We start from the raw sequence: 207,601 nt of genomic DNA, 5'->3' as shown, positions 1-207,601 counted from the left end.
CGCGCCGGCCTACCCCCACCCGGTCCCCTTGTGCGCGACGTCCGCGCTCGTGACGCGCGGGGACGGCGGGGAGATCGTCTGCGAGGACTGCGGACTGATCATCGACGAGGGCAACATCGACCGCGGCCCGGAGTGGCGGGCGTTCAACCACAGCGAGCGGCAGGAGAAGTCGCGGGTCGGCGCGCCGACGACCCAGACGATGCACGACAAGGGGCTGACCACCCAGATCGACTGGAAGGACAAGGACGCCTACGGTCGCTCCCTGTCGTCGGAGAAACGGTCCCAGATGCACCGCCTGCGCAAGTGGCAGGAGCGCATCCGCACCAAGGACGCCGGCGAGCGCAACCTCCAGTTCGCGCTCTCGGAGATCGACCGGATGGCCTCCGCGCTGGGCGTGCCCCGGTCGGTCCGCGAGGTCGCGTCGGTCATCTACCGGCGGGCGCTCGACGAGGACCTCATCCGCGGCCGCTCCATCGAGGGCGTCGCCACCGCCTGCCTCTACGCCGCCTGCCGCCAGGAGGACATCCCCCGTTCGCTCGAGGAGGTCTCGGAGGTCTCCCGCGTCGAGCAGAAGGAGATCGGCCGCACCTATCGCTACGTCGCCCAGGAACTGTCCCTCAAGATGGAGCCGGTCGACCCCAAGCAGTACGTCCCCCGGTTCGTCTCCGAGCTGGAACTGTCCGAGGAGGTCCAGGCCAAGGCCAACGAGATCATCGACGTGACCGCCGAGAAGGGCCTGCTCTCGGGCAAGTCCCCGACCGGCTACGCCGCCGCGGCCATCTACGCCGCCTCGCTTTTGTGCAACGAGAAGAAGACACAGCGCGAGGTCGCCGACGTGGCCCAGGTGACGGAGGTCACCATCCGGAACCGCTACCAGGAACAGATCGAAGCGATGGGCATCCACTGACCGGCGCCCGGCCGGCCCGGTGACGGCACCGTCCGCTCACTGTCGACGGCCCCACGGCCGTCGCCCGTTCTCCGCGCGCTCGACCCGCCAGCGGCGGGGCCGTCGTTCGGAACCGGCTACCCCCGAAAAACTAGATGGTCGCGCCGTCAGTCCGCGACGCCCGCGTCGCCGACGGTCGTGTCGGCGGTCTCGTCCGTCGCGACGGCCATGCTGGCGAAGTCGTTGATCGCGATGAGGCCGAAGCCGACCTTCGCGACCACGTCGATGTAGGTGACGACCAGCGCGGCCGTCTCGGTGTCCATGAGCCCGACCCCGGCGGGCGCGAGCAGCCAGATCACCGGGTAGACCAGCCAGAGGACGACGACGAACGAGCGGAGCTTGCGGAACAGCGCGGCCACGTCGTCGGACTCCCCGGCGGCCAGCGCCTCGCAGTCGCCGTACAGCAGGTAGACGACGGCTCCGAAACAGGCGCCGCCGACCAGGTACAGCGCCCAGTTCAGCGGGGCCGCGAGCGTCGCGCCGACGAAGCCGAAGACGATCGTCAGCGCCTGCAGCGTCGCGAGCCGCGCGATCAGGCCGGTCGACGCGCCGACCACCAGGGCGATGATCGCCACGTGGATCGGCGTCGTGAGCAGCCAGTCGACGTACCGCGGGACGAAGACGGTCGCGCCGTCGCCGGTCGTCAGGCCGCCGAAGCCCAGCGCCATGAGCGCGTAGGCGACGGCGGCGATCGCCGGGACCACCGCCGCGAGCGCGAGCGTCCGCTTCCGTTCGTCGGGGACCAGCGTTACCCCGTAGGCGAGCATGGCGGTCCCGACGACCATTCCGAGCGTGCCGATGGTGAACCAGGTTGTGAGTCCGAGCATTGTCAGTCGTCCGTGGCCGCGGTCGCAGTCGGTCCCGTCTCGACGCCGGTCCGCGTCTCGAAGCGCGACAGCGCGTCGGCCAGCTCCGCCGCCTGCCGGCGCAACTCCTGAGCGGAGGTGGCCACCTCGTCGATGGACTGGGACTGGTCGTCGGCCGCCCCGGCCACCGTGTCCGCCTCCGTCGCGGTCTGCTGGCTGATCGCCGTCAGCTCGTCGATGGTGCCCATCACGTCCTGTGCGGTGCGGGCCTGTTCGGCCGTCGCGTCGTCGATCTCCTGGATGCCGGTGTCGACCTCCTCGGTGTACTCGACGATGGTCTCCAGGGCGTCGACGGCCTCCTCGACCGTCCCGACGCCGTCGGTCACCCGCTCGCTGGTCGACTCCATCCGCTCGACGGTCTCGCCGGCCTGGGACTGGATGGCCTCGATGCGGTCCTCGATGTCGCCGGCGGCCTCCTTGGTCTCCTCGGCCAGCCCCTTGATCTCGTCGGCGACGACCGCGAAGCCGGCGCCGTCCCCGTCGGCGTGAGCCGCCTCGATGGAGGCGTTGAGCGCCAGCATGTTCGTCTGCTCGACGATCTCCGTGATGACGCTCACGATCTGGCCGATCTCGTCGAGCTCGTCGTCCAGATCGTTGATCGCCGCGACGGTCTGTTCGGTCTCGCCCTCGATGGCGCCCATCTCCTCGATGGCGCGCTTGGCGGCCTCGCGGCCCTCCTCGCCGACCTCGGCGGCCTGCTGGGAGGTCGTCGCGACCTGCTGGGCCGAGGAGGCGACCTGCTGGGCCGTCGCCGAGAGGTTCTCCATCTCGCCGGCGGCGTCCTCCAGGCGCTCGGACTGCTCGGTCGTCCCCTCGAAGATCTCCCCGATCGACGACCGCACCTGCTCGCTGGCCTGGTCGACCCGCTCGGCGTTGCTCCCGACCCGCTCGCTGGCCGAGGACACGTCGTCGGCGAACGACTTCGTCCGCGCGATGGTCTCCTCCAGGGCGTCGAGCGTCTCGTTGATGCTCTCGCCGACCGACGCCATCGAGGCGTTGTCGCTCGCCGGGTCGACCCGGCGAGTCAGGTCGCCGTCGGCCGCCCCCGAGAGCACGTCGCCGTACTCGGCGGCCTTGGTCTCCAGGTGGGTCGTCATCGACTCCATCTCGGCGGCCTCCCGTTCGGCGCGCTCCCGTGCCTCCTCGGCGTCGGCGCGGGCCTCCTCCGCTTCGGCGCGGGCCTCCTCCGTCTCGGCGATCTGCTCGCGGATGGAGTCGCGCATCTCCTGGAACGACCGGTAGAGCCGTCCGATCTCGTCCTCGCGGGTCGTCGCGAGGTCGACCTCGAGGTCGCCGCCCGCCATCGACTCCGCCCGGTCGGCGACCCGCCGCAGCGAGATGAGCGTGTTGCTCCCGACGGTGACGCCGACGAGCCCGAGGTTGATGATCGCCAGCAGGACCAGCCCCACGAGGTCGGAGTTGATCTGCGACCCGAGCGCGTAGGCGGTCGACTTCGACGAGTGGATCATGACGGTCCAGTCCCTGGTCTCCATCCCCGTGCTCGCCATGAGGGTGTCGCCCATGTCCATGAACGTCGTCGCGCCCGCAGGGGCCGACGCGTTCACCTCGTGGCCCTCGTGGGGCGTGAGGATCCTGCTCGCGTTCGGGTGGGCGACGTACTGCCCGGCGGCGTTGACCACGACCGTCGAGGTGTCGTCGTTCGCGTCCGCGAGCGCCTGCGACCGCGCCGCGAGGTCCGTCATGAACACGAGCGCGCGGTCCTCGACGCCCGGGACGGGCGTCACGACGGCGACGACCGGGTGGTCGGCCGCCGGCACGGCGAACGGCTCCGTGACGTAGGTATCGTCCGGCCCGTCGAATTCGGGCGGGTCGGTCGCGAACGGCGCGCCCTGCTCGGCGGGGCTGACTCCCTCGAACTCGTCGTTCGTGCTCTCTGTGAACACCATCGACTCCGTGTCGAGGTAGTGGATCGCGGCCACGTCCGGCGGGACGGCGCCGGACTCGATCTGTTCGGTCAGCGCCCGGTCGACGGCCGCGCCGTCGCCCGAGCGGACGGCCTCCAGTTGCGAGGTGAGCACGGCCTCGCGCTGGACGCTCCCGATCCACGCGTCGAGTTCGTCGGTCCGCGTCTCCGAGAGGGTCCGCAGGTCGCCCTCCACGTCGTCCTGGAGCGTCGCCGAGGCCTGCGTGCTGATGACGGCCCCGAAGCCGACCATCACCACCACTGCGACCGCGAGCGCCGCGCCGAGGCGAGCGGCGTACGACCGCCTGATCACCCCCGGCAGGAGAGAAGGTGCATCCGATGTCATCGTGCGATACGGAGGAGTACTCCGTGTAAAGCGTTCGTGCGCGATTCTCAACGGTGATAGCCGAGTCGCCGACGCGACGGCGCCGACCGCCTCCGCGATCCCCCCGTCAGGCTCCGGGCTCGACCCAGACCGGTCCGGCCCAGGCCATCCCGTCGTCGGCCTGCTCGACCCGGAGGTAGTACACGTCGGCGTCGCTGCCGCGCTCCTCGCCCGGCGCGTCCCCGCCTGTCGGCCCGGAATCACTCGTCGGTCCGGAACCGCTCGTCCGGTCGGCGTCCCAGAACATCCCGGTCACGGGCTCGTCGTCTGTGACCTCGCCGGCCTCGGTGTAGGCGTCCAGGTCGGCCGACTCGTCGGCGGTCCCGCCGACGACGTGCCAGTCGGCGTTGTTCTTCACGACCGTCACCCGTTCGATGGGGGCGGTCCCGGCGACCAGCCACTCGACGGTGCGCTCGCCGTCGGCGACGACGGCGCTGTCGGCCTCGCCGACCTGCGTCCCGTCGACGGCGAACTCGACGAGGATCCGGTGGGGCTGGCTGGTCGCGTACACCCGCCGCGAGCGCAGGCTCTCGAAGACCGACTCCCGGGACAGGTCCTCGGCGTAGAAACCCGTCAGGCCGCCCGGATACGACCCCTCGTCCCAGATCCGCCAGATGTGGCCCCAGCCGATCCCGTCCTCCCAGATGTCCGACAGGGAGGGGAGATGCGGCGGCAGGTGGATGTGCGACCGGCCCGGCCTGGGCGCGTGGAAGTCCGACGACCCCATCATCCCGACGCGGTAGCCCAGCTCGTGGGCGTCCTGGACGTAGTGGCCCGGCGTGCCCATCTCGCCCTGGCCCATCCGGACGGGCTTGGGGTTGCCCTCGTCGGCCGGCATCTCGCTGGAGCCCCACTGCGAATAGACCTCGACGAGCGGCGCGATGTCGTCGTCGTAGTCGACGTTCGAGAAGTCGAAGGGGTACATCGCCTCGGCGGGGTGGTGGGGGATGGCCAGCACCTCGTTGCCGGTCTCCTCGCGCCACGCCTGCAGCCGGCGAAAGAGCTTCTCGTAGCGATTCGTGTCGGTGTCCAGCGAGTCGAACAGCTCGGCCTCCTCGACCCCCTCGAAGTAGACGTTGACGTGCCCGCCCATGTTCGGCTGTTTGGTCCACTCGTAGCCGAACAGCGTCACGAACTCCCCGGGGTCGTGGAAGTGGTTCGTGACGGTCTTCATGTCCTCGAAGTACCCGCCGTGCATCCGGCGGCGCTGGAGCTTCGGCGGGATGAAAAACCCCATCGTGTCGTGGTCGGTGTAGGCGGCCACGTCCAGATCCATCACGTCGCGGCCGAACCGGAACCCCTTGCTCATCGACCCCGCGCCGTCGGAGAACTGCGAGTGGAGGTGGATGTCGCCCCAGTACAGGCGCCGGTCGGGCTCCGAGTCGAACACCTGGACGGGGTTGCTGGTGAACCGCCGGCCCGACTCGTCGGTGAGCGTCAGGTACTGGACCCCAGGCGTCTCGAAGGCGACTCCCGAAAGCTCCGTAACGGCCTCGTCGGTCAGCCCGAAGTCGATCTCCTCGGGGTGGGCCGCCTCGGGGTCGGTGCTGTCGACGGCGAGCGTGCCGTCGTAGTCGGGGAGCAGCCGGAGGTACTCGTCCCAGACCGAGACGGTGGCCGACAGCGACTCCGCCGCGGCGACGCGGGAGGGGAGGACGCACTCCACGTCGTCGAACCGTCGTCGCCGGCCCCGCGCGAGGTCCCGCAGCGAGGGGTTGTTCTCGGCGAAGACCTTCACCGACTCGACGGCTTTCGTCAGCACGGGCACCACCCCGGACGGGGCGGCGCGGCGTCGCCGACCGCCGGGCGAGCGCCTGTCTGGACGGGCATACCACCGGGGTTGGGCGGCTCGGGGTTAAGTTTCCCGGCGACCGCGGCGTCGTCCGGCGTCGCCGATCGGCGGGCGACGCTCGACCGGGAACGCGACGCTTAACCGCGCGAGGCCAGTACGGCGGGGCAATGAGTCGCTCCGGCGAGTTCTGCCCCCGTTGCGGGGACGAGATAGAGGCGGACCTCGACGCCCGACCGGCGGCGCCGGGGGCGGCGGGGCCGCGGGACGGCGACAGCGTGCTCTGCGACGACTGTTACTTCGCGGAGTTCGACCTCGTGGACGCGCCCGACCGCATCGACGTGCGCGTCTGCTCGCGCTGCGGCGCGGTCCACCGGGGCAACCGCTGGGTCGACGTGGGCGCCGAGGACTACACCGACATCGCCGTCGAGGAGGTCTCGGAGGCGCTGGGCGTCCACCTCGAGGCGACCGACGTGAGCTGGGAGGTCGCCCCCGAGCAGGTCGACGAGAACAACATCAGGATGCACTGCCAGTTCTCCGGCGTGGTCCGCGGGACGCTCGTCTCCGAGGAGGTGGTCGTCCCCGTCAAGATCGCCCGCCAGACCTGCGAACGGTGCGGCCGGATCGCCGGGGGCTCCTACGCCGCCATCGTGCAGGTCCGCGCCGACGAGCGCACGCCGACCGACGAGGAGCAGGAGACTGCTCGGGAGGTCGCCGAGGCGTACGTCGCCGACCGGGAGGCCACCGGCGACCGCAACGCGTTCATCACGGAGGTCGACGAGGTCGACGAGGGGCTGAACATGAAGATCTCCACCAACCAGATGGGCCAGGGGATCGCCAAGCGGATCGTCGACCGCCTGGGCGGGAGCTTCGAGGACTACGAGACGCTCGTGACGGAGGACTCCGACGGCAACGAGGTCTACCGCGTGACCTTCGCCGTCCGCCTGCCCCGCTACAGAGCGGGGGAGGTCATCGATCCCGAGGACGGCGACGGGCCGGTGCTGGTCCGCAGCGTCCGGGGCAACCTCAAGGGGACCCGCCTCGCCACCGGCGAGGACTACGAGGCGAGCTTCGAGGACGGCGACGCGCCGGAGGCCCGCCGGCTCGGCACCCGCGAGGACGCCGCCGAGACCACGGTCGTCGCCGTCGAGGACGAGAACGCCGTGCAGGTGCTCGATCCCGAGACCTACGCGGCAGAGACCGTCCCGCGACCGGACTACTTCGACCCCGACGCCGACGAGGTCCCCGTGATCAAACACCGCGAGGGGCTGCACGTCCTCCCCGACGACGCCGTCGACGCCGTCGACGCCGGCGGGGACTGAGGCGAGCCGACGCCGACCGGACCGACGAGAACTCCCGCCGGGACTGACGGGGTTGTCGCCGGCCGGCACCGACTCCTGACCCGCGGGCGGCAACTTTTTTCGTGGTTCGGCCGGTGGGTCGACACATGTTCGAGGCCCTCCGTTCGCTCGGGACCGTGACCCGCCGGTTCGTCGCGCTCCTGCCGGTGCTGATCGCCGTCGCGACGCTGCCGGTCGCCCTGCTGGCGCTGTTCAACGCCGGCGTCGTGACCGCCCTGGAGATCGCGGTGACGGGCTGGCTGTTCGCGACGCCGGTGACCGCCATCCTCGCGTGGGTCGTCCTGGACCTGTCGCCGGTCGACCTGCCGGGGTCGCTCGGCGACCGGAGCGTCGACCTCCCCTCGATGCTCGACGGCGGAGCGTCGGACGGCGGGGAGTCGGCGGGCGACGACCCCGTCGAGACGCTCCGCGAGCGGTTCGCGAACGGCGAGATCGACCAGACCGAGTTCGAGCGCCGCCTGGACGCGCTGCTGGCGACCGAGGACGCGACCGACGGGCGGCCGAGCGACGGTCGCCCGGGCGACGACCCGTCGGGGACCGCCGGGTCCGTGTCCGCCCGCGAGCCGGCCGCCGCCGACGAGTCCCGGGCGCCGTCGAGCGACCGTTCGCGGGCGCCCGGCCGCGACCGCGAGCCCGAGTCGACCTGAGCGGCCCCCCGACCGAACCGACCCGAAACCGTTTCGGCCGTCGGTCGCCTCCCGACGGGTAGATGGACGAGCGCGACGAGCGACTGGCGGTGGTCGTCGACAAGCCCCGCGCGGAGGCGGTCATCGACGACCTGGAGCGGGCGGGCGTCTACGACGCCGACCGCTCGGTCCGCGAGTACGACGAGGGCAGCGTCTCGGTCCCGGTGACGGCGGTCCCCGACGCCGTCGACTACCGCGAGGTCGTCCGCCAGGTCGGCGAGCCGCGCCGCCGGGACCTGGCCGACTACCTCCGCGAACGCGGCTGGACGGACGAGGAGATCGACCGGGCCCCCGCCTCGTGGGCCGTGCTGGGGACGGTCGTCCTCGTCGACCCCGGGGACGCGCCCCGGCCCGAGGAGCTGGGCGAGGCGCTGCTGGATCTGCACGGCGCGGCAGACACCGTGCTGGCTCGCGGGCCGATCACGGGCGCCCACCGCGAGCCCGACGTGACGGTGCTGGCCGGCGAGGGCGACACCGAGACGGTCCACCGCGAGCACGGTACCACCTACGCGATGGACCTGGCGGAGGTGATGTTCTCGCCGGGGAACAAGGCCGAGCGGGCGCGGATGGGCGACGTAGTACAGGAGGGCGAGCGCGTCGTCGACATGTTCGCCGGCATCGGCTACTTCGCGCTCCCGATGGCCCGCGCGGGCGCGGAGGTGACCGCCGTCGAGCGCAACCCCGCGTCCTTCGAGTACCTGCTGGAGAACGTCCGCCGGAACGGCGTCGCCGACCGCGTCCAGCCCTACCGGGCGGACTGCCGGGACGTGCTGGAGCAGGTCGACGCGGCGACGGACGTGCGCGCCGACCGGGTCGTGATGGGCTACTACGAGGCCCACGAGTACCTCGACAGCGCGCTCGGGGCGCTGGAGCCCGGCGGCGTCGTCCACATGCACGAGGCGACGCCGGAGGCGCTGGTGCCCGACCGACCCGTCGAACGGCTCCGGGGCGCGGTCGACGAGCACGGGCGCTCGGTCGAGGTGCTCGAAACTCGGCGCGTCAAGGGCTACAGCGAGGGCGTGGCCCACGTCGTCGTCGACGCGCGCGTCGAGTGAGCGGCGGCCCGGTCCCGTCGGGCGCACGGATCGACACAGCGGCGGTCGCGCCCGGCGCAACGGACGCCGCGCTCGCCACGGTGGGCGCCCGTCCGGGCCCCCCACCCCGCCGGGGTGTGGCGGTCGGCGCTCGCTGGCACCACAGTAGTTTTTATCCCATGGGGAGGAAGGGTCGTACATGGCGCCGGGGCCGTACGAGCGGGTGCTGGAGACGCTGGAAGACCTAGACGCCCGTCTCGCCGGGCTCGAGGTCGGATACAATGAGACCAACGCCTCGGCGGCCCGGGAACACGTCGACCAGCTCGGGAACTTCTTCGAGAACGAGCCCGAGGACTTCCTCGCGCTCCGGGAGGCGGTCGAGCGCCTCGTCGAGACGGAGGACTCGACCCACGCCGCGACGGCCAAGGAACACGCCGACGCACTCAGGGACCGCGTCGAGGCCCAGCTCGACGAGGAGTGAGTCGGAACCGAATGACGGGACCTCGAAACCCCTCGTCCGAGAACTGACATTGTGCGGGAGTGATCGCAGGGGATAGCAGGCGACGAAAGCCCTCGACGCGCTCGCTAGCAGTCGTCTCGACCGCAACTGCAGCTGACAGCAAGCGACGAAAGCCCTCGGCGCGCTCGCTAACTGGAGTCGCTACCGCAGTCGACAGCAAGCGACGAAAGCCCTCGGCGCGCTCGCGGTCGCTGAGCGGGATACCCTCGCTTCGCTCGGGTAGTGCCCGCTCAGGCGACTAAAGTGGACGCGAGCCCGCCTCGCCCTTTCAGTCCGCCAGGAACAGCGACCGCCCCGCACCGCGACCGCAGACGGCCACGACCCTCCCCAGCCGATTCGCTCGTTCGCTCTGCTCACTCGCTCATCCACCGTCAGAGCACGCGCTGACGAGCCTTCGCTCGCAGGCTCGCGAAGACCTCGCGCGGCTCCGGTCGCGCGATGAAACGCGACAGCGCGCGCCACCGCAACCGCTCGTCTCTCACCGGTACTGATCGAAAGGGAGGGGATGCGGGAACCGTCGTCAGTACACTCGAAGACGGTGAGGACGGGGCGCCGTCTCAGAGCCAGTCGATGAACGTGCCCTCCAGCAGCGTCTCCTCCTGGTGGTCGACGTAGGTCGACTGCATCCCCCAGATGGCCTCGGCGAGGGGGGCCGACTCCTCGACGGCGGCGGCGACGTGGTCGTGTTTCCAGCGGGCGGGGGTGATCCGGCGGTCGGCCCGCTCGCGCAGCGGCCGGACGTACCGGCGGGCGGCGTCGGTCGGGAGGCCCTGCCGCTCCAGGCCCTGCCGGGCGGCCTCGAACAGCTCGCCGTAGATGTGGTCGAGGTCCGTCGTCTCCTCGCCGTCGGAGGTGATCCAGGTGAGGTCGGCCTCCAGCCCCTCGCGGCTGGCGGCGTAGAAGTTCTCGCGAGCGGTCTCCCACTCCAGCGCCCGGACGGGGTGTTCGATGCTGACGAGCGCGGTGAGCAGGCCGGCGAAGACGGCCTGGAAGCTGACGGCGTCGCGGACGGTCGGCTGGCCGGGCAGCGGGCGGAACTCGATGCGGGCGTTGGCCTGGGCCTCGGTCGCGCCGTCGAAGACCGGGCGGATCCACCGCCAGTAGCTGCCGTGTTTGTGCCGCAGGTGGGCGAAGGCGTCGTCGAAGCGCTGGCCGGCCTCGACCTCCATCGGGACGATCGTCTCGTCGGCGACGATGTCGTCGATGGCCGCCTCGACGCTGTCGAAGTCCGGCGGGAACCGCACCTTGTCGGGTGCCTCGTCGTCGGCGGGGTTGAGCACGTCCTCGAAGACGGTGATGCGGTTCTCCATCCAGGCGTCGGCGACGATCTCCTCGTCGTCGGCGTCCTCGTAGAGGTCCGGCGGGAAGAACGGGGCGTTGACGCCGAGCGCGAGCAGCGGCCCGGCCACTCGCAGCGCGTAGCGGAAGTACTCCGGCAGGTCCGGGGCGTGGGGGATCTGGTAGTGCGGTTGAATGGAGGTGATGAGGCTCTCGGGCATGACGGTGTCGGCCGACAGCGAGACGTGGGGCGCCTCGACGCGCATGCCCGTCGGGTAGTCGGTGTTGGCCATCGTGTGGTAGCGGGCGGCGTCTGACATGTTGGTCGCGATGCGGACGCCGTCCTGTTCGACCGAGTCACAGAGGTACTCCGTGGACGTCTCGCCGGTCGGCGGGACGGTCCACATCCCGTCGCTGACCAGCCGGATGTCGTCGCGGGCGGTCCGCTCCAGCGCGGGCGCGAGGTTGGCCTTGAGTTCGTGCTCCTGGGCGGCGAGGCCGTGCTCGTTGAGCGGCTGGGGACTGGTCTGCATCTCGGCGTTGTGCAGGCCGAGCTCCTTCTCGAAGCCGATGAGGTCGAGCAGCCCGCGGGGGACCCGCCGGAGCGATCCCGAGCGGGCGTCGACGGCGTACAGCTCGAGTTCGAGGCCGACGATGGCCTCCGTGTTGTCGAAGGTGCCGTCGCGCACCGCCGTCTTGAGCTGCTCGGCTTCCTCGGCGGCCCGCCGGTCGAACGCCTCGGGGTCGACATCCTTGGCCGATCGCACGCGCGCCGCGAGTTCGGAGCCGGACATACCACCCCGTTCGGCCGCCCCGGTACTTGAACGTGCGGCACTCGGGCGCAACGTGGAGCGTCGTACACCCGGGGCGACGAGCCACGAGATATTTACCGCCGACGCGCCCAGGACGTGTCGATGCCCCGACTCACCCGCCGCCGCGCCCTCCAGGCAGCGGTCGGACTGGCCGCCGGGCTGGCCGGCTGTCCCGACGGCGAGACCGACGCCGGCCGCGGCGACGCCGGTACCGCCGTCGGCTCGCCGACGCCACCCGCCGACCGCGGCGGCGACAGCGCCGACGACCTCGAATCCGTGACGCTCCGCGCCGACGAAGCCGGCTACGACGACCCGCTCGCGTGGTTCGTCCCCGAGGCCGGCGACCGGGCGACCGCCGGCGGCACGGTCGACCCGTCCGACCGGGAGTTCGAAGGACTGATCGGCGACGCCCCGACCGCCGAGACGCTCCGGGTCACCGACCGCGCGGCCGAGACGGAGTCGTCCGTCGCTCCCGAGACCGCCCGACAGTTCGTCGCCGAGACCGACTTCGACAGCGAGACGCTGCTGGTCGAGGGACGCTCGGTGGGGGAGTGCTACCGCCTGGTGCTGTGCTCCGTCTTCTGGGAGGACGGCGAGGTCGAGACCCGCTACGGCCGCTTCCTCCGGGGCGCCGAGGTGGCCTGCGAGGCCGACGCGCGCGACGCCCACGTCACCATCGCCCGGCTCCCGGTCTCGCTCGACCCGTCCGAGTTCGAGATGGGCGCGACCGGCGTCGCCAGCGGCCGGTGTTTCCGCCGGGAGGGCCCCCGACCGGTCCCCCAGCCCCGCCCGTCGACCGCGACGCAGCCGGGGACCGACGCCGGCCCCGGGACCGCCGGGAACGCCCCGACCGACACCGAGGCACCGACCGACACCGACGGGGGGTCCCGATGACGGACGACGAGTCGACGCCGGGCGGCCGAGTTACCCGCCGCGGCGCGCTCGCGCTCGGCGGCGCGACGCTGCTGGCGGGCTGTGGCGCCCTGCCCAACCCCCTGAAGCCGGACCCGGTGGAACTCGACGGGGCGGCGCTCGGCCGGGTCGCCGACCGCGGGGGACCGACGGTCGCCCACCCGCTGCCGGTCGCGGTGGCGGACGCCCACGTCGCCGACTCCCGGCAGCGCGCCCACGCGATGCTCGACGCGGCGCCGCTGCCGCTGACCGCCGACGAACTCCCCAACGGCGCGATGCGCGAGGCGATCGCCGACCACGCCGAACACGCCCGCGAGCACCTCGCCGAGGCGGTCCGCGAGACGGACACGCGCGAGCGGCTCGAACTGATCGCCCACGCCCGCGGTCCCGCCCGCGCGGTCGAGGCCGCGTGGGCCGCCGTCGAGGACGAGTTGACCGCGACGGACGTGCGCTCGGCCCGGGCGTCGGTGCGCGAGGACATCAGCGAGTTCCGCGACGGCCGGGAGTTCGTCGGCGACCCCGAGGACCCGGTCGCGGCGGCGATCGTCCACGCGCTCGTGGGGGAGTGGGTCCGCGAGGCCGAGCGCCACGCCCGGGACGGAGCGAGCGACGACCGGGCGCCCGTCACGCCGCTCGTCCTCGGCGAACGGGCGAGCGAGGTCGAACAGGCCCGAGCCGCGCTGGGAAACGCCCGCCACGTCGACAGACAGTTCGCCGCCTCGCTCGCGGAGCCGCGGTCGCTGGAGTCGACGTTCGCGGACGCCCGCGACTCGCTGGCCGAGACGATCGACTCGCGGATGGCCGACAGACCCGCCGAACACGCGGACCTCCCGGACCTCGTCGACGGCGGCGGCGACCTGGAGGGGACGGTCGCCGGCGCGGCGCTGCGGCAACTGCACGGCGAACTCCCCTACGAGGGGGAGTTCGTGCCGGAGACCGGCCTGCCCGGACGGGTCCTGTGGCAGGTCGAGACCCTCGCACAGGTCGGCGCCTTCGAGCGGCTGCGCGACCGGATCGCAGCCGACGACCACCTGACGGTCGAGAGCGTCGAGGACGTGAGTGAGCTGCGAGCGGCGGCCGCGACGGCCGTCGAGGACGCGCTGGCGGACAGCGCCGACGAGCGGCTGGCGCGGACGGAACTCGCGTCGCTCGCGGGCTGGTTCGACTACGCGGCCAACGACATCGACCGGTCGGCCGGCGACGACCCGATCGAACTCGAGTGGGTCGCCGACGAGATCGCCCTCTACCTCGAGATCGAGGTGATCGCCGGCGCCGTCCCCGCCGCCGTCGACGAGGCGCTCGCCGCGCTCGGCGTCGAATGAGCCGGCGGCCCCCGCTCGCGGCCGTCGGTGCCCGCTCCCGGGACCACGAGACATTTACCGCGGCGCGTCCCCGTTCGTGTCGATGGACGGACTGACGCGGCGACGGCTGCTGGCTGTCGGGGCGACGGCGGCGCTCGGGGGCTGTCCCGGCTTCGGCGCCAGCGGGGAGTCGGAGCCGACGCCGCTGGACGCGACGGCGATCGCGACGGCCGTCTCGGGGCCGCTCCCGGCGGTGACCGAACCGTTCCCGGTCACCGTCGCTCCGTCGCACCTCGACGACGCGCGACACCGGGTCCGGGCGACGCTCGCCGAGGTGCCCGACCCGCTCCCGACGGAGGGGACGCCCGACGAGACGACGCGTGCGCTGGTCGAGCGGGCCGTCGAGCGCGCCCGCGAGAACCTCTCGGCCGCGGACGGCGCCCAGACGACCCGGGAGCGGCTGGGCGACCTCCGCGGCGCCCGCTACTCGGCCGAGCGCGCCGCGAGCACGTGGGCGTTCGCGACCGACGAGCTGACGCGCGAGGCGGTGCGCTCACGGGCGCTGACGCTCGAACGGGAGGTCGGGGAGTTCCGCGAGAACCGGACCTGCGTCGGCGACCCCGACGACCCCGTTCGGGCGCTGCTCGTCCACGGGGTCGTCGGATCGCTGGCCGAGCGGGCGGGCGACGACGCCACGCCCGAGTGGGACGACTACGAGCGGGCGTCGTCGGACGCGCCCACGGCGGCCGACGCCGGGGCCGAGCAGTTGCCCGACGCGCGAGCCGTCGGAGAACGCGCCGGGACGATCGCCGAGGGCCGGGCGCGACTGGCCGACGCCCGTCACCTCGACGAGCGGTTCGACGACTCGCTGGCGGCGTCCCGGTCGCTGGAGGGAACCTTCGTCGACGCGCGGGCGTCGCTGACGGAGACGCTCGAATCAGGGGTCGCGGAACTCCCCGGGCCGGACGCCACGGAGACCGAACTGGTCGGGACCGACGCGGCCGGCGTCGGCCGGGCGGTCGAGTCCGCCCTTCGACAGCTCCACGCCGACGCCCACTACCTGGCCGACCGCGACGCGACGGCGGATCCGGCCTCGGACGTGCTCGCCCGCTACCACGGGCTCGCGACGGCCGACGCCTTCGAGACGCTGCGCGACCGGGTGGTCCACGGCGACGAACTCGGCGTCGACAGCGCCGCGGCCCTGCGGGGGCGCCGCGACGAGGCCGTCGACGCCGTCGAGACGGCGCTGGCCGAGAGCGAGGACCGGCGGCTGGCGCGAGACCTGCTGGCGTACCCGGTCGCGCGGATGGCCAGCACCGACGCGTCCCTGCGCGAGTGGGACCGGGCGACCCTCCAGCAGGCCGCCGTGAGCGACCGGGCCAGGTACTACGTCGAGTTCGCCGCGCTCGCACGCGCGACGCCCGAGGCCGTCGACGAGACGCTGGCCGCGCTCGACGTCTTCTGACGGGCCGAAGTTCCGCCGGCTCGGTCCCGCACCGCTCTCAGACGCGGCGCTCGACCGAATCGACCGCTTCCGCCGGTGTCTCGACGTGGTCGATGCCCTCGACGCCGTCGACGCCGTGTGTGCCGATACCGGCGACGGGCTTGCCGAGATCCAGCGCGTGACCCAGCTCCGAGAGCGTCCCCGTGCCGCCGTCGACGGCGACGACGGCGTCGCCGTTCATCACGACGAGGACGTTGCGCGCGTTGCCCATCCCGGTCGCGATCGGCGTGTCGACGTAGTCGCTGGCGTCGGCGCGGCGCTCCGTCGGGAGGATCCCGATCGTGTGGCCGCCGGCCTCGCTCGCGCCGCGACAGGCCGCCGCCATCACGCCGCCGAGGCCGCCACAGACAACCTCGTGGCCGCGATCGGCGAGTTCCCGACCGACTCGTTCGGCCGTGGCCGCCTCCTCGTCGGACACCCGTCCGCCGCCGATGACGCTGACTCGCATATTCGGACCGACCGCGCCCACCGGCTTGAGCGTGACTCTCCGGGTCGCAGCCGACCCCGGCGTCGGATTTACCAGGATCGAGCGCCCAGTTCTAGGGTGCCATGTCGACGGAGACACCGACCCACGACCGGTACGGACACGCCGTCGACGTGGTGACGGGTGCCGTGAGCGGACTGGCCGCAGGCGTGTTCGGGAGCATCGTGCTCACACTGGCCGGGTCGACGGGTGTCGTCTCGCGTGCGACGCCTGCACTGGTCGGCATCGAGCCGCCGGCGCCGGTCGCCGGCTGGCTGCTGTTCGTGCTGGTGAGCGTCGGCCTCGGCGGTGTCTACGCCGGCGTCGTCGACGCGGTCGGCGTCGACCCCGACCGGCCGAGCGGCGGTGCGCTCGCCGGCGCGGTCTACGGGCTCGCGCTGTGGCTGGTCGTCGCCATCCTCGGTATCCCGGCGGCGCTGTCGGCGGTCGGCTACGCCGGCGCGCCCCCGCTGCCGTACCTCGACCCGGTCGCGCTCGCCGGCTACGTCGGTTTCGGCGCCGTCGTCGGCTGGTTCCACGCCGCGCTCGCACCCGGCGTTCCGGCCGAACCGCCGGCCGACAGCGTGACCCCGTGAGGGTCCGCCCCGGCGACTCGCCGGGGTCGGACCGCCGTGGCGATGAGTCCATCTAGCTCGATCAGGTGCTGTTCGCCGCCAGCGGAGTGGCCGATCGATTCCGCCGGTACTTACGGCTAGTTCACGCCCCGTGAGATGTTACTCCTGTTTGCGGCGGCGCGGCTGTTGGACCTGCAGTGAGGATCCTCAGACGAGGTCGTCGATCGCGTCGAGAAACGACTGGAAATCCTTCGCGCCGGCCTGCTCCGCGATAGAGCGGAGCGTGTCGGTCGCGACTTCGTCGTGCAACGGGACCGTCACGGTTCGTTTCTCACCCGTATTCGGGTCGATATACCGGAGTTTGACGTGACTTCCGGTCTGATCGACGCGCCGGAAGTTCCACTTCCGAAGCGCGTTGATCAGTTCCCGTCCGGAATAGGGCCGTGCCACACAGGCGGCGCTTCCGGATCGAAAATAACGCTTTGGTTTGCGGGAATTTGTCGCCCAGTCGATGCTACTCGTCGGTCAGCCACGGTGCAGTGGCTTCTTCCAGTTCCGCGTCCTCGGGATCCGGTCGCTCGTGGAGTTCCAGCGCCTCGGCGAGGTTGGCGAGCGCCTCTGCCTTGGTGTCGCCCTGGCTCGCAACCCCGGAATCTTCGTCACGCGCGACGATGTATCCGTCGCTCTCGGTGAGCGTGACGGTGTCGAACTCGTCGGGCTCGCGGGACTGGACTCCCATAGCTCTCAATGATCGGGCCCCGGGCAAATCAGTTTCGGCCAGATCCGTCGTTCGCCGATGACGCGGATTTCGGGTTGCGGGTGGCGAGGTTCAGCCGGTCGCACGTGGCGATCGGTGCGAAAAACGGAACCGAGAGCGAAGAACCTACTCGACCTGCTCGAACCAGTCCTCGACGCGGGAGACGGGCGCGCCGGTGACCTCGGCGACCTCCTCGACATCGCTGGCCGCCAGGTCGGCGACGGTGGCGATGCCGGCGTCGCGCAGGCGGTCGGCGTAGGTCGGGCCGACGCCGTCGACGGTGTCCACGTCCGGACTGTCCGGTTCGTCCTCCGCGGTCGTCTCGGCGACGGCCTCCTCCTCGGCGGCCGGCCCCTCTTCTGCGGCTTCCGCTTCGGCGGCCTCCTCGGCCGCGGTCACGTCGTCGGGTTCGGCCGCGTCGGCGGCGGCGTCGACCGCTTCCTCGGCAGCCTCCGAGCGGTCGGCGTACCACTCGCAGACCTCGGGCCAGACCTCTTCGTGGGACGACGAGGACACCGAGAGGCCGATGTGGCCCGTCGAGTACTCGATGGTGGTCACGTCGTCGCTGCCGACGACCTCGTTGAACGGCTTGGAAGCGTCGGCCGGAATGAGGTGGTCGTACTCGCCCATGATCTGCAGGACGGGCATGTCGATCTCCTCGATGTCGACGTGCTCGCCGCCCAGTTCCATCTCGTTGTGGTAGAGCTTGTTCTCCTGGTAGAGGTCGGTGAGGAACTGGTCGTAGGCCTCGCCGGCCACGTCGATGCCCTCGGAGAGCCACCGCTCCATGCGGCCGAAGTTCTCGACGAAGTCCTCGTTGTCGAGGTTCTCGTAGAACCGGATGTACTTCGAGACGTAGTTGTCGACGGGGTCCATCAGCGCGAAGCCCACGTCGAGGAACTCCGCCGGGACGTTGCCGAACGTCTCCGTCACGTCCTCGGGGTCGTAGTACTCGTCGGAGCCCCACTGTTCGAGGACGCCGCCGGTCCCGTCGAAACACAGCCCCGCGGCCATCAGGCCCAGCGCGTTGACCTTCTCGGGGTGCAGCGCCGCGTACATGGCCGACATCGTGCCGCCCATGCAGTAGCCGAGGACGTTGATCTTCTCCTGCCCGGACCGTTCGCGCACCACGTCGACGCAGTTCTCGATGTAGCGGTTGACGTAGTCGTCCAGCGTGAGGTGCTGGTCCATCCGCGAGGGCTCGTTCCAGTCGATGAGGTACACGTCGTGGCCGGCTTCCAGGAGGCGCCGGACCACCGAGCGCTCCTCCTGGAGGTCGAGGATGTACGGCTTGTTGATCAGCGCGTAGACGATGAGGATCGGCACGTCGTGGGTCTCCTCGGGCTCGATGCCGGCCGCCTCGGGCTGGTAGTGCAGCAGTTCCAGCTTGTTCTCCTCGTAGACGACCTCGCTGGGGGTCCCCCCCACGTCGACGCTCTCGACGGTCGCGAGCGCCTCGGGGAGTTCGCTGTTCTGCTCGGTCGCCTGGGTCATCGTCTCTACGGCGGTGCGCTGGGCGTCCAGCGCGAGCGAGATCGGGTTGAAGGGGTCTCCGCGTTCGCTGGCCATGTTACTCCTCCAGGTGCTCGAGGATGCGGTCGAGCTTCTGTTCGACCTCGTGCTGGCGCCGCTCCAGTTCGACGAGGCGTTCGCCGACCTCGTCCATGTCGTCGCGGGTCGGGAAGCCGAGCTGGGAGATGGTCTCCTGGCTCACGTCGTCGGCCTCGCGGCGCATCTCCATCATGCGCTCGACGAGCTGGCCGTTGGCGGCGGCGAACGCGCTCGTGGACATGACCTCCTTGAACGCCTCGTTGGCCGACTGCAGCCAGATGTCGCGGAACTCCGACGGATCCACGTCCTCACCCTGGGCGGCGTCGGTGGTCCGCTCGAACATCTGCTCGGCGGCGTCCATCCACACCTCGTAGGCGCGGTTGTACCCCTGGATGCCCTCGGCCATGGCGTCCTCCTCGGGCACCGAGTCCTCGACGGCCTCGGCCCACGACTCGACGAAGGCGGCCTGGGCCTTCATGTTCTGTTCGAGGGAGTCGGCGACCGCGTCGTTCATCTCCTCGACCATCTCCGTCCACTGCTCCTGCATCTCGTTGGTGTTGCTCATGGGTATGTCTCGTGTGTACTGAAAGAAAAAACCGTGTTCCTACGCGTCGACGGCGGCGGCGGCCCGCTCCTGCACGTCGCTGACCTGGTCCTGCAGGTCCTCGACCTGGCCCTGCAGCTCCTCGAGCTGGTCGCCCCACTCCTCGGCCACGTCGACCGACTGGGCCTCCAGTTCCTCGTGGGCCTCGACCAGCATCGCGACCTGCTCGTCGACGGCCTCGACGTAGTCGGCGGTCAGCTCGTCGTAGGCGTCGGCGCCCTGCTCGTACTCGTCGGCGACGGTCTCGAAGACCTCCGCGTGGTTCTCCAGCAGGAAGTCGTACTGCTCGTCGACGGCCGCGCGGACCTCGTCGACGGTGCCGGCGGCGCCGGGCACCGAGGACTCGATCACGTCGAGGTAGCTGTGGACGAGCGTCTGGGTCAGCTCGACGCCGCGCCGTTGAGCCGACTCCTGGCTGTCGAAGCTGTCGACGACGGCCTCGTTGACCGTCTGCTGGAGCTCCAGCGTCTGCTCGAAGGCCTTCTGGCTCTGCTCGATCGTCGCGCGCTGCATCTCGAACGCCGTGGTGATGGGGGTCGTGTATGCCATGTGTATCACTCTCTGTTCCGCTTGACCGGGATGACGACGGTCTGGACGATGTCGCCCTCTTCGATGTCCAGCGCCTCGCGCTCGGCGTCGGGGATAGATATCCGGCCGCCCGACTGGACGCGCGTCTTGAACGTCGCCGTCTGACTCATCGCACCGAGCTGGTTCATGTCCAGCCCGCCCGCACCGGCCTGCAGCATCTGCTCCATGAACTCCTGCTGGCTCTCGATCGCCTGCTCGCTCATCTCCTGCATCCCGCTGAACATCGGCGGCCACGTCGGCCCGTCGTTCTCCTCGGTCATCGGTCGAGTACATCTACACCCCTCAATTACATAAGGGTTGCGCTCAATACCATCTGATACCATTCGAAACCACAGAACGGATCGGCATGCTCCGATACGGTCCGGGGCGGTGTGGGATCGGCCGGGACGGTCCCGGGTAGTCGAGGCCACCCAGGACCGTCCGGAGCGGTTCGGGACCGATCTACCGGGCGTCGACGGCGGCGTTCGGACGACGGTGCGTCGGCGACGAGGAGTCGGCGCGGACGACCCGCGGTGGCGGTAACCCGGTGCTACCGTCGGGACAGGGACAGTCCGGTTCGGGGGGTCGGCGGTTTCCCTCCCCGTGAAAACTGCCGAGAGTAAGCGGCGCGTATCCCGCGTAGCGGGCCGAGAGGGCGCGTATGTGCGGGTTTCGACGTTCTCGTACCACTACGTTTTAATAGCATCAAACCTAAACGCGGGTATCGATGAGTTCCCAACCGCACCGGAACGCGCTGCTTGACACGTGGGCGGAGACCTCCTCGCACATGTTCAACAGCGTCGTTGCGGCCAATCGGGCGGCGTTCGCGGCCTTCGGCGTCACGCCGTCGGACGACGAGGAGGGCGTCGAGGCCGTCGACCGCATCGAGGCCGACGAGGACCTGCCCGAGTGGCACGTCGAGCTGACGGAACACGACCGCGGCCGGCTGGGCGTCGGCGACCGCGTCGAGTTCACCAAGACCATCTCCGACCGGGACGTGCAGTCGTTCGCCGCCGCCAGCGGCGACACCAACCCGCTGCACCTCGACGACGAGTTCGCGAGCAAGACGCGCTTCCGGGGCCGCATCGCCCACGGGACGCTCGTCGGCGGCCTCATCTCCGCCGCGCTCGCGCGCCTGCCCGGGCTCACCATCTACCTCTCCCAGGATCTCGAGTTCCACAACCCCGTCCGCCTGGGCGACCGCCTGACCGCGGTCTGCGAGATCGTCGAGGACCTCGGCGACGACCAGTACCGCCTGACCACCCGCGTCGTCGACGACGGCGAGACCATCATCGACGGCGAGGCCGTCGTCCTCGTCGATGAACTGCCCGACGACGAGTAAGCAGCCGCTTCGTCTCCGTCTCCCGCGCCGAACGCGACTCGCCGCTCACTCTCCGCCCTCGTGAGCGCCGTTCTCCTGTCGCTCGTAGACGCCCTCCCCTTCGAGTCGAGCGCGCTCCCGGACCACCGAGGGCGTCCGACAGAACCCGGGCGCGCCCGTCACCTGCGGGACGGTGCAGTTGTTGCAGCTCTCGCAGAGCGCCCGGGGGGCGGCCCCGCCGTCGCGGTCCGTCCCGCTCCTCAACAGCCGCGCTCCCAGCCGCGGCTCGGCGTAGAACGGCCGCCCCATCCCCACCAGGTCGCAGGCCGGTTCCCCGTCCGGACCGCCGCCGAGTAGCGCCTCGCAGGTCTCCCGCTCGCGGATCCCGCCCTCGCACAGCACCGGCACGTCGACCCGGCGGCGTACCCGCCGGCAGAGGTCGGCGTTCCAGCCCGGCTCCTCGGGGAACCGGCGGCTCTGTAGCCGGTTCAGCGCGGCTACGGCCTTCGCCTTCAGCGGGCTCCCGAAAGCGGCTGCGTAGCCCGACTGCAGGTCCGCGTGCTCCCACGCTCGGTCGGGATAGGCGCCCCGCACGACGCTCATGTCCCAGAACGTCGAGACCTCCACCGGGACCACGGCGTCGTACCCGATATCGACGACGCGCTCGCAGAGATCGATCGCGTCCTCGCGGGAGAGACGGCGGCGGACGAACCGCGGCGCGGCGGTCTCGGCTGGCACCTTCGTCACCAGCGGCAGGTCGCCCGCGCGCTCGCGGACGGCGTCGCGGACCGCTTCGAGGAAGCGTACGCCGCCGCTGCCCGGCGGTTCGTCCGCGCCCGTCCCGAACTCGTCATCTCGGCGGTTGTAGAACGGCGAGAGGAATTGCTGAACGATCCCCATGTTCGCCCCGGAGAGGTGGATCCCGTCGTAGCCCGCGTCGGCCGCGTAGCCCGCTGCCCGCCCGAACTGCTCGGCCAGTTCGTAGACCTCGGCGGTCGTCATAACCCGGGGCTGGAAGTCGACGAGCCCGAGCGCGTCGAGCGCGCGCAGCTGTGCGGGCGGCCGCGAGACGGCAAGCTCCTCGTGGTCGGGGTTCCGGGCGCGGTGGTCGGCGTGCCAGACGGCGAGGCTCCGCAGGCCGCCGTGGCCGAGCTGGACGAAGATGCGGCCGCCGCGGTCGTGGACGGCGTCGGTGAGTCGCGAGCAGCGCTCGACGAACGCGGGGTCGTGGAAGCGGGTCATGTTCGGCGCGGCGCAGCCGCTCTCGGCGGTGACGATACTGGCCCCCTGGAAGATCAGCCCCACGCCCGACGCGGCCGTGGGTTCGAGTTCGTCGAGGAGGGTGTCGACGGCGTCGGGGCCGTTGCCGGCGCACTCCAGCAGCGGCGCGCGGTAGAGCCGGTTCGGAACCGAGACCCCGCCGACCGTGACGGGGTCGTCGAGCGTCGGCATACCGCGGCTAGCCGAGCGGACAAGTAAAGCCTACCCCCGGCGTGTGGCAGTGGCTACCGTTCGCCCGGCCGCGCGAACCGTCTCGCACCTATTTGTCGCCCGTCCGACTCCCTCCGGACGATGACCGAGCGCATCCTGCTCTCGCTTGACGGGAGCGCGACCGCGGACGGGAGGGGCGGAGAGACCGAGGGGGACCGAACGGGGAAAGTCGACCGGGCGATAGACCACGCGCTCGACCTGGCGGCCCGGACCGGCGGGACGGTCCACGCGCTGTACGTCGTCGACACGGGCCGCTACGGCGAGCCGGCGCTGTCGAGCGCGGAGCTGGTCGTCGACGGCGTTGAGGACGCGGGCCACGACCTGCTGGCGGTCGTCGACCGCCGCGGCCGCGAGCGCGGCGTCGCGGTCCGCACGCGGCGCTGTCACGGGCGACCCAGCGAGGAACTGCCCGCCTACGCGGCCGAGATCGACGCCGACGCGGTGGTCATCGCCGGCCGGCGCCCCCCGGGCCGCGTCCGGCGTGAACTCGAACGGGTCGCCGACACCGTGGTCGCGCCCGGTGCCGTCGTCGGGCGATAGTCGCGGCTCCCCGTTCGTCCCGCGCGCGAACCGCGTTGCGTATCCACCCGTGAGACACTTCTCGCCCGCGCCCGAGAGACGGGTATGCGCGTCGCAGTCGCCGGCACGTTCGGACCGATCCACGACGGACACCGCGCGCTGTTCCGCACGGCGCTCGAACGCGGCGACGAGGGCGTCCTCGTCGCACTGACGAGCGACGCGTTCGCCCGCGGCAAGCGCGAGCGACCGGTGCCCGACTTCGCGGAGCGCCGCGAGCGGGTCCGGCAGGAGCTCGAAGCGCTCGACGAGTGGGGCCGGGACGTGGAGATCCGGGAGTTACACGACGAGCACGGCATCGCGTCGACGGACTCGACGCTCGACGCGCTGGTCGTCTCGCCCGAGACCGCCCACGAGATCGCCGACATCAACGCCGAGCGCGCTCGTCGGGACCTCGACCCGATCGAGGGGTTCGTCGTCCCGTTCGTCCGCGCGGCCGACGGCGAACGTATCTCCTCGACCCGCCTCGTCGCCGGCGAGATCGACGAGCACGGGGACCTCCCCGGCTCCGAGGGTTCGGCTTCCGAGGGGTCGGACGGGACGGCGTCGGGGTCGAGCGACGACGCCGCGTCCGAACGGTCGGCGACCGAGTGAGTCAGCGGACGACGGTCACCGGCAGCGACGACCGCTCGACGATCCCCTTCGCGACGCTGCCGAGGACGCGCTCCTGGGCCTCCGAGAGGCCGCGGTGGCCGACGAAGACGCCGTCGTAGCCCTCGGCGGTCGCGAAGTCCGGGATCGTCCGCACCGGGTCGCCGTACAGCAACTCGGCGTCGACGTCGAGTCCCGAATCGGCCGCGCGCTCGACCGCGTCGTCCAGCAGGCGCTCGCCGCGCCGCTCGGCGTCGTCGACGCTCTCGACGATCAGCCGGTCGTCGTACTCGCTGGCCGAGGCCGGCGGCTCGGCCCCGCCGGTGTCGTACACGTCGGGGTCGACCGAGTGGACGGCCGTCAGCTCGGCCCCGGCGGCGGTCGCCATCTCGACGGCGTGGTCGAGCGCCCGGTCACTCTCCGCTGAGCCGTCTATCGCGACTGCGAAGCGCATACCCGGACCTACGCTGCCGACGGCCCTGAGCCTTTCTCCGGCAGGTCGTCTGGGACCGGGGTCGCTACTCGTCGTCTTCCGGCTCGTCCTCATCCGCCCGGACGGTCAGCACCGGCACCTCGGCGGTGCGGACGACCTTCTCGGTGACGCTACCGAGGAGGTACCGTTCGAGGCCGGTACGCCCGTGGGTGCCCATGACGACCAGGTCGATCCCGTTGTCGTCGACGTAGTCGAGGATCGCCCGGTGAGGGGTGCCGGTCGCGACCGAGCCCGTCGCCTCGACGCCGGCGTCGCGCGCCCGCGTCGCCGCGGCCTCCGTCGCGTTCTCGCCCATCTGCTCGAACGACTCGACCACGTCGACGGCGCCGGCTTCGGTGCCCAGCGACGCCACGTCGACGACGTACAGCGAGTGGACCGTCGCGCCGAACTGCCCGGCCAGGTCGATCGCCTCGTCGAGCGCCGCGCTGGCGCCCGCGCTCCCGTCCGTCGGAACGAGGATGTCCTCGTACATACACGGGGGTTCGCCGCCCGGATATAAACGGGTGGCGGCCGTTCCCGCTCCCCGGTACTCACTTCTCCACGTCCAGCAGCGCGACCCGCTCGCGGACGACGTCGGCCAGCGTCCCCTCGACCGCGTCGAGTTCCGCGTCGCTCACCTCGAAGTACTCGCGGACCCGCGCGGCGTCGTACGCGCCGAGCGTCTCCGCCGGCTCGATCCGACCCGGGCCGTCGAGGTCTCGGACGGCCGCGGCCGCCCGTCGTTCGTCCTCCGGGGTGGCTTCGGACCCCTCGCGGGCGTCGACGAGGACGACCGCCGGGCACTCGCCCTCGCCCACGCCGAGTTCGAGCGCGCGGTCGATCTGGCGGGTGCCGGCGGCGTACAGCAGGATCTCCATCCCGCGGTCGCGGGCGACGTTCTCGCCGCGGGCCAGCGCCCGGTCGGCGAGTTCGACCGCCCGTTCGAGGTGCGCGCGGTCGACGACGGAGCGCGCGTCGAACGCCTGGACCGTCGCGCCGTGCTCGTCACCGACCTCGCCCAGGCGCGCGACGAACGCGTCGAGGTCGTCGACGATCGCGACCCCCTCGATCAGTTCCACCGAGTCTCACCCCGCAGGGAAGCGCCCGCGGCACGCTCTCCGCCCATCAGAAGTCACCCAGGCTCGACTGGTCCTCCTCGTCGCCCGGTTCGCCGCCCGCGTCGACCGCCCCGCTATCGCCGCCCGCGCCGTCGCCGTCCGGGCGGGCGCTCGCGTCGGGCTCGACGCCGTCCATCGAGGGGTCGCAGTGGCCGGCGTTCTCCAGGACCGTCTCGGCCGTCCGCTCGCGGCCGCGCAGGGCGCCCAGCACGACCGACTTGTCGGCCTCCCGGAGGGCGGCGCGGTCCTCGATGCCCGCGTCGTAGAGCCGGCGGGCGCGCTTGCGGCCGACGCCGCGGACGCCGGCGAGGTCGGTCAGCTCCTCGCGGACGCCGTGTTCGGCCCGGACGCGCGCCTCGCGGATCGCCGGCGCGAGCCCGAGGCCGAGTTCCCCCGCGAGCGACTCCGCGGCGCCGAGCAGCCACTGGGCGGTCTCGACCTTGCCGCGCACGTCGCCGGGACCGACGTCGTAGCGGTCGGTGATCGCCTCCTCGTCGACCTCGCTGGCCCAGTCTTCGAGCATCCGCGCGGTCTTCAGCGCCGACAGCCAGTCCTCGAAGGCCGGGTCGAACTCGCTGGGCATCGACCCCAGGAACTCCTCCTCGCGCTCGAAGGCCAGCATCTGGTACTCCTCCTCGTCCCCCGAGCGCAGGTACAGCTCGTACATGTCCGGCGTGCGCGCCACGAGGTGGTACAGCCCCATCGCGGTCGGGTCCGGCCGCTCGGTCTCCCCCTCGTCGCTGTCCTCCTCGGCGAGGTCGCTCGCGGTCGTAAAGCCCGGCGGCTCCTCGCCGTCGGCGGGCGCGTCGGCCTCGCCCTCGGCGTCGTCGCCGACCGGGCGCTCGGCCGCGTTCGGTCCGTCGTCCGACCGCGCCCGTCCGTCGCCGCGCTTCCAGGCGCGCAGGCCGTCGATGATCTCCGCGGCGCTCATCGGGTCGAGGTAGAGCCGCGAGACGGTGTGGCCCAGCGATGTCGCGGTCAGGTCGTCGCCGTCGCGCTCCATGAACTCGTTCCGTTCGAGGTACTCGATCATGTCGTCCATCACGCGCTCGAGCCGGCCGCGCTCGGTCGTCTGGGAGGCGTACAGCGTCCCCTCGAGGAACTCCAGCAGCCCCTCGCGGGAGTTGGCGAACCCGGAGGCGACGGTGGCGAGGATGTGGGTCCGCAGCGCGGGCTCGGCGGCGAGTTTCGACTCGACGGGCTCGGGGTCGGCCCAGACGTAGCGCTCGAACAGCTCGTCGAGCTCGTCGTGGCTGTTGGCGATCAGCAGCGCCTCGCCGTAGGGGTCCAGCCCGGGACGGCCCGCCCGCCCCATCATCTGGTGGACCTCCAGCACCGACAGCGGCTGCATCCCGCCGGCGGTGCCGTCGTAGCGGCGCCAGTCGCGGACCACGACGCGCCGCGAGGGGGTGTTGACACCCGCCGCGAGCGTCGGCGTCGCCGAGACGACCTTGACGAGCCGGTCGCGGAAGGCGTCCTCGACGAGCGAGCGGTGGCCGCTGGCGAGGCCGGCGTGGTGGAACGCCGCGCCCTGCTCGACGGCATCGGCGAGGTCGTCGCTCGTCTCCGTGTCGCTCACCTCCCGGATCTCCGCCGCGATGTCGGCGAGCCGGTCGCGCTCGTCGGCCGTGAGGTGCGGTTCGACCGTCGAGGCGAGCCGCCCGGCCGCGGCCTCGGCGTTGCGCCGGGAGTTGACGAACACCAGCGTCGACCCCTCGTCCTCCAGCGTGTCGCGGACGATCGCCGCGGTCGGTTTCTCGGAGTTGCGGACCGGGAGTTCGCTCTGGCTCCCGTCCTCCAGGTGCAGCGCCTGGCCGTAGTGGACCCCCTTCTTCAGCTCGATGGGGCGCCACTCCGAGTCCACGAGCGCGGCGTCGAGCCACTCGGCGAGCGCCTCGGCGTTGCCGATCGTCGCCGACAGCGCCACCGTCTGCAGGTCGGGATTGAGCTGGCGCAGCTTCGCCAGCGTCACCTCCAGCGTGGGGCCGCGCTCGCCGTCGTCGACGAGGTGGACCTCGTCGGAGACCACGCAGGTCAACTCGTCGAGCCACGGCGCGTCGTTCCTGACGAGGGAGTCGACCTTCTCGCTGGTGGCGACCACGATGTCCTTCGTCGCGAGCCAGCCGCCCTCGGACTCGTAGTTGCCGGTCGAGACGCCCACGTCGAGGCCGTACTGCTCGAACTGTTCGAACTCCTCGCGCTTCTCGCTCGCCAGCGCGCGCAGGGGGACGATGTACAGCGCCTTCCCCCCGCGCTCGACGGAGGCGAGCATGGCGAGCGTGGCGACGAGCGTCTTCCCGCTGGCCGTCGGGACGCTGGCGACGAGGTTCTCGCCCTCGGTGACGCCGGCGTCGACGGCCTCGGCCTGCGGGGGGTACAGCGACTCGATGCCGTCCCCGCGCAGGTGCTCGGGCAACCACTCGGGCACGCCCGGGATGTCCGCGACGTCCATTGTGTCCGGTGTAGCGCGCTCCGTGATTTAAACTGTCGGGACCGTCTTTTCCGACCGGGGATCTCCTCGCGCACCGAGGGCGCGGATGGGGTGAGAACCGTTGCGGTGCAGTCGGCGCGCGCTGTCGTCTCGGAATCGCTTGCGATTCAGATGGGCCGTCAGCGCTTGCTCTGCCGTTGGCGCGCTCTCGTGCGCGCGACCGTAGCCGCGCGAGGGATGAGCCATCGCAGGCCGCAGGCCGAGAAGCGCAATCGGCTGGGAAGGCTCGTGGCCCGTTGTGGTGCTGTGCGGGGCGGTGCGGTCGCTGTGCGGTTGCGGTCCCTGGCGGACTGAACGGGCGAGGCGGGCTCGCGCCGATAGTCGCCTGAGTGACCCCTACCCGAAGCGGCCTCCGGCCGCGAGGGTATGTCGCTCAGCGACCGCGAGCGCGGCGAGGCTTTCATCGTCTGCTGTCTGCGGTGACTCTGACTCAGAGCGAGCGTGCCGAGGGCTTTCAGCGCCTGCTGTCCCCTGCGGTCACCAATACTGCTAGCGAGCGCGCCGAAGGCATTCACCGCTCGCTATCTCGCGCGGTCGCGATCATTCGATTTCCGGCCACACCAACCCGACCGGAAGCAACCGAGACACCCACAACACGATCGGACACCGCGTCGGAGGGGACGCCAACCGTTTAGTCCGCGCCGCCCGGGGATCGGGTATGGCCATCGGCGACGTATCGGCGGTGACGGTCGGCGACTGTACGGATCTCTCCTACGTCGACACGGGGATGTACGACACCGAGGCGTACGGCGCGGTCTACCTGATCGACGACGACCGGCCCGCCCTGGTCGACAGCGGCATCGGGACCAACTACGAGCGCGTCCTCGACGCGGTCCGCGAGGTCGGCCTCGAACCCGGAGACATCGAGGTGATCGCGCTGACACACGTCCACCTCGACCACGCCGGCGGGGCGGGCTTTCTCGTCGAGGAGTGCCCGAACGCCGAGGTGTACGTCCACCCGGTCGGCGCGCCCCACGTGGTCGACCCCGAGCGGCTCTGGGCGGGCACGAAGTCGGCGGTCGGCGACCAGATCGAGTTCTACACCGAACCCGAGCCCGTCCCCGAGGAGCGAGTCACCGAGATCGAGGACGGGGACGCGATCGACCTGGGCGACCACGCGCTGGACGTGTACCACGCGCCGGGCCACGCCCCCCACCAGGTCGTCTTCCACGACCCCGCGAACGACGCCGTCTTCACCGCCGACGCGGCGGGCATCTACGCGCCCGGGCCCGGCGAGATCTTCCCGACGAGCCCGCCGCCGAACTTCGACCCCGAGGGCTGTCAGGCCGACGTCGACGCGCTCCGCGCGATCGACCCCGAGGTCCTCTGCTACGCCCACTTCGGTCCGGCCGAAACTGGCGACAAGCTCGACCGCTACGCCGACGTGCTGGACTCGTGGGTCGAGGCGGTCGCGGCGAAACGGGCCGAACTGGGCGACGACGCGGCGGTGGTCGACCACTTCGTCGCGGAGGCCGACGCCGAGCGGGCGGTGTGGGGCCGCGAGAAGGCCGACGCCGAGGTGGCGATGAACGTCCGGGGCGTGCTGGGGGCGCTCGACCGGGACGAGGAGTGACCCCGCCGCGGTCCGGCGGATTCAGTCCGCGTCTCCCTCGAAGAGGCCGCCGAACACCTTGCCCTCGGCCTTGCGGAGGTGCTGGTGGAAGGTGGGCGGGGAGACCTGCAGCGACTCGGCCACGTCCTCGCCGGAGGCGTCGCGGGGCCACTCGAAGAAGCCGGCGTGGTAGGCGGCCTCCAGCGTGGTGCGCTGGCGGTCGGTCAGCCCCTCTAACAGCGACCGCGTCGGGCGGGCCTGGGCGTCCTCCGTGGCCACCTGCTGGCGGCGCAGCATCGTCGCCTGGGGGTAGGCCTCGGTCACGGCCTCGATGACCTGTCGCACGTCCGTACTCGGCGAGACGTGCAGCGTCATCCGGTAGTCGCCGTCCTCGAAGACGGCCTCCTCGACCGACCCGCCGAGCGACGCGAGCGTCGACAGCACGGGCGGCTCGACCACCCGGAGTTCGAACCCGCGGTCGCGCGCGTCCTCGCCGTCGGTCTCCGCCTCGTCGAAGGACACGTCGGCCCAGTGGGGGAGCTGCTCGACCAGTTCCTCGATGGTGTCGACCGCCTCGGGCGAGACCGTCCCGTAGACGAGGAACTCGTCGTCGCCGACGGAGACGACGTGGTCGAACGAGAACCGCCCCCCGGGTTGCTCGTCGAGGTCCAGCGCCTCGAAGAGGTCGGTGATCTGGAAGTCCAGCTCGACCACCTCGTCGGACAGCAGCGCCTGCTTGCGCTCGGCGGCGGCGATGGCGTGGCCGACGACCTCGCCGAGCTGGGCGAGGACCGTCCGCTCCTGGCCCTCGAAGGCGTCGGGACGGCCGGCGTAGACGTTCAGGACGCCGTAGGTCGTCCCCTCGTGGACGATCGGGATCGCCGCCGACGACCGGACGCCGTAGCTGTCGACGCGCTCGCGCCAGGGGTCGTGGGCGTCGCTGGCCTGGATGTCCCGGGTGACCTGCATCTCCCCGGTCCGGAACGCCCGCCCGGTCGGACCGCCGCTGCGCTCGTCGTCCGGGTCGACGGTGATCGTCATCCCCTCCAGGTACCCGTCCGTGCCGGCCTTCGCCCGCGGATCGACGGTCTGGCTGGCGGTGTCGACCTCGCCGATCCAGGCGAAGCGGTAGGAGTCGGCCGCGGCGAGATGTTCGCAGACCGTCCGCTCGATCTCCTCGCGGGTCGACTGGTCGACGACGGCGTCGGTGATCCCGTTGACGACCTCGTTGAGGCTGTTGAGCGCCGCCAGCTGCTCGCGCTGGCTGACCAGCCGCTCCTCGTAGCGGCGGCGGTTGATCGCCGTCGCCAGCACCGTCGCCACCGACTGGACGAAGTTCACGTCCTGCCGTGAGACGCTCGCCGGCTCGGTGTCGTGGGTGCCGAGGATCCCCCACGGCTCCTCCGGCGACCCGATGACCACGCTGATCCCCGAGCGCACGCCGTGGTCGCGCAGCAGGTCCGGACCGCCGAACCGGTTCTCGGACCGCAGGTCCTCGACGACGACCGGGTCGCCCGACTGGAGGGTGTAGGACGCCTGGGAGTCGTCCTCGACGGCCGAGACGGTCGCCTCGCCGACGAGCCCCTCGTCCCACCCGACCCCCTGTCGGAGCAGCAGCTCCGCGCCGTCGTCGTCCAGTTCGAGTACCTTGCAGTAGTCGTTGCCGAGCGTCGTCGCCACCTCCTCGGCCGCCTCGGCCATCAGGGCGTCGAGGTCCCGTTCCTCGAGGGCGCGCCGGCCGAGTTCGGTGACGACCGCCTGCTGGCGGACCCGCCGCTGGAGCTCCCGCTGGCGGTCGAGCCGTTCGGAGATGTCCCGGACGACGCCGCAGCGCCCGAGGCCGTCGCCGTAGGGGAACGGCTCGTAGCGCGTCTCGACCGGGACGGCGGTGCCGTCCTTCCGGTGGAGTTCGAACTCGATGGTCGCCGCCTCGCGCTCGCCGGCCGCGACCGCCTCGGCCCGCTCCTCGACGACCGGCGCGTACTCCTCGTCGTAGATGGCGGTGGGTTCCATCCCCAGTAACTCGTCGCGCTCGTAGCCGAGCATCTCGCAGAACGCGTCGTTGACGAGGACGAACCGGCCGTCGTCGTCCAGCGCGTAGATGCCGTCGTCGACCGTCTCGACGATCCGCTCGTACTGTTCGAGCTCGCGCTCGCGTTCCTTGCGCTCGGTGATGTCGCGGACGACGGCGATGCGCTCGTGGCCGCCGTCCTCGGCGTCCGCCGGGGCGTCGGCGTCCATCAGCGAGAAGGTCGCCTCGCCGACCCACTCCTCGCCGTCCGGGCCCGAGAGCGTCGCCTCCAGCGTCGCCGTCGCCCGGTCGTCGACCGCGAGGGCGTCTTCGAGCCGCCGGGCCGCCGCGGCGACCTCCCCGTCGACGACCGTCGAGACGTGGCTCCCCACGAGCTCCTCGGGGTCGCGGCCGACCATCGCCGCGTAGGTCTCGTTGACCTGCGTGAAGTAGCCGTCCTCGTCGACGACGTAGATGCCGTCCTCGACGGTCTCGACGATCCGCTCGTAGCGCTCCAGCTCCCGCTCGCGGGCCTTGCGCTCGCTCACGTCCCGGAAGTACACCGAGAGGCCGCTCTCGGAGGGGTGGGCCGACACCTCGAACCAGGTCGCGAGCGGCGGGAAATAGGCCTCGAAGGAGACCGACTCGCCGGTCTCGCGGGCGCGCTCGTAGTGCTCCTGGAACGTCGTGCCCACGGCCTCGGGGAACGCGTCCCAGACGTTCCGGCCGACGAGCTCGTGGCGGTCGCGGTCGAGCAGGGCCGCCGCCCGGTCGTTGACGTAGCTGAACCGCCAGTCCTCGTCGAGCGCGAAGAAGCCGTCGTCGATCCGTTCGAGCACCTCGTCGAGCTCGTGTTCCAGGTCCGCCCGGCGGCGTTCGAGCCGCTCGGCCTGCTCTTTGAGCTGGGTCACGTCCTCGGCGGAGACGACGACGCGCTCGACGGCGCCGTCGTCGGTCAGCGGCACGGCGTCGATCGAGAGCCACCGTTCGCCGAGGTCGGGGAGGTCGAACCGACCGACCCAGTCCCTCACCGGCTCGCCCGTCCGGAGCGGCCGCTCGTAGGGGCGTTCGCCCGGCGGGACCGGCTCGCCGTCCGCATCGTGGACGGTTCCGGGAGGGAGCTTCGTCGACTCCTCGCCACCGGCCGACTCAGCGTCGGCCGACCCGCCGATCCCGAGGTACCGCCTGGTGCGGTCGTTCATCCTGACGGGTTCGCCCGCCTCGTCGAGGACCGCCACCCCGACCGGGATGGCGTCGAAGACGCGTTCGAGCAGGTCCCGCTCGCGCCGGAGCTCCCGCTCGAACTCGCGGCGCTCGGTCATGTCGCGGGTGATCTTCGCGAACCCGTCGAGGTCGCCGTCGTCGTAGATCGCCGTGATCGTCACGTTCGCCCAGAAGCGCGTCCCGTCGGCCCGGACGCGCCAGCCCTCGTCCTCGATCCAGCCCCGCTCGGCCGCCGTCGCGAGGTTCCGCTCGGGGACGCCCGCCTCCCGGTCGGCCTCCGTGTAGAACGTCGAGAGGTGCTCGCCGACGATCTCCTCGGCCTCGTACCCCTTCAGGCGCTCGACGCCGGGGTTCCACGTCTCGACGTGACCGTCGGTGTCGAGCCGGAAGATCGCGTACTCCTCGACGGCGTCGACGAGCGACTCGAACTGGTCGCGCTGGTCGCGAAGCGACAGCTCGGCGCGCTTGCGCTCGGTCACGTCCACGTACAGCTCCACCCGGCCGCCCGCGTAGGCGCCCGACTCGATCGGCTGACTCCGGTGTTCGAGCCACCGCTCCTCGCGGCCGTCCCCGGCCGTGACGCGACACTCGAAGCGCTGCTCGCCGACCCCCTCGTCGTAGGTCGCGCGGACCCGGTCGGCGAACGCCGCCGAGTCCGCGACCGCCGGCGCGATCCGTTCGTCGAGGAGGGCGCCCTTGTCCCGGCCCAGCAGGTCCGCGCGGTCGACGCCGAAGTAGCGTTCGACCGCGTCGTTGACCCACCGCACCTCGTAGTCGGCGTCGAGGACGAACACGCCCACGTCGACCGTCCCCAGCACGTCCGCGACGAGCGACTCCGCCGCCGCCGGCCAGTCCGGGTCCGCCGTGTCGGCGCCGTCCGGCCCCCCCCTGCCGGCGCCGTCCGGGTCCGGGTCCGCGGGACGCCACCACACGCGGGCGCTCGCCCCCACCTTCTTCGTCCGGAGGTAGCCGCGCTCAACCAGCCGGTCCAGCCGGTCGTACGTGCTCCGGCGGCCGAGGCCGAGGCTGTCGGCCACCTCGCTGGTCGTCCGCGGCTCCCCGCCCCCGTCGAACGCCGCGAGCGTCTCCCGCAGGCCCTCTGTCAGCCCGTGCGATTCCATCACCCCTACCCAGGGTCGTTTCCCACTACAACCTTCCGCCGGCGGAGTCAGTATTCGATCCCGACCGATCAGTATCCGGTGACCAACGCGTCACCGAACGATCCCAACCGGTCGCAGATCGTCCTCGTCGACTCACAGTTTCGTCGCGGCGGAGGACCTAATCACTTCTAGCGATCCCTTACCCCGGCAGGGGTAATCGGTAGAAGTACGTCCGACGGATCCAACCAATGTCTCAGACAACATCGCACGACGACGGCCGGACCGTCATCGACCTCAGCGCGGACGAGCGCTACGACCTCCTGGCCGCCGAGCGGCGGCGGACGGTGCTCGCCGTTCTCACCGAACGGGGCGCGCCAATCGCGCTCGACGACCTCGCGGCGGCGGTGGCGGCACGCGAAGGCGGGGACCCGCACGCGGCGACCGACCGGTTCGCGGTCTCGCTGCACCACGTCCACCTGCCGCGGATGGACGACCTCGACGTGGTCGACTACAACCCGGCGACTAACCGCGTCGAGGCCGTCCGGGCCGTGTCCGAGTGACGGTCGAACCCGCGGTTCGGACGCGCCGCGACGCGGCTGCGAACGGTGGCCGCGACCGGTCCCCCGGCGACCGACCCGACCGCGCGCCGTCCGCGCCCGCGCGGAGCGGACGGGACGAGCCCCCCGCGAACGCCCCGAACTGATGAACGCGCTCTGTCCGAACTGCGGGGAGAGCGAGGGCGAGCGCACCGGCAGGAGCCACGACCGCGGCTCGGGGATCGAGGTCTCGTTCACTTGCCCCGAGTGCGACCACGACTGGTCGGTCGGGCTGTAGGACCGCGACCGGTCGGTCGAGCTACAGGACCGCGACCGGTCGGCCGGGCGCAGGACGAGCGAGAAAAGTCGCGCTGGCGTCGATCCGTACGTTTATCGTGATAGGCCCGCTGCGGCTAGCCGAGAACACAGTGACCGTCGTCACCAGTCACGACTCAGGCGCGTTCGGCCACCGGTGTCGGCGCCCCGCGTTCGGATCCGGCGGACCGCTCGGTCCGTCGGTCGCGGGCGAACTGCGACGAGGGGTTTCCTCGGGCGGGATCTCGGCCAGATGAAGTCGCTGGAACGGGACCTGGGCCTCCCGACGGTCCTCGCGATCAGCATCGGCGCGATGATCGGAAGCGGCATCTTCATCCTCCCGGCGCTGGCGCTGGAGACCGCGGGACCGTCGGTCGTGCTGGCGTACCTGCTGGCGGGCGTGCTCGTGTTGCCGGCCGCCCTCTCGAAGTCGGAGATGGCGACCGCCATGCCCGAGGCCGGCGGCACGTACATCTACATCGAGCGCGGGATGGGGCCGCTGCTCGGGACGGTCGCCGGCGTCGGGACGTGGTTCTCCCTGGCGTTCAAGGGCGGGCTGGCGCTGGTCGGCGGCGTCCCCTACCTGCTGATCGCCTTCGACCTGCCGGTCAAGCCGGTCGCGCTGGCGCTCGCGGCCGTGCTCATCCTCGTCAACCTCCTCGGGGCGAAACAGACCGGCCGCCTGCAGGTGGTCATCGTCGTCGCCATGCTCGCGGCGCTGTCGTGGTTCGTCGTCGGGAGCGCCGCCAGCGTCCAGCAGACGAACTTCGAGCCGTTCTTCACGGGCGGGGCGGGCGGGCTGCTGGCCGCGACCGGGCTCGTGTTCGTCTCCTACGCCGGCGTGACGAAGGTCGCCAGCATCGCCGAGGAGGTCGAGGACCCCGACCGGAACATCCCGCTGGGGATCCTGGGGTCGCTCGGGTTCACGACGCTGCTGTACGTGCTGATCGTCGCGATCATGGTCGGCGTGACCGACGCCGGCGTCGTCGCCGACTCGGCGGTCCCCGTCGCCGACGCCGCCCGGGCGACCGTCGGGACGCTCGGCGTCGGCGCGGTCGTCCTCGCGGCCGTCCTCGCCCTGGTCTCGACGGCCAACGCCGGCATCCTCTCGTCGTCGCGGTACCCCTTCGCGATGGCTCGCGACGGGCTCGTCCCCGAGTCGCTGGCCGCCGTCAGCGAGCGCTTCGGGACCCCGGCGACCTCGATCACGCTGACCGGCGGGGTCCTGCTCGCGCTCATCGCCTTCGTCCCGATCCGCGAGATCGCCAAGCTCGCCAGCGCCTTCCAGATCCTCGTGTTCATCCTGATCAACCTCACTATCGTCGCCTTCCGGAAGGGCGAGATGGAGTACGACCCCAGCTTCGAGTCGCCGCTGTACCCCTGGACGCAGGCGTTCGGCGTCCTCGGCGGGGTCGTCCTCATCACGCAGATGGGCGGGACGGCGATCCTGGGGGCGGTCGTCATCACGGTGGGCAGCGTCGCGTGGTACGTCGCCTACGCCCGCCCGCGCATCCAGCGCGAGGGCGCGGCGACGGACGTGGTCCGGCGCCGGGTCGGCGAGGACCTCCTCGCCGAGACCGAGGACGCCATCACCGGCGAGACCTACGAGGTGCTGGTCGCGCTCACCAGCGAGGTGAGCCGCGAGCGCGAGGCGGCGCTGCTGCGGATGGCCGCCGACATCGTCCGGCCCCACGACGGCCGGGTGGTCGTCGTCTGGTTCGAGGAGGTGCCCGACCAGGCGCCCCTGGAGACCGCCGTCGAGACCCAGTCGCCCGCGGAGGTCCGCTTCGAGGACCGGACCGACGACCTCGCGGTCGACCTCGACGTCGACGTCGACGTGGGCGAGATCGTCAGCCACGACACCAAACACGCGATCGTCAACTTCGCCGAGCACCGCCGGGTCGACATGATCCTCGCCGAGCACGAGCGCCTGCGGCTCCGCTCGCGGCTCGTCGGCGACCCCATCGACTGGGTGGTCCGCCACGCCCCGACCGACGTGTTGCTCGTCGACAACAGGGGCTACGACCGCCCCCGGACCGTCGAGCTCGCGAGCGACGGCGGCCCGTTCAACCCCGACCAGGTCGCCGTCACGGAGGCCATCGCCAGCCAGAACGGCAGCGAGGTCCTGCTCCGGGACGCGGGGGCCGGCGACGGGCCGGACCAGCGCGAGCGGACGCTCGGGGAGTTCCGGGACCGCTTCGCCGACCTGCTGTCGGTCCCCGTCAGCTGGTCGCCCGCCGAGGGGGCGGCCGACGGGTCGTCGGCGCCCGATCTGCGGATCCGGCGGGGCGCCGACCACCGGCTCCGGGGCGCGCTGTTCGACCGCGAGTCGAGCCGGCCGCCGACCTGCACGGAGATAACGGTGTACCCCCACGAGTCGTCACAGCCCGGCCTCGTCCGCCGGTTGCTCGAACGCGTCATCTTCTGACGGGGCGGCGGCGCCCCGTCCCCGGCCGTCGCGTTACCTGTCCGAGCCCGCGCCGCTCTGCTCCCGTCGCCCGCTCCCGAACAGCCGCTCGACCAGCGGCCGGTCGGTCGGTCGCTCGGCGAACAGCACCGAGGCGTCGACGTCGTTGACCACGTCGAGGTGCAGCGAGTCGGTGACCAGCCGCGAGATCATCCCCCGCTCGGTCGCGCCGAGCAGTACCAGCGTGTGGTCGGCCGCCGCCGACTCGATGGCCGCTTCCACGTCGCCGGAGTCGTCGACGATCGTGGCCGCCCCGCCCAGGTCGTGCGCCTCGCCCCACTCGTCGAGGAACCGCTGGCCCGCCTCGCGCCGGTCGGGGCCGTCGACGACGTGCAGCAGCGACACCTCGGCGCCGGCGGTCGTCTGGAGCGCGCGCGCCACCTCGGCGCTGAGGTCGGAGTCCGGGCCGCCCGCCGTGGGCAGCAGGACCCGCGAACAGTCGAGCCCGCGGTCCTTGACGACGAGAAAGTCGCAGGGCAGACGGTTGGTCAGCTCGTCCAGCGGCCGCTCGGCGCGGGCGGCGTTCCAGAGCCGGCCCTGCCCCCAGCCCAGCAGCGCCAGGTCCGGGCGGGTGCGCCGCGCCCGGTCGAACACCTCCTCGAACGAGCGCGAGGAGACGATGGTCGAGGTCTCGACGGTCACGTCCTCGCGGCCGACCTGCTGTTCGAGGTCGGCCATGAGCCGCTCGGACTCGCTGGTGATCCGGGCCCGGTCGCCGTCGTCGAGCGGGCGGTTCGACGGCGCCTGGACGATGTGGAGGGCGTGGACGGTCCCCTTCTCGCGCGTGCTGGCCAGCGCGCAGGCGAACTCGACCAGCGGCGCCTCCGTCCGCGGGTTCGCGATCGGAACCAGGATCCGGTAGGAGTCGGGGTCGCGGACGAACTCCTCCAGGGTGTCGACCAGCGGGACGTACGACCGCCCGGCGAGGTTGCCCAGCAGCATCTCCCGCAGCGAGAGCCGGCGGACGTTCTCGAACTGCTCGATCTCCAGGCGGCGCTCGCTGGTCTGGTAGTAGTTGACGACCGTCACGAGCAGGATGCCCCCGAGCGTGTTGCCCAGCAGGACCGGGATCACGAACTGGGTGAGCCCGGGGACCAGCGCGAGGTCGCCGGCCAGCATCGTGTAGACCACCTCGGTAAAGGAGACGACGACGTGGAAGAGGTTGCCGAGCGGGATCGCCAGGAAGGCGAGGTAGACGATGGCGATCCGGGAGATGGTGTCGCGGGCGGCGAAGTCCATCCAGACGACGCCGGCGACGATCAGCCCGGCGAACGCGGCCTTGAAAAACAGCGCCGTGACGGGCGTCTCGATGCCGTTCCGTGCCAGCCCGAGGGCGTACTCCGCGGCGGCGGGCTCGAAGACGCCGCCGTAGGCGAGCACGACCGCGCCGACGGCGCCGCCGGCGAAGTTCCCCGCGAGGACGATCAGCCAGTGGCGCACCAGCGCCGGGAGGCTGGCCAGCCGCTCCAGCGTGAGCGCGACCGGCGGGAGCGTGTTCTCGGTGTAGAGCTGGTAGCCCCCGATGATGATGTAGAGGAACCCGAGCGGGTAGAGCATCACCGCCAGGACCGTCGAGTCGGTCGACGCCGACAGCGAGGCGTACAGCAGGAAGGTGATCGTGATGGCGAAGCCGCCGGCGACGCCGCTGAAGAACAGCTCGCGGAAGCCGGACGTGATCTCGTGGTCGGCGTCGGCGACGATCCGCTGGAACACCTCGTCGGAGGAGAACCGGCCGGGGACGACCTCCCCGGTCTCGGGGACGTCGTCTGCGTCCCCCCCGTGTGCCCGCGACTCGTGGTCGGTGTCGGCCATTACTCACATCGCCAGTACGGAGGCCCAAAGAGGTTTGTCTCTCCCGGGCGCTCAGGCCGGCTGCCGAGCGGTCGGCACGGCGCCACTGGATGTCAGTGAGTGCGCTTTTACGTGCGCCAGTCCACAGCGGAGACGAATGGCCGAGAGTACGTTGCTCCTGCTGGTCGCCGGTATCATCGCCGTCGGGGTGCTCGCCCAGATCCTGGCCGACCGCCTCCAGGTGCCGGCCATCGTCTTCTACATCGTCGCCGGGCTGGTGCTGGGCCAGCCGGGGCTGGACATCGTCACCGAGGACACGTTCGGCGGCGCCCTCTCGACGGTCGTCGGGTTCGCCGTCGCGATCATCGTCTTCGAGGGCGCCTTCCACCTGAAGGTCGAACGCATCAAGGCGGCGCCCCAGGCCGCCCTGCGGCTGGTCACCGTCGGCGCGGTCATCGCGCTGGCCGGGACGGCCCTGGCGGTGCGGCTGGTCTTCGGCGTCCCCTGGAACCTCTCGCTGGTGATCGGCTCGCTGCTGGTCGCGACCGGCCCGACGGTCGTCACGCCGATCCTCAGCATCGTCCCGGTGCGCGACCGGGTGGCGACCGCCCTGGAGTTCGAGGGCATCGTCAACGACGTGACCGCGGCGATCCTCGCGGTCGTCTTCTTCCAGACCGTCCTGCCGGAGACGGCCGGCAACGACATCGTCCGCGGGTTCGTCGTCCGGCTGGGGGTCGGCCTGCTGTTCGGCGTCGTCGTCGCGGGCGTCGTCTACTACCTGCTGCGGTACGTCGACCTCTCGCCGGGGGACGCGCCGCGCAACGCCCGCCTGCTGGTGCTGGCGGGCGCGCTGGTCGCGTTCGCCGCCGCGAACTTCGAGGCGACCGAGGCCGGCGTCGCCGCGGCCGCGACCGCCGGCTTCCTGCTGGGCAACGCCGACGTGCCCTACGAGGCGGAGATCGAGGCGTTCAAGGGCGACCTGACGCTGCTGGTGCTGGCGTTCGTGTTCATCGGGCTCGCGGCACTGCTCGAACCGGCGGCGCTCGTCGAGGTCGGCGTCGGCGGGCTGGTCGTCGTGGCCGCGATCGCGCTGGTGATCCGGCCGGCGCTCGTGTTCCTGTCGACCGCCGGCGACCGGTTCACCCGCGGGGAGCGGACGTTCATGAGCCTGGTCGGCCCGCGGGGGATCATCCCGGCGTCGGTCGCCACCCTGTTCGCCGTCCAGCTCCAGAACGCCGGGCTCGTCCAGGAGGCCAACATCCTGCTGGGGACGGTCTTCCTCGCGATCCTGCTGACCGCCGTCTTCGAGGGCGGCCTCGCGCGCCACATCGCACGATACCTGAACGTCATACCCATGAGAGTCATCATCGTCGGCGGCGGCCGGGTCGGCCGGTCGCTCGCCGAACGGCTGGAGAACCGGGGCGAGAACGTCGTCATCGTCGAGGAGGACGAGTCGGTGGCACAGTCGGTCCGCAACGCCGGGTACACCGCCATCATCGGCGACGGGACCGACACCGAGCTCCTCCGGGAGGCCGGCGCGGACAACGCCAAGACGGTCGTCGCCGCGACCGGCGACGACGACGCGAACCTGCTCGTCGCGCAGCTGTCGAGCTCGAAGTTCGACGTCGAGAACGTCATCGCGCGGGCGAACAACCCCGACAACGTCGACGCCTTCGAGGACCTGGGCGTCCGCACCATCTCCTCGTCGATGGCGACCGCCTGGGCCATCGACAACCAGATCGAACGCCCCGCCATCGCCCACTGGATGACCGACGTGGGCCGCACGGGCGACGTACAGGAGGTCGAGGTCACCAGCGAGGAGATCGCGGGCAAGGCCGTCCGGGAGGTCGGGCCGATGCTCCCCGACGCCTGTCTCATCGCGCTTGTCGGCAAGGGCGACTACACCACCGCGGAGGTCCCCGGGCCGGACTACGTCATCGAACTCGGCGACCACGTCACGCTGCTCGGCCAGCGCGAGGCGGTCCGCGAGGGGATGAAACTCGTCGACCCCGACTGAGCGGTCCCGTCACTCCTCTTTCCCCCGGCCCCGTTTCCTGCAGCGTGCGTCTCCACAGGCTCCGTTTCCCGTGTCCTCGTTTTCCGCGGCGCCCGCTCACTCCACCGGGATCCGGACGCCGACGCTGCGGCCGCGTTCGCAGTCGGGGAGCAACTCGCCGCCGAGCCGCTCGGCGCCCCACGAGACCGCCCAGATGTCCAGGTCCTCGGCGTGTTCCAGCTGGGTCTCGCTGCCGTTCGTGACCGCCGCCGCGTCCTGCTCGTCGAGCAGTCGCCCGTCGCTCTCGGCGGTCACGTCGACGTGGCTCCCGCGGTCGTCGACGGTCACCGCCACCGGCCCCGACGCGTTGCCGGCCGCGTACGACAGCAGGTGTTCGCAGACCGACGCGACCAGCTTCGGCGACCGGCGGACCTCGGCGTCGTCGTCGGTCCGCACCGACACGTCGTGGCCCTGCTCCCGGAGGACGGCCGCCACCTCCGTCGCGAGCGCGCCCACGTCCGCCGTCTCGTCGGTCGCCGGGTCGAGGCACATGCTCTCCTCGACGGCCCGGGCCCGCTCGCTCACGTCGACCAGCGAGTCGGCCGTCTCGCGGAGCCGCTCGGCGACCGCCTCGTCGCCGTTCTCCGCGACCGCGTCGGCCATCGCGTACACCGCCGTCATGTCGTTGCGGACGTTGTGCCGGAGCACCCGCCCGAGCACCTCCAGGCGCTGGCCGCGGATCCGCTCGTCGGTCACGTCGCGCAGCGCCACCGCGTACCCCGCCTCGACGGCGCCGTCGCCGCGCACCCGCGACACCGACACGTCGAAGTAGCGCTTGCCGACCGCGTCCCCGATCTGGACCGTCGACTCGCCGGGCAGACCGTCCGGCCCCAGCAGGTCCGCGTCGACCAGCGCCGACAGCGGCTCGCGGACGACCGCGTCGAGCGACCGGTCGAACAGCGCCTCGGCGGCCTCGTTCATGTCGACGATCCGGGCGTCGCCGTCGACCACCACGACGGCGTCGTTGAGGTTCGAGACGACCGCGTCGCGGCCGATCGCCTCCGCGATCGGCAGCGAGCGGTAGGGGCGGCCGACGGCGATACCGACGGTCAGCGCCGCGAGGACGCCCGCCTGGGCGACGACCGCACCCGTCCCGATGGTGATGGTGTCCGCCAGTTCCAGCGCCGAGGTGACCAGCGGCATCCCCGCGAGCGCGAAGCCGACGAGCGAGAGCGCGACGCCGCGCGGGCGCTCGAACGACGCGTACCGCGTCGCGTCCCAGATCAGAAGCAGGGAGAGCCCGATCAGGATCCCCCACGACGCCGCGCTGGCGACGCTGCTGGCGAGGACGTTCACCGGCCCGGCCGAACTCACCGGCTCGGTCATCGGGAGGAGGGGCGTGAACCGCAACAGCGCGCTGACGATCCCGAGCGCCGGGAGCAACACGACCAGCGCCAGCACGCCCGGCCCGCCCGGGTCCCGGCCGGTGTACGCGATGACGAACTTCGCCCAGCAGACCGCTCCGCCGAAGACGACGATCTGCGTCAACGGGGCGAGCGCCGCCGCGGGCAGCCCCAGCCCGACGACCAGCGCCTCGGCCAGCGTCACGACCGCCAGCAACGCCGCTATCGCCACCAGCCCGGTCCCCCCCGGCCGGTCGCGCGCCCCCCGCAGCCGCCACGCGTACCACCCGAACGCGGCGGCCACGGCGCCCAGTATCGGCCCACCCACCAGCGGCGCCGAAAGCACACCAGCACCTCCCACACTGACAGTATAAATATTTTTTCGAAACTGAATTACGACCGTTCCCGTCGGCCACACGCTCGTTTCCGTCCGCCGTACGCCCGTTCCTGCCCGGGTCGAGCGACGGCCCGTCCACGGAGACGCGGTCCGGGCAGGTCGAGAAACGCGGTCCCGGCGGACCGGGGGCGACGGCCGGGTAACTGCAGGTGGGAGAACCGCGCGTCGGCGCGCCACAGAGCGCGACCGACGCCTACGGCAGCGAGAACTCGATCGCCGCGCCCTGGCGCGACCACCTTTTTCTCGTCGGGTGTCCTCACTCGCTGCGCTCACGGGTCGCGACGCTCCCCGTCCGCATCGAGGCCTCCCTCCGGTCGGCCTCGCCCCGCTCGCTGCGGATACCACTCCTCGAAAAAGATGGGGCAAAAAGCGAGCCTCGCGACGCTCGGCCCGGTGAACCGCGCGCCGAGGGCGCGCGGACGGTTACGGCAGCGAGAACTCGATCGCCGCGCCCTGGCCGAAGCCGACGCACTCCGTCGCCAGCCCCAGGTCCGCGTCGCGGCGGTTCATCTCGTGGATCAGCGTGACGGGCAGGCGCGCGCCGGAGGCCCCCAGCGGGTGTCCGATGGCGATGGCGCCGCCGTTGACGTTGTAGAGCTCGTCGTCGAAGCCGAGCTCGCGCTGGCAGTACAGCGCCTGGCTGGCGAACGCCTCGTTGAGCTCGACGAGGTCGTAGTCGCCGGTGTCCCGGCCGGTGCGCTCGCAGAGCTTGCGGACTGCCGGGACCGGGCCGACGCCCATGATCGTCGGGTCGACGCCGGCGACCATGTGGTCGCCCACTTCCGCGAGCACGTCCAGCCCGTGGTCGTCGGCGAACGCGCGGGAGGTGACCATCGTCCCCGCGGCGCCGTCGGATATCTGGGAGGCGTTGCCCGGCGTGACCGTCCCCTCGCTCTTGAAGACGGTCGGCAGGCCGGCCAGCTTCTCCAGAGAGGTGTCCCGGCGGATACCCTCGTCTTCGTCGACCGTCCCCTCCTCGGTCTCGACGGGGACGATCTCGTCGTCGAACCGGCCGGAGTCGGTGGCATCGGCCGCCCGCCGGTGGCTGCGGAGCGCGTACTCGTCCTGTTCCTCGCGGCTCACGCCGTACTCCTCGGCGACCTTCTCGGCGGTCATCCCCATCTGGAGCTCGCCGATGTTGTACAGCTCGGCGAGCCGCGGGTGGACGTTGTGGGTGTTCTGGCCGAGCTCGACGCGGCTCATCGACTCGACGCCGCCGGCGATGACGCAGTCGCGCTGCCCGGCGGCGATGGCGTCGGCGCCGCGCATGATCGCCTCCGCCGAGGAGGCACACCAGCGGTTGATGGTCGCCGCGGGCACCGCCTCGCCCAGGTCCGAGAGGAGGGCGACCACGCGGGCCATGTTGTTGCCCTGCTCGTCGCGCTGCTGGGCGCAGCCCCACAGCAGGTCGTCGACCTGCTCGCCGGCCAGCCCCGTGTCGGCGAGCATCTCGTTCACCAGCGGAACCGACAGGTCCTCGCTTCGCACGTCCGCGAAGGCGCCGTCCTCCTTGCCCTGGGGCGTCCGCCGGGCCTGCACGATGACCGGTGTCGCGTCGCTCATGGATCCGTGGAGGGGCCGCGACGTGTTAAGTCCTCACAAACGACGGACGCGTCGCGCGGAGTTTCTCGGACGCCGGGTCGTCGCTGCGGCCCGGGCGCCGAGCCGCGGCGGCGGTTCGGGCGCCGACGCCTACAGCAGGTCCCCGATGACAAACAGGACGACCGGGGCGACCATCAGCAGGACGCCGACGACCATCAGGACCGCCGGGAGCACGAGCAGCCCCATGTCGGTGAGCAGCCACAGCCCCAGGCCGCCCACCAGTAGCAGGAACCCGACGAGTCCCAGTATCAGTCGGAACACGCCCTCTAGTCCGAAATCGGCCGCGACTTCCGCGACTTCGAGGACTTCGTCCATGGTTCGTCCGGGCTGTCGTTTCGCCGGCGACATAAACGTGTCGAGACGTGTCACATGAGGTATCTGATCGCCGGCAATATTCGGGCGGCGCGGACGCTTCGCGAGACTTATCCGGTCGGGGGACGAATCTCGGTGGGAATGAGCGATCCGGAGCTTGCGGTCGTGGAGTTCGTGCTGACGGCGCAGGCCTACAGCGACAACCGCGACCTAGACGCCGACGACCTGCCGCCCGCCTACCGGGCGGTCTTCTGGAGCGACGGGGAGATCGAGCGCCCGCTCTCGGCCACCACGACCACGGCCCGGGAAGCGACCGACGTGGACCGGCCCTGGGAGGCGATCTCGGGGCTGATGTTCACCGACCGCGACGACTTCTCGGGGACCCTCACCTTCACCGACGAGGACATGGCCGAGGAGTGGTACCTCGATAGAGCGGACGCCGACCGCATCAACGACAACCCCACGCTCGCCGCCGTCTACGAGGACCGGGTCGACGGCGCCGACTACGAGCACGCCCGGGAGGAGAACCGTCCCGTTCGAGCCGACCGCGTCTGGATCGACCAGCTGCTCGAGGAGTACTTCGACGAGGACGACGAGGACGAACAGGAGATGCTCGACCTCGTCGACATCCGCGCCCCCGAGGAGGTCGAGATGACCATGGACGACCTCGTCCTGACCCCCGACCAGGAGGGCGAGATCCACAAGATCGTCAAGGCCATCGAACACCGCGACTACCTCGCCCAGATCGGCCTCCGGGAGATCGGCAAGCTCCTCTTCGTCGGCCCGCCGGGCACCGGGAAGACCTCCGTCGCCCGGGCGCTGGCCAGCGAACTCGACCTGCCGTTCGTCGAGGTGAAACTCTCGATGATCACCTCCCAGTACCTCGGCGAGACGGCCAAGAACGTCGAGAAGGTGTTCGAGGTCGCCACCCGCCTCTCGCCGTGTATCCTCTTCATGGACGAGTTCGACTTCGTCGCCAAGACCCGCGCCAGCGACGAGCACGCCGCCATCAAGCGGGCGGTCAACACCCTCCTCAAGAGCATCGACGAGGTGAGCCTCATCGAACACGAGGTGCTGCTCATCGGCGCGACCAACCACCCCGACCAGCTCGACGCCGCGGCCTGGCGGCGCTTCGACGAGATCGTCAACTTCCCCAAGCCCGACGACCAGATGCGGGCGGACATCCTCGAAGTCGTGACCCGCGACATGGAGATCGACGACTTCGACCCGCTGGCGATCGCCCGCGAGACCGAGGGGCTGACCGGCAGCGACCTCCGGCTCGTCCTCCGGGAGGCGGTGCTCGACGCGCTGACCGAGGAGCGCACCACGCTCACCCAGCAGGACCTGCTGGACGCCGTCGAGGACTTCGAGGAGCGGGACAACCTCAAGAACATGGACATGATCGAGGGCGACCACGACGCCCTGGTCGCCGGCGGCGACATCTCCGGGACGAGCGACGGCTCGGAGGCGGCGTCGGACGGCGGCCACTCGCACGACCACGGCCACGACCACTGACGCCGGACTCGCCGACCCGTCCTACTCGTCGGGCTCGCTCACCCGCACTAGCTGTTTCCCGATGTTCTCGCCCTCGAACAGCCCGAGGAAGGCCTCGGGAGCGTTCTCCAGCCCCTCGGTCACGGTCTCGCGGTACTCGATGTCGCCGTTCCGGACCCAGCGGGCCAGCCGTTCGGTGGCCTGCTCGTAGCGCGGTTCGAAGTCGCCGACGAGAAAGCCCTCGACGCGGGCGCGGGTCTCGACGAGGGTCCCGAGCTTTCGCGGCCCGGTCGGCCGCTCGGTGGCGTTGTAGTGGGCGATCTGGCCGCAGACGGCGACGCGGGCGTCGACGTTCAGCCGGTCGAACACGGCGTCGGTGATCGGCCCGCCGACGTTGTCGAAGTAGCAGTCGACGCCGTCGGGCGCCGCCTCGTCCAGCGCCGCGCGGTAGTCGTCGGTTGTCTCGTAGTTGATGCAGGCGTCGAACCCGAGTTCGTCCTCGACGAACGCGACCTTCTCGTCGGACCCGGCGAAGCCGACGACGCGGGCGCCGGCGAGCCCGGCGATCTGGCCGGCCACGGAGCCGACGGCGCCGGCCGCGCCCGTGACGACGAACGTGTCGCCGGGCTCGGGGTCCGCGACCTCCGTGGTCCCGAAGTAGGCGGTCCGACCGGGCATCCCGAGAACGCCCAGCGCCGTCGAGACGGGCGCCAGGTCGGGGTCGACCGCGGTGAGGGCGGTCCCCGGCGCGGTCGCGTAGTCGGCCCACTCGAGGTTGCCGACGACCACGTCGCCCGGTTCGAACTCGGCGCCCGCAGACTCGACGACCTCGCCCACGACGCCCGCCTGGAGCGGCTCGCCCACGTCCCAGGGCTCGGCGTAGGACTCGCCGGCGCTCATCCGGCCGCGCATGTACGGGTCGACCGAGAGGTAGCGCGTGCGGACGAGCGCCTCGCCCGGACCGGGGTCCGGTACGTCGGTCTCGACCAGTTCGAAGGTGTCGCGGTCGGGCCGCCCCTCGGGGCGCTCGGCCAGTCGGAACTGCCGGTTGCTCGCTCGCATGGCCGACGGTAGGGACGCCACCCCGAAGAGTCCGGGGACACCGGCGATCCGTCGCGGGCGGCGGGGACGGGCCGGCCCGCGCCAGGCGGTCGACCGCCAGCGTTTCGGGGGCGACGGGCCAACGGGCGAGCATGTACGTCTCGCCAGCGGTCCGCACCATCCGCGACGACCCCGTCGAGGGGGAGTCGGTCGAGCTCCTGCTGGAAGTCGCCGACGGGGCGACCCTCGACGGCGTGGCGGCGGCCGTCGAGGACGCCGGCGCGACGGTCGAGGAACGGCTGGAGTTCCGGACGCTGAAGGCGTCCGTCGCACACGAGCGGGTCGGCGCGGTCTGCGAGGTCGACGGGATCGACCACGTCGAGACGGGGAACACGCTGGGGATCGACCCCGACGGGGCAGAGGGCGCGGGCGAGGACGTGCGGCCCGACGGCGCGAGCGGGGACGGACCTCCGAACGACCCGGACGCGGACGTGCCGCCCGAGCGGTGAGGGCCGGCCCGCGGACCGGCGGGAGGGGCCGCGAGCGAGCGCTCGGCGGGTCGAAACGCCGAACGCGGCCGCTGACGGCGAGAGCGCAAGCGTTTACTTCGCCCCAGCGCTACTCGCCGTCATGCCCGACTGTCCACTCGCGGACGAGTGCCCCAGTTTTCAGGAGCGCATCGAGGGGATGGGCTGTACGCACTACGGCGACCGCGGGGGCGCCGAGTGGTGCAATCACTACAACCAGCCGATCGAGGACCTGAAGAGTCAACCCGTCCAGCCCGGCCAGGAGGTCGAGGTGACCGTGGAGGACATCCACGAGAGCGGCGCCGGCGTCGGCCGCACCGAGGACGGCTTCATCATCATGGTCGACGGCGTCCTGCCGCCGGCCCGCGCGAAGGTGAAGATCACCAAGGTCCGCTCGAACCACGCCCGCGCCGAGGAGCTCGAACGCCTCCCCGACGAGCCCGACGACGCGGACGAAACTGACGCCGAATCGGACGCCGACGAGGCGGACGACGAGGCCGACGAGGAGGAGGACGACCGCGAGCGCCTCGGCAGCCGCGACAACTTCTGGGGCTCGTAACGGCCCTCGCGGCCGGCGCTCCCGACTGGACAGTCGTGACACCGCCGCTTCACCGCGCGCTCGTATTCCCCCTGTTCTGACAGCTGTGCCCGGCCGTTCCAGCGGTTTTTTGTCGCCCGATCCGCCAACGTAGCGCCGTGGTCCCCGACCCGGCGGTCCCCGACGCGTCCGACGACGGCGACACGACGGCGACCAGCGACGGCGCCGGCGCGGCGACGGCGGCCGACGAACGGTCCGACGATCCGGACGCCGCCGACCCGGTCGAGGCGCGCCTGGACGACGCCCTGGAGCGGGTCGCCCACGGCGCGACCGTCTCGGTGCCGAGCATCCTCGTCCAGCGCGGGCTGACCGTCGCCTTTACCGCGGTCCTGACCAACGGGTTCGCGGCGAGCTCCTACGGCGTCTTCGCCGTCGCGCGGCGCCTCCAGCAGTTCCTGTTGCACGTCGCGCTGGGTTTCCGGAGCGGGCTGAGCCGCTTTCTGCCGAACGCCGACTCGCCGGCCGAACGCGACGCCCTGGTGACGGTCGCCGGGCTGCTGCTGGGGGCCGTCGCGACCGCCTTCGGCGCCGGGCTGTACCTGGCCGCGCCGCTGGTGACCTCGCTCACCGACCAGCGGCCGCTGTTCGAGACGACGCTCCGCGTGTTCGCCGTCGGCCTGCCGGCGACGGTGTGGCTGTTCACCGCGACGGAGGTGCTCCGCGGGCTGGAGGAGGTCGCGGCGCTGAACCTCGCGCTGCGGGTCGGCTTCCCGGCGGCCCAGCTGCTCGTCGGCGTCGTCGGCGCGGTCGTCTTCGGGGATCTGGTCGCCGTCGCAGTCGGCGTCGTCGCCGTCTCGGGGTTGACCGGCCTCGCCGCGACCGCGTGGCTCGTCCGCGAGCGCGGGATCGGGCTCCGGTTCCGGCGAGCCGAGAGGAGCGACGACACCGAACGAGAGGAGGGCGCGAGCGCTCCCGACCTCCGCTCGGTGGGGCGCCGCTACGTCCGCTACACGGCTCCGCTGTTCGTCGGCGGGGTGGCGACGACGATCCAGCGACTCGGGTTCTACCCGCTGATCGCCGTCTACCTGACGGACGTGGCGGGCGGCGTCTTCGCGGTCGGGATGGTCGTCGGGTCGCTCGTCAGGCTGCCGCTGATCGGGCTCAACCAGTTCGTCCCGCCGGTCGCCGCCGCGCTCCACGAGGACGACCACCGTGCGGCACTCTCCCGGTTCTACCACGTCACCAGCCGGCTCGTCCTCGTCGGCGTGGTCGGCCTCTCGGTCCCCGTGGTCGTCTACCGCGAGACCGTGATGGCGCTGTTCGGACCGGCGTTCGTCCCCTACGCGCCGCTTCTGGTCGGGTTCGTCCTCGCGCAGTTCGGCGCCTGCGCCGCCGGCAGCGTCGGCATCCTCCTGATGATGACCGACAACCAGCGGCCCTACCTCGCGGTCAACGTCTGTATCACCCTCCTGCTGGCCGCCGTCGCCGTCCCGCTGACGGTCCGGTACGGCCTCGCCGGCCTCGTGGCGAGCTACGTGCTCATGCTGACGCTGAACAACGGGCTGGAGGTCGCCGTCCTCTACCACTTCGAGCGGCTCCAGCCGTTCACGCCGCTGCACGGGAAGCCGCTGGTCGCCGCGGTCCCGCTTGGGGTCGTCGCCTGGAGCGCCAAGGCCGCCGTCGCCGGCCCGGCGGCACCGGTCGTCGGCGTCCTCGGGGGGCTCGCGGCGTACGCGGCGACGCTCCGGTTCCTCGGGTTCACGCCGACGGAACGGCGGCTGGCCGGCACCCTCCGCGACCGGTACCGCGCCGCGCGAGCGCGGGAGTGAGCAGGACCGCGAGGAGCGCGTCGGCGACGGAGAGAGCGATCCGGAATCTCCCGGTTCTTTGAGGCGCCGGCCCGACCACACGCGTATGGATTTGCAACTCGACGGCAGCGCGGCACTGACGACGGCCAGCTCCAGCGGTCTCGGCCTCGCGAGCGCGAAGGCGCTCGCCCGCGAGGGCGCGGACGTGGCGGTCTGCGGCCGCACCGAATCGCACCTCGAATCGGCCGAAGCGGACCTCGAATCGCTGGGCGACGGCGACGTGCTCGCCGTGGAAGTCGACCTGACGGACCGGGCGGAGGTCGAGGCCTACGTCGATCAGGTGGCCGAGGAGTTCGGCGGGATCGACCAGGTCGTCATGAGCGCGGGCGGGCCGCCCAGCGGCGCGTTCCTGGAGATGGACGACGAGGACTGGTACGGCGCCTACGACACGCTCGTCATGTCGGCGGTCTGGACGACCCGCTTCGCCCACCCCCACCTCGCCGAGTCCGACCAGGGGTCGATCACGGCGATCACCTCGCGGTCGGTCCGTGAGGTCATCGACGACCTGGTCCTGTCGAACGCGGTCCGCCGGGCGGTCATCGGCATGGTCAAGACCCAGGCGCGGGAGTTCGCGCCCGACGTTCGCGTGAACGCCGTCCTGCCCGGTGCCCACGAGACCGCCCGTATCGAGGAGCTCATCGAGGACGGCGTCGAGCGCGGCGAGTACGACAGCTACGAGGAGGGGCTGGAAGACAAGGGCTCGTCGGTCCCCCTCGGGCGGATCGGCGACCCCCAGGAGCTCGGCGACGTGGTGGCGTTCCTCGCCAGCCCGCGGGCGAGTTTCGTCACCGGGACGGCGCTGCCCATCGACGGCGGCGCGATGCGGAGCTAGAGCGGGCGCCGCTCCGGGGCGGTCTCGCGCCGCCGGCCGAGCAGGTACCCGGTCGCGGTCCCCAGCGGGAGGGCGAGCCAGCCGACGTAGAGGAGGTTGACGAGCCCGACGAACAGCGCGGCGCCGACGCGCTCGACCGGACCGGCGGTCCCGCCGAGCGCCTCGCCGAACAGGCTCGCCGCGAGAACGAACCCCGCGGGACCGAAGACGCCGGCGAGCGCGCCGGCGAGCGCGCCGCGGCGTCGAAGTCGCCAGCGCCCCACCCGTTCGACCACCGCGAGCCAGCAGCACGCGCCGACCGCCCCGACGCCGAGCGCGACGAGCGCGAGCGCGCGGCTCTCCCAGGCCGCACCGCTCCAGGGTGCGACCGAGAACGCCGCCACCAGCCCGGCGCCGACGGCGCCGAACGACAGGCCGGCGAGCGCCGTCCACCGGAGCGACGACCCGTCGGCCATCCTCACCGCGCCCCCGGCGACCCGCCGCCCTGACTCCCGCTGGCGGCCGTCAGCGACCAGACGAGCAGCCCCAGCGAGACCAGCGCGACGAGCACGGAGACGACGTAGCCGACCGAGTCGGCGGTCCCGAGGACCGCCCCCGGCAGGAACGCCGAGACGACCAGCAGGACCGTCGCCGAGACCGTCCCCGCCAGCGCGAGGATCAACAGCCAGAAACGAACTGCCGGGTCCATACCGGGAGCGTCTTGGCGTCGACGGGCTTTGAGCGTTCCGGCGGGCTCCAGCGCGCGCCGACCGCACCACAGCGACGCGTCCCCGTATCGAGCGACCCGAGAACCAGCGGCGGGAGCCAGTCCCGGGACGAAAGCCGGTCCCGCCCGGCTACATCGCGGCGCCGGGCTGGTACTCGCCGAACTCGTCGCGCAGCGTGTCGCAGATCTCGCCGGTCGTCGCGTAGGCCTTCACGGCGTCGACGATGTACGGCATGAGGTTCTCCTCCCCCGCGGCGGCGTCGGCGAGCGCCGCCAGCGCCGCGTCGACGGCCTCGTCGTCGCGCTCCTCGCGCACCGATTCGAGCCGCTCGATCTGGGCCCGTTCCTGCTGTTCGGAGACCTCCTCGATGTCGGGGTCCTGGGCGTCCTCCTCGACGGTGTACTCGTTGACGCCGACGATGACCCGCTCCCCGTTCTCGATCTCCTCCTGGCGCTCGTAGGCCACGTCCTGGATCTGGCGCTGGACCCAGCCGTCCTCGATTGACTTGCGCATCCCGCCGCGCGAGTCGACCTCCTCGATGATCGCCCGGGCCTCGGCCTCGACCTCGTCGGTCAGCGACTCGACGTAGTAACTGCCGCCCAGCGGGTCGATGGTGTCGGCGACGCCGGACTCGTGGGCGAGGATCTGCTGGGTCCGCAGCGCGGTCCGGACGGACTGTTCCGTCGGGAGCGACAGCGCCTCGTCCTTGCCGTTGGTGTGGAGGCTCTGGGTCCCGCCCAGCACCGCCGCCAGCGCCTGGTAGGCCACCCGGACGACGTTGTTCTCGATCTGCTGGGCGGTCAGCGTCGACCCCGCGGTCTGGGTGTGGAACTTCAGCTGCTTGGACTCGGGGTTCTCCGCGTCGAACCGCTCCTCCATAATCCGCTTCCACATCCGCCGGGCCGCCCGGAACTTCGCGACCTCCTCGAGGATGTTGTTGTAGGAGGCGAAGAAGAAGGACAGCTGAGGGGCGAACTCGTCGACCGCCAGGCCGGCGTCCTGGGCGGCCTCGACGTACTCGATGCCGTCGGCGAGGGTGAAGGCGATCTCCTGGGCGGCGGTCGAGCCGGCCTCGCGGATGTGATACCCCGAGATGGAGATGGTGTTGAAGTTGGGGACCTCCTCGGCGCAGTACTCGAAGATGTCCGTGATGATACGCATCGACGGCTCGGGCGGGAAGATGTAGGTGTTGCGGGCGATGTACTCCTTGAGCACGTCGTTCTGGATGGTCCCGCGCAGTTCCTCCCGGTCGACGCCCTGCTGGTCGCCGATGGCGATGTACATGGCCAGCAGGACGCTCGCGGGGGCGTTGATCGTCATCGAGGTGGACACCTCGTCCAGGGGGATGCCGTCGAAGACCGTCTCCATGTCCCGCAGCGAGTCGATGGCGACGCCCGCCTTGCCGACTTCGCCGGCGGCCATGCCGGCGTCGGAGTCGTAGCCCATCTGGGTGGGCAGGTCGAACGCCATCGAGAGGCCGGTCTGGCCCTCGTCCATGAGATACTGAAAGCGCTCGTTGGTCTCGCTGGCGGTGCCCATGCCGGCGTACTGGCGCATCGTCCACAGCCGGCCGCGGTACATCGTCGAGTAGACCCCGCGAGTGTACGGCTCCTCGCCGGGGAAGCCCAGGTCTTCCCCGTAGTCCAGGTCGGCCACGTCCGCGGGGGTGTAGAGGGGGTCGACCTCCTGGCCGCCGGTGTCGGTCTCGAAGGTGTCCTTGCGCTCGCCGAAGCGGTCGACGGTCGGCCCCCGGGTCTCGGCCTCCCACTCCTCCTTGCCCTCGCGGATGGCCGCGAGGTCGTCGGAGTCGAACATACCCCCGTGTTCGCACGGCGGCCCCTTAGCCGTTGGCTGGAACCGGGTTTCGTGTCCAGTTCGTGTGGCCCCGATCGGACCTGCTAGCTTACGAGAAGACATTTACATTCGCGTACACATCTCGCACCATGGCTAACGGGCTCGTTTTTCTAGCGTTCCTGACGCTCGTCGTCGGACTCGTCGGAACCGTCTGGGTCTTCGTCGACGCGGCCGAGAACAGCTCGCAAAGCGCGGTTCTCTGGGGTCTCGTCGCTTTCTTCGGTGGCTTTCTCGGGATTCTCCTCTACGTGCTTCTCGGACGGGACGGCGGAACCGGGGAGGATCGAACACGGTCCGTTCCCGACCGAGGTACGGGGAAAATCAGCCACCGGTGCCAGTCGTGCGGCGAGAAGTATTACGCCCCCGACAGCGACATTGACACCTGTCGATCCTGTGGAGGCATCCGGGTCGAGCGGCTGAACTGACGCAGCGATGCCCCTGCAGCGACCGTCCTGCCGTCCGGGGACCGGCGGATCCGTCAAACCGGTCGAGCGGGGGACTGCGAGGAGTACAGCCCGACACGAGGCGGTACGTCTACGTCCTGGACCGAGCAGCCGCCGACGGTTCAGCGCGGTCCACCGTCGAAAAAGATGGTTTATATGCGCCACGGCGTACCGATCGGTATGACAGACGACGCGGACGGGGGGAGCTGGGTCTCGCTGTTCTCCGGCGGGAAGGACTCCTCGTGGGCGCTGTACCGGGCGCTCGAACGCGGCCTGCCCGTCGAGCGACTGGTGACCGTCCACCCGGAGGGCGACTCCTACATGTACCACGTCCCGGCGACGCGACTGGCCGGCCTGGCCGCCGAGAGCGTCGGGATCCCGCTGGTCGAGGTCGAACCCGACGACTTCGGGGCCGGGGAGACGACCGACTCCGGCGCGCAGGGCGACGCCGAACTCGAACCGCTGGAGGCGGCCCTGCGGGAGCTCGATCCGGACCTCCCCGGCGGCCTCGCGGGCGTCACCGCCGGCGCGGTCGAGAGCGAGTACCAGACCTCCCGCATCGAGGCGATGGCCGAGCGCCTCGACGCCGAGGTGTTCGCGCCGCTGTGGCAGCGGGACCCGCGGGAACTCGCCGACGCGATGCTCGACGCCGGCTTCGAGATCCGTATCATCCGCGTCGCCGCCGGCGGCCTCGACGAGTCCTGGCTCGGCCGGACGCTCGACGCCGACGCGCTCGACGAACTGGAAACTCTCAACGAGCGCTACGGCGTCCACATCCTCGGCGAGGGCGGCGAGTTCGAGACAGTAGTCACCGACGGGCCGCACATGGAGCGGGCGATCGAACTGGAGTCCGAAACCGAGTGGGACGGGACGCGCGGGACGCTGCGGATCGAGGACGCGTGGCTGGCGTGACCGTTCGGCGCCACAGGCGCCGATTCACCGGACGCGAGCGAACGGAGTGAGCGAGGCGTCCGGCTTTTTCGCCCACGTTTTTGCCGCCCGGGTTCCCCGCAGCGCGCCGGCGGCGCGCGAGGAAACCCGGGTGGGAAAAGGTGGTTCTGAGACGGAGTGGGACGGGACGCGCGGGACGCTCACGATCGCGGACGCCTGGCTGGCGTGAGTGGCTGGCGCGGGGTAGGATCTTCCGCGATGGAGGTGCTTCAAGAGCGTCGGGGTACAACCGTGGCGTCGTGAACCGGGAGCGACTGGAGTCGGAACTCGAACGGTTCGAGGGCGACGCGGACGCGCGGCGGGTGGTCGCCCGACAGGCGCGGGACCTGGCGGACTCGGGGCGGGTCGCCGAGGACCTGGGGTACGAACTCACCGCCGACGCGGTGGTGGACGAACTCGCCGACGCGCCGGCGGACCACTCGCTGGTCGAGCGGTGGAACTGGTGGATCGGTTCGCTGGAACTCTCTCACGGCGGCTACGAGCGGTTCCAGGTGCGAGTGTACTGAGCGAGGCCGGGCCAGCCCGAGACCGGCGCGCGCTCGTCAGAATACGCTCAGCCCGTGCGACTCCCGTGCGTGCTCGAGCAGTTCCTCTGTGGTCTCGAACTGTTTCCCACAGCTGCACGTGTGATATGTCGGAGTCGGGTCCGACGTGGACTGGCGTGTCGCCATGTCTCTCCGTTCGACCCCGACGTTAATAATTGTTTATCCGATACGTGTTGACGTGACATGCGATCAGTGCGAACGAGTCCCAGACGACGCGGGGCTGCCGGCGCCCGAGCGGCCGGTCGGCGGCCCGGCGGCGGGTTCCCCACGCGGCTTCCGGGACCGGTGGAGCTAACCGGGGGAGGGCCGACGACCCGGACATGACACGCGTGCTCGTGCTCGGGGAGAACACCTTCCCGTTCCACGCCATCGACGAGAAGCGCGACGCCTTCGCGGCCGCGCTGGAGGGATACGACGTGACGATCACGACCGACCGCGACGCCCTGACCGGCGAGTACGACGTGCTCGTCGACTATCTCACCGACTCGTCGCTGTCCGACGAGCAGCTCGACGCGCTGCTGGGCCACGTCGAGTCGGGCGGCGGCTACGTCGGCGTCCACTGCGCCTCGGACCTGACCTCCGTCGCGGCCGACGACCCCGACGAGGTGCTCGACCACAACGAGGAGCCGTTCCCGGAGCTGCGCGAGCTGATCGGCGGCCACTTCCTCACCCACCCCGAGCAGTCCGAGTTCGGCGTCGACGTCGTCGAGCCCCACGCCATCACCGAGGGCGTCGACGACTTCACCGTCTACGACGAGCCCTACCAGGTCGAGGTAGACGACGACCTGCAGGTGCTCGCGACGATGGACCACCCCGACCTCGAGGACTACCCGGTCGTCTGGACCAACGAGTCGGCCGGACGGGTCGCCTACGTCTCGCTGGGCCACACCGACGAGGCGCTCGCGAACGACTCGTTCGTCGCCCTGCTGCGCAACGCCGTCGAGTGGGCCGACGCGAACTGACCGCGGGAGGGCGGCACCGTCTCGGCTCGCGACAGCGGCCGGCGCACCGCCTCCCGTCGCGGTAGCCGTCGCCGTCAGTCGGCGGGATTCACGTACAGCCCGTAGCGGTAGTACTCCTCGCCCAGCGCCAGGAACAGCCCGTTCTCGGCGCTGGGGGGCTCCTCCCCCGCGGCGTCGAGGGCATCGGCCAGCCCCAGGTCGGCGAGTAACTCCCGGTATCCCGCCGAGAGCGGCGTCGTCTCCTCGTAGCCGTCGCGGTACAGCATCAGCCGCTGGTCCTCCGAGAGGGAGTCGGGGTCGAGACGGGCGTCGACCATGTCGCCGTCGAGCGCGCGCTCGAACCCGGCCTCGGAGTCCGCGACGGGGACGGCGACACCGGTCCTGGCCGGCTCGGCGAACTCCCGGCGCTCGACGGAGACGCCGAGGACGGTGCCGTTGTACTCGACGTAGTCGTGCAGCGGGTCGGGCGCCAGCCCGCTCGTCGGTCCCTCGTAGCCCCGCCGGTAGACGTACCCACCGGCCTCGACGACGTTCCCGGGGGCGGTCCCGCCCATCTGCCGGTGGCGGGCGGCCACGTAGGCGATCTTGACCGCGCGCTGGTCCAGCCGGGTCAGTGCCGGATACCGGACCCGACCGGGCGGGTCGTCCAGTTCGTCCAGGCGTCCGACCCACTCCAGCCGGAGGACCGGCCGCTCGATCCGTTCGAGCCCGGTCGTCACGACGGACAGCCGGTAGTACGTCCCGTCGCGCTCGACGTACTCGCCGCCGGGAATCGGGGGGTAGCCGTAGGTGGTCGGGCGCTCGGCGGCGACGGCGGCGTCGACGTTCGCCGCGTAGTCTGCGGTCCAGGGGCGAGGCTCCGCGGGCGGTTCCCACAGCGCCAGCGGCGCCAGCGACGTGCCGATCCGGTCGGCGTCGAGCGTGTAGGTCGGCTGCTGCTCGCCGGACAGCCCCTCGACGGCGGTACAGCCGGCGAGGGCGGTCCCGGCGGCGACGCCGGCGGCCGCGAGGAGCTCGCGACGGGACGGGGAGGGCATCGGTCGTGATCGGCGAGTCCGGGACAAGTGCTTTCGGGTCCGACCGGAGCGGATCCGTCCACTCGCGGCGGGAGACGATGGTTACAAGCCGCCGCCCGCACAGCCTTGAGACATGGATCCACAGGAGTTCGTCGAGACGGTCCGCGAGGAGGCGGCGACGCCGCTGTCGCGGCTCGGGTCGTCGAAGGCGCTGTACGCGGACACCGAGGGCGAGATGGACGACGACGCGGTGCTGGGGGCCGCGGCCGACCGCGCGCACTTCGCGGCGGAGCGCTTCGACGCCTGGGCCGACGAGGAATCGGGCGACGTGAGCGAGCTGTTCGCCGACGCCGCGGCGACCGAACGCGACCACGCCGAGGCCGCGGCCGGCGAGCGCGGCGAGTACGAACCCGGCGAGTCTCCGGCGGTCGTCGCCCACCTCGGGACCGTCACCGGGACCGCCGAGCGGCTGGCCGCGTTCGTCGGCTGGGCGCTCGCGGCGGGCAACAACGCCGACCAGATCGTCGGCTACTTCGTCGGCCAGGCCAGCCCGCGGACGGCGAGCACGTTCCGCTCGTTCGGCGACGACTACGACGAGTACGTCGAGCGGGCGAGCGACCTGCTCGCCGACGAGGCCGACGACCCCGACGAGGCGGTCGCCGCGGCCACCGCCGCCATCGAGGCCGACTACGAGGACTACTTCGAGACGCTGGAGTCCCTGGGCGTCAACCCGAAGCCCGTCTGTTAGGAGGTGCATCGGACGGTCAGGACAGGCGAACGTGTCGCCGACGCGTTCATCTCGCATGAACAACTATTTTTACGGAGGGGGTTCACAGGGGGCGTGTGCGACGGGTCCTGGCGCTGGCGTTGCTGGGCATCGTCCTCGTCGCGGGCGTCGGGGCGCTCGGTGCGAAGACGGCCGACGCCCGCGACGAGCCCGCGGCGACGCCGACAGGCGAGGCGAGCGAGTCGCCCCCGCTGGGGAACGGGGGCGCGAGCGACGCGGTTCTCGAAAAGCTCGACCAGCTGCTGGCCGGTCACCGGTCGGCCGCCGACGCCGCGAACGGAACCGCGACCGCGAACGGGTCGTCGACGGACAGCGGCGACACCGACCCCGCGACCGCCCCGTTCGCCAGGGGCAACGACACCGGGAACGCGCTGGATTCGGACGGCGACGGCCTCTCGGACGCGCGCGAACGGGAGCTCGGGACCGAGGTGTTCGACCCGGACACGGACGGCGACGGCCTCTCCGACGGGCGGGAGATCGAACTCAACACGGACCCGCTGAACCCCGACACGGACGGCGACGGCGTCTCGGACGGACGGGAGGTCGAGCGGGGGACCAGCCCGCGCTCGGTCGACGCCGACGCGGACGGCCTCACCGACCAGCGCGAACTCGAACTCGGCACCGATCCCTTCGACCCGGACACCGACGACGACGGGCTGAGCGACTGGCGCGAGGTCGAAGTGGGCACCGACCCGACCGACCCCGACACCGACGGCGACAGACTGCTCGACGGGTGGGAGGTCCGCGGCGAGACGCCGACGGGCGCCCGGCTCCCCGGCAGCGACCCGCTGGCGATGGACCTGTACGTCCAGGTCGACTACGCCCGCGGCGTCGAGCCCGACTCGGCCGCCTTCTACGACCGCGTCGAGGCCGAGTTCGCGGAGATGCCCGTCCGTCGGGCCAACGGGTCGGGCATCGACGTCCACGTCCGCAGGGGCGGATACGTCAACGAGACCGCCGTCTTCACCGGCGGGAACTTCGACGCGCTCCGCAACGATCTCTACCGCGACCGGCTCGGCCCGCGGGCCGGCGTCTACCACCACGTCGTCGTGACCCGCTTCGTCTCCGACGAGGTCGGCTACGGCTCGGTCGGCGGCCAGTTCGCGCTCGTCGACGCCGGCGCGGCCGACCGGACCCAGCGCCACGTCGTCGTCCACGAACTGCTCCACAACGTCGTCGGCCGCATCGAGGCGCCGGGCGCCTGCGACCGCGACCCCCACCACTACTGCGAGGGCGGCTGGCTGACCCCGCAGATCACCCCCGGCGAGGACGAGTACCTCCCCGTCCCGCTCGCCGCCGAGATCGAACGCCAGGGCTTCCAGCCGTAGGCCCCCGCGGCGCGACGACGGTTCTGTCGCCCCGGCGGAGCGACCGGTCGCCGGCCGGTGCCGCCGCTGTCACTGCCGCGGCTGGGGCTGGGGTCGCGTCCCCGCCCCGGGCTGGCCCTGTCCCGGCGCGGACAGTCCCGCCTGGGGCGTCACGCCCTCCGGGAGGACGTACCACAGCCGTTCGTGGGGCACGAACCCCACCTGCTGTGGGTCGCTCGTGTCGTAGCGTTCGCGGTCCTGCTGGTCCTCGGTCCCGTAGAGGACGAGCCCGTATTCGTTGACCTCGTACCTGGCGCAGTCGACGACGGTCCCGTCGGTGCAGTACACTTGCATGGGGTCACCGGTTGGGCCGCGAACCGGTTGAACCTGCCGTCGACTCCGGTGGGTGCGGTGTCGGCGTGAGGAAAACGGTCCTCCGCGGCGGGGACTCCCGCCCGCGAACGGGTCAGTCGTCGGCGGCGACGGTGTCGTCGGCCGCCGCCCCGGTTGCGCCGCCCGCGTCGTGCTCGGCGACGAACGCGAGGAAGTTGTCGAAGACCTGCTTGGCCTCGCAGGCGGCGTCGTAGTTCTCGGGGGTGATCCCGTCGAGCACCGACTGGATGCGCGACTCGGGGAGCTGCCCGTCCTTGCCCTTCGTCACCTCGGCGGCGGCGTCCATGTCGTACTCGGGGTGGAACTGGACGCCGAACACCGGGCCCTTGCGGAAGCCGTGGACGCCGTAGTCGTTGGCGGCCAGCCGCTCGGCGCCGGGCGGCAGTTCGACCACGCTGTCGGAGTGGGTCGTGAAGACGGTGAACTCCGTGTCGATGCCGTCGAACAGCACGGAGTCGCCCGAGTGCTCGACGGTGCGGTAGCCGATCTCGTACTCGCCCATGTCCTCGACGGTCCCGCCGAGCACGTCCGCGAGTAGCTGGTGGCCGTAACACACGCCCAGGAGCGGCAGTCCGCGGTCGATCGCCTCGCCGACCCACTCCTTGGCCGGCGGGATCCACTCCTCGTCCCAGTAGACCGAGGCGCGGGAGCCGGTGACGACGCACCCGTCGAACTCGAAGGTCTCCGGGAACTGTCCCGACGGGAGGTGAAACTCCGTCAGGTCGGCGTCGAGTTCCCGGCGGAAGTTCCGGCGGTTGCCCTCGGCCTCGTGGGCTGCGTTCAACAGGGCGATGCGCGGCCGTGTCATCGTCCTATGCCAGCGGCTCGGCGACCAAAAGCCTGTCCACACTGGCAGCACTACGCCCCGTGCGATCGATTCTCGTCCGCGTTCCCGCCGGGGTCGTCGGTTCCGTCCGCCCCGGCGTGCTCGTTCTCGCCACCGTCGCCACCGCCGCCGGCCCGCGACCGGGCGAGCAGCGCCGCGGCGACGCCGCCGTAGCCCGCCGCGACCGCCAGCAGCCAGAGCGGCTGGTCCGTCAGGAACCACGGGACTGCGACCCCGTACCCCAGTCCCAGGAGCGCGCCCGAGGCGGTCCGAACGGCGTTGACCCCGCGCCGCCGCGTGAACGTCGTGACCGCCCAGTCGACCAGCGCCGGCGCCGGCCCGCAGGCGACCAGCCACGGCCATGCCGCCGGCCCGGTGTCGGTCAGGACGAGCGCGACGCCCGTCAAGATACCGGGGTAGACGCCGCTGCAACGGGCGCAGAGGCGGACCGTCCGGCCGCCGAGGGCGAGCCGGTGACAGCGGTAGTACTCGTCGGGCTCGTGGTGGCTGAGGAGGTACCGACCGGTGCGTGCGAGGCCGGTGTGGAGTTCGCCGGCCGCTCGATGGGCGCGGGCGGCCCGAGAGCGACCGGGACGGCCGACGGGCGAGCCGCCCGGGCGCCCGGCTGCTGCCGGCTCAGTCCTCCATGTACTGGCGGCGAAACTCCTCGTCGTCCTTGGTGAGGTAGATGACGCCCTCGATGATCCCGATGAGTCCGGGGATCCCGGACCAGAAGAAACAGAGGTAGAGGACCCCGAGCTTCGTGTTCCCGAGATAGAACTTGTGCGCGCCGAAACTCCCGAGCAGGATGGCGAACAGCGCCGCGACGATCCGCTCGTCGTTCGACCCCGACCCGGGCTGGCGGACGCCACACTCCGGGCAGATCTCGGCCTTCTCGTTGATGACCGCGCCGCACTCGGAACAGAACTTCTCGTCCGGGCCCTTCTGGCGGCCGCCGTCCGAGCCCGCGGGCTGGCCGCCGCCCGCGCCCGTGGACTGGCCCCCTGCGTCGTCGACGGTGCCCGCATCGCCCGAGCCGCCCTCGGCGGTCGACTCGCCCTCGGCGGTCGACTCGCCCTCGTCGACGCTGTCGCTCACCCAGCTGTCGTCGCTCCCGTCGTCGCCGTCGACCGGCGGCTGTCCGCCGCCCTGTCCCGACTCCGTCTCGCCGGGGTCGCCGTCCCGGTCGTCGCGCTCGTCGTTCGACATACCCCCGACGACGACTGTCGCCGGTGTAAAACTACCGACGGTCCGCGGGTCCCCGCCGACGAACCGGGGTCACTCGCTCCCCTCGAACGCGCCGAGCAGCGCGTCGTTGACCGCGGCGCTCTCCTCGATAAAGCAGAGGTGCCCGCCCTCGACGGCGGTGAACTCCCCGCGGGGGAGTCCCTCGGCCAGGTCCCGGCCCGCCGCCGTCGGGACGACCGCGTCGTCGACGCCGTGGAACACCCGGGCGGGCGTCGTGACCTCGTACAGCGAGTCCGAGCGGTCGAAGCGCCGCATCGCGGCGGCCTGGGCCTCGAAGCCCGTGCGGTCGGCGTCCTCCTCGCGGCGCCAGCCGACGATCTCGTCGACCACGTCGCCGTGGGCGTCGAGGTCGGCCGCGAACGCGTTGCGCAGCGAGGCCCGGAGCGCCTCGGGGTCGTCCCGGGGCGCGAACAGCGAGTCGAGCGCGTCGGCGTCGACGCGGTCGCCGTCGGCAGTGGTACCAAAGAGCGTCAGCGACGCCGCGCGGCTGTAGCGGTGCGCGTGCTCCAGCGCGACCATCCCGCCGAGGCCGGCGCCGACGACGTGCGCGTCGGCGACACCGTGGTCGGCGAGGACGGCTTCGAGGTCGCCCGCCAGCGTCCGGACCGCGTAGGGACCCTCCGGCGCGTCCGAGCGGCCGGTCCCGCGCAGGTCCCAGGTGACCGTCTCGAAGCCCTCCGCGAGGGCGGCGTGCTGCCAGCCCCACACCCACGCGCCGTAGCCCGCCGGTTCGACGAACACCACGGTATCCGCGGCGCGATCGCCGTCTTCGGGCGGCCGCGGGTCACCCCGCGCCTCGTAGTAGAGGTCGACCCCGCCGTTCGTGACGACTGTCATGGGTCGGTGTTGGCACAGTCGCCGTAAGGGCGACTCGGTTCGCGGGCGCTCGCGGTGACCGCACCGCACGCGGGGGAAGACACTTACCCGCGACGAACCGATCCGGCGACCGCCATGGCCCTCCGCAGACGCCGCGTCCTCGCGAGCGTCGCCGCGGTGGCCGGGAGCGCCGCCGGAGCGGGCTGTGCCGGGCTCGGGTCGGGCGTGACCGACATCACGCTCGACAACGAGTCCGAGAGCGAGCAGACCGTGACGCTGGTCGTCACACCGACCGACGGCGGCGACCCGCTGCTCGACGAGACGGTCACGCTCGACGCCGGCGGTGGCACCGGCTACGAGGAGGTGGTGGGCGACGAGACCGTCGAGGTGCGCGTCTCCGTCGAGGGCGGCCCCGAGGAGACCCACGAGTGGTCCGACACCGAGACCGACTCGCACGGACTCTACATCGACGTCACCGGCGAGTCGATCTCGTTCACAGAGGGGACGGCGTAGCGGTCGGGCGGGCGGCGCCGCGGCCCGTCTGGGCGACGGCCGCTCGGAGACTTATAGGTCGGCCGACCGTACCGCCGGGCGATGGAGTACCGGACGCGGCTGGCCGCGAACCTCGCCTCGGAGTCGGAGGCCTACGGCTACACGCTGACCATCTGGGGGAGCGGGGCGCTGCTGATCCACGCCTACAGCGTCCCGGACGTCTGGCGCATCCTGTCGTTCGTCGCGGGCGCGCTGGTCGGGTTCGGTCTGCTCGCGGCGGTCGCGTTCGAGGGGTTCTCGACGCAGCTGAGCGTCGAGGAGTCGCCCTCGTCGCTGGTCGTCTCGGCGATCCACATCCTCTCGACCGGCGGGGCGCTGGCGGCCGTCAACCTCTTTCTGGACGCGACGCCCCAGGAGTGGCCGCTCGCGACGTTCTTCGCCGTCGGCGCGCTCGCGACGGTGACGTACAACGTGCTGTTGCTGCTCGAAGCGGTCGCCGTGCGAGCGGTCACCTGAGCGGCGTCCCGACGGTCGCCCAACGCGGTTCGAAAACGAACGGATTCGGCGCGTTACAGGGCTGTGTCGTCGAGGCGGCCGGCCGTTCGGGCGTCGCCGGTGGGGTCGACCGCGCGGGCGTCGTCGACGCCGAACAGTTCCGGCGCCACGTCGAAGGCCGCGTCGGCCGGCTCCGCGACGCCCTCGGCGGGGCGGTCCGCGGCGGGACCGCGGTCGGCGTCGTCGACCATGGTCAGTCGTCCGCCGAGAGCGGCTGGCCCTCGGCGTCGGTCGGCGCGGGGCTCTCGCCGTCGGCGAAGGGGTACCACGACTGCTTGCCGTCGGCGAGACACGGGTCGGTGTACCCCTCGACCTCCTCCGGCTCGGCGAGTTCGACGATGGTCTCGTGGCCGGTGGCGTCGACCCACTCGCGGAAGGTCTGGCCCTCCTCGCGCAGGGCGGCGTAGGCCTCGACGAGGTTGGCGATCATCCCCGGCACCTCGTCGGCGGGGACGCGCTGGCGCACCCACTCGATGAAGGTGGGGTCCTCGCCGATGCCGCCGCCGACGCCCACGTCCATCGCCTCGACCATCTCGCCGTCCTTCCGGGCGCGCATCCCCTGCAGGCCGATGTCGGCGGTCATCGCCTGGCCGCAGTCGGCCGTACAGCCCGAGTAGTGCATCTTGATGCGGTCCACGTCGTCGGGCAGCTCGACCTCCCCGGCGAGCCACTGGAGCATCCGGGCCATCCGCGCCTTCGTCTCCGTCAGCGCGAGCGAGCAGAACTCCGTCCCGGTACAGGCCATCGCGCCCTGCTCGAAGGGGTTGGGCTCGGGCCGGTAGGTCTCCAGCAGGTCCTCGTTGAGGAGGTGCGCGAGCCGGCCGTCCGGCACGTCCATGATGAGGGGGTTCTGGCGCCGGCTCAGCCGGATCTCGCCGGAGCCGTACGCGGAGGCCAGGTCGGCGAGTTCGATGGCGTCCTCGGCGGGCATCCGCCCGACCGGGACCGAGAGGCCGACGTAGTTCTTGCCGTCCGTCTGGTCGTAGACGCCGACGTGGTCGTGGGCGCCCTGCTCGGTCGGCTTGCCGGCGTTGTAGGTGTACTCGCGGCGGAAGTCCGTTCCGGCCCGCTCCAGTTCGAAGTCCAGCCGCTCGCCGAGTTCCTCGCGGATGGCGTCGGTGCCCCACTCGTCGACGAAGAAGCGGGCGCGGTTCTTCGAGCGGTTCTCGCGGTTGCCCTCCTCGTGGTAGAGCTCGACGAACGCCCGTACCGTCTCCTTGGCCTGGTCGCGGGTGACGAAGAGATCGAGCGGGCGGGCCTCGCGCGGTTCGCGGCCGCCGAGGCCGCCGCCGACGCGGACGTTGAACCCCCTGACCTCCTCGCCGTCGATGAACTTGTGGGCGGGTTCGAGGCCGATGTCGTTGATCGAGTCCTGGGCGCAGCCCTGGCGACAGCCCGTCACCGAGATGTTGAACTTCCGGGGCATGTTGGCCAGGTCGTCGTCGCCGCGGATCTCCGCCTGGATCTCGTCCAGGAGCTCGCGGGACTCGACGTACTCCTCGGCCTTCCCCGCCACGGGACAGCCGGAGATGTTGCGCATCGTGTCGCCCCCCGCGGAGCGCGAGGAGACGCCCACGGCTTCCAGTTTCTCCCAGATCTCGGGGATGTCCTCCAGCTTGAGCCAGTGCAGTTGAATCGACTGGCGCGTCGTGAAGTCGATCCAGCCGTTGCCGAACTCGGGGTTCTCGACGGGACCTTTCGCGTAGTCGCGGGCGACCTCGCCGATGGCCTTCAGCTGGCCGGGCTCGAGGACGCCGCCGCAGTTGGTGAGCCGCATCATGAAGTACGACTCCTGGCCCCCGCGGTGGTGGAACACCCCCCAGAACTTGAACCGGGAGAACCACTCGTCGCGCTCCTCCTCCGGGATGGCGTCCCACCCCTTCTCCGCGAACTCCTCGATTTTCTCGCGCACTTCGTCGCCGTACATCTCGTCCTTCCAGGCTTCCTTCTTGTGTGGCATTGATTTCCTCCGTTTTAGGTTTGTCCGCAATTTCGGCAAATACCCAAACGTTCGTCTTCTGATTTACGTTTTAGCTAGCTGACTGCGATGCACATAAGCATAATCGTTTAATAATTTGTGCAATCTGATCGATATCCGGACGAACGCTCGAAATACAATGACCTTAAACGCATTTGGGTGGGGGTCGCGCGGCGGTCGCGGTCGCGGGGTCAGGTGCCGAGGCGGTCGGTGGCCGGCGCGAGGTCCGCGTGCGAGCCGGCGGTCAGCGGGTGGGCGTCCACGTCGGGCGCCTGGGCGTCGACGACGACGGGGTCGAGCCGCGAGAGCACGTCGTAGAGCCGGCCGGAGCCGGCCGCGAGCGTGTGGTCGCAGGCGACGCGGGCCGCGCCGGTGTCGTAGACGGCGTGCAGCGGGTGGAGCCGGCCGTCGCTGCGGGGCACCGCGGCGGCGTCGTCGCAGGTCTCGAAGCAGTCGTCGAGGAGCGACGTGTCGACGGTGGGCACGTCGCCGGCGACGACGGCGACGGCGTCGCCCGACGCGACGCGGACGCCGGTCCGGATGGCCGCGACCGGCCCCTCGTCGGCGATCGGGTCGACCGCGAGCCGGTGGGGACGGTCGCCGACCGCCTCGGAGGCCGCGCTCCGGTCGTCGGCCGAACAGGCCACCACGACCTCGTCGACCGCCGGCGCGACCGCGTCGGCGACCCGCCCGAGCGGCGCGTCGTCGGTCGACGACCCGAGCGCGTTCCCGACACCGGTCAGCAGGAGCGCCGAGCGCATCTCAGTCGTCCCCCGGTGCGGCCGACTCCGACGCGCCGCCCGCGCTCACGAAGCCGCTCTCGGTCGCGATCTCGGCGATGTGGGGCTGGAACACCCACGCCGCAAGCAGGACTATCGGGACCATCGAGACGGCGACGATGGAGTAGCCGATGTGCAGGTTCGCCAGGAACGGCGCGGAGTAGACCAGCGGGTAGACGATCCCGCCGACGGTGCCGACGCCGCCGACGACGCCCGCGACCGCGCCGGAGCTGTTGGGGAACATCGCCGGCACCTGCGCGAAGATCGAGCCCTCCGCGAACGCGCAGGCCATCCCGACCACGAAGCCGGCGCCGACGGCGACGAGCACCCGCCCCGACAGGCCGGCCAGCGTCATCCCGAACATCGAGACGACGACGAACGACAGCGTCACGAACGTCCACTGCTCGCGGTAGCGGCCCTCGAACAGCGGGATGATGTCTTTCTCCCTGCGGGCGAGCACGTCGCTGACGTAGCCGCCGATGGGGCGGAGCAGCCCGGCCGCGACGGAGAACGTCGCCGCGAACGTCGAGGCGAGCACGAGGTTGTCGGTGTTGAACCCCTCGCGGTAGTACGTCGCGAGCCAGCCGTTCATCGACAGTTCGAGGCCGAACGTCATCACGTACGCGAGCGCGAGCACGACCGTCCCGTACCGGGTGGCGGTGTAGAACCAGCCCTTGAAGCTCGCGTTGTCGGCGGTGGCCTGCCGTTTCTCGTCGCTCTTGGCCGCCTCGCCGAGCGCGTAGTAGACGACCGCGAGCAGGATGGACACACAGCCCGTGTAGAAGAAGGCCGCTCGCCAGTTGGTCTCGAACAGGGGCCCGCTCCAGTTCGAACCGAACACGCGCGGGAGGACGAGCGCCCCGCCGGCCGCGCCGGCGTTGCCGATGCCCGCGTAGATGCCCTCGGCGGTCCCGAGCTGCTCCTCCTCGAACCACTCGGAGACGTGCTGGATCCCGATGACGAACGTGATCCCCGCCGTCGCCACGATGAGCCGCTCGACGAAGAACACGGCGTAGCTCTGTGCGAACGCGCTCGCGATCGAGAACACGCCGACGTAGGTGAGCACGATGGCGAACACCGCCGGCGCGCCGAACTTGTCCGAGAGCCAGCCCGTCAGGATGCGGCCGAAGGGCGCGAGCCAGATGGCCGCGCTCGCGAGGATCCCGATCTCCGCAAGCGAGAGGCCGAACTCCTCCGCCATCGGTCCCGTGAACGGGGCGAAAGAGAACCAGATCAGGAACGAGAAGTTGAACCCGACCGTGGCGAGCACCAGCGTCCGCCACTTGGTCATCCTGATCAGACCCACGCCGATCCCCCCGCCTCGCCGGCGGCCGCACCGACGACCGCCGAACCGTAATTAACTATCATTTCCGTTTGTTCGTCCAGTATTTTATCGTTCTTCATATCGAACGTCCACCTTTGTACGGATATAGGTTGGATGCTCGTAACATATAACCCTAGTCGTTTAATTAATCAATCGTGAGTTCGTGGCGCTGGACGAACGGGAGATATTAGGACGGATGCTGTAGATATTAGGATGTAATACGTCGAATCGGGCGACGGAAAACCGGACGACCGTCGACTTTCGACCGCCCGCCGACGTGGCGTCGGCTGGCCGCGGTGTCGGTTCGGCGCGAGCCGGCGCGCGCGGCATCGAGGGGGAGATCGCCGTAGCACAGCGGCTGAGCGGTCCCGAGCTCGGAGAACGGGCGGCAGAAACGGGAGCGACGGCCGGTCAGTCGTCGGCGCGGGCGGGCGAGGTGGCCGCGGCGGCGGCCCGGTCGGCGGGCGCGACGAGCCGGACGGCGCACTGCTTGAAGTTCGGTTCCTTCGACTGGGGGTCCAGCGCGTCGACGGTGAGGCGGTTGGTCGCCGGGTGGTGGATGGGGAGCCAGACCAGTCCCCCGGGGACGGCCGGGTCGGGGTCGACCGTCGCCGGGACCGCGTCGCGGCGCGTCTCGACGACGACCGAACCGTCGGAGACGGCGTCGCTGGCGGCGACCGTCTCGGGGTTGATCCGCGCGACGACCGGGTCGGGGTCGTCCACGTCCCGGGTGCGGACGCCCGTGTTGTACTGCTCGGACTCCCGGGCGGTCGTCAGCGTCAGCGGGTAATCCTCGTCCACCGGCTCGGGCAGCCCCTCCTGGCGGGCCGTCGAGAAGCCGGCCCTGCCGCTGGGCGTCGGGAACGACCACGACTCCTCGCCCGTGTCCGGCTCCGGTGCGACCCCGTTGTCGCCGTCCCGCGGGACGTACCCGCGGTTGCCGTCGTCGCCGTCGTAGTAGCGGTAGCCGGCGTCGGTCTGGGCGTCGGGCGCCGGCCAGCGCAGCGCCTTCAGATCCTCCAGGCGGTCGTAGGTGATCCCGGACATATCGGCGATACTGCCCGCCGTCATGCCCGCGAACTCGTCGAACAGCGTCTCGGGGTCGGGGTCGGGGTCGTCGAACAGCTCGGGGAACAGCCGCGCGCCGATGGTGGCGATGATCCGCAGGTCCGTCCAGACGCCGCTCGGCGCTTCGGTGGCCGCTCGCACGCGCGAGACGGTCCGTTCCATGTTCATCGCGGTACCCTCCGACTCGCCCCAGGTCGCCGCCGGGAGGACCACGTCCGCCAGTTCGGTGGTCTCGGTCCGGAAGGCGTCCTGGGCGACGAGGAATGTGTCTTCGAGCGCCGCTTTCGCCGCGCTCGCGTCGGGCATCCCCGCGACCGGGTTGGTCGCCACCGTGTAGGCGACCGCGACCTCGTCGTCGAACGCCTCGAACATTCCCACGGGGCCGGGGCCGGCGTCGTCGGGGAGCCGGTCGACCGGGATCCCCCACTCGTCAGCGACGAACGCCCGCTCGTCGGGGTCCTGGAACGGGCGCTGGCCCGGCCAGGTCCCCTTGCACGAGCAGACGCGGGTCCCCATCGAGTTGGCCTGGCCCGTTAGCGAGAACGGGCCGCTACCCGGCCGGAGGTTGCCCGTCGCGAGGCAGACGTCGATCAGCGCCCGCGAGATGTCGGTCCCCTGGACGTGCTGGTTGACGCCCATCCCCCAGTAGCACAGCGCGTCCCGCGCGAAGGCGTCCGCGAGGCGGTCCACGTCGGCCGACGAGACACCAGCCTGCTCGGCGGCGGTCCCGCTGTCGGGCAGCGCGGCCCGGAGGTCGTCGAACCCCTCGGTCGCCTCGGCGACGAACTCGGTGTCGACGCGGTCGGTCTCGACCACGCGGGCGAGCACCGCCCGCGCGAGCGCGAGGTCTTGCCCGGGCTCGGGCGCGACGTGGGCGTCGGCCGCCTCGGCCGTCTCCGTCTCCACCGGGTCGACGGCGAGCAGCTCGACGCCGTCCTCGTTCGCCGCCTGGCGGATCCACCGGAACATGACCGGGTGGGCCGCTGCCGGGTTCGCGCCCCAGACGACGTGGGCGTCGGCCGCCGGGATGTCGTCGTAGCTGCAGGGGGGCGCGTCGCTACCGAACGCCTGGTAGTAGGCGGTGACGGCGCTGGCCATGCACAGCGTCGTGTTCGCGTCGTAGTATCGCGTCCCGAAGCCGCCGCGGGCCAGTTTCCCGAGCGCGTAGGCGGCCTCGTTGGTCTGCTGGCCGCTGCCCATGACGGCAACCTCCCCGTCGCCGTCGAGGGTCCCCTGGAACGCTTGCAGCGCCTCCGACAGCGCCACGTCCCACGTCGTCGAGACGAGGTCCCCGCCGCGGCGCACCAGCGGCCGGGTCAGCCACTCCCCGTCGGGGTCGGAGGTCTCGCGCACGCCCCGCTGGCAGGCCAGCCCCTGGTTGACCGGGTGGGCGGCGTCGCCGCGCACCACGTCGACGCCGTTCCCGATGTCCGCGCCGCGCTGGAGGTGCCCGCACCCGACCGCACAGCGCATGCACGTCGTCGGTACCCAGTCGCTCATGGCGCGATCACCGCCGACCGTGACCGACTGCCGGTCTGTCCCGATCTTCCACAATAATGTAGACGAACGCAAACCATTCTGTCGTCTACTGATCTATACGTCCTGTACTAAACACTATCCCTTGAAGGATTAAAACACATATCGACACGATCGAAACGGACGGTCAGTTCGGTAGCGACTGTTGCCGCCGGCGCGCGGACCGGACCGGTCCGCGTGCGGCCCGGAGACGGTGCGGCTCGGGGTCCTACCCGGGCAGATAGTCCGCCATCGACGACGACTCCGGTTCGGGGAGGTCCAGGTCCGCACCGGTGAGCGTCTCGACGGCGTCGGCGACGGCGACGGCGAACTCGGTCGGTTCGGCGGCGGCCGGCGCAGCCGAGAGCGCGGTCGCCTCGCTCGTCGGGACGACCGCGTCGGCCGCCTCGACGGTCCGGTCGCCGTCGGCGAAGTTCGCGACGACGGTGTCGACCGCGGCGTCCACGTCGGCCAGCCGGTCACAGGTCCGGGGGACGGCGTCGCTCCCGCGCTCGGCGTCGGGGACCACGAGCGCGACGGCGTCGGCGGCGGTCACGGCCGCGACCGCCTGGTTGGCCCCCACGGGCGGCACGTCGACGAAGACGGCGTCGTAGCGCTCGGTCGCCGTCGACAGCCGCTCGGCGAGCCGGCGGGCGCACTCGCTGGTCTTCGCGCGGGCCAGCCGCTCGAACGGCGCCCGCGCCGGCGCGACGGTCACCGACCCCGGAACGTCGAGCGCGAGCGGCGTCTCCGCCTCGGCCAGCGGCCGGTCGTCCGTCAGTACGCGCGTCACGTCCGGGTCGATCCGCTCGGGGACGAACGCCGACAGCCCCTGGGTCGAGAACGCCGCGTCGACCACCGCCGCGTCCCGGCCGGCCCGCGCCAGCGTCGCCGCGAACTCGACCGACAGCCGCGTCGCGCCCGCGCCGCCGACGCCGCCGACCACCGCGTGGCAGTCGCCGCTTCCCTGCGTTTCGGTCATGTCCCCGCTTGGCCGCCCGCTAGTTGAAAAACCTACGCGTCGGGCGCCGGGTAGTTGCGGACCGTCGCGGCCGGTCGACCGCTCCGGGCCGCCGTCACTCGGCGCCGTCGGCGATGCTCGCCGCGATGTCGTCGAGTTCGTCGTCGTCCAGCTCGGGCCGCTCGCCGAAGATCGAGTGGATCGGGCGGCTGCCGTCCTCCTCGAAGCGCGGGACGACGTGGCCGTGGGTGTGTGGGACCTCCTGGCCGGCGGCCTCGCCGTTGTTGAACGCGACCGTCGAGCCGTCGGCGTCGACCGCCGACTCGATCGGGTCGACCAGCCGCTGCATGACCGCGAACACGTCCCCCGCCAGGTCGTTCGGCATGTCCTGGACGTGCTCGTGGTGGGACTTCGGGATGACGAGCGTGTGCCCCGGCGCGAGCGGGTTCGCGTCGAGGAACGCCAGCACGTCGTCGGTCTCGTAGACGGTGCGACTCGGGATCTCTCCCGCCACGATCGAACAGAAGATACAGTCGTCGCTCATGCGCGAGGTGACGAAGCGGAGCCAAATCAAGGTTTAGGCGCTCGGTTCCCTCCGGTGGACCCCCGTCTGCTCGTACGTGGCTCAGTACGGGCGGCGGCTGTTGCGGTGAGCGGTTGCGGTGCGGTCGGCGCGTGCTGGAGCGCGCGTTCATGCGCGCGACGACACCGCGCGAGGGATGAGAGAGCCGAAGGCGAGCGAATCGGCTGGGGAGGCCCGTGGCTGTCTGCGGTGCTGTGCGGGGCGGTTGCGGTCGCGGTGCCAGGCGGTACGGTCCCTGGCGGACTGAAAGGGCGAGGCGCGCTCGCGTCCACTTTAGTCGCCTGGGCGGGCCCCTATCCGCGCGGGCGTTGCGGAGAGCGCGGATATCCCGCTCAGCGACCGCGAGCGCGCCGAGGGCTTTCAGCGCTTACCGTCGAGTGCGGTAGATACGACTGCTAGCGAGCGCGCCGAGGGCTTTCAACGCTCGCTGTCCCCTGCCGCACTGACTCCAGCTAGCGAGCGCGTCCGGGACTCCCGGCGCTTGCTGTCTCACGCAGTCGAGTGCGGTCGCTGCCGTCGCCGTCTCTTCTGGGACGGACCCAATATCACCCACTCGACTCGCGGGTCGACCCACCACCCGGCCGACCGGTGTCGGACCGAGACGAGCCGCCGCCCGTGTCAAAAAACTATTACCTCGGGCGGGCGAGGGGCCGGGAGATGGTGTTCGAGCGACTGCGGCGCCGGGAGTACGTCACGGGGATCCTGGGCGGACTCGCGGCGCTCGGGGGATGTAACGACCTGAGCGGCGACCGGTCGTCGACCGACACGGCACCGACGGCGGGGGCGACCGACGCGGCGTCGACGGAGGGGGCGACGCCGTCGACGACCCCGGAATCGGACGCGGACGGCACCGGACTGACAGACGACGGGTCCCCCGGCGGGGATGGGGACGGGGTCCTGTACGCCCAGCCGGGAGAGATCCAGCGGACGGTCGACGAGGCGGCCGACGGGGCGGGCGGGGTCGTCCGTCTCCAGGCGGGTCGCACGTACGACGGGGATACGCCGGTCCACGTCAGACCGGGTGTGACGCTCGACTGCAACCGCGCGGTCGTCGAGGTGGCGGGCGACCACGAGGGGCTCTTCCTGGACACCGGATCGGCGGTGGTCGACGGCCGTATCGACGTGACCGCGGCGGAGTACTCGAGCAGCGCGGTCGTGCTCGACACCACGCGGTCGACCCACGGCAAGTACAACGCCGGCGACGGCCGGGACACCTCGGCGACCTTCGAGGGACACGTCCTCGGGAACGTCGACAGTGTCGGGGGCAACGGGATCGAGCTGGTCTCCGACGGCGCGGCGTTCGAGTCCGTCGCCGACGCGGGGATCACGATGGGGTGTCGGTTCGCAGGGACGGTGGCCCACTTCGAGCGCGGGGTCCGGGCCGACGTCCGGAACGGCGGCTGGATCAACTCCGTCCGGTTCGACCTGGAGTTGACCGGCAACAGGGTGGGCTTCCTCCACGCCGGGACCGGCGACGGGCTGTTGCTCAGCGACCTCTACGGCGCGGTCCAGACGAGCTGGCACGAGGGGGCCGTCGGCGTCCGGAACGCCACCGACCAGCCGTCGCTGACGGTGTACGGCCGGATCTGGGACGCCGACCCGGCCCGCTCCCAGCGCGCGGTCGAGGGCGCTGGGATCACGGTGGTCTCGGACCTGGCCGCCGACCACGCGGCGACGGCGGCCGACGCCGACGGTTCGGTCGGGCTCGACCTCCGGGGCGGCGAGTTGCGGCTGGTGGAGTACGGGAGCGGTTCGACGCTCACCGTGCGGCCCTCCGAGTCCGGCGTCGTCTTCGAGACCGACGGCGGGACCCGGTTGCTCCTCGGCGAGGACGGCCAGGTGCGCCCCCAGCCCGGGCGCGCGTACTTCCAGATGCTCGGGGAGGACCTCAGCGAGCGGTCGGGGACGAACTGGTGGGAACTCGCCGTCGACGACGGGTCGAACACCGAGGGCGGCGACCCCGCGCTCGGGCTCTGGTACGCCGGCGAGTGGCTCCTCTTCGAGTCGACGGCGTCCGTCTCCCCCTGAAGACCGGGCGCGTCCGCGGCGGCCCCCGCGGAGTCGCGGCCGGTCACCGCCGGACGCCACCCTCTTGGCGACCGGGTCCGAACCGCCGGTATGCGCATCGAGTACGACCGCGAGACCTGTATCGGGATGTTCCAGTGCGTCGCCGAGTGGGAGGGGTTCGAACGCGACAGCGACGCCGGCAAGGCGGTCCTCGTCGACGGCGAGGAGCGTGAGGAGGACATCTTCGTCCGCGAGGTGCCCGACGGCGCCGAACTCGACGCGAAGTTCGCCGCTCGCTCGTGCCCCGTCGACGCCATCGAGGTCTACGAAGACGGCGAGCAGATCGTCTGACTCGCCCCGCCGCCCGTCCTCCGTATCCGCCACCCGACGCTCCGCATTCGCCGCCCGCCGCCCCGTATTCTCGGCTGGTACCGCCTCGTGGTAGCATGTGCCACGAACCGACAATCCCGGGAATCGTTTCCGATACGCCCGTCTAACGACCAGACTCAACCGATCGAGCCACCGGTAGAGGGTATTGAAGACAAAACTTTTTCAATACGGTGGTCCATAGAATCGGCAACCCACTGACCACCATGCCCGAGATGGAAACTGCTCAGTTCGAGACCGACCTGAGCCTCTTCAAGTACGACAACCTGGAACAGTTGCCGCCGGCCTACCGCGACCTGGAGGAGGCCGAGCGGACCGAACGGATCGAGGCCGCGCTGGCGGAACTCGGCGACGACGTGGTGATCCTCGGCCACAACTACCAGCGCCGGGAGATCGTCGAACACGCCGACTTCGTCGGTGACTCCTACCAGCTCAGCACGGAAGCGGCGAACGCCGACGCCGAGTACGTGATCTTTGGCGGCGTGACGTTCATGGCCGAGTCGGCCGACATCATCACCGACGACTCCCAGAGCGTCATCCTCCCGAGCATGGAGGCCTCCTGTCCGATGGCCGGGATGGCCGAGGCGCTGCAGGTCGACGCCGCGTGGGCCGAGATCACGGGTGCGGCGCCCGACGAGGAGATCATCCCGATCACCTACATGAACAGCTACGCCGACCTGAAGGCCTTCTGCGCCGAGCAGGGCGGGCTGGTCTGTACCTCCTCGAACGCCCACAGGGCCTTCGAGTACGCCTTCGAGAAAGGCGACAAGGTCCTGTTCCTCCCGGACAAGCACCTCGGAGAGAACACCGCCTATCGGCTGGGGATGGAAGACGAGATCGCCGAGTGGGACCCCTGGGACCCCGAGGGCAAGGACGCCGAGGAGGTCGTCGAGAACGACATCGTCCTCTGGGACGGCTACTGCCAGGTCCACGAGCGCTTCCGCGAGTCTCACATCGAGGACCTCCGCGAGCGGCGGCCCGACGCGAACGTGGTCGTCCACCCCGAGTGCCGCCGGGAGGTCGTCGAGGCGGCCGACGTGGTCGGCTCCACGTCGACCATCTGCGAGACCGTCGAGAACGCCGAGCCCGGGGACGCCTGGGCCATCGGCACGGAGATCCACCTCGCCAACCACCTCGACCGGTGGCACCCCGAGGTGGAGGTGCTGCCGCTCTGTGGCGACGCCTGTATGGACTGCAACGCGATGCGCCAGATCGACCCCAACTACCTGACGTGGGTGCTCGAAGAACTCGTCGAGGGCCGCGAGCGCAACGTCATCGAGGTCGCGCCCGAGGAGAAGGAACTCGCGCAGGTCGCCCTCGACCGGATGCTGGAGATCTGACTATGAACGGGACAGACACCGACGGGGACGACGCGACCGGGACAGAACTAGAGGACTACGACGACTACCGGACGACGGACGTGCTCGTGGTCGGCTCGGGTATCGCGGGGCTCGCGGCGGCCCTGGGTGCGGCCCGCGAGGGCGCCGACGTGACCGTCGCGACGAAGGCCACCCGGCCGGAGGGAGCCTCCTCCTGGTGGGCCCAGGGCGGCATCGCCGTCTCGCGGGACGACCCCGGCCAGTTCAAGGCGGACATCCTGACCGCCAGCGCCGACACCGCGGACCCCGAGGCCGTCGACGTGCTCGTCGAAGAGGCCAACGACGCCGTCCGGGACGTGCTCGTCGACACGCTCGGCGTCGAGTTCGACACGGTGGGCGCGGAGGCGAGCGCCCCGGACGGCGACGACTGGGACTTCGGCCGCGAGGCGGCCCACGACGAGCCGCGGATCCTCCACGTCGACGCCTCGACGGGCAAGGCGATCCACGTCCCCTTCCTGAACTTCCTCGACGAGCGCGACGGCGTGACGATCCTGGACGACACCGCGGCGCTCGAACTCGTCAGCCACGAGGGCCGCGTCCACGGCGCCCTGCTGGAACACGACGGCGACGTGACGCCCACCTTCGCCGGCGCGACGGTGCTGGCGACCGGCGGCATCGGTGACCTGTACCCCCGGTCGACCAACCCGGACGGCTCCACGGGCGACGGCATCGCCATGGCCGCGCTCGCGGGCGCCGATGTCGAGGACATGGAGTACGTGCAGTTCCACCCGACCGTGTATCCTGGCGGGGAGGACCCCGAGGACGGCCCGTTCCTCGTCAGCGAGGCCGTCCGCGGCGAGGGCGCCCACCTCCTGAACGGCGAGGGCGAACGCTTCATGCCCGACTACCACGAGGACGCCGAACTCGCGCCCCGGGACGTGGTCGCCCGCGCCGTCCAGAAAGAGGTCGACGCGACGGGCGAGGTCCGCCTCGACGTGTCCCCCCTCGACTTCGCGGGCGAGTTCCCCGATCTCGCCGAGAAGTGCGAGGACAGGGGCGTCGACTGGGAGGCGGGCATCCCGGTCGGCCCCGCCGAGCACTTCCTCTGTGGCGGCGTCGACGTGGACACGCGCGGGCGCGCCTCGCTGGACCGGCTGTACGCCGTCGGCGAGTGCTCCCGCACCGGCGTCCACGGCGCGAACCGCCTGGCCTCGACCTCCCTGCTGGAGGGGCTCGTCTGGGGGCTGCGTGCGGGCGAGGACGCCGCCGACTTCGAGCCGGCGGTCGTCGAGGCGCCGGAGCTGCTGGACCGGGACCCCGCGCTGCCGGACAACTTCGCCCGCGAGAAGTTCCACCGGCTGCGCCGCGTGATGGACGAGTACGTCGGCCTGCAGCGGGACCGCGACGAACTCGGCCGCGCCCAGGCGGTGCTCCGGCGGCTCAAGGGCGAGGTCGACGCGTACGTCCGCACGCGCACGGCGCGGTCGCTGTACGAACTCCGCCACGCCTCGGTGACGGCGCTGCTCGTGACCCGCGCCGCCGCCGAGAACGAGGAGTCCGTGGGGACGCACAACCTCGTCGAGGAGCCCGCGACACCGGGGGCCGACTGAGGGCTCGATCCCATGATCCCCGATTCGAAGATAGAGGGGTGGCTCCGCGAGGACGTCGGCCACCACGACGTGACCAACCAGGTGCCCGGCGAGACGACCGGCCGGCTGGTCGCCAAGGAGCGTGGCGTCGTCGCCGGCCTGGAGGCGGCTCGCGCCGTCTTCGACTACCTCGGCGTCGCGGTCACCGACAGCGCCGACGCGGGCGACCGGATCGACGCCGGCGAGACCGTCCTCGAAGTCGCGGGGGCGGCCCGCGACGTGTTGCGCGGCGAGCGCGTGGCCGTCAACGTCGCCGGCCACGCGTCCGGCGTGGCGACGAAGACGCGGCGGGCGGTGGACGCGGCCAGGACCGAAAGCGACGACGTGCGGGTCGCCGCCACCCGCAAGACCACGCCCGGCCTCCGGGGCGTCGAGAAGCGGGCCGTGGTCGCCGGCGGCGGCGACACCCACCGGCTGGACCTGTCGCACATGGTCATGGTCAAGGACAACCACGTCGCCGAGATGGGTCTCGAATCGGCCGTCGAGCACTTCCGCGAGCGGGCGTCGTTCGCCACGAAGGTCGAGGTCGAGGTCGAAGCCCCCGGCGAGGCGCCGCGGGCCGCCGCAGCGGGCGCCGACATCGTCCTGCTCGACAACATGGACCCCGAGACGACCGCGGAGGCGGTGGCACTGCTCCGCGAGACCGCCGCCGACCTGGGCCGGGAGGTGCTGGCCGAGGCCTCGGGCGGCATCACCGTCGAGACCGTCCCCGACTACGCCGCGACCGGCGCGGACGTGGTCTCGATGGGGTCGCTCACCCACTCCGCGCCGACGCTCGATCTCTCCTTCCGGACGGGGTAACCGCGTCGGACGGGGTTTCGCGGCCCCGCCGTTTATCCCGAACCGGCGCGACGACCCACGCATGTCGGACGCCACAGCGGACGACGGCCCCGTCGGTCCCGCCGCGGTCGGCGGTGTCGCCGCGGTCGTGACCTTCGGGATGCTCGCCTACGTGACCGTCCTGCTGTTCGACCGGACCGCGCTCGGGGTCGTCGTCGGCGCGCTCTCGGGCGTCGGGATCTTCTACACGGTCCCCTACACGATCCGGCGGGGCGACCCCGAGTACGCGAGCGACGCCCACCGGAACCTCGCGCGGAGCTTCCACCCCGGCGCGGCTGGCTACGCGCTGTCGGGGGCCGGCGTCGTCGCGCTCGCGCTGCTGTTCGTCTTCGAGGACGCGCTCCTGTCGGTGGCGGTCGCGCTGACGCTGGCGCTCGTGGAGTACGTGGTCCTCTCTCGGGTCCTCCCGCGGGCGGGCGAGGCCGTCGCGGACGACGAGAGCGACTGGTCCAGCGACGAGTGGGACGAGTGAACCCGCCGGCGGTCGCGGACCGGCCTACCCCTCGTCGAGTCGCCGGGCGAGCATCACCTCGTCGACGAGTTCGCCGTCGACCTCGTAGTGGTCCTCGCGGACCGCCTCGATCCCCCAGCCGTTGCGTTCGAGGAAGTCGACGGCCGCGTCGTTCGTGGCGGGGAGGCTGTTGTACACCTTCCGGCAGCCCCGCGAACCGGCCCACGCGACGCCGCGCTGGAGGAGGTGACTGCCGATGCCGTGGCGGCGGTACCCCTCCAGGACGCCGACGGTGAGCTCGGCGGTGCCGCGGAGTTTGGCCTGTTCCTGCCCGCGGACGTGGCACCAGCCGACGACCTCGTCGGCGACCGTGGCGACGAAGACGACGCGACACTCCGTCGGGGTGCGCCGAAACAGGGTCTCCTCGTACTCGAGCTGCTCGGCGACCGTCTCGGCGGTGATGTACGACCCCGCCTCCGCGACCTCGCGGATGGCGCCGACGACGCCCGAGAAGTCCGCCGGGCGGGCCGGGCGGACCGCGTAGTCGACGCCCGCCTCGGAGAACTCCTCGGTCTCGCCGGACTGGACCCGGGGGCGCAGGCGGCCGTCGGGGTCCTCCGCGAGCAGGTCGTCGCGCTTCAGGATCGAGAGGTGGTGCTGGAAGGACTCGGGGTCGACGCCGACCCGCTCGGCGACCGCGCTGGGCTCGACCGGCCCGTGGCGCTCGACGAACCGGTAGATCCGCTTGCGGTCGCCCGAGAGGTCGACCTCGTCCGGGACCGACATCACCCCGACCTAGCCGAGCCAGCGACAAGTAGGTGGGGGCGGCCCCGCCGGGCCGGCGCCATCACTCCTCCGGCGGTGCCGCGCGGTCGTCGCTCTCGACGACGGCGGACAGCGGCGTCGCCGCCTCCCACGCGCGGTCGAAGACCTCGACCAGCCGCCCGGCCATCGACTCGTCGCGGACGTGGATCACTCCGAGGCGCTCGCCGCGCTCCAGCGGGTGGGGGACGTGGAAGGTCACCTCGTTGCCGTCGACCGCGTCGAAGGTCGTCTCCAGGTCCGTCGTCACGCGCACGGCGACGTTTGCGGGCGCCGCAGTCGCCCGCTCGACGGCCTCCGGCGGCGCCGCGTCGAGCATCGCCGCGTGGACGAGCATCTGCACGTCGACCCCTGCGTCGACCGCCTCGTAGAAGGGGTCGACCTCCGGCTCGTAGCGCTCCCACGGCGCCGCGGCGTAGGGGTCGCTCATCGCCGAGCGGACGGCGTCGCCGGCCGCCGCGAACAGGTCCCGCTCCAGCGAGACGGCCGCGTCGCTGCCCAGCGGCGCCGTCCAGAAGCGGCTCTCGGCCGGCTTCGTCGCCGCCAGCTCCGGTCCGATCCCCGCGGCGATCGACTCGTAGCGCTCGGCCCGCGAGTCGAGTTCCCGCCGGCGCTCGGCCAGCAGCCGGTCGACCGCCGTCTCCGGGTCGACCGCCGCGTACCGCGTCGGCTCGGTCGACTGGCTCCGGACGATGTCGCGGGCGTCCAGCCCGTTCAGCACGTCGTAGATCCGGCCCATCGGGACGCCGCTGGCCTCGGAGACCTCCCCGGCCGTCGCCGACCCGAGCGACAGCAGCGACCGGTAGACCTTCTCCTCGTAGCTCGACAGTCCCAGCTCCCCCAGCTCCGACATGCCCGGCGGTGGGCCCGCCCCGGTCAAAAGTGCTCGGGAACTGACGGGAAGTGGCGACGGGTTCGACAAGCGACTTGCCGGCCGGCCGCGACCGCCCGGCCGTGCATCCCTACCTGACACTCGCGCTCGCCATCGCCGCGGAGGTGACCGGGACGACCGCGCTGAAGGCCAGCGGCGGCTTCTCCGAGCTGGTGCCGACCGCCGTCGTGGTCGCCGGCTACGCGGGGTCGTTCTACCTGCTCGGGCTGACGCTGGAGGAACTGCCGGTCGGGCTGGTCTACGCGACGTGGGCCGGCGTCGGCATCGTGGCGACGGCGCTGGTCGGCGTCGTCGCCTTCGAAGAAAATCTCGACGCGGCCGGGGTCGCCGGGATGGCCCTCGTCGTCGCCGGCGTCGTCGTGTTGAACGCCCTCTCGGACGCCTACGCGCCCGCCCACTGAGCGGGCGCGGCGGGGCGGGCCGTCGTTACTTCATGTCCTGCAGGCGGTCGACGAGCTCGTCGGCCTCGTCGGCGCCTTCGACGGAGACCTCGCCCTCGTGGTCGTGTTCGTGGACGTTGACGGCGTCTTCCTCGTCGTAGTCGGCGTCGTCGCTCTGGTTCTCCTGTTCGGATTCGTCGTAGCTCCCGAAGCCCATCGTGGAGCCACCTAGCGGGATCGGAGGGAAAAACCGTGCGGTCGCGAGCGTCTCTGACGCGTGCCAGCGCCCCGCACGGGACGCCGCCGTGACCGTGTGTCAGGAGTCCAGCGCGACGAAGACCGCGCCGCGCATCCCCTGTTCACGATGGGGGGTGCAGTAGTAGGGGTAGACCGCGGGCGCCTCGAAGGTGTAGGTGAACGTCTCGGTCTCCGAGCGGACCGGGTCGCCGCTGTCGAACCCGCCCCGCTCGGCGACCACGTCGTGGGCGCCGCCCCGTCCGGTCCACTCCCAGACGACGCTCGTGCCCGGCGAGACGGCGACGGCGGGCGGGCCGTACCTGTAGAACCCCAGGTCGCCCGACACGCCGACGCGGACGCGGACCCGTTCGCTGTCGCGGTAGTCGACGGTGCCACGGTAGTTGCTGACGCCGTCGAACCACCCCCGGTAGTTGGGCTCCGTCTCGATCAGCTCCGGCTCCGGCGTGCCCGCGCCGCCGTCGGGACAGCCCGCGACCGCGGCGAGCCCGCCGGTCGCCGCCAGCCCGACCGCCTTCAGCGCCCGCCTGCGTCGGATCGGCATACCGTCCGGTCTGAGTCGTCCCCCGTTACTATGCGGTCGCTACGCGGGCCGGCGGATCCCGTCCCGTCGACAGGCCGACCGTACCGGCGGTAGGCCCGGCCCAGTCGCGGCGTCGCGGGCTGGGGCACGCAGTACGGTCGGCGTGTGATACGGTACCATCCCTATTACTTTCGCGCTCGCGCCCACTCTCGACGTATGGTAACGACCGAACGCGACCGGGGGATCGGGCTGGAGACGGAGTCGCTGACGGCCGTCCACTGGGCGGCGGTCGGGCTCGCGGTGCTGACTGGCGTGATCCACCTCTACCTGTACGCCGTCGAGGGGTTCCTGCCCTTCCTGCTGGGTGGGCTGGGGTATCTCGGCGCCGTCGTGCTCCTGCTGTTGAACGTCCGTCGACTGATCCTCTACGCGGTCGGGATCCCGTTCGTCCTCGTCCACATCGCGGGCTGGGTCGCCGCGGGGATGCCCGACGGCGGGTGGGCGCTGGCGGCCGCGCCCGCGCTGGTGAACCTCGGGACGGTCGACAAGTTCGTCGAGGTCCTGTTGCTGGTCGCGCTGGCCTATCTCGTCTGGGCCTCGGTCCGGACGCCGGTCCCGAGCGGCCAGCGCGAGCAGACGAGCTGAGGGCGGTCCCGCGACCGCGCCGGGGCGGCGACACCCGTGCGATTTTTCGGCCGCGGGCGCCGATCCGGCGACGATGAGCGACGTGCGCGCCTGCGACGACCACGGCTACTTCGAGGGGGAGACCTGCCCCGTCTGCGACGACCCCGGCCGCGCGGTCCTCGACGGCGAGCGCCGGCGCCGGCTCTCGAAGTTCTGCTCGGGGGCGCTCAGGCACTTCCCCGGCGACGCCGGCCTGACGCTGGAAGACGCGGGCTGGACTTCCTTCGCGGCGCTGGTCGCGGCAGCCGAACGGCGCTACGAGTGGGCCGACCGCGAGCGGGTCGCCGCCGTCGTCGCTACCGACCCGAACGGCCGCTTCGAGCGCACCGGCGGCTCCCGGGCGGGCGACGCCGCACGGGCGGACGACCCGGACGGGTCGGACGACCGCGTCCGGGCGGCCTACGGCCACTCGGTCGACGTGGACCTCGAATCGGGCGACGGCCCGGTCCCGGACACCCTGTACCACGGCACCGCGCCCGACAACGTCGACGCGATCCGCGCGGACGGACTCAGGCCGATGTCGCGCCAGCTGGTCCACCTGTCGGGGGGCGTCGAGGAGGCCCGGCGCGTCGGCGCCCGCCACGCCGCGGACCCGGTCGTCTTCGCGGTCGACGCGGCCGCGATGATCGACGACGGCCACGAGATCACCCGTCGGGGCCGCGCGACGTACACGACCGAACGCGTCCCGCCGGCGTACCTGACCGAACGCGCCGACGGGGACTGACGGGCCGATTCGGGGCTGTGCCGATTCGGGGCGGGGCCGCTCCTACCCCGACAGGATCTGGTGGGAGAGTTCGAGCGCGCGCAGTCCGTCGCGGGCGTCGACGGGCGGGTCCGCGTCGGCCGCAACCGCGTCGAGGAAGGCCCGCGTCTCGCCGCGGTACCCGGTGTCGGTCGCCGTCCCGTCGTCGAACGCGACGGTCGTCGCGTGGCGGTCGCCGTCCGTCCGGTAGGTGAGCCGGTCGTGGCGCCACCAGCCGTCGCCCTCGAGGACGGCGGCGCCCTCGGTGCCGATCACGCCGTGGCGGAGGGTCTCGACCGGCGAGGTCCAGCTGTTGCGGACGCAACCGACGGCGCCGGACTCGAAGGAGAGGGTCGCCACCACGTTGTCGTCGAACCCGTCGATCTCGGGGTGGCTCACGTTGGCCGTCGCGCCGCCGGCGCCGGCGACCGCGCCGCCGAGCCACCGGAGCAGGTCGAGGTTGTGCGACGCCGACTCGACGGTGACGCCGCAGGCCTGCTCGGGGTCGACCCGCCAGTTCCCCGCGGACGGGACGCCGCTGCCGCTCCGCGCGCTGAACAGCGTCACCGGCTCCCCCAGGGCCCCGCCGGCGACGAGGTCGCGCAGCCGCAGGCACGGCTCCGCGAACCGGAGGCAAAAGCCCGTCATGAAGGGGACGCCGGCCTCGTCGACGGCGCGGACGATCTCGCGCCCGTCCTCGACGGACGCGGCCAGCGGTTTCTCGCAGAAGACCGCGAGTCCGCGGGCCGTCGCCTCGCGGACGAGGGCCGCGTGGGTCCGCGGCGGCGTCGCGATATACACCGCGTCGAGGTCCGCGTCCGCGAACAGCTCTGCGGCGTCGGTGTAGGCGCGCGCGTCGGCGGCCTCGGCCACCGCGCGCGCCGTCTCGCCGTCGAGGTCGCAGACCGCCTCGAGCGCCGCCCGCTCCGATCCGACCAGGTTCTCGGCGTGCGTCTCGCCGACGCCGCCCGCGCCGACGAGCCCGACCGCGATGCTCATGGTCGCCACCGACTGCCCGGAGACGGGTAAACGCGGCGGCCGTCTCCGCCCGCGGGCCGAGTCGGGTCCCGTCAAAGCGGGGACCGGGGCGGCCGAAACCGTCTTACGGGCGGTTGGTGACAGGGGAGACGTGTTCGGCGAATCCAGCGCGACCCGCGTCGGCATCGACGGCGAGCGGTTCACGATCGACGGCCGGCCGACCTACGAGGGGCGCAGCCACGAGGGGACTTCCATCGAGGGGCGGCTGTTCAACGCCCGCCTCGTCCACGCGTGGTTCGACGACGAGAACCCCGAGACCCGCGACCAGTGGGCCTACCCCGACACCGGGCGCTGGGACCCCGAGCGCAACGTCGCCGAGTTCTGCGCGGCGCTGCCCGACTACCGCGACCACGGCCTGCGAGCGGTCGCCGCGAACCTCCAGTGTGGCAGCCCGGAGGGCTACTCGGAGACCCAGCCGTGGACCGTCTCGGCGTTCCGGCCCGACGGGTCGCTGAAGCCCGAGTGGATGGACCGCGTCGAGCGCGTCCTCGACCGCGCCGACGACCTGGGCCTGGTCGTCATCCTCGGCCTGTTCTACTTCGGCCAGGACGGCGTGCTCGAAGACGAGGCGGCGGTGAAACGGGCCGTGGACGAGGCCGTCGAGTGGCTGCTCGACCGGGAGTACACGAACGTCCTGGTCGAGGTGGCCAACGAGTGCGACATCAACTACGACCACGACATCATCGACGTCGAGCGGGTGACCGAGCTGGTCGAGCGCGTGAAGGGGATCGAGCGCGACGGTTTCCGCTACCCCGTCAGCGTTAGTTGCAGTGGGGGCGTCGTCCCGCCGGACGACGTGGTCGCGGCCTCGGACTTCGTGCTCCTGCACGGCAACGGCGTCGACGACCCCGAGCGGGTCCGCGAGATGGTCGCCGAGGTCCGCGAGCGCCCCTCCTACGAGCCGATGCCGGTCGTCTTCAACGAGGACGACCACTTCGCGTTCGGCTCGGAGTCGAACCTCGACGCGGCGGTCGAGGCCGGCGCCTCGTGGGGCTACTTCGACCCCGGCGCAAACGACTACTGGCACGGCTACCAGTCGCCGCCGGTCCGCTGGGACGCCAACACGCCCCGCAAGAAGGCCTTCTTCGCGTACCTCGACGGCGTCACCGGCCCCGAGGACGCGCCCGCCGGGGACGGCTCGTAGCCGCGCCGGCCGATGACTCACGGCCGGGAGGTGCCCGCCGACCGGCGGCGTCCCCGGGGCGCTCAGACCACCTGGTAGCCGCCGTCGACGTGGACGGTCTCGCCGGTGACGTAGCCGGCGGCGTCGCTGGCGAGGAACAGCGCGGCGCCGGTCACGTCGTCGACGGTCCCGGCCCGTCCCATCGGGATCGGTTTCAGCAGGTCGCCGGACTCGACCGAGCGGTGCTTCTCGGCGGCCGAACTGTCCCCGAACGCGGTGGCCGTCCGCCCGGGCGCGACCGCGTTGACCCTGATGTCGGGCGCCAGTTCCAGCGCGGCGCTGCGGGTGATCATCCGGATCGCGCCCTTGGTCGACTCGTAGCCGATCTGCTCGGGCTTGGCCATCGTCGCCGAGATGGAGGACATGTTCAGGATGCAGCCGTCGACGCCCCGCTCGCGCATGTCGCGGGCGGCGGCCTGGCAGCCGAACAGACAGCCGCGGACGTTGACGGCGTGCAGTCGGTCGAACTGCTCGGGGCCGATGTCGAGCACCGACTCGGTCAGGTGGACGCCGGCGTTGTTGACCATCACGTCGACACCGCCGAACTCGCGGGTCGCCTCGACGGCCGTCTCCACCTGCGCCGGGTCGGACACGTCCGTCTCGACGAACGCGGCGCGGCCGCCGTCGCGCTCGACCGCCTCGTGGGTCGGGACCGCCGCGTCGTCGCCCCGTGGGGCCTCCCGCCTGTCGGCGACGACGACCGCCGCGCCGGCGTCGGCGAACGAAAGCGCCAGCGCCCGGCCGATGCCGGAGCTCCCGCCGGTGACCAGGGCCGTCTCGCCCGCGAAGTCGAACTCGGTCGTTCCCATGGACGCCGGTACCACCCGGACCGACATGGGCGTGTCCGTCCACCTGTCGACTCAGTGCCTCGCCGCTGCGATCCACTCCTGTTGAATCCGTGCCGAGCGGGCTCGAAGGCGCCGATTCGGGGCGTTCTGGCGACGATCCCCTTCTGAAGCTCCGTCACACGATCCAGCCATGTTGGAAAACCCGATTTCCGTTCCGATGAGTTGAACCAGTGTCCGGACCGCCGGAGACGGCCCAGCGAGTCGACTCGCGCCGCGGGATCCTGTCGCCGAGAGCGGGTCGGGCCGCAGCGCCGGCCTCGCCGGGAACCAGCAATACTCCCCGGTTCCCGCGACCGCCAGTGTGGCGCCAGGAGTGTGTTCCCCATTAACAAACAGAATCATCGGTGAAACTGTGATATAAGTACGGGACGATTCAGTTTCGATAGGCCGTTTATGCCGTATTCTGGCGCGTTCGGATTTGCAACGCCGGATTCCGTTACGATAACGTGGGAAATCATTATATACCCGACGCTGGTCGAGTGTGGTATGCCACGCGATCACACTGGCAGTGGTTCGGATCTGTCACGGAGACAGTACGCGCAGGTACTCGCCGGCCTGGGTGCGGCCGGCCTGGCCGGGTGCCCGAGCGGCAGCGGCGGGGACACACCGACCGACGGCGGCGGTGGCGACCCGACCGATACCGACTCCGGGGACGGCGGAGACGGCGGGAGCACGCCGACGGACACCGAGAGCGGCGGGAGCGAGACCGCGACGGACCGGCAGGCCGTCACCGACACGATCCGGGTGGCGGCCAACAACTCGCCGGACGTGTTCGACTTGAACCCGTGGACCCCGCAGGACAACACCACCGGGGACAGGTTCATCTTCGAACTCAACGGGCTCAACAACGTCCACATCCCCGACAACGGCTACAGCGGGACGACGGTGCCGACGCCACACAAGCCCGACCACGAGGAGGTCGAAGTGATGACGTGGATCGAGGACTGGTCGGTCGAGGAGCCCTACGACTGGCGCCAGACGTACGACGACCGGGCGTCCTTCTGGAACGGCGACCCCTACGACGCGCCGACGCTGGTCCAGCACAACCACACCGCCTGGTTCTTCAACGGCAACAAGTACACCGAGGGCTCGACGTTCAACGAGGAGGCCGAGGAGCAGTGGGTCCGCCACGGCTGGTACGACAAGGGGTCGGTACCGGATCAGGAACCGAACCCCGTCGCCAGGCCCATCCTCGAGGACACGGCGACCGGCCTCCTGTTCAACTACCCGATGCACCCCGACTTCACGGAGCCGTACCTCGAGCGCTACCAGGACGCCAGCTCCTCGGACCAGGTCTCGCAGGTCAGCGACGACGTGGGGAGCGACCGCATCTCCCTCCAGCGGCTCCAGGAGAACGGCTGGGGCTCGGGGATGTACGTCCTCGAATCCATGGACGACGTGGGGTCGGAGTCGATGGTCCTCCGCAAGGACGACGACCACCCCAACGCCGGCCACACGAACGTCGAGAAGCTGGAGGTCTACTGGGCGGACACGAGCCGGCGGCAGACGCTCGCGTCGAACGGCTCGCTCGACATGAACAGCGGCGCCGTCACGCCGAACTCCGATTTCAGTCGGGAGATGCTCCCCGACCACGCACAGGAGCTGTCGCGGTGGCTCAACGCCACGCTCGGGACCCAGTGGCTGATGAACTGGCACAACGAGCACCTCCAGCGGCTGTGGGTCCGCCGCGCGCTCATCGAGGCGGTCGACTGGAACGCCGTCGTCGCCAACGGCTGGGGCCCGGAGACGGGCATCACGACCTCCTACGACACGTTCCTGATGGACTCGGAGAACGAGTCGACGTTCTCCGAGGAGTTCCTCGACAGCCTGCACACCTACTCGCGCGAGCAGAACCTCGAGAACGCCAACCAGTACATGCGCAACGCGGGCTACAGCAAGCAGGGCGGCCAGTGGGTCGACCCCAACGGGAACACCGCGAGCATCGACCTGATGGCCCAGTCGGGCAACACGAGCTACGTCCAGGGCTCCCAGACCATCCGGGCGAACCTCGCCAACTGGGGCTTCGGCGTCAACCTCTCGACACAGGGGTTCTCGACGTGGTCGAACAACCTCAACCCCGAGGGCGACGGGCTGAACTTCGACACGTCGCTGTTCTGGTCGGACACCGACACGATCTTCGGCAAGTACAACGACCGGGGCGCCTGGTGGGGCGAGGCGCTGCTGGGCGGCAGCCCCACCGCCGGCAGCGTCTTCCGGCTCACCGAAGACGACGACCGCGACACCCAGAACAAGCCCGTCCACGTCGAGCTGCCCGAGGAGGTCGGCTCCATCGAGGCGCCCGACGAGGCCGGCATCAACCCCGACCTGGAGAACGGCCGCGAGGTCGACATGTTCGAGGTCGTCCAGGAGATCCGCCAGCCGGGCAACTCCGAGGAGCGGGTGCTGGAGCTGTACCGCACCTGCGCGCAGTACTACAACTTCTATCTCCCCGACTTCGTGTTCGCCCAGTCGCTGACCGGCGTCTGGGGCAACGTCCGCGACTTCGACTGGCCCGGTCCGGACCAGCAAGCGCTGGACTACGCCCGCAACACCAGCGTCGCGACCGGCACCATCATGACCGGGCTCACCCAGGCCAGCACCGACACTGAGTTCGAACCGCCCGAGTGAGCCGCCCGGGTCCGGCCGTGTCTCGCCCCGCCGAACCGCGACGGCGCTGACCCGCAACCCCATACGGACGGGTTAGCCGCCCTTCCAGACCCGTCGTCCGAACCGCCGTTCGCAGCTCTCGAACGCTTCGAATACTGTCCTGTGGCGACAGGTTCATACTCGCGGGTCGTGCAGTGATCGACAGATGGCGAATACTGGCCCGACGCACGACGTATCGATACACGGGGTGATCCCGCCGACGATCACCGCCTTCACCGACGAGGAGGAGCTGGCGCCCGACGCGACGGCCGCCCACGCGCGGTTCGTGGTGGACCGGGGGGTCCACGGCGTCTTCCCGCTGGGGACCAACGGGGAGTTCCCGATGCTCAAGCCCGACGAGCGCGAGGCGGTCATCGAGGCCGTCGTCGACGAGGTGGGCGAGGAGGTCCCCGTGATCGCCGGCGTCAGCGCGCCCAGCACCCGCAACACCGTCTCCTACGCGCTCGACGCCGAGGGGGCGGGCGCCGACGCCGTCGTCGTCGGCATCCCCTACTACTACCCGATCGACAACGACGCCGTCGTCGAGCACTACGAGGAGGTGACCGACGCCGTCGACATCCCGGTGTACATCTACCACTTCCCCGCCCGGATGGGCAACAAGCTCGACCTGGACACGCTGGACCGGCTGGCGGCCATCGAGGGGATCGTCGGCGTCAAGGACTCCAGCGGCGACGTGGCGTGGCTCGGCCAGGCCATCGACCGCCACCCCGAACTCACCTACCTCGCCGGCCTCGACTCGCTGCTCTTTGCCGAGCTGGAGATCGGCTGTACCGGCCTCGTCAGCGCCGTCTCGAACGTCTTCCCGGAGATGACCGTCGAACTGTACGAGTCGTACGTCGACGGCGACGAGACCCGCGCCCGCGAGCTGCAGAGCCGCGTGTTCGACGTGTGGAAGGCCATCGACCAGGGTCCCTATCTGGGCGGCGTCAAGTCCGCGCTGGACCTGCATCCCGAGGTCGACTTCGACCCCGGCCCGATGCGGCGGCCGCTCCAGCGGATGAGCGAGGAGGAGGAAGTGCAACTGGAGCGGACGCTGCGGACGCTCGACCTGATCTAGACTCCGTCGTCGCTTGCCCTCAGTCGTCGCACTCGGCGGGGGCTTCGACGCCGCGCTCGCGGCGAGCCGCCGGGTTCACGTCCGCGTTGGCGGCGACCTCGCGGCCGAGCTGCCGGATCCGGTCTTCGAGGCCGGGCTCGGTGATCTCGTCGCCGTCGAACTTGCCGGAGGCGCCGCGGATGCCGACCTGGGTGGGGACCGTCCAGCCGTGGACCGACCGGACGACGGTCCGCAGGTGGTCGAACGTGCTCGCGTAGCTGCCGCCGCCGGCCGTCGCGAGCAGGCCGACCGTCGTGTCGGCGAACTCGTCCTTGCCGCAGTAGTCCAGCGCGTCCTTCAGCGTCGCCGAGTACGAGCCGTGGTAGACCGGCGAACCCAGGATCACGGCGTCGGCCTCGCGGACGCGCCGTTTGAACTCGGTCACCGCCTCGCCCTCCTCGGCGTCGGGGTCGAACGGCGGCAGGTCGACCGTCCGCAGGTCGAGCAACTCGGCGGTGGCGCCGGCCTCCGCGGCCGCGTCGAGCGCGATCCGGAGGGCCCGGCGGGTGTAACTGCCCTCGCGGCGACTGCCGCAGACGGCGACCACGTCGGGGCGGGTCATGTACCCGGATCGGGGGACTGAGCGGATAAAGGTTCGCTGAACACCGTTTTGGTAGCGACGCGGACAGGTCATCCCTCGTCTCGTCGGGCCGCCGCCGGCTACGTAGCCGTCGGGAGCGCTACGTTCCCCTCATAGCACCGGTTACACGGCTCGACATCGAGGTCCCACCCGATCCGGGACACATGACGGACACACCACAGGACCGCGTCGCCGACGCCATCGGGGTCGTAGACACCGAGATCGAGTACACCGCCGACGAGCGGGCGGCGTTCGACCGCTTCCGCGCCCGTCTCTCGAAGGTCGAGCCGTGGACCCCCGCGACCGCCGACGGGAACGCGATCGACGCCGCGAACGCCGGCACGGGCCCGGGAGCCGCCGGGTCCGCCCCGACACTCGCCGCGACGCGCTCGGAACCACGGGCCGGCGCCGGGCTCCGGACCGTCCGGACGGCCTACCGCGAGACCGTGATGGCGGTCCCCCACTTCGAGGCCGAGTACGACGAGACGCTCCGGGAGAGCCTCGCCGCCGAGTTCGGGGCGGACGTGGCCGCACAGGTCGTCGACGGCGCTCGCCTGACGCCGCCGCTGTACCGCGCGCTCGGCGCCGCGGTCGACCGGGCCGTCGACGAACGGCAGCGGTTCCGCCGCACCCTCGAACGCGAGCGCGACTCCCTGGCGGCGGTCCGCGACGGGCTCGCCGCCTGCGAGCGGCGCCTCGACGAGGTCGCGGCCGAACTCGACGGCGCCGACGCCGAGCGGCCGGGCCGCCTCGACGAGCGGCTGGCCGACGCGGAGGCGACCTGTGCGGACCTGGCCGACGAGCGCCAGCGGCTCGTCCACGGCTGCCCCGCGGTCCCGCTCTCCGGCGTCGACGGCGTGAGCCTGGTCACCTTCCTCTACGGCGACCGCGAGCGGCGCTGTCCCGCGCTGGCCGCCGTCGCCGACTGCCTCGAACGGGTGCGCGACCTCCGGACACGCTGTCTCCGGTGAGCGCAGCCGCGTCGGTGCCGCCCCGGCACGGCCGCGCCTCCCGCGGGACCCCGTCGTCCACTGTGACCGCACCGCAAACGGGAAGTATCGGCCGCGAGCGCGGGGTTAAACCGACCGCGGCCGCGACGGTGAGCCGTGACCACGAGCGACGCGTCCGGTTCGACCGCCGCGGCCGCAGCGAAGCCCCGCGGCCGCGCCGGCGTGTTCGTCTCCATCTGCGCGTTCTCCTTCCTCGTGAACTTCGGCCGCATCGCGTTCGCCCCGCTGGTCGACTACTTCATCCGAACCGGGGTCAGCCCAGCCACCGCGGGGCTGGCCGCCACCGCCGTCTGGGTCGGCAGCGCGCTCCCGCGCCTGCCGACGGGGTATCTGCTCACTCTCGTCTCGCGCCACCGCGTCATCACCGGGATGGGCGCCTTCCTCGCCGCAGCGGCTGCGTTCACCGCCTACTCCCCGAACGTCCGCGTCACCGTCGCCGGCGCGCTGTTCGTCGGCCTCGCCTCCGGCGTCTTCTTCATCGCCGCCAACCCGCTGGTCAGCGAGCTCTACCCCGAGCGGGTGGGTCTGGCGGTCGGCCTCCGCGGGATGGCCTCGCAGATCGCCGCCGTCACCGCCCCCTTCCTCGTCTCGGTCGCCATCGCCCGCGGGTCGTGGCAGCTCTCCTTCCGCGCGCTGGCCGCCCTCGCAGTCGTCGTCACCCTCGTCTTCGTCCTCGCGGTCCGGCGGGCCGAGCTGCCCGAGGCGGGCGTCGACGACCGCGACCTGCTGGGTGCGATCCGCGCCCAGTGGCGACTGGTCGCCGCCGGCGTCGTCTTCGTCGGCTTCACCGGTTTCGTCTGGCAGGGCGTGTTCAACTTCTACGTCACCTACCTCGGCGCGAAGGGCATCCAGGCCGGCCCCGCCAACACCCTGCTGACGATCACCTTCGCCGCCGGCGTCCCGTCGTTCGTCGTCGCCGGCCGGCTGGCCGACCGCTTCGACTACCTCCCGGTCCTGCTGGCCATCCTCGGCGGGTTCGTCGTCACCCTGTTCGCGCTCACGCTCGTCTCCTCGTGGGTCGCGGTCGCCGCCGTCTCCGTCGTCATGAGCCTGGTCGTCCACGGCCTGTTCCCCGTCGCCGACGCCTACCTGCTGGACTCGCTGCCCGACGAGAACCGCGCCAGCGCCTACTCGGGCTACAGCGCCGTCATGATGCTCATGCAGGCCCCCGGCGGCGTCGCCGTCGGGACGTTCTACCAGTTCGGCCTCTCCTATTCGGGCGTCTTCCGCGCCTACGCCGCCCTCGTCGCCGTCATCGCCGTCGGAATGGCCGCCCTCGCCCGCGCCGGCCGGCTCCCGACCGGCCAGTGAACGGGCGGCGTCCGACTGCGTTGGGCACGAGTGAGAGTTGTCGCGGTGCGGTCGGCGCGCGCTGTCGCGCGCTCTCGTGCGCGCGACCGTAGCCGCGCGAGGTCTTCGTGAACGTGTGAACGAAGGCTCGTCAGCGCTTGCTCTGACGGTGGATTCGCGACTCGCGTGTCGCGAATCGGCTGGGGAGGCTCGTGGCCGTCTGCGGTGCGGTCCCTGGCGTCCGCGCGAACGTGTGAGCGCGGGCTCGGGAGAGCTTGCTCTCCCGGCGGACTGAACGGGCGAGGCGCGCGCGCGTGCAGTTCAGTCGCCTGAGCGACTCCTACCCGAAGCGGCCGCGGGCTTATCTCGCCGGGGCCGCTACACGGGAGCATGACCGACGACACGCCGGGGGTCACGCCCGAGGCGCTCCAGCGGCGCATCGACGCGGGGGAGCCGGTCCGCGTGCTCGACCTGCGGGACCGCGACGAGGTCGAGGAGTGGTCGCTCTCCGGGCCGGGCGTGGCGCTGACACAGAAGCCGTACAACCGCTTCGTCCAGGCCACGGTGACCGACGACCTGGGGGGGTTCGCCGACGACGTCGAGGGCGAGGGGCCGATCACGGTCGTCTGCGCGCGCGGCGAGGCCAGCGGTGAGGTCGCGCGGGAACTGGCCGGCGCCGGGATCGACGCGCGCAACCTCACCGGCGGGATGGAGGCGTGGGCGCGACTGCTGCTCGCGACCGAGATCGACGGGGCGCTCCCCGACGCACCCGGGTCGACGCTCGTCCAGTACCGCCGCCCCTCCAGCGGCTGTCTGGGATACATGGTCGTCTCGGGCGACGAGGCGGCGGTCGTCGACCCGCTGCGGGCGTTCGCCGACCGGTACGTCGCCGACGCGGCCGAGCGCGATGTCGAGATCACGACCGCCGTCGACACGCACGTCCACGCCGACCACGTCAGCGGCCTGCGCGCGCTGGCCGAGCGGACGGGGGCGACGCCGGTGATGCCCGCGCCGGCCGTCGAGCGGGGCGTGACCTACGACGTGGAGACGGTCGGCGACGGCGACACCGTCGGAGTCGGCGACCTGACGCTCGAAGCCGTCCACGCGCCGGGTCACACAACGGGGATGACCGCCTTCGCCGTCGGCGACGCGCTGCTGACCGGCGACAGCCTGTTCGTCGACGGGGTGGCCCGGCCGGACCTGGAGGAGGGGTCCGACGAGGCGCCCGCGTTCGCGCGGGCGCTCTACCGGACGCTCACCGAGCGGTTCGCCCGCTTCCCCGACGGGACGCTCGTCGCGCCGGGCCACCACGGCGAGGGCGCCCCGCCCGGCGAGGACGGGGCCGTCACGGCGCGGCTGGGCGAGTGCCGCGAGCTGCCCGTCTTCGAGCTGAGCGAGGCCGCGTTCGTCGACCGGGTGACCGGGCGGACGCCGCCGCGGCCGGCCAACCACGCGGAGATCGTCGATATCAACCTCGGTCGCGAGTCGGCCGACGACGGGGCGGCGTTCGAACTCGAACTCGGACCGAACAACTGCGCGGCGGCGCCGGCCGACGACTGAGTCGGGCGGAGGAGGGAGGACGGGAACGGGCCGGCGCGACTGTGGGTGCGGGTGTCAGAGGGGCGTCAGAACGGGAGGCGCTCGCGGATCTGGTCGACGAGCGAGTCGTCGTCGGGGTCGACGGGGCCGACGACGCCGTCCTCGGGGACGATGACGGTGCGGTGGTCCTCCTGGTGGGCCTCGATGAGGCCGTCCTCCTTCAGGTCGGCCAGCGCGTCCTCCAGCGTGTCGATGTCGACTTCCACCCGCGACCGGAGTTCGAAGACGGTCATCCCCTCCTCGCGCCGGTCGGCCAGCGCGTCCAGGACCGCGACCTCGACCTCGTCGCGGTCGCGATACTCCGGTTTCGCCTGCATACCCCACTGTTCGGCTGGCCGGGTCTTACGTGTATCCCCCGACGGGGGCGACCGGGCCCCGCGAGCGTGTCGGACCGCACGACTGCTCGACGTTCGGACAAACAGCACGCTTATGGTTCGGACGGGTCGAACACGTGGTAATGAGTATCAAGTGTTCGCTCCTGGGACACAGCTTCGGCGAGACGACCGTCGAGCGGGAGCGCGAGGAGGAGGGGACGGAAGTCGTCATCACGATCACCGAGATGGAGACGTGTTCCCGCTGCGGCGAGACCCGCGTGGTCTCCGAGAACAAGGAGGTGACCTCCATCGAGACGCCCGAGGGGGGCGCCGACGAGTTCGAGGCCACGCCGGGTTCGGAACCCGACGACGCCGCCGAGGGGGACACGCCGGCCGACGACGTGGCCGCGGGCGACGACGCCGACGTGAGCGGAACGACCGACGGCGCCGACGCGAGCGGCGCGGGCGCGGCGGCCGACGCGGGGGGGTCGGTCGCGGGCGAGGAGAGCGCCGGGACCGCCGGGAGCGACGGCACCGACGCGGTCATCCTCGACGACGACGGCGGCGACGAGTCCTCGGCCCAGGCCGAGGCCCGCGGCGCGGAGACGGCCATCCCGGACGCCGAGGGGGACGGCCAGCCCGCCGTCGACGCCGACGAGGACGACGCGGTCATCATCGGCGACGACGACCGCGACCCCGGCGAGTGGCCCGACGAGGACGACGAGCCCGACGGGACCGCCGACGCGGAAGGTCCCGGCGACGAGGGCGACGATGACCGGGACGACACTGCAGTCGACGAGGGATCCGAGTCGGACGCCGACGGCGACGACCGCGACCCCGGCGAGTGGCCCGAGGAGCCCTCAGACCCGGCCGAACGCGCCGGCGAGACCGCCGAGGTCGAGATCCTCGGCGGCGACGGCGAGGGCGGGGACGCCGGCGCGAGCGACGAACCCGCCGACCCCGTCGAGCCGGCGAGCGGGTCGGGCGCCGGTCCCGCCGACGCCGCGGCGGCGGGGCCGGCCGACGCCGGGGACGAGACCGACGTGACCGACGACGCCGTCGGCGCCTGGCCGGAGGAGGAGTCGCCCTCGACCGGCGCCGAGTCGATGGGCGACTGGCCCGAGGAGACCAAGCGGGACGGGCCGACGGACCCGGGGGCGGCCGGGCCGTCGCTCGGCGGCGACGAGACGCCGTCGATCACTATCCCCGAGGGGACGTTCAAGTGCTCCGAGTGCGACTTCTCGACGGAGGCCGACGCCACCTCGCTACGCGCCGGCGACTTCTGCCCGGAGTGTCGCCGCGGGACGCTGCTCGAACACGCCGACACCGTCCCCGAGGAGTGATATCGCCGGCGGGACGGGCAGGCCGACCATCTCGCGAGCGGGCCCTACGAACGGACCCCGCGAGCGCCCCCCTCCCGGCCGCCGACCGGTCGTCGTGACCCGCGGTCGGACGGGGTTCCGTTCGGCCCCGGACCGCGGTCCCGCGGCGCGGTCCGGCGCGCTCGAAAAAGGTATGAACGGTGCTTGCAAAGGGTCGCCCATGCGGGAGTACAAGATGCGCCGGGGAGAGCACCTCGACGAGCGTATCGAAGACATGGAGGCGACGATCGAGGACTACTTCGGAACCATCTCGACCACCGAGGAGTACAAGGGGAGCGACCTCTACGTGGTCGAAGACCCGGACAACCCGGTGTTCGAGCGCATCATCGCCGGCGCGGTCGAGTACAGCGGCAAGAAAGACAAACTCGCGGTCGACTTCGTCGAGCGCGACGCCGAGGACGTCATCGCCGAGGGCAACGCCGACGCCGCCGCGGACGCGGTCGACGCGAAAAACGACTTCCTGCTCGAGGCCACCGGCCGCGACGCCAAGAGCCGCCGCGACTCGATGAAACGCGCCGTCGAGGACAGCCCCGACGAGGCCGACGAGGTCTGAACTCCTTCTCCCTGCCGCCTGCGCGGGGGACGCCGCGGCAGACCTAAATACGGCTGTGACGTACTGTCACACATCGCCCGCCCGGAGGCGACTGCAAAGTATCCCGGCCTGAACCGCCGGAGCTGTGGCCATGGGTAGGGCCACGCCACAGTTCCTGTCCGAACCACCTCGACGGAGGCGGTCACACTCGGCATCCGGCGGTTCCGGTAAATGCTTTCTGTCACCTGACAGCGCTACGAGAGAAATCCGCCCCGACCGGCGGGTCGCCCCCATCGACCCTCCGGTCACGGACGCGACGAGCGCAAAGGCTCGAACGGGACGGGCGCGAACAGGTGGACGCGACGAGCGCGGACACGTGAGCGCCGTCCGTGCGCCCGGGCCGGACCGGGATCCGGCCGGGCGGTCCGGTGGCTGTCCCCCCGGGGGACCCGCGGCGACTTACTGCCCGAGCGGGTCGCGGTTGATCGCGACGCCGTGGGGCGTGATGATGAGCTGGTCGTCGCCCTTCTGGGCGATGTCGCCGCCGACCTCGTTGGCGACCTGCTTGAGCTCGTCGGTGATGTGCTCCATCGTCCGGTCCTGGGTCGTGTGACGCGTGATGTCGGCGATCACCACGTCGCCGTCGTAGACGGCGTCCTTGATGTCGATGACGTCCTGTTTGTCCCCGATCTTGGCGATGCGGACCTCCCGCGAGGCCGCCGCCGCCCCCGCGTCGACCCCGTCGCTCTCGATCTCGACGTAGTCCTCTTTCTGCCGGCTGCCCCCGGATTCCCCGAGGATCTTGCTCATAAGTCCCATACACTCTCTCCCGGTCGCTGTCGGTTTGTATTTTACGTCAGACATCCCTCGCCGCCCGGACACTCGTCGGACGCGACTCGCGGACGAGGGGTTAGTCGTCGGCGTCGACCGCCACGTCGCTGGCGCTGGGACTGTCCCCGCCGTGTGGCGTCTCGCGACGGCGGACCTTCGCCGAGTGGACCGTCTCCGTCGCGTCGTCGATGACGACCACCTCGCCGGGGCTCGTGGGCAGCCGCTCGGCCAGCGAGCCCGACATGTAGGTCGGCTGGGCGGCCTCCAGCGCTTCGAGGTCGGCCTCCGAGGTGAGCCGGTGGGAGACCACGATGTCCGACTGCGAGACGGCGACCTCCGAGACGGCGCTGGGGCGCTGGGTCGCGAGCACGAGGCTGACGCCGGGTGCGCGCCCGCGTGTGAGGATAGTTTCGAGGGCGGCCTCGCCGACCCCCTGGAAGAAGGTGTGGGCCTCGTCGACCAGGTACCACGGGAGCCGCGCGATCTCCCCGTTCACGCGGGCGCGGTACAGCGCCTCGCCGATGCCCCGGACCACGGCGTTCATCGGCGCCGCGTCCAGCCCCGACACGTCGACGACCGTCGCCGCCCCGCTGCCCAGTTCCGCGGCGTCCATCCCCCCGGGGTCGAAGATACCCCACGAGTCGGCCAGATCGAGGTGGTTGACCGCGGCGCGTCTGTCGACGCCGGGCGCGTCGGTCGCTTTGACGTTCGCGCGCATGTCGGCGAGCGTCGACTCGTCCTGGGCGGCCCGCCAGACGAGGCCGCCCGCGCCGCTCTCGGGGGAGAGATCCAGCAACGCGCACCACGACCGCGGGTCCAGCGTCGTCGCCGTGATCGCCGGGTCGTCGATCACTTCGGCGGGGACGGGGTCGCCCTCCGCGGGTTCGCCCAGCGTCGGGAACACGCCCATCGGGTCGGCGACGACGGGCGCGACGCCGCGAGCGCGCGCGAGCGCCTCCGCGAGGACGCCCAGCGTGTAGGACTTCCCGTAGCCGCGCTTCCCGACGACCAGCGTCGCGTGCGGCCCGTCGAGGTCGACGTGCAGCGGCGCGCCGCTGGAGCCGTCGCGGGCCCGGTAGGTCCCCAGGCGACCCGCGGGCGCGTCGTCGTCGGCCTGCACCACCTTCCCCCGTCCGATGACGAACGTCACGGGTTCCGCTTGCCCGGTTTCCGTACTTAGACCCTCGCCTCGCTCGGCCGAGGGCGCGGCCCTCGTCAGACGAGCGAGTCGAGTTCGTCGAGCGTCGACCGGATCGTCGGGCGCACGACGCCGGCCAGGTCGGCCGCGTCCCGCTGCGTGACTGTCGCCCCCAGCTCGTCGCCGGCCCTGTAGAGGCAGGCCGCCGCGACGCCGCTGGGGTTTTTCCCGCCCATCCGGCCGGACTCGACGAGGGTGACGGCGTACTCGCGGGCCCGGCGTTCGACCTCGGTGGGCACGTCCAGGTCCGAGGCGTACCGCGGGAGGTACTCCGTCGGGCTGACCGGCCCGACCGGCAGCCCAAGCTCCCGGTTCAGCGCGTCGTAGGCCGTCTTGAGCTCGCTCCGCTCGGCGCGGGCCACGTCGACGACCTCCTCCATCGTCCGCGCGATGGACTGGGTCCGGCAGGTGGCGTAGACGACCGCGGCGGCGAACCCTTCCAGCGACCGGCCCGGCAGCAGGTCCTCGGACTGCGCCGAGGAAAAGAGCGAACAGGACTGGTCGCGCACCGACGTTGGCAGCGACATCGCCGAGACCAGCCGCCGGATCTCCGTGTACGCGTAGAGCTTGTTGCGCTCGGCCTTCGAGTCGACCCGGGCGCGGTTGTGCTGGCGGCGCATCCGCACCAGCTGTCGCTGGCGCGTCCCGGAGACCTCCGACCCGGTCCCGTAGCCGATCTCCGTCGAGAGCCCGCGGTCGTGCCGGGACGCCGTCAGCGGCGCGCCGGTCCGGCGGCGGTCGGCGTCCTCGTCGGGCGACCGCCACTCCGGACCCCGCTCGACGGCGTCCTCCGCGGCGACCAGCCCGCAGTCCTCGCAGACCGTCTCCGTCTCCGATTCGCGAACTCGTCCCCCGCACTCCGTGCACACCGAGTCGGCGTCCGCGTCCGCTCGGGCGTCGATACCACTCCGCTGACGCTCCGTTCGGTCCCTCAAGCGTAACCCCCCGTGCAGCCACCCGTGTCGATACGGCGGAACCTATTAACGTTTGATGTCTTCTACAAATCCTATTTCGCTGACTCCGGTCGCGCGCCCGGATAATCGACCCAGAGAGGTCAGACCGGGCGGTTCGGCTCCCCGGATCGGGCGACGGGCGGTCGAACGGTCCCCGAATCGGTCCGTCGCCGGCGCCGGCGACTCCCCGGTAGCGGAAGGACGTTTCGGTACTACCCTCAGAAACGCACCAGTCATCGAAACGATCTGTTTCCGATTCTACTCAAAGAACCCATACTACAGTGGGCCAAACACTGACGGTCGCCGCCCCCTACGTCGCGAGCGTGACGTTCAGCATCTGCGTTCGGGAGGCCTACACGGACGAGGCGGGCGACGAACAGACCCGCTACGGGGTCGCGGTGACGACGCGGCTGGCCGGCGTGGGGACGCTGTGCCCGTTCGCCAACGAACACGGGGCCGTCGCCACCCAGAGCCTGGTCAACGTCGACCTCGGCCGCAAGGGAGCCGAGTATCTCGCGGACGGTCTCGCCGTCGAGGACGCGCTCGAAGCGCTCCTCGCCGCCGACGACGGGCGGCCCCAGCGCCAGCTCCACGGCGTCGGCGCCGACGGCGAGTTCGCCTTCTCCGGCGAGGAGTGTCGCCCCTGGTTCGGGGACGTCGTGGGCGACAACTACACCGTCGCCGGCAACCTGCTGACCGGCGGCGACGTGGTCGAGGCGGTCGCGACGGCCTACGAGGCGACCGCCCCAGCGGAGCCGGACGACCCCGGGAGCGACCCGGAGACGCCGCTGGCCAAGCGGCTGGTCGAGGCGCTGGCTGCCGGCCACGAGCTCGGCGGCGACAAGCGCGAGGATCTGCACGTCCAGAGCGCGGCGCTGCTGGTCCGCTCGACCGAGGACCGCGAGATGGCGCCCTACTACGACGACCTGCGCGTCGACGCGACCGAGACGCCGATCGAGGACCTGCGCGAGACGTACGAACTCGCGGCGGAAGGGTACGAGATGGCGGTCGAGCGCTACGAGGAGGAGTACGCCGACGACGAGGACGCCGGGGAGTGAGCCGTCGGGGGTCCCGGCCGACCGCTGGCGCTCTCAGACGGTGAACTCGAAGAGGTCGTCGCCCACGTGGTGGATCGATTCGACGACCTTGCCGGAGTCGCCGACCATGTCGGCGCCGTCGGTCTTCGCGCGGCCGACGGCGAGGAACTTGCCGTGGCTCTCCTCGTTGATGGCCACCAGGTCGCCGGCGTCGATGGAGTCGTCGGCCTCGGTGATGCCGGGCCGCATCACGTCGGCGCCGTCGGAGACGAAGGATACGGCGCCGGCGTCGACGGTGACGACGTTGCGCTGGGGCGGGTAGGCGTTGGCGCCCTGGACGGTGAGGAAGGGCTCGTCCTCGCCGGCCTCGTCCTCGATATAGAGCACGAGGGGGTCGCCGTCGACGAGGACGACGTTCCAGTCGCTGTCCTCGAACTCGACTTTCTCGTAGCTGTCGGCGTCGATCTCGACCCCGAGGGTGTCGGCGACGGCGTCCTCGATGTCGGCGATGGCGTCCGCCCGGAGGTGGTGGCGGGACTTGACGTTCATACCTCGACGTGGGCCGGGAGCCGGGATAAATCGACCGCTCCGCGACGGCGCACACCGGGGAACGGGCGAGGGACGGCCGCGTCCGGCCGGGGGAAGCGGCTACGAGTCGGCCGGGCGGTAGCGGCGGCCGGCGAGCAGCGCCGCGGCGTGGACAGACCACAGCGCGAGGAGAACAGGGGTCGTCTCGGCCGTGACCCCGAAGACCGCGAGGACCGGGAGGTGGACACAGGGAAGGGCGACGCCGGCCCAGAAGGCCAGGCGCTCGGCGACGGCCGCGGCGTCGGCGAACAGGCGGCCGAGGCGCCGGCGGAGGGCGAGGGTAGCGGGCGGTGCGCTCATCCGTACACCTCCTTCGACGGACAGCCCCCAAAAGTCGACGAACGCTCAAACCGGGATTTGAGTCTCCGCGAGGGCGGGCGACACCCGGGCATCGGCATCGCGTCGCGCTCAGGCATCGCCGACCTCCGAGTGGGACTCGGTCGATTCGTCCGCGGGCCCGGCGCGCTCGTCGCGCTGGATGACGCGGCCGCTGACGTAGGTGAGGATCGTCAGGAGGACCAGCGGGACGAGCGTGAGCACGTGCGCCCAGAAGACGAACCACAGGTCCCAGCCCCACGGGTTGTACACCCAGAACATGATATCGAGGACGGCGAGGATCCCGATCGGGATGAAGTTGACCGTCAGGTCGAGCCAGGTCTCCTCGGTGAGTTGTAGGACGCTCATGGGTCGTCCGGCACTGGTCGTGCCGTAACGGCGGTAGGGGCGGACGGTGAATAGCGGTCGGGCTTGCGCTCGAAGGGAGCGCTCGCAGGCCCGACGCGACCGGACCCCGCCGGGGACGGGGCCGTCAGGGGTCGGTGTCGAGTTCGCGGAGGGCGGCGTCGTAGGCTTCGGCGCCGTCGAGCGAGTCGAAGACGTCGTCGAGTCGGTCGTCGAGCTCGGCGAGTCGGCTGTCGAGGCGCTCGCGCTCCTCGCCGCTCGCGTCCGCGCGCTCGCTGGCGATTCTGTAGTACGATTCGAGGGTCGTGCGGTAGGTCGCCCGTCGGCCGAGCCGCTCGACGGTCTCCGTGAGGCGGTCGCCGTCGACGGGCTTGACGAGGTAGTCGTCGAACGCCGTCGACTCGACGTCGAGGGGGTCGTCGGTCAGCGCGGCGACCTGGCAGTCGGTCCCGTCCGCCCTGACGCGGTCGACGACCCGCCGGACCGACAGGCCCGGGATCGTCGGGTCGAGCAGGGCGACGCTCACGTCGGCGTCGAGGCTGGCCAGCGCGTCGGCGCTGTCGTAGGCCGCCCGAACGGTGAACCGCTGCCTGAGCACGTCGGCCAGCCCGTCGGTGACGGCCGGGTCGCGGTCCGCGACGAGGACGACCTGCGCGGAGGGGCCACCGTCGGGCGAGCGGTCCCGCCGGGCCGGACGGTCGCGCGCGTGTTCGTCGGTCGCGGACTCGGAGTCGGGCCGTTCGTCCTGGTTCATCGGTTCTAGCTGGGTCACTCGCCGCCGACGTCTGCCGTCCGGAGGTCGACGACACTGTCGAACAACACCTCGAACGTCTCGACCGTCTCGGGGTCGTGCACGTCCGGGTTCATGTGGTAGTGGGCCACCGCACCGGCGCGGTCGACCGTCCGCGTCAGCACCTCGAGGAACTTGAACACGGCGGGCTCCTCGGCGCGCTGGAGCAGGTCCGACACCGAGTGGACGCAGACGGTCGCCTCGCCGGTCGCGGCGAGGTCCGAGAGGTGGCGGTCGATCACCTCGCCCAGTCCGGCCAGGTCGGTCTCGGCGTCGACCGACTCGACGACGGCGTTCGGCGCGCCGTCGGTCCCGGCCGCGGTCGCGGCCGTCGACCGCGCGACGGGCTCCACGTCGACGACCGTCGCGTTCTCCGGTCGCCCGCCCTCGTGGTCGGTCCAGACGTCGAGTCGCTCGGCCGGCGACTCCATGCAGGTGACCAGCAGCGCGTGTTCGCGCTCGCCGGGGCCGTGCAGCAACTCGCCGCAGACCTCGTCCTCGTGGCCGCCGACCGACGGCGCCAGCAACAACACGTTCAGCGGCATCTCTGTACTCCCACTGTCGTCCGATGTCGTACTCATGGCGATGTCCCCGGAGTTGCCGTCCACGTAACTCCGCTACCTGACGTAACTGTGTTCGGCACGCAAGTAAGTTCCGTCGGTGTTATCAGTCGTGAGATGTCGTTCGTCTGTGTAGTATCATATCATTGAATTTTGGCCCGTGACGCTCGCAGCGTCGGCGTCTCGGATCCGACGACGGTTAACAGACCCGAGAACGGCCGCGAGGGGGTTCAGCGTGACTCCCCGTGGCACGGGGACCTCGTTTGGAAAGTCTTAAATTCATCTCCGGCGAACCCGTGAATGCGTGCCCGGGTGGTGTAGTGGCCCATCATACGACCCTGTCACGGTCGTGACGCGGGTTCAAATCCCGCCTCGGGCGCTTCTCCGATTTCACCGACGCGGAGTTTCATCTCCGCGTCCCTCTCGAAATCGGAGAGCGGCAGTACTGGATTTGAACCCTATCAGTCGCGCGCAGCGAGTGCAACGAGCGAGCACGTCTGATTCCGGTTCAAATCCCGCTTCGGGCGCTTCTCTGAATCCAACTGGCAAGCGGCGCGTTTCATCGCGCCGCGTTCCGGATTCAGTGTGCGTCGTCCGGGATCTGAACCCTATCAGTCGCGCGCAGCGAGTGCAACGAGCGAGCACGTCTGATTCCGGTTCAAATCCCGCCTCGGGCGTCTTCTGCTGTGAACAACACGGCGAGCACCTCGTGTGCTCGCCACCGTGAGCAGCGAAACGACCTCATGCGGGATTTGAAATAGACCGAGGTTCTGCGCCTTCGGCGCAGGTTCTCGGGCGTGGTTCAAATCCCGCCTCGGGCGCTTCTCCGATTTCACCGACGCGGAGTCCCACTTCCGTATTCTCCCACATCAAGCCCGTTCGTCGGCATCCACGACCGATAGTGAGAGTGGGATCTCTCGTCCCCTGATCGCCGCGAGTCGCGACCATCGGGGGCGACAGCGAGCGGCGAACGTCCTCGGTGCGCTCGCTCTGAGTTGAATCGACCGCATTAGACGGCGGGCGCTGAAAGCCCTCGGCGCGCTCGCGGTCGCTGAGACGGGATATCCGCGCTCTCGGCACCGCCCGCTCACGGCACAGCCGTTCGCTTCGAGGCGCACAGCGCCTCGCACCGCGCGGATAGTGCCCGCTCAGGCGACTGTCGGCGCGAGCGCGCCTCGTCCGTTCAGTCCGCCGGGACAGCACCGCTCCGTGACTGCAACAGCAACCGCCCCGCACAGCACCGCAGACGGCCACGATCCTCCCCAGCTGATTCGCAACCCGCGAGTCGCGAATCCCTCGCGCGACAGCGCGCGCCACGGCGGTCACTCGGTGTCCCACACGTCGGCGATGGGGTTGGAGCTGGACTTCGAGCGGCGGGAGCGGCGGCGACCGCCGCGAGAACTGTCGTCGTCGCCGCTCGACCCGGACCCCGACGCCGAGGCGCCCGAGGACGCCGACGAGGTACCGTCGGACCCGCCCGCGTTCGACCCCGTCGACCGGGAGCGATTCGACGTGCTGGAACTCGACCCGGTGGCGGCCCCGGTGTCGACGGCGGGCAGGTCGGGCTCGCTCATGCGGTCGACCTGTTCGGCGAACCAGTCGGGCATGTCGACGCGGGCGCGTTCGAAGAGGTCCAGTAGCGACGAGTCGGCGAGGTAGGTCGCGCCGTAGTCGTCGGGCGCGCGGACGACGCGGCCGCAGGCCTGGATCACGGTTCTGAGAGCGGTCCGGTAGTACCAGCCCCACTGGTCGTCCTCCAGCCGCGCGGCGACGCGGGAGTCGCGGGTGTTCGGATACGGCGCCTTGCACAGCAGTTGCCAGCGACAGAGGTCGCCCTCCAGGTCCAGCGCCTCCTCCATCTTGACGGAGAGGAACACGTCGGGGTCGTCGACGCGCTTCCACGTGGACAGCTGAGCGTCCCGGTCCGCCGAGTCGTGCGTGCGGACGCGCGAGTCGACGCCGAACTCCCGGAGGTGTTCCCGCAGCTGGTCCTGGATGGCGTAGGAGTGGCAGTGGACCAGCCCCTTCTCCGACGGGTGGGCTTGCATGATCCGCACGAGCGTCTCGGCGACCCGGGGGATCGTCTCGTCGCGGGCCTCGTAGGTCATCTTCCCCTGGGTCACGTCGTACAGCGGCCGGTTCTCGACGGGGAAGGTGTGGGGCACCTCGACGAGGGCCACGCGGTCCGGCGCGAGGCCGACGTTGGCGCAGAAGGCGTCCTTGTTGAGGATGGTCGCCGACAGCAGCGCGAAGTTGCTGGCGCGGTCCCAGACGGTGTGTTTGAGGTACTTCTCGGGCGCCATCGGCTTGATCGTTACCCTGGTCCCCGCGCCGTCGGCCTGGTCGACGACCCAGGTGGTGGCGCTGTCCTCGTCGCGGTAGTCCTCCGCGAACCACGACAGGTCCGACTGGAGTTTGACGAGCTTGTCGCGCTCGGCGGCCTCCTCCGGGTCGAGTTCCGCCTGCTGGCGCACCTCCGTCAGCCGGCGGCCGGCCATGGTGTGGAGCGTGTCGGCGTAGCTGACTGCGTCGTCGAGGCCGTCGATCTCGGGCGGTTCGCAGGCGTCCCAGACCGGGACGGTGTCCGGCCCGAGGTCGATGGTCGCGTACATCTCGGCCCAGTTGCCCAGCCCGTGGGCCTCGTCGATCACGAGCACGTCGCGCTGGCCGAACACGTCGGAGCCGGCGGTCTGCATGAAGTAGGCCAGGGTCATCGCGGCGATGCGGTTGTTCGCGGCGATGGCGCGGTCGGAGAAGTAGGGACAGCGATGCTGGACCTGGCAGTCGAACATCCGCTCGCGGGCGCAGGGCGCCTGGTCGACGGGGGTATCCGTCTCGCCGGGGAGGATGCAGTCGTAGTTGTTCTTCCCGCGGATGACCTTGAGGTCCTGGAGGAGGTCGTCGCCCGCCACGTCGTCGAGCTGGGACACCTGCGGGGTGGTGTAGTAGGCGTCGATGGGTTCGCCCGCCTCGCTCTCGCCGGCGGTGCGAGCACAGCCGGCGATGGCGCGGGCGAGCAGGGACTTGCCGCTGCCGGTCGGCGCGCGCACGAGGACCACGTCGTTGCCGGCCGCGAAGGCGTCGCGGATGTCGGCCAGGGCCTGCTCCTGGGCGCCGCGGTAGGAGGGCGCCGGGAACTCCTCGAAGATCCGACCCGGTTGCACGTCAGGGGACACTGCTGCGGGGAGGGTAAACCTGCCGGAAGGCACGGCACTCGCAACCGGTCGTCCGTGTCGGACAGCAAGTATTTACCATCGCGACGGGAAACCCGCGGACGATGACATCCCCGCGACGGACCTTCCTCCGACGCAGCGCGGCCGCCCTCCTCGCCGGCGCGACGGCCGGCTGTCTGAGCGACGATACGGGTACCGCGACGGACGAACCGGCCGGCGCGCCGACCGACACCGCGACGAGCACTGCGACGCCGACGACGGCCGAGACCCCCACGCCGACGGAGACGGCGACACCGACCGAGACGGCCACGCCGACCCCTGCGGGCCCCCCGAACGCCGACTACGCGACGTGGCTCCCCGAGCCGGCGGCGCTCGACCGCGAGCACTACGCGTTCACGTCGGCCGCGCCAGCGGCACTGCTCGACTACGAGTCCGACCTCGGCGACGGCGCGGTCGAGACTTTCCGGGGCGGCTCCGGGGTCCCGGGCGTCGAGTCGTACGCCGACACGGGGTCGTTCGTCCAGCTCGGGCTCGGCGTGCTGATCTTCGAGGGCGGCGTCGACCGCGGCGCCGCCGCCGAGGACCTGCGGAGCCAGGGGTACAGCGAGCGGGAGACCGCCCACGGCTTCGCCGTCTTCGCACAGGAGGGCGGCGGCGCGGCGGCGCTGGGCGAGTCGACGCTGGTCACCGCGCCGGCGTTCAACGACGGCGACCGCGCGACCGCCACCGTCGAGGCGATCCTCGCGGCGCGAGCCGGCGACGGCGAGCGCTACGTCGACGCGTCGGCCGACTGCGCTCGTCTCGTCGACGCGCTCGGGAGCGGGCACGTCCTCGCCGGGCGGACCTACCGGGCCGGCGCGACCCTCGACGGCGCCGTCGCCGGCGGCATCGCCTACGAGGTCGAGGGGTCGGAGACGGCGGTCAGGACCCCGGCGGTCTTCCGCGAGGGGCGGGCCGACGAGGCGGCGCTGGCCGACTGGGCGGCCGACGCCGAGGCGTTCTACGGGCGGGAGCCCGAGACGGCCGTCGACGGCCGGGTCGTCACGGCGCGGGCGACGGTCGACAGCGCCGACATCGAGCAGTTCCGGCAGGGGATGCCGGGGGAGTCGCCGCCCGGCGAGACGCGGACGCCGCAGGTCGTCTTCGAGTTCGACTACGAGTCGACCGGCGACGGCGCCGGCCTCCTGACGGTCACCCACGACGGCGGCGACTCGGTCCCCGCGGCGGAACTGTCCCTCCGCGGGACGGGCTTCGCCGCGGTCGACGGCGCCGACCAGACCGCGGCCGGCGAGTGGCGGGGCACGGCCAGCGGCGACGGCGAGACGGTCGTCGCCGGCGACTCGGTCGCGGTCGGCGTCGCCAGCGACTGCGAGATCAACGTCGCCTGGGAGAGCGCGGACGGGGACACGGCCGCGACGCTCGACGCGTACCGCGGTCCCGACGCCTGAATCCTGTCGCGGCCGGCGACTGATCGACTCCGCAACTGTTTTGCTGGCAGTCCGGAAACACGGGGAGCGATGCCGGAGACGCGACGGAACGCACTGAAGCGAGGGGGAGCGACGATCGCGGCCCTGTCGGCGCTGTCGGGCTGTCTCGGCGGCGTCCTCGGCGGCGGGACGCCGACCGAGGCGCCCGGCGACGGGTCCGAGGGGGACGGCGGCGGTGACGGTGGGGACAGCGGCGGCGACGGAGCCGGTGACGACGACAGCGAGTCGACGCCCACCGGGACGCCGACGGCGACGCCGGCGCCGGTCCGGCCCGAGACGCCGACAGCCACGCTGACGCGGTGGATGCCGGACCCGTCGCTGCTCGACCAGACCGGGGAGTCGGGGTACGCCTTTCTCGGGATGGCGCCGCGGGCGCTCGGCGAGTTCGAGGGCGCGCTCGGCTCGGGCGCCCTGCAGCAGTTCCAGGGGCGGTACCCGATCCCGGGCGTCGGCCGGTTCGGGGACCAGCGGGCGCTGTTCCGGTTCGCCCGGTCGGCGTCGGTCCTCCTGGGCGAGTTCGACCGGACGGCCGTCGAGGACGGCCTGCGGGAGTACGGCTTCGAGGCGGGGGAGGCCTACCGCGGGTTCCGCCTTTTCAGCCCCGCCGACCCGCGAGCGGCGGCGGTCCGCGACGGGATGCTCGTCACCGTCGGGACCGTCTCCAGCGAGGACACGGTCGACAAGCGGCCGGTCGTCGAGGCCATCGTCGACGCGCGAACGGGCAACGCCGACCGCTACGTCGACGCCGTCCCCGAGTGCCGGCGGCTCCTCGACTCGGTCGGGAGCGCGCACGTCCTCCAGGGTCGCACGCACGCGACCGGGGAGACCTTCGAGGGAGGGGTCGGCGAGGGGATGGGCTACCACGTGGCCGAGGACCGGACGCGCGTCCGCGCCGCCGCGCTGTTCGAGGGGGAGGCCGACCGCCCGGCGATGGCCGAGTGGGCGGGCAACTCCGAGGCCTTCCTCGGCGGCGACCCGACGCTCCGGGCCGACGGGCAGGCGGTCACCGCGACGGCGACGGTCCCGAGCGGCGACGTGACCGGGTTCCCGGGCGAGTTCCCCGGGCCGGACATCGAGCGAGACCCCGGCACCGGCGGTCCGCCGACCGTCTCGTTCGGCTTCTCGTACGAGCACGCCGGCGACGGCGTCGGCACCCTCACGGTCACCCACGAGGCCGGCGACGCGGTGCCCCGAGAGGCGGTCCAGATCCGCGGAGAGGGGTTCGCCGAGGTCGACGGCGTCGACCAGCGGGGTCCCGGCGTCTGGCAGGGGTCGGTCGGCGGGGAGGGCGGATCGGTCGTCGCCGGCGACTCGGTCACGGTCGGCGTCGCCAGCGACTACGAGATAGCCGTCGTCTGGCGCCCGCCCGACTCGGAGGAGTCGACGACGCTGGCGACCCACGAGGGGCCGGACGCCTGAGCCGGCCGGACGCCCGAGTCGGCCGGACACCCGAGTCCGGGACCGCCGGGTTGCGACGGGGGCGTCGCTACAGGTCGGCCACGTCCTCTGCCGTCGGCTCGCGGTCGTCGGGGAGCCGTTCGATGCAGTCGTAGCAGAGGAAGTGCTCGGAGCCGTCGGCCAGCTCCAGCGACAGCCCGTCGGTCGTCCGCTTCTCCAGCGTCCAGATGTTCGCGATACCGCCGGCGATGCTCACGTCGTCGCCGCAGCCGTCGCACGGCCGGGTGGTCATACCCGCCGTACGGCGGGCACCGGGAAAAGCGACGCGGGCGGCGCGCCCGCTCCCGATGGGGCGAGGCGCCCCAGCGGCGCGGGCGGGACACCCGCCACCGCGTGTCACGACCCCGTCAACTTATCACGGGGAACGAGTAACAGGTACATCGAACCGAGATCCCACATGTACGGACCACCGGTCGTGCTGTACGTCGGGTCCGACGCGGCGGCGGTCGCCGACGCCTGGGCCGAGTCCGGCGACGGGCTCGTCGTCCGGGGGGCGGCCCCCGAGGCCGACGTAGCCGACCGGCTCGCCGACGGGGGATTCGACGCCGTCGTCTGCGACTGCGACGGGTCGTTCGACGCCCGGGCGACGGTCGAGGCGGTCCGCGACCACTCGGCGTCGCTGCCGGTCGTCGTGCTCTCGGTCGGCGACGCCGTGTCGCTGGCGGCCGTGGCCGACCTGGGCGTCGAGAGCTACCTGCAGGTCGAGGCGGACGCCGACCGCGTCGGGCGGCTGGCAGACCTGCGCCCGCTGGTCGAGCGCCGCCGGGCGGCGCGCCGCGAGTCGACGATGCTCGACTCGCTTCTGGAGAACCTCCCGCTGTCGGTGTACTTCAAGGACCGCCGGAGCCGCCACGTCCGGGTCAGCGACGAGATGCCGCGGCTGACCGGGCCCGCGCACCTGGAGAACCCCGAGGGCAAGCGCCACCACACGCCGGCGGACGTCGTCGGGAAGACGGACTTCGACCTGTACCCGCCGGTGCTGTCCGAGGAGGCGGTCGCCGACGACCGCACCGTGGTCGAGACCGGCGAGTCCATCGACGACCGGATCGAACACGCCTACGGCGACGACCTCGAGGAGACCTACGTCACCACCTCGAAGGCGCCCTGGCGCGACGAGGACGGGCGGATCCTCGGCGTCGTCGGCGTGACACGGGACATCACCGAGCGCAAGCGCTACGAGAACCAGCTCGAACGCCAGAACGAACGCCTGGAACGGTTCGCGAGCGTCGTCTCCCACGACCTGCGCAACCCGCTGGAGGTGGCGCTGGGCCGGCTGGAGTTCGCCCGCGAGGACGGCGACGAGGAGCACTTCGACGCCGTCGAGCGGTCGCTCCGCCGGATCGACGACCTGATCGACGACGTGCTGACGCTCGCCCGCGAGGGCGAGGCCGTCAGCGACCCCGAACCCGTCGAACTGGCGGAGGTGGCCCGCCGGGCGTGGACGGTCGTCGCCACCGACGAAGCGGCCCTGACCGTCGAGACGGACGCGACGCTGCTGGCCGACGGGAGCCGCCTCCAGCAGCTGCTCGAGAACGTCTTCAGGAACGCCGTGGAACACGGTTCCACGAGCCCTCAGTCGCAGGCTCCTGAGGACGCTGTCGAACACGGCCGCGACGACGTGACCGTCACGGTCGGCGACCTCGGCGAGCGCCAGGGCTTCTACGTCGCCGATGACGGCCCCGGCATCCCCGAGTCCCACCGGGACAGCGTCTTCGACCCGGGCTACTCGACCGACGACGGGACCGGCCTGGGACTGAGCATCGTCCGGACCATCGCGGAGGCCCACGGGTGGGAGACGGACGTGACCGAGAGCGAGGCCGGCGGCGCGCGCTTCGAGTTCGGCGACGTGAGCGGCGACGGGCTCGCGAGCCCTCACGCCGACGACGGGGCGACCGACGAACGGACCGGCGCCGGCGACGACTGACCCGGCGCCCGTCGACCGGTTCGGTGTGTTCGATACAGGCGAGCGACGTAACGTCAGATGCTCTCGGAAACAGATGAATACCCCCAAGAAATTTATCACGAAGTCGTGTTTTCTTGCTTATGTCCCTGATCGGTTCCCTCCGAACCGAACCATTACTTCGCCGTCCGGTATTCGTTGTTGCGGCGCTACTCGCGGCCATCCTGGTGGGCGAACCTCTCGTAGTGAATACCCTCGATAGGGTGATTGATGGGAGAGGTGGTTTCCCGCTGTGGCTTCCGCACTTCGGAACACTTGGGAAAACGTACATGTACTATCTGCTTTTCTTCGACTTCCTCAAATTCGTCGCGTTGCCTGCCGCGCTCATGTGGGTCGCATACGCCTATGGTCGCTACCGTTCGACCGACTTCGAGAACTGAACTATCGCTCACTATGCATATCGAAGTGACCGTCACGGTCTCTCGGGGCCCGACCTTTTGGCCGCCGCCGCCCAAACGCGACCATGGAGGTGAACTGCGAGGGGTGCGCCGGCTGCTGTCTCGACTGGCGCGCGCTGGCGCCCCAGGGGACCGACCACGGCCACGAGCGCCGCGGCAGCTACCGGCCGCTCGACGACGTGGCCAACCTCGCGCCGCTGTCGAGCGACGAGGTGCGCGCGTTCCTCGACGCGGGCCTGGCCGGCGCGCTGGTCGCCCGGCTGTTCCGGATCGAGGACGGCCCGAGCGTGACCGTCGGCGGCGTCGAGGTCGCCGCCGTCCGTGGCCGCCCCGCCTTCCTCGTCGGCCTGCGGAAGGTCCCCAAACCCGTCGCGCCCTTCGACGCCGAGCCGCGCTGGCTCCCGACCTGCGCCTTCCTCGACCCGGAGACGCTCCAGTGTCGCATCCACGGGGACGACGTGTACCCCGGGACCTGTGCGACCTACCCGGGCGACAACCTCGCGCTCGACGCCGAGACGGAGTGCGAGCGGGTCGAGCGCGCCCACGGCGGCGACCGGCTGCTCGACGACGAACCGCCCGACGGCGCCGGGCCGGTGCTGGGGCCGGGGGCGGTGGGCGCACGGGTGTTCGGCCACCCCGACGCCGACCGGATCGAGGGGGCGGTCGAGCGGCTCGCCGCGGACGAGGCGACGCGGGCCGACCACGCGGAGTTCGTGGCCGTCGCCGCCGCCTCGGCGCCGGGGACGCTCGCCGTCAGCGACGAGCGCTACGAGCGAGCGCGCGAACGGGCGCTCGACGCAGACTCGTGGGTCGACGGCGCCATCGCCGAGTGGACCGACCGCGCCGACGAGGAGCCGCCCGACCCCGCGACCGCCGCGGCCGTCGAGGGCGACCGCGGCGCGCCGGGGACGCCGGGCTGGGAGGACTGATCCGGCCGGCGTCGCCCGACCGAGGGCACGGCCGGGCGACCCCGTCCGACGGGCGACGACACCGGCTCCGATCGTTAAGGGGATAGAGTCCCTGGTGCGGGTATGCACGTGCTCGTCACGGGGGCGACGGGGTTCGTCGGGGGGCGGCTCGTCCCCGCGCTGACCGGCGCCGGCCACGACGTGCGGGCGCTGGTCCGGGACCCGTCGGCCTACGACCCGCCGCCGGGCGTCGAGGTGGTCCAGGGCGACCTGCTCGAACCGGGGACGCTCGCGCCCGCCTTCGAGGGGATCGACGCGGCGTACTACCTCGTCCACTCGATGCGGGCCGGCGACGACTTCGAGGAACGGGACCGGAAGGCGGCGAGCAACTTCGCCGCGGTCGCGGACGACGCGGGGGTCGAGCGGGTCGTCTACCTCGGCGGGCTCGGCGAGGACGGCGACGACCTCTCGCCGCACCTCCGGTCGCGCCGTGAAGTCGAGACGGTCCTCGCCGACGCCGACTACGAACTCACGACGCTGCGGGCGGCGGTCATCGTCGGCGACGGCAGCGCCAGCTTTCGGATGGTCCGCCAGCTCGTCCGGCGGCTGCCGGTGATGGTCACCCCTCGGTGGGTGAGAAACGAGTGCCAGCCCATCGCCGTCGACGACGTGATCGCGTACCTCGTGGGCGTGCTCGACGCGCCGGCGACGGCCGGCGAGACCTACGGGATCGGCGGCCCGGACGTGCTGACCTACCGCGAGATGCTCGCCCGGACCGCCGAGGCGATGGGGCGGCGCCGGCCGCTGATCCTCTCCGTGCCGGTCCTCACGCCGAAGCTCTCCTCGTACTGGATCGGGCTCGTCACCGACGTGCCGACGGCGGTCGCCCGGCCGCTCGTGCTCGGGCTGAGAAATCCCGTGGTCGTCACCGACGACGCCATCCGCGACCACGTCGATGTCGATCTCACGTCGTTCGACGACGCCGTCCGGAAGGCGCTCGCCCCCGAGACGGGGACGGCCGCGGCCGCCCCCGGCGGGAGTCCGACGACCGGCGAGCGCGGGGGGCGGACCTGATGGGGACCGACCCGCCGCCCGACGACGCCGCCACCCGCGACCCGTCGCCGGACGGCGCTGCCCCCGACGACGCCGCGACCGACCACCCCGTCCCGGAGTACGGCGAGACGTGGGTCTACGAGAGCATCGTCGGCGCGCTCCCGGGCGTCCACATCTCCGAGCGGCTCGCGCTGGTCATCCAGTTCTCGCTGTTCGAGGCGGGCGTGCTGGTGCTGGCCGCGATCTACGGGCTCCCGGAGGGGGCCGTCGCCGGGACCGTCGCCGTCCTCGTGGCGACCGCCGGCAGCCTGGAGATGCTGCGGATCAGCAAGCTCGTCCGCCGGGCGGACCTGCCCGAGCCGTACCGCCGGCTCGTCTTCGGCTCCAGCATCGAGGTCGTCCTCGGCGTGCTGGCCTTCGTCGCCCTGCTGACCTACCTGTTCGTCCTCGACCCGCGGTCGGCCAGCCCGCTGGTGACCGAACTGCTGGGGCCGGAGCCGCCGCTGGCCGCGACGTATCTCACGCTCCTGGTGCTGTGGGACGTGTGCTACCGCATCGGCACCGGCTGGTGGGCCAGCGTCGCCGCGCTGTGGCGGTCGGCCCGCTTCCGTTTTTCCCCCGAGCAGACCCGCATCCTCGCCCGCGCCGACCTGGAGACGATGGGTTTCGGCCTGCTCCAGCTGCTTTTGGTCCCGTTCCTGCTGGACCACACGGTCCTGCTGGTCGCCGTCGTCGGGCACGTCCTGGCGGTCGCGACCGTGACGACGCTGTCGCTGGTCGTCCTCCACCGGCGCACAGAAGGGACCGGAGCGATTACGAATTTATCTCCTTGAACTGGTCGAGCAGCTCCTCCGTCGACTCGTCGCTGTCGTACTCGACCTCGCCGCGGTACTCCGTGCGGCGGTCCTCGTCGCTCATGTCGACCTCGCCGTTCTTGCGCTCGCGGCGCTCATGCTCCACTTCGTCGTATGCACCCATCGACATTGTGTATCACACCCACACTAGTGAGCTAACGACTATCAATGTAACGGTCGGTGAAATTTCGCGTCGAGCGTCACCGGCGCGCCCGCCGGCGGGGTCTGGACGGGCGGCGGCGCCGGCGGTGCGACGAGTCCGAACAGTGTATACCGCTGGCCCCCGGTTTCTCCGGTATGGCCGGACCGGTTCGCTTTCGGCGGTCGACCGGGCGCTGGGACGAGCAGCGGGTCAGACAGGACCTGTTCGCCCCGCTCGACGACCGCTTCGGCGCGCGACTGACGACGCCGAAGATCGACGGCCCGCGCGGGTACCGCGCCCGCCGGTTCGAGATGGACAACGGCGACCTGGCCCTGTTCGCCTGGAACGACGACGGCGCCTACTGGCTGGGCAACACCGAGACGCCCGAGGCGCTGTGGCGCACCGAGAAGGAGACATTCGACGAGGCCCCCTACGAGGTCTCGCGGTGGGCCCAGCGCGAACTCACCTACGACCTCCAGCGGCAGGCCCCCTGGCTGGCCGCCCACGAGTACGTCTCGTGGTTCTTCCTCCCGGTCCTGTTCTCGAAGGACGGCCGCGAGACCACCCGCGCGTTCTTCGACCGCGACGCCGCGGGCTTCCCCGACGCCACCCGCGAGGAGGGGTTAGAGTTCTACGAGCGGTTCCTGAAGACGGGCGTCCTCGACGACCACCGCTACACCATGGCCGCCAAGCTCGGCACCAGCGAGCGCGACGAGTTCAGCCGCATGCGGGCCACCATGGGCGAGTTCGACGCCGCGAAACTGCTGGCCGACGCAGCGATTCCGTTCGTCCCCGAGTCCGAACAGGACTCCGGGCACGCGCTCGATTTCGCCGTCGAGACGCCCGGCGGGGAGCGGCTCGTCGAGGTCACCCGCCCGATGGCCCCTCGCAATCGCCCCGCCGGCACCCCCATCGCCGCGCTGCGGCGCACCGTCGACTCGAAGACCCGCGACCAGCTCGCCATCCACGACGACGCCGTCCTGCTGGTCGACTGCACCTCCTTCCGCGACGACGAGTGGAACCCCATCCGCGCCGAGCGCCCTTCGGTCGGCTACCAGCCCACCGTCGTCTTCCGCTACCGCCCCGACGGCCGCTGCGAGGGCTACCGCCACGGCGACGTGCCGCTCGACCTCGACGCCGCCGTCGAGTGGGTCTGACTCACCGCTCGGGGCCGACCTCGTCGAGCGCGGCGTCGGCCAGTTTCGCCTCCGCACGCCGCAGGTGCTCGCCCGCGGTCTGTGGGGAACAGCCGAGTTCGGCGGCCACGTCGGCGTGGGTGGCCGCCCGCGGCGTCTCGTAGTAGCCCAGCCGGTTCGCCGCCGCGACGGCCTCGCGCTGGCGTTCGGTCAGCGATCCGCCCGTCGACTCGGGGGCGGCCGGCGTCGGGGATATCCCGTCGATCCGCACGTCGATGTCGTCGCCCCGGCGCTCGAAGGCGGCCTGGAGCGGGTCGGGGTCGCCGACGACCGTCGCGTGGACCTCGCCGTCGCGGAACACGACCGGCGTCCGGACGACGAGGCCACCGGATTCGAGCGCGGCTGCGAGACAGCTAAAGACCGGCACCGTCGACCGATCGACGTGGAGGACGAGGCGGGCCGGCGAGTCGCGGGCCCCGCTGGAACGCCCGCTCTCCGACCCGACGACCTCGCAGCGCTCGACGCCGGGGGTCTCGCCCGCGGCGTCGACCAGCGGGGCGGGGTCGCCGTCGACGGCCAGCAGGAGGGTCGCGTCGTCCGCGACGAGATTCCAGTCGATGACCCGGGCGCGGTCGACGGCCGCCGCCGTCGCCAGCCGGTCGAGCAGCGGCGGCGCCCGCGAGCCGTCCACCCCGGCGGTGACGCGGACGTGTTTCACACCCGAAGGGTCCGGCGAGGGGGTAATAAATCCCGGTTCTATGCCGCCCGGAACGCCCTCCGGGCGGGCGCCACACCGCCGGAGTACATGTCCGACGAGACATCGCGACGGACGCATCGAGTCGAGAACGGCGCGGACGCTCCCGGCGCCGACGACCGACCGCTCGCCGTCGACGCCGAGGGGCTCGAACTCGCGTACGCCGACGGCACCCGGGCCGTCGACGGGCTGACGCTCTCGGTCCCGCGGGGGGAGTGTTTCGGCTTCCTCGGGGCCAACGGCGCCGGGAAGACGACGACGATCAAGGTGCTCGCTACGCTGCTGGAGCCCACGGCGGGGGGAGTTCGGGTCAACGGGTACGACGTGACCGGCGAGCGCACGCGGGTGCGGGCCTCGGTCGGCTACATGGCCCAGGAGACGAGCGTCGACGAGGAACTCACCGCCCGGGAGAACCTCGCGTTCGCCTGCGACGCCTACGGCGTTCCCCGCGGCGAGCGGGCCGACCGCATCGCCGAGTTGCTGGACCTGGTCGAGCTGTCCGACGTGGCCGACACGCCGGCGGGGAACTTCTCCGGCGGGATGAAGAAGCGACTGGACGCGGCGACGGCGCTGGTCCACGACCCCTCGCTGGTCTTCCTCGACGAGCCGACGACGGGGCTGGACCCGAAGGCGCGCAACCGCCTGTGGGACTACTTCCGGCGGATCAACGACCGCGGGACGACGGTCTTCCTGACCACCCAGTACCTCGAAGAGGCTGACCGCCTCTGCGACCGCCTCGCGGTGCTCCGCGACGGCCGCGTCGTGGCCGACGGGTCGCCGGCCGACCTCAAACGCCGGGTCGGCGGCGAGCGACTGGACCTCGAAATCGACGGCGGCCCCGGCGCCGTCGAATCGGCCGCGGCGGTCGTCCGCGAGTCGGCGGCCGAGGTTCGCCGCGAGTCGACAGCCGAGGCCGTCCGCGAATCGGCGGGCGTCGACGGCCCGGACGGGGACACGGGGCACCCGACCGCGGTCGAACCCAGCGTCGAGACGGCCGGGGACACTGTTCGCGTCAGCGCCCCCGACGCCGGCGACCTCGGGCCGGACCTGCTGGTCGCGCTCCGCGACGCCGGCCTGTCGGTGACGGGGTTCGCCGTCGAGGAACCGACGCTGGACGACGTGTTCCTCGCCATCGCCGAGGAGTCGGCCGACGACCCGTTCGACCGGGAGAGCGGTCGGACGAGCGAGAACGCTCCCGAATCGGCGGAGCGACTGGAGGTGGACGCGTGAGCGCTCCGGACTCGGCCGCGGACGCGCCGGGGACCGACGGGCCGGCACCGGCGACGCCGGAGACGGGCAACACGTTCCTCGGGGACGCCTGGGTCAACGCGAAGCGGTGGACGCGCAAGGCGGTCCACAACCCGACCGCGTTCCTGCTGGAGATCGTCGTCGCGACGCTCTCGCTGGTCCTCTTCGCGGCCGTGTTCGGCGACGTGGGGAGCGTCGCGCTGACGCGGGCGGGCTTCGCCGACGTGGACTACGTCACCTACCTCCTGCCAGCCGTCCTCGTGCAGGCGACGATGGGGTCGGCGTTCTCCTCGGGGATGGGGCTCGTGAGCGACCTGGAGAGCGGGATGTTCGAGAAGACGGTCGTCACGCCGATGTCGTGGACCGCGGTCTTCGCGGGGAAGGCCGCCGCCGAACTCGCCCGTATCGTCGTCCAGCTGCTCGTCGTCCTCGGGCTCGCCGTCGCGCTGGGCGCCGGGATCGAGACCGGCGCAGCCGGCGTCGCGGGGGTCGTCGCGGTCTGTCTGCTCGTCGGCCTGCTCTTTATGGCCGTCTCGAACGTCGTCGGCCTGCTGGCCCGCGACGACGAGGTGGTCAACGCCGCCTCGATGCTGTTCATGTTCCCCCTCCTCTTCCTCTCGCCGGCGTTCGTCCCGCTGTCCGACGACATCGAGTTCGTCGCGGCGTTCAACCCCGTCACCTACGGCGTCGACGCGGTCCGGGCGCTGGTCCTCGGCCGGGACGCGTCGACGGTGCTGTCGATTTCGCGGTTCGGCGGGGTCGCCGACACGGTCGTCCCCGCCGTCGCCGTCCTCGTCGCGCTGAACCTCGTCGTCGGCGCCGTGGCCGTTCGGCTGCTCGCACGCGCCAGCAGCGCCGAAGTGGTCTGAACGGTCGAGCGGGGGCGATGACCCGGCGCTCGTGACCGAACTCAGACCGCGGGGCCGAACTCGTCCAGCGCGGCCCGGGCGAGTTTCGCCTCGGCGCGTTTCAGGTGTTCGCTGGCCGTGCTCGGGGCGCAGCCCAGTTCGGTCGCGATGTCCTCGTGCGTGGCGCCGCTCGGGTGGTCGTAGTACCCCAGGTCGAGCGCCGCCTCGACGGCCTCGCGCTGGCGGTCGCTGAGGCGGGCCCCCGGTGACTCCGGCGGCCCCCGAAACGGGCCGACCTCACTGACGGTCACGTCCACGGCGTCGGGGACCGAATCGAGCGTCGCCTGCAGCGCCGCCGGGTCGCCGACGATGGTCCCCTCGACGCGCTCGTCGCGGTAGACGACCGGCGTGACCACGACGAGGCCCGCCCGCGTCATGGCCCCGACCATCCGGCGAAAGAGCGGGACCGCGTCCGGGCGGGCGTCGACGAGCATGTAGAACTCGCCGCTCCCGGTCTCGGCGACGTCGACCGCGTCGATACCGGGCGTGTCCGTCGCCGACGCGCGGAACCCGTCCGGGTCGCCCCGGACCGCGTACAGGAGCGTCCCCGCCTCCGCGGGCCCGAGGTTCCAGTCGAGCAGGCGGGCCTCGCTCGCGCGGTCCGACGCGGCGAGCAGCCGGAAGAACTCGGGGGCCGCCTCGAGGTCGGGCGCGGCCGAGACGCGGAGGCGCTTCACCCGTGGACCGTCGGCGCGCCGACACTTGAATCTCCCGGCTATGCTCGGGAGAACCCGTTCCACGGCCGCCGCCCACCGATCGGACATGAACGAGGCGCCATCGCTGGCGGCCCGGGACGTTCGCAAGGAGTACGGGGGCGTGACGGCGCTCTCCGGCGTCGACCTCGCGGTCGACGGGCCGGAGATACTGGGGCTGGCCGGCCCGAACGGGTCGGGGAAGACGACGTTCATCCGCTGTCTGCTCGGCCTGGAGCGGCCGACGGCGGGCGAGACGCGTGTGGGCGGGACGCCCTCCGGGTCGTTCGAGGCGGCCGACCGCGAGCGCCTGGGGTACATGCCCCAGCACGCGGCGGTGTACGACGACCTCACCGTCCGCGAGAACGTCGCGTTCTTCGCGCGCCTCTACGGCGTGGCCGGCCGCGGGGCGCGACGGGCGGGCGAGTCGCGGAGCGGCGACCGGAGCGAGGAAACCCTCGACGCGGCGGTCGAACGCGCCCTCGATGTCGTGGACCTGACCGACCGGGCCGACGCCCGGATCGGCGAGCTCTCGGGCGGGATGGTGCGCCGTGCGAGTCTCGCGTGCGCGCTCGTCCACGACCCGGACGTGCTCTTCCTGGACGAGCCGACCGTGGGGCTCGACCCGCGGCTCCGGTCGGCGATGTGGACCGAGTTCCGCCGGCGTCGCGACGAGGGCGCGCTGGTCGTCGTCTCGACGCACTACCTCGGCGAGGCGACGAACTGCGACCGGGTCTGTTTCCTGCGGAACGGCCGCGTCCTGGCGCTCGACTCGCCGGACGGGTTCCTCGAGGCCACCGGCGCGGACGAGATGGAGGAGGCGTTCCTCGCCCTGCTCGATGAACGCGACGAGGCGGACAAACAACCGGCGGCGACCGGGGTCCCGACGGGAGGGCGCGAGCCGTGAGGGGAGCGGTCCCCGTCGCGGGACGCATCCTGCGGACGCTCAGAGGGGACCGGCGGACGCTCGCGCTGGTCGTCGCCGTCCCCGCGTTCGTCGTCTACCTGCTGAGCGAGGTGTTCCCGCGGCCCGAGCCCGTGGCCCCGGTCATCCTCGGCGTGTTCGTGTTCTTCCTGACGTACCTGCTCACGGCGGTCGGCTTCCTGCGGGAGCGAACGGCGGGAACGCTCGAACGGGTGCTCGTCGCGCCGGTCGCCCGGAGCGGGGTCGTCGCCGGGTACGTCCTCGGCTACGGCGCCCTCGCCGCGGTCCAGTCGGTCGTCCTGCTCGCCGCGGCCGTCGCCTTCCTCGACGTGACGTTCGCCAACGGCGTCGCCCTGTTCGTCGCCGTCGAGCTCCTCGGTGCGTTCACCGCGCTCGGCGTCGGCGTCTCGCTGTCGCTGTTCGCCGAGAACGAGTTCCAGGCCGTCCAGTTCATCCCCGTCGTGATCACTCCCCAGGTGATCCTCGGCGGGACCTTCCTCCCGGTCGAGGAGCTCCCGGTCTACCTGGCGTGGCCCGCCCGCGCGATGCCGATCACCTACCTGATCCGGGCGATGGAGTACGTCGTCCTCGACCGGCGGACCCCGGGCGAGTTCCACGTCGCCGTCGCCGCGCTCGTCGCGTTCGTGGCGCTCGCCCTCGCCGTCTCGCTGGCCGCGATCCGGCGGGCGGCGTGAACCGACCCCCGTCACGGCCTCGCACGGCGACCGAACCGGTAAGTGACTGCCGGGCGACCCGGGGGCATGGACGAACTCCCCGCCGACGCGGTCTACGACCGGACGCGCCCGACCGAACTCGCGGTCTCGCCGGACGGCGACCGGGTCGCGTTCGCCGCCAGCGAGGCCGACCCCGACGAGGACGAGACCCTGCAATCCGTGTTCGTCGTCCCCGCCGACGGGAGCCGCGACCCCCACCGACTCACTCGCGCCAGCGGCGCGTGGAACGTCGAGTGGTCGCCGGACGGCTCGAAGCTCGGCGTCGTCATGGTCCGCGACGAGGACGTGGACATGCGCGTCGGCCGCGACGACGAGGGCGAAAACGGAGCCGACGCTGACGGCGAGACCGACGGCGACGACGCCGAAGACGCTGCCGACGAGGACGGCGAGGAGAACGGCGCGAACGGCGACGACGAACCCAAGCCCCAGGTCTGGGTGTACGACCTCGAACTCGGCGGGGACGCCCGGCAGGTGACCGACCGCGAGGAGGGCGTCCGGGACTTCGACTGGGGGCCCGAGGGCGAGCGGGTCGTCGTCTCGGCCCGGGACCCGACCGACGAGGAGGCGGAGTACCTCGAACAGCGCCGCGAGGACGGCCCCGTCGAGACCGAGCGCCTCCAGCACAAGATGGACGGCCAGGGGTGGCTCGACACCGTCACGACCTACCTGTTCGTCGTCGACGTCGAGACCCGCGAGGAGCGCCGGCTCGACGACGCCCGCGGCGGCGGGATCTTCGAGGCGCTCGGCGGCCTCCAGCCGGCCTGGCACCCCGAGGACGAACGGATCGCGTTCTGCGCGTACCACGGCGACGACCCCGACGACACCTACGTCTACGACCTCCACGTCGTCGACGCCGCGGACGGGTCGGTCGAACGCCTCACCGACGGGGAGTACACCGCGTCCGGTCCCGTCTGGAGCCCCGGCGGGAACCGGCTCGCGTTCGCCGCCCGGAACCCGACGAACTGGTACGTCCCGGCCGACGTGGCGGTCGCCGCCCCCGATACCGGCGAGTACCGCGTCCTCACCGGCGACCTCGACCGGACGCTGGGGTGGGGCGGGGGGCCGCAGTGGCTCGACGACCGGCGGATCCTCGCGGGGATCGGCGACGAGGGGTGGACCCGCTTCGTCCGCCTCGACGCGGGCGAGACCGGCGTGCCCGAGGGGCCGGACCCCCGCCACGATCGCGTCTTCGACCGACAGTCGCGGACGGAGACCCACCTCGGGTTCGACGCCGACGCCGGGACCGTGGCCGCGATCCGCAGCCACCCCGCGGAGGGGTACGACGTGCACGCGATGGACGCTGCGGACATCGACGCCGGCCCCGACGACGCGGACCCGCGCCGGCGGCTGACCGACCTGAACCCCGACCTCGTCGCCGACTACGACCACCCCGGGACCGCACGGTCGCGCTTCGAGAGCGACGACGGCACCGCCGTCGAGGCGATCACGCACTACCCGCCCGACTTCGACCCCGACGACCCCGACCCGCGGCCGGCGCTGCTGTGGATCCACGGCGGCCCGATGGCCTACGACCAGCCGCAGTTCGCGCTCCTGACCTCGTTCTGGACGACGCGGGGGTACCTCGTCCACCGCGTCAACTACCGCGGGTCGACCTCCTACGGCCGGGCGTTCTGCGAGGCGCTGAAGGGCGCCTGGAACACCGTCGAGGTCGAGGACCTGCTCGCGGGGACCGAGGACCTCGTCGACCGGGAGTGGGCCGACCCCGACCGGCTGTTCGTCGGCGGCTTCTCCCAGGGCGGGGTCAACACCGCGTACGTGCTGACCCGAACCGACCGCTTCGCTGCGGGTCTCGCCGAACACGGCGTCTACGACATGCGCTCGGCGTTCGGCACCGACGACTCCCACCGGTGGATCGAGAACGACTTCGGCCTCCCGTGGGAGAACCCCGAGGCGTACGACGCGGCGTCGTCGATCACCGACGCCGACCGGATCGACACGCCGCTCCTGCTGACCGCCGGCGGGAACGACTGGCGGTGTCCGCCCACCCAGTCCGAGCAGCTCTACCGCACCCTGCGGAAACGCGGCGTCGAGTCGAAACTCGTCGTCTACCCCGACGAGCACCACAACGTCGGCGACCCCGACCGCGAGATCCACCGGCTGGAGACCCTCGACGACTGGGTCGCCCGCTTCGACCCCGGGCGGGAAGGCGACGAAAACGGCGACGAAACTACCGGCGCAGGCGGTGAGGACGGAGCTGACGGCGACGACGGCGACGGTGACGGCGGGACCGACGACCACTGACCCGGTGTCGCCCCGCGGTCGGGCCGGTCACCCGAGCGCGTACGCGAGCACGTAGACGACCGCCGACCCGATCATCAGGAACACCATGATGAGCGCCAGGACCTGCTGGCGGTCCAGTTCGAGGGGGTTCATATCGGGTCGTTGTCGCCGGCACGGTTAGGGTTTTCGCGGCGGCGCCGACCGCCCGTCGCCGCTCCCGGGAGGCCGAGCGGCCCGAAGCGGTCCGCCCGACAACAAGTCTAATATGTGACCCGTCCGAAGCGACAGTATGGAGCGCTCCATCGAACGCGAGCGACTCGCATCGGTCGGCGGCACGCTCCTCGGCTACGCGCTGCTGGCGCTGGGCGTCGCCATGGTCAGTTTCACGGCGTACCAGCTGCTGTTCGCCTCCGGGCGGGCGCTCGAGACGCCCGTCGCCGTCGGTCCTCGGGCCGTCGCCGGCCTGGCTGCCGGCGCCGCGGGCTATCTCCTCCTCAGGCGGACCCTCGACAGGGACGCCGACCCCGACGAGCCGGACGTCGAGCCCTCGGAGGCCCGCAAGGCCGACGCCTACGAGTTCGACACCTGAGGGCTCTTCCCTTCGCCTCGCTCCACAGCCTCCAGAGACCGCCGTCCGCCGGGTGTCGTCTTCACCCCGCCGGACCCCCGAATAGATCCCGACGGATTTCGAGCGGAAACGGCGGAAACTGGACACAGCCACGCTGTGTGTCCCGTCCCCAAACGTCCTCCGAACCCCAAGCCCCTTCAAACGCTACTCGCAAGGTGCCGGGCGCCATGACCCGTTCACCGTCTGTCGATCGCCCCGCCAGTCAGGTCCGCGCCGACCCGACAACCGGGGGTATCACCTGAATGCGGGACCCTCTCGCCCGATCCCCCGACCCGGTCGCACAGGCGCCGACCCGTGCGGTTTCCCGGGGTGTTCGCGCGTGAGTTTCAGTTCCGTCCAGAAGTCGTTCCTGAAGTACCAGCACGTCTTCGTGTTCGCGGCGCCGGTGGTCTTCGTCGCGAGCGTGTTCCTGTTCGCGCCGACGGACGGCGCCGGCGGTCCGGGCTACTGGCTGGAGTACTGGTGGCTGTTCCCGGCGTTCCTGACCGGCGCCACCATCGTCAACACGGTCGGGATCAGCGGGTCGGCGCTGTTCGTCCCGTTCCTGATCTTCGTCTATCCCCTGTTCGCACAGCCGCTCACGCCCCAGACGATCGTCAAGGTGGGGCTGATCAGCGAGGCGTTCGGGCTGTCGAGTTCGTCGGTCGCGTTCGTCCAGTACGGGCTGGTCGACCGGCGGCTCGCGCTGAGCATCGTCGCCGGCGCCGTCCCGTTCGTGATCGCCGGGGCGATCCTCTCGTTCGTCGTCCCGGAGCCGGTGTTCCACGGGCTGCTGGGGCTGGCGCTGCTCGCCGCCTCCGTGCTCCTGTTCAGGGCCGATCTGGACCACGAAGAGCCCGAGGGAGCGACCGACGGCGAACTCAGGGCCGCGACCGACGGCGGCACCGCGGACCTGCCCGACGACGCCGACAAGCTCGGTCCCGCCGGCGTCGACACCGCCGCGGACGGCACCGTCACGCGGGTCGACCGCGAGGGCGACGACTACTCGTACACGCGCGGCGGGTATCTCGAACGGTTCGCCAACTACAGTATCGGCGGTACTTTCCAGGGGCTGGCCGGCTTCGGCGCCGGCGAACTGGGCATCATCTCGATGCTCCGGACGAACGTCCCCGTCCGCGTCGCCATCGGCTCGAACCACATCGTGGTCGCCTCGACGGCCATCCTGGCCTCGGTCGTCCACGTCTTCGGCGGGACCGTGCTGGACGCGCTCGGGATCCACGTCCCCGGCGTCCACTCGCTGTCCCTGGCGACCACGCCGTGGAACATGGTCGTGTTCACCGCGCCCGCGGCGGCGACCGGCGGCCAGATCGCCCCCTACGTCTCGAACGCCCTGGAGACCGACACGATCAAGACCTTCGTCGGCGGCCTGTTCGCCGTCATCGCCGTCGCGCTGTTCGGCATGGCGGTGGGTGTCTGATGTACGACGACGTCCTCCTCCCCACGGACGGCAGCGAGGCGACGGCCGCCGCCGTCGACCACGCGGGCCGCCTGGCCGAGGTCCACGGCGCGACCGTCCACGTCCTCTCGGTCGTGGACACGCGCAACCGCTTCGAGAGCCCGTCGGCCGGCATCGCCCCCGACGCGTGGCTCGCCGCCGAGCGCGAGCGCGCCCGCCAGGCGGTCGACGAGGCCGTCACCGCCCTCCCCGAGGACGTGCCCGCCGAGCGCGTCGTCGAGGAAGGCGTCCCGAAGTCCGCGATCCTCGAATACGTCGCGGAGCGCGACCCCGATCTGGTCGTCATGGGCACGCACGGCCGGACGGGCCTCGACCACTACCTCATCGGCAGCGTCGCCGAGAACGTCGTCCGCGAGTCGCCCGTCCCCGTCACGACCGTCCGCGTCGACGAGTGACGACCCGCGGAACCGGCGGCTCCCGCCGTCCGCTCCGCTCTCGACCCGACGCCCACCCGTTCGCGTGACAAGGTTGATACGTCGGCGAGTCGAACCGTCGATATGGTCTCCCGACCCGCGTCGAACGGGCGGTTCGTCTCCGTCGTGGGCACCGTCGTCGCGCTCGCGTTGCTCCTGGTCGGCGGCGCCGTAACGGCCGAGGCCGCTTTCGAACTCCTGATCGCGGAGGGACCGGTGCTGGGGGCGCCGGGCGTCGGTATCGGGAAAGGGGCGGTCGGCCTCGTCGCCTTCGCCGTCGGCTGTCTCGTCTTCAGGACCGTCGCCAGCCGGGACGCCGCCCCGCCCTCGGAAGACCCGGACCACGACTCCGACGCGGCCAGCAGATTCATCCTGGACTGGTAGCGCCCCGGTATCGGCACCGACCCGCACCGCGTCGTCCGACCCCGCCTTCTCGCGACTGATCCGTCCCGTAGCGACCGCCGTCACGTCGGCGATCGGTCGGACCAGCAACGTTTATCACTCGGTAGTATAACCTAGTAATCGATGTCGACGCAACTGCGACGCGCCAGGGAAGGAACGGTGACGGAGGCGATGGAGCGGGTCGCCGAGCGGGAGAACCGCGACCCCGAGTTCGTCCGCGAGCAGGTGGCCGAAGGGCAGGCGGTGATCCCCGCCAACCACGGCCACGAGTCGCTGGACCCGATGGTCATCGGGCGGGAGTTCGGAACGAAGGTCAACGCCAACATCGGCGCGAGCGAGACGACCAGCGACCCGGCCGAGGAACTGGAGAAGCTCCACACCGCCGTCCACTACGGCGCGGACACGGTGATGGACCTCTCCACGGGAGGCGACCTCGACGAGATCCGCGAGGCGAACGTCGAGTACTCGCCGGTGCCCGTGGGCACGGTCCCCATCTACGAGGCGGTCACGCGGGTCGACGACGTGGCCGACCTCACCCACGAACTCCTGCTGGACGTGATCGAGAAGCAGGCCGAGCAGGGCGTCGACTACATGACGATCCACGCCGGCGTGAAGATGGAACACCTCCCGCTGACCGACGGCCGCAAGACCGGCATCGTCTCCCGGGGCGGTTCGATCCTCGCCCAGTGGATCGAGGAGAACGGCATGGAGAACCCGCTGTACGCCAAGTTCGAGGAGATCTGCGATATCTTCGCCGAACACGACGTGACCTTCTCGCTGGGGGACGGGCTCCGTCCGGGCTCGCTGGCCGACGCGAGCGACGAGGCGCAGTTCGCCGAACTCGACACGCTGGGGGAGCTGACCCGGACCGCCTGGGACCACGGCGTCCAGGTGATGGTCGAGGGACCGGGCCACGTCCCGATGGACGAGGTGGCCGACAACGTCGAGCGCCAGCAGGAGGTCTGCGACGGCGCGCCCTTCTACGTGCTCGGCCCGCTGGTGACCGACGTGGCGCCGGGCTACGACCACATCACCAGCGCCATCGGAGCGACCGAAGCGGCGCGGGCGGGCGCGGCGATGCTCTGCTACGTCACGCCCAAAGAGCACCTCGGACTGCCCGACGCCGAGGACGTGCGCGAGGGGCTGGCGGCCTACCGGATCGCCGCCCACGCCGCCGACGTGGCGAACGGCCGTCCCGGCGCTCGCGACTGGGACGACGCCCTCTCCGAGGCGAGATACGAGTTCGACTGGCGCCGGCAGTTCGAGCTCGCTCTGGACCCCGAGCGCGCCCGCGAGTACCACGACCAGACGCTGCCCGGCGACAACTACAAGGAGGCCCGCTTCTGCTCGATGTGCGGCGTCGACTTCTGCTCGATGCGCATCGACCAGGACGCCCGCGAGGCGGACGGCGAGGGTCAGATGGAGGCCATCGACGACGAGACCGACCTCGAAGAGTCGCCCGCCGCCGAGGTGAACCGCCCGCCCGTCGGCGAACACGACGGCGCCGACGTGCCCGACCTCCCGAAGTTCGTCGACCCCTACGGCCGCGAGGAGCCGGCCGACGACTGAAGTCCGCTCTCCCGACAGCTTCAAACGCCGCGCCGGTTGTCGCGAGTGCTACGGGTCTATTTGGGCCTTCGCGTCCGAGTAGGCGTATGCCACGATCTGCCACGGAGGGTCGACGGTGACCGACGGAGCCGCGCCGACCCGCGACGCCTTCCTCCCGGTCGCCGCACAGCCGTCGGTCGATCAGCTCGTCGAGTTCGCCCGCGAGGCCGAGCAGTTGGGCTACGAGCGCGCCTGGCTCCCCGAGACCTGGGGCCGCGACGCCGTGACGACGCTGACGACCATCGCCGAGCGTACCGAGACGATCGGGATCGGCACTTCTATCGCGAACGTGTACTCCCGTTCGCCGGCGCTGATCGGCCAGACCGCCGCGACGCTGCAGGAGGTCTCGGAGGGGCGCTTGCGCGTCGGCCTCGGCCCCAGCGGCCCAGCCGTCGTCGAGGGGTGGCACGGCGTCGACTACGACCGCCCGCTGCGGCGGACCCGCGAGACCATCGAGGTCGTACGGCTCGTGCTCTCGGGCGACCCCGTCGAGTACGACGGCGAGATATTCACGCTCTCGGGGCTGCGTTTACGCTGTGATCCGCCGGAGACGGTCCCGGGGATCGACGCCGCCGGGATGGGGCCGAAGTCCGTCGAACTCGCCGGCCGGTTCGCCGACGGCTGGCACGCGCTGATGCTGACGAGAGGGGGATTGCGCGACCGGCTTGCGGACCTGAAACGGGGGGCCGAACTCGGCGACCGCGACCCCGAGGAGTTGCGCGTGACCCTCTCGCTCCCCTGCATCGCGCTGGACGACCGCGAGCGGGCGCGGCGGCTCGCCCGGAACCACCTGGCGTTCTACGTTGGCGCCATGGGCACGTTCTACCGCGAGGCGCTCGAACGGCAGGGCTACGACGAGGAGGCCGTCGAGATCGCCAGCGAGTGGGCCAACGGGAACCGGGAGGCCGCGCTGGCCGCCGTCTCCGACGAACTGCTCGACGACCTCGGGATCGCCGGGACTCCAGAGGAGTGTCGCGAGCGCTACGCGGCGTGGGAGTCGATCGAGGGCGTCGACGCCGTCTCGGTGTCGTTCCCGCGGGGCGCGGAGCCCGACGAGATCTCCGCGACGATGCGGGCGCTTGCTCCCGCGTGACGGGTCTTTTTTGAACGGGACAGTTCGCGATCCGAACTCGCGGCCGCCCAGCGATTCGGATCGGGAAGCCGGCGGGCGCGGGTCCGCCGCCGCGCACGACGAATACGTCGTCTCGGTGTCGCAGAGTCGCGATCTCGGCGTCGCGTCGCGTAACCGAAATCGCGGAAAATCAGGGGGGCGAAGAAACAGGCGTGTCCGGGACCGTTCCACTCCGAACTGGCCGCACCGGGGCGGGCGAAGCGTTCCCACCGTCGGTCCGCCGCGCGGCCGGGGTCGGAACCGTCGGCTTCGTCCTGGCGAACCTCCTCGTCGGGCTGGCCTTCCTCACCGATCCGGTGCCGATGCCGTACTACCCGTGGGCGTCGCTCCCGGCGGCGCCGCTGCCCGACCAGCCGACGCTCGGCCACTATCCCGCCAGCTACACGCTCGGCCTCTGGCTGTGGGAGTTCACGTTCCCGCTCGCGATCCTCCGGGCGGCGGAACGGGCGTCGCTGACGAGCGAGCGGGCCCGGCGAGCGGTCCTCGTGGCCGTCCCGGCGCTCGTGGCGCTCGGCTTCCACGCCTACTGCGCGCTCGTCTTCCCGCAGCCGACACCCACGCCGTGGGAGCCCGCCGTTACGGCGGTCTGTTACGTCTACTGTCAGACCTACGCGCCGCTGTGGAGCGCGGTCACCGTCGGGACCGTCCTGCTCGGTCTCGGCGGCTGGCTCGCGCCCCGCGACTCGCGACTCGGACGCGCCGCCACCGCGGGGTTCGGCCTGCTCGCCTTCCCGCTGGGTGCGCTCGCGCTGTACGACGCCGCGACCCGGAGCGACGGTGGCCGCTGAGACCCGCCGCGCTCAGTCGGAGTCGTCCGGGAAGACCTTCCCGGGGTTCAGGATCCCGTCGGGGTCGAGGGCGTCCTTGACCGAGCGCATCGCCGCGACGGACTCCGCGCCGTGTTCGCGCTCCATGAACTGCCGCTTGCCGAGGCCGACGCCGTGCTCGCCGGTCGCGGTGCCGCCGAGGTCGATGGCCGCCTCGACGACGGCCGCGTAGGCCGCCTCGCCGCGCTCGACCATCGCCTCGTCGTCGGGGTCGACGAGGATCTCGTAGTGGAGGTTGCCGTCGCCGGCGTGGCCGTAGCAGGCCATCGGGAGCTCCCGCTCGTCGGCCTCCCGGCGGGCGCGGCGGACGATCTCCGGGAACGACCCGATCGGGACCGTCACGTCGCCGGGGTGGAGCGGCCGGAGATTCTCGCGGTACTCGTCCAGCGCGTAGGCCATCTCCCGCCGGAGTTCCCACAGCTCGGCCATCTCCGCGTCGGCCGCGATCTCGAAGGAGACGGGGTCGTAGTCGGCGAAGACCGTCCGGCAGAAGTCGATCTCCTCGTCGACCCCGTGGTCGGCGTGGAACTCGACGAAGACCATCGGAGCGTCGGGGAGGTCGGTCCCGACGTACTCGTTGGCGACCTCGGCCGCGAACGAGCCCATCAGCTCGATCTTCGCCACGTCGACGCCCGACTGGACGGCGTCGGCGATGGCGCCGGCGGCGTCGTCGAACGTCTCGAACACCGCCCGGCCGCCCCGGACCTGCTGGGGCCGCCCGGCGAGTTCAAGCGTCGCTCGCGTGATCACCGCCAGCGTGCCCTCGCTGCCGACGAGCAGGTCCTTCAGGTTGTAGCCCGCCGAGGACTTGACGGCCCCGCTGCCCGCCGTTACGACCGTCCCGTCGGCGAGCACGGCTTCGAGTTCGAGCACCCAGTCGCCGACGACGCCGTACTTCACCGCCTGCATCCCGCTCGCGTCGGTCGCGATCATCCCGCCGACCGTCGAGATGTCGCCGGAGGAAGGCAGCGGCGGGAAGGTCAGCCCGTGCTCGGCGGCCGCCTCGTCGACCGCGCTGCCCAGCACGCCCGGCTCCACGTCGACCTGGAGATCGTCGGGCCGAACGTCCAGGATCGCGTCCATCCGGGTCGTATCCATGCTTATACCCTCGTGGGCAGGAACCGCGTTGCCCTCCAGACCGGTGCCGGCGGCGTAGGGGGTGACGGGGATGCCGCGTTCGTGGGCGCCGGCGAGGACCGCCGACACCTCTTCGGTACTTTCCGGCCAGACGACGGCGTCGGGGCGGACCTCGTCCTCGGGGTGGGTGCCCCAGTCGCCGGCGTGCTCGTCGCGGGCGTACTCGTCCGTCGACACCCGGTCGGGCCCGACGGCCTCGCGGAGAAAGTCGAGGTCGGTCATGGGCGAGGTGCGGGGCCGCCGGGATTTAGCTCCGTCGGCAGCGGAGCCCGGCGACGGGGCACCTCGACGGCCGAGAGGAGGTGCCCAAACGTTAGGGGCCGGCCGAGCGAACGGACGGGCGAGACCATGGACGCGGCCCGAATGCTCGTCGGACGAGATCCGCGCTACCAGCGACGCTGGCTAGCCGTCGCCGTGGCGCTCGGCGCCGCGTGTTCCGCCCTCCTCGGAGCGGCCCTCCCGAACCCCGGGCCGTGGTACGTCGGCGGTGCCGCGCAGGTCGGCCTGGTCGCGGTCTCGGTGGCACTGCTGGCGCTGGGCTTCGGCGTCGGGGTCGTCCTCCTCGTCGACTTCGCGCTGCTGTTCCCGGCGTACTACGTCCGCGCGCAGTCGGTCGGCATCGGGTTCAGGACGCCGATGGAGCACGCGCTCCCGCAGGCGGCCGTGGACGCCGCGCTACTCGGTCTCGTCGGGGTCGCCCTCTGGCTCGTCGCGCGTCGAGTCGTCGGTCCCGCGGCGCTGGCCCGACTGACCGGACGGCTTCGCTCGGAGTAGGAAGTTGGGCCACTGGGACGCGTCGCCGCTCCGCTGCCGACCGCTCAGGAGTCCACACCGGGCACGCGCTCGGCGAGGAACGCCCGGTGTTCGGCCGCCCGCTCGTCGCGCTCGGCGGGCGTGGCGTCCTCGTACCACAGCGGGAGACACGCCATCGCGTCCAGCCGGTCGACCAGCCGGTAGACGGCCATCCGCTCCAGCGTCGCCTCGTCGAACGACCAGTCCCCTCGGTCCTCCGAGTAGGCCGACCGGAACGCCTCGCGCAGTTCGGCCGTCCGCTCGGGGTCGTCGCGGACCGGCTTCAGCAGGTGGAACTCGACCTTGGCGAGGTTGTACGCGGGTTCGGCTGCCGAGAGGTTCGCCCAGTCGAGCACCGCCTTCGTCTCCCCCGTCCCGGGGTCGACCAGGAGGTTGCCGTAGCGGTAGTCCCAGTGGTTGTACGTCGGCGGGTCCGGTTCGGGGAGCGCGGGGATCGCATCGCGCAGGTGCTCGCGGACAGCCGGGACGAGGTCGGCGAACCGCTCGGGGTCGTCCGCCAGTTCCGGGAAGTAACCGCCGTCGGCGAGCGCGTCGAGCGTGCCCTCGTAGTCTTCGAGCAGGCGCTCCCGGAAGTCCTCGGCCCGCGGGTGGTCGTCGGTGTCGAGCACCGTCAGCTCGCCGTCGGCGACGCCGACGCTCCCGACCGCCGGGAGCGGACCCAGTTCGTGCAGTTCGGCGAGGTTTCGGCCGGCCGCCCGGACCACCCGCTCGCGGGCCGCCGGGCCGAGACGGCCGGGGTCGTCCTCCAGGTTCGCGCCCTCGACGTGCTCGGCGAGGTAGAACGGCGCGGGGAACGCCTCGTGGGCGTCGCAGTAGCCGTAGACCCGCGGGACCGGGATCGTCGTCTCCCGCCCGACGAGCTCGAACAGCCGCGGCTCCGAGCGGGCGACCGGCGGGTCGACGAGGTCGGCGGTGGTCGCCTTCAGGACGACGCTCCTGGGGCCCTCGGGCGTCCGCACGTCGAGCGTCGCCACGAAGTCCGTCCCGTGGGGGCTCCGCTCGATGGACTCGACCGCCCACTCGGGCCGGATCGCGGCGACCATCCCGCGGACCGCCTCGTCGGACACCCGGGTCGGCGAGACGGGGTCGGCGGTCACACCGTCACTCGCCCGGGGACCGACAGAAGGTTTGCGGTCGCACGACGGGTGTGAACGAGGGACACGGATCGCCGGGCGCGTCGAAGGGACCACACGGGGCACCGGAACCCAGGAACTACGGAACGACGACGAGCAGGGGACGGCGAAGATGAACCGGCGGGCGATCCTCGGGACGGACCCGCTCTACGGACGGCGCTGGCTGGTCGCCGGTGTCGCCCTCGGCGCGGCGTGTTCCGCACTCCTCGGAGCGACCCTCCCGAACCCCGGGCCGTGGTACATCGGCGTCGCCGTGCAGGCCCTCCTGGTCGCAGTCTCCGTCGCACTGCTGGCGCTCCGCTTCGGGGCCGGAGCCGTCCTCGCAGTCGACTTCGCGCTGCTGTTTCCCGCGTACTACGTCCGGGCCCGGGCGACCGGGGTCGGGTTCAGGACGCCGGTGGAGCACGCGCTCCCGCAGGCGGTCGCGGACGCCGCCGTCCTCGGCATCGTCGGGTTCGGGGCCTGGGTCGTCGCGCGTCGGGTCGTCGGTCACGGGGACACCGGTCGTCCGGTGGAACGGCCCCGGTCCGAGTAGGAACCGGAGTCCGACGGGCCGTCTCGACGACCGACCGCTCCCGGGGCGATTCACACCGGCAGCACGGACTCGTCGATGCCCTCCCGCCGACCGTCCAGCACCGCGAACCGCTCGCCGCGCCGCAGTTCCAGCCACCGGAGCAGCCGCTCGGCCCAGTCGAGTTTCCGCGCCTTCAGCGGGCCCACGTCGGGGTCGTCGAAGTCCCAGCCGGCGAAGACCAGGGCGTCGGCGCCGCAGTGGTCCGCGAGGAACGCCGCCCGGTCGCCGTCGGTGAACCCGCCCGTGTTGACGACGGGGCCGGCGGGGGCGGCCTGGGTCGTCGGCAACACCCGCTCGACCGCGAGGCGGGGGACCCGCTCGCGCAGCGCCGGGCGGTTGTCGCCGTGGGCGTGGACCGCCACGGGCGTCCCCTCGGCGGTCAGCTCCCTGGCCACGTCGCCCGCCTCGTCCAGGTCGGTGACCATGCAGTCGACGGCCAGTCCGGCCTCCCGCACGACGGCGGCCGCGTCGGAGGCCGCGACGACCGCGTCGGCCGCCCGGACGGTGTCCAGTTCGTCGCCGAGCGACGGCCCCGCGCCGACGACCGCGACCGCCTCGCCGGTGAACTCGAGGTCCGAAGGCGCGAGCGGGCCGCCCCGGTCGTCGCCGCGCCGGGACGGATCCCCGTCGGCGCCCGACGCGGATCCGCCGGCGTCTGACGCGCCCGCGGATCCGTCGGGGCCGCCCCCGCGCCCGCCGACCCCGCCGCTCACGAGGTCGGCGAGCAGGTCGCGGGCCCGCTCGTCGCCGCCGCGGTCGAACCCCATATCGGCCAGGATCGCGGTGTAGACGGGTTCCCAGTCGTGAAACTCCATAGCTGTGACTACCAGCGTTGCGCCCCAATAAACCGGATTAGCCGAAATGGCACGTACAAGGTACCCCTACCCAGGTGCCCTTTCGGCCGTCACCATTCCGTTTTGGCGCATCCGGTATAAGTTTTCTCACCTGTCACCCCGGCCGCCGTCGGGGAGCATCCCGGCGAGCGCCCGTGGCACGTCGGTTCTGGCCGCCAGGTCGGCGAGCGCACCGGCCGACCCCCACAAAAACCCCTCCCCGTCGCCGGCGACGAACCGGCAGTCCGTCGCCGCGGCGCCCGACCGCAGCGCCTCGCGGGCCGCCCCGTCGAGGCCGCTGACCGCGTAGAGACGGCTGACCGCCGCCGCCGGGTCGGCGTCGACACCCGCCCGTTCGAAGTGCCGGGCGGCCTCCCCGGGCGTGGTCACGTCGAGTTCCTCGACCGTGATGTCGCCGCCACCGTCGGCTCCCCGGCTACCGCTACGGCCCCGTTCGCGCGCGAAGGCGTCGCCGACGACTGCGGCGTCGCGCGTCTCGCTCACGTCGTGGGTGCGGATCACGTGGGCGCCGCGCTCGACGGCCATCGACGTGGCCGCGAGGCTGACCGGCAGCGCCCCCTCCGTCGAGCGGTCGGCCAGCGTCCGCAGGAACGTCTTCCGGTTGATCGAGATGAGCGTCGGCGCGCCGAGCCCGCGGAACTCCCGCAGCCGGCGGAACGTCTCGCGGTCGTCCTCGATCGTCTGCTCGTCGGACCACCGGCCGAAGGCGGGGTCGACGATGGTCTTGTCCGTCAGCCCGTTCTGCTTCAGCGCCTCGTACACCTGGTCGACGTAGTCGGCCTCCGCGGCCCACGACTCGGACTTCCGTTCGGCCCACGGCGTCGCCCGCACGGCCCCGGGTTTCGTGATGTCGGGCGGGCTCGCCATCTTCGCGACGGCCACGTCGTATTCCCGGCAGACCTCGGGCATCTCCGGGTCGGCGAACCCCGCGATGTCGTTGACCATGTCGAACCCCCGGTCCAGCGCCGCTTCCGCGACCTCGGCGTAGCGCGTCTCGATGCTCCAGACGGCGTCGCCCGACGTGGATTCGAGCGTCTCGACGGCCGTGTCCAGCCGGTCGAGCTCTTGCTGGGCCGAGAGCACGTCGAACTTCTTGTTCGCGGATTCGAGGCCCACGTCGACGATGTCGGCCCCCTCGTCGATCAGCTCGTCGTCGACGTACGCCGCGGCCTCGCCGGGGTCGGCGAAGACGCTCGGGTCGTAGGGCGACTCCTCGCTGACGTTGAGCACGCCCATGACCCGCGGCGGATGGTCGTCACCGATCCCCAGCCCCGCGGCGTCGACGTTCTGCATACGCGGGGCTGAGGACTATGGGTGCAAAAACGGTGCGGTGCGCCCGCGGCGAGACCCGTCGGCTCGCCGACTCCGCCGGTCCGGCGGCTTCCGATCGGTCCCCGCACGCGACGGCCCGCTACTGCTCGTCGAAGTAAGCGTTCGTCGTCCGCTCCTCGCGCTCGTAGCGCGACTCGGGGAGCTTCGACGAGCAGTTCCGGCAGACGGTGTAGTCCGGGTCGTTGTTCGTCCCGCACTCGGGGCAGTACCCCGGGTACTTCGACGGCGTCGTGTTGACCAGACTGGCGTAGTGGGAGGGCATCGTCGCCTCCTTCTGGGGCAACAGCGACCCGACGCCCCCGACCAGCAGCGACCCCAGGAACGCGACCAGTCCCAGACCCAGCGCCGCCAGCGTGGCGAACATGATGACGGTCACGAAACTGACCATGCGTGACACTCTGTGCCACGTGATTATAAATTGTCGGATCGTCGCGGTCCCGCGCCGGCGTCGACAGGTGTCGTCGTCGACTCGGGCGCTTTTTGTCGGGCGGCCGTCTACCCGGGGACATGGGAAAGGTCTCGATCGGGCTCCGCGGCTGGCGGTTCGACGAGGAGGCGGTGTTCGCCGACGACGGGACGATCCGGCCGCTGGACAACATGGACGCCGACACGCGCGAGCGGATCGTCCGCCTCTCGGCGATGATGGGCGAGCCCTGCGACTGCTGTTACCTGATCCACGGCGACGAGGACATCCAGCGGTGCAACCCCGCCCAGGCCATCTACGGGGAGGCGCTGGGGGAGGTCCTCCTCTGTGACGACCACGAGGCCGACTTCGTCTACTGGTTTCAGGAGGAAGGCGGCAAGCGCTACGCCGGCGAGCGCGAGCTCCAGGGGCGGTTCCACGAGTGGTTCGCCGACGGCGGCCGCGCCCCCGACGGGTTCGAGCTCGAACACGTCGAGGAGGACCCCGACGACGTGCCCGAGGCGCCCGACCCCGACGAGGAGCTGCCCGGCCTGGAGGAGGAGATCGAGGAGATGGACGACGACGAGCTCGACGCGCTCGACCTGGACCTCTCGGACCTGGAGTTCGACGGATGACCGACGACGCGGCGACCGACGACGGGTCCGACGGCGACGTGACCGACGGGAGCGGGACGGACCGCGACGGCGGCCCCTCGGTCTCGGTCGCGGTCGTCGACGCGGAGACCTCGGGCAACGTCGGCACCATCGCCCGCTCGATGAAGAACTTCGGTATCACCGACCTCTACCTCGTCGACCCGCCCGACGTGGGTCCCGAGAGCGAGGCGTGGGGCTTCGCCGGCCACGCCCGCGAGGACGTGCTCCCGAACGCCCGCGAGGTCTCCTTCGACTACCTGGTCGAGAACTTCCACACCGTCGGCTGCACGGCCGTCACCAACGAGGACGAGCGCAGCCACACCCGCTACCCGTTCAGGACGCCCGCCGATCTGGCCGACAGCCTCCGGGGCGTCGACGCCGACACCTGCGTCGTCTTCGGCCGCGAGCGCGTGGGGCTCACCAACGAGGAGATCGCCCGCCTCGACGAGGTGTGTTCGATCCCCGCCTCCGGCGAGTACCCCGTGCTCAACCTCGGGCAGGCCGCCACGGTCGTGTGCTACGAGCTCCGGGAGCTGACCGTCGACGAGACCCAGCACCCCGAGTCGAACCACCAGCGCGCCGACGAGCGCGCCGTCGAGGGGCTCCACGAGCAGTTCGGCGAGTTCCTCGACGCCATCGACCACCCCGCGGAGAAGCGGGGGAAGGCGCGGCGGCTCTGGCGGCGGTTCGTCGGCCGCGCCCACCCGACCGGCCGCGAGGCGAAGACGCTCCGGGGCGTCTTCCGGCGCGCCGGCCAGAAGGTCGACCGGCTCGAAGCCGACGACGACGGACGGGACTGAGCCCGAGCGGACGAACGGATCGACCCAGGTGGACGAACGGATCGACCCGGGTGGACGGACGGTGCCGAGCCCGACGGACGGACCGACCCGGAGACACGACTAAGTGCGGCGGCGTCGACCGGATCCCATGACGCTCGCGGGCCGCGACTCGCCGCTGGCGATCGCGATGTGGGACTTCTCTTGGCTGGAGCGGCGCTACCCCGGCGGCGGCTACGAGGACTGGAATCGCGCGCTCGACGAGCTCGCCGAGCGGGGGTACGACGCCGTCCGGATCGACGCCTACCCGCACCTCGTCGCCACGGACCCCGACCGGGAGTGGACGCTCCCGCCCGCTTTCGACGCCTGCGACTGGGGCGCGCCCGCGACCTGCCGCGTCGAGGTGACGCCCGCCCTGACGGAGTTCGTCGGCGCCTGCGCCGACCGCGACATCGCCGTCGCGCTCTCGTCGTGGTTCCGCGAGGACGAAACCGAGGCGCGCCTGGGTATCCGGACGCCCGCGGACCTCGCGTCGGTGTGGGTCGACACGCTGGACCGGATCGCCGACGCGGGGCTGCTCGACGCGCTGTGCTGGGTCGATCTGTGCAACGAGTTCCCGCTCCCGCAGTGGGCGCCCTATTTCAACGACCCCGACGACGACCACCGGACGCCGCGGGACTCGCCGGCGGGCCGGCGGTGGATCGACGACTCGATCGCCGGCGTGCGCGAGGCATACCCCGACCAGGAGTACTGCCTCTCGGAGACGGTCGACCCCGACACGTGGGGCCGCGAGCCCGCCGCGGAGATGGACCTGCTCGAACCGCACGTCTGGCTGATGAACGCCACCCGCTACTACGACTGGGAGCGCGACGGGGGCGACATCGACAGCGACGGCCACTACGAGTGGGTGGTCGACGAGGCCGAGGACCGGTACCGCAACGAACCGACCTACTGGCAGGAACAGCTCGGCGATGCCGTCAACGCCGCCGCGGAGTGGTCCCGCGAGACGGGCCTGCCGCTCGCGACCACGGAGTCGTGGGCGCTCATCCACTACAAGGACTGGCCCGGCCTCGACTGGGCGTGGATCAAGGAGGTCTGTGCGTTCGGGGCCCGCAGGGCCGCCGAGACCGGCCGCTGGGCGGCGATCTCGACGAGCAACTTCTGCGGCCCGCAGTTCGAGGGGATGTGGGCCGACGCCGAGTGGCACCGCGAGCAGACCGACGCGATCAAAGACGCCAGGGTCGACCTGTGACCGACCGGTGTCCGGGGAGGGATGGCGGCCGAGGCCGCCGTCACCGCTCCCGGTCGGTCGCCGAGCGCTCGACGACCACGCCCCACCGCGCCGTCGAGACGAGGTCGGCGAGGACGTGGGCGTACAGGGCGGCGGCGACCAGGCCGGCGACGTACGGGTATCGGAGCCACAGCGGCGGCACGACGAGACCGCCGATGACGACGTGACTCAGCAGCCGGTTCAGCGCGCCGACCGACCCCTCGTCGAAGATCTCGTCCTGCGCGGCGACGACGATCCGCGGGTCGCGGAGACAGCGGCGGACCGGCGCCAGGCTCCCGGTGTTGTACCACGCCAGCAGGAAGTGGTCGAAGTCGATCCCGACGCCGGCGGCGAGCGCGAGGGCGACGACCGCCCACGCGGGTATCGGCGGCGTCGTGAGAGCGAGCGCCCCGGCGGCGACGACCAGCGATATCGCGGCGTGGGCGCCGGACTTCATCGGGGCGAGCGGGACTCGTCGACCGGCGACTCGGGCCCGCGGCCCCCGGATCCGGACGCGGAGACGGTCCGCTGGACGACCGACAGCCCGGCCGCGCCGGCGAGGAAGGTGCCGGTCGCGAGCAGTTGCGTCCACGAGTCCGGCGCGGGCCACAGCCCCATCCCGGCGGCCTCGACGGCGCCCATCGGCGTCGCCGTCGCGCCGACGAGCACCACGCCGAGCCCCGCGCTCAGGACCGCGACCGCGATGCCGCCGACGACGAGCGCCAGCCAGACGACGGCCGTCCCGCCGACGACCGTCCGGGCGTCCGCGCCGTCGACCGCGAGGACGAGGCCGGCGACCGCCAGCACGCCGTAGTCGACGGCGCCGCCCAGCGCCGCCACGGCGCCGTCGGCGACCGCCAGCCAGAAGTACGGGACCCCCAGCGCCAGCCGCGTCGCGAGTTCGACGCCCAGCCACAGCGCCGCGGCGACCCCGAGCACCTGCGCGACCCGGACGACCGCCCGCGGCTCGACCCGGGGGAGCCGCCGCTCGGTCGGCGCCACGGGGAGCCCCGACCGGGCGTCGTCGCCGAGCGCCTCGCGGAGCGCCGCGCCGCCCGCCGCCGTCGCGGCGACGAGGGCGGCCGCGAACAGCCCGCTCTGGACCGCGTCCGCCGCGCCCTCGGCGACGGCGGCGCTCGCGACCGGGTCGGGCGCGGCGACCAGCCGCGCGAGCGGCGACACCTCGATGGCGACCGCGCCGACGAAGACGGCCGCGGTCAGCCGCGCGACGCTCGACCGCGTCACCGACTCCCCGCCGGCCGCGACCCGCTCGGCCAGCGCGAGCAGCGCGACGACGGCCAGCCAGTCGGTCGCCACCCGCAGCCCCAGCGACCCGACGAGCGTGACAACGCTCCGGAGCGGCCGCGGCGGCACCGACGCCAGCGCCAGCGTCGCCGCTCCCAGCAGGACCGTCGCGACGAGCGCGGCCAGCCCGCGGCGCCGGGTCGCGTCCATCTATGCCCGCTCCTGGATCTCCTCGCGGAGGACGCTGCTCACCGTGTCGCCGTCCGCCTTCCCGCGGAGTTCACCCATGCACTCGCCCATCAGCCCGGAGAACGCGCCCATCCCTTCTTCCTCGACCTGTTCGGCGTTGCGCTCGACGACGCGCACGACCGCCTCGCGCACCTCGTCCTCGCCGACGCCGCCGAGGTCCTCCCGCTCGACCGCTTCCTCGGCCGTGAGACCGGGCTCGGACGCCAGCGCCCGCAGGAGGTCGTCCAGCCCCTCCTGGGGGACCTCGCCGCCGTCGACCAGCGCGAGCGCGTCGGCGAGGTGGTCGTCGGTCAGGTTCCCGACGGCCACGTCGTCGCGGCGCAACTCGGTCAGGGTCGACTCGAAGGTCGTCGCCGCCAGCGTCGGGTCGACGCCCTCGTCGACGACCCGCTCGAACAGCGGCATGTACTCGCCGTAGGCGACCTGCTCGGCGAGGCCGGCGTCGAGGCCAAACTCGCTCTCGTAGCGGTCGACCTTCTCCGTGAGGAGTTCGGGCTGGTCGACCTCACTGGGGTCCGGTTCGACCGGCGGCACGTCCGTCTCGGGGTACATCCGCGCCGCGCCCGGCAGCGGCCGCAGGTAGCGGGTCGTCCCGTCCTCGTTGGCGTCGCGGGTCTCCTCGGGCACCTCGTCCGTCGCCACCTCGGCCCGGTCGACGACCGCCTCGATCGCCAGTGCCGTCGTCTCCGGGTCGTCGGCGACCAGCGCGACCGCGTCCTCCGGTCCCGCGTCGACCGCCTCCCGCAGGGCCTCGACCTCCTCGTCCGTCACGCCGTAGGCGGGGAGTTCGTCGGTGTGGAAGATGCCGCCGGCGCCGTGCCGTTTGGCGTGGTCCGAGAACTCCGTGCCGAGCCGCCGGTCGGGCTGGATCTCCCGGCCGACGAGCCCGTCGAACCCCGCCAGGCGGACTGCCATGACGTTCCCGCCGTCGGAGAGCGCGCCGCCGATGACGCCCGAGTCGGTGTCCGCGAAGACCTCGGTCACGTCCTGTGGCTCGCCGACCGCGGCGTCGCGGTCGTCAAGTTCGGCGGCGATATCGAGCAGTTCGACCTGCCGGCGGACCTCGTTGCGGACGATGTCGTCGATGTCGTCGAGGCTCTGGACGCCCTTGATCTCGACGCGGGCGCCCTCGGCGATGGAGACGTTCACGTCCTGGCGAATAGTACCTAAGCCGCGCTTGACCTGGCCGGTCGAGCGCAGCAACATCCCGATGCGCTCGGCGGCGTCGCGGGCCTGCTCGGGCGAGCGGATGTCCGGCTTGGTCCCGATCTCCACCAGCGGGATGCCCAGCCGGTCGAGCGAGTAGCGGACCCCCGAGTCGGTCTCTTCGACGCGCTGGGCGGACTCCTCCTCTAGCATGAGGTCCTCGATGCGGACCTGGCCCTCGTCGGTCTCGATGGCGCCCTCGCCGGCGACGCGCATCGTCCGCTGGAAGCCCGTGGTGTTCGACCCGTCGACGACGATCTTCCGCATGACGTGGACCTGGTCGACGACGCTGGCGTCGAGCAGCTGGGCGATCTCCATGGCCACGTCCATCGCCTCGCGGTCGACGCGGCCCGGCGGCTCGTCGTCCTCCTCGACGAGACAGGTGGTGTCGTAGGAGAGGTACTCGAACTCCCGGTCGACCATGCTCTCCTCCAGGGCGGCCTCGTCGATCTCCCCGAGTTCGCTCTTGGTCGGGTGGAGATACCGGGTGAAGGTCCGCTCGGACTCCTCCGGCTCCCTGAGCTCCGTCGGACACGGGCAGAACAGCTTGGTCGCCGTGTCCAGCTGCTGGTGGATTTCGAGTCCTGCCACCAGCCCCAGGTCCTCGTAGTCGTAGTCGGCGTCGCTCATTGGGCGTGTCTGCGACCGGGTGGACAAAAAGGACTCCGTCTCGACGGTTCGCCGCGGTCGCGGGATCGGATCGCCCGGGACGCCCGCGTTCGGGACGCCCGACCGCGACGGAACCGCTGACGAGTCAACGGAAAGGATTTACACACACGGAATCACTTCCGACGTGCCCGTACGATGCCGGAATCGATCAGGAAGCGGCTGATAACGTTCGTCGCCTCGGTGTGGGGGATACTGACCGCGTACAGCATCTACGTGGTGCTGGGGTACCCCGCGGAGTTCCCGCAGATGATGATATTCTTCAATCTCGTCCTCGTCTGCCAGTTCGCGTCCGTGTACCCGGTCTATCGGTACTTCGGGTGGGAGTTCGAATGAGCGAAACCGACTACGACGACACCGCCGGCGCGGTCGGCGGTGCGGTCGGTGCGGTCGCCGGGACGGTCGTCGCCAGCCTGACGCCGTTCACGCCCGGGAATCTGCTCGCGGCCGCGGTGATCGGGGCGGCGACCGCGTACGTGGGGCATCGTCTCGTGTACCGGTTCGGTCGGTGAGCCCGGCCGAGGAGCCGACACCCGCGCCGAGGTGTTTTGCCGGTCCGGGCCGTAGCCGCGGCCATGGACGGGCGCGCGGTGGTCGTCGTCGCCCTCGTCGCCCTCGCGGGCTGTTCGATCGTCGCCGACGGGGGCAACCCGGAGGGGCCCGCCGAGACGCTGACGCCGGCGCCGGTGCCGACGACCGCGCCGACGGACACGGCCGCGCCCTCGCCGCTCCCGCCGGGCGTGATGACACGCGGGACCATCAGCCCGGGCGCGCTCGCCGCCGCCCACGTCCGGGCGGTCTCCGGCCGGTCGTACGTCTGGACCGAGCGCCGGCGGACGCTGACGGCCGCCGGCGACGGTAACTGGACGGTCGCCCGGAACCGCACCAGGACGGTCCGGCTGGAGGACGGCGACACCTACCGCTGGAGCCGCTCGCGGCGGGTGGTCTGGACCGGGCTCACGCTCACTTACCGGCCGGCGATCGACCGCTACGCCGACGGCGACACCCGCTACGTCCGCGAGGCGGACGCCGACGGACCCATCTACCGCGCCCGTCCCGCCACGAACGACAGCCAGGTCCTCGCGCTGGTCGCCGCCAACCGCGTCCAGTCGTACCTGTCGCTCCGGAACGCGTCCGTGTCGGTCGGCGGGGTCGACGGCGAGCGGCGCTACTGGGTCGAGAGCCGCGGCGCCGGCGTCGTCGACGGCGAGTACGCCGCCAACTACTCCGTCGGCGCCGTCGTCACCCCCGACGGGTTCGTCCGCCGGCTCTCGGTCACCTACACCACCGAGCGCCGCGGGACCCCGACCCGCGTCGAGTACGAGTACGCCTACCGCCGGGTCGGAAACGTCTCGGTCTCGCCGCCCGACTGGCTGCCCGAGGCGCGGGCCGCCGTCGGCGGGGAAAACCGCTCCGCGGCGACCGCCCCGACGACCACCGCCGGGACCGCGACTACTACCGCGACCGGTCGGCTCGTTACTCCTCGTCGCCCAGGATGACCCGCTCGGTCATCTTCGCCGGGTCGAGCACCTCGTCGGCCTCCGCCTCGCTCAGGTACCCCTCCGCGACGACGACCTCCTTGATGGTCTTGCCCTCGGCCATCGCCTGTTTGGCGACCTTGCTGGCCTTGTCGTAGCCGATGGCGGGGTTCAGCGCGGTCGCCAGCGCCATCGACTGCTGGACGCGCTCCTCGCAGTGCTCGCGGTCGGCTTCGAGTTTCGCGACGAACTTCTCGGCGAACACCTCGCTGCCATTGGAAATCAGCCGCGCCGACTGCAGGAAGTTGTTCGCCAGGATAGGCTTGTAGAGGTTGAGGTCGATCTGGCCCTCCGCCGCGCCCGCGGAGACCGCGGCGTCGTTGCCGACGACCTGTTTGTGGACCTGATTCACGGCCTCCGCCACGACGGGGTTGATCTTCCCGGGCATGATCGAGGAGCCGGGCTGATTTTCGGGCTGGTCGATCTCGCCGAGGCCGTTGCGCGGACCGGAGGCCAGCAGCCGCAGGTCGTTGGCGATCTTGTTCAGCGAGCCGGCCACGGTCCGCAGGGCGCCGTGGGCCTCGGACATGGCGTCGTGGGCGGCCTGGGCCTCGAAGTGGTTGTCGGCCTCGCGGAACTCGATGCCCGTCTCCTCGCTGATGTACTCGGCGGCCGTCGCGGGGAACTCCGGGTGGGTGTTCAGGCCCGTGCCGACGGCGGTGCCGCCCAGCGCGAGTTCGCTCAGGTGGTCGCGGACGCCCTCGACGCGGTCGATCCCCTTCTCGATCTGGGTGCGGTAGCCCGAGAACTCCTGGCCGAGCGTGATGGGGGTGGCGTCCTGGAGGTGGGTGCGGCCGGTCTTGACCACGTCGTCGAACTCGTCCTCTTTCTCGCCGAGGGCGTCGGCGAGCGTCGACAGCGCCGGGAGCACGTCGTTCTCGACCGCTTCGAGGGATGCGACGTGCATCGCGGTCGGGATCACGTCGTTGGACGACTGGCCGTAGTTGACGTGGTCGTTGGGGTGAATAGTACGAGAACCGATCTCGCCGCCGTAGATCTCGGTGGCGCGGTTGGCGATGACCTCGTTGGCGTTCATGTTCGAGGAGGTGCCCGAGCCGGTCTGGAACACGTCGACCGGGAACTGGTCGTCGTGTTCGCCGGCGATAACCTCGTCGGCCGCCTCCACGATCGCCTCGGCCTTCTCGGTCTCGACCAGCCCGAGGTCGTCGTTGGCCTGGGCCGCAGCCTTCTTGACGACGCCGAGCGCCCGGACGAAGCGGCGCCCGAACGTCTCCTCGCTGATCGGGAAGTTCTCGACGGCGCGCTGGGTCTGGGCGCCCCAGTAGGCGTCGGCCGGGACCTGCATCTCGCCGAGGCTGTCCTCCTCCGTGCGGAATTCCTCGTCTGACATGGTCGAAGCGTCGATTCGAGAGGCGTAAAAGCCACCGAAGTCTCCCACGCACTCGGGAGAACTGTCCCGAGCGGCCGGTCCCGGACTCCGGCCGGTCCCCGACGCAGGCCCCGAGCCGCGGGACCGCCCGCGGCCCCAAGACACTTGCCGCCCGGCCTGTCCCTCGTCGATATGGACCGCCCCGCCCTCCACCTCGCGGTCGCCGCCTGTCTCCTCCTCGCCGGGTGTTCCGTCCTCGGGCCGGACCACACCCGCGAGGAGCGCGCCGTCGCGGCGCTCGCCGACGCCCGCGAGGCGGTCAACGACACCGACACCTACCGCTTCGACGGCGACCTGCGGGTCGTCGCGACCGCCGACGGTCGGACCGAACGCGTCGAGGCCAGCCTGAACGGCACCGTCGACGCCGCCGAGCGTCGGATGCACTCGACGACCGTCCGCGAGGGCGAGGCCTACGAGGCCTACGTCGTCGACCGGACCGCCTACCGGCAGTGCGGCGGGCCGATGGGGATGGACATGTGGGGCGTCGAGAACGTGAGCGCCGACGACTGGCGGATGGGGACGCCCGCCGCGCGCCAGCTGGCGCTGCTGGAGTCGGGGTCGCTGTTCCACAACGGCACCCGCACGCTCGACGGGCGGGAGGCGGTCCTGCTCGTCGGCCGCCCGACGACGGACGCGCTCACGAGGTACCAGGAGCGCCGGGACCGCTCGCTGCTGGGCGGCCCGAGCGTCGACGACGCCGAGGTCCGCGTCTGGCTCGACCCCGAGACCAATCGACCGCTGCGGTCGGCGGTCCGCTTCGCGGTGAGCCAGGGCGGCAACACCGCGAGCGCGACGGTCGACATGCGGTTCGCCGACTACGGCGCCGATATCTCGGTCGACGTGCCCGTGATCCCCGACGACCGGACGTGGGGGACGGGCTGTCCGGGGTAACCCCCCGTGCGGGGGCGGCCGGGACGGACCCGTCAGGACGCGTCGGTCGGCGTCTCGGTCTCGGTCGGCGTGTCCGTGGCGTCGTCCGGCGTCCCGGTTTCCGTGGGCGTCTCAGTACCGGTCCCGGTCTCGGTGTCCTCGGCCTCGGTCGTCACGAACCCGAGGTCGACGACGGCCTGGCCCTCGGCGGTGTAGGGACCGTCGTCCTCGCCCTCGGTGTCGACGAAGTCGTAGCTCTCGTCGTCGTCGGTGTCGAGGTGGGGCATCGGGATCAGCGGCCTCGCGGGCGCGGGCGGGAAGGTGACCTCGGTGAGTCCCTCCGGGTCGTCGAGGGGGACCTCGACCGCGCGGTGGCGGCCGGGGTCGAGGTACTCGGAGACGCCGACGACGCTCGCGAACGTCTCGCCGGTGAGCAGGCGCGCGTCGTGGAGCGTGACGAACCCGCCCTCCGACAGCAGCGCCTCGCCGACGGTCACGGCGTCGTCGGTCACCGCCTGGTTCTCGAAGTCGACGGTCGCGAACGGCGCCGGCTCGTCGTCGCCCGGCGCCTCCGTCGCCGTGCCGTCGGGCGTCGCCGTCCCGCCGGGCGCCTCGGTGGCGGTGTCGGTCCCGCCGGGCGTCTCGCTGGGCGTGTCCGACAGCGCCTGCTCGGGCGACTCGGACGGGGTCGCCGTCCCGTCGGGCGTCCCCGTCGGGGTGCCGTCGGGCGTCTCGGTGGCGGTCCCCTCCCCGTCCGCGACGACGAACGCGAGGTCGACGACGGGGAGGTCGGCCTCGACGAACGGACCGTCCTCCTCCCCGTCGGTGTCGACGAAGTCGTAGGTGTCGTCGTCGCCGGTCTCGCGGTGGGGCATCGCGACGAGCGCGCCGGTCCCCTCCAGGCTCTCGGTCTCGTAGTCGGCGCCCGGTACGTCGAACAGCGTCGTGTCGACGCCGTAGTGGACGCCCGCGTCGAGGCGCTCGGAGACGCCGACGACGCTCTCGGTCACCTCCCCCTCGAAGAGCGTCACGTCGTGGAAGGAGACGTACCCCGGCTGGGACAGCGTCGCCCGGTCGACGGTCACGCTCGTCCCGTCCGAGGTCTGGTTGGCGAACTGCACCGAGGCGAAGCCGTCGCTCGTCCCCTGGGCGCCGTCGCCGTCACTGCCGTCGTCGCCGCTCTGTCCGGAGACGACGGCGCCGGTCCCGACGGCGAGCGCGCCGGTCGCTACCGCGCCGCTCTTGAGGAACGTTCGTCGGCTCGTTTCACCTGTGGCTGGTCGGCCTGTGGGTTCGTCTGTCATCGGTGTGACTCCAGCCGACCGTTGGGAAGTTCCGTCAATAAACCGGGGAAACCGTTTTTCCGGTAACCTCGGGGTAGCGTTCGGTAGCGCCGGCTACTCCGAGTAAGGCCGGTTTCCGGGGAGTAACGGCGGCTTTCCGGGCCGTCGGCCTTGCGTGCGCGTGCCGGCGACCCGACACACGCGGACCGGCGGCGACGTGGCCGGTGCGGTTCCGGCGGCGGACTCGCGCCGTCAGGTCCACCGGTCGAGGCCCGTCTGGACGACCGACTGCTCGATGCGCTCGAACCCGCGCTCGACCTCGTCCGCGTCGACCTCCCACTGCTCGCAGACGAACGCCCGCGCGGCGTCCAGGTCGGGTTCGATCTCGCGGTCGTACTCGTAGTCGTCGGTGACGGCGGGGTTCAGGAACAGCTCGCGGATGCGGTCGGCGTCGTCGACGTACACGTCCTCGGCCTCGAACACCGCCCAGATGTCGCCGTGCTCGCGGACCGCCGTCACGGCGGTCTTCGGTCCGTACCCGGAGATCCCCTCGTTGAAGTCCGTGCCCATCAGGATCGCGGCGTCGACCAGCTGCTCCCAGGTGATGTCGTGTTCCTCCAGCGTCGCCTCGAAGTCCATCAGCTCCGGGTCGCCCTTGCTGGTGAGCTGGCGCAGCGTCAGCGGCGCCCCCAGCAGGAGCGCGTCGTAGTCCTCCGTGCCGACGTAGTCGACCGCGCCCTCGCGGGCCATGTGGGCGGCCTGGGCCTCGCCCTCGGCGGGCGCCTCGACCACCGGCACGTCCAGCAGTTCGAGTACTTCACGTGTGGTCGAGAGGATCGTGTCGGTGAGCCGCTGGGTCTGCGATTCGAGGCGGGCGACGGCGAGTTCGTCCCCTTCCTCCCGGGCGGCTTCGAGTTTCTCCTCCCGTTTCTCCCGTTCCTCGCGGCGCTGGGTGACCTCGTCGTCCTTGAGGTCGACGACGCTCCCGTCGAAGACGAATACGGGCGTGATGTCGTGTTCGAAGAACTTCGGGAGCCCCTGGACGACGCCGACGAGGTTGGCGACCTCCTCGCCGTCGGCGGTCGTGTATATCGAGTCGTTCGTCCAGCGGACGGTCGTCGTCAGGTAGCGGTAGAGCCAGTTGTGCGCGTCCACGGCGACGACCGACCCCGACAGGTCGTCGAACGGCACCTCCTCGATAGCGGCCAGGTCCCGGAGGTCTGCGTTTCCCATCACCCCCCGATAGGTCCACCCCCGGTTTGAATCCCCCGACCCGCGGGACGGTCGTAACTGTTCGACTACCAATCAAACGCTTATCAGGAGCGTGTTTTCACTCGTCCGTCACATTCAATTCGGCGGGCCGCGAAGGGGACGGTATGCTGGGGTCACTCGTGACGCGGTTGCGCCGCCCGGAGTACACGGGCGAGAACCGCTGTCTGCCGTGTACAGTGCTGAACGTGGGGATCGCGTCGGTGGGGGCGACGCTGCTGGGGGCCTGGCTCGTCGCGGCCGGCTACCGGACGGCGGCCGTCGCCGTCCCGACGGGCGTCCTCGCCGTCTCGCTGGCGGCGATCTGGCTGCGCGGGTATCTCGTGCCCGGGACGCCGACGCTGACGAAGCGGTACCTGCCCGCCCCCGTCCTCGCGGCGTTCGGGAAGACGCCCGAGTCGTCGCCGGAAGGGGTCGCCGCCGGCGCCGGGTCGGGATCGGACGCGAGTGCGGGCGCGAGCGACGCGGCCGAGACGACCGAAGGGGCCGGAGCGGCCGCGCCCGCAGAGGGGGGCGCTGGAGCGGGCGCGGACGCCGGGGGCGAGCGGGTCGACCCGGAGGCGCTGCTCGAACGCGCCGACGCGATCGAGCCGTGTCGCGGCGACGACCGCTGTCTGACCGACGACTTCGAGCGGGCGTGGCACGCCGAGATCGACGCCGTCGCGGGCGACGACCCGGGTCCCTGGCTCGAAGCGCTCGGCCTGGCGGACGGCGAGGTGACGACGAAGGAACTGGGCAACGCCTTCGCGGTCAGCGTCGACGGCCGGCGGGTCGGCTCCTGGGAGTCGGAGGCGGCCTTCCGCGCCGACCTCGCGGGGGCGAGCCTGCTCGCCGACCGGCTCCCGGAGTGGGAGTCGCTGTCCGCGCGGGGCCGCGGGCAGGTCTGCAACGGCCTGCGCATCTTCCTGGAGACGTGTCCCGGCTGCGGCAGTCCGGTGTCGTTCGGCACCGAGACCGTCGAGTCGTGCTGTACCAGTCGCACCGTCGCCGCGGTCACCTGCGACGGCTGCGGCGCCCGCGTCTTCGAGTCGCCCGTCGACGACGACGCGGTCGCGGCCTGACCAGTCCGGACGCCGACGGCGTCACGGCGACTAGTACAGCTCGAAGGACTCGACGACGGACTCCTCGCCGCCGCGGCGCCACAGCACCGACACGCGCTCGACGAGGCCGAGCTTCGCCCGGACGCTCTCGCCGGCGACGCCGTCGTCGGGCGCCAGACCGCTCAGTTCGTGCCACGGAACGGTCCGCCCGCTCTCGGGGTCGGGCGGGTAGTCGTCGGCGACGCCGGTCAGGAACACCTCCTCGGCCGGCAGATCCTGACCGTCGACGTGGCGGACGGTCAGCCGGTCCAGCGCGTCGTCGGCGCCCCGGTGGATGGCCTCGAAACAGGCCACGCCGCGCTCGCAGTCCGACACGCGGAACGCCCCGAGTTCGACCGGTTCGCCGTCACGGGTCCACGAGAGTCGGACCGCGTCGACCAGCGCCGGCTGGACGGTCAGCGACCGGCCGGCGGTCCCCGCTTCGGGGTCCAGATCGCTCAGCTCGGCCCACGAGTAGGTGAAGCCGGACTCGCGGGCGGGCGGCCAGTCGAACGCGACCCCGGAGACGGCGACCGCCCCCGCGGACAGGTCCCGGCCGGCGACGTGGGTGATGGTGAGGCTGTCGGGGCCGTCCTCGGCGCGTTCGAGATCCCCCTCGAAGCAGGCCGCGTCGCAGTCGGGCGTGGCGGTCCGCCCGCCGATGGCCCCGCAACCGGCGAGACCGGCGAGCGAGCCGGCACCGACGGTCCGCAGGAGACTCCGCCGAGTCGGCGTCACGGTTCGACCTGTCGCGCCGGCTGGAAATAGGTTCGGACGAGCGGCTGAACTCAGGCCGGCCCGGACGGCCGCAACAGGTGCAGTCGACCCGCGACGAGCCCGATCAGCAGCCCGGCGAAGTGAGCGACCAGGGCGACGCCGGGGCCGGCGGTGGCGACGGTGACGGCGCCGGCGACGACGACGAACGCACCGAGCTGGGCCCGCGGGCTGAGCGGCGTCTTGTCCAGTAGCGTGTCGCTCATGCGGTTGCCCGCCAGCACGTACCCGACCAGCCCGGCGATGCCGCCGCTGGCGCCCAGCACGGCGACGCCGGGGCCGAGCAGGTCGCTGACCCACACCTGGACGAGCCCGGAGAGCGCGCCGGTGGCGAGGAAGAAGGCGTGGAAGCGCAGCCGGGAGGTCCGGCGTTCGAGGTACAGACCGACCAGCAGGAGGACGGCGACGTTGGCCAGCAAGTGGCCGACCGAGAGGTGGGCGTAGACGCTCGTGACGAGCGTCCACGGCCGGGCGCCGACGGGGGGCGCGAGCGCGAACGCGAAGGGAATCTGCAGCAGCGCCACGGCGCGCTGGACGAGGAAGACGACGACGAAGACGGCGACCAGTGTCAGCGTCGGACTGCGGGACACGACCGCATGTTGGGGCAGCGACTACATGAAGGATCGCCCGGCGACTCGGACCGCGGCTCCGCCGGCTGCGCTATCGGTCGGTGACCCCGTACTATCGGTCGGCGACCTGCACTCCCCGTCGGCGACAACGCTGAAGGCGCACGCGGGCCGAGAGAGGGGTATGGGCAAACGACTGTTCGTCAGCGTCGACCTCGACGGGCTGGCCGACGAGGTGGCGGCCGTCCAGGAGCGACTCGAAGGGGCGTCCGGGTTGAACTTTACCGAGCCCGAGCAGGCTCACGTCACGCTGAAGTTCCTCGGCGACACCGACGCCGACCGGGTCGACGACCTCGCCGACGAGCTCGCGGCGGCGGTCGACGACGCCGGCGTCGACCCCTTCGAGGCCGAGTTCGGCGGGCTGGGCGTGTTCCCGAGTCTCGACTACATCAGCGTCGTCTGGGTCGGGACCCGCTCGGGCGGCGAGGCGCTGACCGGGCTCCACGAGGCCGTCGAGGAGCGGACGACGGCGATGGGCTTCGACGCCGAGGACCACGAGTTCACCCCCCACGTCACGATAGCGCGGATGGAACACGCGGGCGGGAAGGAGCGAGTGCAGGAGACGGTCCGCGAGGACGACCCCGACGTGGGGACGCTCGCGGTCGAGGAGATCAGGTTGAAAGAGAGCGTGCTGGGGCCCGACGGGCCGACCTACGACACCGTCGAGCGGTTCCCGCTGTAGCGGGGGGCCCGTCAGGGCCGTCGACGGGCCGACTCAGAGCGCCGGGAGCCCGCCGGGGAGGACGCGAGCGGCGACGTAGCCCTCGCCGTCGGTGGCGGGGGAGAGCTCCATCCGGACGGTTGAGCCCGGAGCCGTCCCGTCGAGCCGTTCCGCGACGAGGCCGTCCAGACAGCCGACGACGGTGCGTTCCTCGCCCGCCGGCGTCTCGACGGTCATCCGCCCGGTCGCGCCCATCGGATTCACGATCCGGTGGGGCCGTGCCCCCGTCTCCCCCGCCGCCGCGTCCGCGTCGGTCGTGCGCATCTCGGTGGTTGACATACTGTTTTATTCAGCGAACCTGTATTTATATCCTGCCGCATAGGAGTTCGAACGTTCATAGTGTGTATAAGGTGCATTAACCACGGCGTGGCACACCGAATTCGACGGCGCTGTGACGCCCCGCCGCTCGTCCCCCCATCGCCGATCGTCCGCTTTAGGTCTCCCAAAAATAGTCAGATTCGCGACAATTGTTAAGGGCGCGGTCGGCGTAGGTTCGGGTACATGGTCGAGTTCGGGAACCTCGGGCTGGTGTTCGTCGCGGGGCTGCTGACGGCGCTGGCGACCGGGCTGGGCGCGCTCCCCTTCTTCCTGGTCGAGGACATCTCCGACCGGTGGAACGTGGTGCTGTGGGGGCTCGCTTCGGGCATCATGGTCGCCGCGTCGCTGTTCGGCCTGATCCGGGAGGGCGTCGCCGTGGTCGACGGCGGGGTCGTCGACGCGGCGGCGGCGGTCGGGCCGGGCGTGCTCGTCGGGGTCCTGCTGGTGATCGTCGCCCACGAGGTGCTGGCGGACGCGGAGTTCCACCCGAAGGAGTACGAGGAGGCGGACTTCCGGAAGCTCGTGCTCATCCTCGGCATCCTGACGGTCCACAGTTTCCCCGAGGGCGTCGCGGTCGGCGTCTCCTTCGCCGAGCTGGGGATCGAGGAGCCGGGCCTGGCGACGGTCACGCTCGGCGGACTGACGCTGCCCGTGCTGGCGGTGTTCATGACCGTCGCCATCTCGATCCACAACGTCCCGGAGGGGGTGGCCATCTCGATCCCGCTGCGGTCGATGGGCGTCGGCGAGTGGCGGATGGTCTGGTGGGCGGTGTTCTCCAGCCTGCCCCAGCCGCTCGGCGCCGTGGTCGCCTACTACTTCGTGACGCTGGCCGAGCGGTTCCTCCCGTTCGGCTTCGGGTTCGCCGCGGGCGCGATGGTGTACCTCGTCGCCACGGAGTTCGTCCCGGAGGCGCTGGACCGGGGGTCGGACCTGCCGGGCGGCGGTCGCCGGGAACTCGTCGGCGGGATCGCCGCCGGCGTGCTCGTGATGGTCCCGCTCGCGTTCGCCTGAGCGACGGTCCTTCGCGCGATCGGCGAGTGCGCGGCGCCGGCGTCCGGCGATACCGGGTCGCGGCGGAAAGGAACAGGAATTTAAGCGCCGGGGCGGAAGGGGGTGACACTATGGGCAAGAAGTCGAAGTCGAAGAAGAAGCGCCTGGGGAAACTCGAGCGCCAGAACACGCGCGTTCCGCCGTGGGTCATGCTCAAGACGGACCGCAACGTCGAACGCAACCCGAAGCGGCGCCACTGGCGCCGTAGCGACACGGACGAATGAGCGCCGGCGACTTCGAGGAGCGGGTCGTGACCGTCCCGCTCCGCGACGTGAAGGCCGCGCCCAACGAGGAGCAGGCCGACAAGGCCATGTCCATCGTCCGCGAGCACCTCGCCAAGCACTTCGCCGTCGACGGCGACGCCGTCCGGCTGGACCCCTCGATCAACGAGGCGGTCTGGGCGAACGGGCGCTCGAACCCGCCGCGCAAGCTGCGGGTCCGCGCCGCCCGCTTCGAGGAGGAGGGCGAGGCCGTCGTCGAAGCCGAAACGGCCGAGTAAACTTGCTCCGCGCGGCTTTCTCCGGGTCGGCGTACGTCGGTGTCTTCGCACGCGCCACCGACGACTGCGTGCTCGTCCGTCCCGACGTGGACGAGGACCTCCGCGAGGACCTGAGCGACGAACTCGCGGTCCCGGCGGTCGCCACGACCGTCGGCGGCTCGGGCACCGTCGGCTCGCTGGCGACCGGCAACGGCAACGGGCTGCTCGTCAGCAGCCGCGTCCGCGACCGCGAGCGCGAGGCGATCGTCGAGGCGACCGGCCTCGCCGTCGGCGAACTCCCCGGCCGGATCAACGCGGCCGGCAACGTCGTCCTCGCCAACGACAGCGGCGCGTACGTCCACCCCGACCTCTCCGAGCCGGCCGTCCGCGCCGTCGAGGACGCGCTGGACGTGCCCGTCGAACAGGGCACCCTCGCGGGGACGCGAACCGTCGGGACGGCCGCCGTCGCAACCGACGAGGGGGTGCTCTGCCACCCCGACGCGACCGACGCCGAACTCGACTTCCTCGAGGACCTGCTGGACGTGCCCGCCGACATCGGCACCGTCAACTACGGCGCCCCGCTGGTCGGGTCGGGCCTGGTCGCCAACGACCACGGCTACGTCGTCGGCCAGGACACGACCGGCCCGGAGCTGGGCCGCATCGAGTCCGCGCTCGGCTACATCGACTGACTCCCGGGACCGGTCAGAAGACCTCCTGCGGGATCCGGGCGGCGTTGTCGGCGAGCGCGTCCAGTACCGGCTCCACCTCCTCGAACCGCGGCCCCCGCCGCACGACTTCGGAGCCGCGCTCCCAGTCGACGAGGTCCTCGGCGTCCAGTTTCGGCAGGTCGACGTGGTACAGCCGAACCATCGCCCGGCGCCGCAACCGCGACCGTGCCTCGCCGTCCCCCGCCGCTCGCGCGGCTGCCCCCCGCGTCAGCGTGGCGTCGGGCACGCGTACCGACTCTTCCTCGCACAGCAACAGCAACACCCGCCGTCGGCGGTCGTCCGACAGGATCCCGAACACCTTCGAAGCCCCCATCATGGACACCCGTTCGTGACGGCAGGACATAATTATTGCTGTAGTGGAACGTGGTCCCCTTCTCGGCGACTCCGGCGGATCACGATCCCGCGTGACATCCCGCCGTCCGGAGGGTCGGGAAGGGCCGAGAGTACGTTGCGGAAGGTACTTCCCGCTCGCTCTCCCAGCGGGATACATGAGTGAATTCACAGTCACCGGGCAGTGGAGCGCCCGCGACGGCTGGCAGTCGTTCGAGAAGCAGGTCGAGGCCGAGAACGAGAACGTCGCGCGCGAGCACGTCCTCGCCGAGTTCGGCTCGAAGCACGGGCTCAAGCGCACGCAGGTCGAGATCGAGGGGGTAGACGCATGAGCCTCGGCGGTGGCGGCGGCGGTCAGCAGCAGATCCAGCAGATCGCCCAGGAGATCGAGCAGATCGAGGAGCAGATCGAGGCCATGGAGGAGGAGATCAGCGGGCTCCAGGACGAGAAACAGGAGATGGACGAGGCCATGGAGGCCATCGAGGCCATCGAGTCCGGCGACACCGTCCAGGTCCCCCTGGGCGGCGACGCGTTCCTCCGCGCCGAGGTCCAGGACATCGACGAGGTCATCGTCGAGTTCGGCGCCGGCTACGCCGCCGAGCAGGAGCAGGGCGACGCCATCGACATCCTCGAGAACAAGCAGGACACGCTCGACGAGCGCATCGAGGAGATCCGCTCGGACATCGCCGAGCTGGAGACCGAGAGCGAGGAGCTCGAACAGCAGGCCCAGCAGATGCAGCAACAGCAGATGCAGCAGATGCAGCAGATGCAGCAGCAGGACGACGACGAGTAAGGCCCGATGTTCGACGGACTGAAGGAGAAACTCGGCCGCTTCAGCGACGACGTCGAGGAGGACGTCGACGACGAGGCGGTCGACGAGGAAGCGGCCGAGGACGACGCCGAACCCGAGGCCAGCGACGCGTCCGCCGAGGGCGAGGAAGCTGAAGCGGCGGAACCGGCGGACGCCGACTCCGCCGAGCCGGATGAACCCGAAGCCGAGTCCGAGGCGCCCGACCCGGACGAGGCGGTCGAAGCCGAAGACGGCGACGCGACCGCCGAAACCGACGGCGCCGAGGGAGACGAGGCCGACGATGACGGGGACGACGCCGAGGACGACGACGGCCGGAGCCTCGGCGAGCGGGCGAAGCTGTTCGCGACCGGCAAGACCGTCATCGACGAGGACGACCTGCAGGACCACCTCGACGACCTGGAGCTGGCCCTGCTGCAGAGCGACGTGGAGATGGGCGTCGCCCAGGAGATCCTCGACGGCGTCGAGGAGAACCTGGTCGGCGACACGCGCCGGCGGCTGTCCTCGACGGGCAACCTCGTCCGGGACGCGCTCCGGGAGGCGCTGTACGACGTGATAAGCGTCGGGCAGTTCGACTTCGACGAGCGGGTCGCCGAGGCCGACGCGCCCGTGGTGATCATCTTCACCGGCGTCAACGGCGTCGGGAAGACGACGACCATCGCCAAGCTCTCGCGGTACTTCGAGGACCGGGGGCTGTCGACGGTGCTGGCCAACGGCGACACCTACCGCGCCGGCGCCAACGAGCAGCTCCAGCAACACGCCGACGCGCTCGACAAGCGGGTCATCTCCCACGAGCAGGGCTCGGACCCCGCCGCCGTCATCTACGACGCCGTCGAGTACGCGAAGGCCAACGACGTGGACGTGGTGCTGGGCGACACCGCCGGCCGGCTCCACACCTCCGACGGCCTGATGGACCAGCTGTCGAAGATCGACCGGGTCATCGACCCGGACATGACGCTGTTCGTCGACGAGGCCGTCGCCGGCCAGGACGCGGTCAACCGCGCCCGCGAGTTCGACGACGCCGCGGCGATCGACGGCGCGGTGCTGACGAAGGCCGACGCCGACCCGCAGGGCGGCGCGGCCATCTCCATCGCCCACGTGACCGGCAAGCCGATCCTCTTTCTCGGCACCGGCCAGGACTACGACGACCTCGAACGGTTCGATCCCGAGGAGATCGTCGACCGACTCATCGGCGAGGAGTAGGCCGTCCTCTGTATCCGCCCGCGGCTGCGGCCGTCAGCGGGCGGCGCCGACGCGCCCCTCGCCGTCGACGACGACCCGACAGTCTGCGTGGGAAAACGAGACCCTGAGCCCCCCGGTGCCGCCGGCGACGAGCCCCGCGAGCGCGTCGGGGTCGACCGACCGGTACAGCGGCGGGATCTCCTCGACGCCACACTCCTTCGCCGCCGCGATCCGCTCGACGACGGCGACGGGGACCGCGTCCGGCTCGCTCGCTTCGACCGAGATGTCCTCGGCCGGCTGCGAGCCGCTGATCATGGTTTGCTCCTGCGATGCGAACGCCCGTCGGTCGACGACAGTTCTACCGGCGCCATCACCCTCTCTCGGGCCGCGACGCCTCTCAGCCCTCGGTGTGACAGGTCACGGGTACTAAGTGCCGCTCAGGACGGCGGCCGGTCGTCGTGGTCGAGGGTGTGGCCGACCAGCGCGTCCTGGCCGCGCCGGAGCCGCGCGGAGGCGGCGTTGCGGGAGATGCCGAGTTCCTCGGCCACGTCCGCCAGCGAGCACTCCCGCGGGACCGCGAAGTAGCCGGCCTCGCGGGCGACGGTCAGCGCCTCGCGCTGCTCGTCGGTCACCTCGTACTGCCCGTAGGTCGAGGGGTCGTCGGCGCGGTAGAGCCGGACCAGCTCGATCCCCTCGTCGCCCTCCCGGACCCGGTCGTGGAACGTCGCGGCGGCGTCGCGGTCGGGGAACAGCGCCCGGAGCGTCCAGACGCCGTCCTCCCCCTCGGCCCGCAGGACGGTCGCGGCCACGTCGTCCAGCGCCGGGAGCAGGCCGTTGTGCTCGTCGCGCCACTCGATCCGGTAGAGCCGTTCCTCGGGGTGGTCCTCGACCAGGGCGAACGACGCGACCGACGGGTCGCCGTCGAGCGTCGCCTCGAAGCCCTCGAAGTCCGCCGACGCGACCCAGACGTACGGCGTCACCGCCTCGTCGCCGTCGACGACCATCCGCTCGACGGTGACGGTCCCCGCGACGCTCCCCAGCGCGTCGTCGAGCAGAAACGCGGCCGCTGGCACCCTGAACTCCCCGATGGCGCTCATAAGCAGCGTACGCGCCGGGGGCGGATAAACGCCGGGCCTACTCGTCGCGCTCGTCGGAGAGGTGTTCCCACACCTCGGCGCAGCCGCAGCCGTCCTCGACCCCGTCGAGGTGGGAGGTGTCGACCTCGCGTTCGTCGTCCGGTTCGACCTGCGCTTCGTCGTCGGCCGTCTGCACGTTCTTCGTGTCGCTCATTCGGTTGTACTACCGAACGGCTCCGCTCCATATAAAGGACCACTTCTCCGCACCCCTCGCCGTCACTGCCTGGAACAGGCAACACTGTCCGGATCGTCGAGCCGGTGTTGCGGGCCGGATCGCCGGAGGGGGACGCGATATCCGCAGCGAACGTGCCACGGCGGGAAATGACGCCGCTGGGGACGCCGGCGCCGGTCGCAGTTGGGTTCGGTGGGTCGCTGACGGTGAGACGGTGGTGTCACCGGCGCGGCCGACCCGTCCGTGGTAGCGGCAACTCGTGTGGGGTTTCCCGCAGTCGTGGCAGGGCTGTCCGTGAGGGGGACTTACAGGGTGGGTCACGTTGTGAGTGGGACACAACGCGAGCGCCGCGTGATTCTCACTTATGAACGGGACAGACACACACGCCTCCGGCGATCGGGGGGATCACACATGAACACGGTCGAGGAGTGGAAACAGGAGAAACACCCGCTGGACGTGATCGAGGACGTCAAGGAGTACGCCGAGCAGGGCCTCTCGTTCGACGAGATCGAGGAGCGCGCCGGCGACGGCGAGTGGGAGCGCCTGAAGTGGGCCGGCATGTACAGCCACGGCCGCAAGGGCGACTACTTCATGATGCGGACGAAGGTCCCCGGCGGCTACCTGACGCCCGAGCAGGCCGAGGTCGTCGGCGAGGTCGCCGAGGAGTACGCGGTCGCGCCCGAGGAGTACGGCGGCGAGGAGCAAAACGACATCTGGGGCGACGCCTTCCTCGACATCACGACCCGCCAGGACATCCAGAAACACTGGATCCGCGTCGAGGACGTGCCCGACATCTGGGAGACCTACGAGGAGGTCGGCCTGACGACCGTCCAGGGCTGCGGCGACGGCGCGCGCAACGTCCTGGGCTGTCCCGCCGCGGGACTGGACGGCCACGAGTGTTTCGACGCCCAGCCGGTCATCGACGCCGTCTCCGACTACTTCACCGGCAACCGCGAGTACGCCAACCTCCCGCGGAAGTTCAAGATGACCATCACCGGCTGCAAGCACGACTGCGGCCAGTCGCAGATCAACGACGTGGGGATGACCCCCGCCCGGAAGGAAGTGGACGGCGAGGAGATCTACGGCTTCCACTGCAAGGTCGGCGGCGGCCTCTCGGACGGCCCGCGCATGGCCACCCAGATGGACGTGTTCGTCCCGCCGGGCGACGCCGTCGAGTTCTGCCGCGCCATCGCCCAGACGTTCAAGGAACTGGGCGACCGCAACAACCGCGGCGTCTGCCGGATGCGCTACCTGGTCGAGCAGCTCGGAACGGAGGAGTTCGAAAAGGCGGTCCGCCGGCGCTGTTCGGTCGACCTGCCGACGGCCGGGACGGACCTCACCGAGGGGTACACCGGCGACCACGTCGGCGTCCACGACCAGAAGGAAGACGGCCTGAAGTACGTCGGCTTCAACGTCATCGCGGGCCGGATAGGCGGCGACGAGTTCGCGGAGGCCGCCCGCGCCGCGAAGGAGTACGGCACCGAGGACGCCTCGATCCGCCTCGCCACCGACCAGAACTTCCTCATCACCCACATCCCGGCGGAGAACGTCGGCGACCTGCTCAACGAGCCGTTCGCCCGCAAGTACGAGCCCGACCCCGGCCCGTTCTCGCGGGGCGCCGTCGGCTGCACGGGCTCGGAGTTCTGCAACTACGGCATCATCGAGACCAAGAATCGGGTGTACCGCTGGGCGAAGGCGCTGGACCGCCGCATCGACACGCCCGACGACCTCGACGTGGTGCGGATGCACATGTCCGGCTGTTCCGCGTCGTGTGCCCAGCCGCAGATCGCCGACATCGGCTTCCGCGGCGAGACGGTCAACGTCGACGACCCGGAGACGACGACCAACGAGGAGGGCGACAACATCGTCGAGGGGATGGACTTCGGCCTCGGCGGCTCGCTGGGGTCGGACAACGAGTTCCTCGACTGGGTCGAGAACGCCGTGCCGGCCCAGGCGGTGATCCCGGCCATCGAACAGCTGTTCGAGGCCTACGTCGACGAGCGCGAGGAGGGCGAGCGGTTCTACGAGTGGACCCGCCGCGTCGGCAACGACCGCCTGCGGAAGATCATGCAGCGGGCCGACGCCAACGTCTCGGGAGGTGTCGCTCATGGCGACTGACGGACGGAACCGCCGACGGGGTCGCCGCGAGCGCGACCGTGCCGCGGACGACGCGCGGGCCGACCCCGACGGGGTCGCGCCCGCCGACGCCGCGCCGGAACTCGCGGAGCACGACCGCGGGACCGACGACGGGGCGGCGTTCGAACTGGACGACGACCGGCTCGTGACGGACGGCGGGACCCCGAGCGGCCGCGACGGCCCCATGCCCGGCGTCCCCGACACCGGCCGGAGCGACGACGGCGACGACTGCGGCTGCGGGAGTTCCTGCGGCTGCGGCGGTCACTCCGGGGGCGGCCACGCCCACGGCGCAGCCGACGGGCAGTCCGACGGGTCGGCGGCCGTCCCGGACGGCGGCGCCACGCCGGCGAACGTCGACGAGCACGGCAAGCTCCGGGACGTGGAGTTCACCGAGCCGGCGGAGGGCGAGAGTCAGGACGTCTACGAGACGCCGGCCGACAAGCGGGTCCAGCGGCCCGGCGAGGAGGAGCTGGCGCTGGACACCCCCTCCTACGAGATCCGCTCGCGGATGAACGACATCGAGACGCCCGACGACAAGACGTGGTTCATGGAACTGGACGAGGCGGTCATCGACGACGGCCGCTGCATCCAGTGTGGCACCTGCGTCGCCTCCTGCCCCTCCGACTCCATCGGCATCGGCGACGACGGTCTGCCCGAACTCGTCAAGATGTGTACGGGCTGTTCGATGTGCTGGGACTTCTGTCCCCGCGGCGGCCTGCGCTACGAGCGCCAGTGGAAGATCACCGGCGGCGACGACAACGTCAAGGGCGCCGGCGACCCGATCACCGAGTTCTCCGCGAAGGTCGAGGACGACTGGCGCGAAAATGCGCAGGACGGCGGCCTCGTGACGGCGGTGCTGTGCACGCTCCTGGAGGAGGGCGAGATCGACGGCGCGCTCATCGCCACCGAGAGCGACGACGAGCCCTGGAAGGCCGAGTCGTTCCTCGCCACGACGCCCGAGGAGTGCATCGACAACGCCGGGAGCTTCTACAACCAGACGATGGCGCTCGGGAACCTGAACCTCTCCCAGTGGGAGCACAAGCTCGACGTGCCCGTCGAGGAGGCCTCCCTGGCGCTCGTGGGCACGCCCTGCGAGATCGAGGGCATCCGCGCCCTGCAGGACTTCGAGTGGGACTATGCCAGCCAGGAGGACGGGGTGCGGGCCATCGACTACGCCATCGCCCTGATGTGCACGAAGAACTTCAACTACCAGAAGCTCATGGGCGAGAAGCTCGAGGAGGAGCGGGACATCGACCTCGAGAACGTGGGCAAGATGGACGTACTCGACGGCCGGATGATGGCCTACGACCACGAGGGCGAACTCATCGTCGACGAGGACGTCGAGGAGTTCCACGACGCCGCCCTGAAGGGCTGTGACGAGTGCGCGGACTTCACCGGCTACTGCGCCGACCTGACCGTCGGCTCCGTCGGCTCCAGCGACGAGTACTCCTCGGTCATCGTCCGCACCGAGCAGGGCCTCGACGCCTGGAACCTCACCAAGGAGGACCTGGACTACCACGATCTGGAGGACCGGTCGGCCATCGGCGGCCTGCAGTCCTGGGACAAGAAGAAAGCGTTCGACTCGCTGAAACGCCCCTTCGACCCCGACGCGCCGCGGTTCATCGACTACACCGACCACGCCGACAAGTACGGGACCGAGCTCAACCCCCACGAGGCCGAGCACTGAGAGCGTGCTGTAGCCCGTTTTTCGGTCAGTACGTTCGCACGTCGAGTCCGTCGATCCGCTCGAAGTGGTCGACGTTCCGCGTCAGAACGGGTTCGTCCTCCCGGAGTGCAGTCGCGGCGATGACGCAGTCCTCCCTGTCGATCGGTTCGCCGGTCGCGTACAGTTCACCCGAGATACGGCCCGCACGGCGCATCACGTCGTGGTCGGCCGGGACGACGGTCTTCGAGTCCAGAACGTCGAGGACGGCCGCCTTCTCGTCGTCCGGGCGGTCGGACCGACCGACGCCCTCGTGGAGTTCGAGCGCCGTGACCGACGAGACCTTCTCGGGCTTGCGGTCGCTTTCGATGTCTGCCAGCGCGTCGAGGGCGTTCTCGTCGCCGCCGAGCACGTCGAGGACGAACGACGTGTCCTGTATCATCCGTCGATGTCGTCGCTCAGGCACTTCCGACGGGCCCGGGAACGGTCGCGACCCTCCTCGATCGCCGATTCGATGTCGTCGGTCCCGTCGCTCCAGATACCGGCGACCTCGCTCCACGACCGTTCGCCCGCGAGGCGCTTCACTACGTCGCTGAAACTCTCTCCTTCGCGCTTTTCCGCCGCGAGGCGTTCGTAGGCCTCCTCGTCGAGCGAGATCGTCTTCGTGGCCATCAATACACAGTCGTGTGTGTATCCACGTAAATTGTCGGGTACCCCCGACGGCGACGGCGCCACCGGGACCCCGGACCGACTCGCCGCCCCCGCAGTTTTCATCCGGCCGCGCGCCGTCTGCGAACACATGGCAGACGAAGAGACACCGGAGTACGTCATCCCGCCGGGCGGCGGGGTGCCGTGGATGGACTTCACCGACGAGGAGACGCATCGGCCGCCCGAGCGGGACATCGAGATCACCGACGTGTCGACGATAATCCTGCAGGCGAACTTCCAGTGGGGGGTCGTCAAGGTCGAGACCGACGCGGGGATCACGGGCTACGGCGAGGTCCACGGCGAGGGGCCGGACGATCCCGGCCGGCTGGAGGGGCAGAACCCCCTCGATATCGAACGGGTCCGCGACGTGATGTGGGAGCCCGGCCCCGGCGTCGAGATGGCGCTGTGGGACATCAAGGGGAAACTGCTGGACGTGCCGGTCTACGAGCTGCTGGGCGGGAAGTACCGCGACTCGGTCCGGGTGTACTGCGACACCCACGGCGGCGAGTCGCTGGGCGAGGCCCAGTCGGGCGCGGTCGACCCCCGCGAGGTCTACACGCCCGAGTCCTACGCCGAGGCGGCCCGCGAGGTCGTCGACGCTGGCTTCGACGCGCTGAAGTTCGACCTTGACGTGCGCACCCACGCCGACGTGGACACCGCGGCTCGCCGGCTGGACAACGCCGCCATCGAACACAAGACCTCGCTCGTCGAGGCCGTCCGCGAGGAGGTCGGCTACGACGTGGACCTGGGGTTCGATCTGCACTGGAACTTTACCGTCGAGACCGCCACCCGGCTCGCGGAGAAGCTCGAACCGTACGATCTGGCGTGGCTCGAAGACCCCGTCCAGCCGCGGAAGTACGACGCCCACCGCCGCGTCCGGGAGGCCACCTCGTGTCCGGTCATGACCGGCGAGAACCTGCGCGACCCCGGCGAGTTCAAGGAGATGCTCGACGCCGAGGGGATGGACGTGGCCGCGCCGGACCCGCAAACTGCGGCGGTCTCCGGGACTTCCGGCGGATCGCCACGCTCTGTGACCTGGAGGGGGTGCCCATCGTCGCCCACAACATCCAGGGGCCGGTCGGCACCGTCGCGGCCGCCCACGCCGCCGCCTCGGTCCCGAACTTCGTCGCGCTGGAGTACCACGCCTTCGACGTGCCGTGGTTCGAGGACCTGGTCGACCGCACCGGCGAGGACGGCGACGTCATCGAGGACGGTCAGATCGACCTCCCGGAGGGCCCCGGCCTCGGTATCGAGATCGACTTCGACGTGGCCGAGCAGTACCTCCTCCCCGGCGAGGAACTGGTCTGAGGAGCGGGGTCGGGCGGGTCGACGCCACCCGGCGGCCGCGGATCACCGGGGCGGACGCGTTCGCCGAAACGACTACCGCCGAGCGGACCGACGAGCGACCCGATGACCGAGCGGCTCTACACCGACCACCCGGACCTGTACGACGCGATCCAGCGCGAGTGGGACTACGACCGGGACGTGGCGTTCGTCGATGAACGGATGGCCGCGAGCGACCCGTCGGTCCTCGACGTGGGCTGTGGGACGGGCGAACACGCCCGCCGGTTCGCCGAGGCGGGGTACGACGTGACCGGGGTCGACCCCCACGAGGGGATGCTAGACCGCGCGCGCGAGAAGTGCGGCGACGGGGTGACGCTCCGCCGGGACGCCCTCCCCGACCTCGATGCCGACGGGCGCTTCGACGCCGTCGTCGCCATTCGGGGCGTGATCAACCACTTGCCGCCCGCGGACCTCGGCCCCGCGGTGGCGGCGCTGGCCGACCGCCTCGCGCCGGGCGGCGTCCTCGTCTTCGACAACTCGCCGCTCCCGCCGGAGGGCAACGAGCCCGCGCACCACGTCGGCGAGTACGACGGCGGCCGCTACGTCCGGGTGGCGCAGATGCAGCCGCGGCCGGACGACCGGCTGGAGTGGGTGTCGGTCGTGTTCACCGAGAGCGGCGAGGTGTTCACCAACAGCCGGCCGATGACGCCGTTTGACGACGAGGCGGTCGCGGCGGCGCTCGACGACACGGGGCTCGCCGTCGAGACCCGCGAGGGGTACGGACCCGACGACCGCCGGACGGTGTTCGTCGCCCGGCGGTGACCGTCACATCTCCGAGCGCTTGACCAGCGCGTAGACCAGAAGCGCCGAGAGGACGACGCTGAGGTACGCCTCGCTGGCGGCCAGTACCTCCGCGGCCCGCCCCTCCGGGCCGAGGAAGCCGTAGCCGATGGTGGTGTAGGAGATGTAGCTGAACCGGGCCACGTCGAACAGTGTCGCCAGCCCTTCCGCCGTGGCCGCCTCGGCGACGGAGAGCTGGCCCGCGGCGGTCCGGAACGGGCCGCCGCCGAACGCGTAGAGGGGGACGTACAGCAGCGGCGCGAGGACGAACGCGAAGCCGATCCGGATGGGGCGCATCCCGTGGCCGCAGGTGACGCCGAGGAAGTAGTTCTCGCTGGCGCGGCCGAGGTTCTTGACGCGGGTCCACAGCCCCTGAGAGCTGTCGCGGACGACTCGCAGGTTCTCCCTGCGGCTGAACTGCTGGCGCTTGACCCGGAACTCGCCGGCGACCTTCATGTCGCCGACGGCCGCGGCGCTCTGTTTGGCCTTGAGGTAGGTGGTCTCGATCACCTCGGGGGTCATCTCCAGGGCGTAGTCGGGGTCGGCGTCGGGCGGTTCGTGGAACTCGTGGATGGCCCAGGCGTTGCGGTCGAGGTACTGCCGGTGGCCGCTGAAGTCGAACTCGTGGCCGTCGAACTCGGTGAACTCCGTGCGGCAAAAGCGGAAGAAGTCCAGCAGGCGCCGGTGGTCCCCGTCGGCGGCGACCAGGTCCACGTCGCCGAGGGAGGCGAGCGTCAGGTCGTAGCGCACCCAGTCGTCGGCGGGCTGGGCGATCTCGCCGCTCCGGATCTTCGCGCGGGTGAAGTCCACCCAGGCGTCGCCCTCGACCTGGCTGGCCTCGAAGTCGATGCGCTCGGAGAAGCGGGCGCCGCTGAAGTCGATCTCGCCGCCGAAGGCCGTGTCGACGAAGTTCGCCGAGGTGATCTCGGCGTTGTGGAAGTCGGCGTCGGCGCCGAAACGCGCCCCCTCGAAGGTCAGGTCGTCCTCCAGGAAGTTCGCGCCGCCGGCGAACTCCGCGCCGCGGAAGACGGCGCGGGCGGCGAACGCGACGCCCGAGAAGTCGGCGTCCTCGCGGAACCGCGCCTCGTCGAAGTCCGCCTCGGCGGCGAACGTCGCGTCGGCGAACGTCGCGTCGGCGTCGAACTCCGCCTCCTCGAAGTGCGCGACCCCCTCGAAGGCCACCTCCCCGAAGGTGACGAACCGGAAGCGGGCGTGGCGGAAGTCGGCGTCGCCGGCGAACGTCGAGCGCTCGAAGGTGGCGTCCTCGTCGAGCGCGCGCTCGCGGCCGGAGAAGGCCGCCCCGCGGAAGTCGGCGTCCCCCTCGAAGGCCACGTCGGCGAACCCGGTGTCGCCGTCGAAGCGGGCCTCGTCGAAGTCGGCGAACCCCTCGAAGACGGCCTCGTCGAACTCGGCGTCGCCGTCGAAGCGGGCCTCCTGGAAGTCCGCCTCGCCGGCGAAGGTCGCCCGCTCGAAGTGGGTGAAGCCGAACGTCGTCTGCCGGAAGTCCGCCAGGGCCGCGAACGTCGCGCCGGTGAAGCTGGTGTTGTCGTCGAGGAGGTTCGAGGCGCCGTAGAACTCGGCGCCCCGCGCCTCGGCGACCCCCTCGAAGGTCGCGCCGTCGAAGCTCACGTCGTTCGTGAACGTCGACTCGTCGACGTCGAACCGCCCCTCGAAGGTCGCCCCCTCGAACTCCACGTCGCCGGCGAACGTCGCCTCGAACGCCTCGAAGTCGCCGGTCACGGTCGCGCCGTCGGCCAGCACGGCCTCCTCGACGTGGGCCTCGTCGAGCGTCACGTCGCCGACGGTCGCCTCGTCCAGCCGGAGCGGCAGGCGGATCGTCGCGAACGTCGCCGACAGCGACTCGACGGTCGCGCCCCGGAGGTCGACCGGGTGGCGGTCGGCCCCCTCGACGGTCAGCCGGTCCAGTTTGATCGCGGGCAACTCGACGCCCCGCAGGTCCTTCGCCTCGGCGTCGCCCTCGCGGACGACCGTCAGGAACGCCGCGCGCACGTCGTCGTCGTCGACCCCCCGCTCGGCCCGCTCGTCGGGCGAGAGGTGCAGGACCTCGGCGGCCGCCGCCGGGCCGTCTCCGGGTTCCCGGGCGTCGGCGGCCGCTCCGGGCGCCTCGACCGCGCCGGAGTCCGGGCTCCCGTCCCCTCTATCTGTCATACTTTCTCACACGAGAAGCCCGGAATATAAATATTGCTGACGCCGGCGGGCCCGACCGGGGTCAGTCCGTCGGCTGGCCGGTCCGGTCCGCGCGGTGTCGCGCGTCGCCGTCGAGCGCCTCCGCGACCGCGCCGCCGGGGACGGACTCGAAGGTCGTCCGCGTGAAGAGCGCGAGGTCGAACTCGGGGTACGTGTGGTAGGTCTCGTAGCCGTCGGCGCCGATGTCGACCGTCGTGTAGGCGTCCTCGCCGAAGCGGTAGGAGAGGTCGAACCGCTCGTCGGCCGGGAACGCCGCGAGCGGGCGCCGCTCGACGAGCGTCGCACAGCGGAGGCCGTCGGCCGCGTAGGTGAGGCGGCGGCGACCCTCGTCGGCGGAGCGGTCCGACCCGGAAGCGGCCACCGTCGGGCCGTCGAGGCGGAGGGTCGTCGCGCCGTCGGCGTCGACGGGGTCGCAGGTGGACAGCTCGTAAAAGTCGTAGGCGGGGGCGCTGACGTAGTGGGAGCTGCCGACGACGCGGAAGGTGAAGTCGGCGCCCAGGAACTCGCGGGTCAGCGAGTCGAACACGCGCACGTCGTCGGTCGGCGGGGCCGGTCCGTGGACGAACTGGAGGGTCTCTGTCATGGGTCGACGATCACGTCGTAGTTGGGGTCGAAGACGCTGTTCGGCTCGACGCCGCGGTAGGCGGGGACTCGCCGCCACTCCAGGCCCTCGTAGCGGCCGGCGACGGCGTCGAGGTAGTCGCTGCGGGCCCGCGAGACGTTCGGGCTCGGCGTCGGGCCGTCCGACAGCAGGTAGAAGCGCTCGCCGCGCTCCAGCCGGTCGTCGCCGTCGGGGTCCTCGTACACCGAGTAGGGGAGGTATCGGTCGAAGCCCGCCTCGCGGACGGTGTTGACGTACACCTTGTGGTGCTGGGCGTACCAGTACTTCGAGTAGGCCCACGTGGCGACGACGCCGTCGTCGGTCAGGTGGTCTCGAAGGAGGCTGTAGAACTCCGTCGAGTACAGCGCCAGGGCGTCGTCGCTGCGGGCGCCGGGCACGTCCAGCAGGATCAGGTCGTAGTCCTTCTCCGACCCCCGCAGGTAGTTGTACGCGTCGCCGACGGTGGTGTTCAGCCGGTCGTACGCGTAGGCGTCGTCGTTGTAGCGGGCGAACGCCGACTCCTCGCGGGAGTAGGCGAGGAACTCCCCGTCGATGTCCACCTGGTCGACGCTCACGCCGTAGTCGCGCAGGCGGTCGACGGCGATGTAGTCGCCGCCCCCGACGAGCAACACGTCGAACGAGGCGTTGCCGGCCGCATCCGACTCAGTATCGGCGGCCACGGAGGCGCGGGCGGTCGCCCGCGGGTCCGCGCGGACGGTCCCCGTGTCGTCGACGTAGGCGGACAGCGGCACGTCGACGAGGCCGGCGTGGTAGGAGTCGACCCAGCTCTCGCAGAGCTGGATCGCGCTGTCCAGGCGCAGGCAGGTATCGGTGCCGGGGTCGCCGGCCACGTCGCGGCGGTAGGTGGTGATCCGCTGGTAGCGGGTGCGCTCGAAGCCGGTGACGGTCACCTCGGCCTTGCCGGGCTGGTACTCGCTCTCGATGCGGTCGCCCATGTAGGCGCCGGTGACCGCCCGGTCGACGGCGCCGGCGTTGGCGACCAGCCCGCCGTAGGTGCCCGTCAGCAGGAGTCCCGCGAGTACGACCGCGCGCCACCGCGCCAGCGAGAACGACCGGTCGGCGCCGCGGTCGGCCGGCGCGCGGGCCGACCAGGCCGCGAACGCGAGGGCGGCGACGCCGTTCAGCAGTCCCAGGACGAGCACGGACACGACGAGGCCGTAGCTCGGGTACAGCACCAGCGCGTAGACGACCGTCCCGGCGAGCCCGCCGAGGTAGTCGACGCCCAGCACCTCCGAGACGGAGCGGCCCTCCGGCTCGGTGAGCGAGAAGAACGTGCCGAGGACGCCGCGGACGATCCGCCGGGGGTAGATCCCGCCGAGCGCGGCGAACAGCGTCTCTTCGCGGTGCTCGACGAGCTCGTTCAGCAGCGGGATCTCGAACCCCGAGAGCACGCCGACGACCAGGATCGGGACGTGGGCGAGCCCGAGCGTGAGCGGCTCCTTCAGGGCGAGTCGCCCGACGGTCAGCGTCGCGTCCGGGAAGGAGTTCAGCGCGATCATGAACCCCGCGCCGGCGGGGCCGGCCAGCGCGAGGTACACCTCCGTCCGGAGGAAGTTCCCGGCGGGGTCGTCGAGGTGCGCCGAGAGGAACGAGCCGACGCCCATCGAGAACAGGTACAGGCCGATGGTGATCGAGTACCGGAGGACGGTCCCGCCGTAGAAGACCGTCAACAGCTCCGAGTAGACGAGCTCGTAGGCGATCGAACAGAAGGCGACGACGAAGGTGAGCGCGAGCAGCAGCCGCCGGTCGGTGACGAGCGGCCCCGACAGCCGCGGCTCCTCGTCGGCTGGTCGGGCGGGCGTCTCCCCCGCTCCGCGGGCGTCGTCGCTGTCGGGGGCCATCGGCGGTCAGTGGCTCACACTCTGGGCTTGACGTACCAGGCCTTGTCCATCTGGGGCTCGCCGAGGCCGTTGTCGACCTCCATGTCGACGGACTGCCAGCCGAAGTTCGTCGAGCCGTCCGCCGAGACCAGTTCCGTGCCGACGCGGTACCACCCCTCGCGGGCGCCGTCGCCCGGCGAGAGCGAGGCCACGTCGGCCGTCAGGTCGGCGCCGTCCTGGGGGTCGTCCCACGTCTCGTCCCAGGAGACCGACCCCGGACCGGGGCCGGGCGCGTCGTTCTCGTACTCGTCGTCGGTGCCGAGGTAGGCGACGCCCAGCGTGGCGACCGTCGCGTCGGCCATCCGCAGCTCGTCGTCGTGGTCGTCGCGCCAGTCGTCGGTGTAGGCGCCGCCGTGCCAGACCGCCCAGCCGTGGCGCGGGTGTTTCGGCGCCGACGAGTAGCCGCCGGTGCCGCGGCCGCCGGCGCCCTTCGCCGCGCGGGCGCGGCCGACCGGGACGAGCCCGGCGACCGCGCCGCCGCCGAGGCTGCTACTGTTCTCCCGGCGCGTCTCGACCTCGATGTCGGACAGCAGCTCGATCTGCAGCGTCGTTCCCTGGAGGGCGACGTCGCCGAACACTCGGGACTTTCGAGGCGGCGGGGAGTTGTTCCCCCCGAATCCCAGACACCCGGCCAGCGCCGCGCCCGCAGCGAGCCCGGCACTGCCGCGCACGAAGCGTCTGCGCTTCATACCAACTACCGCAACGGGCATCGAATAAGTATCTTTATATCATCGTTTCACCCAGAACGAACGTTCGCGGGGCGGCCGAGCGAGGGGTACGACCGGGACGGGCGAGCGGGACCGACCGAGGCGGCCGGCGTCGGCGGCGGGCGGTGGGCCGGGATTCAAGTGGAGACCGGCGGTAGGGTGACGGTAACTGACAATGAGCGACACCTCCGACGCGCAGACCGAACGCTACTCCGGCGACGTGCGGCTCGCCGGCAGCCACGAGACGCCGGTCGAGCTCCGCGGGGCCGCCGACGTGTTCGTCGGCCCGGACGGCGTCGCGGGCACGCTCCGGCTGGCGGACGCGGAGTACGTCTACACGGACGTTGCACCGCCCGCCGAGGGCGGGGCCGACCCCGACGGGAGCGACCCCGGCGTGGCGACCGAGGTCACCGGCGACATCGAGGACGGCTACGTCGAGGACGCCGACGGCGACGTGGTGATCCGGGGCGTCGAGGACGTGTTCGTCGCGAGCGGCGCCGCCGAGGCGATCGACCCCGCGGGCGCCGAGCAGGTCTTCCACGACGACGCCGCGAGGCCGACGGACGACCCGGCGGGCTACGACGTGACCGTCACCGGCTGGGACCACGCCCGCGACGCACGCGACCCGCGCGACGGCGTCGCCGTCCGCGGCGCGAAGAACACCGTCGAGGTGGTCGAGGGCAAACACGACCTGACCGTCTACGTCGTCGGCTGGGACAACGAGGTCCGGATCGAGGGCCGGGGCGTCGACGCGACCGTCTTCTTCGTCGGGCGGGACAACCGCGTCAGCGTCGGCCCGTACGTCTCGGTCACGACCGCCGCCGAGAGCGGCTTCGACAACGTTGTCGAGTCCGACCCCGTCCCGCCCGAGGCCGTCGTCCAGACCTCGAAGGAGGAGGCCCACTCGGACGCCACCATCGGCCGCCACCGCATCACCTGGCAGGAGCCGGCGCCCGACAAGGACTGGTGTCCCAACTGCGGCGAGGACGCCGACGCCGTCATCGCGCGCCGCCAGAAAGACGCCCTCTTCCTGTTCGGGACCGCGATCAGAACCTACGACGACGGCGGCGTCTCCTACGAGTGCGAGCGCTGCAGCCGCCACGTGGCCGGCGACGTGGCACTCTCGGAGGACGAACGGCGGGACGCGCTGCGGTAAGCCCGAGCGGCGACGACCGCTCGGCCGTGGCGGTCGCAGCCGGTCCGACCACGGCCGGGAGGTCCCGGCGAGTTCGGCGGCGATCCGAACCCTGAAAGGCGCCGATCGGCTCCACCCGGGTATGGAGGTGTACGCGCGGCTGGGCTACCTGCTCGCGCTGTTGCTCGCGGGCCTGGCCGCCCGCCGGGTCGGCCTGCTGACCGAGCGGCGGACCGGCTGGCTCAACGATCTCGCGTTCTACGTCGCCCTGCCGGCGCTCGTGTTCTCCTCGACGTACGACCGGGCGCTGGGCGAACTCGTCTCGCCGGCGCTGGTCGGCGGCGTCCTGCTGGTGTTCGGAGTCGTCATCGCCCTGGCGTGGCTGGTCCACGGCCGCCGCGCCTCGCGCGGCCGGCGCAGCGTCGCCGTCGTCCAGTCGTACCACTCGAACCTCGGCTTTCTCGGCCTGCCGCTCGTGGAGGCGACGCTGGGCGGCGCCGCCAGCGGGACCGCCGCCGTCGTCCTCGGGATCGGCGTCCTCGTCCAGACCCCGCTCACCGTGGGCTCGCTGATCGCCATCAACGACGCCGACGCCGCGGCCGCCGACGAACTCCGCGGCGTCGCCACCAACCCGGTCCTGATCGCGCTCGGCGCCGGCCTCGCCGTCTCGACCGCCGGCCTCGGCGTCCCCGGAGCGGCCGCGACCGGGCTCGGCGCCGTCTCGGAGCTCGCCCTGCCCGTCGCCCTGCTCTGTGTCGGCGCCTCGCTCGAACTGGTCGACGCCGACGTGGACTACGGGCTGACGGGCTCGGTCGTCGCGACGAAGATCGGACTGATGCCCGCCCTCGCGTGGGTGGTGTTCACCCTGCTGGCCGTCGACGCGACCGCCGCGACCGCCGTCGTCGTCATGCTCGGGATGCCGTCGGCCGTCTCGACGTACGTCTACGCCACCGAACTCGGGGGCGACGCCCAGCTCGCCTCGCTCAACGTCTTCGCCACGACGCTGGCCTCGCTCGGCACCGTGGGCGTAATCTTGCAGGTGATGGGGTAGGCGCCCGGCGGTGAGAGCGTCCGGAAAGCATATGATCGCCCCGTGATGAGTGTCGCGAACGGATGGGTCCCCGACGGTCTCTCCTCGTACTCCTGGCGCTCACCGCGGCACTCGCGGGCTGTTCGGCGGTCGGCGGAGAGCCCGCCGGGACGGTCCCGGGAGCGAACTGCACGACCGACGCCGTCGCCGCGTACGACGCGGACCTTCGACTCGGGAACCGGACCGCCCAGCCCTATCCCGACGCGCCGTCGACAGTCAACGAGTCGACCGTCGCGGCGTTCGCCGCCCGCTTCGAGACCGCGCACACGACCAACGAGTTCCTGCACGAACACGCGGACTCGGGCGCCGAGTTCCACTCCGTCGACGTGGAGACGACGATAACCGACACCGAACGCCGGTCGGACGGTTATCGGATCGCTCTCCGGACCGGCGTCCACTACTCGACCGACGCCGGGATCGGGACGAACGAGCGGACGGCCGAATACTACGTCAACGAGACCGCGATCCTGCGGAGCTACGACGACGACGCCGACCCGCGCAACGGAACGGTTCTCGCGCGCTGTTGAGGGCGAGGTGGCCCGCCCGGCTTTATCAGCGCCCGCGCCCCACCGACGGCCATGGCCTACCACCAGATCGACCCCGACGACCTGACGGCGACGCCCGACTACCCCTGCGACCGCCGCGGGGTCTCCGATGCGGCGGAACTCGCGGCGCTACACCTTGCGACCTACGAGATGGAACCCGGCGAGCAACTCCCCAGGGTCTACCACTACCACGACCGCCGCGAGGAGGCGTTCTACGTGATTTCGGGACCGCTCCACGTCGAGACACCGGACGGGGAGTTCGTCGTGGAGGACGGCGAGGTGTTCGTCGCCGAGCCGGAGAGCCCCCACCGCGCGTACAACCCCGCGGACGCCGACGAGTCCGTGCGAGTGCTGGGGACCGGCGCGCCGAAGTCGGACATCGCCCACCCCTACGAGCCCGAGGACGAGGAGTGAGCGGACGGGCCGGGCGAGCGGTACGACCGCGACCGCCCGCTCAGCCGACGAGCAGCACGTAGAGGACCAGCAGGAGGACGAGGAGGCCGACCAGCAGGGCGCCGGGCATCCGGGGGAAGCCGTCGCGGGCCATCGTCGTGCGGGGGTCGGGATCGTCTGTCATATCCGTGATAGGCGCTCGCGGCGAATAAGGATGTCGAGGGTCGAGCGTCGCCGGTGCGGTCGGGGCGGTCGACCGCCCGCGCGGACCGGGTACCCTTTTGGCCCCGCCGGCCGCAGGTCCGGCCATGACGGACAAACACGAGATCCGCCGGCGGATCGTCGACAGCGGCGTGACGGCGGTCCTGCGGGGCATCGACGAGGACGACATCGTACCGGTCGCCGAGGCGGTCCACGAGGGCGGGGTCACCGCGCTGGAGGTGACTGCCGACGCGAAACGCTGCAGCGAGATGATCGCGGACGTGGACCGCGCGATGGCAGACACCGACGCCATCGTCGGCGCGGGGACGGTCATGGACGCCGCGGCCGCGCGCAACGTCATCGAGGCCGGCGCGGAGTTCGTCCTCGCGCCCAACCTCAACGAGGACGTGATCGACGTCTGTAATCGCGAGGGCGTCGTCTGCATCCCCGGCGTGATGACGCCGACCGAGGCGGCCGAGGCGATGGAGGCCGGCGCGGACGTGCTGAAGATGTTCCCCGCCTCGACCGTGGGGCCGGGCCACATCGGCGCGCTCCAGGGCCCGCTGGGCGACGTGCCGATCATGCCGACCGGCGGCGTCTCGACGGACAACGTCGCCGACTACTTCGAGGCCGGCGCGGTCGCGGTCGGCGCGGGGTCGGCGCTGGTCGACTACGACGCCATCGAACGCGAGGACTGGGACGGCGTCCGCGAGTCGGCGGCGGCGTTCGTCGAGGCCGTCGAGGACGCGCGGTCGTAGCGGTCGGCGCGCGGTCGGACCGGAACCGACGGGTTCGCGCGGGTCGGCGCACGGCCCGGGTCGCCAGCGCTAAGAGGGGCGAGCGACCACGACGACGCATGGGAGACCGGTCGCTCGACGACTTTCTGGACGGCGGCGACGGGGACGGCACCGACGGGCCGTCCGACCGGCCCACGGCGGCGGCCGACGACGGACCGGCCGGGACCGGCGCGGACGACTCGGACGGCGCGGCCGAGACGGGCGGCCCCGACGAGTCGACCGACGCGACCGAACCGAGCGATTCGGACGGGGAGATGGCCCCGGAGAGAGACGGCGACGACGACAGCGGCGGGAGCGACGCAGAAACGGCCGTGACCGCCGAGGCCGGCGAGGCCGACGAGGACGGCGGTGAGACAGCGGACGGCGTCCGCGTCGACCCGCCGACCGTCGACCCGGCCGAGTCGACCTACGCCTGGAGCCGCGACGGCGGGACCTGCGCGGCCTGCGGCGAGACGGTCGACCGGCGGTGGCGGAGCGACGAGGGGCTTGTCTGTCCGGACTGCAAGGAGTGGTAGCTCGCCGGGGTGCCGCGTCACCGGGCGGCGGTCGGACCACGGCCGGCCCGCCGTCGGGAACTACCGACTGGCGGACGCCGACAGTGTCCGCTCGAACGACGCGACCGACGCGAGGTGTCGCTCGATCCGTTCGATCCCCTCGTTCGGTTCCACCAGTTTCCGGTCGGCGTCGAACGTGACGAGGCCGGCGTCCACCAGTTTCGGGACGTGACAGTGATACAGCGATGTCTTGATCCGGGCGACGGTCTCGTCGGACGGCCCGGTCGCGATGTCGTCGTTGTGTTCCACGACTGCCTCGGCGAGCGCGTCGAGCGTCTCCGGCTGCCCGCGGTCCGCGAGGACGGCGAGAACGATCCGGCGGTCTCTGTCCCGACAGAGGTCGATGACTGTGTCCGCGTCGAGGTTGGTCCCAACCATTGCCTCCCCGTAGCCGTCCGAGACGGGTCACTCCCACTTTTGGGTACACAACGCCTTTATCAGGGATCGGGCGGCTGTCTCCCATCGAGCGTCGTTCCGAGTATCGCCTCGATCCCGCGGCGGAGACGGGACGCGACCGCCTGCTGTGTGACCCCGAGTTCGTCGCCGAGGTCTTCCATGGTTACCGCCCGCGGCGTGTCGAAGTACCCCCGCTCGTACGCGAGGACCAGTACCTCCCGTTGTTTGTCGGTGAGCGCGGTCTCGACGTCGGAATCGATGGGAGTGAGCGCGTGCAACCCGGTGAGCGTGATCGGCACGTCCAGTTCCCTGCAGCGGTCCTGAAACGCCGCGATATCCCGGCGGTCGTCGCCGCGAACGTCGAACGTCCACTGTTCGCTGGTGCCGACGGCCTCGATGAGCGGGACGCTCGTCTCGACCAGCGCGCTCAGCACGCCGTCGTATTCGGTCGCCCACTCGACGCGCAGGAGCCGCTGGTCCGCGACGGCGTCGACCTGGCGGATGTCCGCCACGCCGGGGTGGTCGCGGAACGCGCCTTCGATGTCGTCGACGTCGGTCCCCCGGACCCAGAAGTAGGGGACGACGACGTCCCGGGACGGGATGATCCGCTCGAGTTCGACCGTGACTCCCGGCAGCTCCGCGAACACGCTACCCAGGGGGAACTGGTCGGACGGGACCGTGAACGTCGCCTCGGTGGCCATCACTCGAGTATGGTCCCTCCGCGGGAAAGGGGTGATGCCTGGCGACTGGGCCGAAGCGGGGGCGCCCAGCCGGGGAGCGACGGCGGCGAGCGGTCGTCCCGGTGCGGTCGGTGTCCCGCTCGACCTCGTGTGGGGCTCGGCAGGCGCGCTCCGCGTGCCGCGGGCCGTCGCCCCGGGGAGACGGCCAGCAAAGTTACCTGTCTCCGGCCATAAGGCACGATACCGAACGCCCTGTGGGAGTTCGTCCCACGCCGCCCGTGGGAGAGCGTCCCACGCCACCGGTCGCCGTCGGCGCCGCGGACCGCGCCGCGGCGGGTCGGAGCCGTAGCCACCAATGACAGACACAGACACCCCAGTCTCCGGTCGCCAGGAGAGCACGGTCGAAGACGTAGACGACGCGCAGGCGGTGGTCTCGCGGGTCGTCGACAACGTCGAACAGGTGATCGTCGGCCACCACAACGAGGTCGAGCACATCCTCACCGCCCTGCTCGGCCGCGGGCACATCCTGCTGGAGGACGTGCCCGGCGTCGGCAAGACGATGCTCGCCCGCGCGGTCTCGCGGTCGTTCGACGGCTCGTTCAAGCGGGTCCAGTTCACGCCCGACCTGCTCCCCTCGGACGTGACCGGCGTCAACGTCTACAACCAGGAGACCGAGACCTTCGAGTTCCGCCCCGGTCCCGTCTTCGCCAACGTCGTCCTCGGCGACGAGATCAACCGCGCGCCGCCGAAGACCCAGTCGGCGCTGCTGGAGGCCATGGAGGAAGACCAGGTCACCGTCGACGGGGAGACCCACAGCCTGCCCCACCCCTTCACCGTCATCGCGACCCAGAACACCGTCGAGCGCGACCGCACCTACGAGCTGCCGATGGCCGAGCTCGACCGGTTCATGAAGAAGCTGCAGCTGGGCTACCCCGGCCGCGACGAGGAGACGGAGATGCTGGACCGGATGGTCGGCCACCACCCCATCGAGGAGCTGGGGTCGGTGGCGACGCTGGACGACCTGCGCCGGGCCCGCGAGACGGCCGCGAACGTCACCGTCGAGGAGAGCGTCCGCGCGTACGTGACGCGGCTGTCGCAGTTCACCCGCCGCCACGCCGAACTCGGGGTCAGTCCCCGCGGCGGGCTGGCGGTCCTGCGCGCCGCGCAGGGCCGGGCGATCCTGGCGGGCCGGGACTACGTCATCCCCGACGACGTGCAGACGGAGGCCGAGGTCGTCTTCCCGCACCGCATCCGGACGAGTACGGACGAGACGACGCCGCGGGCCGTCGTCGAGAACGCGCTCGAATCAGTCCGCGTCGAGTGATGCAGCTGACACGCAGAGGCTACGGCGTCCTGGGGGTGGTCGTCCTCGCGGAGGTGCTGGCGCTCACCTACGGCGCCCGCGCGCTCAACGCTATCGCCGCGCCCGCCGTCCTCGCGCTGGTCGCCTCGACGGTCCAGCTGTGGCGCACGCCGGCGCCGACGGTCGACCGCGACCACGTCCCAGCCGCCTTCCCCGGCGACACCCGCGAGGTGAGCGTCGCGGTCGACGGCGGCGGCGTCGCCGAGATCGAGGAGACCGTCCCCGACGGGCTGACCGCCGAGGGCGCCAGCGCCGAGGCGTCGCTGCCGACGACGCTCACCTACACGCTGACCTGCGTCGAGCGGGGCCGCCACAGGCTCGGTCCGCTGGAGATCCGCGTCCGCGACATGCTGGGGCTGGTCGAGCGGACCACCCGGTCGGGGGCGGAGACGCGCGTGCTCGTCTACCCGCCGGTCTACCAGGTCGCCGGGCGGGAGGTCGTCCTGCAACACGTCCTCGAACGCTCCGAGATCGAGCGCCAGGAGTTCGACTCCGTCCGCGAGTACGCGCCGGGCGACCCGCTGCGGGACGTCCACTGGAAGTCCACCGCCAAGTCCCCCGACGAGATCTACGTGACGCAGTTCGCCGACAACCGCGTCGAGGACGACGACCTCACGATCGCGGCGACGGGGCAGGCGGGGAGTGTCGACGAGATGGCGGCCGCCGCCGCCAGCGTGGCCGTCATGGCGCTGGACGCGGGGCTGGCCGTCGAGCTGCGGCTGCCCGACGCCCACGTCCGGCTGGGCCGCGGCGAGGGCCACCGCCAGCGGCTGCTGGCCGCGCTCGCGGAGACGGACACCGACTTCACCTCGCCGTTCCAGTCGTACGTGCTCGACGACGACGTCCTCGCCGACGCCGACGTGGTGGTCCGGGCCACCGGCGACGGCGTCTCGATCACCTTCGGCGCCGACGAGCGCGACTTCGAGGAGATCACGGTCAGTCGCGAGAACCCGCTGACCACGCGGGGGGTCGAGTCGTGAGCGTCGGGACGCGCGCGGCCGACGCCGCGTTCGACTTCGACGAGGTCGACCCCGTCAGAGCGGTCGCGCTCGGCGGGGTGGGGCTGCTGGTCGCGGCCTACGGCTCCGTCTTCTACCGCTTCATCGACGTGACGGGCGACCCGACGGGCTTTCTCGTCCTGTCGGCGCTGGCGCTGGGAGCGGCGACGGCGCTGTCGCGGTCGCTGCGGCTGCGCTGGGCGGCGGTCGTCGCCGTCGGCCTGCTGGCCGGCGGGCTGACGCTGTACATCTTCAGCCTGCCGCGCCAGCCGCCGCTGGTCCCGCTGGTCACCGACGCCATCGCGCTGATGACCGGGCGGTCGCTGCTGCAGGTGACCAACGTCGACCTGTGGGTGCTCGGCGTCTCGCCCGGTCCCCTGTTCCTGACGTGGTATCTCGCCATGCGGCGCCGCTACGTCGGGAGCGTCGTCGCCGGCGGGGCGACGCTCGGATTTCTCGTGTTGACCGGCGACGCCGCGAACGTGACGACGCTGCTGGGCGTCGTCGGCGGGATCGTCGCCGTCGCCGTCGGCGACATGGACCGCCGGGGGGACTCCCTGAAGGCGGCCGAGCCGCTGGCGGTCCTGCTGGCGGCGCTGATCGTCCTCTCGGCGGTCGCGCCGGTCGTCCCGGCCGGCCCCTCGCGGACCGCCGACACGTGGTCGAGCTTCCAGACCGGCGGTCCCGGCGCCGGCGGTACCGTCGAGGCGAACCTCGTGCGGGCCGACAGCCAGCTGGGGGTCGCCGGCAACCTCTCGCTGTCGCCGGAGGTGCGGTTCCGCGTCGAGAGCGACGCCGAGTCCTACTGGCGGATCGGCAGCTACGACCGCTACACCGGCGACGGCTGGGTCCGCACCGGGAGCAGCCACTCCTACAGCGGGCGCCTGCAGGGGCCGGCCGGCCAGAGCCGGACGGTCCGCCAGACCGTCACCGCCATCGACGAGATCGGGGTCCTGCCGGCGGTCTGGAAGCCCGTGGAGGTCGACGGCAGCGTCGCCGACCGGACGCGCGTGACCGACCTCGACGGGCTGGCGCTGGACGGCACGCTGGAGCGCGGGGAGCGCTACAGCGTCACCAGCCGCGTCCCCGTCGCGAGCGCCCGCGACCTGCGGTCGGCCGGGACGGACTACCCCTCGGCGGTCGCCGAGCGGTACACGCGGCTGCCGTCGAGCACGCCCGACCGCGTCGGCGAGCGCACCGCCCGGATCACCGCCCGCGCGGACAACCCCTACGCGACCGCCCGCGTCGTCGAGCGGTGGCTGGAGAACAACAAGAACTACTCGCTGGACGTGGACCGGCCCCGCGGCAACGTCGCCGACGAGTTCCTCTTCGAGATGGACGCCGGCTACTGCACGTACTTCGCGACGACGATGGTGACGATGCTGCGGAGCCAGGACATCCCGGCGCGGATGGCCGTCGGCTACACGCCCGGCGAGCGCGTCGCCGAGGACGAGTGGGTCGTCCGCGGCTACAACGCCCACGCGTGGGTCGAGGTGTTCTTCCCCGAGGTGGGCTGGGTGCGCTTCGACCCGACGCCGACCGGCCCCCGGGTGAGCGCCGAACAGGGCGAACTCGCGGCGGCCCGCGAGAACAACCGGACCGACGTGGACACGAACGAGACCGGTGACGGCGAGTGGACGCCGACCCCGACGGACACGCCCGCGCCGCTGACGCCCCGCGCCGAGCAACCCGCCCAGGAGGCCCCCGGCGAGGTCACCGTCCCCGACCGGATCACTCGCCCCGGCGGCGGTCCCTCCGGGAACGTGAACGTCTCGGGTCCGACCATCACGTCCCCGCCGACCAATCCCCCCGGCGGCGGCGGTCAGGCCGACGACGCCGGGGACGGCGACGACGGGGCGGCCGGACCGTTCGGCGGTCGGCCGCCCACCCGCGCGGAGGCGGCGCTGTCGGTCATCGTCCTGGTCGGCGCGGTCGTCGCGCTCCGGCGGACGGGCGTCACCGGCCGGGCCTACCGGGCGGTGTGGCTGCGCTACCAGCCGACGAGCGACCCCGAGACCGACGCCGAGCGGGCCTTCGAGCGCCTGGAGTACGTCCTCGCCGAGCGCCACCGCCCGCGCCGCCCCGAGGAGACGCCGCGGCAGTACCTCGCCGCCGTCGGCGCCGACGAGCGGGCCGCGCAGGTCGCGGCCATCCGCGAGCGCGCGAAGTACGCCGGCCGGGTCACCCGCGAGGAGGCCGACCGGGCGGTCGACATCGTCGACGAGATGGTCGGCTGGCGCGGCGCCTGAGCGTCCGGCGCGGCGCCCGAGTTCCGGCGCGGCGCCTGATCGTCCGGCGCGGCGTCCGGGGTTTCCGCGACGACGCGGCGCCCGCCGGACCGGCCGCCGGGGCGGCGACCGTGGGAAGTCCCGACAGTGTTTAATAGGTCGATTTCGTAGGCGGATGCGTAATGTCGGAAGTCTGCTCGCTGAACAAGGCGAGTACGCCGCACGACCTCAGTCACAGCCCGTCAACCACCGGAACCGAGCGCACGGGTCAGCATGTCTGAGGTCTGCTCCACGTGTGGGCTGCCCCAGGAGCTCTGCGTCTGCGAGGACGTCGCCAAGGACTCCCAGGAGATCAGCGTCCGCATCGACGAGCGCCGATACGGGAAGGAGGTAACGATCATCGAGGGATTCGACCCGAAGGACGTCGACATGGACAGCCTCTCGTCGGACCTCAAGTCGAAGTTCGCCTGCGGGGGGACCGTCGAGGACGGCGCCATCGAACTCCAGGGCAACCACACTGGACGCGTCGAGGACTTCCTTCGAGACAAGGGCTTCAACGTCGCCTGACCGCCCTCGTGGCCCCGTGAGCACCACGGGTAGCCCGTTTTGGCCCCTCCGAATCCGCCGTTTCTGCCGCCGAGCCGCTGGTCCGTCCGCGAGCGGCGAGCGTAGTCGACGGTGAACGCCTCGGCGCGCTCGCTAGCAGTCATCTCGACCGCAGCCGACAGCAAGTGCTGAAAGCCCTCGGCGCGCTCACACGTTCGCGCGGACGCCAGGGACCGCACAGCACGGCACCGCGACCGCACCGCAGACGGCCACGAGCCTCCCCAGCCGATTCGCGACACGCGAGTCGCGAATCCACCGTCGGAGCAAGCTCCGACGAGCCTTCGTTCACACAGTTCACGAAGACCTCGCGCGGTTCCATCGCGCGCATGAACGCGCGCGACAGCGCACGCCGACCGTACCGCTCACCGCGGCCGCGGCAGCCACCGCTCGCACTGAACGCCACTCCGCGAGGCAGTCCGTCGGTCAGCGCGCGGCGGCCGCGTCGAGGAGGGCGCCGCGGTTGTCGACGTACGTCGAGTAGTGGGCGCCGTCGCCGAGGTAGAGGTCGGCCTCGGGGAGCAGGTCGCCGAACGCCCGCGCCAGGTCCGGACCGACGGTCGCGTCCGCGCGGCCGTGCCAGAGGTCGACCGGGACCCGGCAGTCCCGGACGTCGAACCCCCAGTCGTTGCCGACGAGCGGCAGGTCGTGGGCCGGGCCGCGGGCGCCGTTGCGGAACGCCTCGGCGCCGTCGGCGAACAGCGTCTCGCCCGCCGGGCCGTCGAAGACCGCCCGGTCCTCGGGGGGCGAACCGGCCTTCAGCGCGGTGCGGAACTGCGGCCAGGCGTTCTCGGCCAGCCACGCCGAGGAGGCGAACGCCGCCTGGGAGAACCCCGGCACGAACCGCGTCGCCGACAGCACCGCCTCGTTGAACGGGTCCGCGCGGTCCCGCGTCTCGGGGGGCGTGACCGTGCTCACGAGCGCGACGCCGCGGACCCGGTCGGGGGCGGCGTGGGCGCAGGCCATCGCGTGGGGCCCGCCGCCGGAGAAGCCGACGACGCCGAAGCGGTCGACGCCCAGCGAGTCGGCCAGCGCGCACACGTCGGTCGGCCAGTCGAGCAGGCGCCGGTTGCGCTGGAACGCCGAGGCGCCGAACCCCGGGCGGTCCGGCGCGACCAGGCGGACCCCCCGCTCGCGAGCGGCCTCGTCGCACAGCGACCACATCAGCCGTGACCCGATGACGCCGTGGAAGGCGAAGACGGGCGTCCCCTCAGGGTCGCCGTACTCGGCGTAGGAGAGCGTCCGGCCGTCCGGCAACTCGATCGTCGACGGCTCCGTCATGTGTCTGTCAGTACGGCTCTGTACACAAACGGGTATCGCTCCGGCGTGCGGGTCGGTAGCCCGCGGCGGGGGCGGGGGGCAGCCGGTCACCACACTGAAGCGGACGGGAGCCGACACCCCGGGCATGGAAGTCGTCAACGTCACCGCCGACGCAGAGACGTTCACGAGCAACGCCTACCTCGCGCTCGGCGAGTCGCCGACGCTGGTCGACGCGGGCGCGATGCCCGGCGTCACCGACGCCATCGCCGAGCACACCGACGAACTGGACCGGGTGGTGCTCACCCACCAGCACGGCGACCACGTCTCGCAACTGGACGCCGTGCTCGACGCCTTCGGCGCCGACCTGTTCGCCTACGCCGACCACCCGCGGCGCACCGACGAACTCGCGGACGGCGACACCGTGCCCGTCGGCGACGAGACCTGCGAGGTGGTGTACACGCCGGGCCACGCCGACGACCACGTTTCGCTGATTTCGGAGAACTCCCTGTTCTCGGGCGACGTGGTCGTCCACGACGACGGCGCCTTCGACGACGGGAGCTTCGGCCGCACCGACATGGCCGGCCAGTCGCGCGAGCGGCTCATCGAGTCCATCGAGGACCTCCTGGCGCGGCTGCCCGACGGCGTCGAACACATGTACAGCGGCCACGGCGGCGTCTTCGAGGGCGACGTGCGAAGCGTCGTCGAGCGGGCGCTCGAACGCGCCCAACGGCGCGAACCGAAGTACCCCGACGAGTGACGGCGCGCGGAGAACCGATTCGAACCGACGGTGGCGACGCCACCCGAAGCGGTCGCGTCGCTGCGGCGACGAGAGAGCGGAGAGCGAAGGAGAGACCGATTCAGGCGTTGCGGCGCTCTTTGCTCTTGCGGCGGAGCTTCTTGTAGCCGCACTTCCGGCAGGACTGGGCCTCGACGGAGTTGCGGGCGTTGCAGCGCATGCAGATCTGCTTTTCGAGCTCGCGCCGTTCCGCGGGTTCGAACTTGGGCATACCCGCCCTACCTCGTCACCGCGTTTAAGCGTTGCCTCTCCGGGCCGGACGCGGGCCGAGGCGCCCGGCCCAGACTCCGACCCCGCCGGCCGGGTCCGCGACGCCCCCTGCCGGTTGAACCAGCGTTAACCGGCTCCCGTCCGAAGCCGCGGTATGAGCGACCTGTACGACCGGATCGCGGACCTGCCGCTGAGGGTCGAGGGATTCGAGCTGGGCCGCCACGAGATGGACACCTCCGCCGGGTTTACGCGCGTGACGACCGTGGTCGAACTGCACGGGCCCGACGGCGCGGTCGGGCGCGGCGAGGACGTGGCCTACGACACCGAGGACCACGACCACCTCCGCGACGCACACGACGCGGGCGACCTCGACTGGGACTTCGGCGGCGAGTACACCTTCGACGAGTTCTCGACGAGTCTGAACGGCGCGGACCTGTTCCCCGAGCCGCCCGAGCGGGAGGTCTCGCGCCACTACCGCCGGTGGGCCGTCGAGAGCGCGGCCCTCGACCTGGCGCTGCGGCAGGCGGACACCACCTTCGCCGCGGCGCTCGGCCGGGAGTACGACCCCGTCCGGTTCGTCGTCTCGACGCGGCTCGACACCGACGGGAGCCCCTCGGCCGACCGGATCCGCGAGTGGCTCGACATCGACCCCGACATGGAGTTCAAACTCGACCCGACCGCCGAGTGGACGCCCGAGCTGATGGACGACCTGGCGGCGACCGACCGCGTGCGGATCCTCGACCTGAAGAGCTACTACGAGGGGACCGACGTGGACACCGACGCCGACCCCGAGCGCTACCGGCGGGTCGCCGAGGCGTTCCCCGAGGCCGTCCTGGAGGACGCGAAGTTCACCGACGAGACCCGCGAGATCCTGAACGAGGTGGCCGACCGCCTCTCCTGGGACTACCCGATCGTCGACGTGGCGAGCGTCGAGGCCCTCCCCGTCGAGCCGGAGTGGCTCAATATCAAGCCCTCGCGGTTCGGGACCGTCGCCGACCTGCTGGAGACGGTCGAGTACTGTCTGGAACGGGACATCACGCTGTACGGCGGCGGCCAGTACGAGCTCGGCGTCGGCCGCGAACACCTCCACGCGGTCGCGTCGGCGTTCTACCCGGACTCGCCGAACGACATCGCGCCCAGCGCCTACCACAGCCCCGAACCGCACGCGGACGTGCCCGCGAGCCCGCTGGATCCGCCCGCCGACCCGGTCGGGCTGCGGTGGCAGCGGGACTGAGAACGGGAAGTCGCCGGAGCGACCGCTCTCGGGGCGCGACGCCGGTTACTCCGAGATACGCTCGACGCGGACGACCTCGGCCTCCACGTCCTCGGCGACGGCGCCCCAGCCGCCGACCGCGACCTCGCCCTCGTCGGTGTCGAGGACGATGGCGACCGTCCCGCCGAGGCGGTCGTAGGTGGGGTCGGCGACGGCCTCGTCGTCGGGGCCGAGGCGCACGTCCACCAGTTCGCCGCGCACCGCGACGGGGTCGCCGGTGTCGGTGTCGCGGCCGCGGACGCGGGCGGTGACCGCGGCGCCCTCCTGCCAGCAGACGGCGGCGTGGCGGACGAACTCCTCGATGCTGATGTAGGCGCTCTCGTCGCCGTCGGCGACGTGGAGGCGCTCGGCGGGGACCCACCCGCAGGTGAGAAACGACCAGTGGAACAGGAAGGTCAGCAGGTCGTCGCCGACCTGGACGCCGTACTCCTCGTCGGTGTGGACGTTCGGCGAGAGAAAGCCCTGCCGGCGGTCGACGACCGTGAGGAAGGAGCCGGGCGAGTGGGAGTGGCGAACCTCGGTGATGGGGCTGTCGGCGAGGCGCTCGGCGGAGACGTCGCTGTCGGCGACGGGCCCGTTGACGGAGGCGTGGACGACGACGCCGCGCTCGGCGGCGGCCTCCAAGGCGGGGCGGAGGTCGGCGAACTGCGCGGCGGTGCCGCCGAACTCGACGGACACCTCGGCGTCCTCGACGGCGGCGCGGGCGTTCTCGACGACCGTCCGCCGGCGCTTGACGACGCTGACGCGGTGTTCGCTTGGGTCCGGCCGCTCCCAGCGGTCCTCGATCTCGTCGGCGGCGTCGGCCAGCAGCTCCCCCGTCGAGCGCAGCTCGTCGAGCACGTCGCCGGGCTCGTCGGCGCGGGCGTGCAGGCGGTCGCCCTCGACGGTCTCGACGAACCCGCGGTCCTCCAGGGTCCGCACCACGTCGTACACCTGCGAGGTGGGCACGCCGGCCCGCTCGGCCACGTCGACGACCGGCGCCGTCCCCTGGTCGAGCAGCCCCAGGTACACGGCCGCCTGGTACTCCGTCAGCCCCGCGCGCTCCAGCGCCTCGCGGAGTCGATCCGTCTCCATGCCGGACCGTGCCCCCCGCCGGAGTAAAGCGTTGCCCTGGTCGTCCATGCCCGTCCCCTCGCAGTCTGGCGACCACCGGACTCGCGACTCCCCGGCCGCCGTCGAAACCGAGCGAATGCGTTCCGGACGATACATTTCGAGAGATATCATCCATCAGTGAAAAGTATTACAAGCGGTGCATTCGCTCGTGCTGACATGGTTGGGAAGCACCAACCGAGGGAAACGGGGTATCGACGGGGTCCGCACGCCGCGGAGGTGGGGCGATGACGGACGACGAGTCCACCGGAGCGACCGGGTCCGGCGAGAACGGGCAGGCCGAGGGATCGACCGAGGGAGCGTCGATCGACGGGCAATCCACGAGCGGCCAGTCCACGGGCGGTCAGTCGACTGACGGGCAGTCCGCGGGCGGACAGTCGACAGGCGGTCAGTCGACAGGCGGTCAGTCGACAGGCGGTCAGTCCGCGAACGGGACCTCCCCCGACGACGGGTCGGCCGGCGAGCAGTCCACCGGTGGCCAGTCCACTGGCGGGCAGTCCACTGGCGGGCAGTCGACGGGCGGCCAGTCCACCGGCGGTCGATCGACTGGCGGCCAGTCCGCCGGCGGGCAATCGTCCACCAGCCAGTCCACGGACGGGGAATCGTCCGGCGGGCAGAGCGGTGGTCAGACCGGCGGCCAGTCGCCCGGAGCGACGGGTGGCCAGTCGGCCGGTCAGACCGGCGGGCAGGCCAGTGGTCCGAGTGGTGGCCAGGCCAGTGGACAGACCGGCGGGCAGAGTAGCGGACGGGGCGGCGGGCGGTCCGCCGACGGCTCGACGGGCACGCAGCCGAGCGACGAGATCACCGGCCCGGCCGCGGGCGGGACGGACCTGGAGCCGAACGTCGCGGCGGCGATCGCCTACCTGTTCGCGCCGCTGACGGGTATCGTCATGCTACTGATCGAGGGCGACGACGACGACTTCGTGCGCTTCCACTCGATCCAGAGCATCGGCTTCGGCGCGGTCGCCATCGCCGCCTGGGTCGTCGTCGGCATCATCATGGGGATCCTCACGGCGATCCCGTACGTCGGCGAGATCTTCGCGCTGCTGGCGCTGCCGCTGAATGCCGTCGTCGGGCTCGGCGCGTTCGCCGCCTGGCTGTTGCTGGTCGTCAAGGCCTACCAGGGCGAGCGCTACGCGCTGCCCGTGATCGGCCCGTTCGCCGCCTCGAACTAGCGGTTCCCGGGCCGGTCGGTTCTCGACACCACGCCGCCGAGCGACGGCGCCGACCTACGCCTCCTCGTCGGCGAGGTAGTCGTCCTGCACGGCCAGTACTTCCGTCGAGTCGGCGCAGTCGGCGTACCGCCGGAGCGGCTCCTCGTTGAGTTCGAGGAACGTGTGGCCCCAGGAGAACCGGTCGAGGATCCGTTCGGCCTGCTCGCGCTCGCCGAGGATGCAGAGGGCGCCGGCGAACGCCTCGACGGTGTTCAGCCGGAAGGCGGTCCCGTAGTTGACGGGGTTGCCCGCGACGAGGAACGGCAGCGAGCGGTGGACCCCCTCCAGGTCGAACGCCTCGCGCTCGGCGGTCTCCCACGAGCAGTCGAGCGCGACGAGCCGGTCCCGCCGACTGCCCGTCCCCTCGCGGTCGGCGGGCGAGAGCGCCCGGTCGGCGAAGGGGTTGAGGACGACCCCCGGCGGCGTCGCCCGCGTCGAGCGGTGGAGCTCCGCCTCGTCGAACGTCGCGAGCCGGCGGGCCGAGCACTTCTCGGGGTCGTCGTCGCCCTCGTAGCGGACGTGTAGCTCCACGGGAACGGGTATCCCCCGGGGCGACAAAAGCCGCTCGGACCGACCGCTCACCGCGATCCGGCGTATACAGCGCGTGAAAACGCTGGGAAGGTCTAAATACGATAAATTCAGTGTGTGTACCAATGCTTTCGGAGGGTGCGGCGGCGCCGGCGGTCGAGCTGCCGGCCTACGTCGACGGCGAGCGGCGGCGGGTGGACCTGGGCGACTACCTCGGGGAGGGGATCGTCGTCCTCGCCTTTTACCCGGCGGATTTCAACCCCGCCTGTACGATGCAGGAGTCGGACCTGGGCGACCTCGACCTGTTCACGATGCAGAAGGACGTGTCCGTCTTCGGCGTCTCCCCGGACAGCACCTACAGCCACGAGGCGTTCGCCGACCGGTACGGGCTGCACGTCCCGCTGCTGAGCGACCGGGAAGGGCAGGCCGCGGAGGCCTACGGGGTGGCGACCGAAAACGGGGTCGGCGAGCGCCTCATCCGGCGGGCGGTCTTCGTCGTCGACCACCGCGGGACCGTCCAGTACGCGCAGGCGGCCGACGACCTCGAAGCGCCGCTCGACGTGGCGCCGGTCAAGGCGGCCGTCGGCGACATCGGCGGCGACGACACCGCCCTGGAGCGCTACCGGGTGGGCCACGACCACTACGCCGAGGGCCGCGAGGCGTTCCGGGCGGCGATGGCCGACTACGAGGACCGCGAGTGGATGGACGCCCGGAGCGGGTTCGAGGACGCCGAGCCGGCCTTCACCGCGGCGGCCGACCACTTCGATACGGCGGTGCGGTTCGCCGAGACGGCGGACTTCGAGACCGTCGTCGACCGGGCGGAGGAGAAGGCCGACACGCTGGCCCACGCGGCCAGCTGGCTGGCCGACTCCGCCGACGCGCTCGCGAGCGGCCGCGGCAAGCGGGGCGCGCAGTACCGCGAGGACGCCCAGCGGCTGCTCGACGCCGCGACGGACCTCCCGGAGCCGCCCGAATCCGGCGCCTTCCGGCTGACCGCCGACGGCGTGGCGCTCGGCGACTCCGTCGTCGTCGACCCCGACGACGAGGGGTACGACTGGCGGGCCGACGACGCCGGCGACGTGGACACCGGACTCGGCGTCGACGACGCCGACCTCGACGCCGCGGTGGCCGGCGACGCCGACGACTACGAGCGGAGCGACGAGCCCGACACCGTCGAGGGCGACCTGGAGATGGACCTCGACGCCGTCGACGCGGCCGACGCGGACGGCGAGGACGACCGAGCCGAGGAGTCGGGTGTCGAGGGCGACACCGTCGAGGGCGACCTGGAGATGGACCTCGACGCGGTGGAGGCCGCCGAGCAGGCCGACGACGCCGCGAGCGGCGAGTCGGACGGGTCGACCGACGGACCGTCGGGGGCGGGCGACTCCGACGCCGACTCGGTCTACCGCGGGGGGTCGACTGGCGGCCGGGAGACGCCGGCCGAACCCGACTCGGGAGCCGAACCGGGCGACGAGCAGACAGACGACGGGGAGCCGAACGAGGCCGGGGAAACGTCTATGGAGGAACTCGACCTGGCCGACCCGACCGAGGGTGACGGCGAGGACGAGGAGGAGGACGAACGGGCGAACTGGGACATCCCCGGACGCTGACGGACGGGACCGTCGTCCTCTTGTCGCGGCCCCGCCAACTGTCGGTATGACCGACCGTGCCGCCGAGCGCGCCCGTTCCTACTACCGCGCGCTCGACGAGGGCGACTACGACCGGCTGGCCGACCTGCTGGCCGAGGGGTTCGTCCACGACCGGCCGGATAGGACTATCGAGGGCCGCGAGCGCTTCGTCGCGTTCATGCGCGAGGAGCGGCCCCAGACGGACACCAGTCACCGCGTCGACGCCGTGTTCACCGACCGCGAGGGTGTCGCGGTGCAGGGACGCCTGTGTGCGGCCGACGGCGGGGAGATCACCGGTTTCGTGGACGTGTTCTCGGGAACCGGCGAGGAGATACGGCGCATCGACACGTACACGGACTGAGCGGAGCGAGCGGCCCCGGTGCCGAGACGCCGTCACGGCGGCCGTCCGCTCGGGCGGCGGACGCTGTCGGCCGCGAAGCCGGCGGCGAGCGACGCGAAGAACGCGGCGAACGCGAGCGCCACCAGCCCGCCCACCAGGACCGGGTCGTCGACGGTCCAGCGCCGGTTCACCAGCACCAGTCCCGGCCAGAGGGCGAGCCAGCACGCGACGCCAACCACCAGCAGGAACCGCCAGCCGACCGCCAGCGCCCGGCGGATCCCCCCGGAGACGTGTTCCTCGAACCACGGCCACCCTCCGTCGAGCCGCGTGGCCGCGAGGCCGAGGACGAGACCGAGTATCGGCGGCCCGAACCCGCCCCCCACGAGGAGCAACAGGACGGAGAGGCCGATCAGGACCGGGCCGCCGCGGTCGGTCCCGACGTACCGCACCGACCAGACGGCCAGGGCGACCGACACGACCACCGTCAGTACCCCGGAGAGGAGCATGTTCGGGACGACCGTCATCGCCGGTTCGCCGCCGAGGACCGCGTAGGCGGGAGCGTCCGGCCAGGACTGTATCACGAGACCGTCCGGTCGGACGTTCCCCTGCAGCATCGCCCCGACGCCGTGCTCGACGCCCGCGAGCGCCGCGATCACGCCGTACGTCGAAACGGAGACGTGCGCTGCGCGCGCCACGATCGCGCTTCCGACGGCAGTTCAGTGAATATGTTCCCTGCAAACGCCGCCCCGTCCGATCGCCGCCGCGCCCACCGCGAGCGCTCTCCGTAGCGCGCGGCCGACGAGCGCCGAGCAGTCCGGCTACTCCCGCGGGCTCACTCCTTCTCGCCGGCGCCGACGGCGCTCTCGCCGACCGGCTCGCGGCCGTCGATGACTTCTTGGCCGTCCATGTAGGGTCGCAGCGCCTCGGGGACGGTGACGGTGCCGTCGTCGTTCTGGTAGTACTCCAGGATGGCGACCATGACCCGCGGGACCGCGACGCCGCTCCCGTTGAGCGTGTGGAGGTACTCGGCCGACTCGTGGCGCTCGGGGCGGTAGCGCAGGCCGGCGCGCCGGGCCTGGAAGTCCTCGAAGTTCGAGACCGAGGAGACTTCCAGCCAGCGGCCGCCCACGTCGGGACCCTCGTCCATGTCGTCGCCCGGCGCCCACACCTCGATGTCGTACTTCTTGGCCTGCGTGAAGCCCATGTCGCCGGTGCACATGTCCAGCACGCGGTAGGGCAGGCCGAGCCGCTGGAGCACCTCCTCGGCCTCGCTGAGGAGCCCCTCCAGCCGCTCGTAGCTCTCGTCGGGGCGGACGAAGTTGACGAGTTCGACCTTGTTGAACTGGTGGACGCGGACGTACCCGCGCGTCTCGGTGCCGTGCTCGCCGGCCTCCCGCCGGAAGTTCGGGGAGAAGGCCTGGTGTTTCAGCGGGAGGTCGTCGTCCAGCAGGATCTCGTCGCGGTACATGTTGGTGACCGGCACCTCCGCGGTGGGGAGCAGCCACAGGTCGTCGTCGTCGTACTCGTCGTCCTGGCGGGCCTCGACGCGGTAGGCGTCCTCGGCGAACTTGGGGAGCTGGCCGGTCCCGCGCATCGACGCCGAGTTCACAGGTATGGGGGGCATCACCTCGACGTAGTCCTGCTCGCGGTGCACGTCGAGGAAGAAGTCGATCAGCGCCCGCTCCAGGCGCGCGCCGTCGCCCTTGACGAACTGGAAGCCGCCGCCCGAGACCTTCGCGCCGCGCTCGAAGTCCAGGATGTCGAGGTCCTCGCCCAGGTCGTAGTGGGGGGTCACCTCGTCGGGGTCGACCCGGAGGTCGTCGAACCCCTCGCGGTAGCGCTCGACGTTGTCGCTCTCGTCCTCGCCGGTCGGCACCGACTCGTGGGGCACGTTCGGGATTTCGAGCAGTCGTTCTTCGAGTTCGGCCTCCAGTTCGTCGGCGCGGTCCTCGACTTCCTGGAGTTCCGCCTTGAGTTGCTGGGAGCGCTCGATGGCCTCCTGGGCCTCTTCCTCCTTGCCCTCCTGTTTGAGTTCGCCGATCTGGCTGGAGACCTCGTTGCGCTCGTGGCGGAGGCTGTCGCCGCGGGCCTTCAGTTCGCGCCACTCCTCGTCGATCTCGAGGATCTCGTCCAGGTCGACGCCGGTGACGCCCTTGCGGTCGATGGCGTCCCGGACGGTCTCGGGGTTCTCCCGGACGAACTGCCTGCTTAGCATGGTCGCCGGTTCTCGACGGCCGACCGTAGGCGTGTCGGTCCCGTGCGACCGCGTGGCGCGCGGCCGTCGAGTCGGCGCGAGCGCCGGCGGACGGCCGACCACAGAGGGAGCGCGACCACCCACGGAGTCGAGCGTCGGCCGCGTGAGGGCGGGACCCACGGGCCCCGAGTACGACTACGGCGTGCTCTGAGCGGCCTTGCGCTCGCCGGCCGGCCGTACGGGACATGACCACAGACCGCGTGATGCGCCCGTCGCTGGCGGCACCCTCTCCACGCCGGGGTTTCGTGTGCAGGCCGACCGCCGGGTTCGCGGCGGCGGTCCCTTTTCCCCGGCTTTGCGTCGCGTCCCACAGACTCACCCCGTGGGTTCCCGTAACCGGGGTGCCCGCGAGGGCGGCTGATTACCAACATGACCGATCAGAACGCGACTACTGGCGAGACGCGGCGATCGATTCTCAAGAAAGGCGCGCTCGCGACCGGCGCGGCGGCCGGCGTCGCCGGCTGTGCCGGCCTCGGCGACGAGGGGCCGGCCGCCGAGACGGATACGGACGGAGACGGAACAGACGTGTTCGGCGACGGGACCGACACCGACGACGAGACCGAGACGGACGGCGACGATGCCGTCGAGGGCGGCGGCAACGGCGGCAAGGCGCTGATGTTCGCCGACGCGTTCCGCGGCGGCGCGCAGTTCCGCGTCACGTCGCCGGTCATCGAGCAACAGCCCGAGGTCGAGGGCGTCGAGGACGGCGCGGTCTGGAGCGACTACAACACGCGGGTCGTCGAGTACGTCAACACCGAGGAGGACGTGCTCTTCTTCCCTGCCCACGACGCGGAGATCACGGAGGGGCGGGTGTACGAACTCCACGACAACTTCACGTGGCTGAGCGACGACGCCGGCGACCAGGGCGTCGTCGACGTGCGGTTCACCGAACTCGACCAGGAGCGGGTCTTCGACCCCGACGACGTGAACGTCTTCGACGAGGGCGGCGGCAAGGCGCTCGTCCGGTGGTCGAACTACCGGCCGGGGGCGATCCTGGAGATCACCTCCGAGGTCGTCGAGTGGACGCCCAGGGACGACGTGGCGGGGTCGGACATCTTCTCCGACTACAACACCCGCTTCGCCCGGTGGATCAACGGCGGGACCTTCCAGATCTACCCCGCCGGCGACGCCAGCGTCGAGGAGGGCCAGGCCTACCGGATGACCAGCGAGTTCGACGTGACCGACCCCGAGGGCAACCTCGTCACGACCGACCTCGAACGGGTCGAGCTGCCCGAGGGGATCGCGACCGGTGACGGGACGCCCGGGACCGGCGGGACGACGGCGAGCGACGATACCTCGACCGGCGAGACGGAGACAGGCGGCGAGACGGACACGTCGACCGGGTCCTGATCGGCCGCCACACCGTCGCGAACGCGGCGGCGACGCCCCGCGACCGACCGGTGTCGCAAGCGAAGCGGATGATTTTTGATGGGGTCTACCGTGGGCTATGGTATGTCGACACAGAGCGCTCGCGACGGGGCGGTCGGCGGCGACCGGGGCGGGCTCCCCGACGCCGTCCCCGTCTCGCTGGACCGGACGACGCGGCTCAGCTGGGAACTGGGCGACCGCGTGACGACCGGGGCCGACGCGACGCTGGCGGGCGAGTGGCGCTGTCGCGGGACGCCGTGGGCGGTGGCCGCCTTCGACGTGACCGACAACACGGCCGTCCTCCGCGTCCGGACGCCCGTCGGCCGCGAACTGTTCTACGGCGTCGCCGACCCGGACGTGGTCGCGGCCCGCGACGCCCTCGCCGAGGCGCCCGACTGGGAACGGCTGGACTGACCCCCGCCGGGACCGAGACCGACGCCGGGACGCGACTCGCCCGTCGGGCCGCTCCGCCGGAGACCCGCCCGACGAGCGCCTGCGAACACCTGCCCAAGTCTTTTCGCCGCTTCGGCCGATATCGCGGTATGGAATACGTCACGGCCGCGAACGTCGACGTGCCGGCCCTGGGGTTCGGGACCGCCCGGATGGACAGCCACGCCGAGCAGCGCCGCGCCGTCGCGGCGGCGCTCGACGCGGGCTACCGCCACGTCGACACCGCGCAGATCTACGGCAGTGAGCCCGCCGTCGGGGAGGCCGTCAGGGACGCGGCACTCGACCGCGAGGAGGTCTTTCTCACCACCAAGCTCGCGAGCGACAACCGCGCGTACGACGACGCCGTCGCGTCGACCCGTGCGAGCCTCGACCGCCTCGACACCGACTACGTCGACCTGCTGCTCATCCACTCGCCCAACGACGACGTGCCCCACGCCGAGACGCTGCGGGCGATGAACGACCTCCGCGACGACGGGCTCGTCCGCCACGTCGGCGTCTCGAACTTCTCGGTCGAACAACTACGGGAGGCGATGGACGCCTCCGAGGCCCCGATCCTCACCAACCAGGTCGAGTACCACGTCCGGAAGCGCCGCGACGACCTCCTCCGGTTCTGCGTCGAGGAGGGCGTGATGCTGACCGCCTACAGCCCGCTCGACGTGGGCGGACTGGCAGACGACGACGAGCTCGCCGAGATCGGCGACCATCACGGGAAGACCGCGAGTCAGGTCGCGCTCCGCTGGCTGGTCCAGCAGCCGATGGTCTCGGCGATCCCGATGTCCAGCGACCCCGAACACATCCGGGCGAATTTCGACGTATTCGACTTCGAACTCGCGGCCGACGAGATGGAGCGGCTGTTCGACCGGGGCGGCCCGATCGACGGGATCCGGTCGGTGCTGGGCATCTGAACCGCGCCGCCTCGGCGGGCGTCAGTCGTCGGCCTCGGCCGCGGCGGGCGCGCCGACCCGGCGGTCGAGGAAGTCGTCGAGCAGGCGGAACAGCCGGAGCTTCTGCTGCTGGTCGGAGGAGGCGTGGCCCTCCTCGCCGAGTTCCTCGTACTCGAAGTCGCCGTCCGGGCCTTCCTCGTAGCCGGCGTCGTCGAGCGCCTCGCGGACGATACGGGCCTGGGAGACGGGGACCCGCCGGTCGTTGACGCCGTGGACGACCAGCAGCGGTGAATCGACGTTCTCGATGTGCGTGACCGGCGAGCGCTCCTCGTACAGGTCGGGGTTCTCGTCGGGCGTCCCGAGGTACTTCTCCATGAGCTCCGTCCTGAAGTGGGGCATCGTGTTCTCGTACATGTCCGCCAGGTCTGTGATGCCGATCCAGGCGACGGCGGCGTCGTACAGGTCGGGGTACTGCACCGCCTGCCAGTAGGCGGAGTAGCCGCCGTAGGAGCCGCCGAAGACGACGACGCGGTCGTCGTCGATCCAGTCGCGCTCGGCGACGACGTGTTCGGCGGCGGTCGCCACGTCGCCCTGTTCGGCGCCGCCCCAGTCGTCGAGCAGGCGCTCCTTGAACTCCCGGCCCCGGCCGGTCGACCCGCGGTAGTTGACCTGCAACACGGAGTAGCCGCGCATCGCCAGCACCTGCGTGTAGAGGTCGAACTGCTTGGCGTCGCGGGCCATCGGGCCGCCGTGGGGGTTGACGATCAGCGGCGACGGGCGCTCGCCCGAGTCGTACAGCAGGGCGCCGATCTCCAGTTCGTCGTAGGGGTCGTGCTCGACGGCCCGCTGGGGCGTGTCGGGCACCCCGTCCGACTCGACGGTGAAGTACTCGGCGTCGGCGAAGTCGTCGGGCTCGAAGGGGCCGTGGTCGGCCTCCAGCAGCGTCTCGGCGCTGTCCGAGTCGAGGTCGTAGGCCAGCAGTTCCGTGCGGCGGGTGGGCGTGGTGTGCTCGACGAGCACGCGGCCGCCGCCCAGATCCGGGCTGCTGTACCCCCAGCCCGTCGAGGCAACGCCCTCGGGCAGGTCGAGTTCGCGCCCCTCGCCGGTCCCGGGGTCGTAGACGACCGGCATCGTCACGGCGTCGCGCTCGCGGCTGGCGAGCACGCGCCCGTCGTTCAGGAACGCGACCCCCTCCTCGTCGTACTCGCCGTCGCCGAGCCAGGTCACCGCGTCCGCGTCGAGGTCGTAGACCCCGACTCGCCCCAGGTCCGGCGTGTTGTCGCTGACGAGCAGGCGGTCGCCGTCGGGCCCCCAGTCGGCGGGGCCGCACTCGGCGCCGACCTCGCCGAGTTCGAGGTTCCGGGGGTTCGACCCGTCCGCGTCGGCGACGTAAGCGTCCTGGTTGTCGAAGTCGTCGGTCTCGTTGGTCGCGTAGGCGATGCGCTCGCCGTCCGGCGAGAGGTGCGCGCCCCACACCGCCCGCTCGTAGTCGGTGAGTTTCGTCGTCTCGCCGGTCGCCAGGTCGCGGGCGTAGACGTTCATCTGGCCGTCGCGGGAGGACCCGAAGACGATGCGGGAGCCGTCGGCGGCGACGCTCGTGAGCATGCACTGACCTTCCATCTCGACGATAGGTTCGACCGTCCCGTCGCGGTCGATGGCGTAGATGTCGTTCTGTTCGTCGCCGTCCTCGTCGCGGTGGAAGAACACGCGGTCGCCGTCGGCGCCCCACTTGAGGAACCAGCGGGCGTTGCGCGGCACCTCGCCGTCGGACCACTGTTCGAGTTCGCCCGTCTCGATATCGAGCACGTGGAGTTCGTTGCGGCCGGTCCCGTCGTAGTACAGCGCCACCTCGTCGCCGTCGGGCGAGGCCGTGGGGTGGGCGACCGTCGGTAGACTCGCGAGTTCTTCGAGCGCGTCTGTGTCGTCCGTCGGGGACATGCGTGTGCCGTCGGGCGGCCGTCACTTCAGCCCTCGCAGAAACGGGGTTCGGTAACGGATCCGAGAGGTCTCCCGCGACGCCCGCGCGGCGGCCGGCGCCGGGGCCGAGCGGTCGCCGGCCGAACGGTTTTCGCGCCGGCGCTGCAAACGGGCGTATGGCCCACGAGCTCGACGACGTGGACCGGGGGATCCTCCACGCGCTGCAGGAGAACGCCAGGGAGGCGACGGCCGCCGAGATGGCCGAGGCGGTGGGCGTCTCGGCCAGCACCGTCCGGAACCGCATCGACCGGCTGGAGGCGACCGGCGTAGTACGGGGATACCACCCCGAGATCGACTACGAGCGGGCGGGGTTCCAGCTGCACGTCTTCGTCGTCTGCCGGGCGCCGCCCGCCGAGCGGTCGGCGCTGGCCGGCGACCTGCTGGAGCTGCCGGGCGTCGTCCGCGTCCGCGAACTGTTGACCGGGACCGAGAACCTCCACGTCGAGGCGATCGCCACCGGCTCCGGCGCCGTCGACGACCTCCTCGCCGCGGTCACCGACCTGGGGATCGAGATCGTCAGCTCCGACATCGTCAAGACGGACCACGTCCAGCCGTTCAACCACTTCGGCACGTCGGCGACCGACGGGTGACCGGGAGGCGTGCCGACATGTCCCCCCGTCGAACAGTCGATCCCACGAGTCAACGCCGGGAGAAAACTGCGAAATCCGCAGAAATATCGGCCTTTCCTACAGAATCTTGCGTGCGCACCGCCACCGTTAAGCCCGTCGCTGGCGGACGGTCGCACGGTGATGGGTGAAATGTTGAGCACCAAGGTGAGCACGGAGATCGCGGCGCGGGAAGGCGTCGACCCGCTGCAACTGGACGAACCGCTCTACGACGCGGTAGACGTCGGCGCGCTCGAACGACTGGTCGAGACGGCCGGACGGGAGGGCGGGGAGTTCGAGGTCGAGTTCACGTACTACGGCTACGACGTGGTCGTCGACGGGTCCGGCGAGGTGACCGTCACCGGCGGGGGACGGGCCACCGGCGAGGCCGGGCGGGAGTCGACCGACCGGCAGGCGACCGGCCGATAGCCGCGACCGGCCCCGCGCGAGCGAGACCTGCGAGCGACCGCGCCGTCCGTTGCCCGGGGGTGCAGGTGGGGTATCGGCGACGGCGAACGAGCCCGAGCCGTCGGCTCACGCTCGGTCGCCGCTCCCGTGGGCCCGTTCGACGGCCCGCCGGAGCGCCGCGCCGTCCTCGGCGTGGACGAGGTGGGAGTCGCAGTCGCAGTCCGAGGCGCCGAACCCCTCGACGCGCTCGGTCCCGTCCGCGCCGGCGAGCGCGCGGCCGACCGCACACTCCACGTCCGCGCCGGCGGTCCGGACGACCGCGTCGATCCCGGCGTCGGGGTGACCGAGCAGGTAGTCGACGTGCCAGTGGCGGGCGTCGCGCTCGCCGGCGGCCAGTTCGCGGTGGCGCTCGACGCGGGCGAACCCGCCCGGTCCGAACGCGCTCCCGGTGTAGGCGTAGTACCCCGCCGGGAACGCCCGGTCGCCCAGCGCGCCCACCTCGACCGTCGCCGGCGCGGCCAGTTCGACGACCAGCGTGTACGTCCCCTCCGTCATCGCCGCCGGCTTGGGCTACCACCGGCAAGTGTCTGCCGGGTTCCGCCGCCGCCCGGGCGAGCCGTGCCGGCGAGGCGACGGCTGTGCGGTGTGGTGACGACCCCGGGTGAGCGAGCGCGGAAGTGGTGTGCTTTTCACGGCGGGCCGACCACTGAGAGGTAATGAGTACGACGCTCCGGCTGGGGACCCGCGGGTCCGACCTGGCGCTGCGCCAGGCGGCCGCCATCAAGGAACGGCTGGAGAACCGCCGCTTCGACGTGGAACTCGTCGAGGTCGAGACCACGGGCGACCAGATCACCGACGAGGCCATCCACGAGCTGGGCAAGACCGGCGCGTTCGTCCGCGCGCTCGACGAGGAGGTGATCGAGGGCGACTGCGACGCCGCCGTCCACTCGATGAAGGACATGCCCACCGAGATGCCCGAAAACATGGTCGTCGCGGGCGTCCCCGAGCGGGCCGCGCCGCGGGACGTGCTGGTCACCCGCGAGGGCACCTCCCTCGCGGGACTGCCCGAGGGCGCGACGGTCGGCACCTCCAGCCTCCGCCGGGGGGCGCAGTTGCTCGCCGAGCGCGACGACCTGGACGTGCAGCCGCTGCGCGGGAACGTCGACACGCGTATCCAGAAACTGCTCGCGCCGCCGCTGCTCCGCGAACACGAACGCCGCGTCGTCGCCGAGGCCGACGAGGAGGTCGAGGACATGGCGGAGTACAAGCACCTGAACGACGAGGGCGACGACAGCGGCCAGGGGGACGGCGACGACGAGGACGACTCCGAGTACGACCGCACCGTCGAGGAGTGGTTCGAGGACCTGACGGAACTGGAGCGGCGGGCGCTGGAGCGCGACCCGGACACCGAGTACGACGCCATCGTCCTCGCGGAGGCGGGGCTGGAGCGGGCGGGGCTGCTCCACCACGTCGAACACCGGCAGCTGAACCCCGACGAGTTCGTCCCGGCGCCGGGCCAGGGGACGCTGGCGGTCACGGCCATGGACGGCGACCTCGCGGAGGACCTGCGGAGCGTGCTGGACCACTCGCCGACGCGCGTCGAGGCGACCGTCGAGCGAACGGTGCTGGACGAACTCGGCGGGGGCTGCGTCGCTCCGATCGGCATCTACGCCGTCCTCCAGGGGTCTGTCGTCCGGGCCTCCGTCCGGGTGCTCGACCGCGAGGGCGACGAGGAGGTCCGCGAGACCCGCGAGCTGCCCGTCCAGCGCCACGCGGCGGCCGCCCGCGAGTTCGCGGCCGAGTTGGCCGACGCCGGCGCCGCCGACATCATCGAGCGGGCCCGACGGGACGCCGGCGAGGAGAGCGGCGCCGCCAGCGCCTCGCCGGACACGCCCGACGGGGACGGCGACGGGAAGGGCGCCGACGACGGCGCGGGTGGCGAGGAATGACCGGGACCGTCTACCTCGTCGGCTCCGGCCCGGGCGACCCGGACCTGCTGACCGTCAAGGCCCGCCGGCTCCTCGACGAGGCCGACGTGGTGCTGCACGACAAGCTGCCCGGCCCCGAGATCCTCGGGCTGATCCCCGAGGAGAACCGCGAGGACGTGGGCAAGCGGGCGGGCGGCGACCGGACGCCCCAGTCGGTCACCAACGAGCGGCTGGTCGAACTCGCGGAGGAGGGGAAGACGGTCGTCCGACTGAAGGGCGGTGACCCGTTCGTCTTCGGCCGCGGCGGCGAGGAGGCCGCCTACCTCGCCGACCACGGGGTCCCCTTCGAGGTCGTCCCGGGGGTCACCTCGGCCATCGCCGGCCCGGCGGTCGCGGGCATCCCCGCGACCCACCGCGACCACGCCTCCTCGGTCTCGTTCGTCACCGGCCACGAGGATCCGACGAAGGACGAATCGGCGGTCGACTGGGAGGCGCTCGCGGCGACGGGCGGGACCATCGTCGTCCTGATGGGTGTCGGCAAGCTGCCCGACTACACCGCCGCGCTCCGGGCGGCCGGGATGGCCGCCGACACGCCCGTCGCGCTGGTCGAGCGGGCGACCTGGCCGGACCAGCGGGTCGCCACCGGCACGCTCGACACCATCGTCGACGCCCGCGACGAGGCCGACATCTCGCCACCCGCGGTCACCGTGATCGGGGAGGTGGCCGGCGAGCGCGAGCGGGTCGTCGAGTTCCTCCGCGGGTACGGGGGCGACGCGCCCGGGGACGGCGACAGCGCGGCCACGGACGGCGACGGCGTGCCTGATGGCGACGCCGCGAGGGCGGCGGACGGGGTCGAGTCGAACGGAGGGAGCGACGGATGAGCGCCGCGGACCGCCCGCGGGTCGCCGTCTTCCGGCCGCCGGACGAGCGGATCGACGCCGCGGTCGAACTGCTCGAATCGCTGGGCGGCGAGGCCGTCGCGGACCCGATGCTGACGGTCGACCCGACGGGCGCGACCCCCCGGACGGACGCCGACTACGTCGTCTTCACCAGCAAGACCGGCGTCGAACTCGCGGCGGGCGAGCGCGCCGACGACGGGGGGCCCGCCGACCGCTGGGAGCCCGGCGATGCGACCGTCTGCGCCATCGGCGAGCCGACCGCCGACGCGCTCCGGGCGCGCGACTACCGCGTCGACCGGGTGCCCGCGGAGTTCTCCTCGGCGGGCCTGGTCGAGGAACTCGAAGACGAGGCGGGCGGCGCCCGCGTCGAGGTCGCCCGCTCGGACCACGGCTCGGCGGTCCTCCTGACCGGGCTCGAAGACGCCGGGGCGTACGTCCACGAGACGGTCCTCTACCGGCTGACGCGGCCGGACGACGCCGGCGACTCCGCGGAGCTGGCCGCCGAGGGGCGGCTCGACGGCGCCCTCTTCACCTCGTCGCTGACCGTCCGCCACTTCCTCGCGGCGGCCGACGAGCGGGGGATCCGCGCGGAGGCCATCGAGGGGCTGGCCGACGCGGTCGTCGGCGTCATCGGCGACCCAACGGCCGACACCGCGGCCGACGCCGGCGTCGCCGTCGACGTGGTCCCCGAGGTCGCCGACTTCGAGGCGCTGGCCGAGGCGGTCGTCGACGCGGTGGACGGCGCGGAGTGACCGAACACCGGGGGCCTGGCGGCCGCTCCGCCGGGCGCCGGCAAACGCATGGCTTTTCGCCGTCGCCGGAGTCGTAGGGGTATGCGCGTGACCGAGGGCGACGTGACGGTCGAGGTTCCCGAACAGGCCGACGCCGGGGTCGGCGAGGACGTGTTCTTCAACCCCGTCCAGGAGCTCAACCGCGACCTGACTGTCGCCGTCCTGCGCGCGCTCGAAGCCGACATCGACCGCGACGCCGACCGCACCCCCCGTTACCTCGACGCGACCGCCGCCTCCGGCATCAGGGGGGTCCGCGCCGCGGCCGAAGGCTGGGACGCGACCTGCTGCGACGTGGACCCCGACGCGGTCGAACTCGCCCGCGAGAACCTCGCGCGCAACGACCTCGACGGGCGCGCCCTCCACCGCGACGCCAACGCTCTCATGCACGAGGAGACGTTCGACGCGGTGGACGTGGACCCGTTCGGCACGCCGATCCCCTTCGCCGACGCCGCGTTCAGGGGCGCGAGCCGGCTGGTCTGTATCACCGCGACCGACACCGCCCCGCTCTGTGGCGCCCACTTCGAGAGCGGCGTCCGCCACTACTCGACGGTCCCGCGAAACACCGAGTACCACGCCGAGATGGGCCTCAGAGTACTGCTCTCGGCGCTCGTCCGGACCGGCGCCCGCTACGACCTGGCCGCCCGACCCGTCTTCAGCCACGCCACGAAACACTACGCCCGCACCTACCTCCGGCTTGATTCGGGCGCGCAGGCCGCGGACGCCCTGATCGACGAACTGGGGTACGTCGACCACTGCGAGCACTGCCTCTACCGCGAGGCGACGCCCGGCCTGATCGCCGACCCCCTCGACTGGTGTCCCGAGTGCGGCGAGGCGATCCAGACCGCGGGGCCGATCTGGCTGGGCCGGACCTGCGACCCCGCGTTCGCCGAGGCGGTCCGCGACGCGGTGGACGACGGGATGGGCACCGCCGAGGAGGCCCGGGAACTGTGCGAGACGGTCGCGGCGGAACTCGACGAGCCGACCCACTACGACCAGCACCGGCTGTGCAAGCGCTGGGGCGTCGGCGCGGTGGCGATGGACGAGTTCGTCGAGCGACTGCGGGCAGCCGGCCACTCGGCCTCCCGTACTCACTACGGCGGGACGACGTTCAAGACCGACGCCGACGTGACCGAGATCCGCGCGGCCGCCGTCGAAGACTGAGCGGGGACGAACGCGGCGCGGTCGGAGGCGGGGCGGGGCGAAGCGGGGCGGCGCGTGAGCGGGGTAGAGCGCGAGCGCCCCTCAGCACTCGTCCTGGCGGAACTCGACCGACAGGTCCTCCGTGACCGTGACGATCAGGTCCTGGTGGAAACAGCCCGCGGGCGCCCAGGTGTCGGTGAACGGTCCGGCTCGCTCCGAGCGGTCGGCCGACTCGACGGTGACCGTCACCGCGTAGGTCCCGGTCTCGACGACGTTCGTGTCCCCGCCCCGGTAGTGGCCCGTCGGGTGGATCCGGTACTCGCTCTCGTAGGCGACGCCGGGCGAGGAGAACGGCCCCCCGTCGGACCGGACGACGGTGCGGACCCACACCGGCTCCTCGCGCTCGTTGATCCACGAGACGGACCCGTAGCCGGACTCCAGCGCCGACGAGGCGAGCCCGACGCCGGCTCCGCCGACCGCCGCGCCGCCCGCGAACGCAGCGAGCAACTCCCGTCTGGTTGCCATCGGTCGAACCGACAGGCGGGCGACACGAGTATCTTCCCGTTCGGGCGGCCGGCGTTCACAGCGACGCGACGCGGCGGGCGAGGCCGTAGACCAGGTGGTAGAACGGGCGCAGGAAGTAGTTGAGCATGCCGACGAGGCCGACGAGCCCGCCCAGCGCCTGCACCTCGCCGGCGCTCGCGCCGAGGTAGAACCCGGCGACGGCGGCCGCGAGGAACGGGCCGAGCCACAGGTCCGCGACGACCGGGCGCAGGTCGAGGCGACCGCCATCGGCGGCCGCGTCTGCGCCCACGTCGAACCGCTCGGCGACGAGGAAGAGGGCGACGCCGACGGCGACGAGCGCGGCCACGAGCGCGAGCGAGCCGGTCACGCCGGCCGTCCCGGCCGCGACGAGCGACAGGCCCGCCGCGAGCAGGACGACCGTCCCGCGCATCACGACCGCGTCGAGTCCCCGGTCCATACACCTACGGGACGGCGGGCGCGTCTTGGTCCTTTCGTCACGCGCTGTCCGGCGCCTCGCGGCGAGTCAGGCGACGCCGACGCGCGGAGGACCCGTCCCGGAACCCGCGACCGCGACGACCGGAGCCCGCGGCTATTAGTGCGCGAGGCACGCAGACGGGAGCGTGCAACGGGAGTCGGTCGGCCGGCGGGCGCGAGCGGGCGGTCGGGAAGCCGTCGCCGTCGGGCGGGCGGTCGTCGCGCTGGTGCGCGAGCGGGAGGTGACCTTCCTGGCGGCGGCCATCGCCTACTACGCGTTCGTGTCGCTGCTGCCGGCGCTGTTGCTGTTGCTGGTCGTCGCGTCGACGCTGGGCGGCCCGGAGCTGGCCGCCGAGGTCGTGGCCGCGACCGGGAGCGTCCTGTCGCCGGTGGGTCAGGACCTCGTCCGGTCGACGCTGGTCGACGCCGCGGGCGCGGCGCCGGCGACGCTCGTCGGCGTCGGCCTGCTGGTCTGGAGCGCGCTGAAGGTGTTCCGCGGCCTGGACGTGGCGTTCTCGCGGATCTACGGCACCGACCCGGCGGACTCGCTGGTCGGCCGCGTCCGCGACGCGGCGGTCGCGCTGGGCGCGGTAGCGGTCGGCCTCGCGGCGCTCGTCGGCGTCGGCGTCGCCGTCAGCCTCGCCGGCGTCGCGCTGGCCGGCCTCCTCGGCACCGTCGCGCTCGTCGTCGTGCTCACCGTCGTCTTCTTCCCGCTGTTCGTGGTCTTCCCGGACACCGACGCCCGCGTCGGCGAGGCGCTGCCGGGGGCGGTCTTCGCCGCGGTCGGCTGGACGCTGCTGGGGACCGGATTCCGGCTCTACGCGGGGATGGCGGGCCAGTTCGACGTGTACGGGGTGCTGGGCGTCGTCCTCCTGCTGGTGACGTGGTACTACGCGGGGGCGACGGTCCTGCTGGTGGGGGCGGCGCTGAACGCGGTCCTGGCCGACCGCCGGACCACCAACACCAAGGGGGAGCCAGGCGACAGTGGAGGTACGCGCCCATGACCGCCGACACCGGTGCCGACGACGATCCCGCCGCGGGCGACGAGCGCGCCGCCTCCGCGGGCCCGGACGCGAGTCCGAGCCCGGGCTCGGAGGGGGCGGGCGTCGACGCGGAGGTCGCGGAGCTGCGCGAGGAGCTGGAGTCGCTGCGGACCCGTATCGACGAGAAGACGGTCCACCGCGACGAGGTCCGCGAGGAGCTGCGGCGATACGTCCGCAAGCGCCAGCGCCGCGGCCACGCGACCGGCTGGGGCCCCTACCTCGTGCTCCTCTACGGCACCGCCATGACCATCGGCGCCTTCTACTACCTGAACAACTGGGCCGCCGTCGCCGCCATGCTCGTCGTCTGGCTCTCGACGCTCGGCCTCTACGTCTTCATGGTGGTCCTCGGCTCCTTCCTCGCCGCCGGCCGCAAGGCCGCCGGCCTGACCGACCTCCTCGGGAAGTTCCGGTAGCCGCGACGACGACGCCGCGCCGACCGTCTCGCCCTGTCCCGACCGCCTCGTCTTGTCCCGACCGTCTCGTTCTGTCCCGACCGTCTCGTTCTGTCCCGACCGTCTCGTTCTGTCCCGTCCTGTCCCGTCCCGACCGCACAGTCGCCCGACGGCGCGCCTCCGGGCTTCGTAACACATAAAGTCCGGCTTGCGTAGTTCGTGGCATGGCTCAGGGTGGCGCGTCGACCGACGGGGAGTCGCGCGTCGACCTCCACGTCAAGATCATAGACGAGGGGGTCGTCCGCCGCGCCAAGGCCGTCGGCCTCGACGCCATCGTCTACGCTCCCCACTTCACCCACCTCTCGACGATCCGCGAGCGCGCCGCCCGCTTCTCCGACGACGAGCTGCTGGTGGTGCCGGGCCGGGAGTACTTCACCGGCAAGTGGTCCGCCCGCAAGCACGTCCTCGCCGTCGACCCCGACGAGCCCGTCCCGGACTTCCTCACCCTCGAGGACACCATGGCCGAGGTCGCCGGCCACGACGCCGCAATTCTGGTCCCCCACCCGGAGTTTCTCACCCTCAGCATGACCGAGTCGGACATCGCGGCCCACGCCGACGCGGTCGACGCCGTCGAGGTGTACAACCCCAAACACTGGCCGTGGGACGACCGCCGCGCCCGCGAGATCGCCCGCGAGTCGGGGTTGCCGACGTACCTCTCCTCGTACGCCCACCTCACGACCACCGTCGGCGAGGCCTGGGTGGAGTTCGACCGGCCTATCGACTCCGCCGGGGACCTGGTCGACGCCCTCCGCTCGGGCGCGCCCCGCCGGATGTACCACCGCGACGGCCTGGCCCACTCGCTCAAGCGCCGCGTCGAGTTCGCCCACCTCGGCTGGGAGAACTCCTACGACAAGTTCAAACGCGTCGTGGTCGAGGGCGACGAACCCACCCACCCCGCCGGCGACTACCCCGACCGGTTCGCCGACATGAACGCCTACGGGACCGACGGCGGGCTCCTGTAGCCGTCCGTCAGTCTCCCGTCGCGAGTCGTCAGGCCAGCGTCGCGAGCGCCGTCAGCGCCGCCAGCGCCTCGGCGAGCTGGTCGGCCAGCAGCAGCCGGACGACGGCCGCGAAGGCCGCGGCGACGGCGACGGCCGCGACGGCGACCCCGCGCCAGTCGTGGACCCACGGGCGGTCGGTCTGCTCGCGCGCGATGAAGACCGTGTAGTCGACGACCGCGACGGCGGAGGCGACGCCCAGCGCCCACAGCAGCGCCTCGGTCGCGGTCACGGCGGGGACGAGCATCGCCACGATCGCCAGGAACTGCAGGTTCGTGACGACCTTCCCCGGCAGCCGCGCTTTCACCTTCTCGGTCTCGAAGGCGAGGACGGGCACGAGCGGCACCAGCGCCACGACGAAGGCGTCCCGCGCGAAGAAGAAGGCGAGGTACGCGAGGTCCAGCCCCGTCGCCGGGTAGAGGGCGGCGACCAGTACCAGCGCGGTGAGTTTGTCCAGCGCCGGGTCGAGCAGGGCGCCGAGTTCGGTGGTCTGGTCGAGCCGGCGGGCCACCCAGCCGTCCACGCCGTCCGAGAGGACGACCAGCGCGAACAGGACGTAGCGGACCGGCGACTCGGGCGCGAGGACGATCCCCGCGACCAGGGGGAGCCGCGAGAGGGAGATCAGGTTCGGGACGGTCCACACCTCGCCCGCCCGCGCCCGCCAGTCGATGTCCATCTCGTGGGTGGATGCTCCGCCGTCGCCCATGTGTCCACCGATCCGTCGTGGTTGGTCGTGGTGGTCGGACCGGTGACCGCGCTCGTCGGGGTCGACGGTGAGCGATGAAAGCCCTCGGCCCGCCCGCTATCTGAAGGCTCGACCGCAGGAAACGGTGAGTGATGAAAGCCCTCGGCCCGCTCGCGGTCGCTCAGATAGTGGCCCGCTCAGACGACTAAAGTGAACGCGAGCGCGCCTCGCCCTTTCAGTCCACCAGGGACCGCACAGCACCACACCGCAACCGCCCCGCACAGCACCGCAGAGGGCCACGAGCCTCCCCAGCCGATTCGCTCGTTCGTTGCACTCACTCTCTCATCCCTCGCGCGGCTTCGTCGCGCGCATGAAAGCGCGCGACAGCGCGCGCCAGTTCGGAAAGTCAATCTTCGGAGTCTTCGTCGTCGTCCGCATCGGGGAAGGGCACTTCGAGCCGCTCGCCGTCGTCGGGGATCCAGGCGTCGCCGTCGAAGTGCTCGCGGGCCTCGCGTTCGATGGGGGAGGGGTCGCCGGCGTAGCGCGTGGAGATGTGGGTCAGCGCGAGCCGTTTCGCGCCGGCGCGGTCGGCGATGGCGGCGGCCTCGCGGGCGGTGGAGTGGGCGGTCTCCCGCGCGCGGTCGGCCCAGTCGCTCGCGAACGTGGCGTCGTGGACGAGCAGGTCGGCGTCCTCGGCGGCGGCGGCGACGGCGTCGGTCGGTCGAGTGTCGCCGGTGTAGACCAGGGTCCGACCGGGGCGGGGCGGGCCGACGACCTCCTCCGGCTTGACGGTCCGGCCGTCGTGTTCGACGGGCTCGCCGCGGTGGAGCTTCGAGTACTTGGGGCCGGGCGGGATGCCCAGTTCCTCCTCGGCCTTCTCGCGGTCGAAGCGGCCCTTGCGGTCGTCCTCGACGAGGGCGTAGCCGACCGAGCTGGTGCGGTGGTCGGTGCGGACCGCCCGGATCTGGTACTCCTCGCGGTCGAGGACGGTGTCGCCGGGGCCGACCTGATTGATCCGGACGGGGAAGGCGGGGTCGTTGCCGGCGGCGTGGACGAGGTCCTCGATCCCCCCGCGGGTGCCGTGGGGGGCGTGGATGGCGAGTGGCGCCTCGCGGTCGTTGAAGTCGAACGTCTGGACGAGACCGGGGATACCGAGGACGTGGTCCCCGTGGAGGTGCGTGACGAAGAGGTGGTCGACAGCGAACCCGGTGCCGAAGCGCATCATCTGGCGCTGGGTGCCCTCGCCGCAGTCGAAGAGGAGGCGGTCGCCGTCCCTGTTGACCACCAGCGCGCTCGTGTTGCGCTGGGTGGTCGGGACCGCGCCGCTCGTGCCGAGAAACGTCACGCGCATATCCGCTCTTCCGGCGCGACCCGGTAAACGCGTGTCGGATCCGCCCGCGACGAGCGCTCACTCCCCGCCGGCGAGCAGTCGTCCGCTGTAGGCCCCCTCCACGTACAGGAGCGCGACGAGGCCGCCGATGATGACGGTGTAGGCGACCGCGGCCAGCAGCGCGTCGGTCGTCGTCGCGTACTCGCCGGTGCGGAAGATGATCGCCTTCCGGACCATCGCGATGACGCCCGTGTAGACCAC

General features: G+C 71.7%; 213 protein-coding genes, 1 tRNA gene and 3 pseudogenes (1 of these 217 running past the window's edge). 118 read left to right on the top strand and 99 right to left on the bottom strand.

The genetic code is table 11. From position 1 onward, the window contains the following. Nucleotides 1-28: 28 nt before the first annotated feature. Complete coding sequence (locus E3328_RS15155) at nucleotides 29-907, top strand: transcription initiation factor IIB (protein WP_394345913.1); 879 nt, start codon at nucleotides 29-31, stop codon at nucleotides 905-907. A gap of 146 nt (nucleotides 908-1,053) precedes the next feature. On the opposite strand, the gene E3328_RS15150 is transcribed toward E3328_RS15155, so the two are convergent. From E3328_RS15150 to E3328_RS15140, 3 genes are all read right to left on the bottom strand, one after another. Beyond that, nucleotides 1,054-1,773, bottom strand: coding sequence for a bacteriorhodopsin (locus E3328_RS15150; protein WP_135365458.1), 720 nt, complete (start codon nucleotides 1,771-1,773; stop codon nucleotides 1,054-1,056). A gap of 2 nt (nucleotides 1,774-1,775) precedes the next feature. Next, a complete protein-coding gene (locus tag E3328_RS15145) occupies nucleotides 1,776-4,082 on the bottom strand; it encodes a methyl-accepting chemotaxis protein (RefSeq protein ID WP_135365457.1) in 2,307 nt (768 codons plus the stop codon). Between the two features lie 106 nt (nucleotides 4,083-4,188). After that, entirely contained in the window at nucleotides 4,189-5,883 is a 1,695-nt protein-coding gene (locus E3328_RS15140; RefSeq protein ID WP_135365456.1) for a DUF3604 domain-containing protein, read from the bottom strand. A gap of 197 nt (nucleotides 5,884-6,080) precedes the next feature. Between E3328_RS15140 and E3328_RS15135 the strand changes: the two genes are divergently transcribed. The 4 genes from E3328_RS15135 (at nucleotide 6,081) to E3328_RS15120 (ending at nucleotide 9,472) form a co-directional block, all read left to right on the top strand. Beyond that, nucleotides 6,081-7,232 carry a 60S ribosomal export protein NMD3 gene (locus tag E3328_RS15135; RefSeq protein ID WP_135365455.1) on the top strand — a complete coding sequence of 384 codons (1,152 nt, stop codon included), beginning with the start codon at nucleotides 6,081-6,083 and terminating at the stop codon, nucleotides 7,230-7,232. A 125-nt stretch (nucleotides 7,233-7,357) separates the two neighbouring features. Further along, nucleotides 7,358-7,918: an SHOCT domain-containing protein gene (locus E3328_RS22590; protein ID WP_246023022.1), complete on the top strand. Its 561-nt coding sequence runs from the start codon at nucleotides 7,358-7,360 to the stop codon at nucleotides 7,916-7,918. Nucleotides 7,919-7,980: 62 nt separating this feature from the next. Then, complete coding sequence (locus E3328_RS15125) at nucleotides 7,981-9,012, top strand: class I SAM-dependent methyltransferase (RefSeq protein ID WP_135365454.1); 1,032 nt, start codon at nucleotides 7,981-7,983, stop codon at nucleotides 9,010-9,012. 178 nt (nucleotides 9,013-9,190) lie between these two features. Then, nucleotides 9,191-9,472 carry a hypothetical protein gene (locus E3328_RS15120; RefSeq protein ID WP_135365453.1) on the top strand — a complete coding sequence of 94 codons (282 nt, stop codon included), beginning with the start codon at nucleotides 9,191-9,193 and terminating at the stop codon, nucleotides 9,470-9,472. Nucleotides 9,473-10,068: 596 nt separating this feature from the next. On the opposite strand, the gene E3328_RS15115 is transcribed toward E3328_RS15120, so the two are convergent. After that, nucleotides 10,069-11,583, bottom strand: a complete 1,515-nt coding sequence (locus tag E3328_RS15115) for a glutamate-cysteine ligase family protein (protein WP_135365452.1) — start codon at nucleotides 11,581-11,583, stop codon at nucleotides 10,069-10,071. 120 nt (nucleotides 11,584-11,703) lie between these two features. Here E3328_RS15115 and E3328_RS15110 point away from each other — a divergent pair, with 120 nt between their 5' ends. The 3 genes from E3328_RS15110 (at nucleotide 11,704) to E3328_RS15100 (ending at nucleotide 15,279) form a co-directional block, all read left to right on the top strand. Continuing rightward, nucleotides 11,704-12,495 carry a hypothetical protein gene (locus E3328_RS15110; RefSeq protein ID WP_135365451.1) on the top strand — a complete coding sequence of 264 codons (792 nt, stop codon included), beginning with the start codon at nucleotides 11,704-11,706 and terminating at the stop codon, nucleotides 12,493-12,495. Next, the gene (locus E3328_RS15105) at nucleotides 12,492-13,835 is read left to right on the top strand and encodes a hypothetical protein (protein WP_135365450.1); all 1,344 of its coding nucleotides are present in this window, start codon (nucleotides 12,492-12,494) and stop codon (nucleotides 13,833-13,835) included. Before E3328_RS15110 ends, E3328_RS15105 begins: the two co-directional genes overlap by 4 nt. A gap of 82 nt (nucleotides 13,836-13,917) precedes the next feature. Next, nucleotides 13,918-15,279, top strand: coding sequence for a hypothetical protein (locus E3328_RS15100; RefSeq protein WP_135365449.1), 1,362 nt, complete (start codon nucleotides 13,918-13,920; stop codon nucleotides 15,277-15,279). A gap of 37 nt (nucleotides 15,280-15,316) precedes the next feature. On the opposite strand, the gene E3328_RS15095 is transcribed toward E3328_RS15100, so the two are convergent. Then, nucleotides 15,317-15,766 (bottom strand): TIGR00725 family protein, encoded by a 450-nt coding sequence (locus tag E3328_RS15095; protein WP_135365448.1) that lies wholly within the window; start codon nucleotides 15,764-15,766, stop codon nucleotides 15,317-15,319. Nucleotides 15,767-15,867: 101 nt separating this feature from the next. Between E3328_RS15095 and E3328_RS15090 the strand changes: the two genes are divergently transcribed. Beyond that, nucleotides 15,868-16,377 (top strand): histidine kinase, encoded by a 510-nt coding sequence (locus tag E3328_RS15090; protein ID WP_135365447.1) that lies wholly within the window; start codon nucleotides 15,868-15,870, stop codon nucleotides 16,375-16,377. A 186-nt stretch (nucleotides 16,378-16,563) separates the two neighbouring features. On the opposite strand, the gene E3328_RS15085 is transcribed toward E3328_RS15090, so the two are convergent. The 6 genes from E3328_RS15085 to E3328_RS15060 all read right to left on the bottom strand — a co-directional run bounded on the left by E3328_RS15085 (nucleotide 16,564) and on the right by E3328_RS15060 (nucleotide 20,116). After that, on the bottom strand, nucleotides 16,564-16,806 hold the full coding sequence (locus E3328_RS15085) for a type II toxin-antitoxin system HicA family toxin (protein WP_135365446.1): 243 nt from the start codon (nucleotides 16,804-16,806) through the stop codon (nucleotides 16,564-16,566). A 64-nt stretch (nucleotides 16,807-16,870) separates the two neighbouring features. Further along, nucleotides 16,871-17,095, bottom strand: coding sequence for a type II toxin-antitoxin system HicB family antitoxin (locus E3328_RS15080; protein WP_135365445.1), 225 nt, complete (start codon nucleotides 17,093-17,095; stop codon nucleotides 16,871-16,873). Nucleotides 17,096-17,239: 144 nt separating this feature from the next. Beyond that, on the bottom strand, nucleotides 17,240-18,682 hold the full coding sequence (phaC, locus tag E3328_RS15075; protein WP_135365444.1) for a class III poly(R)-hydroxyalkanoic acid synthase subunit PhaC: 1,443 nt from the start codon (nucleotides 18,680-18,682) through the stop codon (nucleotides 17,240-17,242). Nucleotide 18,683: 1 nt separating this feature from the next. Beyond that, nucleotides 18,684-19,229: a poly(R)-hydroxyalkanoic acid synthase subunit PhaE gene (locus E3328_RS15070; protein ID WP_135365443.1), complete on the bottom strand. Its 546-nt coding sequence runs from the start codon at nucleotides 19,227-19,229 to the stop codon at nucleotides 18,684-18,686. 39 nt (nucleotides 19,230-19,268) lie between these two features. After that, nucleotides 19,269-19,817 (bottom strand): hypothetical protein, encoded by a 549-nt coding sequence (locus E3328_RS15065; protein WP_135365442.1) that lies wholly within the window; start codon nucleotides 19,815-19,817, stop codon nucleotides 19,269-19,271. A 5-nt stretch (nucleotides 19,818-19,822) separates the two neighbouring features. Next, complete coding sequence (locus E3328_RS15060) at nucleotides 19,823-20,116, bottom strand: AbrB/MazE/SpoVT family DNA-binding domain-containing protein (RefSeq protein WP_135365441.1); 294 nt, start codon at nucleotides 20,114-20,116, stop codon at nucleotides 19,823-19,825. A 506-nt stretch (nucleotides 20,117-20,622) separates the two neighbouring features. Between E3328_RS15060 and E3328_RS15055 the strand changes: the two genes are divergently transcribed. Then, entirely contained in the window at nucleotides 20,623-21,177 is a 555-nt protein-coding gene (locus E3328_RS15055) for a MaoC family dehydratase (protein ID WP_135365744.1), read from the top strand. 45 nt (nucleotides 21,178-21,222) lie between these two features. Here E3328_RS15055 and E3328_RS15050 read toward each other — a convergent pair whose 3' ends face one another. Next, the gene (locus E3328_RS15050; protein WP_135365440.1) at nucleotides 21,223-22,608 is read right to left on the bottom strand and encodes an oxidoreductase; all 1,386 of its coding nucleotides are present in this window, start codon (nucleotides 22,606-22,608) and stop codon (nucleotides 21,223-21,225) included. Nucleotides 22,609-22,728: 120 nt separating this feature from the next. Here E3328_RS15050 and E3328_RS15045 point away from each other — a divergent pair, with 120 nt between their 5' ends. Beyond that, a complete protein-coding gene (locus E3328_RS15045) occupies nucleotides 22,729-23,187 on the top strand; it encodes a universal stress protein (RefSeq protein ID WP_135365439.1) in 459 nt (152 codons plus the stop codon). An 84-nt stretch (nucleotides 23,188-23,271) separates the two neighbouring features. Next, nucleotides 23,272-23,817: a phosphopantetheine adenylyltransferase gene (locus tag E3328_RS15040; protein WP_135365438.1), complete on the top strand. Its 546-nt coding sequence runs from the start codon at nucleotides 23,272-23,274 to the stop codon at nucleotides 23,815-23,817. Nucleotide 23,818: 1 nt separating this feature from the next. Here E3328_RS15040 and E3328_RS15035 read toward each other — a convergent pair whose 3' ends face one another. The 4 genes from E3328_RS15035 to E3328_RS15020 all read right to left on the bottom strand — a co-directional run bounded on the left by E3328_RS15035 (nucleotide 23,819) and on the right by E3328_RS15020 (nucleotide 27,856). Further along, nucleotides 23,819-24,268 carry a universal stress protein gene (locus E3328_RS15035; protein ID WP_135365437.1) on the bottom strand — a complete coding sequence of 150 codons (450 nt, stop codon included), beginning with the start codon at nucleotides 24,266-24,268 and terminating at the stop codon, nucleotides 23,819-23,821. 64 nt (nucleotides 24,269-24,332) lie between these two features. After that, nucleotides 24,333-24,779 carry a universal stress protein gene (locus tag E3328_RS15030; RefSeq protein ID WP_135365436.1) on the bottom strand — a complete coding sequence of 149 codons (447 nt, stop codon included), beginning with the start codon at nucleotides 24,777-24,779 and terminating at the stop codon, nucleotides 24,333-24,335. Nucleotides 24,780-24,837: 58 nt separating this feature from the next. After that, the gene (gene cgi121 / locus E3328_RS15025) at nucleotides 24,838-25,365 is read right to left on the bottom strand and encodes a KEOPS complex subunit Cgi121 (RefSeq protein WP_135365435.1); all 528 of its coding nucleotides are present in this window, start codon (nucleotides 25,363-25,365) and stop codon (nucleotides 24,838-24,840) included. Between the two features lie 46 nt (nucleotides 25,366-25,411). Further along, on the bottom strand, nucleotides 25,412-27,856 hold the full coding sequence (locus tag E3328_RS15020) for an ATP-dependent DNA helicase (protein WP_135365434.1): 2,445 nt from the start codon (nucleotides 27,854-27,856) through the stop codon (nucleotides 25,412-25,414). Nucleotides 27,857-28,553: 697 nt separating this feature from the next. Here E3328_RS15020 and E3328_RS15015 point away from each other — a divergent pair. Then, entirely contained in the window at nucleotides 28,554-29,468 is a 915-nt protein-coding gene (locus tag E3328_RS15015; protein WP_135365433.1) for an MBL fold metallo-hydrolase, read from the top strand. A 21-nt stretch (nucleotides 29,469-29,489) separates the two neighbouring features. Here E3328_RS15015 and E3328_RS15010 read toward each other — a convergent pair whose 3' ends face one another. Beyond that, complete coding sequence (locus E3328_RS15010) at nucleotides 29,490-33,803, bottom strand: PAS domain S-box protein (protein ID WP_135365432.1); 4,314 nt, start codon at nucleotides 33,801-33,803, stop codon at nucleotides 29,490-29,492. A 227-nt stretch (nucleotides 33,804-34,030) separates the two neighbouring features. On the opposite strand from E3328_RS15010, the gene E3328_RS15005 reads away from it, so the two are divergent. From E3328_RS15005 to E3328_RS15000, 3 genes are all read left to right on the top strand, one after another. Next, nucleotides 34,031-34,342, top strand: coding sequence for a DUF7344 domain-containing protein (locus tag E3328_RS15005; RefSeq protein ID WP_135365431.1), 312 nt, complete (start codon nucleotides 34,031-34,033; stop codon nucleotides 34,340-34,342). 142 nt (nucleotides 34,343-34,484) lie between these two features. After that, nucleotides 34,485-34,616 carry a hypothetical protein gene (locus E3328_RS22750; RefSeq protein WP_281275795.1) on the top strand — a complete coding sequence of 44 codons (132 nt, stop codon included), beginning with the start codon at nucleotides 34,485-34,487 and terminating at the stop codon, nucleotides 34,614-34,616. Between the two features lie 270 nt (nucleotides 34,617-34,886). Beyond that, complete coding sequence (locus tag E3328_RS15000) at nucleotides 34,887-37,061, top strand: amino acid permease (protein WP_135365430.1); 2,175 nt, start codon at nucleotides 34,887-34,889, stop codon at nucleotides 37,059-37,061. Nucleotides 37,062-37,094: 33 nt separating this feature from the next. Here E3328_RS15000 and E3328_RS14995 read toward each other — a convergent pair whose 3' ends face one another. Continuing rightward, complete coding sequence (locus E3328_RS14995) at nucleotides 37,095-38,912, bottom strand: formate/nitrite transporter family protein (protein WP_135365429.1); 1,818 nt, start codon at nucleotides 38,910-38,912, stop codon at nucleotides 37,095-37,097. Nucleotides 38,913-39,048: 136 nt separating this feature from the next. On the opposite strand from E3328_RS14995, the gene E3328_RS14990 reads away from it, so the two are divergent. Further along, entirely contained in the window at nucleotides 39,049-40,908 is a 1,860-nt protein-coding gene (locus E3328_RS14990; RefSeq protein WP_135365428.1) for a cation:proton antiporter domain-containing protein, read from the top strand. Between the two features lie 96 nt (nucleotides 40,909-41,004). Here the strand turns inward: E3328_RS14990 and E3328_RS14985 are convergent, their stop codons facing one another. The 3 genes from E3328_RS14985 to E3328_RS14975 all read right to left on the bottom strand — a co-directional run bounded on the left by E3328_RS14985 (nucleotide 41,005) and on the right by E3328_RS14975 (nucleotide 44,604). After that, entirely contained in the window at nucleotides 41,005-42,636 is a 1,632-nt protein-coding gene (locus tag E3328_RS14985) for a PAS domain-containing protein (protein ID WP_135365427.1), read from the bottom strand. Nucleotides 42,637-43,110: 474 nt separating this feature from the next. Then, complete coding sequence (locus E3328_RS14980) at nucleotides 43,111-44,250, bottom strand: thiolase family protein (protein ID WP_135365426.1); 1,140 nt, start codon at nucleotides 44,248-44,250, stop codon at nucleotides 43,111-43,113. Between the two features lie 129 nt (nucleotides 44,251-44,379). Beyond that, nucleotides 44,380-44,604 (bottom strand): hypothetical protein, encoded by a 225-nt coding sequence (locus E3328_RS14975; RefSeq protein ID WP_135365425.1) that lies wholly within the window; start codon nucleotides 44,602-44,604, stop codon nucleotides 44,380-44,382. A 138-nt stretch (nucleotides 44,605-44,742) separates the two neighbouring features. Here E3328_RS14975 and E3328_RS14970 point away from each other — a divergent pair, with 138 nt between their 5' ends. Further along, entirely contained in the window at nucleotides 44,743-46,116 is a 1,374-nt protein-coding gene (locus E3328_RS14970; RefSeq protein ID WP_135365424.1) for an ATP-binding protein, read from the top strand. A 21-nt stretch (nucleotides 46,117-46,137) separates the two neighbouring features. Here E3328_RS14970 and E3328_RS14965 read toward each other — a convergent pair whose 3' ends face one another. Beyond that, complete coding sequence (locus E3328_RS14965; RefSeq protein ID WP_135365423.1) at nucleotides 46,138-47,157, bottom strand: NADP-dependent oxidoreductase; 1,020 nt, start codon at nucleotides 47,155-47,157, stop codon at nucleotides 46,138-46,140. Nucleotides 47,158-47,288: 131 nt separating this feature from the next. Here E3328_RS14965 and E3328_RS14960 point away from each other — a divergent pair, with 131 nt between their 5' ends. From E3328_RS14960 to E3328_RS14945, 4 genes are all read left to right on the top strand, one after another. Further along, entirely contained in the window at nucleotides 47,289-47,645 is a 357-nt protein-coding gene (locus E3328_RS14960) for a hypothetical protein (protein WP_135365422.1), read from the top strand. Between the two features lie 121 nt (nucleotides 47,646-47,766). Next, on the top strand, nucleotides 47,767-48,222 hold the full coding sequence (locus E3328_RS14955) for a TRAM domain-containing protein (protein ID WP_135365421.1): 456 nt from the start codon (nucleotides 47,767-47,769) through the stop codon (nucleotides 48,220-48,222). A 137-nt stretch (nucleotides 48,223-48,359) separates the two neighbouring features. Then, nucleotides 48,360-50,030, top strand: a complete 1,671-nt coding sequence (locus E3328_RS14950; RefSeq protein ID WP_135365420.1) for a lipopolysaccharide biosynthesis protein — start codon at nucleotides 48,360-48,362, stop codon at nucleotides 50,028-50,030. An 85-nt stretch (nucleotides 50,031-50,115) separates the two neighbouring features. Continuing rightward, nucleotides 50,116-50,901 (top strand): SDR family oxidoreductase, encoded by a 786-nt coding sequence (locus E3328_RS14945; protein WP_135365419.1) that lies wholly within the window; start codon nucleotides 50,116-50,118, stop codon nucleotides 50,899-50,901. Here E3328_RS14945 and E3328_RS14940 read toward each other — a convergent pair. The 3 genes from E3328_RS14940 to E3328_RS14930 form a co-directional block, all read right to left on the bottom strand. After that, a complete protein-coding gene (locus E3328_RS14940; RefSeq protein ID WP_135365418.1) occupies nucleotides 50,898-51,356 on the bottom strand; it encodes a hypothetical protein in 459 nt (152 codons plus the stop codon). The two genes, E3328_RS14945 and E3328_RS14940, sit on opposite strands and share 4 nt — an antisense overlap. Before the next feature lie 2 nt (nucleotides 51,357-51,358). Then, nucleotides 51,359-51,589, bottom strand: coding sequence for a hypothetical protein (locus E3328_RS14935; protein ID WP_135365417.1), 231 nt, complete (start codon nucleotides 51,587-51,589; stop codon nucleotides 51,359-51,361). A 148-nt stretch (nucleotides 51,590-51,737) separates the two neighbouring features. Next, nucleotides 51,738-53,423: an acyl-CoA mutase large subunit family protein gene (locus E3328_RS14930; RefSeq protein WP_135365416.1), complete on the bottom strand. Its 1,686-nt coding sequence runs from the start codon at nucleotides 53,421-53,423 to the stop codon at nucleotides 51,738-51,740. Nucleotides 53,424-53,551: 128 nt separating this feature from the next. On the opposite strand from E3328_RS14930, the gene E3328_RS14925 reads away from it, so the two are divergent. From E3328_RS14925 to E3328_RS14910, 4 genes are all read left to right on the top strand, one after another. Continuing rightward, complete coding sequence (locus E3328_RS14925; protein ID WP_135365415.1) at nucleotides 53,552-53,887, top strand: PLDc N-terminal domain-containing protein; 336 nt, start codon at nucleotides 53,552-53,554, stop codon at nucleotides 53,885-53,887. A 198-nt stretch (nucleotides 53,888-54,085) separates the two neighbouring features. Further along, nucleotides 54,086-54,817, top strand: coding sequence for a diphthine--ammonia ligase (locus tag E3328_RS14920; RefSeq protein ID WP_135365414.1), 732 nt, complete (start codon nucleotides 54,086-54,088; stop codon nucleotides 54,815-54,817). A gap of 278 nt (nucleotides 54,818-55,095) precedes the next feature. Beyond that, a complete protein-coding gene (locus tag E3328_RS14915) occupies nucleotides 55,096-55,362 on the top strand; it encodes a WNWW family protein (RefSeq protein ID WP_135365413.1) in 267 nt (88 codons plus the stop codon). Between the two features lie 359 nt (nucleotides 55,363-55,721). Then, on the top strand, nucleotides 55,722-56,363 hold the full coding sequence (locus tag E3328_RS14910; protein ID WP_135365412.1) for a ThuA domain-containing protein: 642 nt from the start codon (nucleotides 55,722-55,724) through the stop codon (nucleotides 56,361-56,363). A 74-nt stretch (nucleotides 56,364-56,437) separates the two neighbouring features. Here E3328_RS14910 and E3328_RS14905 read toward each other — a convergent pair whose 3' ends face one another. Beyond that, entirely contained in the window at nucleotides 56,438-57,400 is a 963-nt protein-coding gene (locus tag E3328_RS14905; RefSeq protein ID WP_135365411.1) for a hypothetical protein, read from the bottom strand. Nucleotides 57,401-57,512: 112 nt separating this feature from the next. On the opposite strand from E3328_RS14905, the gene E3328_RS14900 reads away from it, so the two are divergent. Together E3328_RS14900 and E3328_RS14895 are read left to right on the top strand one after the other, a co-directional pair. Next, on the top strand, nucleotides 57,513-58,127 hold the full coding sequence (locus tag E3328_RS14900) for a rubrerythrin family protein (RefSeq protein ID WP_135365410.1): 615 nt from the start codon (nucleotides 57,513-57,515) through the stop codon (nucleotides 58,125-58,127). Between the two features lie 95 nt (nucleotides 58,128-58,222). Next, entirely contained in the window at nucleotides 58,223-59,494 is a 1,272-nt protein-coding gene (locus E3328_RS14895; RefSeq protein WP_135365409.1) for a hypothetical protein, read from the top strand. A gap of 69 nt (nucleotides 59,495-59,563) precedes the next feature. Here the strand turns inward: E3328_RS14895 and E3328_RS14890 are convergent, their stop codons facing one another. The 5 genes and pseudogenes from E3328_RS14890 to E3328_RS14870 form a co-directional block, all read right to left on the bottom strand. Then, the gene (locus E3328_RS14890; protein WP_135365408.1) at nucleotides 59,564-59,827 is read right to left on the bottom strand and encodes a hypothetical protein; all 264 of its coding nucleotides are present in this window, start codon (nucleotides 59,825-59,827) and stop codon (nucleotides 59,564-59,566) included. 112 nt (nucleotides 59,828-59,939) lie between these two features. Next, complete coding sequence (locus tag E3328_RS14885) at nucleotides 59,940-60,674, bottom strand: type 1 glutamine amidotransferase (protein ID WP_135365407.1); 735 nt, start codon at nucleotides 60,672-60,674, stop codon at nucleotides 59,940-59,942. Between the two features lie 50 nt (nucleotides 60,675-60,724). Continuing rightward, nucleotides 60,725-61,150 (bottom strand): annotated as a pseudogene (locus tag E3328_RS14880) (DUF2085 domain-containing protein); the annotation flags it as partial. A gap of 178 nt (nucleotides 61,151-61,328) precedes the next feature. Continuing rightward, nucleotides 61,329-61,643, bottom strand: a pseudogene (locus E3328_RS22855) (NINE protein); the annotation flags it as partial. Between the two features lie 327 nt (nucleotides 61,644-61,970). Beyond that, nucleotides 61,971-62,777 (bottom strand): alpha/beta fold hydrolase, encoded by an 807-nt coding sequence (locus E3328_RS14870; RefSeq protein WP_135365406.1) that lies wholly within the window; start codon nucleotides 62,775-62,777, stop codon nucleotides 61,971-61,973. Nucleotides 62,778-62,891: 114 nt separating this feature from the next. Here E3328_RS14870 and E3328_RS14865 point away from each other — a divergent pair, with 114 nt between their 5' ends. Continuing rightward, nucleotides 62,892-63,269, top strand: coding sequence for an Ig-like domain-containing protein (locus E3328_RS14865; RefSeq protein ID WP_135365405.1), 378 nt, complete (start codon nucleotides 62,892-62,894; stop codon nucleotides 63,267-63,269). An 81-nt stretch (nucleotides 63,270-63,350) separates the two neighbouring features. Further along, nucleotides 63,351-63,764: a hypothetical protein gene (locus tag E3328_RS14860; RefSeq protein ID WP_135365404.1), complete on the top strand. Its 414-nt coding sequence runs from the start codon at nucleotides 63,351-63,353 to the stop codon at nucleotides 63,762-63,764. A gap of 53 nt (nucleotides 63,765-63,817) precedes the next feature. On the opposite strand, the gene E3328_RS22080 is transcribed toward E3328_RS14860, so the two are convergent. The 7 genes from E3328_RS22080 to E3328_RS14830 form a co-directional block, all read right to left on the bottom strand. Next, nucleotides 63,818-63,994, bottom strand: a complete 177-nt coding sequence (locus tag E3328_RS22080; protein WP_167837413.1) for a hypothetical protein — start codon at nucleotides 63,992-63,994, stop codon at nucleotides 63,818-63,820. Nucleotides 63,995-63,996: 2 nt separating this feature from the next. Continuing rightward, on the bottom strand, nucleotides 63,997-65,763 hold the full coding sequence (locus tag E3328_RS14855) for a nitrite/sulfite reductase (RefSeq protein ID WP_135365403.1): 1,767 nt from the start codon (nucleotides 65,761-65,763) through the stop codon (nucleotides 63,997-63,999). A 209-nt stretch (nucleotides 65,764-65,972) separates the two neighbouring features. Then, nucleotides 65,973-66,542, bottom strand: a complete 570-nt coding sequence (mobA, locus tag E3328_RS14850) for a molybdenum cofactor guanylyltransferase (protein ID WP_135365402.1) — start codon at nucleotides 66,540-66,542, stop codon at nucleotides 65,973-65,975. Between the two features lies 1 nt (nucleotide 66,543). Then, the gene (locus E3328_RS14845; protein WP_135365401.1) at nucleotides 66,544-67,851 is read right to left on the bottom strand and encodes an MFS transporter; all 1,308 of its coding nucleotides are present in this window, start codon (nucleotides 67,849-67,851) and stop codon (nucleotides 66,544-66,546) included. A gap of 444 nt (nucleotides 67,852-68,295) precedes the next feature. Further along, nucleotides 68,296-70,452 (bottom strand): assimilatory nitrate reductase NasA, encoded by a 2,157-nt coding sequence (gene nasA / locus E3328_RS14840; protein ID WP_135365400.1) that lies wholly within the window; start codon nucleotides 70,450-70,452, stop codon nucleotides 68,296-68,298. 244 nt (nucleotides 70,453-70,696) lie between these two features. Then, a complete protein-coding gene (locus tag E3328_RS14835; RefSeq protein ID WP_135365399.1) occupies nucleotides 70,697-71,449 on the bottom strand; it encodes an AAA family ATPase in 753 nt (250 codons plus the stop codon). Nucleotides 71,450-71,543: 94 nt separating this feature from the next. Further along, complete coding sequence (locus E3328_RS14830) at nucleotides 71,544-71,972, bottom strand: HIT family protein (protein ID WP_135365398.1); 429 nt, start codon at nucleotides 71,970-71,972, stop codon at nucleotides 71,544-71,546. Between the two features lie 696 nt (nucleotides 71,973-72,668). Here E3328_RS14830 and E3328_RS14825 point away from each other — a divergent pair. From E3328_RS14825 to E3328_RS14800, 6 genes are all read left to right on the top strand, one after another. Then, nucleotides 72,669-74,039 (top strand): hypothetical protein, encoded by a 1,371-nt coding sequence (locus E3328_RS14825; RefSeq protein ID WP_135365397.1) that lies wholly within the window; start codon nucleotides 72,669-72,671, stop codon nucleotides 74,037-74,039. A gap of 90 nt (nucleotides 74,040-74,129) precedes the next feature. Further along, entirely contained in the window at nucleotides 74,130-74,369 is a 240-nt protein-coding gene (locus tag E3328_RS14820; protein ID WP_135365396.1) for a ferredoxin, read from the top strand. A 242-nt stretch (nucleotides 74,370-74,611) separates the two neighbouring features. Beyond that, nucleotides 74,612-75,745 (top strand): quinolinate synthase NadA, encoded by a 1,134-nt coding sequence (nadA, locus tag E3328_RS14815; RefSeq protein WP_135365742.1) that lies wholly within the window; start codon nucleotides 74,612-74,614, stop codon nucleotides 75,743-75,745. A 2-nt stretch (nucleotides 75,746-75,747) separates the two neighbouring features. After that, on the top strand, nucleotides 75,748-77,334 hold the full coding sequence (locus E3328_RS14810) for an L-aspartate oxidase (protein ID WP_135365395.1): 1,587 nt from the start codon (nucleotides 75,748-75,750) through the stop codon (nucleotides 77,332-77,334). Between the two features lie 12 nt (nucleotides 77,335-77,346). Then, nucleotides 77,347-78,174 (top strand): carboxylating nicotinate-nucleotide diphosphorylase, encoded by an 828-nt coding sequence (nadC, locus tag E3328_RS14805; RefSeq protein WP_135365394.1) that lies wholly within the window; start codon nucleotides 77,347-77,349, stop codon nucleotides 78,172-78,174. A 61-nt stretch (nucleotides 78,175-78,235) separates the two neighbouring features. After that, nucleotides 78,236-78,685: a hypothetical protein gene (locus E3328_RS14800; RefSeq protein WP_135365393.1), complete on the top strand. Its 450-nt coding sequence runs from the start codon at nucleotides 78,236-78,238 to the stop codon at nucleotides 78,683-78,685. A gap of 24 nt (nucleotides 78,686-78,709) precedes the next feature. Here the strand turns inward: E3328_RS14800 and E3328_RS14795 are convergent, their stop codons facing one another. Together E3328_RS14795 and E3328_RS14790 are read right to left on the bottom strand one after the other, a co-directional pair. Continuing rightward, on the bottom strand, nucleotides 78,710-79,450 hold the full coding sequence (locus E3328_RS14795; RefSeq protein WP_135365392.1) for a GNAT family N-acetyltransferase: 741 nt from the start codon (nucleotides 79,448-79,450) through the stop codon (nucleotides 78,710-78,712). Nucleotides 79,451-79,511: 61 nt separating this feature from the next. Next, entirely contained in the window at nucleotides 79,512-80,339 is an 828-nt protein-coding gene (locus E3328_RS14790) for a TrmB family transcriptional regulator (RefSeq protein ID WP_135365391.1), read from the bottom strand. Nucleotides 80,340-80,440: 101 nt separating this feature from the next. Here E3328_RS14790 and E3328_RS14785 point away from each other — a divergent pair, with 101 nt between their 5' ends. After that, entirely contained in the window at nucleotides 80,441-80,779 is a 339-nt protein-coding gene (locus E3328_RS14785) for a DMT family transporter (protein WP_135365390.1), read from the top strand. A gap of 25 nt (nucleotides 80,780-80,804) precedes the next feature. On the opposite strand, the gene E3328_RS14780 is transcribed toward E3328_RS14785, so the two are convergent. After that, nucleotides 80,805-80,975, bottom strand: a complete 171-nt coding sequence (locus E3328_RS14780) for a DUF5786 family protein (protein WP_135365389.1) — start codon at nucleotides 80,973-80,975, stop codon at nucleotides 80,805-80,807. 99 nt (nucleotides 80,976-81,074) lie between these two features. Continuing rightward, nucleotides 81,075-81,557: a halocyanin domain-containing protein gene (locus E3328_RS14775; RefSeq protein WP_135365388.1), complete on the bottom strand. Its 483-nt coding sequence runs from the start codon at nucleotides 81,555-81,557 to the stop codon at nucleotides 81,075-81,077. Nucleotides 81,558-81,752: 195 nt separating this feature from the next. On the opposite strand from E3328_RS14775, the gene E3328_RS14770 reads away from it, so the two are divergent. Together E3328_RS14770 and E3328_RS14765 are read left to right on the top strand one after the other, a co-directional pair. Next, nucleotides 81,753-82,181 (top strand): hypothetical protein, encoded by a 429-nt coding sequence (locus tag E3328_RS14770; RefSeq protein WP_135365387.1) that lies wholly within the window; start codon nucleotides 81,753-81,755, stop codon nucleotides 82,179-82,181. Between the two features lie 73 nt (nucleotides 82,182-82,254). Next, complete coding sequence (locus tag E3328_RS14765) at nucleotides 82,255-82,944, top strand: RNA 2'-phosphotransferase (protein ID WP_135365386.1); 690 nt, start codon at nucleotides 82,255-82,257, stop codon at nucleotides 82,942-82,944. 42 nt (nucleotides 82,945-82,986) lie between these two features. On the opposite strand, the gene E3328_RS14760 is transcribed toward E3328_RS14765, so the two are convergent. Then, nucleotides 82,987-83,961 carry a Gfo/Idh/MocA family protein gene (locus tag E3328_RS14760; RefSeq protein ID WP_167837412.1) on the bottom strand — a complete coding sequence of 325 codons (975 nt, stop codon included), beginning with the start codon at nucleotides 83,959-83,961 and terminating at the stop codon, nucleotides 82,987-82,989. A gap of 130 nt (nucleotides 83,962-84,091) precedes the next feature. On the opposite strand from E3328_RS14760, the gene E3328_RS14755 reads away from it, so the two are divergent. After that, the gene (locus E3328_RS14755; RefSeq protein WP_135365384.1) at nucleotides 84,092-85,144 is read left to right on the top strand and encodes a beta/alpha barrel domain-containing protein; all 1,053 of its coding nucleotides are present in this window, start codon (nucleotides 84,092-84,094) and stop codon (nucleotides 85,142-85,144) included. Nucleotides 85,145-85,206: 62 nt separating this feature from the next. On the opposite strand, the gene E3328_RS14750 is transcribed toward E3328_RS14755, so the two are convergent. Further along, a complete protein-coding gene (locus E3328_RS14750) occupies nucleotides 85,207-85,992 on the bottom strand; it encodes an SDR family NAD(P)-dependent oxidoreductase (RefSeq protein ID WP_135365383.1) in 786 nt (261 codons plus the stop codon). Between the two features lie 525 nt (nucleotides 85,993-86,517). On the opposite strand from E3328_RS14750, the gene E3328_RS14745 reads away from it, so the two are divergent. After that, entirely contained in the window at nucleotides 86,518-88,659 is a 2,142-nt protein-coding gene (locus tag E3328_RS14745; protein WP_135365382.1) for a periplasmic substrate-binding domain-containing protein, read from the top strand. Between the two features lie 184 nt (nucleotides 88,660-88,843). Beyond that, a complete protein-coding gene (locus E3328_RS14740; RefSeq protein WP_135365381.1) occupies nucleotides 88,844-89,755 on the top strand; it encodes a dihydrodipicolinate synthase family protein in 912 nt (303 codons plus the stop codon). 19 nt (nucleotides 89,756-89,774) lie between these two features. Here the strand turns inward: E3328_RS14740 and E3328_RS14735 are convergent, their stop codons facing one another. Continuing rightward, on the bottom strand, nucleotides 89,775-90,356 hold the full coding sequence (locus E3328_RS14735; RefSeq protein ID WP_135365380.1) for an NADPH-dependent FMN reductase: 582 nt from the start codon (nucleotides 90,354-90,356) through the stop codon (nucleotides 89,775-89,777). A gap of 182 nt (nucleotides 90,357-90,538) precedes the next feature. Between E3328_RS14735 and E3328_RS14730 the strand changes: the two genes are divergently transcribed. The 3 genes from E3328_RS14730 to E3328_RS14720 all read left to right on the top strand — a co-directional run bounded on the left by E3328_RS14730 (nucleotide 90,539) and on the right by E3328_RS14720 (nucleotide 94,234). Beyond that, complete coding sequence (locus E3328_RS14730) at nucleotides 90,539-91,345, top strand: DUF7260 family protein (RefSeq protein ID WP_135365379.1); 807 nt, start codon at nucleotides 90,539-90,541, stop codon at nucleotides 91,343-91,345. A 135-nt stretch (nucleotides 91,346-91,480) separates the two neighbouring features. Next, nucleotides 91,481-92,695, top strand: coding sequence for an MFS transporter (locus E3328_RS14725; RefSeq protein WP_135365378.1), 1,215 nt, complete (start codon nucleotides 91,481-91,483; stop codon nucleotides 92,693-92,695). A gap of 369 nt (nucleotides 92,696-93,064) precedes the next feature. Further along, nucleotides 93,065-94,234, top strand: coding sequence for an MBL fold metallo-hydrolase (locus E3328_RS14720; RefSeq protein WP_135365377.1), 1,170 nt, complete (start codon nucleotides 93,065-93,067; stop codon nucleotides 94,232-94,234). Between the two features lie 65 nt (nucleotides 94,235-94,299). Here E3328_RS14720 and E3328_RS14715 read toward each other — a convergent pair whose 3' ends face one another. Continuing rightward, on the bottom strand, nucleotides 94,300-94,590 hold the full coding sequence (locus E3328_RS14715) for a DUF6432 family protein (protein ID WP_135365376.1): 291 nt from the start codon (nucleotides 94,588-94,590) through the stop codon (nucleotides 94,300-94,302). A 140-nt stretch (nucleotides 94,591-94,730) separates the two neighbouring features. Here E3328_RS14715 and E3328_RS14710 point away from each other — a divergent pair, with 140 nt between their 5' ends. Together E3328_RS14710 and E3328_RS14705 are read left to right on the top strand one after the other, a co-directional pair. Beyond that, nucleotides 94,731-95,930: a DUF7093 family protein gene (locus E3328_RS14710; RefSeq protein WP_135365375.1), complete on the top strand. Its 1,200-nt coding sequence runs from the start codon at nucleotides 94,731-94,733 to the stop codon at nucleotides 95,928-95,930. Between the two features lie 199 nt (nucleotides 95,931-96,129). Further along, entirely contained in the window at nucleotides 96,130-96,522 is a 393-nt protein-coding gene (locus tag E3328_RS14705; RefSeq protein WP_135365374.1) for a DUF5611 family protein, read from the top strand. 438 nt (nucleotides 96,523-96,960) lie between these two features. Here the strand turns inward: E3328_RS14705 and E3328_RS14700 are convergent, their stop codons facing one another. The 3 genes from E3328_RS14700 to E3328_RS14690 form a co-directional block, all read right to left on the bottom strand. Next, nucleotides 96,961-97,320: a cell division protein SepF gene (locus tag E3328_RS14700; protein ID WP_135365373.1), complete on the bottom strand. Its 360-nt coding sequence runs from the start codon at nucleotides 97,318-97,320 to the stop codon at nucleotides 96,961-96,963. Nucleotides 97,321-97,411: 91 nt separating this feature from the next. Further along, nucleotides 97,412-98,482, bottom strand: a complete 1,071-nt coding sequence (locus E3328_RS14695; protein WP_135365372.1) for an ATP-binding protein — start codon at nucleotides 98,480-98,482, stop codon at nucleotides 97,412-97,414. Between the two features lie 65 nt (nucleotides 98,483-98,547). Beyond that, nucleotides 98,548-99,399: a transcription initiation factor IIB gene (locus tag E3328_RS14690; RefSeq protein ID WP_246023021.1), complete on the bottom strand. Its 852-nt coding sequence runs from the start codon at nucleotides 99,397-99,399 to the stop codon at nucleotides 98,548-98,550. A 407-nt stretch (nucleotides 99,400-99,806) separates the two neighbouring features. Between E3328_RS14690 and E3328_RS14685 the strand changes: the two genes are divergently transcribed. Beyond that, nucleotides 99,807-100,541 (top strand): DUF1028 domain-containing protein, encoded by a 735-nt coding sequence (locus E3328_RS14685; protein WP_135365740.1) that lies wholly within the window; start codon nucleotides 99,807-99,809, stop codon nucleotides 100,539-100,541. Nucleotides 100,542-100,574: 33 nt separating this feature from the next. Here the strand turns inward: E3328_RS14685 and E3328_RS14680 are convergent, their stop codons facing one another. The 5 genes from E3328_RS14680 to E3328_RS14660 all read right to left on the bottom strand — a co-directional run bounded on the left by E3328_RS14680 (nucleotide 100,575) and on the right by E3328_RS14660 (nucleotide 103,160). Continuing rightward, nucleotides 100,575-101,069 carry an RNA-binding protein gene (locus tag E3328_RS14680; RefSeq protein ID WP_135365371.1) on the bottom strand — a complete coding sequence of 165 codons (495 nt, stop codon included), beginning with the start codon at nucleotides 101,067-101,069 and terminating at the stop codon, nucleotides 100,575-100,577. 99 nt (nucleotides 101,070-101,168) lie between these two features. Continuing rightward, the gene (locus E3328_RS14675; protein ID WP_135365370.1) at nucleotides 101,169-101,408 is read right to left on the bottom strand and encodes a DUF8028 family protein; all 240 of its coding nucleotides are present in this window, start codon (nucleotides 101,406-101,408) and stop codon (nucleotides 101,169-101,171) included. Between the two features lie 108 nt (nucleotides 101,409-101,516). Continuing rightward, complete coding sequence (locus E3328_RS14670; RefSeq protein WP_135365369.1) at nucleotides 101,517-101,792, bottom strand: DUF6684 family protein; 276 nt, start codon at nucleotides 101,790-101,792, stop codon at nucleotides 101,517-101,519. Between the two features lie 124 nt (nucleotides 101,793-101,916). Then, nucleotides 101,917-102,561 carry a response regulator gene (locus tag E3328_RS14665; RefSeq protein WP_135365368.1) on the bottom strand — a complete coding sequence of 215 codons (645 nt, stop codon included), beginning with the start codon at nucleotides 102,559-102,561 and terminating at the stop codon, nucleotides 101,917-101,919. Next, nucleotides 102,558-103,160 carry a DUF7504 family protein gene (locus E3328_RS14660; protein WP_135365367.1) on the bottom strand — a complete coding sequence of 201 codons (603 nt, stop codon included), beginning with the start codon at nucleotides 103,158-103,160 and terminating at the stop codon, nucleotides 102,558-102,560. Before E3328_RS14660 ends, E3328_RS14665 begins: the two co-directional genes overlap by 4 nt. A 285-nt stretch (nucleotides 103,161-103,445) precedes the next feature. Here E3328_RS14660 and E3328_RS14655 point away from each other — a divergent pair. Next, a tRNA-Asp gene (locus tag E3328_RS14655) sits at nucleotides 103,446-103,518 on the top strand. Between the two features lie 943 nt (nucleotides 103,519-104,461). Here E3328_RS14655 and E3328_RS14650 read toward each other — a convergent pair. Continuing rightward, nucleotides 104,462-106,303 carry an ATP-dependent DNA helicase gene (locus E3328_RS14650; protein WP_135365366.1) on the bottom strand — a complete coding sequence of 614 codons (1,842 nt, stop codon included), beginning with the start codon at nucleotides 106,301-106,303 and terminating at the stop codon, nucleotides 104,462-104,464. A gap of 113 nt (nucleotides 106,304-106,416) precedes the next feature. Between E3328_RS14650 and E3328_RS22365 the strand changes: the two genes are divergently transcribed. Both E3328_RS22365 and E3328_RS14640 read left to right on the top strand, forming a co-directional pair. After that, nucleotides 106,417-107,760 (top strand): type IV pilin N-terminal domain-containing protein, encoded by a 1,344-nt coding sequence (locus tag E3328_RS22365; RefSeq protein ID WP_209452208.1) that lies wholly within the window; start codon nucleotides 106,417-106,419, stop codon nucleotides 107,758-107,760. 69 nt (nucleotides 107,761-107,829) lie between these two features. Then, on the top strand, nucleotides 107,830-109,218 hold the full coding sequence (locus E3328_RS14640) for a M14 family metallopeptidase (protein ID WP_135365365.1): 1,389 nt from the start codon (nucleotides 107,830-107,832) through the stop codon (nucleotides 109,216-109,218). A gap of 67 nt (nucleotides 109,219-109,285) precedes the next feature. Here the strand turns inward: E3328_RS14640 and E3328_RS14635 are convergent, their stop codons facing one another. Then, entirely contained in the window at nucleotides 109,286-109,489 is a 204-nt protein-coding gene (locus E3328_RS14635) for a DUF7561 family protein (protein ID WP_135365364.1), read from the bottom strand. Nucleotides 109,490-109,654: 165 nt separating this feature from the next. Between E3328_RS14635 and E3328_RS14630 the strand changes: the two genes are divergently transcribed. The 5 genes from E3328_RS14630 (at nucleotide 109,655) to E3328_RS14610 (ending at nucleotide 114,409) form a co-directional block, all read left to right on the top strand. After that, the gene (locus E3328_RS14630; protein WP_135365363.1) at nucleotides 109,655-111,181 is read left to right on the top strand and encodes a PAS domain-containing sensor histidine kinase; all 1,527 of its coding nucleotides are present in this window, start codon (nucleotides 109,655-109,657) and stop codon (nucleotides 111,179-111,181) included. Between the two features lie 119 nt (nucleotides 111,182-111,300). Further along, complete coding sequence (locus tag E3328_RS14625; RefSeq protein WP_135365362.1) at nucleotides 111,301-111,597, top strand: hypothetical protein; 297 nt, start codon at nucleotides 111,301-111,303, stop codon at nucleotides 111,595-111,597. A gap of 83 nt (nucleotides 111,598-111,680) precedes the next feature. Next, nucleotides 111,681-112,544, top strand: coding sequence for a YkgJ family cysteine cluster protein (locus E3328_RS14620; protein ID WP_135365361.1), 864 nt, complete (start codon nucleotides 111,681-111,683; stop codon nucleotides 112,542-112,544). 102 nt (nucleotides 112,545-112,646) lie between these two features. Beyond that, on the top strand, nucleotides 112,647-113,597 hold the full coding sequence (locus tag E3328_RS14615; RefSeq protein ID WP_135365360.1) for an NAD(P)H-binding protein: 951 nt from the start codon (nucleotides 112,647-112,649) through the stop codon (nucleotides 113,595-113,597). Next, on the top strand, nucleotides 113,597-114,409 hold the full coding sequence (locus tag E3328_RS14610; RefSeq protein ID WP_246023020.1) for a DUF7530 family protein: 813 nt from the start codon (nucleotides 113,597-113,599) through the stop codon (nucleotides 114,407-114,409). Before E3328_RS14615 ends, E3328_RS14610 begins: the two co-directional genes overlap by 1 nt. Here E3328_RS14610 and E3328_RS22075 read toward each other — a convergent pair. After that, complete coding sequence (locus E3328_RS22075) at nucleotides 114,390-114,560, bottom strand: DUF5786 family protein (protein WP_246023019.1); 171 nt, start codon at nucleotides 114,558-114,560, stop codon at nucleotides 114,390-114,392. The two genes, E3328_RS14610 and E3328_RS22075, sit on opposite strands and share 20 nt — an antisense overlap. 167 nt (nucleotides 114,561-114,727) lie before the next feature. On the opposite strand from E3328_RS22075, the gene E3328_RS14605 reads away from it, so the two are divergent. Next, the gene (locus E3328_RS14605; RefSeq protein ID WP_135365359.1) at nucleotides 114,728-115,729 is read left to right on the top strand and encodes a DUF5784 family protein; all 1,002 of its coding nucleotides are present in this window, start codon (nucleotides 114,728-114,730) and stop codon (nucleotides 115,727-115,729) included. A gap of 1 nt (nucleotide 115,730) precedes the next feature. On the opposite strand, the gene E3328_RS14600 is transcribed toward E3328_RS14605, so the two are convergent. Next, a complete protein-coding gene (locus E3328_RS14600) occupies nucleotides 115,731-116,426 on the bottom strand; it encodes a helix-turn-helix domain-containing protein (protein ID WP_135365358.1) in 696 nt (231 codons plus the stop codon). Nucleotides 116,427-116,513: 87 nt separating this feature from the next. Between E3328_RS14600 and E3328_RS14595 the strand changes: the two genes are divergently transcribed. Continuing rightward, nucleotides 116,514-117,692, top strand: coding sequence for an ABC transporter ATP-binding protein (locus E3328_RS14595; protein WP_135365357.1), 1,179 nt, complete (start codon nucleotides 116,514-116,516; stop codon nucleotides 117,690-117,692). Next, nucleotides 117,689-118,579, top strand: coding sequence for an ABC transporter permease (locus E3328_RS14590; RefSeq protein WP_135365356.1), 891 nt, complete (start codon nucleotides 117,689-117,691; stop codon nucleotides 118,577-118,579). The genes E3328_RS14595 and E3328_RS14590 overlap by 4 nt, the downstream gene beginning before the upstream one ends. Nucleotides 118,580-118,620: 41 nt before the next feature. On the opposite strand, the gene E3328_RS14585 is transcribed toward E3328_RS14590, so the two are convergent. Then, nucleotides 118,621-119,295 carry a helix-turn-helix domain-containing protein gene (locus tag E3328_RS14585; protein ID WP_135365355.1) on the bottom strand — a complete coding sequence of 225 codons (675 nt, stop codon included), beginning with the start codon at nucleotides 119,293-119,295 and terminating at the stop codon, nucleotides 118,621-118,623. A gap of 85 nt (nucleotides 119,296-119,380) precedes the next feature. On the opposite strand from E3328_RS14585, the gene E3328_RS14580 reads away from it, so the two are divergent. From E3328_RS14580 to E3328_RS14535, 10 genes are all read left to right on the top strand, one after another. Continuing rightward, complete coding sequence (locus tag E3328_RS14580; RefSeq protein WP_135365354.1) at nucleotides 119,381-120,217, top strand: ABC transporter ATP-binding protein; 837 nt, start codon at nucleotides 119,381-119,383, stop codon at nucleotides 120,215-120,217. Further along, on the top strand, nucleotides 120,214-120,930 hold the full coding sequence (locus tag E3328_RS14575; protein WP_167837411.1) for an ABC transporter permease: 717 nt from the start codon (nucleotides 120,214-120,216) through the stop codon (nucleotides 120,928-120,930). Before E3328_RS14580 ends, E3328_RS14575 begins: the two co-directional genes overlap by 4 nt. A 66-nt stretch (nucleotides 120,931-120,996) precedes the next feature. Beyond that, a complete protein-coding gene (locus E3328_RS14570; protein ID WP_135365353.1) occupies nucleotides 120,997-123,231 on the top strand; it encodes a S9 family peptidase in 2,235 nt (744 codons plus the stop codon). A gap of 268 nt (nucleotides 123,232-123,499) precedes the next feature. Then, nucleotides 123,500-123,799, top strand: coding sequence for a hypothetical protein (locus E3328_RS14565; protein ID WP_135365352.1), 300 nt, complete (start codon nucleotides 123,500-123,502; stop codon nucleotides 123,797-123,799). Nucleotides 123,800-124,157: 358 nt separating this feature from the next. After that, nucleotides 124,158-125,255, top strand: coding sequence for a sulfite exporter TauE/SafE family protein (locus tag E3328_RS14560; protein ID WP_135365351.1), 1,098 nt, complete (start codon nucleotides 124,158-124,160; stop codon nucleotides 125,253-125,255). Further along, the gene (locus E3328_RS14555; protein ID WP_135365350.1) at nucleotides 125,255-125,689 is read left to right on the top strand and encodes a universal stress protein; all 435 of its coding nucleotides are present in this window, start codon (nucleotides 125,255-125,257) and stop codon (nucleotides 125,687-125,689) included. The genes E3328_RS14560 and E3328_RS14555 overlap by 1 nt, the downstream gene beginning before the upstream one ends. A gap of 102 nt (nucleotides 125,690-125,791) precedes the next feature. Further along, nucleotides 125,792-126,091 (top strand): hypothetical protein, encoded by a 300-nt coding sequence (locus tag E3328_RS14550; RefSeq protein ID WP_135365349.1) that lies wholly within the window; start codon nucleotides 125,792-125,794, stop codon nucleotides 126,089-126,091. A gap of 141 nt (nucleotides 126,092-126,232) precedes the next feature. Continuing rightward, nucleotides 126,233-127,678 carry a phosphomethylpyrimidine synthase ThiC gene (thiC, locus tag E3328_RS14545; RefSeq protein ID WP_135365348.1) on the top strand — a complete coding sequence of 482 codons (1,446 nt, stop codon included), beginning with the start codon at nucleotides 126,233-126,235 and terminating at the stop codon, nucleotides 127,676-127,678. Between the two features lie 115 nt (nucleotides 127,679-127,793). Further along, nucleotides 127,794-128,810 (top strand): TIGR04024 family LLM class F420-dependent oxidoreductase, encoded by a 1,017-nt coding sequence (locus E3328_RS14540; protein ID WP_135365347.1) that lies wholly within the window; start codon nucleotides 127,794-127,796, stop codon nucleotides 128,808-128,810. A 191-nt stretch (nucleotides 128,811-129,001) separates the two neighbouring features. Continuing rightward, nucleotides 129,002-129,637, top strand: a complete 636-nt coding sequence (locus E3328_RS14535) for a hypothetical protein (RefSeq protein WP_135365346.1) — start codon at nucleotides 129,002-129,004, stop codon at nucleotides 129,635-129,637. Nucleotides 129,638-129,649: 12 nt separating this feature from the next. Here E3328_RS14535 and E3328_RS14530 read toward each other — a convergent pair whose 3' ends face one another. Further along, nucleotides 129,650-131,035, bottom strand: coding sequence for an FAD-binding oxidoreductase (locus tag E3328_RS14530; RefSeq protein WP_135365345.1), 1,386 nt, complete (start codon nucleotides 131,033-131,035; stop codon nucleotides 129,650-129,652). Nucleotides 131,036-131,161: 126 nt separating this feature from the next. On the opposite strand from E3328_RS14530, the gene E3328_RS14525 reads away from it, so the two are divergent. Next, on the top strand, nucleotides 131,162-131,587 hold the full coding sequence (locus E3328_RS14525) for a hypothetical protein (protein WP_135365344.1): 426 nt from the start codon (nucleotides 131,162-131,164) through the stop codon (nucleotides 131,585-131,587). 44 nt (nucleotides 131,588-131,631) lie between these two features. On the opposite strand, the gene E3328_RS14520 is transcribed toward E3328_RS14525, so the two are convergent. Continuing rightward, nucleotides 131,632-132,723, bottom strand: coding sequence for a phosphotransferase family protein (locus E3328_RS14520; RefSeq protein WP_246023018.1), 1,092 nt, complete (start codon nucleotides 132,721-132,723; stop codon nucleotides 131,632-131,634). A 148-nt stretch (nucleotides 132,724-132,871) separates the two neighbouring features. On the opposite strand from E3328_RS14520, the gene E3328_RS14515 reads away from it, so the two are divergent. After that, nucleotides 132,872-133,294 (top strand): hypothetical protein, encoded by a 423-nt coding sequence (locus E3328_RS14515; protein WP_135365343.1) that lies wholly within the window; start codon nucleotides 132,872-132,874, stop codon nucleotides 133,292-133,294. A 50-nt stretch (nucleotides 133,295-133,344) separates the two neighbouring features. On the opposite strand, the gene E3328_RS14510 is transcribed toward E3328_RS14515, so the two are convergent. From E3328_RS14510 to E3328_RS14500, 3 genes are all read right to left on the bottom strand, one after another. Continuing rightward, on the bottom strand, nucleotides 133,345-134,148 hold the full coding sequence (locus E3328_RS14510) for a 6-hydroxymethylpterin diphosphokinase MptE-like protein (RefSeq protein ID WP_246023017.1): 804 nt from the start codon (nucleotides 134,146-134,148) through the stop codon (nucleotides 133,345-133,347). Nucleotides 134,149-134,274: 126 nt separating this feature from the next. Further along, nucleotides 134,275-135,480: a dihydropteroate synthase gene (gene folP / locus E3328_RS14505; protein WP_135365342.1), complete on the bottom strand. Its 1,206-nt coding sequence runs from the start codon at nucleotides 135,478-135,480 to the stop codon at nucleotides 134,275-134,277. Between the two features lie 118 nt (nucleotides 135,481-135,598). Next, a complete protein-coding gene (locus E3328_RS14500) occupies nucleotides 135,599-135,907 on the bottom strand; it encodes a DUF7577 domain-containing protein (protein ID WP_135365341.1) in 309 nt (102 codons plus the stop codon). Nucleotides 135,908-136,026: 119 nt separating this feature from the next. Here E3328_RS14500 and E3328_RS14495 point away from each other — a divergent pair, with 119 nt between their 5' ends. The 3 genes from E3328_RS14495 (at nucleotide 136,027) to E3328_RS14485 (ending at nucleotide 138,603) form a co-directional block, all read left to right on the top strand. Then, nucleotides 136,027-136,557, top strand: a complete 531-nt coding sequence (locus E3328_RS14495) for a DUF8114 family protein (protein WP_135365340.1) — start codon at nucleotides 136,027-136,029, stop codon at nucleotides 136,555-136,557. Continuing rightward, nucleotides 136,554-137,375 (top strand): RNA methyltransferase, encoded by an 822-nt coding sequence (locus E3328_RS14490; protein WP_135365339.1) that lies wholly within the window; start codon nucleotides 136,554-136,556, stop codon nucleotides 137,373-137,375. Before E3328_RS14495 ends, E3328_RS14490 begins: the two co-directional genes overlap by 4 nt. Nucleotides 137,376-137,502: 127 nt before the next feature. Further along, entirely contained in the window at nucleotides 137,503-138,603 is a 1,101-nt protein-coding gene (locus tag E3328_RS14485) for a cellulase-like family protein (RefSeq protein WP_135365338.1), read from the top strand. Nucleotides 138,604-138,643: 40 nt separating this feature from the next. Here E3328_RS14485 and E3328_RS14480 read toward each other — a convergent pair whose 3' ends face one another. From E3328_RS14480 to gatE, 3 genes are read right to left on the bottom strand one after another with little or no spacing between them, the layout of a single operon-like run. After that, a complete protein-coding gene (locus E3328_RS14480) occupies nucleotides 138,644-139,078 on the bottom strand; it encodes a hypothetical protein (protein ID WP_135365337.1) in 435 nt (144 codons plus the stop codon). Beyond that, nucleotides 139,075-140,076, bottom strand: a complete 1,002-nt coding sequence (locus E3328_RS14475) for a hypothetical protein (RefSeq protein ID WP_135365336.1) — start codon at nucleotides 140,074-140,076, stop codon at nucleotides 139,075-139,077. The genes E3328_RS14480 and E3328_RS14475 overlap by 4 nt, the downstream gene beginning before the upstream one ends. Beyond that, on the bottom strand, nucleotides 140,077-141,951 hold the full coding sequence (gene gatE / locus E3328_RS14470; protein ID WP_135365335.1) for a Glu-tRNA(Gln) amidotransferase subunit GatE: 1,875 nt from the start codon (nucleotides 141,949-141,951) through the stop codon (nucleotides 140,077-140,079). It abuts the gene before it with no gap. A gap of 174 nt (nucleotides 141,952-142,125) precedes the next feature. Between gatE and E3328_RS14465 the strand changes: the two genes are divergently transcribed. The 3 genes from E3328_RS14465 to E3328_RS14455 all read left to right on the top strand — a co-directional run bounded on the left by E3328_RS14465 (nucleotide 142,126) and on the right by E3328_RS14455 (nucleotide 143,486). Then, nucleotides 142,126-142,323 carry a hypothetical protein gene (locus tag E3328_RS14465; RefSeq protein WP_135365334.1) on the top strand — a complete coding sequence of 66 codons (198 nt, stop codon included), beginning with the start codon at nucleotides 142,126-142,128 and terminating at the stop codon, nucleotides 142,321-142,323. Beyond that, nucleotides 142,320-142,499: a hypothetical protein gene (locus tag E3328_RS14460; protein WP_135365333.1), complete on the top strand. Its 180-nt coding sequence runs from the start codon at nucleotides 142,320-142,322 to the stop codon at nucleotides 142,497-142,499. Before E3328_RS14465 ends, E3328_RS14460 begins: the two co-directional genes overlap by 4 nt. Before the next feature lie 63 nt (nucleotides 142,500-142,562). Beyond that, a complete protein-coding gene (locus tag E3328_RS14455) occupies nucleotides 142,563-143,486 on the top strand; it encodes a hypothetical protein (protein WP_135365332.1) in 924 nt (307 codons plus the stop codon). Here E3328_RS14455 and E3328_RS14450 read toward each other — a convergent pair. After that, nucleotides 143,464-144,876 carry a class II fumarate hydratase gene (locus E3328_RS14450; protein WP_135365331.1) on the bottom strand — a complete coding sequence of 471 codons (1,413 nt, stop codon included), beginning with the start codon at nucleotides 144,874-144,876 and terminating at the stop codon, nucleotides 143,464-143,466. The two genes, E3328_RS14455 and E3328_RS14450, sit on opposite strands and share 23 nt — an antisense overlap. A gap of 171 nt (nucleotides 144,877-145,047) precedes the next feature. On the opposite strand from E3328_RS14450, the gene E3328_RS14445 reads away from it, so the two are divergent. Beyond that, nucleotides 145,048-145,806, top strand: coding sequence for a LolA-like protein (locus E3328_RS14445; RefSeq protein ID WP_135365330.1), 759 nt, complete (start codon nucleotides 145,048-145,050; stop codon nucleotides 145,804-145,806). A 32-nt stretch (nucleotides 145,807-145,838) separates the two neighbouring features. On the opposite strand, the gene E3328_RS14440 is transcribed toward E3328_RS14445, so the two are convergent. Both E3328_RS14440 and fen read right to left on the bottom strand, forming a co-directional pair. Continuing rightward, nucleotides 145,839-147,089 (bottom strand): twin-arginine translocation signal domain-containing protein, encoded by a 1,251-nt coding sequence (locus E3328_RS14440; protein WP_135365329.1) that lies wholly within the window; start codon nucleotides 147,087-147,089, stop codon nucleotides 145,839-145,841. Nucleotides 147,090-147,320: 231 nt separating this feature from the next. Then, a complete protein-coding gene (gene fen / locus E3328_RS14435) occupies nucleotides 147,321-148,301 on the bottom strand; it encodes a flap endonuclease-1 (RefSeq protein ID WP_135365328.1) in 981 nt (326 codons plus the stop codon). Between the two features lie 143 nt (nucleotides 148,302-148,444). On the opposite strand from fen, the gene E3328_RS14430 reads away from it, so the two are divergent. Next, nucleotides 148,445-149,398, top strand: a complete 954-nt coding sequence (locus E3328_RS14430) for a DUF8054 domain-containing protein (RefSeq protein WP_135365327.1) — start codon at nucleotides 148,445-148,447, stop codon at nucleotides 149,396-149,398. Nucleotides 149,399-149,428: 30 nt separating this feature from the next. Here the strand turns inward: E3328_RS14430 and E3328_RS14425 are convergent, their stop codons facing one another. Both E3328_RS14425 and E3328_RS14420 read right to left on the bottom strand, forming a co-directional pair. After that, nucleotides 149,429-150,154 (bottom strand): hypothetical protein, encoded by a 726-nt coding sequence (locus E3328_RS14425; protein WP_135365326.1) that lies wholly within the window; start codon nucleotides 150,152-150,154, stop codon nucleotides 149,429-149,431. A 50-nt stretch (nucleotides 150,155-150,204) separates the two neighbouring features. Continuing rightward, complete coding sequence (locus E3328_RS14420; protein ID WP_246023016.1) at nucleotides 150,205-150,780, bottom strand: rhomboid family intramembrane serine protease; 576 nt, start codon at nucleotides 150,778-150,780, stop codon at nucleotides 150,205-150,207. 160 nt (nucleotides 150,781-150,940) lie between these two features. Between E3328_RS14420 and thpR the strand changes: the two genes are divergently transcribed. Then, nucleotides 150,941-151,498, top strand: a complete 558-nt coding sequence (gene thpR / locus E3328_RS14415) for an RNA 2',3'-cyclic phosphodiesterase (protein WP_135365324.1) — start codon at nucleotides 150,941-150,943, stop codon at nucleotides 151,496-151,498. A 33-nt stretch (nucleotides 151,499-151,531) separates the two neighbouring features. Here thpR and E3328_RS14410 read toward each other — a convergent pair whose 3' ends face one another. Beyond that, nucleotides 151,532-151,816 (bottom strand): hypothetical protein, encoded by a 285-nt coding sequence (locus E3328_RS14410; protein ID WP_135365323.1) that lies wholly within the window; start codon nucleotides 151,814-151,816, stop codon nucleotides 151,532-151,534. 222 nt (nucleotides 151,817-152,038) lie between these two features. On the opposite strand from E3328_RS14410, the gene E3328_RS14405 reads away from it, so the two are divergent. From E3328_RS14405 to E3328_RS14390, 4 genes are all read left to right on the top strand, one after another. Next, nucleotides 152,039-152,866, top strand: a complete 828-nt coding sequence (locus E3328_RS14405; RefSeq protein WP_135365322.1) for a ZIP family metal transporter — start codon at nucleotides 152,039-152,041, stop codon at nucleotides 152,864-152,866. 110 nt (nucleotides 152,867-152,976) lie between these two features. Continuing rightward, nucleotides 152,977-153,129: a 50S ribosomal protein L39e gene (locus E3328_RS14400; RefSeq protein WP_006882001.1), complete on the top strand. Its 153-nt coding sequence runs from the start codon at nucleotides 152,977-152,979 to the stop codon at nucleotides 153,127-153,129. Beyond that, nucleotides 153,126-153,404: a 50S ribosomal protein L31e gene (locus tag E3328_RS14395; RefSeq protein WP_135365321.1), complete on the top strand. Its 279-nt coding sequence runs from the start codon at nucleotides 153,126-153,128 to the stop codon at nucleotides 153,402-153,404. The genes E3328_RS14400 and E3328_RS14395 overlap by 4 nt, the downstream gene beginning before the upstream one ends. 2 nt (nucleotides 153,405-153,406) lie before the next feature. Further along, nucleotides 153,407-154,072 carry a translation initiation factor IF-6 gene (locus E3328_RS14390; RefSeq protein ID WP_135365320.1) on the top strand — a complete coding sequence of 222 codons (666 nt, stop codon included), beginning with the start codon at nucleotides 153,407-153,409 and terminating at the stop codon, nucleotides 154,070-154,072. Between the two features lie 13 nt (nucleotides 154,073-154,085). Here the strand turns inward: E3328_RS14390 and E3328_RS14385 are convergent, their stop codons facing one another. After that, nucleotides 154,086-154,427 carry a DUF7344 domain-containing protein gene (locus E3328_RS14385; RefSeq protein ID WP_135365319.1) on the bottom strand — a complete coding sequence of 114 codons (342 nt, stop codon included), beginning with the start codon at nucleotides 154,425-154,427 and terminating at the stop codon, nucleotides 154,086-154,088. 172 nt (nucleotides 154,428-154,599) lie between these two features. Between E3328_RS14385 and rpl18a the strand changes: the two genes are divergently transcribed. From rpl18a to ftsY, 3 genes are read left to right on the top strand one after another with little or no spacing between them, the layout of a single operon-like run. Beyond that, nucleotides 154,600-154,773, top strand: a complete 174-nt coding sequence (rpl18a, locus tag E3328_RS14380; protein ID WP_135365318.1) for a 50S ribosomal protein L18Ae — start codon at nucleotides 154,600-154,602, stop codon at nucleotides 154,771-154,773. After that, nucleotides 154,770-155,234: a prefoldin subunit alpha gene (gene pfdA / locus E3328_RS14375; protein WP_135365317.1), complete on the top strand. Its 465-nt coding sequence runs from the start codon at nucleotides 154,770-154,772 to the stop codon at nucleotides 155,232-155,234. Before rpl18a ends, pfdA begins: the two co-directional genes overlap by 4 nt. 6 nt (nucleotides 155,235-155,240) lie before the next feature. After that, nucleotides 155,241-156,452: a signal recognition particle-docking protein FtsY gene (gene ftsY / locus E3328_RS14370; RefSeq protein ID WP_135365316.1), complete on the top strand. Its 1,212-nt coding sequence runs from the start codon at nucleotides 155,241-155,243 to the stop codon at nucleotides 156,450-156,452. Between the two features lie 33 nt (nucleotides 156,453-156,485). On the opposite strand, the gene E3328_RS14365 is transcribed toward ftsY, so the two are convergent. The 3 genes from E3328_RS14365 to E3328_RS22070 all read right to left on the bottom strand — a co-directional run bounded on the left by E3328_RS14365 (nucleotide 156,486) and on the right by E3328_RS22070 (nucleotide 157,721). Next, nucleotides 156,486-156,746: a HalOD1 output domain-containing protein gene (locus tag E3328_RS14365; protein WP_167837410.1), complete on the bottom strand. Its 261-nt coding sequence runs from the start codon at nucleotides 156,744-156,746 to the stop codon at nucleotides 156,486-156,488. 122 nt (nucleotides 156,747-156,868) lie between these two features. Further along, nucleotides 156,869-157,528, bottom strand: coding sequence for a helix-turn-helix domain-containing protein (locus E3328_RS14360; protein ID WP_135365315.1), 660 nt, complete (start codon nucleotides 157,526-157,528; stop codon nucleotides 156,869-156,871). Between the two features lie 37 nt (nucleotides 157,529-157,565). Further along, nucleotides 157,566-157,721: a hypothetical protein gene (locus tag E3328_RS22070; protein ID WP_167837409.1), complete on the bottom strand. Its 156-nt coding sequence runs from the start codon at nucleotides 157,719-157,721 to the stop codon at nucleotides 157,566-157,568. Between the two features lie 429 nt (nucleotides 157,722-158,150). Here E3328_RS22070 and E3328_RS14355 point away from each other — a divergent pair, with 429 nt between their 5' ends. Continuing rightward, nucleotides 158,151-159,857, top strand: coding sequence for a nitrite/sulfite reductase (locus E3328_RS14355; RefSeq protein ID WP_135365314.1), 1,707 nt, complete (start codon nucleotides 158,151-158,153; stop codon nucleotides 159,855-159,857). After that, complete coding sequence (locus tag E3328_RS14350; protein ID WP_135365313.1) at nucleotides 159,847-161,562, top strand: Coenzyme F420 hydrogenase/dehydrogenase, beta subunit C-terminal domain; 1,716 nt, start codon at nucleotides 159,847-159,849, stop codon at nucleotides 161,560-161,562. The genes E3328_RS14355 and E3328_RS14350 overlap by 11 nt, the downstream gene beginning before the upstream one ends. A gap of 25 nt (nucleotides 161,563-161,587) precedes the next feature. On the opposite strand, the gene E3328_RS14345 is transcribed toward E3328_RS14350, so the two are convergent. Both E3328_RS14345 and E3328_RS14340 read right to left on the bottom strand, forming a co-directional pair. Continuing rightward, on the bottom strand, nucleotides 161,588-161,980 hold the full coding sequence (locus E3328_RS14345; protein ID WP_135365312.1) for a type II toxin-antitoxin system VapC family toxin: 393 nt from the start codon (nucleotides 161,978-161,980) through the stop codon (nucleotides 161,588-161,590). Beyond that, the gene (locus E3328_RS14340) at nucleotides 161,977-162,210 is read right to left on the bottom strand and encodes an antitoxin VapB family protein (protein WP_135365311.1); all 234 of its coding nucleotides are present in this window, start codon (nucleotides 162,208-162,210) and stop codon (nucleotides 161,977-161,979) included. The genes E3328_RS14345 and E3328_RS14340 overlap by 4 nt, the downstream gene beginning before the upstream one ends. 127 nt (nucleotides 162,211-162,337) lie before the next feature. Here E3328_RS14340 and E3328_RS22820 point away from each other — a divergent pair. Together E3328_RS22820 and E3328_RS14330 are read left to right on the top strand one after the other, a co-directional pair. After that, a pseudogene (locus tag E3328_RS22820) lies at nucleotides 162,338-163,554 on the top strand (mandelate racemase/muconate lactonizing enzyme family protein). 102 nt (nucleotides 163,555-163,656) lie between these two features. Then, entirely contained in the window at nucleotides 163,657-164,352 is a 696-nt protein-coding gene (locus E3328_RS14330) for a class I SAM-dependent methyltransferase (RefSeq protein ID WP_135365310.1), read from the top strand. Between the two features lie 3 nt (nucleotides 164,353-164,355). Here the strand turns inward: E3328_RS14330 and E3328_RS14325 are convergent, their stop codons facing one another. The 4 genes from E3328_RS14325 to E3328_RS14310 form a co-directional block, all read right to left on the bottom strand. After that, the gene (locus E3328_RS14325; RefSeq protein WP_135365309.1) at nucleotides 164,356-166,539 is read right to left on the bottom strand and encodes a pentapeptide repeat-containing protein; all 2,184 of its coding nucleotides are present in this window, start codon (nucleotides 166,537-166,539) and stop codon (nucleotides 164,356-164,358) included. Between the two features lie 61 nt (nucleotides 166,540-166,600). Beyond that, on the bottom strand, nucleotides 166,601-167,161 hold the full coding sequence (locus E3328_RS14320) for a hypothetical protein (protein ID WP_135365308.1): 561 nt from the start codon (nucleotides 167,159-167,161) through the stop codon (nucleotides 166,601-166,603). Beyond that, a complete protein-coding gene (locus E3328_RS14315; RefSeq protein WP_135365307.1) occupies nucleotides 167,158-169,041 on the bottom strand; it encodes a spermidine synthase in 1,884 nt (627 codons plus the stop codon). The genes E3328_RS14320 and E3328_RS14315 overlap by 4 nt, the downstream gene beginning before the upstream one ends. Nucleotides 169,042-169,055: 14 nt before the next feature. After that, nucleotides 169,056-169,769 carry a hypothetical protein gene (locus tag E3328_RS14310; RefSeq protein WP_135365306.1) on the bottom strand — a complete coding sequence of 238 codons (714 nt, stop codon included), beginning with the start codon at nucleotides 169,767-169,769 and terminating at the stop codon, nucleotides 169,056-169,058. Between the two features lie 193 nt (nucleotides 169,770-169,962). Here E3328_RS14310 and E3328_RS14305 point away from each other — a divergent pair, with 193 nt between their 5' ends. From E3328_RS14305 to E3328_RS14290, 4 genes are all read left to right on the top strand, one after another. Continuing rightward, the gene (locus E3328_RS14305) at nucleotides 169,963-170,943 is read left to right on the top strand and encodes a DUF8108 domain-containing protein (RefSeq protein WP_135365305.1); all 981 of its coding nucleotides are present in this window, start codon (nucleotides 169,963-169,965) and stop codon (nucleotides 170,941-170,943) included. A 121-nt stretch (nucleotides 170,944-171,064) separates the two neighbouring features. Beyond that, the gene (locus E3328_RS14300; RefSeq protein WP_135365304.1) at nucleotides 171,065-171,973 is read left to right on the top strand and encodes an AEC family transporter; all 909 of its coding nucleotides are present in this window, start codon (nucleotides 171,065-171,067) and stop codon (nucleotides 171,971-171,973) included. Nucleotides 171,974-172,035: 62 nt separating this feature from the next. Next, nucleotides 172,036-172,539: a hypothetical protein gene (locus tag E3328_RS14295; RefSeq protein ID WP_135365303.1), complete on the top strand. Its 504-nt coding sequence runs from the start codon at nucleotides 172,036-172,038 to the stop codon at nucleotides 172,537-172,539. A gap of 51 nt (nucleotides 172,540-172,590) precedes the next feature. Beyond that, nucleotides 172,591-172,971 (top strand): cupin domain-containing protein, encoded by a 381-nt coding sequence (locus tag E3328_RS14290; RefSeq protein ID WP_135365302.1) that lies wholly within the window; start codon nucleotides 172,591-172,593, stop codon nucleotides 172,969-172,971. Between the two features lie 40 nt (nucleotides 172,972-173,011). Here E3328_RS14290 and E3328_RS22745 read toward each other — a convergent pair whose 3' ends face one another. Further along, a complete protein-coding gene (locus E3328_RS22745; RefSeq protein WP_281275793.1) occupies nucleotides 173,012-173,134 on the bottom strand; it encodes a hypothetical protein in 123 nt (40 codons plus the stop codon). Nucleotides 173,135-173,258: 124 nt separating this feature from the next. Here E3328_RS22745 and E3328_RS14285 point away from each other — a divergent pair, with 124 nt between their 5' ends. Continuing rightward, nucleotides 173,259-173,909 (top strand): bifunctional 4-hydroxy-2-oxoglutarate aldolase/2-dehydro-3-deoxy-phosphogluconate aldolase, encoded by a 651-nt coding sequence (locus E3328_RS14285; RefSeq protein WP_135365301.1) that lies wholly within the window; start codon nucleotides 173,259-173,261, stop codon nucleotides 173,907-173,909. Between the two features lie 98 nt (nucleotides 173,910-174,007). Further along, nucleotides 174,008-174,463 carry a DUF7573 domain-containing protein gene (locus E3328_RS14280; protein WP_135365300.1) on the top strand — a complete coding sequence of 152 codons (456 nt, stop codon included), beginning with the start codon at nucleotides 174,008-174,010 and terminating at the stop codon, nucleotides 174,461-174,463. A gap of 60 nt (nucleotides 174,464-174,523) precedes the next feature. Here E3328_RS14280 and E3328_RS14275 read toward each other — a convergent pair whose 3' ends face one another. Further along, nucleotides 174,524-174,880 carry a DUF7344 domain-containing protein gene (locus tag E3328_RS14275; protein WP_135365299.1) on the bottom strand — a complete coding sequence of 119 codons (357 nt, stop codon included), beginning with the start codon at nucleotides 174,878-174,880 and terminating at the stop codon, nucleotides 174,524-174,526. Between the two features lie 59 nt (nucleotides 174,881-174,939). After that, nucleotides 174,940-175,599, bottom strand: coding sequence for a helix-turn-helix domain-containing protein (locus E3328_RS14270; protein WP_135365298.1), 660 nt, complete (start codon nucleotides 175,597-175,599; stop codon nucleotides 174,940-174,942). A 334-nt stretch (nucleotides 175,600-175,933) separates the two neighbouring features. Between E3328_RS14270 and E3328_RS14265 the strand changes: the two genes are divergently transcribed. From E3328_RS14265 to yciH, 4 genes are all read left to right on the top strand, one after another. Beyond that, nucleotides 175,934-176,902 carry an AAA family ATPase gene (locus E3328_RS14265; RefSeq protein WP_135365297.1) on the top strand — a complete coding sequence of 323 codons (969 nt, stop codon included), beginning with the start codon at nucleotides 175,934-175,936 and terminating at the stop codon, nucleotides 176,900-176,902. Continuing rightward, a complete protein-coding gene (locus tag E3328_RS14260; RefSeq protein ID WP_135365296.1) occupies nucleotides 176,902-177,921 on the top strand; it encodes a DUF58 domain-containing protein in 1,020 nt (339 codons plus the stop codon). The genes E3328_RS14265 and E3328_RS14260 overlap by 1 nt, the downstream gene beginning before the upstream one ends. Further along, nucleotides 177,918-180,188, top strand: a complete 2,271-nt coding sequence (locus E3328_RS14255; RefSeq protein ID WP_135365295.1) for a transglutaminase TgpA family protein — start codon at nucleotides 177,918-177,920, stop codon at nucleotides 180,186-180,188. Before E3328_RS14260 ends, E3328_RS14255 begins: the two co-directional genes overlap by 4 nt. Before the next feature lie 252 nt (nucleotides 180,189-180,440). After that, nucleotides 180,441-180,734, top strand: a complete 294-nt coding sequence (gene yciH, locus E3328_RS14250; RefSeq protein WP_135365294.1) for a stress response translation initiation inhibitor YciH — start codon at nucleotides 180,441-180,443, stop codon at nucleotides 180,732-180,734. A 462-nt stretch (nucleotides 180,735-181,196) separates the two neighbouring features. On the opposite strand, the gene E3328_RS14245 is transcribed toward yciH, so the two are convergent. Then, on the bottom strand, nucleotides 181,197-182,051 hold the full coding sequence (locus tag E3328_RS14245) for an alpha/beta fold hydrolase (RefSeq protein WP_135365293.1): 855 nt from the start codon (nucleotides 182,049-182,051) through the stop codon (nucleotides 181,197-181,199). Between the two features lie 124 nt (nucleotides 182,052-182,175). On the opposite strand from E3328_RS14245, the gene E3328_RS14240 reads away from it, so the two are divergent. Beyond that, nucleotides 182,176-182,787 (top strand): MBL fold metallo-hydrolase, encoded by a 612-nt coding sequence (locus E3328_RS14240; protein ID WP_135365292.1) that lies wholly within the window; start codon nucleotides 182,176-182,178, stop codon nucleotides 182,785-182,787. Nucleotides 182,788-182,887: 100 nt separating this feature from the next. Here the strand turns inward: E3328_RS14240 and E3328_RS14235 are convergent, their stop codons facing one another. Continuing rightward, the gene (locus E3328_RS14235) at nucleotides 182,888-183,037 is read right to left on the bottom strand and encodes a 50S ribosomal protein L40e (RefSeq protein ID WP_135365291.1); all 150 of its coding nucleotides are present in this window, start codon (nucleotides 183,035-183,037) and stop codon (nucleotides 182,888-182,890) included. Nucleotides 183,038-183,190: 153 nt separating this feature from the next. On the opposite strand from E3328_RS14235, the gene E3328_RS14230 reads away from it, so the two are divergent. Further along, the gene (locus E3328_RS14230) at nucleotides 183,191-184,270 is read left to right on the top strand and encodes an enolase-like domain-containing protein (protein WP_135365290.1); all 1,080 of its coding nucleotides are present in this window, start codon (nucleotides 183,191-183,193) and stop codon (nucleotides 184,268-184,270) included. 45 nt (nucleotides 184,271-184,315) lie between these two features. Here E3328_RS14230 and E3328_RS14225 read toward each other — a convergent pair whose 3' ends face one another. Further along, complete coding sequence (locus E3328_RS14225; RefSeq protein WP_167837408.1) at nucleotides 184,316-185,383, bottom strand: TrmB family transcriptional regulator; 1,068 nt, start codon at nucleotides 185,381-185,383, stop codon at nucleotides 184,316-184,318. A gap of 263 nt (nucleotides 185,384-185,646) precedes the next feature. On the opposite strand from E3328_RS14225, the gene E3328_RS22065 reads away from it, so the two are divergent. After that, on the top strand, nucleotides 185,647-186,594 hold the full coding sequence (locus tag E3328_RS22065) for a magnetosome magnetite crystal formation protein family (RefSeq protein ID WP_167837407.1): 948 nt from the start codon (nucleotides 185,647-185,649) through the stop codon (nucleotides 186,592-186,594). Between the two features lie 54 nt (nucleotides 186,595-186,648). Here E3328_RS22065 and E3328_RS14210 read toward each other — a convergent pair whose 3' ends face one another. Continuing rightward, the gene (locus E3328_RS14210) at nucleotides 186,649-187,164 is read right to left on the bottom strand and encodes a DUF367 family protein (protein ID WP_135365287.1); all 516 of its coding nucleotides are present in this window, start codon (nucleotides 187,162-187,164) and stop codon (nucleotides 186,649-186,651) included. Nucleotides 187,165-187,286: 122 nt separating this feature from the next. Between E3328_RS14210 and E3328_RS14205 the strand changes: the two genes are divergently transcribed. After that, nucleotides 187,287-188,771, top strand: a complete 1,485-nt coding sequence (locus tag E3328_RS14205) for a redoxin domain-containing protein (RefSeq protein WP_135365286.1) — start codon at nucleotides 187,287-187,289, stop codon at nucleotides 188,769-188,771. Nucleotides 188,772-188,817: 46 nt separating this feature from the next. Then, nucleotides 188,818-189,150, top strand: a complete 333-nt coding sequence (locus E3328_RS14200; RefSeq protein WP_135365285.1) for a nuclear transport factor 2 family protein — start codon at nucleotides 188,818-188,820, stop codon at nucleotides 189,148-189,150. Nucleotides 189,151-189,182: 32 nt separating this feature from the next. On the opposite strand, the gene E3328_RS14195 is transcribed toward E3328_RS14200, so the two are convergent. Both E3328_RS14195 and serS read right to left on the bottom strand, forming a co-directional pair. After that, nucleotides 189,183-189,824 carry a hypothetical protein gene (locus E3328_RS14195; RefSeq protein ID WP_135365284.1) on the bottom strand — a complete coding sequence of 214 codons (642 nt, stop codon included), beginning with the start codon at nucleotides 189,822-189,824 and terminating at the stop codon, nucleotides 189,183-189,185. Between the two features lie 137 nt (nucleotides 189,825-189,961). Then, entirely contained in the window at nucleotides 189,962-191,344 is a 1,383-nt protein-coding gene (gene serS, locus E3328_RS14190) for a serine--tRNA ligase (RefSeq protein ID WP_135365283.1), read from the bottom strand. A 408-nt stretch (nucleotides 191,345-191,752) separates the two neighbouring features. Between serS and E3328_RS14185 the strand changes: the two genes are divergently transcribed. The 3 genes from E3328_RS14185 to E3328_RS14175 all read left to right on the top strand — a co-directional run bounded on the left by E3328_RS14185 (nucleotide 191,753) and on the right by E3328_RS14175 (nucleotide 194,106). Further along, on the top strand, nucleotides 191,753-192,733 hold the full coding sequence (locus tag E3328_RS14185; protein WP_135365282.1) for a hypothetical protein: 981 nt from the start codon (nucleotides 191,753-191,755) through the stop codon (nucleotides 192,731-192,733). A gap of 102 nt (nucleotides 192,734-192,835) precedes the next feature. Then, nucleotides 192,836-193,165, top strand: a complete 330-nt coding sequence (locus E3328_RS14180) for a hypothetical protein (RefSeq protein ID WP_135365281.1) — start codon at nucleotides 192,836-192,838, stop codon at nucleotides 193,163-193,165. 128 nt (nucleotides 193,166-193,293) lie between these two features. Beyond that, nucleotides 193,294-194,106: an aldo/keto reductase gene (locus E3328_RS14175; RefSeq protein ID WP_135365280.1), complete on the top strand. Its 813-nt coding sequence runs from the start codon at nucleotides 193,294-193,296 to the stop codon at nucleotides 194,104-194,106. Nucleotides 194,107-194,127: 21 nt separating this feature from the next. Here the strand turns inward: E3328_RS14175 and E3328_RS14170 are convergent, their stop codons facing one another. Further along, nucleotides 194,128-196,023: a S9 family peptidase gene (locus tag E3328_RS14170; RefSeq protein ID WP_135365279.1), complete on the bottom strand. Its 1,896-nt coding sequence runs from the start codon at nucleotides 196,021-196,023 to the stop codon at nucleotides 194,128-194,130. 155 nt (nucleotides 196,024-196,178) lie between these two features. Here E3328_RS14170 and E3328_RS14165 point away from each other — a divergent pair, with 155 nt between their 5' ends. Together E3328_RS14165 and E3328_RS14160 are read left to right on the top strand one after the other, a co-directional pair. Next, complete coding sequence (locus tag E3328_RS14165; protein ID WP_135365278.1) at nucleotides 196,179-196,652, top strand: Lrp/AsnC family transcriptional regulator; 474 nt, start codon at nucleotides 196,179-196,181, stop codon at nucleotides 196,650-196,652. Nucleotides 196,653-196,811: 159 nt separating this feature from the next. Beyond that, nucleotides 196,812-197,096, top strand: coding sequence for a HalOD1 output domain-containing protein (locus E3328_RS14160; RefSeq protein ID WP_135365277.1), 285 nt, complete (start codon nucleotides 196,812-196,814; stop codon nucleotides 197,094-197,096). Nucleotides 197,097-197,201: 105 nt separating this feature from the next. Here E3328_RS14160 and E3328_RS14155 read toward each other — a convergent pair whose 3' ends face one another. Continuing rightward, a complete protein-coding gene (locus E3328_RS14155; protein ID WP_135365276.1) occupies nucleotides 197,202-197,630 on the bottom strand; it encodes a GIY-YIG nuclease family protein in 429 nt (142 codons plus the stop codon). Nucleotides 197,631-197,791: 161 nt separating this feature from the next. Here E3328_RS14155 and hemC point away from each other — a divergent pair, with 161 nt between their 5' ends. The 4 genes from hemC to E3328_RS14135 all read left to right on the top strand — a co-directional run bounded on the left by hemC (nucleotide 197,792) and on the right by E3328_RS14135 (nucleotide 201,854). After that, nucleotides 197,792-199,024, top strand: coding sequence for a hydroxymethylbilane synthase (gene hemC / locus E3328_RS14150; RefSeq protein ID WP_135365275.1), 1,233 nt, complete (start codon nucleotides 197,792-197,794; stop codon nucleotides 199,022-199,024). Then, a complete protein-coding gene (gene cobA / locus E3328_RS14145; RefSeq protein ID WP_167837406.1) occupies nucleotides 199,021-199,884 on the top strand; it encodes a uroporphyrinogen-III C-methyltransferase in 864 nt (287 codons plus the stop codon). The genes hemC and cobA overlap by 4 nt, the downstream gene beginning before the upstream one ends. Beyond that, nucleotides 199,881-200,654: a uroporphyrinogen-III synthase gene (locus tag E3328_RS14140; protein WP_135365274.1), complete on the top strand. Its 774-nt coding sequence runs from the start codon at nucleotides 199,881-199,883 to the stop codon at nucleotides 200,652-200,654. Before cobA ends, E3328_RS14140 begins: the two co-directional genes overlap by 4 nt. Nucleotides 200,655-200,735: 81 nt before the next feature. Then, the gene (locus E3328_RS14135; protein ID WP_135365273.1) at nucleotides 200,736-201,854 is read left to right on the top strand and encodes a tRNA (guanine(26)-N(2))-dimethyltransferase; all 1,119 of its coding nucleotides are present in this window, start codon (nucleotides 200,736-200,738) and stop codon (nucleotides 201,852-201,854) included. A gap of 81 nt (nucleotides 201,855-201,935) precedes the next feature. Here the strand turns inward: E3328_RS14135 and E3328_RS14130 are convergent, their stop codons facing one another. Continuing rightward, the gene (locus E3328_RS14130) at nucleotides 201,936-202,358 is read right to left on the bottom strand and encodes a hypothetical protein (protein WP_135365272.1); all 423 of its coding nucleotides are present in this window, start codon (nucleotides 202,356-202,358) and stop codon (nucleotides 201,936-201,938) included. A gap of 55 nt (nucleotides 202,359-202,413) precedes the next feature. Further along, nucleotides 202,414-202,815 carry a hypothetical protein gene (locus E3328_RS14125; protein ID WP_135365271.1) on the bottom strand — a complete coding sequence of 134 codons (402 nt, stop codon included), beginning with the start codon at nucleotides 202,813-202,815 and terminating at the stop codon, nucleotides 202,414-202,416. A 163-nt stretch (nucleotides 202,816-202,978) separates the two neighbouring features. Between E3328_RS14125 and E3328_RS14120 the strand changes: the two genes are divergently transcribed. From E3328_RS14120 to E3328_RS14110, 3 genes are all read left to right on the top strand, one after another. Continuing rightward, nucleotides 202,979-203,836, top strand: coding sequence for a YihY/virulence factor BrkB family protein (locus E3328_RS14120; RefSeq protein WP_135365270.1), 858 nt, complete (start codon nucleotides 202,979-202,981; stop codon nucleotides 203,834-203,836). Then, nucleotides 203,833-204,288 (top strand): ribonuclease BN, encoded by a 456-nt coding sequence (locus E3328_RS22575; RefSeq protein ID WP_246023015.1) that lies wholly within the window; start codon nucleotides 203,833-203,835, stop codon nucleotides 204,286-204,288. Before E3328_RS14120 ends, E3328_RS22575 begins: the two co-directional genes overlap by 4 nt. Before the next feature lie 203 nt (nucleotides 204,289-204,491). Then, nucleotides 204,492-205,289, top strand: coding sequence for a PHP-associated domain-containing protein (locus tag E3328_RS14110; RefSeq protein ID WP_135365269.1), 798 nt, complete (start codon nucleotides 204,492-204,494; stop codon nucleotides 205,287-205,289). Nucleotides 205,290-205,317: 28 nt separating this feature from the next. Here the strand turns inward: E3328_RS14110 and E3328_RS14105 are convergent, their stop codons facing one another. The 3 genes from E3328_RS14105 to E3328_RS14095 form a co-directional block, all read right to left on the bottom strand. Continuing rightward, the gene (locus E3328_RS14105) at nucleotides 205,318-206,031 is read right to left on the bottom strand and encodes a CDP-alcohol phosphatidyltransferase family protein (protein ID WP_135365268.1); all 714 of its coding nucleotides are present in this window, start codon (nucleotides 206,029-206,031) and stop codon (nucleotides 205,318-205,320) included. A gap of 385 nt (nucleotides 206,032-206,416) precedes the next feature. Beyond that, complete coding sequence (gene rnz / locus E3328_RS14100; RefSeq protein WP_135365267.1) at nucleotides 206,417-207,361, bottom strand: ribonuclease Z; 945 nt, start codon at nucleotides 207,359-207,361, stop codon at nucleotides 206,417-206,419. A 57-nt stretch (nucleotides 207,362-207,418) separates the two neighbouring features. Next, nucleotides 207,419-207,601: the final stretch of a phosphate-starvation-inducible PsiE family protein gene (locus E3328_RS14095; protein WP_135365266.1), read on the bottom strand. Its footprint extends 330 nt past the window's final position; only the last 183 of its 513 coding nucleotides appear in the window; the start codon falls outside the window, past its right edge; the stop codon is at nucleotides 207,419-207,421.

This window comes from Halosimplex halophilum (genome assembly GCF_004698125.1).
Lineage (GTDB): Archaea > Halobacteriota > Halobacteria > Halobacteriales > Haloarculaceae > Halosimplex > Halosimplex halophilum.
This window is presented reverse-complemented; position numbering and strand designations above follow the sequence as displayed.

Coding starts and splice junctions, on each gene's coding strand:
- E3328_RS15150 (WP_135365458.1), bottom strand. CDS start 1,773: ATGCTCGGACTCACAACCTGGTTCACCATCGGCACGCTCGGAATGGTC.
- E3328_RS15145 (WP_135365457.1), bottom strand. CDS start 4,082: ATGACATCGGATGCACCTTCTCTCCTGCCGGGGGTGATCAGGCGGTCG.
- E3328_RS15135 (WP_135365455.1), top strand. CDS start 6,081: ATGAGTCGCTCCGGCGAGTTCTGCCCCCGTTGCGGGGACGAGATAGAG.
- E3328_RS22590 (WP_246023022.1), top strand. CDS start 7,358: ATGTTCGAGGCCCTCCGTTCGCTCGGGACCGTGACCCGCCGGTTCGTC.
- E3328_RS15125 (WP_135365454.1), top strand. CDS start 7,981: ATGGACGAGCGCGACGAGCGACTGGCGGTGGTCGTCGACAAGCCCCGC.
- E3328_RS15120 (WP_135365453.1), top strand. CDS start 9,191: ATGGCGCCGGGGCCGTACGAGCGGGTGCTGGAGACGCTGGAAGACCTA.
- E3328_RS15115 (WP_135365452.1), bottom strand. CDS start 11,583: ATGTCCGGCTCCGAACTCGCGGCGCGCGTGCGATCGGCCAAGGATGTC.
- E3328_RS15110 (WP_135365451.1), top strand. CDS start 11,704: ATGCCCCGACTCACCCGCCGCCGCGCCCTCCAGGCAGCGGTCGGACTG.
- E3328_RS15105 (WP_135365450.1), top strand. CDS start 12,492: ATGACGGACGACGAGTCGACGCCGGGCGGCCGAGTTACCCGCCGCGGC.
- E3328_RS15100 (WP_135365449.1), top strand. CDS start 13,918: ATGGACGGACTGACGCGGCGACGGCTGCTGGCTGTCGGGGCGACGGCG.
- E3328_RS15095 (WP_135365448.1), bottom strand. CDS start 15,766: ATGCGAGTCAGCGTCATCGGCGGCGGACGGGTGTCCGACGAGGAGGCG.
- E3328_RS15090 (WP_135365447.1), top strand. CDS start 15,868: ATGTCGACGGAGACACCGACCCACGACCGGTACGGACACGCCGTCGAC.
- E3328_RS15080 (WP_135365445.1), bottom strand. CDS start 17,095: ATGGGAGTCCAGTCCCGCGAGCCCGACGAGTTCGACACCGTCACGCTC.
- phaC (WP_135365444.1), bottom strand. CDS start 18,682: ATGGCCAGCGAACGCGGAGACCCCTTCAACCCGATCTCGCTCGCGCTG.
- E3328_RS15070 (WP_135365443.1), bottom strand. CDS start 19,229: ATGAGCAACACCAACGAGATGCAGGAGCAGTGGACGGAGATGGTCGAG.
- E3328_RS15065 (WP_135365442.1), bottom strand. CDS start 19,817: ATGGCATACACGACCCCCATCACCACGGCGTTCGAGATGCAGCGCGCG.
- E3328_RS15060 (WP_135365441.1), bottom strand. CDS start 20,116: ATGACCGAGGAGAACGACGGGCCGACGTGGCCGCCGATGTTCAGCGGG.
- E3328_RS15055 (WP_135365744.1), top strand. CDS start 20,623: ATGTTCAACAGCGTCGTTGCGGCCAATCGGGCGGCGTTCGCGGCCTTC.
- E3328_RS15050 (WP_135365440.1), bottom strand. CDS start 22,608: ATGCCGACGCTCGACGACCCCGTCACGGTCGGCGGGGTCTCGGTTCCG.
- E3328_RS15045 (WP_135365439.1), top strand. CDS start 22,729: ATGACCGAGCGCATCCTGCTCTCGCTTGACGGGAGCGCGACCGCGGAC.
- E3328_RS15040 (WP_135365438.1), top strand. CDS start 23,272: ATGCGCGTCGCAGTCGCCGGCACGTTCGGACCGATCCACGACGGACAC.
- E3328_RS15035 (WP_135365437.1), bottom strand. CDS start 24,268: ATGCGCTTCGCAGTCGCGATAGACGGCTCAGCGGAGAGTGACCGGGCG.
- E3328_RS15030 (WP_135365436.1), bottom strand. CDS start 24,779: ATGTACGAGGACATCCTCGTTCCGACGGACGGGAGCGCGGGCGCCAGC.
- E3328_RS15020 (WP_135365434.1), bottom strand. CDS start 27,856: ATGGACGTCGCGGACATCCCGGGCGTGCCCGAGTGGTTGCCCGAGCAC.
- E3328_RS15015 (WP_135365433.1), top strand. CDS start 28,554: ATGGCCATCGGCGACGTATCGGCGGTGACGGTCGGCGACTGTACGGAT.
- E3328_RS15010 (WP_135365432.1), bottom strand. CDS start 33,803: ATGGAATCGCACGGGCTGACAGAGGGCCTGCGGGAGACGCTCGCGGCG.
- E3328_RS15005 (WP_135365431.1), top strand. CDS start 34,031: ATGTCTCAGACAACATCGCACGACGACGGCCGGACCGTCATCGACCTC.
- E3328_RS22750 (WP_281275795.1), top strand. CDS start 34,485: ATGAACGCGCTCTGTCCGAACTGCGGGGAGAGCGAGGGCGAGCGCACC.
- E3328_RS15000 (WP_135365430.1), top strand. CDS start 34,887: ATGAAGTCGCTGGAACGGGACCTGGGCCTCCCGACGGTCCTCGCGATC.
- E3328_RS14995 (WP_135365429.1), bottom strand. CDS start 38,912: ATGGCCGACACCGACCACGAGTCGCGGGCACACGGGGGGGACGCAGAC.
- E3328_RS14990 (WP_135365428.1), top strand. CDS start 39,049: ATGGCCGAGAGTACGTTGCTCCTGCTGGTCGCCGGTATCATCGCCGTC.
- E3328_RS14980 (WP_135365426.1), bottom strand. CDS start 44,250: ATGAGCGACGCGACACCGGTCATCGTGCAGGCCCGGCGGACGCCCCAG.
- E3328_RS14975 (WP_135365425.1), bottom strand. CDS start 44,604: ATGGACGAAGTCCTCGAAGTCGCGGAAGTCGCGGCCGATTTCGGACTA.
- E3328_RS14970 (WP_135365424.1), top strand. CDS start 44,743: ATGAGCGATCCGGAGCTTGCGGTCGTGGAGTTCGTGCTGACGGCGCAG.
- E3328_RS14965 (WP_135365423.1), bottom strand. CDS start 47,157: ATGCGAGCGAGCAACCGGCAGTTCCGACTGGCCGAGCGCCCCGAGGGG.
- E3328_RS14960 (WP_135365422.1), top strand. CDS start 47,289: ATGTACGTCTCGCCAGCGGTCCGCACCATCCGCGACGACCCCGTCGAG.
- E3328_RS14955 (WP_135365421.1), top strand. CDS start 47,767: ATGCCCGACTGTCCACTCGCGGACGAGTGCCCCAGTTTTCAGGAGCGC.
- E3328_RS14945 (WP_135365419.1), top strand. CDS start 50,116: ATGGATTTGCAACTCGACGGCAGCGCGGCACTGACGACGGCCAGCTCC.
- E3328_RS14940 (WP_135365418.1), bottom strand. CDS start 51,356: ATGGCCGACGGGTCGTCGCTCCGGTGGACGGCGCTCGCCGGCCTGTCG.
- E3328_RS14935 (WP_135365417.1), bottom strand. CDS start 51,589: ATGGACCCGGCAGTTCGTTTCTGGCTGTTGATCCTCGCGCTGGCGGGG.
- E3328_RS14930 (WP_135365416.1), bottom strand. CDS start 53,423: ATGTTCGACTCCGACGACCTCGCGGCCATCCGCGAGGGCAAGGAGGAG.
- E3328_RS14925 (WP_135365415.1), top strand. CDS start 53,552: ATGGCTAACGGGCTCGTTTTTCTAGCGTTCCTGACGCTCGTCGTCGGA.
- E3328_RS14920 (WP_135365414.1), top strand. CDS start 54,086: ATGACAGACGACGCGGACGGGGGGAGCTGGGTCTCGCTGTTCTCCGGC.
- E3328_RS14910 (WP_135365412.1), top strand. CDS start 55,722: ATGACACGCGTGCTCGTGCTCGGGGAGAACACCTTCCCGTTCCACGCC.
- E3328_RS14905 (WP_135365411.1), bottom strand. CDS start 57,400: ATGCCCTCCCCGTCCCGTCGCGAGCTCCTCGCGGCCGCCGGCGTCGCC.
- E3328_RS14900 (WP_135365410.1), top strand. CDS start 57,513: ATGGATCCACAGGAGTTCGTCGAGACGGTCCGCGAGGAGGCGGCGACG.
- E3328_RS14890 (WP_135365408.1), bottom strand. CDS start 59,827: ATGCAAGTGTACTGCACCGACGGGACCGTCGTCGACTGCGCCAGGTAC.
- E3328_RS14885 (WP_135365407.1), bottom strand. CDS start 60,674: ATGACACGGCCGCGCATCGCCCTGTTGAACGCAGCCCACGAGGCCGAG.
- E3328_RS14870 (WP_135365406.1), bottom strand. CDS start 62,777: ATGACAGTCGTCACGAACGGCGGGGTCGACCTCTACTACGAGGCGCGG.
- E3328_RS14865 (WP_135365405.1), top strand. CDS start 62,892: ATGGCCCTCCGCAGACGCCGCGTCCTCGCGAGCGTCGCCGCGGTGGCC.
- E3328_RS14860 (WP_135365404.1), top strand. CDS start 63,351: ATGGAGTACCGGACGCGGCTGGCCGCGAACCTCGCCTCGGAGTCGGAG.
- E3328_RS22080 (WP_167837413.1), bottom strand. CDS start 63,994: ATGGTCGACGACGCCGACCGCGGTCCCGCCGCGGACCGCCCCGCCGAG.
- E3328_RS14855 (WP_135365403.1), bottom strand. CDS start 65,763: ATGCCACACAAGAAGGAAGCCTGGAAGGACGAGATGTACGGCGACGAA.
- mobA (WP_135365402.1), bottom strand. CDS start 66,542: ATGCGCTCGGCGCTCCTGCTGACCGGTGTCGGGAACGCGCTCGGGTCG.
- E3328_RS14845 (WP_135365401.1), bottom strand. CDS start 67,851: ATGACCAAGTGGCGGACGCTGGTGCTCGCCACGGTCGGGTTCAACTTC.
- nasA (WP_135365400.1), bottom strand. CDS start 70,452: ATGAGCGACTGGGTACCGACGACGTGCATGCGCTGTGCGGTCGGGTGC.
- E3328_RS14835 (WP_135365399.1), bottom strand. CDS start 71,449: ATGACCGAAACGCAGGGAAGCGGCGACTGCCACGCGGTGGTCGGCGGC.
- E3328_RS14830 (WP_135365398.1), bottom strand. CDS start 71,972: ATGAGCGACGACTGTATCTTCTGTTCGATCGTGGCGGGAGAGATCCCG.
- E3328_RS14825 (WP_135365397.1), top strand. CDS start 72,669: ATGGTGTTCGAGCGACTGCGGCGCCGGGAGTACGTCACGGGGATCCTG.
- E3328_RS14820 (WP_135365396.1), top strand. CDS start 74,130: ATGCGCATCGAGTACGACCGCGAGACCTGTATCGGGATGTTCCAGTGC.
- nadA (WP_135365742.1), top strand. CDS start 74,612: ATGCCCGAGATGGAAACTGCTCAGTTCGAGACCGACCTGAGCCTCTTC.
- E3328_RS14810 (WP_135365395.1), top strand. CDS start 75,748: ATGAACGGGACAGACACCGACGGGGACGACGCGACCGGGACAGAACTA.
- nadC (WP_135365394.1), top strand. CDS start 77,347: ATGATCCCCGATTCGAAGATAGAGGGGTGGCTCCGCGAGGACGTCGGC.
- E3328_RS14800 (WP_135365393.1), top strand. CDS start 78,236: ATGTCGGACGCCACAGCGGACGACGGCCCCGTCGGTCCCGCCGCGGTC.
- E3328_RS14795 (WP_135365392.1), bottom strand. CDS start 79,450: ATGTCGGTCCCGGACGAGGTCGACCTCTCGGGCGACCGCAAGCGGATC.
- E3328_RS14790 (WP_135365391.1), bottom strand. CDS start 80,339: ATGTCGGAGCTGGGGGAGCTGGGACTGTCGAGCTACGAGGAGAAGGTC.
- E3328_RS14780 (WP_135365389.1), bottom strand. CDS start 80,975: ATGGGCTTCGGGAGCTACGACGAATCCGAACAGGAGAACCAGAGCGAC.
- E3328_RS14775 (WP_135365388.1), bottom strand. CDS start 81,557: ATGCCGATCCGACGCAGGCGGGCGCTGAAGGCGGTCGGGCTGGCGGCG.
- E3328_RS14770 (WP_135365387.1), top strand. CDS start 81,753: ATGGTAACGACCGAACGCGACCGGGGGATCGGGCTGGAGACGGAGTCG.
- E3328_RS14765 (WP_135365386.1), top strand. CDS start 82,255: ATGAGCGACGTGCGCGCCTGCGACGACCACGGCTACTTCGAGGGGGAG.
- E3328_RS14760 (WP_167837412.1), bottom strand. CDS start 83,961: ATGAGCATCGCGGTCGGGCTCGTCGGCGCGGGCGGCGTCGGCGAGACG.
- E3328_RS14750 (WP_135365383.1), bottom strand. CDS start 85,992: ATGGGAACGACCGAGTTCGACTTCGCGGGCGAGACGGCCCTGGTCACC.
- E3328_RS14745 (WP_135365382.1), top strand. CDS start 86,518: ATGCCACGCGATCACACTGGCAGTGGTTCGGATCTGTCACGGAGACAG.
- E3328_RS14740 (WP_135365381.1), top strand. CDS start 88,844: ATGGCGAATACTGGCCCGACGCACGACGTATCGATACACGGGGTGATC.
- E3328_RS14735 (WP_135365380.1), bottom strand. CDS start 90,356: ATGACCCGCCCCGACGTGGTCGCCGTCTGCGGCAGTCGCCGCGAGGGC.
- E3328_RS14730 (WP_135365379.1), top strand. CDS start 90,539: ATGACGGACACACCACAGGACCGCGTCGCCGACGCCATCGGGGTCGTA.
- E3328_RS14720 (WP_135365377.1), top strand. CDS start 93,065: ATGACCGACGACACGCCGGGGGTCACGCCCGAGGCGCTCCAGCGGCGC.
- E3328_RS14715 (WP_135365376.1), bottom strand. CDS start 94,590: ATGCAGGCGAAACCGGAGTATCGCGACCGCGACGAGGTCGAGGTCGCG.
- E3328_RS14710 (WP_135365375.1), top strand. CDS start 94,731: ATGAGTATCAAGTGTTCGCTCCTGGGACACAGCTTCGGCGAGACGACC.
- E3328_RS14705 (WP_135365374.1), top strand. CDS start 96,130: ATGCGGGAGTACAAGATGCGCCGGGGAGAGCACCTCGACGAGCGTATC.
- E3328_RS14700 (WP_135365373.1), bottom strand. CDS start 97,320: ATGGGACTTATGAGCAAGATCCTCGGGGAATCCGGGGGCAGCCGGCAG.
- E3328_RS14680 (WP_135365371.1), bottom strand. CDS start 101,069: ATGAACGTCAAGTCCCGCCACCACCTCCGGGCGGACGCCATCGCCGAC.
- E3328_RS14675 (WP_135365370.1), bottom strand. CDS start 101,408: ATGAGCGCACCGCCCGCTACCCTCGCCCTCCGCCGGCGCCTCGGCCGC.
- E3328_RS14670 (WP_135365369.1), bottom strand. CDS start 101,792: ATGAGCGTCCTACAACTCACCGAGGAGACCTGGCTCGACCTGACGGTC.
- E3328_RS14660 (WP_135365367.1), bottom strand. CDS start 103,160: ATGAGTACGACATCGGACGACAGTGGGAGTACAGAGATGCCGCTGAAC.
- E3328_RS22365 (WP_209452208.1), top strand. CDS start 106,417: ATGACATCCCCGCGACGGACCTTCCTCCGACGCAGCGCGGCCGCCCTC.
- E3328_RS14640 (WP_135365365.1), top strand. CDS start 107,830: ATGCCGGAGACGCGACGGAACGCACTGAAGCGAGGGGGAGCGACGATC.
- E3328_RS14635 (WP_135365364.1), bottom strand. CDS start 109,489: ATGACCACCCGGCCGTGCGACGGCTGCGGCGACGACGTGAGCATCGCC.
- E3328_RS14630 (WP_135365363.1), top strand. CDS start 109,655: ATGTACGGACCACCGGTCGTGCTGTACGTCGGGTCCGACGCGGCGGCG.
- E3328_RS14625 (WP_135365362.1), top strand. CDS start 111,301: ATGTCCCTGATCGGTTCCCTCCGAACCGAACCATTACTTCGCCGTCCG.
- E3328_RS14620 (WP_135365361.1), top strand. CDS start 111,681: ATGGAGGTGAACTGCGAGGGGTGCGCCGGCTGCTGTCTCGACTGGCGC.
- E3328_RS14615 (WP_135365360.1), top strand. CDS start 112,647: ATGCACGTGCTCGTCACGGGGGCGACGGGGTTCGTCGGGGGGCGGCTC.
- E3328_RS14610 (WP_246023020.1), top strand. CDS start 113,597: ATGGGGACCGACCCGCCGCCCGACGACGCCGCCACCCGCGACCCGTCG.
- E3328_RS22075 (WP_246023019.1), bottom strand. CDS start 114,560: ATGTCGATGGGTGCATACGACGAAGTGGAGCATGAGCGCCGCGAGCGC.
- E3328_RS14605 (WP_135365359.1), top strand. CDS start 114,728: ATGGCCGGACCGGTTCGCTTTCGGCGGTCGACCGGGCGCTGGGACGAG.
- E3328_RS14595 (WP_135365357.1), top strand. CDS start 116,514: ATGTCCGACGAGACATCGCGACGGACGCATCGAGTCGAGAACGGCGCG.
- E3328_RS14580 (WP_135365354.1), top strand. CDS start 119,381: ATGAACGAGGCGCCATCGCTGGCGGCCCGGGACGTTCGCAAGGAGTAC.
- E3328_RS14570 (WP_135365353.1), top strand. CDS start 120,997: ATGGACGAACTCCCCGCCGACGCGGTCTACGACCGGACGCGCCCGACC.
- E3328_RS14565 (WP_135365352.1), top strand. CDS start 123,500: ATGGAGCGCTCCATCGAACGCGAGCGACTCGCATCGGTCGGCGGCACG.
- E3328_RS14555 (WP_135365350.1), top strand. CDS start 125,255: ATGTACGACGACGTCCTCCTCCCCACGGACGGCAGCGAGGCGACGGCC.
- E3328_RS14550 (WP_135365349.1), top strand. CDS start 125,792: ATGGTCTCCCGACCCGCGTCGAACGGGCGGTTCGTCTCCGTCGTGGGC.
- thiC (WP_135365348.1), top strand. CDS start 126,233: ATGTCGACGCAACTGCGACGCGCCAGGGAAGGAACGGTGACGGAGGCG.
- E3328_RS14530 (WP_135365345.1), bottom strand. CDS start 131,035: ATGACCGACCTCGACTTTCTCCGCGAGGCCGTCGGGCCCGACCGGGTG.
- E3328_RS14525 (WP_135365344.1), top strand. CDS start 131,162: ATGGACGCGGCCCGAATGCTCGTCGGACGAGATCCGCGCTACCAGCGA.
- E3328_RS14515 (WP_135365343.1), top strand. CDS start 132,872: ATGAACCGGCGGGCGATCCTCGGGACGGACCCGCTCTACGGACGGCGC.
- E3328_RS14510 (WP_246023017.1), bottom strand. CDS start 134,148: ATGGAGTTTCACGACTGGGAACCCGTCTACACCGCGATCCTGGCCGAT.
- folP (WP_135365342.1), bottom strand. CDS start 135,480: ATGCAGAACGTCGACGCCGCGGGGCTGGGGATCGGTGACGACCATCCG.
- E3328_RS14500 (WP_135365341.1), bottom strand. CDS start 135,907: ATGGTCAGTTTCGTGACCGTCATCATGTTCGCCACGCTGGCGGCGCTG.
- E3328_RS14495 (WP_135365340.1), top strand. CDS start 136,027: ATGGGAAAGGTCTCGATCGGGCTCCGCGGCTGGCGGTTCGACGAGGAG.
- E3328_RS14490 (WP_135365339.1), top strand. CDS start 136,554: ATGACCGACGACGCGGCGACCGACGACGGGTCCGACGGCGACGTGACC.
- E3328_RS14485 (WP_135365338.1), top strand. CDS start 137,503: ATGACGCTCGCGGGCCGCGACTCGCCGCTGGCGATCGCGATGTGGGAC.
- E3328_RS14480 (WP_135365337.1), bottom strand. CDS start 139,078: ATGAAGTCCGGCGCCCACGCCGCGATATCGCTGGTCGTCGCCGCCGGG.
- E3328_RS14475 (WP_135365336.1), bottom strand. CDS start 140,076: ATGGACGCGACCCGGCGCCGCGGGCTGGCCGCGCTCGTCGCGACGGTC.
- gatE (WP_135365335.1), bottom strand. CDS start 141,951: ATGAGCGACGCCGACTACGACTACGAGGACCTGGGGCTGGTGGCAGGA.
- E3328_RS14465 (WP_135365334.1), top strand. CDS start 142,126: ATGCCGGAATCGATCAGGAAGCGGCTGATAACGTTCGTCGCCTCGGTG.
- E3328_RS14460 (WP_135365333.1), top strand. CDS start 142,320: ATGAGCGAAACCGACTACGACGACACCGCCGGCGCGGTCGGCGGTGCG.
- E3328_RS14455 (WP_135365332.1), top strand. CDS start 142,563: ATGGACGGGCGCGCGGTGGTCGTCGTCGCCCTCGTCGCCCTCGCGGGC.
- E3328_RS14450 (WP_135365331.1), bottom strand. CDS start 144,876: ATGTCAGACGAGGAATTCCGCACGGAGGAGGACAGCCTCGGCGAGATG.
- E3328_RS14445 (WP_135365330.1), top strand. CDS start 145,048: ATGGACCGCCCCGCCCTCCACCTCGCGGTCGCCGCCTGTCTCCTCCTC.
- E3328_RS14440 (WP_135365329.1), bottom strand. CDS start 147,089: ATGACAGACGAACCCACAGGCCGACCAGCCACAGGTGAAACGAGCCGA.
- fen (WP_135365328.1), bottom strand. CDS start 148,301: ATGGGAAACGCAGACCTCCGGGACCTGGCCGCTATCGAGGAGGTGCCG.
- E3328_RS14430 (WP_135365327.1), top strand. CDS start 148,445: ATGCTGGGGTCACTCGTGACGCGGTTGCGCCGCCCGGAGTACACGGGC.
- thpR (WP_135365324.1), top strand. CDS start 150,941: ATGGGCAAACGACTGTTCGTCAGCGTCGACCTCGACGGGCTGGCCGAC.
- E3328_RS14410 (WP_135365323.1), bottom strand. CDS start 151,816: ATGTCAACCACCGAGATGCGCACGACCGACGCGGACGCGGCGGCGGGG.
- E3328_RS14405 (WP_135365322.1), top strand. CDS start 152,039: ATGGTCGAGTTCGGGAACCTCGGGCTGGTGTTCGTCGCGGGGCTGCTG.
- E3328_RS14400 (WP_006882001.1), top strand. CDS start 152,977: ATGGGCAAGAAGTCGAAGTCGAAGAAGAAGCGCCTGGGGAAACTCGAG.
- E3328_RS14395 (WP_135365321.1), top strand. CDS start 153,126: ATGAGCGCCGGCGACTTCGAGGAGCGGGTCGTGACCGTCCCGCTCCGC.
- E3328_RS14385 (WP_135365319.1), bottom strand. CDS start 154,427: ATGATGGGGGCTTCGAAGGTGTTCGGGATCCTGTCGGACGACCGCCGA.
- rpl18a (WP_135365318.1), top strand. CDS start 154,600: ATGAGTGAATTCACAGTCACCGGGCAGTGGAGCGCCCGCGACGGCTGG.
- pfdA (WP_135365317.1), top strand. CDS start 154,770: ATGAGCCTCGGCGGTGGCGGCGGCGGTCAGCAGCAGATCCAGCAGATC.
- ftsY (WP_135365316.1), top strand. CDS start 155,241: ATGTTCGACGGACTGAAGGAGAAACTCGGCCGCTTCAGCGACGACGTC.
- E3328_RS14365 (WP_167837410.1), bottom strand. CDS start 156,746: ATGATCAGCGGCTCGCAGCCGGCCGAGGACATCTCGGTCGAAGCGAGC.
- E3328_RS14360 (WP_135365315.1), bottom strand. CDS start 157,528: ATGAGCGCCATCGGGGAGTTCAGGGTGCCAGCGGCCGCGTTTCTGCTC.
- E3328_RS22070 (WP_167837409.1), bottom strand. CDS start 157,721: ATGAGCGACACGAAGAACGTGCAGACGGCCGACGACGAAGCGCAGGTC.
- E3328_RS14355 (WP_135365314.1), top strand. CDS start 158,151: ATGAACACGGTCGAGGAGTGGAAACAGGAGAAACACCCGCTGGACGTG.
- E3328_RS14350 (WP_135365313.1), top strand. CDS start 159,847: ATGGCGACTGACGGACGGAACCGCCGACGGGGTCGCCGCGAGCGCGAC.
- E3328_RS14345 (WP_135365312.1), bottom strand. CDS start 161,980: ATGATACAGGACACGTCGTTCGTCCTCGACGTGCTCGGCGGCGACGAG.
- E3328_RS14340 (WP_135365311.1), bottom strand. CDS start 162,210: ATGGCCACGAAGACGATCTCGCTCGACGAGGAGGCCTACGAACGCCTC.
- E3328_RS14330 (WP_135365310.1), top strand. CDS start 163,657: ATGACCGAGCGGCTCTACACCGACCACCCGGACCTGTACGACGCGATC.
- E3328_RS14325 (WP_135365309.1), bottom strand. CDS start 166,539: ATGACAGATAGAGGGGACGGGAGCCCGGACTCCGGCGCGGTCGAGGCG.
- E3328_RS14320 (WP_135365308.1), bottom strand. CDS start 167,161: ATGACAGAGACCCTCCAGTTCGTCCACGGACCGGCCCCGCCGACCGAC.
- E3328_RS14315 (WP_135365307.1), bottom strand. CDS start 169,041: ATGGCCCCCGACAGCGACGACGCCCGCGGAGCGGGGGAGACGCCCGCC.
- E3328_RS14310 (WP_135365306.1), bottom strand. CDS start 169,769: ATGAAGCGCAGACGCTTCGTGCGCGGCAGTGCCGGGCTCGCTGCGGGC.
- E3328_RS14305 (WP_135365305.1), top strand. CDS start 169,963: ATGAGCGACACCTCCGACGCGCAGACCGAACGCTACTCCGGCGACGTG.
- E3328_RS14300 (WP_135365304.1), top strand. CDS start 171,065: ATGGAGGTGTACGCGCGGCTGGGCTACCTGCTCGCGCTGTTGCTCGCG.
- E3328_RS14295 (WP_135365303.1), top strand. CDS start 172,036: ATGGGTCCCCGACGGTCTCTCCTCGTACTCCTGGCGCTCACCGCGGCA.
- E3328_RS14290 (WP_135365302.1), top strand. CDS start 172,591: ATGGCCTACCACCAGATCGACCCCGACGACCTGACGGCGACGCCCGAC.
- E3328_RS22745 (WP_281275793.1), bottom strand. CDS start 173,134: ATGACAGACGATCCCGACCCCCGCACGACGATGGCCCGCGACGGCTTC.
- E3328_RS14285 (WP_135365301.1), top strand. CDS start 173,259: ATGACGGACAAACACGAGATCCGCCGGCGGATCGTCGACAGCGGCGTG.
- E3328_RS14280 (WP_135365300.1), top strand. CDS start 174,008: ATGGGAGACCGGTCGCTCGACGACTTTCTGGACGGCGGCGACGGGGAC.
- E3328_RS14275 (WP_135365299.1), bottom strand. CDS start 174,880: ATGGTTGGGACCAACCTCGACGCGGACACAGTCATCGACCTCTGTCGG.
- E3328_RS14270 (WP_135365298.1), bottom strand. CDS start 175,599: ATGGCCACCGAGGCGACGTTCACGGTCCCGTCCGACCAGTTCCCCCTG.
- E3328_RS14265 (WP_135365297.1), top strand. CDS start 175,934: ATGACAGACACAGACACCCCAGTCTCCGGTCGCCAGGAGAGCACGGTC.
- E3328_RS14260 (WP_135365296.1), top strand. CDS start 176,902: ATGCAGCTGACACGCAGAGGCTACGGCGTCCTGGGGGTGGTCGTCCTC.
- yciH (WP_135365294.1), top strand. CDS start 180,441: ATGTCTGAGGTCTGCTCCACGTGTGGGCTGCCCCAGGAGCTCTGCGTC.
- E3328_RS14245 (WP_135365293.1), bottom strand. CDS start 182,051: ATGACGGAGCCGTCGACGATCGAGTTGCCGGACGGCCGGACGCTCTCC.
- E3328_RS14240 (WP_135365292.1), top strand. CDS start 182,176: ATGGAAGTCGTCAACGTCACCGCCGACGCAGAGACGTTCACGAGCAAC.
- E3328_RS14235 (WP_135365291.1), bottom strand. CDS start 183,037: ATGCCCAAGTTCGAACCCGCGGAACGGCGCGAGCTCGAAAAGCAGATC.
- E3328_RS14230 (WP_135365290.1), top strand. CDS start 183,191: ATGAGCGACCTGTACGACCGGATCGCGGACCTGCCGCTGAGGGTCGAG.
- E3328_RS14225 (WP_167837408.1), bottom strand. CDS start 185,383: ATGGAGACGGATCGACTCCGCGAGGCGCTGGAGCGCGCGGGGCTGACG.
- E3328_RS22065 (WP_167837407.1), top strand. CDS start 185,647: ATGACGGACGACGAGTCCACCGGAGCGACCGGGTCCGGCGAGAACGGG.
- E3328_RS14205 (WP_135365286.1), top strand. CDS start 187,287: ATGCTTTCGGAGGGTGCGGCGGCGCCGGCGGTCGAGCTGCCGGCCTAC.
- E3328_RS14200 (WP_135365285.1), top strand. CDS start 188,818: ATGACCGACCGTGCCGCCGAGCGCGCCCGTTCCTACTACCGCGCGCTC.
- serS (WP_135365283.1), bottom strand. CDS start 191,344: ATGCTAAGCAGGCAGTTCGTCCGGGAGAACCCCGAGACCGTCCGGGAC.
- E3328_RS14185 (WP_135365282.1), top strand. CDS start 191,753: ATGACCGATCAGAACGCGACTACTGGCGAGACGCGGCGATCGATTCTC.
- E3328_RS14180 (WP_135365281.1), top strand. CDS start 192,836: ATGTCGACACAGAGCGCTCGCGACGGGGCGGTCGGCGGCGACCGGGGC.
- E3328_RS14175 (WP_135365280.1), top strand. CDS start 193,294: ATGGAATACGTCACGGCCGCGAACGTCGACGTGCCGGCCCTGGGGTTC.
- E3328_RS14170 (WP_135365279.1), bottom strand. CDS start 196,023: ATGTCCCCGACGGACGACACAGACGCGCTCGAAGAACTCGCGAGTCTA.
- E3328_RS14165 (WP_135365278.1), top strand. CDS start 196,179: ATGGCCCACGAGCTCGACGACGTGGACCGGGGGATCCTCCACGCGCTG.
- E3328_RS14160 (WP_135365277.1), top strand. CDS start 196,812: ATGGGTGAAATGTTGAGCACCAAGGTGAGCACGGAGATCGCGGCGCGG.
- E3328_RS14155 (WP_135365276.1), bottom strand. CDS start 197,630: ATGACGGAGGGGACGTACACGCTGGTCGTCGAACTGGCCGCGCCGGCG.
- hemC (WP_135365275.1), top strand. CDS start 197,792: ATGAGTACGACGCTCCGGCTGGGGACCCGCGGGTCCGACCTGGCGCTG.
- cobA (WP_167837406.1), top strand. CDS start 199,021: ATGACCGGGACCGTCTACCTCGTCGGCTCCGGCCCGGGCGACCCGGAC.
- E3328_RS14140 (WP_135365274.1), top strand. CDS start 199,881: ATGAGCGCCGCGGACCGCCCGCGGGTCGCCGTCTTCCGGCCGCCGGAC.
- E3328_RS14135 (WP_135365273.1), top strand. CDS start 200,736: ATGCGCGTGACCGAGGGCGACGTGACGGTCGAGGTTCCCGAACAGGCC.
- E3328_RS14130 (WP_135365272.1), bottom strand. CDS start 202,358: ATGGCAACCAGACGGGAGTTGCTCGCTGCGTTCGCGGGCGGCGCGGCG.
- E3328_RS14125 (WP_135365271.1), bottom strand. CDS start 202,815: ATGGACCGGGGACTCGACGCGGTCGTGATGCGCGGGACGGTCGTCCTG.
- E3328_RS22575 (WP_246023015.1), top strand. CDS start 203,833: ATGACCGCCGACACCGGTGCCGACGACGATCCCGCCGCGGGCGACGAG.
- E3328_RS14110 (WP_135365269.1), top strand. CDS start 204,492: ATGGCTCAGGGTGGCGCGTCGACCGACGGGGAGTCGCGCGTCGACCTC.
- E3328_RS14105 (WP_135365268.1), bottom strand. CDS start 206,031: ATGGGCGACGGCGGAGCATCCACCCACGAGATGGACATCGACTGGCGG.
- rnz (WP_135365267.1), bottom strand. CDS start 207,361: ATGCGCGTGACGTTTCTCGGCACGAGCGGCGCGGTCCCGACCACCCAG.